The following is a 226,522-nucleotide window of genomic DNA, read 5'->3' as shown; positions in this document are numbered from 1 at the left end:
CGGGTCAGGCGCGGCGCAGTGCCGGGAACTGCGTGGTCATCCGCGCGCCGTCGGCAAGCCCCCAGCGGATCCCGATGCGCCGCAGCCGCGCGGAGGCATCCGGCCGCAGCTCCTCGGGCGCGCGGCGCATGATCGCGTCATGGCGCTCGGCCCAGGCGTTGGCGTAGGCGAACAGGTCCTTGTGGCGCAGCTGCAAGTCGGCCATCTGGTCCTCGAGTTCGGCGATCGCATCGTCGAGCTCGGATTCGGTCATGGCGGGGCTGGCGTCGGACATCGGGAGCGGCTGCCGGTTACGGAACATGGCGGAGGTTGCGCGCCCACTATGTCAGTACGCCGTGCAGGGCGCATGAATCACCGCCGCAAACGCGGATAATGCGGCTTTGGCCAAACGTGGAGTTGCCATGCGTGGAGCGGGAGCGGGTTGGCTTGCGGTGGTGCTGGCGTCCGGGCTCGTCGCCTGCGGAGCACAGCCGCCGGAGCAGGTGGGCGATGCCGACAATGCCGCGCGGCCGCCGCGCCTGGACTTCGCCGCCAAGAGCCGCGTGCCGGTGCGGCTGGAGATGCGTGCGACGGCCGATGGTGGTCGCGTCGCGCCGTTCGCGGGCGGTTATCGCGTGGACGTCGAGTTCGAGGGCACCGCCACCACGCGCTGCGCCGTGAGCCGCGGCGACATTCCCGAAATCGCCCCCGGAAGCCGCCACGAGGTCGCGCTCATGTGCGGCGATGCCGTGCGCCTTGCCGAAGGCGGAAGCCGCGGCTTCCGCCTCATCGAGGACGGCCGGGAGGTGGGCAGCGGGGTGGTGCTGCCCTGACCGCAGCGCGGGTCAGTCGCCCGCGGGCACCAGCTTCAGCAGCCGGCCGAGCGAGCCGTCGCGGCCACCGTCCTCGAGCAGCCACAGCCCGCCTTCGGGGCCCTGTTCCACGGCGCGGATGCGCGCACCCATGTCGAAGCGCTCCGCTTCGCGTGCGGTGTCGCCATCGAACGCCACGCGCACCAGCGACTGCGATGACAGCCCGCCGATGAACGCGTTGCCCTGCCACTCCGGGAAGACGCTGCCGGAATAGAACAGCAGGCTCGAGGGCGAGATCACCGGCGTCCACGAGATCGCCGGCGCCTCGAATTCGGGCCGCGTGTCGTGGTCGGGGATGTCGCGGCCGTCGTAGTGGTCGCCGTTGGAGACGATCGGGTAGCCGTAGTTGGCGCCACGCGCGACGAGGTTGAGCTCGTCGCCGCCCTTGGGCCCCATCTCGGTATTCCACAGCCGGCCCTGCGCATCGAAATCGATGCCGAGCACGTTGCGGTGGCCCAGCGACCAGACCTGCGCCGCCACGCCGCCCTGTGCGGCAAACGGGTTGTCGGCCGGGACGCTGCCGTCGTCCTCCAGGCGGATGATCTTGCCGAGGTTGGAGGCCATGTCCTGCGCCGGGTCAAACGCCTGGCGCTCGCTGGAGCTGATCCACAGCTTGCCGTCAGCGCCGAACAGCAGGCGATGGCCGTAGTGGCCGTTGCCGGTCATCTTCGGCACCTGGCGCCAGATCACCTGCAGGTCTTCGAGGCGACCGCCGTCGGCACCGGTCACCAGCCGCGCGCGCGCCACCGCCGCGCCGCGCTCGTCGCCGCGTCCCGGCTCCGCATAGCTCAGGTACACCAGGCCGTTGTTGCTGAAGCCCGGATGCGGCAGCACGTCGCCCAAGCCGCCTTGGCCGCCGTACGCAACCTCGGGCACGCCGGTGATGGCCGTGCTGGCGCCGCTCTCCACGTCGACCAGGCGCAGCGTGCCCTTCTTCTCGGTGACCAGCAGGCGGCCGTCGGGCAGGAAGGCCATCGCCCACGGTTCGTCGAACTTGGCGATGACGTCGACCGCGAACGGGCGCGCATCGGCATCGGCGCGGCCGGCGTCGGTGGCGGCGTCGGCCAGCGATGCGGCTGCAGCGTCGACCGGCGCGGAGCCGGGGACACCGGCCTCGCCGTCGCGGTGGCAGGCGGCGCCGGCAAGGGCGAGCGCGCATGCGGCGGTGAGGACGAGTCGGTTCATCGCGGGTCTCCGTGGCGGTGGCACGCAAGTATCCGGCAGCGATGCGCGGTGCGCATCCCCGGATGTAAACGTTGTGTTGCGTTCACCGTCGCGCGTGTGCGGCGCGGCGTCCGCAGGCGCGCAGTGGCGTGGCGTGGGCACCTGCCTAGCGTGGATTGCCGGCGAGTTGGTTAATGCCGTGTGGAGGTGCCGGATCGTGGAGGGTGAAACGTTAATGAGCGCGTGGGCAGGGTGGCGGTGCGGAACGGATCGACGATCACCGCAATCACCACCGAACCCAATGGACGCCCCCGCGTCCACCAAGGAGACGCCCTGATGCAGATTTCCCCCAAGCCGCTTGCCGCCCTCATCGCCCTTGGCGCCGTGCTCGCCCTGCCGGTCGCATTTGCGCAGAGCGAGCCCAGCCCCGAAGTCCGCGAAGCGCAGTCCGCTGCCGCCGCCACGGCGGCGACACCTGCCGCGGCGCCGGCCGCCGAGCCGCGCCAGCTGAGCTGGGCCGATGTCGACACCGATGGCAACGGCTCGATCTCGCTGACCGAGTCCGCGGCGATCGCCAACCTCGCGCAGGTCTTCGCCCAGGCCGACGTGGATGCCGACGGCGAGCTGACCGCCGACGAGTACAAGGCCTTTGTGGCCAAGGCCGGTCCTGCCGCACCGAAGGCGGACGACGAAGGCTGAGGCTTTCCGGCACGACGTTTCTCCAGGAGGGGCGGCGCAAGGCCGCCCCTTTTTTTGGATCGCAACGCGGCAGTGCCGCGCCGGGTACCAAGGCCCTTGAGTGCTCATGTCCCCCGGCGATGGCCTTGCGGCCATCGCCTCCTCCTTGACTTCCCCCTCAAGGGCCTTGGCACCCGGTACGCTGCATTACGCGGTGGCCCGGGCGCGCAGCCCACAGCCCGCAATCTCGCGCATGACTCGCGTACTGGCAGCCGGCCCAAAGCCCCGAAGTGGCCGGGAGGCCTTCGCGGGGAAGTCAAGGAGGAGGCATCCGCCGTAGGCGGATCCGGGGGACATGAGCCGCGAAGGCCTCCCGGCCACCACGGGCCATCCATGCGCTCTGGTTCATTCGAAAGGGCGCCCCGCGCGCGGGCCCGGAGCCTCCGGGCGATAATGGCGCGATGACCACCATCCGCATGGTCGGCTTCGATGCCGACGACACCCTCTGGCGCAGCGAGGACTATTTCGCCGCCGCGCAATCCACGTTCGAATCGATCGTCGGCGCCTACGTCGGCGATGACGCGCGCACCACCGATCGCCTCTACGCCATCGAGAAGGCCAACCTCGCGGTATTCGGCTATGGCGTGAAAGGCATGGCGCTGTCGATGGTCGAGGCGGCGATCGAGATCACCGAGTCGCGCATCTCGTCCAGCGACCTGCAGCGCATCGTGCAGATGGCCAAGGAAATGCTGCGCCATCCCGTCGACCTGTTGCCGGGCGTGCGCGAAGCGGTCGAGCAGGTGGCTGCGGACTACCCCGTGGTGCTGGTCACCAAGGGCGACCTGTTCCACCAGGAGGCGAAGGTGCGCGATTCAGGCCTGTCGCACCTGTTCCGGCGCATCGAGATCGTCAGCGAGAAGGACGTGCCCACCTACCGGCGCCTGCTGGAGGAGTTCGCGATTCCGCCCGAAGGCTTCGTGATGGTCGGCAATTCGCTGCGCTCGGATATCGCACCGGTGCTGGAACTGGGCGGCTGGGGCGTGCACGTGCCCTACCACCTGACCTGGGAGCACGAGCGGCAGGCCGATATTCCCGCCGATGCCGCACGCCGGCTGCGCAGCCTCACCCACGCAGACGAACTTCCCGGGGCGCTGCGCGCGATCGCCGCCGGCTGAATGCCGTGTGCGTCCATCGCACGGCGCGGGGCGGCGGCGTGCCACGCGCCGCGCCGCCTGCGGCACAATCAGCGCATGGCACGCCTTCCTGCCGTCCTGCTGATCGCACTCGTCGTCGCCGGTGGTGGCTGCGAGCCTGCGCGCGGACCCGATGCGCAGCTGCCCGCGCTCGGTGGCGCGGATGGCAGCATCGAATGGCGTGGCACGCTGCCCTGCGCGGACTGCGAGGGCATCGACACGCTGCTGGTGCTCGAGCGCCAGGGCGACGCCAGCCACTACGCGCTGGTCGAGGTCTATATCGCGCTGGATGGCAGCGTGCGTTTCGAGGAAACCGGCGCCTGGCGGCTCGATGACGCGCTGCTCAGCCTGGAGCCGGCCACCGGCGGCCTGCGCCGCTACGCGCTGCTTCAGGATGGCGCCCTGCAGGCACGCGATGCCGCGGGCCTGGCGTTCCCCGGGCGCGAAGGCGACATCCTGCAACCCGTGGCCGCGAGGCCATGACCCGTTTCCGGAGCCACGCATGATCCCCCGCAGCCTGCTGCTCGTTTCCGTGTTCGGCCTGTCGGCGCTCGCCCACGCGTTGCCGCAGGCCACCGCGCCGGTTGCCGGCAGCGATGCCGAACGCACAGCAGGCGCCGCCGCCACGCCGGCGTCCGCGCCCGATGCCAGGCCCGGCACGGGCGATCCCGCCATCGACCACCTGCTCACGGACATCGACGCCTACGCCGCGCGCCATCGTGACGCCTTCATCGACGAGCTGGTGCGCTATTTCGATGCGCCGCGGCCGCTGGTGACCGACCTGCTGGTGGGCGAGCGCCGCTGGAGCGCGGGCGACGTGTACTACGCCTGCGCGCTGGCTCGCGTCGCCGGCCGGCCCTGCCGCGCGCTGCTCGACGCCTGGGCGGCGGACAGCTCGCAGGGCTGGGCGCCGATCGCCGCGCGCATGGGCGTGGCCAAGGGCTCGCCGCAGGCGCGGCGCCTGCGCGAGGGCATCGCCGAGAGCTACGTGCGCTGGGCGCGGCCGCTGCCGGTGGATACGCGCTAGCCCGCGACATTCCGCGGCGAGAAATGCGCGACGGTGTCCTCGATGCCCTTGCTCAGCGCCATGACCTTCTCGGCGTATTCGCAGAGGCGCAGGTCGTCATCGCTGGTCGGCGTCCAGCCGGGCACTTCCAGCGGCGTGCCGGTATCGCGATCGACGGCGACGAAGACGATGACGCAGTGCGTGCACAGGCGGTCGTCGCCACCCATCGGGTCGCGCGCACGCACGTCCACGCCGAACTGCATCGACGTGCGCCCGGTACGGACCAGGCGCGCCGAAACGGTGACGAGGTCCGAGATGCGGATCGGCGCCACGAACCTGATGCCGCCGACCGCGACGGTGACGCAGTAGTGACCACTCCATCCGACCGCTGCGGCAAAGCCGGCCTGGTCGATCCACTTCATCACGGTGCCGCCGTGCACCTTGCCGCCGTAGTTGACGTCGGTGGGCTCGGCAAGGAACCGCAGGGTGAGATGGTGCGTGCGTTCGGCCATCCGGCAGCCCTGTTGCGGGGAGTCCCGAGTCTACGTCCGATCCCCGGACGGGGCCGGATTGCCGCGGTGTACCCTAGCGGGCGGCCGCCAATCGCATCGATTCGACAGACAGCAGGTCCATGAAGAACACAGAACACGCGCGCTATGCGGCATCCGCGCGCCTCTCGGTCGCGCCGATGATGGACTGGACCGACAGCCACTGCCGCGTCTTCCACCGCCTGCTCGCGCCGCACGCCCGCCTGTACACCGAAATGGTGCACGCCAACGCGGTGATCCACGGCGACCGCGCCAAGCTGCTGGCGATGGACCCGGTCGAGCACCCGGTGGCGCTGCAGCTCGGCGGCAGCGAACCGGCGCTGCTGGCGCAGGCATCGCGCATCGGCGCAGACCACGGCTTCGACGAGGTCAACCTCAACGTCGGCTGTCCGTCCGACCGCGTGCAGGCCGGGCGCTTCGGCGCCTGCCTGATGCGCGAGCCGGCGCTGGTCGCCGACTGCGTGGCGGCGATGATCGCCGCCTGCGACGTGCCGGTCACGGTGAAGTGCCGGCTGGGCGTGGATGACGACCACGAGTACGCGCGCTTCCTCGCCTTCGTCGACGCCATCGCCGCGGCCGGCTGCCGCACGTTCGTGGTGCACGCGCGCAATGCGTGGCTGAAGGGCCTGTCGCCGAAGGAGAACCGCGAGGTGCCGCCGCTGCGCTACGACTGGGCCTACGCGCTCAAGCGCGAGCGCCCGGAGCTCACGGTGATCGTCAACGGCGGCATCGCCGACGCCGGCGAGGCGACCGCGCACCTCGCGCACACCGACGGCGCGATGCTGGGGCGCGCGGCGTACCACGACCCGTGGCTGCTGCACCGGCTCGACGTGGCCTGGTTCGGCGGCGAACTGTCCACGCGTGCCGACGTGCTGCGTTCGATGCGCCCCTATGTCGAAGCCCAGCTCGCGCGCGGCGCGCAGCTCAAGCACATCAGCCGCCATTTGCTCGGCCTGTTCCATGGCGAGCGCGGCGGCCGCGCCTTCCGCCAGGTGCTGAGCGAGGGCGCGCACAAGCCGGGTGCCGGCTGGGACCTCGTCGAGGCGGCGCTGGCACCGACCCAGGGCGACGCGCGCGTCGCCGCCTGAGGACACCACACGATGCTGACCCGCGACACCGCCGCCTTCCTCGCGTTCGCCGCCGATGCCCAAGCGGACTTCGGTCCCGCCACCGCGCGTGCCGCGTTCCTGGTCGCGCCGGACGGCTTCGGCCACGCCGAGGAATCGGCGTCCGACAACCGCTACATGGCCGCGGCCGGGGGTTTCGACGCGGCGCGCGCGTCGGCGCAGCACCGCGACCTGCAGCGCGCGCTGTCGCAGCTGCTGCCGACGATCTGCTTCCCCGGTGATCCGGAAGCACCCGACGCACTCTTCCCGAACAACGTGTTCGCGACCGCGCGCGACACCCTGGTGGTCGGCCGCATGCGCCATGCGGTGCGCCGGCGCGAGGCCGCACGGCCGGATATCCGGGGATTCTTCCGCGACGTCCTCGGTTATGCCGAACGCGACCTCTCGCCGCAGCCGCATCCCTGCGAGCTGACCGGCGCGCTGGTGGTCGACCGCGCCCGCGGCCTGGGCCTGTGCGGCCTGTCGGAGCGCTGCGACGAAGCCGGCGCCCGCCTGATGCACGAAGCGCTCGGCCTGCGCGCGACGCTGATGTTCGACCTGGCGCCGGGCGAGTACCACGCCAACGTGGTGCTGGCGGTGCTCGCCGGGCGCGCGGCGCTGATCTGTCCGGCCGGCTTCGCCGATCCCGGCGTGGTGGACGCCGTCGCCCGGCTGTACGCGCCGCACGCGATCCGGCTCTCGGCGGCGGAGCAGGCCGCGTTTGCCGGCAATGCCATCAGCCTGTCGGCCGACGCCGTGTGGATGAGCGCGCGTGCCGCGCAGGCGCTGTCGCAGGCGAGCCTGGCGGCGCTCGCTGCGGCCGGGTTCGCGGTCCGCAGCGTGCCGCTGGATGCGATCGAGGCCGCGGGCGGGTCGTTGCGCTGCTGTGTCGCCGAGATCTTCTGATTGCCCCGGGCCTGAACCGCCGCATTGGCCCCTGGAAAAGTTAAGGACCAATTCACCGCCCGCTTCCGAGAATGCCCGCCTGCTCGTTGCCACCCCGCTGTTCCGTGTAACCTTCTGTAGTCACTTGGATTTGCACCTATGCCCGTCCGTAGCGTCCGCGCCTCCACCCTGTGCCTGATGGCCGTCCTTGCGACGGTGGCGGCTGGTGGCATGGCACATGCCGACGACGGGCGTCGCGGCGGCAAGGGCCAGGGGGGGGCGCGCAGCGCCGATGACAGCGCAGCCCGGGAGGCCGCGCAGGCCCGGCGGAGCGATTCCGACGCGCGTGGCCAGAGCCCGCGCCAGCGCCAGCGCGATGCGCTCGCCGATTCGGTGCGCGAAGCGTCGCGCCGCGGCCAGGTGCTGAGCGCCGAGAGCGTTCCCTATGACGGTCGCAACATCAATCGCGTCAAGGTCATCGACGAACGCGGTCGCGTCCGTGTGTACATGGATGATCCGCAGTCGAGCCGTCCGCTGCGCCGTACACGCGGTGACGACGACTGAATGCGCAACCTAGGTAGCATGGTGGGCATCGCCGCGCCCGATGCCCCGGGCCGCCGCCGCACGCTATTTCATGGAGACGCACATGCGCATTCTTCTGGTCGAAGATGAAGCCCCCCTGCGGGAAACCCTTGCCGCGCGCCTGAAGCGCGAAGGCTACGCCGTCGATGCCGCGCAGGACGGCGAGGAAGGCCTGTACATGGGGCGCGAAGTCCCGTTCGACGTCGGCATCATCGACCTCGGCCTGCCGCGGATGTCGGGCATGGAGCTGGTCAAGGCGCTGCGCGACGAAGGCAAGCAGTTCCCGGTGCTGATCCTCACCGCGCGGTCCAGCTGGCAGGACAAGGTCGACGGCCTCAAGCAGGGAGCCGACGACTACCTGGTGAAGCCTTTCCACGTCGAAGAGCTGCTGGCGCGCATCAACGCGCTGGTGCGCCGCGCCGCGGGCTGGAGCAAGCCGACGCTGGAATGCGGCGCGGTGGTGCTCGACCTGGCCGCGCAGACGGTGACCGTCAACGGCGCCAACGTCGACCTGACCAGCTACGAGTACAAGGTGCTGGAGTACCTGATGATGCACGCCGGCGAGCTGGTCTCGAAGGCGGACCTCACCGAGCACATCTACCAGCAGGACTTCGACCGCGACTCGAACGTGCTCGAGGTGTTCATCGGCCGGCTGCGCAAGAAGCTCGATCCCGAGGGCACGCTGAAGCCGATCGAAACCGTCCGCGGTCGCGGCTACCGCTTCGCGATTCCGCGCAGCAGCGAAGCCTGAGCGGTGCGGGCGCCCGGCGGCGCCCGCGTGACGGGGAGGGGAAGGCGGCATGCCGCAGGCGGGCCATCGGAGACTGCATTGGCGGCCGCGCTCGCTGCAGTCGCGCCAGCTGCTGGCCGCGAGCATGGGCCTGCTGGCGTTCCTGGCGCTGGCCGGCTTCGCGCTTGACCGCGCGTTCGTCGACGTGGCCGGCGAAGGCCTGCGCGAACGCCTGAAAAGCTATGCCTACGCGTACGCCGGCGCCACCGAGTTCGCCCGCGACGGTTCGCTGATCGCGCCGTACGTGCCCCCGGATGGCCGTTTCGACCGCCCCGGCAGTGGCCTTTACGCCGAGATCGTGCTGCCCAACGACAGCTGGAGCTCCGGCTCGGCCCGCGGCCCGCAGTTGCCCGAAGCCGTCATGCTCGATCCGCTCGAGGAGCGCTTCGAGGGTCCGTTGGCGATCACCCGCAGCGACGGCCAGCCGGGCGAGGTGTTCCGCTTCGGTATCGGGCTGGTCGACGCGAGTCGCGGGCCCGATGCGGAATTCCCGTACGCCATCTACATCATGGAGGACGCCGGCACGCTGCCGCGCCAGGTGCGCGTGTTCCGCGCCGCGCTGTGGCGCTACCTCGGCATTGCCGGCGTGATCCTGCTGCTGCTGCAGGGCCTGGTGCTGCGCTGGAGCCTGTGGCCGCTGCGCAAGGTGGTCGCCGAGCTCAAGCGCGTGCAGCGCGGGCAGGCGCACCGCATGAGCGAGCTGCACCCGCGCGAGCTCGAGCCCCTGACCGACAGCATCAACGCGCTGGTGGAGAGCGAGCGCGAGAACCTGGAGCAGCAGCGCAACACCATGGCCGACCTCGCGCACAGCCTGAAGACGCCGCTGGCGGTGCTGCGTTCGCGGCTGGAAAACGATGCCAGCCATGACGAGCTGCGCGACGAAGTCGCGATGCAGGTGCGGCGCATGAACGACCTGGTCACCTACCAGCTGGGCCGCGGCGCGGCTGGCGGCCACAAGCTGTTCGCGGCGCCGGTCGAGATCGAGCCCCACGCGGAGCAGATCGTCCGCGGCCTGGAGAAGATCTATGCCGCAAAGGGCACGATCTGCGAATTCGAGATCGATAGCGCTGCGCGCTTCCACGGCGAGGTCGGCGACCTGCAGGAGCTCCTCGGCAACCTGCTGGAAAACGCTTTCAAGTGGGCGGGCTCGCGCGTGCTGCTCACCGTCACGCCCGGGGCCACCGCCGCCAACCGTCGCCCGGGCCTGGTGGTCGCCGTGGACGACGACGGTCCGGGCATCCCGCCCGAGCGCATCGCGCACGTGCTGCAGCGCGGGGTGCGCGGCGACGAGCGCGTGCATGGCCACGGCATCGGCCTGTCGATCGTGCAGGACATCGTGCGCAGCTACCGCGGCGAACTCGAGGTCGGCGCCTCGCCGGAGCTGGGCGGGGCGCGCTTTCTGGTCAGGCTGCCGCCAGGGCTGTAAGGCGCGTCAGGCGACGGGCGCGAACGGCGACGCGCCGTACAGGCGCCGCAGTTGCGCGGCCACCACCGGCATCTCGCGCTCGAGCAGGACGGGGTCGCTGAAGTGGTACTCGCTGCAGACTGCGAAGAACTCTTCCGGCGCCTCGGCGGCGTAAGGATCGATGGCGGTGTCCTCGTCGCGGTCCACGCGCGCCGCGAACGCGTCGTAGGCCTGCTGGAAATCCCGTGCCCATTCGCGTTGCCATGCGCGCGGCAGCGGCGGCGTGCCGTCCAGCGCGCCGTCGAGCGCGTCGAGCTTGTGCACCATCTCGTGCACCGCCACGCAGTAGCCCTCGCGCGGGTTGGCGAGGTCGGAGGCGACATCGGCCCACGACAGCACCAGCGGTCCGTACTCCCACGACTCGCCGGCCAGGTCGTCCTGCCATTCGTGCATCACCCCGGCGGCGTCGACGTGGCGGCGGTCGACGCGGAAGGCATCGGGGTAGACCAGCACCTGCGCCCAGCCATGCAGGCCTTCGGCGCCGAATTCGAGCAGCGGCAGGCAGCACAGCGCGGCGAGGGTCGCGCGCAGCGCGTCGTCGAGCGCGAGGCCGGCAAGCGGGGTGATGACCTTGTCGCGGAGGAAGAGCGCGGTCAGGCCGCGCAGGCGGTCGGCGCGCTCGTCGTCGAGCGCGGCCAGCAGCGGAATGTCACGGCGCAGTGCGCGCCACAGCGATGCATCGACATCCGGCGGCGGGCGCCGGAACAGGCGCCTGATCACGCCATGCCTTTAGCGGAACATCCCCGGCAGGAAGCTGTGCCAGCGCGGACGCGTCACCTGCGGCTCGGCGCCGCGGGTCATGACCGGCTTGTCGCGGCTGGCACGCTTGCCGGCGCGCGTCGGATCGACTTCGGCCTCGTCGTCCTCGGCCTGCCCGGGGCAATCGGTGCCGCCTCCACCACCACCTGCGGCGGACATGCGTACATCGCGTGCCTGCGCCGGCAGTGCCAGCAGCGGCAGGGCAATGGTCATCACCAGAAGCGCGGTTCGGACGGACATGGCGGCAGGCCTGCACGGTGGCGGGTCGAGACCCGGATCATACATGGGATGCGCCAGGCCGGAGGACGGTTGCATACCGGCGTTGCAGCACGCGGCACGGCCACCATAATCGACGCATGACCGTATCCCGCCTGTCCCGCCCCGCTTGTGAAGACACCAGCCCCGAGCGCGCGCTGCTGCTGCGCCTGCAGGACGGGCCGGTGCCTGGCGACGTGCTGGCGCGTGAAAGCGGCCAGACCCGCGCCGCGGTGTGGAAGCGCATCGAGGCCCTGCGCGCCGCCGGCGTGGCGATCAGCGCGCGGCCGGGCCGCGGCTACGCGCTGGATGCGCCGCTGCAGCTGCTGGATGCCGGGGCGATCCTGGCGCGCCTCCCCGACGCCGTGCGCGCCGGCGTGGCCGCGCTCGAGGTGGCCTGGTCGCTTGACTCGACCAACGCCGAATTGCTGCGTCGCGACACGCCGGCCAGCGGCGTGGACGTGCTGCTCGCCGAGCGCCAGACCGGGGGGCGCGGCCGGCGCGGTCGCAGCTGGGCGTCGCCGCTGGCAGCCAACCTGTACCTGTCGCTGGCGCGCCGCTTCGACGGCGGCCTGGCGCGCCTCGGCGGCCTGAGCCTGGTCGCCGGCGTGGCGGCGGTCGAGGCCCTGCATGCGCTCGGCTACCGCACGGTGCGCCTCAAGTGGCCCAACGACCTGGTGGTGGTGGACGAAGCCGCGCTTGCGCTGCGCAAGCTTGGCGGCCTGCTGGTCGAAGGCGGTGGCGAGCACGCCGGGCCGGTGCGTGCGGTGGTCGGCCTGGGCCTCAACCTGCGCATGCCTGCCGGCGCCGCGGCTGCGATCGACCAGCCCTGGTGCGACCTGGCGGCGCTGCCGCATGCGGCGCCTCCAACCCGGGATGCGTTCGCCGCCATGCTGCTCGCACACCTGCTGCCGGCGTTGGACCTGTTCGATCGCGACGGCCTGGCGCCGTTCCTGGCCCGGCATGCGGCCTGCGATGCGCTGGTCGGCCACGAGGTCGACATCCATGCCGGCGATGGCGTGCACAGCGGCCGCGCGCTCGGCCTGGCGGACGACGGCGCGCTGCGCGTGGAGGTCGGCGGCGACGAGCGTCGCTTCCACGCCGGCGAAGCCAGCCTGCGTGCGCGCATGGCCGCGGCATGAGCGACTGGCTGTTCGACCTCGGCAATACCCGGCTCAAGCACGCGCCACTGGCGTCGGCTGCCGGGCTTGGCGAGACGATCGCCGTGAGCCACGACGGCGAAGCGTTCGCCGACGGCTGGCTGGCGGCGCTGCCGCCGCGCATCGATGTCGCCTGGGTGGCCAGCGTCGGGCCGCCGGCGCTGCGCGCGCGGCTGCTGCAGGCGTTGGCGCCGCGCGCGCTGCGCGTGGTCCAGGCCACGGTGCAGCGCGAGATGGGCGGGGTGCGCATCGCCTATCCGGAGCCCGCGCGGCTCGGCATCGACCGCGCGCTGGCGATGGTGGCGGCGCATGCGCGCGCGCCGGGCTGGTCGCTGGTGGTGGGTGTGGGCACGGCGCTCACCGTGGATCTGGTCGATGGCGATGGCCGCCATCGCGGCGGCCGCATCGCGCCGTCGCCCGAGCTGATGCGCGAGGCGCTGCACGCGCGTGCGCCGCACCTGCCGCGTGCCGGCGGCGACTACGCGGAGTTCGGCGTCGATACCGACGCGGCGCTCGCGTCCGGCTGCCTGGGCGCGGCGCTTGGCCTGGTGGAACGCAGCCTGCGCGAAGCCGCGGCGCTGGCCGGCGAAGTCCCGCGCACCTGGCTGCATGGCGGTGGCGCCGCGGCGCTGCTGCCGCACCTCGCCGCCGCGACGCATGCGCCGTCGCTGGTGATCGAAGGCCTCGCGCGCCTGGCGCGACGCCCTTCGGTCGCAGGCTAGAATCCAGCCATGCCCGCGCGCGCCCTCGTCGTCCTCCTGCTCATGCTCAACTTCGGCGTCGCGACGTGGTGGCTGCTGCGTCCCGAGCCGCTGCCGCCGACACGCTGGGTGCAGCCTGCCGATGTGCCGCGCCTGCAGCTGCTCGGTGAGGCCGTGGATGCCCGGCAGGACACGGCGGGCGCGGGTCCCGTCGCCGATGACGCGGCGGCCGACGGCGACGCCGCGGTTGCGGCGCAGGCGCGCGAGGCCGGCGTGATCGCCCTCGACGCGTCGGCAGGCGGCGCGTCGAATGGCGAAGCCGGCAGCCATGCAGGCGCCGCGGATGGCGGTACGCCCGTCGCCGTGGCGGCGGTTCCCGCCGCGGTGCGGGCGCCGGCGTCCCCCGCGTCGCTGCGCTGCATGTCGTTCGGTCCCTTCAGCGACGCCGGGTCGGTGGCTGCCGCGCGTGCCGCGCTGCAGCCGCTCGGCGCGCAGCGGATGCGGGTGCGCGACGTGGTCGAATCGCCGCGCGGCTGGCGCGTGGTCATCCCGCCGCAGGCCGACCGCGCCGCCGCGGACGCGCTCGCGGCACGCATCCGCGAAGCCGGGTTCGACGATCTCCTGGTGGTGCCGGCGGGCGACGATGCCAACTCGATCGCCCTGGGCCGCTACGGCAGCGAATCCGCGGCGCGCCGCCGCGAGGCATCGCTGCGCAGCGCCGGATTCCCGGTGCAGGCGCAGCCCCTCGGCGACACCAGCACCCGGCACTGGCTGGACGTCGCCGCAGGTGCAGGCTTCGACGCCGCGGCCGCGCGCGGTGCGGGCGGCGCCGCCCGCGTGACCGACCTGGACTGCGCCACTTTCATCGCCGGTGGCGCGGCAGGCTAGAATGCCGCGCGCGCCCCGCGGGCGCGGCACGTTGCCGGCATAGCTCAGTTGGTAGAGCAACCGCCTTGTAAGCGGTAGGTCCCCAGTTCGAACCCGGGTGCCGGCACCATCACGACGCGCGCATGGACCCCGGCGCGCGCCTGCAGGATCATGGCCGCATCCGTCGTCCTGGAGTGGTCCATGCCCATCGCACCGCAGCGCGTCTCCATCTTCGGAGTGCCCACCGACATCGGTGCCGGCACGCGCGGAGCGTCGATGGGTCCCGAGACCCTGCGCGTCGCCGGGCTGGTCGAAGCCCTGCACGCACGCGGGGTCGACGTGGTCGACCGCGGCGACCTGGCCGGGCCGCGCAACCCGTGGCTGCCGCCGGACGCGGGCTACCGTCACCTGGATGAAGTGGTCGAATGGAACCGCGCGGTGATGGCCGCCAGCGCCGCCGAACTCGCCGCCGGGCGGATGCCGGTGATGCTGGGTGGCGATCATTGCCTGGCAATCGGCTCGATCACCGCGGTCGCCCGCCACTGCCGCGAGCAGGGCAAGCACCTGCGCGTGCTCTGGCTCGACGCGCACGCCGACTTCAACACCAGTGCCATCACCCCCTCGGGCAACGTGCACGGCATGCCGGTGGCCTGCCTGTGCGGCATGGGGCCGGATGTCCTGACCCGGCTCGGCGGCGATGCACCGGCGATCAGCCCGGGCGAGGTGCGCCAGATCGGCATCCGCTCGGTCGACACCGGCGAGAAGCGGCTGGTGCGCGACCATGGCCTCGACATCTACGACATGCGCTACATCGACGAAGTCGGCATGAAGCGCGTCGTCGAGGAGGCCCTCGACGGCATCGGCGCGGACACCCACCTCCACGTCAGCTTCGACGTCGATGTCCTGGACCCGTCGATCGCGCCGGGCACCGGCACGCGCGTGCCGGGCGGGGTGAACTACCGCGAGGCGCAGCTGCTGATGGAAATGATCGCCGACAGTGGACGACTGGGCTCGCTGGATATCGTCGAGGTCAATCCCGCGCTCGATATCCGCAACAGGACCGCGAAGCTCGCGGTGGACCTGGTGGAGAGCCTGTTCGGAAAGTCCACCCTGATGCGCGAATGATCGCGCGCATCGGCAAACTGAATGCATTCCTTCCACTGCAGCGTCGCGCGACGTCGAGGGCGGTGAATGCACGCTCCTTTCACGCCTTGGTGGGGTCTCATGCACCCTGCGCCAGCGGACCAGTCCCGCGGCCCACGACCCGAAGGAGATTCATATGAAGCGTTTGTTCGCCCTGATGCTGCTCGCCATGTTCTCGGTTGGTTTCCTGTCTGCCTGCAACACCGTCAAGGGTGCCGGCAAGGACGTGCAGAAGGTCGGCGAGAAGGTCGAGGATGCCGCCGAGGACACCGGCGCCACCGACCCGCGCTGAGTTTGCCCCACCCGCTGTTCCGGGGTGCGAAAAGGCCGGCCATGTGCCGGCCTTTTTGTTGCGCGCACGTCGCGTCGCGGCCTGCGGCCTGAACCCTTCATCGGTGTGAAAGAGCGCGCAACGAAACCTTGACCGGACGGGGACGCGCGATGCGGCAGGATGCTTGCGTGATCCGCCGCGGTGCGGCGATCGCATTCCCCCATGCAACAGAAGGTGTATCGCATGAACAAGGACATCATCGCCGGCAAGTGGACGCAGCTGAAGGGACAGGCGCAGGCCAAGTGGGGCGACCTGACCGACGACGTATTCGACGTGGCCAAGGGCGACAGCAAGTACCTGGCCGGCAAGCTGCAGGAGCAGTACGGCTGGGAGCAGGAGCGTGCCGAGCGCGAAGTCCGTGACTTCGAGAAGTCGCTGCACTGATCCAGCCGCGGTGCCTCGCCACTGATGCGCGGGGCGCGACCTGGACCGACGGGCCGGCAATCGCCGGCCCGTTTCTTCGTGCGGCGGGGCACGCGCCGCATCGCGGGCTAAAATGGCGGACCGTTCCCAGCCTGGCCGTTGAATGAGCCTCCGCGTCCTTACTGGCATCAAGCCCACCGGCGTGCCGCACCTCGGCAATTATGTCGGCGCCATCCGCCCGGCCGTCGCCGCCAGTGGCGCGCCCGGCGTGGAGAGCTTCTTCTTCCTTGCGGACTACCACGCGCTGATCAGCACGCAGGATCCGCTGCGCGTACAGCGCTCGACGCTGGAGATCGCCGCCAGCTGGCTGGCCTGTGGCCTGGAGCCCGACCGGGTCTGGTTCTACCGCCAGTCCGACGTGCCGGAGACCACCGAACTGACCTGGCTCCTGACCTGCGTCGCGGGCAAGGGGCTGCTGAACCGCGCGCACGCCTACAAGGCCGCCGTGGACCGCAACCGCGAGGACGGCGCCGACGACGATGCCGGCATCAATGCCGGGCTGTTCATGTACCCGGTGCTGATGGCCGCGGACATCCTGATCTTCAACGCGCACAAGGTGCCGGTGGGGCGCGACCAGGTGCAGCACATCGAAATGGCGCGTGACTTCGGCCAGCGCTTCAACCACCTGTACGCCACGCCGGGCGCCGAGCCGTATTTCGTGCTGCCGGAAGCCGTGGTGGAGGAGCAGGTGGCCACGTTGCCAGGCCTCGACGGCCGCAAGATGTCCAAGAGCTACGACAACACCATCCCGCTGTTCGCGCCGCGAGCCGAGCTGCGCAAGCTGATCTTTTCGATCGTCACCGATTCGCGTGCGCCCGGCGAAGCCAAGGACACCGGGGGCTCGGCCCTGTTCCAGCTCTACCAGGCGTTCGCGAGCGACGCGGAGACCGCGGCCATGCGCCAGGCCTTCGCCGACGGCATCGCCTGGGGCGAGGCCAAGGAGCGCCTGTTCGAACGCATCGACGCCGAGATCGCACCGCTGCGCGCGCGCTATGAAGCGCTGATGGCCGACCCGGCGGCCATCGAGCGCACGCTGCGCGCGGGTGCCGCGCGCCTGCGTGAGCGGCACGCGGCGCCGTTCGTCGCGCGCCTGCGGCATGCGGTCGGGCTGCGTGACCTGTCCGCGCTCGACACGACGGCGGAGCATGCGGCTGCCGCCGCCGCGGCGCCGCCGGTGTTCAAGCAGTACCGCGAGGCCGACGGCCGCTTCCACTTCAAGCTGGTCGATGGCGAGCGGCTGCTGCTGCAGGGCGACGGCTTCGCTTCGCCGCGCGACGCCGGCCAGCTGGTCGCGCGCCTCAAGTCCGGCGATGGCGTCCTGCTGGTGGCCGATGACGGCCGCGTGCGCCTGGGCGAGGTCGACGTGGGCATGCTCGGCACCGATGTCGATGGCGACGCGCTGCGCGCCGCGCTCGCGCGCTTCGCGGAAGATGCGGCATGACTGCACTGGTGGAAATGAACCTGGCGCTGATCCTGTTCCTGCCGTGGTTCCTGATCCTCGCGGTGCTGTTCTGGGTGTATCCGCGGCAGCCGCGCGGTGTCGGCCGGCGGCTGTTCGACATCGCGTCGCTGCTGCTCGCGGTCGCGGCGTTCGTCGCCAGCCTGTACTGGGCGCATGCCACCGCCGACAGCAGCCATGGCCGCATGTGGCACCAGATCCTCGCCACCGCGGTGGGCTACGGCGTGTTCCTGGCGGTGATGACGCTCGCGTTCTTCGTGCGCATGCGGCTGTTCGGCAGGCGTCGGACCGCCGGCGGAGTCTAGACGCATGGTCACCATCATCGACACCGGCTTCGGCGAGCGGCCGGACTTCTGCGCGGCCTACCTGCTGGTCGAAAGCGGGCGCGCGGCGCTGATCGACTGCGGCACCCTGCACAGCGTGCCGCGCATGCTGGCGGCGCTCGACGCCGCCGGCGTCGCGCGCGACGCGGTCGACCATCTCATCGTCACCCACGTGCACCTCGACCACGCCGGCGGTGCCGGCGCGCTGCTGCGCGAGCTGCCCAGTGCACGGCTGGTGGTGCACCCGCGCGGCGCGCCGCACATGGTCGATCCGGCCAGACTGATCGCCAGCGCGCGCCAGGTCTATGGCGACGACTTGTTCGACCTTGCCTATGGCGGGCTGGTGCCGGCGCCCGCGGCGCGCGTGGTCGAAGCCGCCGATGGCGCGGTGATCGACCTGGCCGGCCGGCCGCTGCTGCTCGCGCACACGCCGGGCCATGCGCTGCACCACCTGTCGGTGTGGGACGCGCGCACGCGCAGCTGGTTCAGCGGCGACATCTTCGGCATTTCCTACCGCGAGTTCGACGTCGACGGCCGTCCGTTCGCGATCCCGACCACCTCGCCGGTGCAGTTCGATCCCGCGCAGATGAAGGCGTCGGTGCAGCGCATGCTCGCGGAGTCACCCGAGGCGTGCTTCGCCACCCATTACGGCCGGGTTGCCGACGTCGCGCGTGTCGGCGCCGGGCTCATCGAGCAGGTCGATGCGATGGTGGCGATCGCGCGCGCGCTGGACGACGCGCCGGACCGCCATGACGTGTTGAAGCGCGAGCTGACCGCGCTTTACGTGGAGCGCGCGCGACGCCACGGCGTCGCCGATGCGGAGGTGCAAGTGCCCGCGCTGCTGGAGATGGATATCGAGCTCAACGCGCAGGGCCTTGCGGTGTGGCTGGAGCGCGAGCGCAGGCAGGCGCCGCAGGCGGTCTGAGGCGCGCGGCGCCGCGCGCCTATTCCCAGGTGTTGAGGTGCGGCCCGAACGGCGTGCGCTGCGGGCGGACCACGCAGAAGCGGTGCCCGCTCGGCGCTTCCATCACCCACCACGTATGGCGCTTTTCGATGCGACGCGCGCCGAGTCCTTCGAGGCGCGCGGCTTCGGCGTCGACGTCGTCGGCCTCGATGTCGAGATGGATGCGGCTGTCGTGGTCGACCTTCTGCAGCAGCAGGACGGGCTCGTCGGCCGCGGTCGCAAGCCTTGCGTACTTGCCGTCGCCGTCCTCGTCGGCGCTGGCCACCGGCTTGCCCAGCGCCGCGCTCCAGAACGCGACGTGCGGCGCCAGGTCGTCGACCCGGCAATCAAGGACGAAGGTGGAGAGGCGGCTGCGGTGTGCCATGGCGCGGCCCTCGATCGGGACAACCGATCTTCCGGGCCGCGCATGGCGGCGGCAAGTGCCGCCGGCAGGCCTCAGCTGGCGAGCGCCAGGTCGTCGAGCATCGCCTTGAGGAAGCGCGCGGCTTCGCCACCGGTCGCGGCGCGATGGTCGAACGTCAGCGAGATCGGCATCCGGCGGTGCACTTCGATGCCGCCGATCACCGCAACCACGTCCTGGCTCAGCTTGCCCGCGCCGACAATCGCCACGCACGGCGGCACCACCACCGGGGTGGCGTAGCGGCCGGCGAACATGCCGAAGTTCGACAGGCTGATGGTGTAGCCCGACAGCTCGCTGGCCGGGATGCTGCGGTCCTCGACCTGCTGGCGCAGGCGCTGGATGGAGGAGCGCACGGCACCGGCATCGAGCACGTCGGCGTTGCGCAGGGCGGGCACGAACAGGCCCTCCTCGGTGTCCACCGCGATGCCGATGTCGACCTGCGGGTGCAGGGTGCGCGTCAGGCTGTCGCCGTCGAACCACGCGTTGAGCGCGGGCACCGCCCTGGCCGCCACGCAGATCGCGCGGATGAGGCGCGCGGTGATGTCCTGCTTGCCCACCCAACCGTGCAGGTCGGCATCGTCGACCAACGTGGTCGGGACGACCTTGCTGTGGGCATCGGCCATGACGCGCGCCATGTTGCGGCGCACGCCCTTGAGCTGCTCCGGCTGGCCGCTGGCGGTGACGCCGGGCGGCTGGGTGCGCATCGGCTTGCCGCTGGCGGAGAGCTGGGTGCGCTGCGCCGCGTCGCGGGAGGTTGCGGCAGGCGCCGGCGGCGCGCTGCGTGCCACGGCGGGGGCGGCTGCCGGCGCGGCGCCGATCGCCGCCGAGCCGTTGGCGGCGGCGTTCTTGACGTCGGCCATCGTCACCGTGCCGTCGGCGCCGGTGCCGCGCACGCGGGTGATGTCCACCTTGAGCTTGCGCGCCTGCGCGCGCACCGCGGGCATCGCACGCACGCCGCCGACGGCGAGCGCCTGCTCGCTGCGCACCGCATCGGACGATTGCATGGCGCCGACGACGGTGCCGCTGTCGCTGCGCTCGCTGCCTGACGTGCTCTTGGGCGCTTCTTCGCCGGCGCTGATCGCACCGCCGTCATCGGAGGCGACGACCTTGTGGTCGGGCGCCGGATCCTCGCTGCCCACGCCGTGCCCGCCACCGCCGTGGTGGTGGCCGGTGTCCTGGCCCTCGGCGCGCTGCGGAAGGCTGGGGTCGACCTCGAATTCGGCCAGCATGCTGCCGGTCACCACGATGTCGCCGGCGGCGCCGGCGAGCCTGAGCACCTTGCCGGAGACCGGCGACGGCACTTCGACGACCGCCTTGGCGGTCTCCATCGACACCAGAGCCTCGTCCAGGCGGATGGTGTCGCCTTCCTTGACGAACCACTCGACGATGGTGGCGTCCGGCAGGCCCTCGCCGAGGTCGGGGAGGTGGAAGGTCTTCTTGTCAGCCATGTGATCCTCGTCTTTCCATGTGCCGCGCGTTCGCGCGCGGCGTGCAATGTGCGTGGTGCGGTCGCGCCCGGCGGGTCAGCCCGCGGCAAGCGCCCGCTTGGCGGCGGTCACGATCTTCTCGACGCTCGGCAGGTACTTCATTTCCAGGCGGAACAGCGGGATGTGCGTGTCGTAGCCGGTGACGCGCTGGACCGGCGCGAGCAGGTCGAACATCGACTCCTCGGCCAGGCGCGCGGCGATCTCGGCGCCGAAGCCCGCGGTCTTCGGAGCCTCGTGCACGATCACGCAGCGGCCGGTCTTGGACACCGACTCGGCGATGGTCGCGAAATCGAGCGGCTTGAGCGTGGCGACGTCGATCACCTCGGCGCTGATGCCGTCCTTCGCCAGCGCCTCGGCGGCCTCGAGCGTTTCCTTCACCTGCGCGCCCCAGGTCACCAGGGTCACGTCGGTGCCGTCGCGCAACACGAAGCACACGTCCAGCGGCAGCGCTTCGCCGTCATCCGGCACCACCTCCTTGTACTGGCGGTAGATGCGCTTGGGCTCCATGAAGATCACCGGATCCGGTTCGCGGATCGCAGCCAGAAGCAGGCCGTAGGCGCGCGCCGGCGACGACGGCAGCACCACGCGCAGGCCCGGCACGTTGGTGAAGATGGATTCGTTGGCCTCGCTGTGGTGCTCGGGCGCGCGGATGCCGCCGCCCCACGGCACGCGCAGCACCATCGGGCAGGTCAGGCGGCCGCGTGTGCGGTACCGGAAGCGCGCGGCGTGGCAGATGATGTGGTCGACCATCGGGTACACGAAGCCGTCGAACTGCGCTTCGGCCACCGGCTTCATGCCCTGCGCGGCCATGCCGACGGTGAGGCCGGCGATGGTGGTTTCATCCAGCGGGGTGTCGATCACGCGCTTGTCGCCGAACTCGGCCTGCAGGCCGGCGGTGGCGCGGAACACGCCGCCGTTGACGCCGACGTCCTCGCCCAGCACCACCACGGACTCGTCCTGGCGCATCTCGTACGCCAGCGCCTGGGTGATCGCCTCGATCAGGGTGATGGCGGCCGGTGCCGCGTCCTTGGCCACGGCGCTCATGCGCGCTTCTCCAGGGCGATCGCATCGGCACGCTGGTCCAGCAGGTCCTGCGGCGGATCGGCGTAGAGGTAGTCGAACATCGCTTCCACGGGCTGCACCTTGCTCTCCAGATAGGCGTTGATCTCCACGTCGATCACGCGGCCGCATTCTTCGAGCCAGGTCTTTTCCTGCGCCTCGTCCCACGCGCCCTGGGCGGTGAGCCAGGTGCGCAGGCGGGTCATGGGCTCGCGGGTCCAGCCGTCCTTGACCTCCTGCTCGCCGCGGTAGCGGCGCGCGTCGTCGGCGGTGGTGTGGTCGTGCAGGCGGTAGGTCATGAACTCGATGACGCTGCCGCCCTTGCCCGAGCGCGCGCGCTCCATGGCGCGGCGCATGCCCTCGAGCACGGCGAACAGGTCGTTGCCGTCCACCTGCAGGCAGTGCAGGCCACCGGCGAGGCCCTTCTGGGCCAGGGTCTCCGCGCCGGTCTGCGCGGAGCGCGGCACCGAGATCGCCCAGCCGTTGTTGATGATGCACTGGATGAACGGCAGCGCGTAGGCGCCGGCCGAGTTGATCGCGGCATAGGTGTCGGTCTTGGAGGAGCCACCATCGCCGCAGCAGGTCACGGCCACGCGGTCTTCACCGCGCAGCTTGAACGCCAGCGCGGCGCCGGCGGCGTGCAGGCACTGGGTGGCGATCGGCACGCACCAGGGGAAGTCGTGCTTCGGGCCGGCGAAATCGTTGCCGCGTTCGTCGCCGCCCCAGTACATCAGCACGTCGCGCGGCTGCACGCCGCGCATGAACTGCGCGCCGTACTCGCGGTAGCTGGGGGCGAACACGTCCTCGGGGCGCATCGCCGCGCCAATGCCGACGTGCGTGGCCTCGTGGCCGAGGCAGGCGGCATAGGTGCCGAGCTTGCCGGTGCGCTGCAGCGCGATGGCCTTGGTGTCGAAGGTGCGCACCAGCAGCATCTGCTTGAAGAGGGGCACCAGGTCGGCGGCCGACGGGGCTTCGGGCGGCAGTTCGGCCACCAGGGTGCCGTCTGGCCCCAGGTACTGGAGGTATTCGATTTCGAAGGTCGCGGCGACGCTCATGCGGTCACGTGCTCGGTCAACAACGGGCCGGCCATGATACCCGGTGGCCGGATTGCGGCTGTTGCGCGCTGCGGCAAGTGCTTGCGCCGCCGTGCCGGGTGCCAATGCCCTTGAGGACTCATGTCCCCGGGCGACGGCCTGCGGCCATCGCCTCCTCCTTGACTTCGCCCTCAAGGGCATTGGCACCCGGTCCGCCGCATTACGCGGTGGGTTGAGAAGCACACCCCGCGATCTCGTGCGTGGCTCTCCGGTAGCTGCAGCGCGATGCCCAAGGCCCACGGGGGCGCTACAGCCGCCCACAAGAAAGGAGCGCGGCCGAGGCCGCGCTCCCTGGTCACAGCAGGTCGATGGTGCGGATCAGGGCGCGCGCGCGCCCTGGACCCGGACCGCCGCGGCGTTGTTGCCGGCAACCGGATCGGTCGCTGCCGACGACACGTCGGCCCGCACTTCGAACACCGGCGCCATGAGCTTGCCGCTGGTGTCCACGGTCAGGGTGAACTGTCCGGTTGCACCATTCGCAAGCGAGCCGCCCGACGGGCTGCAGGTCACCGCGAACAGCTGCGTCGGCAGTGCCTCGCAGGTCCAGCCGGGCGCCGGCAGCAGGGCGACGCGTGCCTTGGCCAGCGACACGTTGATCGCGACGCTTGCGTCCGCAGCACCCGACGGCCCGTGGTTGGCGACGGCCACCGCGTAGCCCGGGCCTGCCGCGCCGCGGACGTAGCTCGTCGGCCCCGACACCAGCACGCCCAGGTCGGCCTGCGCCTCGACCGACACCGCGCCACTGCTGCTGTCATTGGTGGCATCGGTGTCTTCGGTCTGCGAGGTCGCGGCCGCGGTCAGGGTGACCACGGTGCCGCCGGTGGCCGGCGTGGCGGTTGCCGACACGTCGAACGACGCCGACTGCGATGCCGCCAGGCTGTCGGCACTGCACGCGCTGCTGGTCTGGTTGCCGGCCACGCTTGCGGGATCGCAGGTCCACCCGCTGGGCGCGACGATCGTGAGGTCGGGCAGTGCGGCATTGACCGCGAAGCCCACGCCCGGCGACTGCGCCGCATCCGGCCCGGCGTTCGACGCAGACACCACGTAGCGCAGCGTGCCGCCGACGGCGATCGCCGGCTGCGGGGTGGTCACCACCGCCGCCATGTCGGCGAAGGTCAACGCGTTCAGCCGCAGCATCAGCACCGACGGGTCGTGGTCGGACAGGCGTGCGGCGCTGTTGGCGTCGTTGCGCGCGGTCTCCGGGAAGTCGGCGTTGAGGCGCGCGTGGCTGATGGTCCACGAGTTGATCGCCGAGCCGAGCGCCGCATTGTTCACCAGCACGTGGTCGAGCGACTGCGCGTTGTTGTCGAACACGAACGAGTAGCGTTCGGACGGCGCCAGCATGTGCGTTGCGTTGAACAGGTCGGGGTCGACCAGGTCGGCGCCGTCGCCGTTGACCGCGGTGGTGGCATCGGCCGAAGGCATGCCGATGACCGTGCCCATGATGTCGGCGTAGCCGTCGTTGAACTCGAACGCGTTGAAGTCGCCGAGCACCACGATGGCGCGCGCCGGATCGGCGGCCTGCATGTCCTGCAGCATGCCGGCGAGGAACTCCGCCTGCAGCTGGCGCTTCTGGCGCACGCGATCGCCGAGGGTGCCGGTGCCGGCCGCGTCCTCGCTGTTGACGTCGCTGAGCGAGCGCTGGTGCACCGTGACCACGGTGATCGGCAGCGCGCGGCCGTCGGCGAAGTTCACCACCGCATCGAGCACCAGCGGCGGGCGGTCGTTGAGCAGGCTGGTGGCGCCGTTGCCGGCGTACGTCCACGTTGTGTCGGCACCCACCTGCTCGACCGCGAGCACGTCCACGCGCGGCAGCGCCGCGCCGATCTCGCCGGCCTTCACCAGGAAGCCGACGTCGATGCCGCCGACGTCATTGCCTTCCTCGAGGTAGGCGACGTAGCCGGGGTCCGGCTGGCCCAGCGCGACCGTGTCGGCGTTGATCTTGGCCGCCAGCGCCTGCAGTGCGCCGAGGTTCTCCACTTCGCTGACGCCGATCACGTCCGGCGCGTGCATGTAGGCGCGGATGCCGAGGGATGCCTTGTTGAGCCGGCTCGCGAATGCGTCCGCGGTCAGCACCGGGTCGCTGGTGGCCGGGTCGTTCACCGTGTCGAAGAAGCGCTGCAGGTTGTAGGTGGCGAAGGTGGCGTGGTCCTCGCTGGGCACCACCGAGCCGCGCGGCTGGTCGAAGCCGTCACAGGCCGTGGTGAGCGCGCCTTCCGGGTAGATCGTGTAGCGGCGGAAGGTGTAGTCCAGCGGGCCGGTCAGCGTGCCGTCGACGATCCGGCAGCCGGCGGCGAGGTTGGCCTGCGGCGCGCCGATCGTGTCGCTGTCGACGGCGATGATCTCGGGGTTGAAGTCCCAGCGCGGGATCGCGGTCGCGGTGCTGCCGCTCGGATCCGGGTCCGGGACCTGGATGCCGGACTCGCGCAGTGGGCGCGGCACGCCGGTGACCACCACCGCGAACTGACCGTTGCCGGTCGACGTGGCATTGGCTTCGTTGGTGTTGCCTCGCGTGGGCGCGACGACCGTGGCGCTGGGGATGCTGACGCGCATGCCCTCGTATGGCTCCAGCTGGTCGAGGCCGCCATCGGGCAGCACGCTGTCGACCGCCAGCACCACGGGCGCCGGCAGCGCGTGGCCGGTGCCGAGCTGGGTGACGGTGGCGAAGGTGAGTTCGGTCATCGGCAGCTGGTGAGGATCGGCCGCCGGGATGTATTCCTCGACCTTGGCCTGCACGCGCACGCGGTTGCCGACCGTGGCCGCCGCCGACGGCACGCCGGCGGTGAACACGAAGATGCCTTCGGACGTGGCGTCGTCGCCGTCGTCCTGGCCGTCGGGGGTCTGCAGGAAGAAGCCGTTGTTCTTGCGCGCGGTGACGACGCCTTCGGTCACCACCACCTGGCCAACCAGGGGCGACAGCGCGCCGGGGCCCTGGATCTGCGCGATCGGCACGATCACGAAATCGTCGTTGACGATGGTGCCGGTGCCTTCGACGCTGCCGGCGACGGCGCCGGTGAAGCTGAACAGGACCAGCGAGAAGGTTTCATCGGGCTCGACCGCGGTGTCGCCGTTCACGCTCACCGACAGCGCTACCGAACTCGCGCCCTCGGCGATGGTGGCGGTGCCGGCGGCCGCGACGTAGTCGCTGCCGGCGATGGCGCTGCCGTCGGCGGTGGCGTAGTCGAACTCCACGCCGCCGGCGCCGGCGGGTGCCGACAACGTGACCTGGAAGAACATCGGCGATGTACCGGCGTCGCCCTCGGCTACCGCACCATTGGAGACGCTGATCGCCGGGTCGTCACCGCCGCCGCCGGTGGCGACGATGCTGATGTCGTCGATGCCGATCCATTCGTCGTTGCCGACCGCGTCGGTGGTCATGATGCGCAGCTCGACCAGTGGCTGGTTGTCGACCGCGGCGGGCAGGGTGACCGAGACCGGCGTCACCAGGGTGGCCAGGCTCGGTCCGGCGCTGGCGTCGGCCACGAAGGCGGCGGGCACGTTGGTGAAATCGCCGCTGCCACCGACGCGGTACTGCAGCGCCACCGGTTGGACGGAGTTGTCGGTCGAGCCGTCGAGGTCGCGGAGCTTGTACGACACCTGGATGCCCGTCGCGCCCACGGTGTTCAGGTGGATGCGGATGTACGGTGCCCGCGCGGTTCCACTGCCCGACAGCGCGACCACGGCGTCGGCCAGGTGGAACTCGGTCACGCCGCCCGTGCTGAAGGTATTGGGCAGCGCCTGGTTGGCGTTGACGTCGACCACGCCCGCCGCGTCCGCGCCGAGCACGAGTTGGGGATCCACGCCGGAACCGGCCGCGAGCCCGTCGCCGCGGTAACCGACAATGCCCGGCACGCCCGACCAGCTGTCGTTCGCGGTGATCTGCCCGATATCGGTCCAGTCCTGGGCAAACGGCAGCGTCTGCGGCGTGGTGTCGGCGTGGGCCGCGCCGATGGCGGCGGACAGAGCGATGGCAAGCGCCAGGCGGCGCGGCAACGGTTGCATGTGGTGTATTCCCCTGGAATGGTGATGGTCGCGGCCCCCGCCGCGATCGGCGGATTGTGCACCAGCTGCACTGCAGCGGAGTGACACGATTTCCGTTCCGCCCCGTACGGTCGCCCTGCGCTACCCTTTGCGCATGAGCATCGAAGACAACGAACGCGCGCTGGAAGCCGGCATCCACACCGAGCTGTCCGGGCGCCTGACCTACGGCGGCTACCTGCACCTGGAGCGCCTGCTGTCGGCGCAGCAGCCGCTGTCGGATCCGCCGCACCACGACGAGATGCTGTTCATCGTCCAGCACCAGGTGTCGGAGCTGTGGCTGAAGCTGATGATCCACGAGCTGCGGGCGGCGGTGGCGCACCTGCGGGCGGACCGGCTGGAGCCGTGCCAGAAGATCTTCGCGCGCTGCAAGGTGGTGCTGCGCCAGCTGACCGCGATGTGGTCGGTGCTGGAGACGCTCACGCCCTCCGAGTACGCCGAGTTCCGCGACCTGCTGGGGCCGTCGTCCGGCTTCCAGTCGGCGCAGTACCGCACCATCGAGTTCCTGCTCGGCAACAAGAACGCCGGCATGCTCAAGGTGTTCGCGCACGACCCTGAGGCCCACGCCATGCTCGCCGAGGCGCTCGAGGCGCCGAGCCTGTACGACGAAGTCCTGCGCCACCTGGCACGCCACGGCCATGCCGTCCCGGCCGCGCACCTGGAGCGCGACTGGACCCGCCCGCACGTCGCCGATATGGCGCTCGTGCCGGTGTTCGAGCGCATCTACGCCGATACCGCCGCGCACTGGGATGCCTACCACCTGTGCGAAGACCTGGTGGACCTGGAGAGCGAGTTCCAGCTGTGGCGCTTCCGCCACATGCGCACGGTGATGCGCATCATCGGCTTCAAGCGCGGCACCGGCGGATCCAGCGGCGTGGGGTTCCTGAAGCAGGCGCTGGAACTGACCTTCTTCCCTGAGCTGTTCGAAGTACGCACGCGGATCGGTGGCGCGCCCGCCGACGCCGCGTACTGAGCACGCGATGGATGCCGGCGCCGCGCTTCCCGCCTGGGCCACGGCCCTGGCCTGGACGCTGGCGCTGGGCGTGCTGGCGGCGTCCACCCGCGGCCTGCGCCTGGAGCGCTACCGCAACGGCGAGGCGCGCCGCCTGCTGCTGGCCGCGACCCTGGTGATCATGGCGATCCGCTGGTTCAACACCGCGGCGCTGCAGGGCGTGGTGCTGCACTTTCTCGGGGCCACCGTCGCCACGCTGATGTTCGGTGCGCGCATCGCCTGCTGGATGATGGCGCTGGCGAGCCTGGCCGGCGTGCTGCTGGGCGCGGCCTGGCAGGGTTGGGCGGGGGATTTCCTGCTGGCCGGTGCCCTGCCGGTCGCGGTGACCGTGCTGGTGCAGCTGGCCGCGCTGTACTGGGTGCCGGCGAACATCTTCACCTACGTGATGGCCAATGCATTCGGTGCCGCCGCCCTGGCCATGGCCGCCTCGTCGCTGGCCAAGGCCGCGACCATGGCGGCGATCGGCGGCCCGGCGGCCGCCTACCTCGCCGCGACCCCGCTGCTGATGTTCGGCGAGGCCTTCCTGACCGGCGGGATCATGGTGCTGGTGGTCGTCTACCGGCCGCACTGGTGCATCAGTTTCGATGACCCGACCTACCTCGCGCGCAAGCGGCCGATGTAACAGCGGGTTCCCAACACCGCCCGCTCCGGATAACGTTGCGGCGGGAACGACCGGCGAAAGCGCGGTCGTGGCACCGCCGGAGCCCGCGGGTCGGGATGGGCGGAAAACGATCCATCCTCCGGGGGAGTACACGTTATGAGTTCGAACCGCGTCGAGCCTGCAGGGCCGGGCATGGAAAAGCCGGCCAACGGCGGCACCATTCCCGAGTTCACGCAGGTCATGGGACATCCGCGTCCGCTGTGGATGCTGTTCATGACCGAATTCTGGGAGCGCTTCGCGTTCTACGGCATGCGCTGGGCGCTGGTGCTGTACATCGTGGCGCAGTTCTACAACGGCGACGCCACCGGCGAAGCGCCGGCGAGCCAGCTGTACGGCGCCTACCTGGCGCTGGTGTACGCGGCGGCGATCTTCGGCGGCTACGTGGCCGACAAGCTGATCGGCTACCAGCGCGCGATCCTGCTGGGCGCGATTTTCATGGCCGCGGGTCTCTTCCTCATCACCACGCCCAGCGAGCAGTGGCTCAAGCTCGGACTGGCCACGGTGATCGTCGGCAACGGCCTGTTCAAGCCGATCATCTCGACCATGGTCGGCAAGCTCTATGCCACCGATGACCAGCGTCGCGATTCCGGCTTCACCATCTTCTACATGGGCATCAACATGGGTGCGTTCATCGCGCCCATCCTCACCGGCTGGCTGGCCGAGAAGGTGTTCGGCGCCGACGGCATGCCGGCCTACAAGGTGGTGTTCATCGCCTCCGCGGTGGGCATGCTGCTCAGCCTGGTGTGGTTCTGGTTCGGCCGCAGCCAGCTGAAGGGCATCGGCGCGGCGCCGGCGGATGCGCCGGGCATCGGCCGTGTGCTGGTGGTCGCGGCGGGGGCGCTGGTCGCGATCCCGGTGTTCTACTTCCTGCTGACCATCGAAGCCGGCGTGCTGAACTGGATCCTGCTGGCGCTGTTCGTGGTGCCGGCGATCATGCTGCTGGTCGAAGGCATCCGCGAAGGCTCGCGACAGCGCGACATGGTCATTGCCATGTTGATCATCTTCGGCTTCAACGTGCTGTTCTGGATGTTCTTCGAGCAGGCTGGCAGCTCGTTCAACTTCCTGGCGCAGAACATCGTCGACCGCGACCTCAACGGCTGGATCTTCCCGGTCGGCTGGTTCCAGTCGGTGAACTCGATCGCGATCATCACGCTGGCGCCGGTCATGGCCTGGCTGTGGGTCGCGATGGGCCGCGCCAATCCGTCGATCCCGCGCAAGTTCGGCCTCGGCCTGATCTTCAACGGCCTGGCGTTCCTGCTGCTGGTGTTCGCGCTGTCGAGCCTGGTGGATCCGGCGTCGCTCAAGATCCCGTTCTGGACGCTGTTCATGGTCTACGTGATCCAGTCGGTCGGCGAGCTGTGCCTGTCGCCGATCGGCCTGTCGATGACCACCAAGCTGGCGCCGGCCAAGTTGACCGGCCTGGCGATGGGCGGCTGGTTCCTGTCGATCGCGATCGGCAACAACCTGTCGGGCATCTTCGCCTCGAGCGTCAGCGGCGAGGGCGGCATGACCGTCGCTTCCGCGCAGGCGGGCTACACGTTCGGGTTCTGGGCGCTGCTCGGTGCGGGTGTGGTGCTGCTGCTGATCGCACCGCTCATCCAGAAGCTGATGCACGGCGTGAAGTGATCGCGCGAGGCGCGGGACGCGCCCGCCGATCCACTTGAAACGGCGGCCTTCGGGCCGCCGTTTCTCTTGCGAGATCGCCTGTTCAGCTTCCCTTGCAACCTGTGATCGCGTTAAGTTGGCCGATTCCGCCCGCGATACGTGCGGCATACAGACGGAGTACCGAGTGTCCCATCCAGACCACGCTGTTGAAGCGCAGAAGACCCTCCTCGGGCATCCGCGCGGCCTGTTCGTGCTGTTTTTCGCCGAGATGTGGGAGCGCTTCTCCTACTACGGCATGCGCGCCCTGCTGATCTTCTACCTCGTCCAGCACTGGATGTATTCGGACTCCGAGGCGTCTGTGATCTACGGCGCCTACACCGCGCTGGTGTACATCGCGCCGGTCGTGGGCGGCTATCTCGCCGATCGCTACCTGGGGCAGCGGAAGGCGGTGCTGTTCGGTGCCGTGCTGCTGACCTTCGGCCATTTCCTGATGGCGTTCGAGGGCACCGGTGGCCAGGACGCCGCGGAGATCAACATCTTCTGGCTGGCCCTGTCGTTCATCATCGTCGGCTCGGGCTTCCTGAAGGCCAACATCTCGGTGATGGTCGGGCAGCTGTACCCGCGCACTGACATCCGGCGCGACCCGGCGTACACGATCTTCTACATGGGCATCAACCTGGGCGCGATGCTCGGGTCGCTGATCGCCGGTTACCTCGGCCAGACCTACGGCTGGAAGTACGGCTTCGGTGCGGCCGGCGTGGGCATGCTGCTGGGCCTGGTGGTGTTCGTCATCGGCAAGCCGATGCTGATGGGGCGCGGCGAGTCGCGTGCGCCGGAGCGCCTCGCGAAGCCGGTGGTGGCTGGCATCACGTTCGAGTGGATGCTGTACGCGTTGGCCTTCCTGTCGGTGGGCCTGGTCTGGTTCATGATCCAGCACCAGAAGCTGGTCGGGTTCCTGCTCGGCGGCGCGGGTGTGGTGCTGCTTGGCTACGTGCTGATTACCGCGGTATTCAAGCTCAGCCGCGAGGAGCGCAACCGCATCATCGCCGCGCTCTACCTGATCGTCGGTTCGATTCTGTTCTGGGCGCTGTTCGAACAGGCCGGCGCATCGCTCAACCTGTTCACCGACCGCTCGGTGGACCGCGCGATCTTCGGCTGGGAAGTGCCGGCCTCCATGTTCCAGTCGCTCAACTCGATGTACATCATCGCGCTGGCGCCGCTGTTCGCGATGTTCTGGCTGTGGCTGGCCAAGCGCGGCTGGGAACCGTCGGCACCGGCCAAGTTCGCGCTTGGCGTAGTGATGGTGGGCTTGGGCTTCCTGGTGCTGGTGGCAGGCGCGAAGGCCGCGGGCGCCGGCGCCACGCCGGTGATCTTCATCTTCCTGATCTACCTGATCCACACCATGGGCGAGCTGTGCCTGTCGCCGGTCGGCCTGTCGGCGATGAACCGCCTGGCCCCGGCGCAGATGGCGAGCCTGATCATGGGCGCGTGGTTCTTCGCTTCGGCTACCGGCAACTTCGCGGCGGGCCTGATCTCGGCGGCCACCGGCGGCGAGGGCGGGGGCGTGGCGCGGGTGATGGAGGTGTACGCGAACGTCGGCTGGCTCGCGGTGGGCGTGGGCGTGGTGATGCTGGTGATCGCGCCGTTCGTGCGCCGGCTCATGCATCTCGACACGTTGCGCGACGATGACCTGGCCGGGCAGATGGAGCTTGCCGAGCCGATTGCCGCCGGTGTCGACGTGACCGAGGAGCGTCGCTGAGCGACCCCGCACGCCGTTCCCCGGCTTGAGTGACACGCCGCGCCCTTCGGGGCGCGGTTTTTTTTTGTTCGGCCTCACGGCCACTTCGGGGCTCTGCACTGCGCTGCAGGTGCCGGAGAGCACTTCACGGGATCGCGGTCTGTGCCTTTGCACCACCGCGCAGTGCGGCGTACCGGGTGCCCATGCCCTTGAGGGCGAAGTCAAGGAGGAGGCGATGGCCGCCAGGCCATCGCCGGGGGACATGAGTCCTCAAGGGCATGGGTACCCGGTGCCATAACCCGCCGCGCCTTTGCTTTGCGAGAAGAAGTGCTGCCTGCGCGACGCTCAGTCCAGCGTAATGCCCAGGCCCGCCGCCAGCGGGCCGAGATGCGCTCGGTAGGGTGACCAGTCAGGCTCGCGCGGCGTGCGGATGCCGTCGCGCACCTGGGCCGCGCTTGCAGTGGCGACCGCGCCGCCATCGCGTTGTGGTTGCAGTACGCCGGGTTCGAATGCGAGGCCGCAATGCGCGAGGACGCGTCGCAGCTCGTGTTCCGGCGCACGCACCAGGTCCGCGTGCGCGACGTCGAGCAGGCGATCGCCGAGCACCGCGCGCCAGTGCGCCATCAGCGCCGTGTGGCCCTGGTGCCAGGTGGCCAACTCGCGCTGGTCGTAGGACCACGGCGCGAAGCCGCCATAGAGCATGCGCAGGTTCGAGAAGCAGACGTCCATCGGTGGCCGCCACGCGTGCACGAAGCGTGCGTCGGGCAGCGCGCGCGCCACCATGCCCAGCAGCAGGGCATTGGTCGGCAGTTTCTCGGTCCACCACGTGCGGCCCTGGGCGCGCCAGGCGTTGCCGGCCATGAAGGCCGCGCCAAGCGCGGGCCAGTCGACATCATCGCTGCGGCGCAGTGTTTCCAGGTCGACCACGCCGCGCGCGCGATGGTCCACGGCATGGCGCAGCGCGGCGGCGAAGCCCATGCTCTCTCCGCCCTCGGCGATCGCGGAATGTCCGCCCAGCATGCGTTCGAGCAGCGTGGTGCCGGAGCGGAACATGCCGACGATGAACAGCGGGCGCGGCGCATCCGCATCGCCGGGGTGACCGGGGCCTGCGAGGAAATCGCGGCTGCCGTGCGCGCGGATGGCTTCGAACAGGTGCGCGTCATCGGCAGCGTCGTAGCGCAGGCTGGCGCGCTTCGCGGCCGCGCCGCGCGCCAGTGCCTGCCAGGCGTCCGCGTACTCGCCGAGGTCATGCAGCTCGTCGAACAGGGCGTGGCTGAAGTGGATGTCGTGTTCGCTGCCCGTTGCGACCTGCGCGCGCTCGGCCAGCAGGCGGTCGACGCGCGCGCGCGCGCCGCCGCGATCCGTGGCGCGCAGCTGCGACAGCCGGCGATGGGCGTGGGCGAAATGTGGCGCCCTCGCCATCGCGCGCTCCAGGTCGTCGCGTGCACCGGCCATGTCGCCCAGGAACAGGCGCGTGCTGCCGCGCAGGTATGCGGCGGGTGCGTGCGCGGGATCACGTGCGTTTGCGCGGTCCAGCCAGTCGAGCGCGGTGCGGTGCAGGTCCTCGCCGCCTAGCAGGTCGGCGAGCGCCACCATGTCGTCGGTCGCAGCTTCGTGCGCGCGCGGCACCAGGTCGGCGGCGAGTGCGTCGAGTGCGCGCGTCTCGTGCAGGTCGCGCAGCAGGCGCGCCAGGGCCAGCGCGTGCGGCCAGGTGCGCGGGCCCGCGGCCGCCGCGCGCATCGCCGCGGCGTGCATGGCGCGGTACTCGCCGTTGCGGCCGCGCGCCTTTGCCAGCCCGATCCAGGCCGCGGCATCGCCCGGCGCCGCGGCGGCGATGCCTGCGTAGCAGTCCGCTGCGGCGGGCCAGTCGGCAGCCGCGGCGAAGGCGTTGGCCTGCCGCCACGCGTCCGTGGCAGCGTGCGCCGCGACAGGCGCGCTGGCGGATGTGCCTTCGTCGGTGGAGGCGGGCGGGGTCATGGCGCGATCGGGCGATGGACCGCCCGATTGTCACCGATCGCCGGCCATCGGGCCCCTTCGTCGTCGTGCAGGTCAGACGCCGTAACGTTCGCCGAGGCGATCAAGCAGTTCGGACAGCACGCGACGCTCGGTGGCGTCCAGCGGCGCCAGCAGGTCGCGCTCGTAGGCCAGCGCCTGCGGCGCGACCTCGTCGTACACGCGACGCCCGGCTTCGCTCAGCTCCAGCACCGAGCGCCGGCGGTCGTCGTCGTGGGTTTCGCGATGCAGCAGGCCGCGTTCCAGCAGCCGTGCCACCGCGCGGCTCACCGCGACCTTGTCCATCGCACTGCGTTCGGCCACGCCGACTGCGGACAGGCCGGGGAAGCGCCCGAGCACGGCGATGATCCGCCACTCGGTGACAGCCAGCCCGAAGCGTTCGCCGTAGGCCTGCGCGATCTCCTGGCTGACGAGGTTGGAGAGCACGCTGAGCTGGTAGGGAATGAAGCGATCGAGCTCGAGAAGCGCGGACTCGTCCGTCGCATCCGGATCAGGGCGGGAGGGGTCGCTCATGCTGCGCTGCGCCTTGCAAGCGGTTTCACATGAAACTATAACAACAGCCCTCGCACGTCCACTCTTCGCTTTCCAGGAGCCGCCATGAGCGCCCAGACCACATCCGCCAGCAGCGCGCCCAACCTCGGCATGGAGGTCACCACCTTCGAGAATCCGATGGGCATCGATGGTTTCGAATTCGTCGAGTTCGCGGCGCCCGAGGGCCAGGGCGCGCTGCTGCACGACTACTTCCGCAAGATGGGCTTCAGCCCGGTGCTGCGCCACCCCACGCGCGCGATCACCGTGTACCGCCAGGGCGGGGTGAACTTCCTGGTCAACGAGGATCCGGATTCGTTCGCCGCCGACTTCGCGCGCGCGCACGGCCCCTGCGCCGCCGGCTTCGCGATCCGCTTCCGCCAGCCTGCCGGCGAGGTGTACGCCAAGGTGCTGGCCAACGGCGGCGAGGCGATCGACAACAAGGAGTCCACCAAGGCGGTCGATGCGCCGGTGGTCAAGGGCATCGGCGACTGCATGCTGTACCTGGTCGACCGCTACGGCGACGCGGGCAGCATGTACGACGGCTTCGTGCCGGTCGAAGGCGCGGACGCCAACCCGACTGGCTTCGGCCTGACCTTCATCGACCACCTGACCCACAACCTCTACTTCGGCAACATGCAGAAGTGGTCGGACTACTACGAGAAGCTGTTCAACTTCCGCGAGATCCGCTATTTCGACATCAAGGGCGCCAAGACCGGCCTGGTGTCCAAGGCGATGACCGCGCCGGACGGCATCGTGCGCATCCCGCTCAACGAGTCCAGCGACCCGAAGAGCCAGATCAACGAATACCTCGACGCCTACAAGGGCGAGGGCATCCAGCACATCGCCTGCTTCACCGACGACATCTACACCACGGTGGAGAAGATGCGCGACGCGGGCGTTGAGTTCCTCGATACGCCGGAGTCCTACTTCGAGGTCATCGACCAGCGCATCCCCAACCATGGCGAAGACGTGGAGCGCCTGGCGCGCAACCGCATCCTGATCGACGCCGACCCGGAGACCAAGCAGCGCAAGCTGCTGCAGATCTTCACGCTGAACTGCTTCGGCCCGATCTTCTTCGAGATCATCCAGCGCAAGGGCAACGAAGGCTTCGGCGAGGGCAACTTCCAGGCGCTGTTCGAGAGCATCGAGCGCGACCAGATGAAGCGCGGCGTGCTCTGACCAACGGGTTCCGGGAGCCCTGCCATGACCGCATCGACCGACCGCTACCTGTCCGGCTTCGGCAACGAGTTCGCCAGCGAGGCGATCGCCGGTGCGCTGCCGGTGGGGCGCAACTCGCCGCAGAAGGTCGCGTTCGGCCTGTATGCCGAGCAGTTCACGGGCACGGCGTTCACCGCGCCGCGGCACGCCAACCGGCGCAGCTGGCTGTACCGGATCCGCCCGGCGGCGATGCACGGCAGTTTCGAACCGTACGTGCAGCCGCGCTTCCATGACGACTTCGGGCACGGGCCGGTCACGCCCGACCAGCTGCGCTGGGACCCGCTGCCGATGCCGGCGGATGGCAGCCAGGTCGATTTCGTCGACGGGCTGTTCACCGTGGCCGGCAACGGCGGCGCCGCGGCGGGTACCGGCGTCGGCATCCACCTGTACGCGGCCAATGCGCCGATGCGCGGCCGGTTCTTCTACAGCGCCGACGGCGAACTGCTGATCGTCCCGCAGCAGGGTCGCCTGCGCATCGCCACCGAGCTCGGCGTGATCGACGTCGAGCCGCAGGAGATCGCGGTGATCCCGCGCGGCCTGCGCTTCCGCGTCGAGCTGCCCGACGGCCACGCGCGCGGCTATGTCTGCGAGAACTTCGGCGCGCTGTTGCGCCTGCCCGACCTCGGCCCGATCGGCTCCAACGGCCTGGCCAACGCGCGCGACTTCCTCACGCCGGTCGCGGCGTACGAGGAAGCCGAGGGCGACTTCGCGCTCATCGCCAAGTTCCAGGGCCACCTGTGGCGCGCGCCGATCGGCCATTCGCCGCTCGACGTCGTCGCCTGGCACGGCAACTACGCGCCATACAAGTACGACCTGCGCCGCTTCAACGCGATCGGCTCGATCAGCCATGACCATCCCGATCCGTCGATCTTCCTGGTGCTGCATTCGCCCAGCGACACGCCGGGCACCAGCAACATGGACTTCGCGATCTTCCCGCCGCGCTGGCTGGTGGCGCAGGACACGTTCCGCCCGCCGTGGTTCCACCGCAACGTGGCCAGCGAGTTCATGGGCCTGGTGCACGGCGCCTATGACGCCAAGGCGGAAGGTTTCGCGCCCGGTGGCTGCTCGCTGCACAACTGCATGACCGGCCACGGCCCGGATGCGGCGACGTTCGCCAAGGCATCCGCGGCCGACCTGTCGAAGCCGGACGTGATCACCGACACCATGGCCTTCATGTTCGAGACGCGGGCGGTCATCCGCCCGACGCAACAGGCGCTCGATGCCGCCCATCGCCAGCGTGGCTACCAGGCCTGCTGGGCCGGTCTGGAGAAGCACTTCGCGATGGGTTGACGGGTTTTGTCGTAGCCTTGGGCACTGCGTTTTTCCCGCCACAGGAGCCTGCCGAATGCGTCGTGCCGCCCCCTTCATCGCCATCCTCAGCCTTGCCCTTTCCGCCTGCAGCGCGGAGCGCTCGCCCTCCGAAGCCGATGTGGCAGCCGCACCGGTTGCCGAAGCCGATACCGCGGACGCCGTCGATGGCCCGCGCGCGATCGCCGACGCCGGCGACGCGCGCATGAACGGCTATGGTGCGCTCGACCTCGGCCTGACCGCGGAAGAGGCCAGGGCCGAATGGACCGGTGGCGCGCTCCAGGGCAAGCCCGATCCGCGCGACCCGGCGGCCTGCTTCCACCTGAGTCCGGCGGGGCAATCGACGCCGGCGCAGCTCGCCTTCATGTTCGAGAACGACGTGCTGGTGCGCTACAGCGTCGAGTCTCCCGACATCGCCGCGCCCGGCGGCGGCAAGGTCGGCATGGACGAGGCCGCGATCCAGGCGCTCTACGGCGGCACGCTCGAAACGCTGCCGCACAAGTACGTGCAGGGCGGCAAGGTACTGAGGTCAGCCGAGGATGGCGGTGGCCTGCCGTCGAAGCTGGTGTTCGAACTCGACGCCGCCGGCAAGGTCACTTCGTGGCGCGTGGGCATGGTGCCGCAGATCGACTACGTCGAAGGCTGCAGCTGAGCCTTCGCCGCGCGCCGCGGCCGGGCCAGCGACGCGCGTGAACCCGACCCGTCCCGTGCCACCAAGGGAGTCGCGCCATGCTGACCGCCATCGGTTTGTTCGTCCTCGGCCTCGCGCTGCTGGCGCTGGGCGGTGATTCGCTGGTCAAGGGCGCCTCGGGGCTGGCGCAGCGCCTGGGCGCGTCGCCATTCGTTGCCGGCCTGGTGCTGGTGGCGTTCGCCACGTCGTTGCCCGAACTCGCGGTCAATGCGCGCGCGGTGTTCGCCGGCGAGCCGGCGCTGGCGCTCGGCAACGCCGTCGGCAGCAACATCGCCAACGTCGGATTGACGCTCGGTGCCGCGGCGCTCGCGGCGCCGCTGGTGGTGCGCTGGCGTGCGCTCGCGCCGCTGCTGCTGGTCCTGCTGCTGGCGACGCTGGCGGTGATCGGCTTCGGCTGGGACGGCCAGCTGTCGCGCGGCGAAGGCGGGCTGCTGCTGGCCGGGTTTGTCGGCGTGCTGGTGTTCGCGCTGGTGCGGGCGCGTGACGAGCGGCCCGGCGTGATCGACGCGCTGCAGGCGTTCGCCGCCACGCGCGGCGGGGTGGGCCTGCACGTGGTCCGCCTGGTGGTGGCGGCCGGCCTGCTGTATTACGGCGCGGGCCTGGTGGTGGGCGCCGCGCCGCGCATCGGCATGGCGCTGGGCATGGAGCCGCTGGTCACCGGCCTGCTGGTGGTGGCGATCGGCACCGCGCTGCCGGAAATGGCGGCGGCGGTTGCCGCGGCGCGCCGTGGCCAGGGCGACATCGTCGCCGGGCACGTGATCGGCTCCTGCCTGTTCAACCTGCTGGTGGTGATCGGCGGCATGGCGGTGGTCGGCGGGGTACCGGCACCGGCCTCGTTCGTGCGCTTCGAACTGCCGATGGCGTTCCTGTTCGCGCTGCTGCTGGTGCCGCTGCTGCGCGGCGACACCACCGTCAGCCGGGTGGAAGGCGCCTTGCTGCTGGCCGCGCTGCTCGCGTGGGTGGGCATCGAACTGGCGATGCTCGGCTGAAGCCGCAACTGGCGGGCGCGCCGGCGTCCAGCGTGTCGGGGCGCCTCAGATCGCGTCGTCGTCGCCGCCGTCGGGACGCGGCGGCACGTGCGTGTCCTCGTCCGACTTGCCTGGCAGCTGCGGGCGCTCGTCCATGCGCAGCGACAGCGCCGCCTTGGACATCAGGTGCGCGCTGATCGGCGCGGTGATCAGCAGGAACGCGGTGATCAGCAGCTCGCGCGGCTGCGGATCGCTGCCCACGAACAGGTGGTAGCCCACCGAGGCGGCGAGCACGCAGCCGACGCCCAGGGTGCTGGCCTTGGTCGGTCCGTGCAGGCGCTTGAAGAATTCCGACAGCCGCACCAGGCTGATGCCGCCCATCAGGATGAAGAAGCTGCCGACCAGCAGCAGCACGACCAGCAGCAGTTCCCAGAAGACGCTCATTCCACGATGTCCCGGCGGATGACGTACTTGGACAGCACCACCGTGCTCACGAAGCCGAGCATCGCGATGATCAGCGCAGCCTCGAAGTACACCGCGGATTTCAGGTACATGCCCAGCAGCATCAGCTCGGCGATGGCGGTGACGTTGAGGGTGTCGAGGGCGAGGATGCGGTCCGGCACGGTGGGGCCGCGCAGCAGGCGCCACAGCGCCAGCAACATAGAGGCACCGACCGCGTACATCGACACGCCGATCGTCATGTCGATCAGGCCATGACCGAACAGCTGGATGCCGGCGAGTTCGGGTGTGTTCAAGGGAAGATCTCCATCAGCGGGCATTCGTAGCGGCGCTTGATGTCGGCCACCAGCTGCGCCTCGTCGGCCAGGTCGAGCACGTGCACCAGCAGGTAGCGGCGGTCATCGGACAGTGCGGCGGTCACCGTGCCCGGCGTCAGCGTGATGCAGCAGGCCAGCGCGGTGATGCCGTGGATGTTGCCGATGTCCAGCGGATACCAGATGAAGCCCGGGTGGATGCTCGACTCGCGGCCCAGCACCTGGCGCGCGACGCGCAGGTTGCACAGCAGAATGTCCCACAGCAGCACCACCAGCAGGCGCGGCAGCGGGCGCAGGCTGCCGATGCGTGCGAACTCGCGGTCCAGGCGTGAGGCGAACGGCGGGATCGCCAGCCCCAGCAGCAGCGCCATGGCGAACTGGGCGAGATTGAGCTCGGCGACCATCAGCATCCAGAACACGATGATCCCGAGCGACAGGGGCATGGACGGCAGCCAGCTGCGGCGGTTCATGGCTGTCGCCCCGCGGGTTGCGCCGCACGCAGGTGCTGCACGTAGGCGGCCGGCGCCAGCAGCTGCGCGGCGGCGGCCTGCGTGTAGCGCAGGATCGGCGCCGGTGCCAGCGCCATCGCCACGCCGTAGGACAACAGCAGCACGGTGGCGAGGGTCTCGGGCAGGCGCAGGCGGCCGCGCCCGCGCGCGCCGGCGGCATGTTCGGCGACGGCGGCGGCGGCCGGGGCCGGCTTCCAGAAGATGCGCGTGCCGGCCCGGGTCAGGCCCACCACCACCAGCATGCTGCTGCCGAGGATGGCCGGCCATGCCCATTGCACGGCGGCGTCCGGCACCGACTGCAGCAGCAGCGTCTTGCCGATGAAGCCGGACAGCGGCGGCAGGCCGGCGATCGACACCGCCGCCACCAGGAACATCACCCCGGCCATCGTGCGTACGCCCGGCGCCGGCGCGAAGGCGCGCAGGGCATCGCCGGCGTCGCCGCGGCCGCGGCGCACCAGGTCGGCGATCAGGAACAGTGCGGCGGCCGTGAAGCTGCTGTGCACCAGGTAGTACAGGCCGGCGGCGATGGTGCCCGGCTGGCGCAGCCCGAAGGCGATGAACAGCGTGGTCGCCGACACCAGCACCAGGTACACCACCAGCACCCGCAGCCGCGTCGCCGCCATCACGCCCAGCGCGCCCAGCACCAGCCCGGTGACCGCCGCGGGCAGCATCCATTCCCAGCCGTATCCGGCCATGGCGCCCGCCGGTTCGCCGAGCAGCAGCGAGCCGACGCGCAGCACCGCGTAGATGCCGACCTTGGTCATGATGACGAACAGCGCCGCGACCGCCGCCGGCGCGCGCGTGTAGGTTTCCGGCAGCCACAGGTACAGCGGCAGCAGCGCGGCCTTGGCGCAGAACACCACCAGCAGCAGGCCGAGGGTGGCCTTGGCGAGCGGAAGATCGCGCGCCGGCAGCTCGGCCACGCGCACCGCGAGTTCGGCCATGTTGAGCGTGCCGAACACGCCATACACCAGGCCCAGCGCGATCAGGAACAGCGTCGCCGATGCGACGTTGAACACCACGTAGTGCAGGCCCGCGCTCATGCGCACGCCGCGGCCGCCGGACAGCAGCAGGCCGTAGGAAGCGATCAGCATGACCTCGAAGAACACGAACAGGTTGAAGATGTCGCCGGTCAGGAACGCGCCGTTGAGGCCCATCAGCTGGAACTGGAAGAGCGCGTGGAAATGCGGCGCGCGCCGGTCCCAGCCGGAGCAGGCGTGCAGCAGGCAGGCGCCCGCGAGCATCGCGGTGGCGAGCACCATCAGCGCCGACAGGCGGTCCACCACCAGCGCGATGCCGATCCGCGCCGGCCAGTCGCCGAGCAGGTAGACCAGCACCTGGTCGTCGCCGGCACGCGCCACCAGCATCACGGCCGCTGCAAACGTGGCCAGCATCGAGATCCAGCCCACCGAGCGCTGCACCACGGTGCCGAAGCGGCGGTGCTCCACGAACAGCGACAGCGCGCCGCCGAGCAGCGGCAGCAGGATCGGCAGGATCGGCAGCTGGCTCACGACTCCTTCCCCGGGCGGTCGATCATGTCGCCGGCGTCGACATGGTCGCTGTCGTTGTCGGCGCGGCTGCGCATGGCCAGCACGATCATCACCGCGGTCATGGCGAACGCGATCACGATCGCGGTCAGGACCAGCGCCTGCGGCAGCGGGTCGGTGTAGTTGGCCAGCGTGGCGTCGACGCCGTCGCGAAGGATCGGCGGCTTGCCCACCACCAGGCGGCCGCTTGAGAAGATCAGCAGGTTGGTGGCGTACGACAGCAGGGTCAGCCCCAGGATCACGTCGAACGAGCGGGCGCGCAGCATCAGGTACACGCCGGTCGAGACCAGCACGCCGATACCGCTGGCGATCGCGAACTCCATCAGTTGGCCTCCCCGGTGACGGCCGAGCGCGTGGCCGGGTTGATGGTGCCCCGGTGGGCGACCATGGTCTTGGAAGGCTTCAGCGTGCCCATCATCGACAGGATCAGCATGGTGCTGCCGAACACCACCAGGTACACGCCGACGTCGAACGCCGCCGAACTGGCCAGCGGGATGACGCCGAGCAGCGGCAGCTCCAGGTCGTAGTGGCCGCTGCTGAGGAACGGCAGGCCGAACAGCATGGGGCCCACGCCCGCGACCAGCGCGACCATCAGCCCGGCGCCGATGGCGCGGATGTAGTCGAAGCCGAACCGCGATTCCACCGACTCGGCGCCCTGGATCACGTACTGGATCAGCAGCGGCACGGCCAGCGTCAGGCCGGCGATGAAGCCGCCGCCCGGCGCGTTGTGGCCGCGCAGGAACAGGAAGATCGACACCACCAGCGTCAGCGGGAACATCATCTGCGCGAGGTCGGCCGGCACCGGCAGCTTGACCGGCGGGCCGGGCATGATCTTCTCCGGCGCCATGCGCGCGCGGCGCAGCATGGCGTGCACCACCAGCCCGGCGATGCCGAACACGGTGATCTCGCCCAGGGTGTCGAAACCGCGGAAGTCGACCAGGATCACGTTGACGATGTTGCTGCCCCACGCCTCGGGCAGCGCGCGCGCGGTGATCTCGGCGGCCGCGGCGTTGACCGGCGGCCGCACCATCATCGCCCACGCCAGGCCGGCGGTGCCGGCACCGGCCGCCAGCGCCACCACGCCGTCGCGCACCCGGCGCGGCAGTGAACGCGGTGGTGGCGAATCCTTGGGCAGGTAGTGCAGGCCAAGCAGCATCAGGGCGACGGTCACCAGTTCCACCAGCAGCTGGGTCAGGGCCAGGTCGGGTGCCGAAAGCGCCACGAACGTCATGCTGACCGCCAGCCCGCAGCCGCCCATCACCAGCACCGCGAGCAGGCGCTGGCGGTACAGGGCCAGCGTGGCGAGCGCGCAGCCGACCAGCATCAGCCACAGCACCCAGGCCAGGTGCACCATCGGCCTGGATTCGAAGACGAGCGCTTCGCGCGGCTCGCCCCAGCCGGCGATGAAGGGCGCGGCGCCCGCGGAAATCGCCACCAGCACCAGCCACAGCAGGCTGCGCTGCATGCTGCCGTTGGCGATGGTGTGGGTGAAGCGCCGCGCAAGGCGGAACAGCGCCTCGATGTTGAGGTGGAACAGCCGGCGCCCCAGCGAGCGCTGCACGATGGCGTGCAGGTCCAGCACCTTGCGCAGGCCGAGGTATAGCGCGACGCCGCAGGCCACGCCGCCGAGGCTCATCAGCAGCGGCATGTTGAAGCCGTGCCAGACCGACAGGCTGTACGCGGGCACCGCGTCGCCGAGCACGCCGCGCGCGGCGGTGGCCAGCAGCGGGCCGACGGTCCACTGCGGCGCCACGCCGACCGCAACGCAGGCGATCACAAGCACGGCCACCGGCAAGCGCATGAAGGTCGGCGCCTCGTGGACCTCCTGCGTCACCTCGCGCGGGCCACTGCCGAGGAAGGTGTCATGGACGAAACGCAGGCTGTAGGCCACGCCGAAGGTCGCGAACAGGAACGCCGCCACGGTGATGAAGGTGCGCATCGCATCGTCGCCCTCGATCTCCAGCGCCTGCGCGAAGAACATCTCCTTGGACAGGAAGCCGTTGAGCAGCGGAATGCCGGCCATCGCCAGCGAGGCGATGATGGCCAGTGCACTGGTGTAGGGCATCAGCCGCCACAGCCCGCCCAGCCGTCGCATGTCGCGGGTGCCGGCCTCGTGGTCGATGATGCCGGCGGCCATGAACAGCGAGGCCTTGAACGTCGCGTGGTTGAGGATGTGGAACAGCGCCGCCACCGTCGCCATCGGCGTCGACAGGCCCAGCAGCAGGGTGATCAGGCCGAGGTGCGAGATGGTGGAGTACGCCAGCACGCCCTTCATGTCGTGCTGGAAGATGGCGTTCCACGCGCCGACCAGCAGGGTCAGCGCGCCGATGCCGGACACCACGTAGAAGAACAGGTCGGTGCCGGCGAGCGAGGGATGCAGCCGCGCCAGCAGGAACACGCCGGCCTTCACCATGGTCGCCGAGTGCAGGTAGGCGGACACCGGCGTCGGTGCCGCCATCGCGTGCGGGAGCCAGAAGTGGAACGGGAACTGCGCGCTCTTGGTGAACACCGCGGCCAGCACCAGGCCCAGGATCCAGGGATAGAGCTCGTGGGCGCGGATCGCGGCGCCCGACGCGAGCACGGCGTCCAGCTCGTAGCTGCCCACCACGCGGCCGATCAGCACCACGCCGCCCAGCAGCGCCAGGCCGCCGGCCGCGGTGATGGTGAGTGCCATGCGCGCGCCCTCGCGGGCGTCGTCGCGGTGGAACCAGAAGCCGATCAGCAGGAACGAGCTGATCGATGTCAGCTCCCAGAACACCACCGTGAGCAGCAGGTTGCCGGACAGCACCATGCCCAGCATCGCGCCCATGAACAGCAGCAGGAAGCAGAAGAAGCGCCGGGTCTTTTCCTGCGGCCCGAGGTAGTAGTGGGCATACATCACCACCAGGCCGCCGATGCCCAGCACCATCAGCGCGAACATCCACGCCAGTCCGTCGAGGCGCAGGCTCAGCGCCAGTCCGGCCTCCGGCAGCCAGTCGTGCATCGCCCGCGGGATGCCACCCGCGATCACGTCCGGGGTGAACCATGCCAGGATCGCCAGGCCCAGGAGGGGCGCCAGCCCGGCCAGCCACGCACATGCGCGGGCCGGCGCATCGCGGAGGATCGCGAGCACCAGCGCAAACAGGAACGGCAGGGCCAGCATCAACTCCAGCATCGGGGTCCTTGTCGTCGGGGGAGTGCCGCGGCGCGCGCGGCAGCGGTCGATTCTAGCAGCGGGGGATGTACGTTCCTCCGCATCGCGCGGCTTCGCCTATGCTTTCGCGGATGGAATTGCATGACCATGCGCACCCCCGCGCGCTGCTGTTCGGTGGCAGCGGCCAGATCGGCGCCGCGCTGCTCGCGCGCCTGTTGGCTGCGGGCTGGCGCGTGGATGCGCTGTCGCGCACGGAGCAAACGGCGGGCGAGGGCGTGCGCTGGCTGCGCGGCGGTTTCGACGCGATGCCCGGGCTCGAAGCGCGCTACGACGTGGTGCTGGGCTGCGGCCCCCTCGACCGTTTCGCGCGCTGGTTCGAAGATGCCCGCGTCGACACGCCGCGCCTGGTCGCATTCGGGTCCACCAGCCTCGCCGTGAAGCAGGGCTCGGCCGATGCCGGCGAGCGCGAACTCGCAGCGCGCCTGGCCGTTGCCGAAGCGCGGCTGTTGGCGACCGCGGCACGGCGCGGCACGGCGGCCACGCTGCTGCGCCCGACCCTGGTCTACGGCGCCGGGCGCGACCTCACGCTGTCGCGGATCGCGGCGCTGGCGCGGCGGCGCGGCTGGTTCGCGCTGCCGCGCGGTGCCGACGGGCTGCGCCAGCCAGTGCACGTGGATGACCTCGCGGCCACCGCGATGTCCGCGATCGCGGCCGGGGCCGCCAGCCAGGGGCGTTCCTACGACCTTCCCGGAGGTGAAACCCTGCCGTATTGCGACATGGTGGCGCGGGTACTGGTCGCGCTGCAGCCGCCGGCACGGCTGGTCGAGCTGCCCGCGCCGGTTTTCGCCGGCCTTGCGGCGGCGGCCCGTGCAGCGGGTCTGCTGCAGGGCTTCGGTGCCGCGGCACAGCTGCGCCTGCGCCAGGACCTGGTGTTCGACGCGCGGCCGGCGATGGACGACCTCGGCCACGCGCCGCGCCCGTTCCGGCCGGACGCCGCGATGTTCGACCCGCGCTGAATCAGATCTCGCGCGCCGGCGGCAGCGGCCGCGCGGTGGCCATGGCGCGCAGCGCGATCGCGACCACGCCGCCCAGCACCAGCGCGCCGCCGATCCACAGCTGCGGACCGGGGCGGTCGCCCCAGAACACGATGCCCAGCAGGACCGCCAGCAGCGGCGTCAGCATGAGCCACGGCGTGAGCTGCGCCACCGGATGGCGCTGCAGCAGCAGGAAATACACACCATGGCCGAGCAGCGAGGCGACCAGCGCCGAATACGTCACCCCGATCCAGGCACGCGGCGAGAACGTGGCCAGCGCCGACACGCCGCCGGGTTCGAACACCAGGCTGATCGCCAGCAGCGGCAGCACCGCGATCAGCGCGCTCCAGCCCTGCTGGGTCAGCATGCCGATGCCGCCCAGGCGCCGCATCAGCACCGTGCCCAGCGCCAGGAAGCCCGCCGACACCAGCATCGCCAGGATCGCGGCCGGCTTTTCGACGATCGAGGGATCGAAGCCGATCACCAGCACGCCGATGAAGCTCACCGCGATCGCGGTGCCGGTGCGCCAGGCGAAACGCTCGCCCAGCACCACCCAGGCCAGCAGCGCCGACATCGGCACGTAGCTCTGCATCACGATCGCCACCGCCGACAGTTCACCCGCCAGGCGCAGCGCCCAGAAGCTCAGGCCGAAGTGCAGCACGTTCATGCACAGCGCCACGGCCAGGAAGCGCGGCCACTGCGCGCGCGGCACGGGCTTCAGGAACGGCAGCAGGACCAGCGCCACGATGCCCATGCGCAGTGCGGTGTACAGGAACGCCGGCATCTCGAGCAGCGCGTAGGCCGAGAACAGGAAATTCCCCGCCCACGCCATGCAGATGGCCAGGATCAGGAAGAGGTCGCGTGGGGACATGCGCCATTGTCGCCGCTGTGGGTGGCCGCCGCGCGTGCCGGCCGTCCCGGGTCATGGCATGCAGTGTTGCGCGGTGCCGCGACGCTCCTACCAGCGCCACCCCAGGCGGCGGTAGAGCTTGGCCAGCACCCAGGCCGGGCCGATCAGCAGATACACCAGGTCGGTGAAAAAGCTCGGCTTGCGGCCTTCGATGCGGTGGCCGATGAACTGCGCGATCCACGCCACCACGAACACGCCTACGGCGAGCGCCAGCAGCCCGCGCGTGCCCAGCGCGTCGTGCAGCCACCAGCACAGCGAGGCCATGGCCAGCAGCTGCACCGCCATGCCGACGCCGAGCGGGCGCGACGCGCGCTGGTAGAACAGCCAGGCCGCGAACATCGCCAGCGCCGCCCACACCCCTTGGCGGAGCGCGGTGCCCGGCGACGGGATGCACCACAGCAGGGCGATCACGCTCCACAGGATGGCCGGCACCGCGAACACGTGGATGGCCTGGTTGCGGGCATTGCGGTGGTCGCCGGAATAGCTCGCGAACCAGCGGTCGATGGGGCGGTCGGTCTGGCTTGCGATGTCCATGGCGTCACCGGTGCGCGGATGCGGCGAGGATAAGCCAAGCCGCGCCGCCACGCGCCAGGTCAGGCGAGTCCGAGCCGCGCACGCACCTCGCCGGCGATGCGCCCGGTCTCGCGCAGCGGAATGGCGATGTAGCCGTCGAGGCGCTCGTCCACCGCGCGGACGCGCCCGCGCGACAGCAGTTCGTCGACGAAGCGCCGCGGCCGTCCGCGCACGCGGTCCGCGCCGGCCACGAACACCGGCGCCGCGGTGGCGCAGGCTTCGGACAGCATGTTCACGGAGTCGGCGGTGCACACGATGCGGTCCGCCCAGGCCAGCATGCCGGGATAGGGGTTGCGGCCATCGGTGTCGTCCACCCACGCCATCAGCGACACGCGGCCGCGGTGCGCGCGCAGGGCATCGCGCAGTGCGGGCGGCGTGCGCCGCGAGGCCGTCACCAGCAGGCTGCCGCCTTCGCGCGCGGCCACGGCGTCGGCCAGCGCCAGCAAGCCTTGAAATGCCACAAGGTCGAAGCCGGCATGCGCGCTCGGCCCGCCGAGCAGCAGGGCGGTGCGCGGCGACGGCAGCTCCGCGAAGTCCGCGAATTCCATCCGCGCGCGCGCCAGCCAGGCGTCGTCGATCGCATGCAGGCTGCCGAGCGTGGTGATCACGTTGTCGCCGCGCAAGCCGTCATGCGCAGGGGTGACGACCAGATCCCAGTGGCGCGGGTCGATGCGCGGATCGAGCACCTGCACCGCGCGCGCGCCGCGTGCGCGCAGCAGGCGCGTGGCCAGCGCCGCCTGCCGGCCACAGCCGACGGCGACCAGCGGTGGCGCTGCCAGGCTCGCCGCGAACGGCGCGCCGAAGGCCTGCGCGGCGCCCGGCAGGCAGCGTGGCGCAAGCCACGACCACGGTGCGCGCGCCGCCAGCGCCACGTCGTCCACGGCACCGACGCCCAGCGCTTCGGCAAGCGCGGTGGCCTGGCGCGCGTTGCCGGCGCGTCCATCGCTCAGCGCCCAGGCGACGGCCGGGTGCGCGCGTTCTGCTGTCGTGACCATCCGTTCCGGGGCCGGGCCTGTGGTTTCTCCGGGCGGACTCTACACTTCCCGGTCCAGCCGAACCCGCGATCGAGAGGACACCTGATGACCGATGCATTGCCCGCCACCGCGCTTGCCCGCCTGTTCCGCGAGGCCCGCACCCACAACGCGATTGGCGGCGAGGTCGGCGACGACAGCCTGCGCGCGCTCTACGACCTGGTGAAGTTCGGTCCCACCGAGGCCAATGCCTGCCCGGCGCGCTTCGTGTTCGTGAAGTCGGCGGAAGCCAAGGCGCGCCTGGCGCCGGCGCTCAGCGACGGCAACCGCGACAAGACCCTGGCCGCGCCGGTCACCGTGATCATCGGCCACGACATGGCGTTCTACGACAAGCTGCCGGTGCTGTTCCCGCATACCGATGCGCGTTCGTGGTTCGCCGGCTCCGACGAAGCGCGCCTGGAGCGCGTGGGCCTGCGTGGCTCCAGCATGCAGGCGGCCTACCTGATCATGGCCGCGCGCGCGCTCGGCCTCGACTGCGGGCCGATGAGCGGCTTCGACAACGCGATGGTCGACGCGGCGTTTTTCCAGGGCACGGCGGTGCGTTCCAACATCCTCGTCAACCTGGGCCACGGCGATCCTGCGCAGCTGTTCCCGCGTTCGCCGCGGCTGTCGTTCGACGAGGCCGCCAGGATCGAGTGATGGCGCCTGGGAACGCGCTGCTCCGCCGCGCCGCTGCGCGCGGACGCATTGTCGCCGGCGGCGTGGATGCGCGGCACGCGTTCTCGCGCGGCGACGCGATCGATCGCGCGTGGATGGGCTGGGGCGCGCTGCGCGTGCTGTCGACGCAGGCGTGGGCGCCCGGCGCGGTGGGCGAGGCTGCCCGCATCGCCAACATGGACCTCGTCCTGCTGGTGCTGGAAGGTCGCCTGCGCATCGATTGCGCAGGCTTCGATCCGCGCGAAGTCACCGCAAGGGGCGCGGCGTGGATCGGCGCCGGGCACGGCATGGACTGCCGGCTGGCCAATGCCTCGGCCACAGCGCCACTGCGCCTGCTGGAAGCCTGGATCCAGCCGGACCGCGTGAACGCGGCGCCCGGTATCGCGGTCGCTCCGGCGTCTGCCACGGCAAGCGGCGCCTGGCTCACGCTCGCCGCCGGCGGGGAGTTCCATGAGTCCGCGGACCGCGCGGACCGCGCGGACCGCGAGGGATGCGATGGCGTGGATGGCGCAGCGGGCGATGACCGTCCGCTCCTTCTGCGCCAGGACGCGCGGTTGCGCAGCGCGCGGCTCGAAGCCGGCGCATCGCTCGCGCTCGACGCCGTGGCGGGACGCCGTGGCTGGCTGCAGCTGCTCGAAGGCGCTGCGGCGGTCGACGGCCAGGCATTGTCCGCGGGCGACGGACTGGCCTGGGACGCCCATTCGCCGGCACCTGCAACGCTGGTGGCCTTACCCGGCGCCGCTACGCACGCGCTGCTGTTCGAGCTGCCGGCCTGAGCGCGGGCCGTGCCGCTGGCGGCGCGGTAAACTCCGGTTTCCGTTTTCCATCTGGCACCGCACCCATGTCCACCGCTCCGACGCAGCCCACCGTGGCCAACGCCCAGACGCAGTACGAGGTCCGGCGCGCCGACCTGCCGCTGAGCTGCCCGCTGCCGTCGATGGCGCTGTGGAACTCGCATCCGCGCGTCTACCTGCCGATCGAAGCCGACGGCGGCCAGGCCGACTGCCCGTACTGCAGCGCCCATTTCGTGCTGGTCGACTGAGACCGGCACGGGCGGCTGCGGGCGCATGCACCGGCCGCTGACAGTCCTGCAGGTGTTGCCGGCGCTGGAATCCGGCGGCGTCGAGCGCTCCACCATCGAGATCGCCGAGGCGCTGGTGCGGGCCGGCCACCGCGCCCTGGTCGCATCGGCCGGCGGGCGCCTGCTGCCGGCGCTGCGTGCCACCGGTGCCGTGCACGTGGAGCTGCCGCTGGGCCGCAAGTCACTGGCGACGCTGGGCCAGGTGCGGCCGCTGCGTCGGCTGTGCGTCGAGCACGGCGTGGACATCGTGCACGCACGCTCGCGGCTGCCGGCGTGGGTCGCCTGGCGCGCGCTGCGCGGCATCCCCGAAACAGGCCGCCCGCGCCTGGTCACCACGGTCCACGGCTTGAACTCGCCCTCGCGCTACAGCGCGATCATGACCCGTGGCGAACGCGTCATATGCGTGTCCGACACGGTGCGCGCCTACGTGCTGCGCGCGTACCCGGGCACCGATCCCGCGCGCCTGCGGGTGATCCCGCGTGGCATCGACCCCGCGGCGTTCCCGCGCGCGCCCTGGCCGGACCCCGCTGCGCGCGCGCGCGCCGCCGCGTCGGACAGCCGTCTGGCCGGCGAGGGCCGGTTGCTGCTGCTGCCGGGTCGCGGCACCCGGCTCAAGGGGCATGGCGATGCGCTGGCGCTGCTGGCCGCGCTGCGCTCGGACGGCCTCGATGCGCGCCTTTGGATGCCGGGTGCGCGCGACTCGGCGCGTGCGGCGTACGTCGACGAGCTGGAGGCGTCCGCCGCCGCCCTCGGCATCGCCGACGCGGTGGTGATCGCGCCCCCGACCACGGCCATCGCCGATGCCTACGCGGCCTGCGACCTGGTGCTGCAGCTGTCGCGCAAACCGGAGGCCTTCGGGCGCACCGTGGTCGAAGCGCTGGCGGTCGGCCGCCAGGTGCTCGGCTGGGACCACGGCGGGGTGGGTGAGCTGCTGCACGAGCTGCAGCCGGCCGGCGCGGTGCCCGCGTTCGATGCCGCGGCGCTGCTGGCGCGCGCGCGCGCGCTGCTCGGACAGCCGTCACGGGCACCGGCTACGATGACCGCCATCCCCGTGACCTACTTGCTCCGGACGATGCAGGACGCCACGCTTTCGGTCTATGACGAACTCCGCTGACACGCTGCCACCGGCAGGTGCGCCCGCGCCCAGCGGATGGCGCTGGGCGCCGCACTGGGTGCTGGCGTTCGTCGCGCTCTGGCCCGCGCCCGGCTATGCCGAGGGCGTGATGGTGCTCGGCGCGCTGCTGGCGATCATCAAGCTGCTCACCGCGCGCTTCCGCGGCGGTGGCGCGCTGCTCAGCGGCCCGGCGTGGGCGCTGACCAGCGTGCTGTTCTTCGCCTACTGGCTGCCCGAACTGCTGTCCGCGCCCGATGCCGTGGATCCGGCGCGCGCGCTGCGCGAAGCCGCGGTCGACCTGCGCTACCTGCCGTTCCTCTGGCTGGTGGCGATCGCCGTGGCCAGCGAGCGCGGCCGTCGGCTGACCTTCATCGGGCTGGCGGTGATCGTGGGCGTGTGGACCCTGGACGCGCTGGCCGAGGTCGCCTTCGGCACCAGCCCGCTGTTCTGGGGGATCGATGCCGCCAAGCAGGCGATCAGCGGTCGGCCGATGTGCAACCTCGAAGAACTGGCCAGCGCCGACCGCCTGGGCGGCGTGCTCGGCCCGTGCAACCTCAAGCTCGGCGTGGTGCTGGCCAGCCTGTCGCCGTTCGCGCTGTATGCCGCGGGGCGGCGCTGGCACACCGCCGGCTGGGTGGTCGCCGCCGCGGCAATCGGCATCGTGATCGTGTTCGCCGGTTCGCGCGCCTCGTGGCTGACCTATGCGCTGGTGCTGGTGCTGTCGGGTTGGCGCCTGCTCGGCTGGAAGCGCCTGCTGCTCGTGTTCGCGTTCGGCCTGGTGACAGTGCTGGCGCTGGGGCTGGCGTCGCCGGATGTCCGCGACCGCATCGAACGCACCACCCATGCGCTGTCGGCGGACGAGACCGGCGTCGACAGCGCACTGTCCGGGCGCACGCGGATCTGGGGCGCGGCGCTGTGCATGGCGCGCGCGCATCCCTTCAACGGCGTCGGCGCGCGCGGCTTCCGCGAGGCGTTCCCGGCCTGCGATCCGCAGGCCGGTGACGTGCCGGCCTGGGGCGAAGGGCCGGCGCTGCATGCGCACCAGATCGTGCTGGAAGTGCTGAGCGAAACCGGCGTGATCGGGCTGTTGCTGTGGCTGGCGGGCATGGCACTGGCGCTGCGCGCCTGGCGCTTCGCCGACGTCGCCGCGCGTGAGCGCGCGCGGCCGGCGATGCTCGCCCTGCTGGTGACGGTGTTCCCGTTCAACACCCACCTGGCGTTCTATTCCACGTTCTGGGGTGGCCTGACGCTGATGCTCGCCGCGCTCTACGCCGGCAGCCTGCTGGCGCGCGTCAGTACACCGAGCCCCCGTCCGGACGCCGCTTGAAGCGGCGGTGGATCCACAGGTACTGCTCGGGCGCGGCGCGCACCATGGTCTCGATGGCGGCCATCACTTCGGCGGTGTCGGCCACGGCGTCCGCGGTCGGATAGCCGGCGGTCGCGGGAAACAGGCGCAGCGTGTAGCCGCCATCCGCGCGGCGCGCGTGCTGGAAGAACACCACGGCCGCGCCCGACATGCGCGCCAGCTGGTGGGTCGATTTCAGGCTGTGCGCCGGCTGGCCGAAGAACGGCACGAACACGCTGTCGCCGCGGCTCGGGTCCTGGTCGGGCGCGTACCAGAGCAGGCCGCCACGCTTGAGGTGGCGCACCGCGCCGCGCAGGTCCTGCTTGGGGAACATCGCAGCGGCATAGCGCGCGCGGCCGCGGCGCACCGCCCATTCCATCGCCGCCTGCGCATGCGGCCGGTACATGCCGGCCAGCGGGATGTGGTCGCACATCAGCCGGCCGCAGACCTCGAGCGTGGTGAAGTGCCCTGAGACCACGATCACCCCGCGGCCCGCGGCGCGCGGCGCGTGCACGTGTTCGAGGCCTTCGACCACCAGCCCGCGGCGCAGCGGCGCCACCGAGCCCCACCAGGCGCGCGCGAACTCGAACACGCCGATGCCGATCGCGGCGAAGTGGCGGCGCAGCAGCGCGTCGCGCGCGGCGGCGTCGAGCTCCGGGAAACACAACGCGATATTGCGCGCGGCGATGTGGCGGCGCCGCGGCAGCGCGGCGCGCAACAGTGCGCCGAACGCGCGACCGACCGCGCGCTGCAATGGCCACGGCAGGCGCGCCAGCAGCGCCATCGCGGCGATGCCGAGCCAGGTCGGCCAGTGGCGCGGCGCCAGCGGCGGCGTGTTGTCGGAATCGGACATGCGGGGATTCTACCGGTCGTGGCCCGCCGGCCCGCCGCAGGCCCGGCGGCTTCGCTATCCTTGCCGCATGAAGGCCGCCCCAAGCGAACGCGCCGTTGAACGCCTGCTGCGCGGTCTGTACTCGGCCGTGCTGTACCTGCTGGTGCCAGTCACGGTGTACCACCTGATCTGGCGCGGATTCCGCCAGGCCGGCTACCTGCAGCGCTGGGACGAGCGCTACGCGATCTACCGCACGCCGCCCGTGGAGGGCGACGGCTGCGTGTGGGTGCACGCGGTATCGGTGGGCGAAGTGAACGCCGCGGCGCCGCTGGTGGATGCGCTGCTGGCCGCGCGCCCCGACCTGCGCCTGCTGGTGACCACCATCACCCCGACCGGCTCGTCGCGCGTCCGGGCGCTGTGGGGCGAGCGCGTCGCGCACGTCTACCTGCCCTATGACCTGTCGGGCGCGGTGCGGCGCTTCCTTGCGCACCACCGGCCACGGCTGGCGCTGGTGCTGGAAACCGAGCTGTGGCCGAACCTGCTGTTCTGCTGCCGCGACCACGGCATTCCCGCCTACCTGGTGAACGCGCGGCTGTCGGAGCGGTCCCTGCGCGGCTACCGCGTGCTGCGGCCGCTGGTGGCGCGCGCGCTGCGCACGCTGCATCGCGTCGCCGCGCAGTCGGCAGCCGACGGCGAGCGCTTCGTGCGCCTGGGCGCCGAACCTGCCGCGATCACCGTGCTCGGCAACCTCAAGTTCGACATCGCGGTGGACGACGCGGCACGGCGCACCGCCGCCGCATTCGCAGGGCACAGCGGCGGTCGCCTGGCGTGGATCGCGGCCAGCACGCATCCCGACGAGGAGGCCGCGGTGATCGCCATCCACCGGCGCCTGCGCGAGCACTGGCCGGCGCTGCTGCTGCTGTGGGCGCCGCGCCATCCCGAGCGCTTCCGCCCGGTCACGCAGGCCTGCGTGGAAGCCGGCTGGCGGGTTGCCACGCGCCAGTTCACGCACTGGCCGGACCAAAACGACGACGTGTTCGTTGTCGACACGCTCGGCGAACTCACGCAGTTCTACGCCTGCGCGCGCGTGGCCTTCGTGGGAGGCAGCCTGCAGCCGGTGGGCGGACACAACCTGCTCGAACCTGCGGCGCTGGGCGTGGCCGTGGTGACGGGGCCGCACCTGCATAACTTCAGCGACATCGCCCGCCAGCTCGACGAGGCCGGCGCCCTGCGCATCGCTGCCGATGCCGACGCGGTCGGCGAGGCGGTGGCCGAGTTGCTCGCCGATGACCAGGCACGCGGCGTGATGGTGCAGGCCGGGCTGCAGCTGGTGAAAGCCGGGCGCGGCGCCCTTGCGCGCACCATGGAGCTGATCGCGCCCCACCTGCCGCCGGCGCCCTGAACGGAACAGGGCGCCGAAGCGCCCTGTTGTGTTTCCGTGCCGCCTGCGCAGCGCTCAGCGGCCGTTGGCTCCGGGCGCTTCAAGCCGTGCTTCGGCATCGACGGTCAGCAGGCGATTCACGTCCTGCACGCTGGCGACATCGATGGTGCCGGCCGCCTGCTCCAGCAACAGCCGGTTCTGCAGGAAGTTGTAACGCGCCAGCGCGTATTCGCGCTCGGCGTTGAACAGCGTCTGCTGGTTGTTGAGCACGTCGAGCACGGTGCGCGTGCCGACTTCCAGCCCCACCTGCGAGGCCTCGTAGGCGCTGCGCGCGGAGAACACCGCCGCCTTGCGCGCCTCGACCTCGCTGATGCCGGCCACCAGCGTCTGGTAGGCGTTGCGGGTTTCGCGCACCAGCGCGCGGCGTTCGGCCTCGTACTGGTCCTGGCGCACGTCGCGGGTGGCGATGGCCTGGCGCACGCGCGACTGGGTGGCGCCGCCGGAGAAGATCGGCACGTCCAGCGTCAGCCCCACGCTGCGCGACTTCGACTCGGCGTCGAGCCGGGCGACGGCACCACCCGGCAACGTCGTGGGATCACCCCAGCGGTCGGTTTCCCCGTAGTTGCCGGAGAGGTAGATCGTGGGCAGGTGGCCGGCCTTGGCGGTGCCGACGTCGTGCCCGGCGGCCTGCAGCTGGTGCTCCAGCGCCTTGAGGCCGGGATTGTTGTCGACCGCGCTGGTGACCCAGCCGTCGACCGCCTGTTCGGTCGGCAGCGCCGGGCTGAAGTCTTCCGGCAGGCCCTTGAGGTTGCGCACGTCGGTGCCGGTGATCTGGCGCAGCGCCTGGTAGGCGTCTTCGAGTGCGTTGCCGGTGACGATGGTGTTGGCGCGCGCGCTGTCGTACTGGGCGCGGGCCTCGTGCACGTCGGTGATCGGCGCCAGGCCGACCTCGAGGCGCTTGTCGGCGAAGTCGAACTGCTTCTTCAGCGCCGCTTCCTGCGCCTGCGCCGCGGCCAGCGTCTCGATCGCGACCAGCACGTTGAAGTACGCCGCCGAGGTGCGGGTGATCAGCGAGTCGCCGGCCGAGTCCAGCGTGAAGTCGGCCGCGGTGGCCAGCTCGCGCTGCGAGCGCAGGTTGCTGATGCGGCCCAGGTCGAGCACCGCCTGGTTGAGGTTCACGCCCAGCGAGCGCGTGGTCGACTCGGACTCGCTGCGGCCGATGAAGGGCTGCCCGGTCACTTCATCGATATCGCGCCCCGAGGTGTCGGTACGCGAACGCGACAGCGAGGCGCTGCCGCCGATCTGGGGCAGCAGCGATGCGCGCGCCTGCACCGCGCCTTCGCGGGTCGCGAGCCGGCTGGATTCGGCGGCGGAAAATGTCGGATCGCTGTTGCGGGCCTGCTCGTAGGCCTGCAGCAGGTCTTCGGCCGATGCCGCGGCGGGCAGCAGTGCCAGGAGGAGCGCGAGGACGAGGGGACGACGGGTCATGGAAGATCCTTGGTGTGGGCTGGCGTTCAGAACGCGAATGCCGGCACGGGGGCCGCGCCCGCCAGATAGGCGAGGTCGGTCTCGAACAACGATTCCGTGCGCGTGCCGTTGACGTCGGCGTGCATGAGCACGGCCTCCATCACCGGCGCGCGGCCGCGGACGATGAACATGCGGCCGCCGGGACGGAGCCAGCCTAGGAAGTGCAACGGCACCGTGTCGACCGCGCCGGTGACGCAGATCGCGTCGAACTTGCGGTCGGTGTTCCAGGCAAAGGCATCGGCATGTTCGACGTCGACGTTGGCCAGGCCCTCGGCGTGCAGCGTGGCCAGGGCGGCGGCGGCGATGTCGCCGTGGCGTTCGATGCTGAGCACCGAGCGCGCCAGGCGGCCCAGGCATGCGGCCATGTAGCCGCTCCCGGTGCCGATCTCGAGCACGTCCTCGCTGCCGTCGAGCGCCAGCGCCTGCAGCGCACGGCCTTCGAGCACCGGCTTCATCATCGACTCGCCGTGCGCGAGCGGGATCGCGAGGTCGGCATAGGCCAGCGCGCGGTGCGCGGCCGGCACGAAGCTCTCGCGGGGCAGCCGCACGATCACGTCGAGGACGCGGGTGTCGAGCACCTCCCATGGGCGAACCTGTTGTTCGACCATGGCTTCGCGGGCTTTGGCGTAATCAAGGGTCATGGCGGGGCCTGGCGGGTCTGGGTGACCGGCCATTTTAGGTCAAATAGCGGGAGGGGACGCCGACAGCATGGTGGGGCAGGCCGCGTGGGCTTGAGTGCCGGAAGTCACCGGGACCGCCGGCGGGATGTTCAAGGGGCCCGGCCGGCGCGCGCGAAGGCGCGCAGGAACATGTCGACGCAGGATTCGAGGTGCGCGTCCACGCCGGATTCCGCCGCCGTGTCTGGGTATCCGATGACGAGCCGCGCAAAGGCCTCGCCCTTCACCAGCGAAAAGAAGTGCCCGGCGGCGCGCGCGGGATCGGCGACATCCAGATCGCCCGCGGCCTGTCGTCGCGCCACCAATGCGGCGAATGCGTCGTGCAGCCGCGCCGGGCCGGCATTCCAGAAATTGCACGCCAGCGTGGAGTCGAGCCGGGGCGCACACAGCATGCGATGGCTGGCGACCGTTTCCGGCGCCATCACCAGCGCGTGGTAGGCGCGGGCAATGTCCATCAGCCGCTCGCGCAGCGGCGTCTCCGGTGACGGTTCGAACAGCGCGGTGGGCAACTGCTGCTCGCAGGCCGCGTTCACCACCGCGACGAACAGCGCGTCCTTGTCGCCGAAGTGGCTGTAGATGGTGAGCTTGGACACGCCGGCCAGCGCAGCGATCTGGTCCATGCTGGCGCCGTCGAAGCCCTGGCGCGTGAACATCTGCTTGGCGGCATCAAGGATCGCCGCGCGCTTGGTGAGGTCCTTGGGCCTGCCAGGCGCGGGTCGGGGAGGGTCTTGATCGGCGCAGACGGACATTCCCCAATACTAGACCATGGAGTTTGATAATTATAGGATGGCCACCGTTTTCCAGCGGCCGCGAGGCCAACGCGGAGAGGCCATGGCGGTGCGGTCCTGGTTGCTGGTGGGTGCGATCGTTTCCAGCCTGGCCGCCTGCGGCGAGCGCACCCCGGCCGAAGCGCCCCCGCGGCCCGTGCTGGTGGCACATCCCGCCGCGTCCGACGCGGGCCAGGCCGCGTTCGCCGGCGAGGTGCGGGCCCGCGAAGAGAGCCCGCTGTCGTTCCGGGTCGGCGGCATGCTGGTGCGCCGTGCGGTCGACGTCGGCGCGCGCGTCGAACGCGGTGCCCTGCTGGCCGAACTCGATCCCGGCGACCTCGCGCTCGAGGCCGGCGCCGCGCAGGCGCGGCTCGCCTCCGCCGAGGCCGAGCTGGTCCGCGCCCGCGCCGACCGCGCGCGGTACGCGGCGCTCGCCGAAGACCAGCTGGTCAGCCGTTCGACGCGCGATGCGCAGGAGGCCGCCTACCAGGCTGCCGCCAGCCAGGTCCGCGCCGCGCGTGCCCAGCTCGACGTCGCCCGCAACCAGTCCGGCTACGCGACGCTGCGCGCGCCGGCCGCCGGCGTCATCGCCAGCCGCCAGGCCGAAGCCGGCCAGGTGGTCGCGGCCGGGCAGACCGTGTTCACGCTCGCCGGCGACGCCGGCCGCGAGGTGGCGATCGCGCTGCCGGAATCGAGGATCCGCGATTTCAGGATCGGCCAGCCGGTCAAGGTCGAGCTGTGGAGTGCGCCCGGGGTTGCCCTGGACGGCACGATCCGCGAGGTCGCCCCGGCCGCCGATGCGCAGGCGCGCACCTACGCGGCGCGCGTGGCGCTGGACGCCGATGCGGCAGCCCGCGTCGACCTCGGCCAGAGTGCCCGCGTGTACGTGCGCGCGGCCGGCGCCGTGCCGCTGTCGGTGCCGCTCCCGGCGGTGCAGCGCGGCGCCGACGGCGCGGCCAGCGTGTGGGTGGTGGGCGCCGACGCGCGCCTGAAAGCCGTGCCGGTGAAGCTGGGGCCGTTCGCGGCGGAACGGGTCCCGGTGCTGGCCGGGCTGTCCGCCGACGATTGGGTGGTGGTGGCCGGCGGCCACCTGCTGCGCGAGGGCCAGGCCGTGGCGCCGGTCGACCGTGACAACCGCCCCGTCGATCCGTCGCCGTGAGTGGCTCGCGGTTCAACCTGTCCGAGTGGGCGCTGCGCAACCGCACGCTGGTGCTCTACGCGATGCTGGTGGCGGCGGTGGTCGGCGCGTGGTCGTACCGACAGCTCGGCCAGTCCGAGGATCCACCGTTCACGTTCAAGGCGATGGTGGTGCGGACGGTGTGGCCCGGTGCCACCGCCGCGGACGTCGCCAGCCAGGTCACCGAGCGCATCGAGCGCACGCTGATGGCCACCGGCCGCTACGAGCTGATCCGCTCGTACTCGCGGCCGGGCGAGTCGCAGATCATCTTCATGGCGCGCGATTCGATGCGTTCGAAGGACGTGCCGGCGCTCTGGTACGAGGTGCGCAAGAAAGTCGGCGACATGCGCGCCACGCTGCCGGAAGGCGTGGTCGGGCCGTTCTTCAATGACGAATTCGGCGACACCTTCGGCAACATCTATGCGCTGACCGGCGAAGGCTTCGACTACGCGGTGCTCAAGGATTACGCCGAGCGCATCGAGCTCGAGCTGCAGCGCCTGCCCGACGTGGGCAAGGTGGAACTGGTCGGCCTGCAGGACGAGAAGGTCTGGATCGAGGTCGCCAACGCCAAGCTGGCCACGCTCGGCATTCCGCTGGCGTCGCTGCAGCAGGCGCTGGCGGCGCAGAACGCGGTTACCGGCGCCGGATTCTTCGAGACCGGCAGCGAACGCGTGCAGCTGCGCGTCGACGGCGCGTTCCGGTCGCTCGACGAGATCCGCGACTTCCCGGTGCGGGCCGGCGACCGCACGCTGCGCCTCGGCGACGTGGCCACGGTGAGCCGCGGATTCGCCGATCCCGCCGCGCCGCGCATGCGCTTCATGGGCGAGGACGCGATCGGCATCGCGGTGGCGATGCGCGACGGCGGCGACATCCTGCGCCTGGGCGGCGCGCTGAGTTCGGAATTCGCGCGCCTGCAGGACACATTGCCGGCGGGCATGCAGCTGGCGCAGGTGTCCGACCAGCCACAGGCGGTGCGCGAATCCGTCGGCGAGTTCATGCGCGTGCTGGTGGAGGCGGTGGCGATCGTGCTGCTGGTGAGCTTCTTCTCGCTCGGCTTCCGCACCGGGCTGGTGGTGGCGGTGTCGATCCCGCTGGTGCTGGCGCTGACGTTCGCGGTGATGCACTACTTCGGCATCGGCCTGCACAAGATCTCGCTCGGCGCGCTGGTGCTGGCGCTCGGCCTGATGGTGGACGACGCGATCATCGCGGTGGAGATGATGGCCATCAAGATGGAGCAGGGCTTCGACCGCTTCACGGCAGCCGGCTACGCGTGGTCGCACACCGCGTTCCCGATGCTCACCGGCACGCTGGTCACCGCGGCGGGGTTCCTGCCGATCGCGACCGCGGCGTCGTCGACCGGCGAGTACACACGTTCGCTGTTCCAGGTGGTGGGCATCGCGCTGATCGTGTCATGGGTGGTGGCCGTGCTGTTCATCCCGCTGCTCGGCGAGCGCATGCTGCCCGACCTTGCGCATCCGGTCGCGCCTTCGCCGCGCTCCATCGCCGGGCGCTGGCGCGCACGCCGCATGCGCTGGGCCGACCGCTGGCCGCAGTACGGCATGCTGCTGGCACCGCCGCCGGTCGGCGATGGCCATGAGCGCGATCCCTACCAGCGTCCGTTCTACCGCCGTTTCCGGCGCCTGCTGGAGTGGTGCCTGGAGCGCCGCTGGCTGGTGATCGGCAGCACGGTGGCATTGCTGCTGGTGTCGGTGCTGATGTTCCGCTTCGTGCCGCAGCAGTTCTTCCCCGACTCGCAGCGGCCGGAGCTGATGGTCGACCTGGAACTGGCCGAAGGCAGTTCGCTGCGCGCCACCGCGGACGAAGTCGCGCGCATGGAGGCGCTGCTCCAGGCGCAGGACGGCGTGGCCAGCTACGTGGCCTACGTGGGCACCGGCTCGCCGCGCTTCTACCTGCCGCTCGACCAGCAGTTGCCGGCTGCGAACTTCGCGCAGTTCGTGGTGCGCGGCGAAGACGTCGATGCCCGCGAACGGCTGCGCACCTGGCTGCTCGACGAGGCTGCCCCGGCGTTCCCGGGCCTGCAGCTGCGCGTGACGCGCCTGGAGAACGGCCCGCCGGTGGGCTATCCGCTGCAGTTCCGGGTTTCGGGCGAACACATCGAGCGCGTGCGCGCCATCGCCCACGAGGTGGCCACGCAGTTGCGCGCCAATCCGCACGCGGCCAACGTCAACCTCGACTGGGACGAGCCGAGCAAGGTCGTGCGCCTGGTGATCGACCAGGAACGCGCGCGCGTGCTCGGCGTCAGCTCGCAGCAGCTCGCGCAGTTCCTCGCCGGGTCGCTGTCCGGGCTGCAGGTGAGCGTGTACCGCGAGGGCAACGAGCTGGTCGGCATGCTGATGCGCGGCCCGGCGGACGAGCGCACGCGGCTCGACATGCTGGGCAGCCTGGCGATCCCGACGGCCAGCGGCCAGTCGGTGCCGCTGGCGCAGGTCGCGCGGCTGGAGTACGCGTTCGAGGACGGCATCATCTGGCACCGCAACCGCCTGCCCACGGTCACCGTGCGCGCCGACGTGCGCGGCGCGACGACGCCGCCCACCGTGGTCGCACAGATCCTGCCCACGCTCGAGGCCATCCGCGAGGCGCTGCCGCAGGGTTACCTGCTGGAGACCGGCGGCACCGTCGAGGACGCCACGCGCGGGCAGGACTCGATCAAGGCCGGGCTGCCGCTGTTCCTGTTCGTGGTGGTCACGCTGTTGATGCTGCAGTTGCGCAGCTTCTCGCGCAGCGCGCTGGTGCTGCTGACCGCGCCGCTCGGTCTGATCGGCGTGGTGCTGTTCCTGCTGGTGTTCCGCGTCGCGTTCGGCTTCGTGGCGATGCTCGGCACCATCGCGCTGGCCGGCATGATCATGCGCAATTCGATCATCCTGGTGGACCAGATCCAGCAGGACATCGATGCCGGCCACGCGCGCTGGGACGCGATCGTCGATGCGACGGTGCGCCGCTTCCGGCCGATCGTGCTGACCGCGCTGGCGGCGATCCTGGCAATGGTGCCGCTGTCGCGCTCGCTGTTCTTCGGGCCGATGGCGGTGGCGATCATGGGCGGGCTGACGGTCGCCACCGTGCTGACGCTGCTGTTCCTGCCGGCGCTGTACGCGGCCTGGTTCAAGGTGCGACGCGACGAGCCGCTGGCGGTTCAGCTGTCGCCAAGCAGCTCCGCGCGCGGACCGGCCACCGGCGAAACGTAGGCGCGCGCGTCGCAGCCCGCATCGAGGAACGCGGCGCGCATCGCCGGCGCCGCCCGCTCCGCGCCTGCGCGGCTGTCGAACCAGGCGAAGCAGCTTGGCCCGCCACCGGAAATGCTCGCGCCCAGCGCGCCCTGGTCCCTGGCCGCGGCCTGGACCGCATCGAATCCGCGGATCAGCGGCGCGCGGCGCGGTTCCACCAGCAGGTCGCGCAGTCCGTCGGCGATCAGCGACGCATCACCGCGTGCCAGCCCGGTGAGGAACAGTGCGAGATGGGTGGAATGCGCGACCACCTCGGCGAGCGCGTAGGGCGCGGACAGCACGGCGCGCGCGTCGCGGGTCTCCAGCACCAGGTCCGGATGCACCACCACGCAGTGCAGCCACGCGGGCACGGCGAGCGCCAGCAGGCGCGTCGGCGTGGCCATCGCCACGCCGCCGATCAGCATCGGCCCGACGTTGTCCCCCTGGCGGCTGTGGGTGGACGCCCATTCGCCGTCGAGCGCGAACGGATACAGCGCCTCGCGCGGCAGCGGCGCATCGAGCAGCGCGTTGGCGGCGACCAGCGCGGCGACGCACGATGCCGCCGAGCCGCCAAGCCCGGAGCCGAGCGCGATGCCCTTGTCGAGCTCCACTGCGAAGCCGTAGGGCAGCGCCAGCGCCGAGCGCAGCGACTGCAGCGCGAGGCCGGCGGTGTTGGCGGCAGCGTCCAGCGGGATCGAAGCCACGCCGCGCACGTCGCCGCGCACGGCGTCGATGCGCACTTCGGGTGCGTCGATCCGGCGCACGTGGGCGACGTCGCGCGGCCCGTCGATGGTGTGCCCGAGCAGGTCGAAGCCCACGCCGATGTTGCCCACGCTGGCGGGGGCGTACGCGGTGGCGGAAAGCGGGCGGGCGCGGGTGTCGGTCATGGCCGGCAATTATGCCGCGCGCGGCACGGGCTGGCCCGCGCGCGGGCAACGTGGTGCAATGCCCGTTGAAGCGGGGGTACCGCGGCCGGCACGGCGTGGTTGAGACAGTCCCTTCGAACCTGATCCGGCTGATACCGGCGTAGGGAAGCTTCGCGGGAACCACGGGCACGCTCCGTGCGTCCGCGCCGCCGCTTCGTCCAGCCCTCCACCAGGACGAACGCCATGAACGCCCAGCCCGCCAGCCTGCAGCAGCAGGCCGCCCAGCTTTCCGACACCGTCACCAGCCCGATCACCGGTTCGCGCAAGATCCACGTCCAGGGATCGCGCCCCGACCTTCGCGTGGCGATGCGCGAAATCCACCAGTCGCAGACGCCGACGCTGTTCGGCGGCGAGGGCAATCCACCGATCGCGGTCTACGACGCGTCGGGCCCCTATACCGATCCCGACGCGCGCGTCGATCTCTCGGCCGGGCTGGCTCCGCTGCGTGCGCAATGGATCGCCGAACGCGACGACACCGTGCTGCTGCCGGGGATCAGTTCGGCGTTCGGTCGCAGCCGCGAGTCGGACGCCCGCCTCGACGCGGTGCGCTTCCCGAACCGCCGCCTGCCACGGATCGCCAGGGCGGGCGCCAATGTCACCCAGATGCACTACGCGCGCCAGGGCATCGTCACGCCCGAGATGGAATACGTCGCCATCCGCGAGAACCAGCGCCTGGACGCAGTGCGCGACGCAACCCTGTTGCTGCAGCACCCGGGCGAGTCGTTCGGCGCCAGCATCCAGGCGTTCATCACCCCGGAGTTCGTGCGCGACGAGATCGCGCGTGGCCGCGCCATCCTGCCCTGCAACATCAACCACCCCGAGAGCGAGCCGATGATCATCGGCCGCAACTTCCTGACCAAGGTCAACGCCAACATCGGCAACAGCGCCGTGTCGTCCGGCATTGCCGAGGAAGTGGAAAAGCTGGTGTGGGCGACGCGCTGGGGCGCCGACAATGTCATGGACCTCAGTACCGGCAAGCACATCCACGAGACCCGCGAGTGGATCATCCGCAACTCGCCGGTGCCGATCGGGACCGTGCCGATCTACCAGGCGCTGGAGAAGGTCGATGGGCGCGCCGAGGAACTGACCTGGGAGATCTTCCGCGACACGCTGATCGAGCAGGCGGAGCAGGGCGTGGACTACTTCACCATCCACGCCGGCGTGCTGCTGCGCTACGTCCCACTGACCGCGAAACGGGTCACCGGCATCGTCTCGCGCGGCGGCAGCATCATGGCCAAGTGGTGCCTGGCGCACCACCGCGAGAGCTTCCTCTACACGCACTTCGAGGACATCTGCGAAATCATGAAGGCCTACGACGTGGCCTTCTCGCTCGGCGACGGCCTGCGTCCGGGCTGCATCGCCGATGCCAACGACGCCGCGCAGTTCGGTGAGCTGGAGACGCTGGGCGAGTTGACGAAGATCGCCTGGAAGCACGACGTGCAGACCATGGTCGAAGGCCCCGGCCACGTGCCGATGCAGCTGATCAAGGAGAACATGGACAAGCAGCTCGCCGAATGCGGCGAGGCGCCGTTCTACACGCTCGGCCCGCTGACCACCGACATCGCCCCCGGTTACGACCACATCACCAGCGCGATCGGCGCGGCGATGATCGGCTGGTTTGGCACGGCCATGCTCTGTTACGTGACGCCCAAGGAGCACCTCGGCCTCCCCAACCGCGCCGACGTCCGCGACGGCCTGATGGCATACAGGATCGCAGCCCACGCGGCCGATCTGGCCAAGGGGCATCCCGGCGCGCAGGTGCGCGACAACGCGCTCAGCAAGGCGCGCTTCGAGTTCCGCTGGGAGGACCAGTTCAACCTCGGCCTCGATCCCGACCGCGCGCGGGAATACCACGACGAGACCATGCCCAAGGACGCGCACAAGCTGGCGCACTTCTGCAGCATGTGCGGCCCGCTCTTCTGTTCGATGCGGATCACCCAGGACGTACGCGAGTACGCCGCGGCGCAGGGCGTCGACGAAGCGGCGGCGCTGGAGGCGGGCATGGCCGGAAAGTCGGCCGAATTCCTGGCCGCGGGCGCGGAGGTGTACCGGCGGGACTAGGACGCGCGGAAGGTCGGCGTGTTGCGGGCCGGTCACCTGTACGAACAGGAAACGCCGTGAAACCGGCGCCCCGGCGGGTGTGGCGACTCACGCCGGGGCAGCGGGCGTCATGCTAGTTTCAAGGCAGACCTGAACGGAGATCCGCCATGCAAGGCTCGCGTGCTTCGTCATTGATCCGCTGGCTGCTGCTCGGCTGTGCACTCGCCCTGCTCGCGGCCTGCGCCACCGGCCCCCGCATCAGCACGGACTCCGACCCGCGCGCGGATTTCTCCGCGTATCGCACCTTCGCGTTCTACTCGCCGCTGGCGATCGAACGCGAGGGTTATGCCAGCCTGGTGAGCGGCCGCATGAAAGCCGCCGCGCGCGCGCAGATGGAATCGCGCGGCTATCGCTACAGCGAGGCGGATCCCGACCTCTGGCTCAACATCAACGCCTACATGCAGCAGCGCACCGACGTCAGCTCCATGCCCGACGTCGACTACGCCTACTACTACAGCTATCGCGCCCGCGGCTACGTCGCCATGCCGTACTGGTACGACCGCACCACCGTGTACCGTTACACCGAAGGCACGATGAACATCGACCTCGTGGACGCGCGGCGCAACGCGCTGGTCTGGGAAGGCATCGCGGTGGGCCGCGTGCCGCGGAACCAGGATGCCGCGAAGCGCGACGCGGGCATCGATTCCACCATTGCCGACATTTTCGCCGCGTATCCGCATCGTGCGGGCTCGCGCGCGCAGGCCGAGTAAGCCACTGCCGGGAGCGCGCGAGACGCCGCATGGCAATACCGTCAATGCTCCGTTCCCGCTGGCCGGCCCTCGCCGGTCGCCATCCCTCGGCGCTGTTGCTGGCCGCTCAGCTGCTGAGCCTGCTGGTGTACCCCGCGATCGACGACACGCGAGACGGTCGCCTCGCATTCGGCGCGCTCGCGCTGGTGGTGGTGCCGCTTGCGGTGTGGGTGGTGCGCCGCAGCCATTCGGCCAACTGGATCGCGTGGACGCTCGCGATCCCGGCGATCGTGTTGTCGGCGTTGGCGATCGCGCTGCAGCAGCCGGGCTTCGCCACCGCGTCGGCGGTGCTCGAATCACTGCTGTATTTCTACGCCGCCGGCAGCCTGATCCGCTACATGCTGGAAGACCACGAGATCAGCGCCGACGAGCTGTTCGCCGCCGCCGCCACGTTCACCCTGCTGGCCTGGGCCTTCGCCTACGCCTACATCGTCTGCCAGGCCTGGTTTCCGGGCGGCTTCACCGGCGCGGTGGAGCCGGACCGCCCACGCCGCTGGATCGAGCTGCTGCACCTGAGCTTCTCCACGCTCTCGGGCGTGGGCAACGGCGATGTGCTCCCGATCGGCGCCTCGGCCCGCGCGCTGTCGATGCTCGAGCAGTTCGCCGGCGTCGGCTACATCGCCGCCGTGGTCGGGCGCGTCATCGCGCTCACCGTGGTCCGCCACCAGCGGCGTTCACGGTGAGCCACGGGGCTCAGCCCTGCTGGTAGCGCGCCATCGCCTCGCGCAGGATCGCCTTGGCCTCGGCCGCGTCGCCCCACCCGTCGATCTTCACCCACTTGCCCTTCTCGAGATCCTTGTAGTGCTCGAAGAAGTGGCCGATCCGCTCCAGCCAGTGCTTGGACACCTGCTCGAGGTCCTGGACATGGGCGTATCCGGCGAACACCTTGGCGTCCGGCACCGCGAGGATTTTTTCGTCCTGGCCGGCCTCGTCGACCATCCGCAGCACGCCCACCGGGCGGCAGCGGATCACCGAGCCCGGCACCAGCGGCAGCGGCAGGATCACCATCACGTCGGCCGGATCGCCGTCACCGCAGACCGTGTGCGGGACATAGCCGTAGTTGCAGGGGTAGCGCATCGGCGTGGACAGCACGCGATCGACGAAGATCGCACCGGATTCCTTGTCGACCTCGTACTTGACCGGCTCGGCGTCCTTCTGGATCTCGATGATGACGTTGATTTCATCCGGCGGGTTCTTGCCGGTCTTCACATGGTCCAGGCCCATGGTGGCTCCAGTGGTGGGTCGGCGGGGCAGGCGCCCGGCCGTGGGGGAAACCGCTGATTCTACGCGCCGCTGCTGCGATGCACCAAAAGCTGTCGCCGGCGCTGAATGGGGCCGGGCCGACCCGAGGTGGGGTACGCCCCAGCTTGGTCGGAGGGGTTGCCGGGCTTAAACATACGCTCCCGTATCCCCCAAGCAAGCGAGCCTGTCCATGACCATCCAGTCCGCCAAGTTCGATCCAGGCGCCAGCGCCGCCGCCCACCTCGACCGCGCGGGCTACTGGAACAACCCGGCGGACCCGAACGGCCACGATCACCGCCCCGAGGCCCACGGCAGCGAGGCATCGGCGCCGCGCGCGAGCGACCTGGACGGCAACGACGTTGTCGCCGAAAGCCCGGACAAAGCGGAGCAGCAGGCGGTCGAGGTCGACGGCACCGCCACCAACAGCGGCGAGCGCAGCCAGCGCAGCACGCCGGACGGAAAGCCCATCCTGGTCGATCCGCTGCACAAGGACGGGCAGGTCTCGATCGCCCGCGAACGCACCAATGCGGACGGCTACGTCAGCAGCGACCAGCTGGTGTTCACCACCGGCGCCGGCGACGACAAGGTGGGGGTGAAGCAGCGCGACGACGGCACGCTCGACGTGCAGGTCAACGGGGAGAGCTACGAGGTCCGCCTCGGCCAGGGACAGGAGCTGACCATCCGCGCCGGCGCGGGTGACGACGTGATCGAGGTGGCGTCGAACGTTCAGGTCAACATCGTGATCGAAGGCGGCGACGGCAACGACACCATCACCACCGGTGCCGGCGACGACCGCATCGACGGCGGCGCCGGCGACGACGTGATCAGCAGCGGCGCCGGCCGCGACGATGTGTTCGGCAACAGTGGCAACGACACCATCACCGGCGGCGACGGGGTGAACATCGTCCACGGCGGCGACGGCGACGACCAGGTCACCGCGGGCCGCGGCACCAACTTCATCGAGGGAGGTGCCGGCAACGACAGCATCAGGGGCGGAGGCGTGAGCGACATCCTGTCCGGCGGCACCGGCAATGATCGAATCACCGTCGGCGACGGTGCGAGCCGCGTCTATGCCGGCGCCGGCGACGACGTCATCGACAACGCCGGCGACAACACCGTGGTGCATGCCGAAGTCGGTGACCTGGTGAACGCCGCCACCCGTGCCACGCCGACCGTGCTCAATGTCGCCATCGACGCCAACGCCGGCAGCACGATCCGGATCGAGGGCTCGGAGGCGTTCGTACAGCGCATCCAGTCCGAGATCGACTTCCTGCGCGCGTCGCCGGTCGGCCAGCAGATGCTGGCCGAGTTCGACAAGGCCGCCGACGCCAAGGGCAACACCGTGACCATCAAGGAACTGGCCAACGAGCAGAACGGCTACGCGCAGACCTTCAGCCGTGACGCCGACATCCGCAACGGGCGCGCCGGGGCCGGCGGCAACGTCGACATCAGCTACAACCCGTCGTTCCACATGGATGCCTTCCCCGCACCCGTGGTGGTGCTGTTCCACGAGATGTCGCATGCCTACAACGGCGTGAACGGGACCTTCCAGCCCGGTACCTACCGCGGCCAGGGCCCTGACTCCGGCCGCGTGCCCAATGCCGAGCGCCAGGCCGTGGGCCTGGAGACCAGTGCCGCTCCCTTCGACTTCGATGGTGATCCGTCCACCCCGGCCACCACCAGCAATCCCGATCACCTGACCGAGAACGGGTTCCGCGAAGAGCTCGGCCTGCCGGACCGACCGAGCTACGCGCTCTGATCAGTCGCTCCCGCCAGCGCACATGACCCGGCAGCCTGCGTTCATCGCGGGCTGCCAGCGTTTGCGCCATGCTGTCTTTTCCGCTTCCATCCAGGCAGGCCAACTTCCATGAGTTCGATCTTCCGCGCGCGCCATGCGTTGCCCATCGCCATCGCGGCGGCCATGCTTTCAACGCTTCCGCAGCCGTCGCAGGCGCAACCGGAGACACCGCAGATGCATGAAGAGGACAGGCCGGCCCGCACCGCGGTCGACGGGGAGCACGCACGCCTGGAAGTCGCGTTCGATCCGGTCGGCGAGCGCTTCGCCGTGCGTTATCGGGTGACCAACACCGGCGACGGACCGCTGGCGGTTTTCGACCGCGGCGACCGCCATGCGGTGCTGACCGGGCGCTTGGAAAGTGGCGCGATCGCGATGCCGCGCTTTACCCAGGAGGGCGGCGACCTTTCGCTCGATCATGCCGCGCGGGCATTGCCGGATCCCGCGCCGACCGTGCCGCCGGTGCCGCTTGCGGCGCGGCTCGGCAAGGGCGAGGCGCTGGACGGCGCGTTCGACTTCGACCTGTCGCTCACGGTGGGCGTGGAACGCGTGCGCTGGTGCCTCGGCGTGGCACCGTTCAACGACAAGGATTACCGGGCCGACGACCGCAGCGTGGATCGCAGCAAGCTCGCCAGCGGTGGCGACGCCGACGCGTGGCAGGCGTCGTTCGCGGTGGTGGATGCGCAGGAGATGCTGTGCACGCCGTGGTACGTGCTGGCCGACGGCGGGTTCGCGGTCGACTGACCGCGGCGCAGCGGCCCGGCAAAGGAAAAGGCGGCCCGGGGCCGCCTTTTCGCTTCACGTCACCGCAGTTTCGCCTACAGCAGCGGCACCAGCAGCAGGGCGACGATGTTGGTCACCTTGATCAGCGGGTTGATGGCCGGGCCGGCGGTGTCCTTGTAGGGATCGCCGACGGTGTCGCCGGTGACCGCGGCCTTGTGCGCTTCCGAGCCCTTGCCGCCGTGGTGGCCTTCCTCGATGTACTTCTTGGCGTTGTCCCAGGCGCCGCCGCCGGTGCACATCGAGATCGCCAGGAACAGGCCGGTCACGATGGTGCCCATCAGCAGGCCGCCCAGCGCGTCGGCGCCGAGCGTGAGGCCGACGATCACCGGGATGGCCAGCGGCAGCAGCGAGGGAATGATCATCTCCCTGATCGCCGAGCGCGTGAGCAGGTCCACCGCGCGGTCGTACTGCGGCTTGCCGGTGCCTTCCATGATGCCGGGGATCTCGCGGAACTGGCGGCGGACTTCCTCGACCACCGCACCCGCCGCGCGGCCGACGGCCTGCATCGCCATCGCGCCGAACAGGTACGGGATCATGCCGCCGATCAGCAGGCCGATGACCACGTTCGGGTTCTCGATGGAGAAGTTGGTGGCCGTGCCCGACAGCTGCAGCTTGTGCGCGTAGTCGGCGAACAGCACCAGCGCGGCCAGGCCTGCGGAGCCGATCGCGTAGCCCTTGGTCACCGCCTTGGTGGTGTTGCCCACGGCGTCCAGCGCGTCGGTGGTCACGCGGATCTCGGGCGGCAGGCCGCTCATCTCCGCGATGCCGCCGGCGTTGTCGGTGATCGGGCCGTAGGCGTCCAGCGCCACGATCATGCCCGCCATCGACAGCATCGCGGTGGCGGCCACGGCCAGGCCGTAGAGGCCCGCCAGCTGGTAGCAGGTCCAGATCGCCGCCGCGACCACGATCACCGGTGCCGCGGTCGACTTCATCGATACCGCCAGGCCGGCGATCACGTTGGTGCCGTGTCCGGTCTCGGAAGCCCTGGCGACATCGCGCACAGGCGCGTATTCGGTGGCGGTGTAGTACTCGGTGATCACCACCAGCAGCCCGGTCAGCACCAGGCCGACGATCGCGCACCAGAACAATGGCAGCGCCAGCGCGGGATCGAACATGTCGGCGGTGATGAACCAGAACGCGATCGCCGCCAGCACGCCGGAGACCGCGAGCCCGCGGTACAGCGCGTTCATGATCTTGCCGCCCGCCCGCACCTTGACGAAGAACGTGCCGATGATCGAGGCGACGATCGACGCCGCGCCCAGCACCAGCGGATACACCACGCCGGCCCAGCCGTAGGTGGTGAAGGCGATGCCGGCGACCAGCATCGAGGCGATGATGGTCACCGCGTAGGTCTCGAACAGGTCCGCGGCCATGCCGGCGCAGTCACCGACGTTGTCGCCGACGTTGTCGGCGATCACCGCCGGGTTGCGCGGGTCGTCCTCGGGGATGCCCGCTTCGACCTTGCCCACCAGGTCCGCACCGACGTCGGCGCCCTTGGTGAAGATGCCGCCGCCGAGACGCGCGAAGATCGAGATCAGCGAGGCGCCGAACGCCAGGCCGATCATCGGCTGCAGCGCGGCGATCACCGCGACTTCGTCGCGGCTCTGGCCGATCACATGCATGAAGTACCCGGCCACGCCGAGCAGGCCCAGGCCCACCACCAGCATGCCGGTCACCGCGCCGCCGCGGAAGCTCACCGCGAGCGCGTCATTGAGGCTGACCGTGGCCGCCTGCGTGGTGCGCACGTTGGCGCGCACCGAGACAAACATGCCGATGAAGCCGGCCAGGCCCGAAAGCAGCGCGCCGATGGCGAAGCCGATCGCGGTCGCCCAACCCAGCGCCGGCACGAAGCCGATCACCAGGAACAGCACCACGCCCACCATGGCGATGGTGGCGTACTGGCGCCGCAGGTACGCACCCGCGCCTTCCTGGATCGCGGCCGCGATCTGCTGCATGCGTTCGTTGCCCGCGGGCCGCGCCAGGATCCAGCGCGCGGAAAGAATGCCGTAGATGATTGCCAGACCGGCGCAGACCAGCGCCAGCCACAAAGCTTGCTGCTCGAGCATGAAACCCTCCCCAGGGTGTGGTCGCGAAACGCAACCGCCCGACTATGGCACAGGGTTATCACCGCGTATTGCCGCGCCGCAGCGCGGCTGGCAGGCCGGCTGGCCGGCAGCAGGACAAGCGTGGAGGATCGATTCAGCCGCCGCGTGCCAGCCTGCGTTCCCCCCCGTTCCATCGGAGTGACGCCATGCGCATCGCCCTGACCGTGCTGCTCGCCGGTGCCGCCGCCGCCACGTCCTCTACCGCACTCGCGGCTGCTCCCGGCCGCGCCGCCGATCCGGTGCCCGAAATCACCCGCAGTGCGATTGCGCCACAGGCGATCGGCGCGGCGCACACGCTGCGCCAGATCCCCGAAGCCTGCGCGCGCATTGAAGGCGTGTTCACCGGCGATGCCGCCGAGCCATACCGCTTTGCCGTTGTGCGCACGAGTGCCAACTGCCAGCCGCGTGCGCGCTTCGTCGACGCCGCGAAGGCGAAGCCTTCAGTGGCCACGGGCTGGAAGTTCAACGACCTGATCCGCGTTGCCAGCACGGGCTGCCCCACGCAGCAGGCGGTGGTGCGCGTGTGGCGCAAGCCGGTGGACCAGACGCAGAAGCTCGACGGCCAGGGACAGTCGCGGATCTACCTGGAAGAGTCGAAGCAGGCCGCCGCGGCCGGCAAGACCGCGGCAGTGCCGATGTTCGCCGCCGCGATGTCGGTTGAGGGGAAGGCCTGCGGCGGCTGACCCGGAAGCGGGCTCAGCCCTCCCAGGCCGCCAGCTTCTTCGCCACCGCCACGTTCTTCAGCGTCACGTACTTCGGAATGCCGTCGCGGCCGTAGGGCGGGTACGCCTCGCCGCGGATCAGCGGCTCCAGATAGGCGCGCGCGGCGGCCGTGATGCCGTGGCCGTCGCGACGGATGAAGCCCTTCGGCATGGTCTTCTCGCGGTTTGCGATCCGGTCCAGGGGGGCGGGTTCGATCTTCCAGCGATAGGGCGAGTCGGACGTGCGGATGATCGCCGGCATGGTCGCGTTGCGGCCTTCCAGTGCGAAGCGCACCGCCGCCTTGCCGACGGCCATCGCCTGGTCGAGGTCGGTCTTGGAGGCGATGTGGCGCGCCGAGCGTTGCAGGTAGTCGGGCAGGGTCCAGTGCACTTTCAGGCCGAGGCTGTCCTTGACCCGCCCCGCCAGGTACGAGGCCACGCCGCCGAGCTGGGTGTGGCCGAAGGAATCCTTGCCGCCGCCGGCATCGGCGACGAAGGTGCCGTCGGCGGTGCGGATGCCTTCGCTGGCCACCACCACGCAATGACCCACGCGGTCGACCACTTTTTGCACGCGGGCCAGGAAGTCGGCCTCATCGTACGGGCGCTCCGGGAACAGGATCAGGTGCGGGGCATCATCGGGCCCAGTGCCGGCCAGGCCGGCCGCGGCCGCAAGCCAGCCCGCGTGGCGACCCATGGCCTCGTATACGAACACCTTGGTGGAGGTGTCGGCCATCGCCGCCACGTCCAGCGCCGCCTCGCGCACCGAGACCGCGGTGTACTTGGCCGCCGAGCCGAAGCCGGGGCAGCAGTCGGTCACCACCAGGTCGTTGTCGACGGTCTTGGGCACGCCGATGCAGGTCAGCGGATAGTCGAATTCGCGGGCCAGCTGCGAGACCTTGTTGGCGGTGTCGGCGGAATCGTTGCCGCCGTTGTAGAGGAACCAGCGCACGTCGTGGGCGCGCAGCACGTCGAGCAGGCGCTCGTACTTGGCGCGGTCGGCGTCGAGCGACTTCAACTTGTAGCGGCAGGAGCCGAAGGCGCCGCCCGGGGTATGCGCCAAGGCGCGGATCGCGGCCGCCGGCTCCTTCGCGGTGTCGATCAGATCCTCGCGCAGGGCGCCGAGGATGCCGTTGCGGGCGGCCAGCACGCGCACCTTGCGCGCGCGGGCCTCGGTGATCACGGCCGAGGCGGTGGCATTGATGACGGCGGTCACGCCACCGGACTGTGCGTAGAGCAGGGTACCTTTGGACATCGTGGATTCCGTTCTGGGGGTTCGGGCGGGGGGCCCGGATACGGTAAGCTGGCGCGGTCGTCGCCGCGGCTGCCGGATTCTACGCCGCGCCCGGTCCACGCCCTGTACGTTCATGGAGCAATCGATGCGACTGGTACTTCTTGGTGCGCCGGGTTCCGGCAAGGGGACACAGGCCGCGCGCCTGAAGGACCACTTGCAGGTCCCCCACATCTCCACCGGCGACCTGCTGCGGGCCGAAGTGGCCGCGGGCAGCCCGTTGGGCATGCAGGCCAAGGAGGTCATGGCGCGCGGCGACCTGGTGTCCGACGAGATCCTGCTTGGCATGCTGGAGGATCGCTTCTCGCGTGCCGACACCCATCACGGCTTCATCCTCGACGGCTACCCGCGCAACCTGGCGCAGGCCGCGGCGCTCGACGCGCTGCTGGTGCGCATCGGCCAGCCGATGGACGCCGCCGTGCAGCTCGAGGTCGACAACGAACTCCTGATCGAGCGCCTCGCTGGCCGTGCCCAGGCCGAAGGCCGCTCCGACGACAACCCGGAGTCGGTGCGCAAGCGCCTGACGGTGTACGACGAGCAGACCGCGCCGGTGATCGAGTTCTACCGGCAGCACGGCCAGCTCACGGTGGTGGACGGCGTGGGCGGCCTGGACGACGTCTTCAACCGCATCCTCGAGGCGATCGCGCCGTCGCATCCGGTCGGCTGAGCCACGTGAAGCTGCATATCCTCGGCATCGCCGGCACCTTCATGGGCGGCGTGGCCGCCCTGGCACGCGAACTCGGCCACGAGGTCGAGGGCAGCGACCAGGCGGTGTATCCGCCCATGTCCACCCAGCTGGAGCAGCTCGGCATCGCGCTCAGCCAGGGCTACGCGCCGTCCAACATCTCCGCCGGCTGCGACCAGGTGGTCATCGGCAACGCGCTGTCGCGCGGCAATGCGGCGGTGGAACACGTGCTCGACGCCGGGCTGTCGTACACGTCCGGCGCCGAATGGCTGCGCGAGAACGTGCTGCCGGGCCGCGACACGCTGGCGGTCGCGGGCACGCACGGCAAGACCACCACCACCACGATCCTGGCGCACCTGCTGGAAGCGGCCGGGCGCGCGCCCGGTTTCCTGATCGGCGGCGTGGCGGAGGATTTCGGCGTGTCGGCGCGGCTCGGGGGTACCGGAGTGGGCGCCGCAGGCGCGGGGGAACGGCCGCTGTTCGTGGTCGAGGCCGACGAATACGACACCGCGTTCTTCGACAAGCGTTCGAAGTTCGTGCACTACCGCCCGCGGGTGGCGATCCTCAACAACCTCGAGTTCGACCACGCCGACATCTTCCCGGACGTGGCGGCGATCCAGCGCCAGTTCCACCACCTGGTGCGCACCGTGCCGGGACACGGGCGCCTGGTGGTCAACGGCGAAGATGCGCGCCTGGCCGAGGTGCTGGCGATGGGATGCTGGACGCCGGTGGTGCGCTTCGGGCTGGACGCGGCCGCGGCGGTCGATGGCATTCCCTTCGACTGGAGCGCGCGCCTGCTGGCCAGCGACGGCAGCGCGTTCGTGGTCATGCGCAATGGTGCCGACGTCGGCGAAGTGCACTGGCCACTCCTCGGCCGCCACAACGTGATGAACGCACTGGCGGCGCTTGCCAGCTGCGACGCGGTGGGCGTGGACGTGCCGGGCGTGCTGCCGTCGCTTGCCGCGTTCCGCAGCGTGAAGCGGCGCATGGAGCTGCTGGGCGAGGCCGACGGCGTGAGCGTGTACGACGACTTCGCACACCATCCCACGGCCATCGCCACCACCCTGGCAGGCCTGCGCGCGCGCGTCGGCGGCGGCCGGATCGTGGTGGCCATGGAGCCGCGCAGCAATTCGATGCGACTCGGCGCGCACGCGGCGGCGCTGGCGCCATCGCTCGACGACGCCGACGCCGTGGTGTTCCTGCACCGGCCGGAGCTGGCCTGGGATGCCGGCGGCGTGGTCGCGGCGCTGCGCGGGGAAGGGCACGCGGTGGCCGATGCCGATGCGCTGCTGTCGCGCCTGGCGACGCTGGCGCATGCGGGCGACCACGTGGTCTTCATGTCCAACGGCGGCTTCGACGCCGCGCCGCGCCGCTTCCTCGACGCCCTGCGCGCGCGATAGTCGACGCGCGCGGCAATGCCAGCGCTGGTCGCGCTTAGCGCGGCCTGCACGCGGCGGCGGTTAAACTGCGCTGCATGGATGGCTTGCACGTGCTCCCCTTGTTCCCGCTGCAGGCGGTGCTGGTTCCCGGCGCCGCGCTCGGCCTGCGCATCTTCGAGCCGCGCTACCTCGACCTGGTCCGCGAGTGCGGACGCAGCGGCGAAGGCTTCGGCATCTGCCTGATCATGGAAGGCGGCGAAGCGGGTGCCCCGGCCACGCCCGCCACCTACGGAACCGAGGCGCTGATCGAGGATTTCGGCACCGGTGACGATGGCCTGTTGACCCTGTCAGTCCGTGGCGCGCGCCGTTTCCGCGTGGCGCGCAGCGATGTGCGCGACAACGGCCTCGTGGTTGCCGACGTCGAATGGCTCGCCGATGCCGCGGTGTCGCCGCGGCTGCGGCCCGAACACGCATTGCTGGCGACGTTGATCGAACGGATCGTGGACAAGGTGGGCAATCCGGCTCCCGGCAACGCCCGGTTCGACGACGCGGCGTGGGTGGGCTGGCGGCTGGCGGAGATGCTGCCGATGGACGAAGCGCAGCGGCTGGCACTGCTGCAGCTCGATGATCCGCACGCGCGGCTCGACGCGCTGCTGGCGGTGATCGGCTAGCGCGGCTGCTCTGGCGCGGCCGCCGCCGGGCGGCGCGTGAAGCTGCGCAACCGCAGCACCGGCTGCAGCGAGTCGGGGCGGTCGTTTTCGCGCGTGTCGAAACCGGCCAGGTCGGCGCGCACGCGCTGGTAGGCCACGCCGTCATACGCCTCGGGCAGCCACAGCCCGAACAGGTCGAACGGCCGCACGTAGGCCAGCGTCTGCGTGGTGCCGATCCATAGCGGCGTGCCGTCCACGAATTGCCGCGGTGCGCGCCACAGGCGCAACACCTGCAGCCGGTCGGGACCGACCCTGCGCCGCATGAGCAGCGACTCCGCCAGCGCGTCATAGGTCGCGGGCAACACTTTCTGCGCGTGTGGCGCGGTGTCGTCGTCGAGCAGGCGCAGGGTGTCCTTCCAGTCGGCCTGGTCCTGTATTTCCCATCCGCGCGCGCGCAGCCGCGCAGTCACCGGGGCCAGCGGACCGGCCACCTGCACGTCCAGCGGCCAGCGCTGGCTGGCATCGCGTTCCTTGCGCTGCGACGGCAGCGTGGCCCAGTCGGCCTGCCACCAGGCGGTGGCGTCGAGCGTGGCCGGCGCCTGCAAGGGCGCGAACTTGGCCAGCAGCGGATCGACCGCGCGCGGCGCGTGCCACAGGGCGGACACCATGAACGCGCCGTAGAACAGCGCCGCCAGCGGCCGCATCCAGAACGAGCGCGCCACGTGGCGGCGGTAGGCGATGCCGAGCACCAGCAGCCACACGATGCCCAGCAGCATGCCGCCGACCAGGTCGGTCAGCCAGTGCGCACCGAGGTACAGGCGTGCGAAACCGAGCACCGCGACCACCGCGCCGGACACAAGGTACGGCCACACCCGCTGCCGCCCGGGCAGCTCGCGCGCGATCAGCACCGCGAAGAAGCCGAAGGTGATGGTCGCCATGGTCAGGCCCACCGACGGAAAGCCGAAGCCGCTGAGCGCGGTCGGCGGCCGCGGCATGTCGATCGCCGCTTCCAGCGCTGCGGTCAGGGCGAGGCCGAAGGCCAGCGCCGCCATCCAGTGGGTGGCGGCCATCCAGCGCCGCCGCCACAGCAGCCACAGCGTCACCAGCCCCACCGGCCACACCAGCACCGACGGATCGCCGATCGACGCGAGCCCCGCCATCAGCCGGTCGGCCAGTGGATTGCGCAGCGCATACATCGCGTCATGCACGCGCAGGTCCAGCAGCAGCGGCCCGCCGCGCGCCAGCATCGTGGCCAGCAGCGCGAACCAGGCGACGCCGATCGCCAGCAGGCAGGCGGCGAGCAGCGCCAGCGATGCGGATTCGGGCCGCTGCGGCGAGATCAGTGCCACGGCATAGCGCCCCAGGCGCGGGTGCGCGCTGGTCCAGCGCAGCGCGCGCGCCAGCAGCGAATCGGCATGGCGGGCGAACCAGCGATAGGTGTAGAGCACGCCCGCCCAGGCGGCGGCGATGGCCACCAGCAGGGCGCCGATCACGATTGCCAGGCGGTCGGCCACCGCGGCCACCGCGTCATAGGCTTCGCCCAGCAGCCAGCCCGGGATCAGGAACAGAAGCGCCCAGCTGGCGGCGGCGACCGCGCTTGCCGGGATGTAGCGCCGCAGCGCCATGTGCGCCATGCCGGCGATCGCGGGCACGAACGGCCGCACCGGGCCGACGTAGCGCGCGATGAAGATCGATTTGATGGCGTTGCGCCGGAACAGCTGTTCGCCGCGGTCGAGCAGCTGCGGATACTTGCGGAACGGCCACACCGTGCGCAGCTGCGGGCCCCATCGGCGTCCGATCCAGAAGCTGGTGCCATCACCGATGAACGCGCCGAGGGCCGCGCAGGCCACCGCGTAGGGGCCGGAGATCTCGCCGAGGCCGATCAGCACGCCGATCGCGAACATCAGCGGCAGCGCCGGCACGATGGCGCCGAGCACGATCACCGCGTCGCAGAACGCGATGGCGAAGATCACCCAGCCCGCGGCGACGGGGTGGGTGCCGATCCAGGACACGATGCTGTCGAACCAGGCAGTCACCGGCGGCATTATGGCAGCCGGCGACGACGGTCGCGCCGCCTACAATGCGTTCATGGACCGCCGTGACGCCATCGAGATCCAGGCCCTCAAGGCCGACAGCTTCGGCCGCATCGCATTGATGCGGGGCGCGGCTGGCTGTTTCGTTCGCCGCGACCTGCGCCACGTGCCCGCGTGGCTGCGCCTGCCGGCGTGGTGGCTTGCGCGGCGCGAAGCTCGAGGCCTCCTGGCCGTGGCCGGAATGGATGCGGTGCCGCAGCTGCTGGGCTGGGACGGCCGCATGCTCGATCGCAGCTTCATGGATGGCGCGGCAATGTACCAGCGCCCGCCGCGCGGTGACCTCGCGTACTTCCGTCGCGCGCGCCGCCTGCTGCAGGCGCTGCACCGCCACGGCGTGGCCCACAACGACCTGGCCAAGGAAGCCAACTGGCTGGTGCGCGCCGACGGCACGCCCGCGGTGATCGATTTCCAGCTCGCCGTGCGCGGCGCGCCGCGCTCGCGCTGGATGCGCCTGCTGGCGCGCGAGGACCTGCGCCACCTCCTCAAGCACAAGCGCACCTATTGCCCCGACCGGATCACGCCCGTGGAGCGGCGCGTGCTGAAGCGCACCTCCTGGCTGCGCGACGCCTGGTTCGCCAGCGGCAAGCCGGTGTACCGCTTTGTCACCCGCAGGCTCCTCAAGTGGGAAGACAACGAAGGCCAGGGCCCCAAGCCTTGATCCACCCGCAGCAACGAGACCCCGCATGCACACCCTCGCCGGAAAAACCCTGTTCATCACTGGCGCCTCGCGCGGCATCGGCCTGGCGATCGCGCTGCGCGCCGCGCGCGACGGCGCCAACATCGCCATCGCCGCCAAGTCCGATGTCGCCAACCCGCGCCTTCCCGGCACCATCCATACCGCCGCGGCTGCGGTCACCGCCGCAGGCGGCCAGGCGCTGGCGCTCAAATGCGACATCCGCGAGGAGGACCAGGTGCGCGCCGCGGTCGCGGCCACGGTCGACACCTTCGGCGGCATCGACATCCTGGTGAACAACGCCAGCGCGATCTGGCTGCGCGGCGCGCTGGATACGCCGATGAAGCGCTTCGACCTGATGCAGCAGGTCAATGCCCGCGGCAGCTTCCTGTGCGCGCAGGCCTGCCTGCCGTACCTGCTCGAGGCGCCAAACCCGCACATCCTGACGCTGGCGCCGCCGCCGTCGCTGGACCCGAAATGGTGGGGTCCGCACACCGGCTACACCCTGGCCAAGATGGGCATGAGTTTCGTCACCCTCGGCCTTGCCGCCGAATTCGGCCCGCAGGGCGTGGCGGTGAATGCCTTGTGGCCGAAGACGATCATCGCCACCGATGCCTTGAACATGATTCCCGGCGTGGAGCTGGCGAATGGCCGCAGCCCGGAAATCGTGGCCGACGCCGCGCACGCGGTGCTGGTGCGCGAGGCGCGTGGCTTCCACGGCCGGTTCCTGATCGACGAGGAGGTGCTGCGCGAGGCGGGCACCACCGGCTTCGACAGCTACGCCTCCGACCCTTCGCAGCCGCTGCTGCCCGACCTGTTCCTGGACTGACCGCCATGGCGCACGACACCGCTACCACCGCGTCCCACGACCTGATCGCCCTAGGCGATCGCCACTACCTGCCGGTCTACCGCCAGCGTCAGGTGGTGCTGGAGCGTGGCCAGGGCGCGCGACTCTGGGACCGCGACGGCCGCGACTACGTGGATTTCGCCGCCGGCATCGCCGTGTGTGGCCTCGGCCACAACGATCCCGACCTGGTCGCCGCGCTGGTCGAGCAGGCCGGCAAGCTCTGGCACACCAGCAATGTCTTCCACAGCGAGCCGCCGCTGCGCCTGGCGCAGGAGCTGGTGGAGGCCTCGCGCTTCGCCGAGCGCGTGTTCCTGTGCAATTCCGGCGCCGAGGCCAACGAGGCGGCGATCAAGCTGGTGCGCAAGTGGGCCAGCGCCCGGGGGCGGGCGCCCGACCGGCGCGTGATCGTCAGCTTCCGCGGCAGTTTCCACGGACGCACGCTGGCCGCGGTCACCGCCACCGCGCAGCCGAAGTACCAGGCGGGCTACGAGCCGTTGCCGGGCGGGTTCCGCTACGTGGATTTCAACGACGTCGCGCAGCTGGAGTCGGCCATGGCCGGCGGTGACGTGGCGGCGGTGCTGCTGGAACCGATCCAGGGCGAGGGCGGGGTGATGCCGGCCGCCCCCGGCTTCCTGCAGGCGGTGCGCGCGCTGTGCGACCGCCACGACGCGCTGCTGGTGCTCGACGAGATCCAGTGCGGCATGGGCCGCACCGGCGCGCTGTTCGCGCATTGGCAGGACCATGTGGTCCCGGACATCGTCACCCTGGCCAAGGCGCTGGGCGGCGGGTTTCCGGTTGGCGCGATGCTGGCTGGCGGCAAGGTGGCCGCGGCGATGCAATTCGGCGACCACGGCACCACCTTTGGCGGCAATCCACTGGCCGCGGCCGTGGCGCGGGTGGCGCTGCGCAAGCTGGCGTCTGCCGAAATTGCCGCCAATGTCGAACGGCAGTCGCTGGCGCTGCGTGCAGGGCTGGCCGCGCTTGACGATGGACGTGGCCTGTTCGCGGCCATCCGCGGCCGCGGTCTGATGCTGGGCGCGGTGCTGGCACCGGCGTTTGCCGGGCGCGCCGGCGAGATCCTCGACCACGCCGCCGCGCATGGCCTGCTGCTGCTGCAGGCCGGCCCCGACGTGCTGCGCTTCGTGCCGGCATTGAACATCAGCGACGAAGAAGTGGCGGATGGGCTGCAGCGGCTCGGTGCGGCGCTGCGCGAGTTCCACGTGCCTTGAAGATCGGGCGCGCCGGGCGCCCGGAATATTGGGTGCCTGGCGATGGCATCCGTGCGGGCGCCGGCCTGTGCAGCCGGCGTTCCCCGCCTCGACTCAGCCCTTGGCGACGGCGAATGCCTCGCGCGCCGCGGCAATCGTCGCCGCGACCACCGTGTCGTCGTGCGCACCGGACATGAAGCCGGCCTCGAACGCCGACGGTGCCAGATAGACGCCACGTTCGAGCATGGCGTGGAAGAAACGGTTGAACGCCTCGCGGTCGCAGGCCATGGCCTGCGCGTAGGTGTCGACCTGTTCGCTGCTGAAGAACATCCCGAACATGCCGCCGACCCGCTGCGTGGTGAACGCCACGCCGGCATCGTGCGCCGCGGATTCGAGCCCGTCGCACAGCAGGTTGGTGCGACGCTCGAGTTCATCGTGGAAACCGGGCGCCTGCACGAGTCCGAGCATCGCAAGGCCCGCAGCCATCGCCACCGGGTTTCCGCTCAGCGTGCCGGCCTGGTAGACCGGCCCGGCCGGCGCGATCAGCTCCATCAGGTCGCGGCGTCCGCCGTAGGCACCGACCGGCATGCCGCCGCCGATCACCTTGCCGAAGGTGCTTAGATCCGGGACCACGCCGTAACGCGCCTGCGCGCCGCCGAGGGCGACGCGGAAGCCGGTCATCACCTCGTCGAAGATCAGCACAGTGCCGTGCCGCGTGCACAGCGTGCGCAGGTGCTGCAGGAACCCCGGGCGCGGCGGCAGGCAGTTGGCATTGCCGACCACCGGCTCCACGATCAGGCCCGCGATCTCGTCGCCACAGGCGTCGAACAGCGCGGTGGCGGCGTCGAAGTCGTTGTAGGGCAGGGTGAGCGTGAGATCGGCCAGCGCCTTGGGCACGCCCGGTGAGTCCGGTACGCCGAGGGTCAGCGCGCCGCTGCCGGCCTTCACCAGGAACGAGTCGCCATGGCCGTGGTAGCAGCCCTCGAACTTCACGATCCGCCCGCGCCCGGTGGCGCCGCGTGCCAGGCGGATGGCCGACAGCGTCGCCTCGGTGCCCGAGTTGACCATGCGCACCATGTCCATCGACGGCACCAGGCGGGTCAGCGTCTCGGCCATGGTGACTTCAAGGGCATTGGGCACGCCGAACGACAGGCCGTCGCGCGCGGTGCGCACCACGGCGTCCAGCACGGCGGGATGGTTGTGGCCGACCACCATCGGGCCCCACGAGCCGACATAGTCGATGTAGCGGTTGCCATCGACGTCCTCGATGTACGCGCCTTCGGCGCGCGCGGCGAAGAACGGCTCGCCGCCAACCGAGCGGAACGCGCGCACCGGCGAGTTCACGCCGCCGGGCATCAGTGCGCGGGCGCGGGTGAACAGGGCGTGGGAACGGTCGGTCTTCATCATGGGGTCCTTGTCTGGAAACGTGGCGATGTGGGTGCGTGGCCGCTGTCGGCGCTGCGCGCGGGTTGGAAGCAGGCGCGCAGGCGCTGGGCGGCGGAAACGGGATCGGCGGCATCGAACACCGCGCAGATCACCGCGAGCAGGTCCGCGCCGGCGTCGACCAGCAGCTGCGCATTGTCCGGCGTGATGCCACCGATAGCGGCGCGCGGCAGGCCCAGCGTGGCGGCGGCCGCCAGCACTGCGGGGTCGGCGCGGGGCGCCTCGGGCTTGGTCGCCGACGGGAAGAATGCGCCGAAGGCGACGTAGCTGGCACCTGCCGCCGCTGCGGCCTCGGCGCGCGCGAGCTGCCCGTAGCAGGAAGCGCCGAGGATGGCGCCTGCCCCAAGCGCGGCGCGCGCCTCGCAGATTGCACCGTCGCCACTGCCGAGGTGTGCGCCATCCGCGCCGATGTCGGCGGCGAGGCGCCAGTCGTCGTTGACCAGCAGCGGAACGCCGACGCGCCGGCACAGCTGCAGAAGCGCAGCGGCCTGTTCATGTCGCAACGGCGCATCGGCGCCCTTGTTGCGGTATTGCAGCAGGGCGGCACCGGGCAGGACGGCGGCGACGCGCGCAAGCAGTCGCGGCGTGTCGTTGTCGTCGGGTGTGATGAGGTAGAGGCCTCGCAATGCGCTACTCCGGTACACGGCTGGCGCCGTGGCGCGGCTTCCTGTCGCAGGTCGCCGGTGGGACAATGCCGGATTCCTCCAGCCAAGCGCATTATCCGATGAACGAAGTCGCCACGCAGACCGCCTACCGCACCTGGATGTGTGTGGTGTGCGGGTTCATCTATGACGAAGCGATCGGAATCCCCGAAGAAGGCATCGCCGCGGGCACGCGCTGGGACGACGTGCCGGACACCTGGACGTGCCCGGATTGCGGCGTCACCAAGGATGACTTCGAGATGATGGTCGTCTGATCGGCGCTCAGGGCGCCGTGCCGACGCCGGGGCCCAGGCGCAGCACCGCGCCATCCTCCAGGTTCATGCGCCGTGCCTCGCCGGCGTTGAGCTCGAGTACATAGCGCGCAGGCTTGCGGCTCGGGTAGGGCGGGCAGCGGTCGCCCGCGGAGCAGGGCGGGACATCGCGCTGCTGGGAGACCAGCCGCAGCGCTGCATCGAAGTACAGGATGTCGAGCGCGATCCGCGTGTTCTTCATCCAGTACGCCTGGCGCTCCTCGCGCTCGTGAATGAACAGCATTCCGTGGCCATCGGCCAATTCATCGCGGAACATCAGTCCGCGAGCGCGTTCTTCATCGTCATCGGCGATTTCCACCGTAAACCGCTCGCCGGCCAGCTCAACCCATGCGCTGGAGCTCGCGCATGCAGTGGTGAGCAGGGACATGGATGCAACAAGGAACGCAATAAACAGCTGACGCATGGCGCTTGCATCCGGAATCAGGGGTGGAAGCCAACATCTGCCAGCCCCGCACAGTGGTCAAGTGCGGGGCGCGCGAAAAACTTTCGATTGCCCCTTCACAAAGGCTCCGCCGCGCTGCACAATGCGCGCCCCGCCACGGAGCGGCCGGTACACACCGGCAACACCAGGCGGGGGAGGAAAAGAACGGCTTCACACGGTGTTGACGTTCTTCGAATCCGCGCTAATATGTGCGGCTCCCCTGACGGAACGGCCTCCGGGCCACGAAGACAAGGGAGGCTGAAATCAACTCCTCACAGGGTGTTGACGGAAGCAAAAACCGCGCTAATATGTGCGGCTCGCTTGACGGAAAGGCCTCCGGGTCACGACGGCAAACGAGGTTGAAATCAACGCCTCACAGGGTGTTGACGGAAACGAAAAACGCGGTAAGATGTGCGGCTCGGTTGACGGAAAGGCCTCCTGGCCACGAAGACAAACGAGGTTGAAATCAACGCCTCACACGGTGTTGACGGAAACGAAAAGCACGCTACAATGTGCGGCTCACCTCGGCGGAAACGACGAGGCGCGGGAAAAGGCGCTGAGGCCTCTCCCAGGATCTTTGAAAGTATGCGCAGGTGACTTGTGCGGGCGTCTGGCAAGTGGATGACTGTCCATTTGTAGATGTTCGTAACAAGAGCAAAGAATGATTCAAATGCAGAAATGCAAGCGAGTGATTTGAGCTCTGGTTCGACTTCTGCACTCAAAGCATTGGCGAGACCTTCGGGTCGGACCGAAAAACTTAAGTGAAGAGTTTGATCCTGGCTCAGAGTGAACGCTGGCGGCAGGCCTAACACATGCAAGTCGAACGGCAGCACAGTAAGAGCTTGCTCTTATGGGTGGCGAGTGGCGGACGGGTGAGGAATACATCGGAATCTGCCTATTTGTGGGGGATAACGTAGGGAAACTTACGCTAATACCGCATACGACCTACGGGTGAAAGCGGAGGACCTTCGGGCTTCGCGCAGATAGATGAGCCGATGTCGGATTAGCTAGTTGGTGGGGTAAAGGCCCACCAAGGCGACGATCCGTAGCTGGTCTGAGAGGATGATCAGCCACACTGGAACTGAGACACGGTCCAGACTCCTACGGGAGGCAGCAGTGGGGAATATTGGACAATGGGCGCAAGCCTGATCCAGCCATGCCGCGTGAGTGAAGAAGGCCCTCGGGTTGTAAAGCTCTTTTGTTGGGGAAGAAAAGCAGTCGGTTAATACCCGGTTGTTCTGACGGTACCCAAAGAATAAGCACCGGCTAACTTCGTGCCAGCAGCCGCGGTAATACGAAGGGTGCAAGCGTTACTCGGAATTACTGGGCGTAAAGCGTGCGTAGGTGGTTTGTTAAGTCTGATGTGAAAGCCCCGGGCTCAACCTGGGAATTGCATTGGATACTGGCAGGCTAGAGTGCGGTAGAGGATGGCGGAATTCCCGGTGTAGCAGTGAAATGCGTAGAGATCGGGAGGAACATCCGTGGCGAAGGCGGCCATCTGGACCAGCACTGACACTGAGGCACGAAAGCGTGGGGAGCAAACAGGATTAGATACCCTGGTAGTCCACGCCCTAAACGATGCGAACTGGATGTTGGGTTCAATTAGGAACTCAGTATCGAAGCTAACGCGTTAAGTTCGCCGCCTGGGGAGTACGGTCGCAAGACTGAAACTCAAAGGAATTGACGGGGGCCCGCACAAGCGGTGGAGTATGTGGTTTAATTCGATGCAACGCGAAGAACCTTACCTGGCCTTGACATCCACGGAACTTACCAGAGATGGTTTGGTGCCTTCGGGAACCGTGAGACAGGTGCTGCATGGCTGTCGTCAGCTCGTGTCGTGAGATGTTGGGTTAAGTCCCGCAACGAGCGCAACCCTTGTCCTTAGTTGCCAGCACGTAATGGTGGGAACTCTAAGGAGACCGCCGGTGACAAACCGGAGGAAGGTGGGGATGACGTCAAGTCATCATGGCCCTTACGGCCAGGGCTACACACGTACTACAATGGTTAGGACAGAGGGCTGCAAACCCGCGAGGGCAAGCCAATCCCAGAAACCTAATCTCAGTCCGGATCGGAGTCTGCAACTCGACTCCGTGAAGTCGGAATCGCTAGTAATCGCAGATCAGCATTGCTGCGGTGAATACGTTCCCGGGCCTTGTACACACCGCCCGTCACACCATGGGAGTTTGTTGCACCAGAAGCAGGTAGCTTAACCTTCGGGAGGGCGCTTGCCACGGTGTGGCAGATGACTGGGGTGAAGTCGTAACAAGGTAGCCGTATCGGAAGGTGCGGCTGGATCACCTCCTTTAGAGACATAAAGACAGGTAATTGCCTGTCAGGCGTCCGCACAAGTGACCTGCATCCAGGAGTTCCAAGGCCAACGGCCTGGAACCGACCCCGTTTCGGGGCCATAGCTCAGCTGGGAGAGCACCTGCTTTGCAAGCAGGGGGTCGTCGGTTCGATCCCGACTGGCTCCACCATCTGGCAGGAAACGAATCGGGTCTGTAGCTCAGGTGGTTAGAGCGCACCCCTGATAAGGGTGAGGCCGGTGGTTCGAGTCCTCCCAGACCCACCATTCCTGGATGTTTGATTGCGCATACTTATATAGATTTGAATCGGATCGGCATCGTGGCCGTTCCGTGTTCTTTTAAAATTAAGGACGTAGCGAGCGTTTGAGACGAATATCCAAACGTGTCGTAGAGGCTAAGGCGGGACCCTCGAGGTCCTAATAAATTGAGTGGTTATATTCATGTCCGTGCTTTGTAGGCATGGGCGGCATATGGCTCCGAGGCGACTTGGGGTTATATGGTCAAGTGAATAAGCGCACACGGTGGATGCCTTGGCGGTCAGAGGCGATGAAGGACGTGGTAGCCTGCGAAAAGTGTCGGGGAGCTGGCAACAAGCTTTGATCCGGCAATGTCCGAATGGGGAAACCCACTCCGCAAGGAGTATTGCATGGTGAATACATAGCCATGCAAGGCGAACCCGGGGAACTGAAATATCTAAGTACCCGGAGGAAAAGAAATCAACCGAGATTCCCCTAGTAGCGACGAGCGAACGGGGAGCAGCCCAAAAGTCGACTTGGTTCTAGGAAAACAGTCTGGAAAGACTGGCCATAGAAGGTGATAGCCCTGTATTCGAAAGGGCCTTGTCGATGAAAAATGAGTAGGGCGGGGCACGTGAAACCCTGTCTGAACATGGGGGGACCATCCTCCAAGGCTAAATACTCCTGACCGACCGATAGTGAACCAGTACCGTGAGGGAAAGGCGAAAAGAACCCTGGTGAAGGGAGTGAAATAGACCCTGAAACCGTGTGCGTACAAGCAGTAGGAGCCCTTCGGGGTGACTGCGTACCTTTTGTATAATGGGTCAGCGACTTACTGTTCGTGGCGAGCTTAACCGTATAGGGGAGGCGAAGGGAAACCGAGTCTGATAAGGGCGCATAGTCGCGGGCAGTAGACCCGAAACCGGGTGATCTAGTCATGGCCAGGGTGAAGGTTGAGTAACATCAACTGGAGGCCCGAACCCACGTCTGTTGCAAAAGACGGGGATGAGCTGTGATTAGGAGTGAAAAGCTAATCGAACCCGGAGATAGCTGGTTCTCCTCGAAAGCTATTTAGGTAGCGCCTCGCACGAATCTTCTTGGGGGTAGAGCACTGTTATGGCTAGGGGGTCATTGCGACTTACCAACCCATGGCAAACTCCGAATACCAAGACAGACTATGCGGGAGACACACGGCGGGTGCTAACGTTCGTCGTGAAAAGGGAAACAACCCAGACCCACAGCTAAGGTCCCAAATTCACTGCTAAGTGGAAAACCATGTGGAAAGGCACAGACAGCCAGGAGGTTGGCTTAGAAGCAGCCATCCTTTAAAGAAAGCGTAATAGCTCACTGGTCGAGTCGGTCTGCGGGGAAGATTTAACGGGGCTAAGCAGTGAACCGAAGCTTGGGGTGCATAACTTTGTTATGCGCGGTAGAGGAGCGTTCCGTAAGCCTGCGAAGGTGGATTGAAAAGTCTGCTGGAGGTATCGGAAGTGCGAATGCTGACATGAGTAACGATAATGGGGGTGAAAAGCCCCCACGCCGAAAGCCCAAGGTTTCCTTGCGCAACGTTAATCGACGCAGGGTGAGTCGGCCCCTAAGGCGAGGCAGAAATGCGTAGTCGATGGGAAGCAGGTTAATATTCCTGCACCTCGCACAAGTGCGATGGAGGGACGGAGAAGGCTAGGTCTACCGGGCGTTGGTTGTCCCGGGGAAAGCAGGTAGGTGGATCCCTTAGGCAAATCCGGGGGGTCATTAACACCGAGCAGCGAGACGAGTCCATTAGGACGAAGTGACTGATGCCACGCTTCCAGGAAAAGCTCCTAAGCTTCAGCTTGTGCAGACCGTACCGTAAACCGACACAGGTGGGTAGGATGAGAATTCTCAGGCGCTTGAGAGAACTCGGGTGAAGGAACTAGGCAAAATGGTACCGTAACTTCGGGAGAAGGTACGCCCTTGTTCGTGGCTGCATGCGCAGCTGAGCGAATGAGGGCCGCAGATACCAGGCCGCTGCGACTGTTTATCAAAAACACAGCACTCTGCAAACACGAAAGTGGACGTATAGGGTGTGACGCCTGCCCGGTGCTGGAAGGTTAATTGATGGGGTCAGCCGCAAGGCGAAGCTCTTGATCGAAGCCCCAGTAAACGGCGGCCGTAACTATAACGGTCCTAAGGTAGCGAAATTCCTTGTCGGGTAAGTTCCGACCTGCACGAATGGCGTAACGACAGCGGCGCTGTCTCCACCCGAGACTCAGTGAAATTGAAATCGCTGTGAAGATGCAGCGTTCCCGTGGCAAGACGGAAAGACCCCGTGAACCTTTACTATAGCTTTACACTGAACGTTGAGTTCGTCTGTGTAGGATAGGTGGGAGGCTGTGAAACCCTGGCGCTAGCTGGGGTGGAGCCAACCTTGAAATACCACCCTGTCGTGCTTGACGTTCTAACCTAGGTCCGTTATCCGGATCGGGGACCGTGTATGGTGGGTAGTTTGACTGGGGCGGTCTCCTCCCAAAGAGTAACGGAGGAGCTCGAAGGTACGCTCAGCGCGGTCGGACATCGCGCACTGTGTGCAAAGGCATAAGCGTGCTTGACTGCAAGATCGACGGATCAAGCAGGTACGAAAGTAGGACTTAGTGATCCGGTGGTTCTGTATGGAAGGGCCATCGCTCAACGGATAAAAGGTACTCCGGGGATAACAGGCTGATACCGCCCAAGAGTTCATATCGACGGCGGTGTTTGGCACCTCGATGTCGGCTCATCACATCCTGGGGCTGTAGTCGGTCCCAAGGGTATGGCTGTTCGCCATTTAAAGTGGTACGCGAGCTGGGTTCAGAACGTCGTGAGACAGTTCGGTCCCTATCTGCCATGGGCGTTGGAGATTTGAGAGGGGCTGCTCCTAGTACGAGAGGACCGGAGTGGACGAACCTCTGGTGTTCCGGTTGTCACGCCAGTGGCATTGCCGGGTAGCTATGTTCGGAAGCGATAACCGCTGAAAGCATCTAAGCGGGAAGCGCGCCTCAAGATGAGATCTCCCGGGGCACAAGCCCCCTAAAGGAACCATCAAGACTAGGTGGTTGATAGGCAGGGTGTGTAAGCACAGCAATGTGTTGAGCTAACCTGTACTAATGATCCGTGTGGCTTGACCATATAACCTCAAGTGGCCTTGGACTCGACGACGCGTCGATGTTCGGCACAAAAGTTCGCTACGTCCTTATCTATTCGCCGAAGGCGCACCTGCATGCAGGTACGCTCGGAGGCAACCAACGAGAGCGTGTGCGCGTAAAAAGCCAATCCACCGGCCCGCGACCCTCCACCCTCTCCCTGGTGACAATAGCTGTATGGAACCACCCGATCCCATTCCGAACTCGGAAGTGAAACGTACATGCGCCGATGGTAGTGTGCATCTAGCATGCGAGAGTAGGTCATCGCCAGGGTTTTTACCCCAAAACCCCGCAGCCCAAGGCTGCGGGGTTTTTCTTTGTGCGTCGTTGGCGCGCGGTGCGGGCTGATCGAGTGCCCGCATTCGCGAAGGCCGCTGCACGATCATCTTTGCTCCTTGCCTGGCGTGCGGCGCTCAGCTAACGTGTGCGGCTCCCTGGTAATTGGACGTAATGCTCATGCTTCGTGCCCGCAGCTTGTTGTCCCCGGTGTTTCTCGCCCTTGTAGCCAGCGCGGCGGCGGCGGGTGCGGCCGAATTGCCGCGTGTGGACGTGCAGGGCGCGTCCGGCATGTGCCGGGCCGCGACCGCAGCGTTTGCGGCGGGCGCGCGTTACCGGCCGCTTGGCCTGGCAAACGAATCGGAAAGCCAGATTTTCGTGACATGCAACTGGCAGGGCGATGATCACCAGGATTCGGTCCGCGGCTCGAAGCGCCTGTACGTGGCGATCACCAACAACAGCTCGGACGCACAGAGCTATACGTGCACCCTTGTGAACGGGCATCAGACTGGCGCGTCAATCTTCGCGACCTACGTCCCCAAGACCGTCAGCATCGAAGCGGGGGCGGGCGCCGAAATCACCTGGGTTCCCTCGGAAGTGGCCAACGCCAAGCCGTCGGGCATCGATCGCCCGTCTTTGAGCTGCGTGCTGCCTCCGTCCTCCACCATCCAGTACACCGGTCGCGAGTACAACGAAGATGTCGGCGCCTGAGTTTCGCGGGCTTCGTCCCGCTGCCTTGGCTGCACTGCTCGGGTTGTTTGCGGCCGCGCCTTCTGGCGATGTGGCTGCAGCGGAGGTTTTCCGCTATGACTTCCAGGGAGCTTCCGGCATTTGCCAGCCCGCGCTGAGCTCGCATGCGGCGACGTTGCGTGCGCGGCCGCTCGCTTTCGTCAATGAGGGTGAAGCCACGGCGTTCGTGACGTGCACCTTCCGGGGCGACCCGCGTGCTGGCGCTCGAGGCGCGACGAAGGTGCTGGCGCACGTGGGCAATGTCGGCACGGCGGTCGCTGCCGTGAGCTGCACGTTTGTTGAAGGGCGGCAGCTCGGCGGGCAGTCGAATGCCGTCTACCGCACCAAGTCGACGAGCGTTTTCGGCGGCTCCCCAGGTACAGCGCTCACGTGGCAGCCCAGCGAGATTGCGGGTGGCCCCGAGCTGATCTACCAGGCCGCGGTGCAATGTGCGCTCGGACCGGGCGGTGCCCTGCATTACATCAGCGTCTTCTACGACGAGGACATCGGGTCCTGACCCGCCGCTGCCGCAGCCTCGTGCTGCGGCAGCTCGCGTCGCGTCGCTAGCGCACGACCACCGGGTCACCGCCGACGATCACCACGTCGGCCGCGCGCCGGGCGAACAGGCCCACACTGACAACGCCGGGAATCTGGTTGAGCTCGCGTTCCAGCGATACCGGGTCGGTGATCGCCAGGCCGTGGATGTCGAGCACCCAGTTGCCGTTGTCCGTCTGCACGCCCTGGCGCCAGGCCGGGTGGCCGCCCGTACGCGCGACGATCTCCCGTGCCACCAGGCTTCGTGCCATCGGAATCACTTCGATCGGGAGGGGGAAGCGCCCCAGCACTTCGACTTCTTTTGAAGGATCGATGATGCAGACGAAGGTTTTCGCGGCCTCGGCGATGATCTTCTCGCGCGTCAGCGCCGCGCCACCGCCCTTGATCAGGCGCTTGGCCCTGTCGCACTCGTCGGCGCCGTCGACATACAGCGGGATCGGCCCACAGGCGTTGAGGTCAAGCACTTCGATGCCGTGACCGCGCAGGCGCTCGCTGCTCTGCTCCGAGCTCGAGACCGCGCCGGCGATGCGATCCCTCATGCCGGCAAGCGCGTCGATGAAGAACGCCACCGTGGATCCGGTTCCGACTCCGACGATCATGCCGTCCTCGACGAATTCAATGGCCTTTTCGCCGGCCAGGCGCTTTCCTTCGGACATCACAGTTCCAGGGAGAGGATGATTTTCCATTGCGCCGCGGTCACCGGCAGTACCGACAGGCGCGTGCCCTTGCGGATGAGCGCGAAGTCCTCGCCCAGCGCTTCCGCCTGGCCTCTGATGGCGTCCAGCGGGACGGGCCCGGCAAGCTTGCGCACGAAGCCGACGTCGACCAGCATCCAGCGCGGCTCTTCACGGCTGGCCTTGGCGTCGAAGTACTTGGACTTGGGCTCGAACTGGGTCGGATCCGGATACGGCGCGCTGGCGACCTCGGCCACGCCGTAGACGCCCGGGACGTCGCAGTTCGAGTGGTAGAACAGAACGCCATCGCCGGGCTTCATGCCGTCACGCATGAAATTGCGCGCCTGGTAGTTGCGCACGCCGGTCCAGGGCTCGGTGCGGACGCGCTCGAGATCGTCGATCGAGAAGTCCTCGGGTTCCGACTTCATCAGCCAATAGCGTTTACGGTTGCTCACGTTTCGTTCGCGGGGCGTAGGTAGGTGGCGCGTTCGGTGCAGACGGCGTCGAGCTGCACGTCCCAGTCTTCGCGCGGCAGGTCGCCATCCGACTGCTGGAACGCGAACCCGGCCCCGACCAGCCACGGCGGGGCCGCAGTCTGGTGGCGAAACGCGAAGCTGCGATCGTACCAGCCGCCACCCATGCCCAGCCGGTGGCAACGCGCGTCAAACGCCACCAGCGGAACCACCACAAGGTCGAGCTGCTCCGGCGCCAGCAATGCCTCGGTGGCCACGTCGGGCTCGGGGATGCCGTGGCGATTGGCGACCACCGGATCTCCCGCGCGCCAGGGGGCAAACCGCAGGCGGCCATCCTCGTGCAGGACGGGCAGGCAATAGGTGCAATGGTCTGGCAGGCGCAGCTGCCAGGAATGCAGCGGGATTTCACCGTCGCTGGCCCAGTAGCCGGCCACCACGCGGACTGAATCCGGTGCCATGGCAAGCAGCTGGTCGGCAAGTCCGGATGCGGCGCCGATACGCGCCGCGGGCGGCACGTCGCGGCGCGCGCGGCGCGCTTCGCGACGCAGGATCGCGCGCGCCTCAGTCATGCCGACCGCAGCGCGCGTGCGCTGCGCGGGACCAGGCAAGAGATACGTCCTCCACCATGCCGATGCGAGCCAAACGACCTTGAACCCGGGGTTCAAGTGGGGACGCTTGGCGGCCTTCGGGCTTTCCGCTCGTGGGCGGACATGCGCGCCAGGCTTCCGTCGCGCCCCCGTGGTCGTCATTAAGGGACAAGGCGTATGTTTGAGCGCGCCGTCGAACACGGCAGAGGACGCGCCCGAAGTATACCGCGCTGCCTTCGCGCGACGGGTCCGCCCGTCGGTTTGCGTTCATGCGCGAACGCTGCTCGATACGGGCCACGCGGATTCAGGCATCGAGCAGTGCGTCGAGCTTGACCTGCAGCACCGACAGCACGCGCGCCAACTCACGCTCGCGACGTTCACTGTCGGCGCGTACCTGTTCGAGTTCATGCGCCAGGTTGAGCGCCGCGAGTACAGCGACGCGATCGACCGCGGCCATCCGGTTGGCGCCGCGCGCCTCGCGCATCCGTGTATCGAGCAGGCGCGCGGCCGACATCAGGCCCTCGACTTCGCCACTGCCCACGCCGACGGTGTACTCGCGGTCGAGCACCCGGACGGTGACCGCCTCGTTGCTGCTCACGTGTGCTGCTCCAGCGACTTCAGGCGCGCGATCATGGCCTCGACGCGGCTGCGCGCCTGCTCGTTCCTGGTCAACAACTGGGAACGTTCGCCGGCGAGCTGCTCATGCTGCTGGCGCAGGCTGCGGTTCTCTTCGGCAAGCTTGCGCGCGCGCGTGGCAAGTTCGTCGAAGCGTTCGCCAAGCCGCTGCAACTGAGCGATCACGTCGGGGGTGTCCATCAGCGCACGATAGGCAGGCGCGGGAGGGTGGTCAAGGCGCGGCGCTGGAGAGGCGCACCACGCTGCCACCCGGTGGCCGCCGGTTGCGGATGAATGCCATGCAGGCAGTGGCCTCGAGCGGTGGAGACAGCCAGAAGCCCTGGATCTCGTCACAGCTGTGGTGGGCGAGGAACTCCGCCTGTGCCCGCGTCTCCACGCCTTCGGCGACCACGTTCAGGCCCAGCGAGTGGGCCATCGCGATCACGGTGGTGGTGATCGCGGCATCTTCCGGGTCGGTGGTCAGGTCGGCGATGAACGTCTTGTCGATCTTGATGGTGGTGATCGGAAGCCGCTTGAGGTACGCCAGCGAAGAATAGCCGGTGCCGAAATCGTCGATCGCGAGGGATACGCCCAGCTCGCGGAACGCCTGCAGCTTGACCACGGTCTGCGCGGCATTGGCCATGAGCACGCTCTCGGTCAGTTCCAGCTCCAGTGCCGAAGCCGGGACCCCGGTGTCGTCGAGCACGCGACGCACCACCTCGGGGAAATCGCCACGCAGCAGCTGCAGCACCGAGACGTTGACGGCCACGGTCAGGTCGGTGAGGCCGTGCTTGTGCCAGCGGCGCAGGGCCAGACAGGCTTCGCGCAGCACCCACTCGCCGATCTCGAGGATCATCCCGCTCTCCTCGGCCAGCGGAATGAAGTCGGCGGGCTGCACTTCGCCGTGCTCGGGGCTGTGCCAGCGCAGCAGCGCCTCGGCACCGGTGATCTGCGAGGTGGCCAGCGCCTGGCGCGGCTGGAACACAACCCGCAGCTCGTTGCGGTCCAGCACCTTGCGCAGCGCGCCGGCCAACGTGGCGCGTTGCCGGATCGCCGCCTCCATGGTCTCGTCATAGCGCATGAAGGTGCGCCGCCCCGCGGCCTTGGCCTGGTACATCGCGGTGTCGGCGTGCTTGAGCAGCTCGGTCGGCACCTGGCCATGGTCCGGGTACAGGCTGATGCCGATCGACGGCGAGACCGCGACTTCCTGGCGGTCGTCGAGGATCAGTGGCGCTTCGAACGACATGATGATCTCGCGGGCGACGCGGTCCGCTTCGTCGGCGTCCTCGAGGTTCTCGAGCACCGCGGTGAACTCGTCGCCCGCCAGCCGCGCCACGGTGTGGTGCTGCCCCACCGTCTGCTGCAGGCGCGCGGCCGCGGCGCGCAGGATGCGGTCGCCGGCAGCGTGCCCAAGCGAGTCGTTGATGTCCTTGAACCGGTCGAGATCGAGGAACAGCACTGCGATCCGCGACGACTCGCGGCGCGCACGCACGATCGCCCGAGACAGGCGCTCCGACAGCAGCGACCGGTTGGGCAGGTTGGTCAAGGTGTCGAAATTCGCGAGGTAGCGCAGCTCCTGTTCAGCGCGCTTCTGCAGCGTGATGTCGTTGAGCACGAACACGTACAGCCGCTCGCCGTCCGCCTCGCTGCCGAGAACGGTGGCTGCCTCGATGGCGCACAGGAACTCCTCGCCATCGCGGCGCCGCTGCCACATCTCACCGGAGTAGCGCCCGTCACGGGCCACCAGGCTGCGGATGTGGCGGTAGAACGCCGGGTCGTGCTGCATGCTGTCGAGCAGGTCGGCACCGCGGCCGGCGACGTCGGCGGCCTGGTAGCCGGTGATGCGGGTGAAGGCGGGGTTGACCGAGATGAAGTTGAAGTCGCGGTCGAGCACCGTGACCGCTTCGTTCATGCTGCGCAGTACTTCGCTGGCGATCTGGCGTTCGCGCTCCACGTCGCGGCTCTTGCTGATGTTCAGCGCGGTGCCGGCGACGCGGACGATGTTGCCGTCGGCATCGTGCTCCACGGCGCGGCCGCGGGCACGGACCCAGACCCAGTCGTCGCCGGCAGCGTCGGAGCGCACGCGGTGTTCGGATACGAATTCGCCGCTGGCGCCGTCGACGTATGCGCGCATCAGTTCTTCTACCCGGGGCAGGTCGTCGTCATGGATGACTTCGACGACGTCACGCGTGGTGCTCGAGACTTCCCGGGACTGGCCGCCGGGTTCCTGCGCGAGCAGCAGCCGGACCATCTGTCTGGTCGGCAGGTGGATGTCCCAGTAGCGCTCGCCGGTCGCCCACAACGCCATCTTGAAGCGCTCCTCGCGGTCGCGAAGCTGCGCGACGTGGACGCGATCGCGGCGCTGGCGGAGCAGCAGCGCCGAGCACGCCACGGCAAGTGGCAACGCCACCAGCGCTGCAATCAAGAAGCCCATGTCGGTGAGCATGGTCAAGCCGTTGTTCCCCTTGCGGCCAATTGCAGCAGCAGCGCAGTGTAGGCACGCATGAGGGGCGGCAACAAGCTTGGTGGCGGCGGTATAGTGCCGTGTCCCCCTGAATGTCCTGGCCATGTCCGCAACGCTCCCCACCCTGTCTGAAATCGATCGGGCCTGCCGCGAGGCATCGCTGGGCACCAGCGCACCCGAACTGCATGGCAGCCTCTGCGGCTGGCTTGCCGGCGGAGGCGACAGCAGTGGCCATTGGCTGGCGAAAGTGATGGTGGACGACGCGCTTCCGGTGCCCGCACCCGGCGGCGTGCTGGACCGCATGCGCGAAGTCACCGCTGCGCAGTTCGAAGACCGCGATTTCGGCCTGGCGCTGGTGTCTCCCGGCGAGGAGGCCTCGCTGGCCGAGCGCAGCGGCGCGCTGTTCGACTGGTGCCGCGGTTTCGTCGGCGCGTTCGGGCTCGCGGCGGGTCACGATCCGAAGTTGTCGGAAGAAGGTGCCGAGGCGCTGTCCGACCTCGCCCGGCTGGCACGCGCAAGCGCACAGGACGATGGCGACGAGGAAGACGAGCAGGCGCTGGCGGAGATCGAGGAATTCGTGCGCGTGGCCGCGCTGCTGCTGCACGGTGACTGCGCGCTCGCCGCGCGCCACCGCGGTCGCCTCAACTGACCGGTTCCGACGAAACCCGCTCCGGCTTTCCCCGGTTGCCACAAGCACTGCCGAACATGCCCACACCTCCCAGGATTCCCGTTGCAAGCTATGCGCGACGTCGTCGCCAGTTGATGCGACTGGCAGGCGACGATGCGATCCTCGTGCTGCCTGCGGCGCCAGAGCGCGTCCGCAGCCGCGACACCCACTATCCGTACCGCCAGGACTCAGACGTCCTGTACCTGAGCGGATTCGCGGAACCCGATGCCGTGCTCGTGCTGGTGCCGGGGCGCAGCCACGGCGAGAGCCTGCTGTTCTGCCGCGAGCGTCACCCCGAACGCGAGGCGTGGGATGGCCCGCGCGTTGGCCCCGAGGGCGCGGCGGACGCGCTGGGCGTGGATGACGCCTATCCGATCGACGACATCGACGAGATCCTGCCCGGGCTCATCGAAGGGCGCCGCCGGGTCTATTACCACTTCGGCCGCGATACCGACTTCGACCTGAAGCTGATCGGCTGGGTCAACCAGGTCCGCGCCCAGGTGCGCCACGGAGCCCAGCCGCCGCACGAGTTCCTCGAGCTCGGCCACCTGCTCGACGAGATGCGCCTGTCGAAGACCGCCGAAGAGCTGAAGCTGATGCGGCATGCCGCCGAGGTCAGCGTGCGTGCGCACGAGGCGGCGATGCGCGCCGTGCGCCCAGGCATGCGCGAGTACGAGCTGCAGGCTGAGCTTGAGCGGGTGTTCCGTGCCGCTGGTGCCGAGCCGGCGTATGCCAGCATCGTCGGTGCCGGTGCCAACGCCTGCGTGCTGCACTACCGGGACAACAACGCGTCAGTGCGTCGCGGCGACCTGGTGCTGATCGACGCCGGCGCCGAGTATCGCGGCTATGCCGCCGATATCACCCGCACGTTCCCCGCCGATGGCCGCTTCACCCGCGAGCAGCGCGCGCTGCATGACCTGGTCGGGGCCGCCCATGCGGCCGCGCTGGCGCAGGCGCGCCCGGGCGTGCCGTACGAGGCCGGGCACAATGCCGCGGTCGACGTACTCGCTGACGGCATGCTGTCGCTCGGACTGCTGCAGGGAAAGCACGAGGACGTCGTCGCAAGCGGCGGTTACAAGCGCTTCTATCCGCACAAGACCGGCCACTGGCTCGGCCTCGACGTCCACGATGTTGGTGACTACCGCATCGAGGGGGCGTCGCGGCTGCTCGAGCCGGGGATGGTGTTCACCATCGAACCCGGCATCTACATTCCGCCGGGCGACACCAGCGTCGAGCCCAGGTGGCGCGGCATCGGCATCCGCACCGAAGACGACGTGGCCATCACCCGCGACGGCCACGAGGTGCTGACCGCCGGGCTCGCGCGCAGCGCCGACGAAATCGAAGCGTTCATGGCGCGCTGAGGCGCGCCCCGGCTCAGCCGGCGAACGCCTCGCGGGTCAGGTTCAGCGGATCGGCGTCCGTGCAGACCACGTTGTCCTCGATGCGGATGCCGCCATAGGGGCGGAACGCATCCACGCGGTCCCAGTCGACGCTGCCGGCATGCGCACCGGCGCGCAGGTCCTCGAGCAGCATGTCGACGAAGTACAGGCCGGGCTCGATGGTCACCACCATGCCGGGCTGCAGCACGCGGGTCAGGCGCAGGTAGGGGTGGCCTTCCGGCTTGTCGATGGTGCCGCCGGCATCCGAGGCCGCGAACCCCGCGACGTCGTGCACCTGCACGCCCAGCCCATGGCCGATGCCATGCGGGAAGAACGTGCTGCTGACCCCGGTGGCAACCGCCGCCTCCGGGCTCACCTTCAGGATGCCGAACTCAGCGAGCACGCCGGCCAGCGCCAGGTGGGCATCCAGGTGCAGCTGCCGGTAGTCGAAGCCCGCGCGCACCTGCGCGCACATCGCCCGCTGCGCCGTGTCCACGGCCATGACCATGGCGTGGAACTCGCTTTCGCCATCCGCCGCGTGCGTACGCGTGACGTCGGCGGCATAGCCGCCGTGGCCGGCGCCGGCATCGAGCAGGAAGCTGCGCACCGGGTTGGGCGGCAGGCGGTCGAGCTCGGTGTAGTGAAGCACCGCGCCGTGCCGGTTGAGCGCCACGATGTTGCTGTAGGGCAGTTCCGCCGCGTCCTGGCCCACCGCCTGGCAATAGGCGAGATGGATGCCGAACTCGCTGGCACCGGCGCGGAACGCGCGCTCGGCGGCGCGATGGCCGCGCACGGCAAGGCGCGAGGCCTCGCGCAGCATTTCCACCTCGTACGGCGTCTTGAAGGCGCGGTGGTAGTCCAGGTAATCCAGCACCGGCTGCGGGTTGTTGGGCGCGAACGCACCGTAGCGTCCGAGCGCACTCTGCGGCTCACCGAGGATCGCGCAGCGGCTGGCGTTCCTCGGCAGGTGGTCGAGCGCCTCGTCAGGGGTGCGGATGACCACGATGTCGAAGTGTTCGACCCAGTAGCCCGACGGCGCTTCGGGAACCACGTGCCAGTAGTCGCGGGGCTGCAGGTACACCAGCTTGGGCCGCGCGCCGGGGGTCACCACCAGCCAGCTGCCGGGATTGCGCAGCAGCGGCACCCAGGCCTTGAACTGGGGGTTCACCGCGTACGGGTAGTCGCGATCGTCGAACACCTGGTAGTGCAGGTTGCCGCTGGGTACGACCAGGTGGTCGAAGCCGCCGCGCACGAGCGCTTCGGCGGTGCGGGCAAAGAGGGTGTCGAGGTGGGCGGCGTACAGCGTGGCAGGGGCGGCGGACATGGCGGGTAATGGCTCCGGGAAGAACCCGCATTCTGCCGCATCGCCCGCCATGCTGCCCTGCGACCGCCGGGACAGTGGCTACTCGTAGTGGCTGCCAGGCGCTTCGATCCAGGCGCGCAGGCGGCCGACCTGCGGCTCCGACATGCCGATGAACCGGAAGCCGGTCCAGGCCTGGCCCGGCGCACTGGCCTGGTCACGCCACAGCAGGTGCGCGCCAACCTCCACGCTGGCATCGGCGCCCTCGGCCGATGGCAGCGCAAAGCGGAACTGGTAAAGCGCGTCATCGACGAGCGCCTCGTTGGCCAGCAGCAACATGCCGGTTTCAGACAGGTTGCCGATGCGGCCGACCACGCGCTCGGTCATCGCGTCCATGACCAGGATGGTGTCGGGCGCCTTGCGGCGCTTGGCGCGGCGGAACTCGTTGATCATGGCAGGCCGTCCCCGGTGATCGCCGGGGCGTCGCCACGGCCGGCAAAGCTGCGCAGGGTGCGCATCGCGGCCTGCCAGGCGCGGTCCACCAGGCGCCCACGCTCGGCGGTGACGATGTGTGCCTGGCCCGCCACGATCATGCGTGCCAGCGCATCCAGCGAGTGCTCCCCGACGCGCTGGCCGCGCTGGTTGACGAACAGCGCGTTGTCGGTGACCGGGCTGAACCACGAGAGGCGGCGACGGATCACGTCGCCCTGCTGGTTGGTCACGAACTCGATGAAGGTGCCGAACGGGATGACCCGCAGCTGCTCGTAGCGGGCCTGTTCTTCCGGCGTGCGCGGCGGCAGGTCGGGCCGGCGCTCGCGCGCGCTGTCCTCGCCAAGCCGGGTCCTGGCCTTCAGCTTCATCGCCAGTTCGGTGCGCGATGCCGGATCGTCCTCGTCGCTGCGGCTGCTGGTCAGGCGGTTGGCGATGATCCCCGCTTCTTCGGCGTGATAGCCGACCTGGGACAGGGCACCCTCGATATGCGCCGCGAGCGCGGGATCGCCCGCCTCGCTGCCGTGACCGCAGGCGTGGATGATCCTCCGGGTGGCGTCCAGCTGGCCCTGCCACTCCGGAGAATCCTCGCCCTGCCGCAGCAGGGTGAGGGTCAGCACGTCGGCCCAGGCCTGGTTGAGCAGCGCGCGGGAGAATTTCGGGATGCGCTGGTCGCCGAGCATGTCGGCAAGCGCCTTGCCGGCGCGCATCTTCGCGACTTCCAGCTTTTCCTTGCCGCGCGCCGCCTCGACATGGCGACGCTCCAGCATCTCGGCGCGGCGCACCTGCGCCTGCAGATGCGCCTGGAGCGCGCGGTTGGAATCCTCGAACACCGCGTCGTCGCCATCGTACTTGTCGATGACGTGGCTGACCGCCTGCTGCAGCGGCGGCAACAGTTGCGGGTCGAAATCGTCCTTGTCGAGCCATTTCGCCGCCGCCTCGGCAACCGTGTTCAGCAGCTGCCTGGCCGGATGCGCGGCACGGACGAAGAACGCCGGGTCCTGGAGGGCGACACGCAGCAGCGGGAGTTGCAGCCGGCGGAGCAGGGCGCCTGCGGGCGCGTCGCGGCTGATCTCGCCTTCCAGCTGCCCGTACAGCATGTGCAGCAGTTCGAACGTGTCGTTGTCGCGCTGCGAGAGGCTGGCACCCTTGCCACGCTTCTGCCGGGCCTGCGCAAGCAGGGACTGGCGGATGTCCATCAGGTTGCGTGGCGACGCTTCGGGCGCGGCCTGCAACGTGCCCAATGCACGGAACACGTCGTCGGTGCTGAGCGGCGGCGCACCGGCGCCGGGCTGGCCGGGCCGGAGCTTGCCGATCAGTGCGCGGCGCCCGGCCATCAACTGCTGCAGGGCCTGGTAGTCGGCCTGCTCGTCGGAGTCCTCGAAGGCGCTGCTGGTTTCGGCCATCCAGCCGGTATGGGGGCGCTGCAGATCGGGGCGGGGCTGTGCGGTTCCCTGGTGGCGTGGCGCGCCCGGCTCGGCAGGGCCGATGCCGTGGTCGTCCGCCGCCGCGCCGCCGCGCCTGACGTTGCCTCCCTGCCGGCCCTCCGCGGGACCTTCGCCAGGGCCACCCGAGCCGGCCTCGCCTGCGCCGCGCGCCCTGGGACGTGATGCCGCTTGCCCCGGCGCAGCGTTTTCCGCGGCCTCATGCGCCTGCTGGCGTGCGGTCGCGCGCACGCGCATTGGCACATAGGTCAGGCCGGGCAGCACGCCTTCGCGGTCCAGCACGGCGTCCAGCTTCTCCAGCACGGGCGCGTAGTGCCCCATCACCATGCGGTCGAACAGGCGGAACAGCAGCTCGCGCGACTCGACGCCGATATCAAGCGCATGGCTCGCGGTGCGCATGGCCCGGCACACGGACTGCGGACCCAGCGGCAGGCGCGCGGCGTCGATCGCCGGCGAGCCCGCCAGCACTCCGAAGCGCTGGCCGAGCAGGTGCATCGCCAAGGTGGCGCGGCCCTCCTGGCGGCTGGCGATCTCGCGCAGGATCCCGTCCTCGTCCATCGTCGCGTCTTCCACCAGGGTCAGCACCTGGGGGTTGCCGGTCGTCGCCGCGGACGCCTGTCCCTGCGCTGAGGGCGGAGCACGCAGCGCGGCAAGCGAGGCCTCCAGCTCAAGCATGAGCTGGGGGACCAGGTCGGAGCGGTTGAGGCGGAAGGTACGCAACGCTTGCACGAAGTTGGACTCGCTGCCCGGGTTGCGGGCGCGGTCGGCAAGGCGGAAGAGTTCCTGCTCGAACTCGTCGAGCATCGCGCCCAGATAGTTGTCGAGCTCCACGGAGACCAGCGCCAACGCGCCTTCCAGCGCCTTGCGCACGCGTCGCGGCAGACCGGCGGCCGCCAGAGTCCGCGGAGCGGTGGCGTCATTGAGTGGCGTCGTCACTGACATGTTTGCGTCTGGCTGGCTTCCCCTGTGGGGATACTTAGCATGCAGGGAGCCTCCGCGGCCAGCACGGGGTTTGCGCCGCCGTCCGGCCACGCCGGTTCGAGACGCCTCACGGCAGGAAAAGCGCGACGACGTCGTTTCCCAGGCGCCGGCCCAGGGCGGTCGGCCGGACATGCCCGGCGTCCTCGACCAGCCAGCCGCGCGCCACTGCCTCGGCGAGTTCCGCCGCGATCGCCGCGCGCGGCAGCCCGGTACGGGCTTCGAAGTCCGCGAGCGCGAAGCCTTCGTGCAGGCGCAGGGCATTGAGCATGTATTCGAACGGCCGCCGTGCGGGCTCGATGTCCTCGTCGCCGCCGAGCGCGGCGTCGCTGCCGGCCGTGGCCAGCCAGGCCGCCGGGTGCTTGAGCTTCCAGCGTCGGCGGATCGCCTCCCCGGCACCGAGGGTGATCTTGCCGTGCGCGCCTGCGCCGATGCCGAGGTAGTCGCCGAAGCGCCAGTAGTTGAGGTTGTGCGCGCACTGGCGCCCGGGGCGCGCGTAGGCGCTGACCTCGTAATGCCCGTAGCCCGCGACTTCCAGCAGCGCCTGCCCGTGCTCCTGCATGTCCCAGGCGGTGTCCTCGTCGGGCAGGCCTTCGGGCGGCTTTGCGGCGAACAGCGTGTTCGGCTCCAGGGTGAGCTGGTAGTGCGAGATGTGCGCCGGCTGCAGCGCGAACGCGCGTTCCAGGTCGCGTGCGGCGCCGGCGAGGTCCTGGCCGGGCAGCGCATACATCAGGTCGAGGTTGATGTTGTCGAAGCCGGCGTCCTGCGCGAGCTTCACCGCCGAATCCGCCTCGCGGCTGTCGTGGATCCGCCCCAGGCGCTGCAGGCAGCCATCGTCGAAACTCTGGATGCCGAAACTGAGGCGGTTCACGCCGGCCGCGAGGTAGCCCTCGAAGCGGCCATGTTCGGCGGTGCCGGGATTGGTCTCCAGGGTGATCTCGCAGCCCGGCGCGAAACGCAGGCGCGCGCTGGCCTGCTGCAGGAAGTCATCGATGGCCGCGGCCGGGAACAGCGACGGCGTGCCGCCGCCGAAGAACACCGAATGCACGGTGCGGCCCCAGGCCAGCGGCAGGTCGTGCTCCAGGTCGGCGACCAGCGCGGACACGTATTCGGCGAACGGCAGCGCGCCGCGCTGCTCATGCGAGTTGAAGTCGCAGTAGGGGCATTTGCGTACGCACCACGGCAGGTGCACGTACAGCGACAGCGGCGGCGGCATCAGCATGGTCAGTCCAGCGCGGCGAGGCGCTCGCGCAGCGCGGCCAGCGCGAGGCCGCGATGGCTGATGGTGTTCTTGACCGCGGCGGGAAGCTCGGCAGCGGTCAGCCCGCTGCGGGTGTCCAGGAACACGGGGTCGTAGCCGAAGCCGCCAACGCCGCGCGGCGCTTGCAGGATGCGGCCGCGCCACTGGCCCTCGGCGATAATCGGCTGGGGGTCATTCGCGCGCCGCAGGACCACGATCGCGCAGTGGAAGCTGGCGTCGCGCGCGTCGTCGGCAACGCCGTCGAGCTCGCGCAGCAGGCGCGTGATGTTGCGCCCGGCATCGCCGTGCACGCCGCCGTAGCGCGCGGAATACAGCCCGGGCGCGCCACCGAGTGCATCCACGCACAGGCCGGAGTCGTCGGCCAGCGCCGGCAGGCCGGTGGCGAGCGCCGCATGGCGCGCCTTGAGCAGCGCGTTCTCGATGAACGTCAGGCCGGTTTCGTCGACATCGGCGACGCCGAATTCCGACTGCGCGCGCAGCGTGAAGCGCGACCCGTCCAGCAGCGCGCGCAGCTCGGCCAGCTTGCCCGCATTGCCACTGGCCAGCACCAGGTCCATGGCTCAGCCCGCGGCCAGCGCCGCCTGCTGCGCCGCGAACAGCTCCTCGCAGCCCTGCGCGGCCAGCGCGAGCATGGCGTCGAGTTCGTCGCGGCGGAAGGCATGGCCTTCGGCCGTGCCCTGCAGCTCGATGAAACCGCCGCCGTCGTTCATGACCACGTTCATGTCGGTGTCGCAGGCGCTGTCCTCGGCATAGTCGAGATCGAGCACCGGGCGGCCGCCGTGGATGCCGACCGAGACCGCGGCGATCGCGCCGTGGATGGGGTCGCGCTTGCCGAGCTCGCGGCGGCCCTGCAGCCAGCGCACCGCGTCCACCAGCGCCACGTAGGCGCCGGTGATGGCCGCGCAGCGGGTGCCGCCGTCGGCCTGCAGCACGTCGCAATCGAGGGTGATGGTGCGCTCGCCGAGCGCGTCGCGATCCACGCAGGCGCGCAGCGAGCGGCCGATCAGGCGCTGGATCTCCAGCGTGCGCCCGCCCTGCTTGCCGCGCGCCGCCTCGCGGTCGGAACGGCTGTGGGTGGCGCGCGGCAGCATGCCGTACTCGGCGGTCACCCAGCCGGTGCCCTTGCCGCGCAGGAAGCCCGGCACGCGGTTCTCGACCGTCGCCGTGCACAGCACGCGCGTGTCGCCGAAGGTCACCAGGACCGATCCTTCGGCATGGCGGGTATAGCCGCGCTGGATGCGCACGTCGCGCATCTGGGCAGGCGCGCGCCCGCTTGGACGGGGGGAATCGGTCATGGAGGGAATTACCGCAGGAATGGCGCGCGAGTTTACCATCGGCACCCCGAACCCCCGGATGCACCGCATGATCCGCAGCATGACCGCCTTCGCTTCCGGCGAACGTGCCACCGCCTTCGGCACGCTTGGCTGCGAGCTCCGTGCGGTCAACCACCGCTACCTCGAGCTCGGGGTGCGCGCGCCGGACGAGCTGCGCGCGCTGGAGCCTGTGCTCCGCGAGCGCATCGGCGCCCGCGTCGCGCGCGGCAAGGTCGAGCTCACCCTGCGCCTGCGTGCGCCGGACGCCGCCGGCGCGCTCGTGGTCGACGAAGCGCTGGTGGAGCGGCTCGGCGAGCTGGCCCTGCGCCTGCAGCCGCGGTTTCCGGCGATGCAGGTCGGGTTCACGGAGCTCCTGCAGTACCCCGGTGTGCTGCGCACCCAGGCCACCGATGCCGAGGCCCTGCAGGGCGAGGCGCTGGCATTGCTGGACCAGGTGCTGGGCGAGTTCATCGCCGCGCGCGAACGCGAGGGCGGCAAGCTGGTCGCGGCCATGCTCGAGCGCGTCGACGGCATCGCCGCGCGCGCCGCCGAGGTGCGTGGCGTGGTGCCGGCGATCCGCATCGGGCAGCGCGCCAAGCTCGAGGCCCGACTCGCCGACCTGGCGCAACCCGCCGATCCCGGCCGGCTCGAGCAGGAGCTGGTGCTGTCGCTGCAGAAGCTCGATGTCGACGAAGAGCTCGACCGCCTCGACAGCCACGTGGCGGAGATCCGTCGCGTGCTGGGCCAGCGCGAGCCCGCCGGCCGCCGGCTCGATTTCCTCCTCCAGGAGTTCAACCGCGAGGCCAACACGCTGGGCTCGAAGTCGGTCGATCCGCGCACCAGCAACATCGCCGTCGAGCTCAAGGTGCTGATCGACCAGGTGCGCGAACAGGTGCAGAACATTGAGTAAGCCCGACGCTCCAACGCGGGGCAGGCTGTTCATCGTCGCCGCGCCGTCGGGTGCCGGGAAGTCGAGCATCGTCAACGCCTGCCTGGCGCGCGATCCCAACATCTGCCTGTCGGTCTCGTTCACCTCGCGCCCGCCGCGCCCCGGCGAGCGGCACGCGGAGCACTACCATTTCGTCGACGACGTGCGGTTCCAGGAGATGATCGCCGCCGGCGATTTCTTCGAGCACGCGCGCGTGCACGGCGACTGGAAGGGCACGGCGCGGCAGTCGGTGGAGCCGCAGCTGGCGGCCGGACGCGACGTGCTGCTGGAAATCGACTGGCAGGGCGCGCGCCAGGTGCGCAAGCTGGTGCCGGATGCCGTCGGCGTGTTCATCCTGCCGCCTTCGCGTGCGGCGCTCGACGAGCGCATGCGCAAGCGTGGCCAGGACAGCGAGGAGGTCATGGCCCGGCGCCTGGCCGCGGCGCGCGAGGAGATGTCGCACTACGCGGAGTTCGACTACGTGATCGTCAACGAGGATTTCGCCACCGCGGTGGACGAGATGTGCGCGATCTTCGTCGCCAGCCGGCTGCGCCTGGATGCCCAGGCATGGCGGCACCGCGCCCTGATCGGCGCGCTGCTGCAGGAAGACTGATCCGCCGGCGGCGGCATTACGCCCCAAGTGGCTGATTCGCAACAGGTCGGCTTGCGTGCCGGGCGGTGTTTCGCTATCCTTCCCGGTCCCTCGCACTGCATCGACGGCCGGTCGGCCGCCAGGAGATTTATGGCCCGCATCACCGTTGAAGATTGCCTGAAAGTCGTCGACAACCGTTTCGAGCTGGTCATGCTGGCCGCCAAGCGCGCCCGCCAGCTCGCCAATGGCGTCGAGCCGCAGATCGACAACAGCGAGAACGACGACAAGCCGACCGTGCTGGCACTGCGTGAGATCGCCGCCCGTCGCATCAATCCCGAATACATCGACGCCGTCGAGAAGTCCGAGCGTGAGCGCAAGGAGCGCGAGGCGCTGGAGTGGGCGGCGGCCGAGGTCGTCGCCGACGACGACCTGGGCAAGGGCGACGACGCCTGATCCGCGGGCGCCTGCATGGCGCTTGCACGCATGACCATGACGGCCCCGGACATCCGGGGCCGTCTGCGTTCACGACGTCCGGGTCCGCGCCGCCGCGCGTTGCCGGGTCGCGGGCGCACGCGTAGGCTCGGTCCATGACATCCGCAGAGCGCGCGCTGGTGCAGGTACCTGTCCCCGGGGACGATGACATTCCCGGGTACATGCGCGCGCTCGAACGCGCCACCGCGTACCTGTCCGCGGACCAGCGCCGCCAGGTGCGCCGCGCCTGGGCGGTGGGAGCGGCCGCCCACGAGGGGCAGGTGCGCAAGTCCGGCGAGCCCTACATCACCCACCCGGTCGCCGTGGCGCAGGTGCTGGCGGAGCAGAAGGTCGACCTCGAGACCCTGGTCGCGGCGATCCTGCACGACACGATCGAAGACACCCCGCTGGGGCGCGACGCGCTGGCCGGCGAGTTCGGCGAGGCGGTCGCGGAGCTGGTCGACGGCGTCACCAAGCTCGACAAGCTGCAGTTCGCCAACCGGCGCGAGGCCGACGCGGAGAGCTTCCGCAAGATGATGCTGGCGATGGCGCGCGACCTGCGCGTCATCCTGATCAAGCTCGCCGACCGCCTGCACAACATGCGCACGCTCGGCGCGCAGTCGCCCGAGGCGCGCCAGCGCATCGCCGGCGAGACGCTGGAGATCTACGCGCCAATCGCGCAGCGCCTGGGCATGAACCTGATCAAGGCTGAGCTGCAGGACCTCGGGTTCGCGGCGTTGCACCCGCTGCGCCACCGCATCCTCGAGAAGCGCATCCGCTCGCAGCCGCTGGTGCGGCGCGAGGCGCTGGCCAAGATCGAGGCGCAGCTTGCGCAGCGGCTGACCAACGAAGGCCTGGACTACCGCCTGGTGAGCCGGGTGAAGTCGCCGTGGAGCATCTACAACAAGATGCGCGCGGAGGGCAAAACCTTCAGCCAGGTGATCGACGTGTTCGGCTTCCGGGTGATCGTCGGCTCGGTGCGCGACTGCTACCACGCGCTGGGCGTCGCGCATTCGGTGTACAAGCCGGTCGACGGCCGCTTCCGCGACTTCATCGCCATCCCCAAGGCCAACGGCTACCAGTCGCTGCACACCGTGCTGTTCGGGCCGTACGGCTCGCCCATCGAGGTGCAGATCCGCACCGAGGAAATGGACCTGATCGCCGAGCGCGGCATCGCCGCGCACTGGGCCTACAAGCACGGCGGCGGCGCGCCGAACAGCGCGCAGGCGCGCGCGCATTCGTGGATCTCCGCGCTGCTGGAATCGCAGAGCGGCACCGGTTCGTCGCTGGAGTTCCTGGAGAACGTCAAGGTCGACCTGTTCCCCGACGAGGTGTACCTGTTCACGCCCAAGGGCGACATCATGTCGTTGCCGCGCAACGCCACGGCGCTCGATTTCGCGTTTTCGGTGCACACCGACGTCGGCAACCGCGCGGTCGCTGCGCGCGTCGACCGCAAGCTCGTGCCCTTGCGCACCAAACTGGCGACCGGCCAGTCGGTGGAGATCGTCACCGCCAAATCGTCGCAGCCGCGGCCGCAGTGGCTGGAGTTCGTGGTCACCGGCAAGGCGCGCACCGCGATCCGCCAGCAGCTGAAGCAGCTCGAGCACGAGGATGCCGTGCAGCTCGGCCACCGCATGCTCGACAGCGCGCTCGAGGATCTCGGAAGTTCGCTGGAACAGCTGCCGGCCCAGCACCTCGAAGCGTATCTGGCCGAGCATCGCTTCCCGCGGCTGGAGGCCCTGCTGGCCGAGGTCGCGCTGGGCAACCGCATGCCGTCGCAGGTCGCGCAGTCGCTGGCGCGCAAGACGCCCGCGGCCGACGGCGCACCGCGCGTGCACCGCGGCGACGACCGCATCCTGATCACCGGCAGCGAGCGCGGTGTGGTGACGTTCGCCAACTGCTGCATGCCGATCCCCGGCGACGACATCATGGGTTACCACACCGCCGGGCGCGGCATCGTGGTGCACAGGATGGAATGCCCGAATGTCGCCGAATACCGCAAGTCGCCGGATCGCTGGGTCGATATCGGCTGGGACCGCGAGGTCAGCGGCGATTACGCCGTGGCGCTGCGCATCGAGGTCGAGAACCGGCCGGGCGTGCTGGCGCAGGTGGCGGCGGCGATCGCGCAGGCGGATTCCAACATCGATGGCGTCGAGTACCTGGAGCGCGACACCAATGTCGCCGCGATCCGCTTCTCGATCGAAGTGCGCAACCGCACGCACCTGGCGCACGTGATCCGCCGCACGCGGCGGCTCGGCGTGGTCCACGGCGTGCAGCGGATCTGACGCGGCCTGGATAGAGAATCCGCGGGGGGGCGGTCATAATCGACCGCATCGCCTTCGAGGACTCGAAAATGCCCAGGACACCCATCACCACCGCCGATGCACCGGCGGCCATCGGTCCGTATTCGCAGGCCACCCGCGCCGGCAACACCGTGTTCCTGTCCGGGCAGATCCCGCTGGATCCGGCCACCGGCGAGCTGGTCGCCGGAGATCTCGCCGCGCAGGCGCGGCGCGCATTCGACAACCTCCGTGCGGTCTGCGAGGCGGCCGGCGGGTCGCTCGCTGACGTCGCGCGCGTCGGCCTGTACCTCACCGACCTCGGCCAGTTCGCAGCCGTGAACGCGGTGATGGCGGAGTATTTCGATGCCCCGTATCCCGCGCGCTCGACCATCGAGGTGTCCGCCCTGCCCAAGGGCGCGCAGTTCGAGGTCGATGCCGTGATGGTCACCGACTGAGGCAGTGGCGGCACCTCGGCGCAAGGCCGGCGCAGACGCGCCCTCGCTCGCGCCCGCCGGCGCCGATGCGCTGTCGGCGCTGGCCGGCGTGGGCCCGCGGGTCGCCGAGAAGCTTGCTGCGCGCGGCCTGCTGGGCGTGCAGGACCTGTGGCTGCAGCTGCCGCGCGGCTACGAGGACCGTACCGCCATCACCCCGATCCGCCTGCTGCAGCCGGGCGTTCCGGCCCAGGTCGAAGGGCGGGTGGAGGCGGTGGAGCGCGGCTTCCGCTACAAGCCGATGCTGCGTGTCGCGATCGTCGACGATTCGCACGGCACGCTGGTGCTGCGCTTCTTCCACTTCCGCGCCGCGCAGGCCGCGCAGTTCACTCCCGGCGTGCGCGTGCGCTGCTTCGGTACGCCCCGGCCGGGACAGCGCGGGTTGGAGATCGTCCATCCGAGCTACAGCCTCGTTGCTGATGATGGCCTCGCCGAACTTGGCGATCGCCTCGACCCGGTCTATCCCGCGATCGAGGGCGTCGGCCCTGCGGTGATGAAGCGTCTGATCGCGCAGGCGCTGGACCGCTTGCCCGATGGCGACGAGCTCGAGCTCCTGCCGGCCGCGCTGCTGCGCGCACACGCGCTGCCGGGACTGCGCGAGTCGCTGCTCGCGGTGCATCGTCCGCCGCGCGAAGCCGATGTCGCCGCCTTGCTGGCCGGCACGCATCCAGCGCAGCGCCGGCTGGCACTCGAGGAGCTGCTTGCGCACCATCTCAGCCTGCGCCGCCAGCGCATTGCCCAGCAGTCGCACGCGGCGCGGCCGCTTGCCAATGCGGGATTCGCAGAGCAGTTGCGCGCGAGCCTGCCGTTCGCGCTGACCAACGCCCAGGCGCGCGTGTTCGGCGAAATCCGCGGCGACATCGCGCGCCCGGTGCCGATGCTGCGCCTGGTGCAGGGTGATGTCGGCTCCGGCAAGACCGTGGTGGCCGCGATGGCGGCGCTGATGGCGGTCGCCGACGGCCGCCAGGCGGCGTTGATGGCGCCCACCGAACTGCTGGCCGAGCAGCATCTCGCCAACCTGCGTGCGTGGCTGGAGCCACTTGGCGTCCGCGTGGAGTGGCTGGCCGGCAAGGTCACCGGCCGTGCGCGCGCGCAGGCGATGGCGGCGGTTGCCAGTGGCGAAGCGCAGGTCGTGGTCGGCACGCACGCGCTCATGCAGCAGGGCGTGGTGTTCCATGACCTCGCGTTGGCGATCGTCGACGAACAGCACCGCTTCGGCGTGCACCAGCGCCTGGCGCTGCGTGACAAGGGCGGCGAGGGCGGCCGCGTGCCGCACCAGCTGGTCATGACGGCCACACCGATCCCGCGCACCCTCGCCATGGCGGCGTACGCCGACCTCGACGTGTCGGCCATCGACGAACTGCCGCCCGGGCGCACGCCGGTGCAGACCGTGGTCCTTGCCGCCGGGCGCCGCCCCGAACTCATCGAACGCATCCGCGCGGCCTGCGCTGAAGGCCGCCAGGCGTACTGGGTGTGCACGATCATCGACGACTCGGACGAGATCGTGGCGCAGGCGGCGCAGGCGACGTTCGAGGCGCTGTCGGAAGCCCTGCCCGGGCTCCGCGTCGAGCTGGTGCACGGCCGGATGAAAGCCAATGAGAAGCAGGCGGCGATGCGCGCGTTCAAGGACGGCGCGGCCGACCTGCTGGTCGCCACCACGGTGATCGAGGTCGGCGTGGACGTGCCCAACGCCTCGCTGATGGTGATCGAGAACGCCGAGCGCCTGGGCCTGGCGCAGCTGCACCAGCTGCGCGGCCGGGTGGGGCGGGGCAGTGCCGCTTCGAGCTGCGTGCTGCTCTACCAGCCGCCGCTGTCGCGGATGGCGCGCGAGCGCCTGGAGACAATGCGCGAGACCGGCGACGGGTTCGTCATCGCCGAAAAAGACCTCGAACTGCGCGGGCCGGGCGAGCTGTTGGGGACACGCCAGACCGGGCTTGCGGCATTCCGCGTCGCCGATCTGGCCCGCGACGCCGACCTGCTGCCGCTGGTGCACGCACTCGGCGAGCAACTGCTGCGCGACCAGCCTGGCGTCGCCGAACGCCTGGTGGCGCGCTGGGTGGGCGGGGCTGCCCGCTACGCGGCGGCCTGATCGCGGCGCCACGAACATGGATAATCGGGCGATGAACAATGACCGCATTCCGCTGCTGATCGATACCGACCCGGGCGTCGACGACGCACTCGCCCTGCTGATGGCGCTGCGCGACACGGGCCACGACGTGCTCGGGCTCGCCATCGTCGCGGGCAATGTCGGCCTGCGCCACACCGTGGCCAACGCGCTCAAGCTCTGCGAGATCGCAGGGCGCGAGGATGTGCCGGTGTTCGCCGGCTGCGACCGCCCCCTGCTGCACGCCGCTCCCGACGCGGCGTACGTGCACGGCGTGGACGGTTTTGGTGATGTCGGTTATGTCCCCGCCACGCGCGGTGTCGAGCCCGAGCACGCGGTGCAGGCCATCCTGCGCCTCTCCCATGAGCATGCCGGACGACTCCTGCTCGTGATGCTCGGCCCGCTGACGAACCTCGCGCTGGCGCTGCGCCTGGACCCCACCCTGCCGGAACGCATCGGGCGACTGGTGGTGATGGGCGGGGCGGTCACCGCACGCGGCAACATCACGCCGTCCGCCGAGTTCAACGTCTACTTCGATCCGGAGGCGGCGCGCATCGTGTTCGAGGCATTCCCGGCCTTCGATCTCGCCGATTGGGAAGCCACCGTCGCCCACGGCATGCACCACCGCAACGTCGACGGCTGGCTGGCGGCGCCGGGTCCGGTGGCGGCGTTCTACGAAGCCATCTCGCGGCACACGCGCCTGTGGTCGGAAGACGGCCGCGGCGAGCTCTGGCATGCCGCCGACGCACTGGCCATGGCCATGGCGCTGAGTCCACAAGGCGTGCTGCAGGCCGAATCCCGGCCGATCGACGTGGTGCTGGGCGACCCGGTGGCGCGTGGCACCACGGTGGTCGACTGGCAGCGCCAGCTCGGGCGCCCGGACCAGGCGCGCATCCTGCTGCGCTATGACCAGCTGATGTTCGAAGGACTGGTGCGCGGAGCGCTCGGCGCCTGAGGCGACTTGCGGGAGGGCGGGGCGCTGGCTATAATGCCGCTCTTTCCCCGCCCAGATACCGGTACCCCGTCATGAAGGCCGACATCCATCCTGTTTACCGCGACGTCGTTTTCCAGGACGTGACTTCGGATTTCAAGATCCTCACGCGTTCCACCCTCTCCAGCAAGGAGACGGTGAAGTGGGAAGACGGCAACGAGTATCCGCTGATCAAGATCGAAGTCTCGTCGGCTTCGCATCCGTTCTACACGGGCCAGAACAAGCTCATGGACACCAGCGGTCGCGTCGACAAGTTCCGCAAGCGCTACTCCAAGTAAGCTCCGGCGCCACGCGCCGAGCCGACGGCCGCCCACTGGGCGGCCGTTTTCGTTTGGCCTGCGGCGTTCCACTGGTGCCACTTTGCTGGAGCCGCCGCGGCCGGGGGCTATGCGATAATTCCCCGATCGCGCACGCGCGCGACCCCGCCTCATCCGACCCGCCCCCGATGCGCGGGTCCACGCGATACGAAAGGAGTGCGTCTGTGTCCGCCACCCCGTCCAACGTCGGCCCGAAGGCCGGCACCGTTGCAGTCCAGGCCGCCGGCAAGTCGGTCGAACTGCCGATCCTGAGCCCCACCCTCGGCAACGACTGCGTAGACATCGGCAAGCTGCCGAAGGAAACCGGCCTCTTCACCTACGATCCCGGTTTCACCGCCACCGCCAGCTGCAAGTCCGCGATCACCTACATCGACGGCGACGAGGGCGTGCTGCTGTATCGCGGTTACCCGATCGACCAGCTGGCCAAGGAGTCTTCGTTCCTCGAGGTCGCGTACCTGCTGATGAACGGCGAGCTGCCCGACGCCAGGCAGATGGGTGAATTCGACCACGACGTCGCCCACCACACGATGCTGCACGAGGCGTTCAAGAACTTCCTCGGCGGTTTCCGCCACGACGCCCATCCGATGGCGATGCTGGTCGGCATGATCGGTTCGATGGCGAGCTTCTACCACAACGATCTCGACTACGACGATCCGGAAGAGCGCCGCATGGCCGCGATCCGCATGATCGCCAAGGTGCCGACCATAGCTGCCGCCTGCTACCGGCACTCGATGGGCTGGCCGCTGCGCTTCCCGCGCAACAACCTGCCGTACGTCGACCGTTTCCTGCACATGATGTTCGAGGTGCCGAGCGAGCCGCTGGTGCTCAACCCGGTCGCCGCGAAGGCGCTGGACCTGCTGTTCATCCTGCATGCCGACCACGAGCAGAACGCATCCACGTCGACCGTGCGCCTGGTGGGTTCGACCGGTGCAAACCCCTATGCGTGCATCGCATCGGGTGTCGCCGCGCTGTGGGGTCCTGCGCACGGCGGCGCCAACGAGGCGGTGCTGAAGATGCTGGCCGAGATCGGCACGGCGAAGAACGTGCAGTCGGCGATCGACCGCGCCAAGGACAAGGAGTCCGGCTTCCGCCTGATGGGCTTCGGCCACCGCGTGTACAAGAACTTCGACCCGCGCGCGAAGATCATCCGCGAGATGTGCCACAAGGTGCTCGAGGAACTCGGCATCGACGACCCGCTGCTCGAGGTCGCGATGCGCCTGGAGGAAGCCGCGCTGAAGGACGACTACTTCGTGCAGCGCAAGCTGTACCCGAACGTCGATTTCTACAGCGGCATCATCTACAAGGCGCTGAAGATCCCGACCGAGATGTTCACGGTGATGTTCGCGATCGCGCGCACCGCTGGCTGGATGGCGCACTGGCTCGAGCAGCAGACCGATCCGGAATTCAAGATCGGCCGCCCGCGGCAGATCTATACGGGCTCGGGCATCCGCGACTACATGGCCGTCGACAAGCGCTGACGCCCCACACAGGCATCGCGATGAACAGCGCCCCGCACTGCGGGGCGTTTTTTTGCTTCTTCTCCACCTTCCTTCGAATGGGAGGAGAACCTCTTCTTGGGCGCGGGGTACTCCCACCCGGCCATGGGCACATCGCGGAGGGCGTGGTGTCACGTCTGCGGCAAACATGGTGGCGCATGCACTGGCCTCGACGGCTCGTGCCTGCGCCCGGGCGGATTGTCCGCCCGGCTGGCCCAACTCCACGGAAGGAGCATGCAATGGGGATGAACCCACATCTGGCCGCCGTCATGGTGGCAGTGTGTCTGGCATCCGCCGCGTCTGTCGCGGTGGCTGGCGAGCTTGAGGTACGCAAGGGCGTGGTCACTGCGATGCAGCCCATCGCCGCAAAGCAGGATGCGGTCAGCACGAGCACCAAACGACAGCTGGGCGGCATGCTGGGGCAAGCGCTCGGGCAGGCTGTGGGTGGCCGCAGCGGACGGTCCTATGAAGTCACGCGCCTCGCCACCAATCTTGGCGCCGATATCGCCTCCAGCAATACCGGTGGCGCTACGGCTGGCAGCTATGTGCTCATCGTCCGTTTCGACAATGCCGCGGAGTCCGCGTTTACGCGTCGTGGCGACCAGCTTGCGCGCATCCGTGTGGGCAGCCGCGTCAAGGTCGTGGGTTCGGGCGACGCCGCGATGCTCGACGCCGAGTAGGTGCCGGTCATCGCGTGTCGGTAGCGGGCGGCGCAGCTTCTTCGTCTTCGGCCAGCAGCCTGCGCAGCTGGCTGGCCGACGCGCGCTGCATGGGCCTCCCGTCCACCGCCGACAGCGGTGACTGGCGCAGTGCGCCGGCGGGCAGGACAGTGAGGTCGATGAGGGTGTCGCCGGCGCCGAACAGCCACACCGGGAAATCGCCATCTCGCGTGCGGTCCAGTCGCACCTGCCGGCTGCGCGATTCCGCAGGAATGCCTGCGTCGTCGAGGAAGCGTGCCACGGCGTCGGCGTCGTCGCAGTAGAGGTGAAGCGTCACGTGGTCATGCGCACCCGCGGTGCCTGCCAGCACCGGACCCACCAGGCGCGCGTGGAAGCTGGCGAAGAATTCGAGCGCCTGCAGCGCGGCCTCGCGTTTTTCGCGCAGGTGGTCGGCATGCGTGTCACCCAGGAACAGTCGCTGGTACTCGCGCAGCGCGTCCTCGATCTCGTCGTTGCGCGGCAGCGACGCGTCGTCGTGGATGCCCAGTCGCGCGGCGGCCTTGCGCTTGGCGTGGTGGAAGTCGCGGATCCCGCCTTCGGCGATCAGTCGGGCCGCCTCGTGGGCGAGGCGGTGGCGGAGCTCACGGGTGCGGCTTCCGGCGTGCTGTCGGCCTCGGTGCATGCGGGCGCTCCATACGGCGAGGGCGCCCCAAGCCTACCGGATGCCGCGTCAGAAGATGTCGAACGCTTCCTCGGTGGGGACCTCTTCGTCCACGTCCTCGAAGGTCGATTCCATGCGCTCGAGGTCCTCGGCCTTCACCCACTCGACCAGGCCGCCGTCGGAACTGGTGGGCAGCAGGCGCCCGCTGGCGCTGACCGCGACCTTGACCATGCCGTCGGGCGGTTCGTTGGCTGCGATCGGCATGCCGTCCAGCGCCACGCGCATGAAGTCGATCCAGATCGGCAGCGCCGACTTGCCACCGTATTCGCGGTAGCCGAGCGAGCGGTTGTCGTCGCGGCCGACCCAGACCACGGTGGCCAGGTTGCCGCCGAAGCCGGAGAACCACGCGTCGCGGTGGTCGTTGGTGGAGCCGGTCTTGCCGCCGACGTCCTCGCGGCCGAGGACCTTGGCCGCCGTGCCGGTGCCGCGCTGCACGACGTCGCGCATCATCGACACCAGCTGGTAGGCGACGCGCGCGTCGATGGCGCGCGGTGCGACCACCCTGTCGGGGCCTCCGGCCGACGGCGCAGGTTCGGCTTCGGGAGCGGCCGCGGCAGGCGCTGCGGTTGCCGCCGGCTGGCTCGGGCCCAGGTTGAAGCCGTCAACCACGTTGGATGTCGCCACCGTCGTCCCATCAGCCCCGCAAGTGCGGCAGGCCACCGCCGGATTTTCCTTGAAGATCACCTTGCCTTCGCGGTCCTTGACCTCGTCGATGAACCACGGCGTGACGCGGAAACCGCCGTTGACGAACACCGCATAGCCGCGGGTGATGTCGAGCGGGGTCAGCGACGGCGTGCCGAGCGCGATAGACAGGTTAGGCGGCAGCTCGGATTCGTCGAAGCCCATGTGGCTGATGTAGCGGCGCGCGTAATCGACGCCGATGGCGTCGAGCAGGCGCACCGAGACCAGGTTGCGCGAACGCACCAGTGCCTCGCGCAGCCGCATCGGGCCGGCGAACTTGCCGTCGTCGTTCTGCGGGCGCCAGTCCTGGCCACGACGCATGCGGAACACCACCGGAGCGTCGACCACCACCGAAGCCGGGTTGAAACCGCGCTCGAAGGCCGCCGCATATATGAAGGGTTTGAAGCTCGAGCCCGGCTGGCGACGCGCCTGCGTGGCGCGGTTGAACTTCTGGCCGGCAAAACTGAAGCCGCCGACCAGCGCGCGCAGCGCGCCGTTGTCCGGTTCAAGCGACACCAGGGTGGATTGCGCGCGTGGCACCTGGTCGAGCTGCCAGGTGGGCTTGGCGGCAGGATCGGCGGCGGCACCGTCCTTGCCCTTGGGCTCGATGCGGCGCACGCGCGTCACGTCGCCGCGTTTGAGCAGGGCCCCGGGGTTGCGGCCCGTCCAGCGGCTGCTGGCGGCGTCGAGCGCCACGGTGGTGCCATCGGCCAGCGCCACGTCGGCGGTGCCGTCGCCGGCCCGCAGCACGATCGCCGGCAGGAGGCCGGACTGCGCCGGGATGCCGCGAAGGCGAGCGCCCGCGGTTGCCGCGTCCTCGTCGGCCGCGAGCTCGAAGGTCTGTTCGATCTTCAACCAGCCGTGGCGGTGGTCGTAAACCGACAGGCCGCTGCGCACAGCGACATCGGCCGCAAGCTGCATCTTCGGATCGATCGTGGTGGTGACGTGGTAACCGCGGGTCAGCACGTCGCCACCATAGCGGGCGATCATCTCCTGGCGCACCATCTCGGCGACATACGGCGCGTAGACCTCGACCGGACGCTCATGCGGAGTGGCGTGCATGTCCACTGCCTGGGCGGCACGCGCCTCCGCCTCGCTGATGAAATCCAGCTCGTGCATGCGCTGCAGCACATAGTCGCGACGGATGCGCGCGCGCTCGGGGTTGGTGACCGGGTTGCCGCTGGACGGGAACTTGGGGATCGCCGCCAGCGTGGCCAGTTCGTCCAGGTCGAGCTGGTCGAGCTTCTTGCCGTAGTAGAACTCGGCGGCCGCGGCGATGCCGTAGGCCCGGTTGCCGAAGAAACTCTTGTTGAGGTAGAGCTCGAAAATCTCGTCCTTGGACAGCTCGCGCTCCATCTTCATCGCAAGCAGCATCTCCGACAGCTTGCGCGTGTAGCTGTACTCCGAGCTCAGGAAGAATTGCCGTGCGACCTGCTGGGTGATGGTGGACCCGCCCGGCACGCGCTTGTCGTCGGTCGTCGCCAGCAGCCAGATCGCGCGGCTGACACCGCGGTAATCCACACCGTGATGCTCGTAGAACCGGTTGTCCTCGATTGCGATGAAGGCCTGCTTCAGGCGCTCGGGTACCTCGGCGATGTCGACCGGATAGCGGCGGGTCTCGCCGAACAGTGCCATCAGGCGGCCGTCGCGCGCATAGACGTAGAGCGGCTCCTGCAGCTCCACGTTGCGCAGGCTCTGCACGTCGGGCAACCGCGAAGACACGACGTAGTACAGTGTGCCCGCTGCGAGCAGGCCGATGACAAGAAGGCCGGCGAACAAGATCAACAGCCAGCGCAGCAGGCGACGGAAGCGGGGCATCGAGGGGGTCCTGGGGTCCGCCACGCGGACCGTTGTGAGGCGCGCAGTATATAGAGAGGGGACTCCGGGCTGATCCTGCCCGGATCGAAGTGCCGCACAGGGTCAGTACGTGACACAGCGCGCAATGCGGGATGACGTTGCACGCTGCTTGTTGCCATTCGGTAAAAACTCCGTTATCTAATGCATCGGGGCACGAAGCGCACGTAAGCGCCCGTGACATGGGGAGAAAAGCGTGGGGCTGATCACAAAAAGCCAGGCACCGCTCGTCGGGGTCGACATCAGTTCGACTGCGGTCAAGCTGTTGCAGCTGTCGCGTTCGGGCGACCGGTACCGGGTCGAGCATTACGCGGTCGAGCCGCTGCCGCCCAATGCCGTCGTCGAGAAGAACATCGTCGAGGTGGAGGCGGTCGGCGAAGCCATCCGCCGCGCCATGACGCGATCCGGCAGCAAGGCCAAGCACGCCGCGGCCGCAGTCGCCGGTTCGGCGGTGATCACCAAGGTGATCCCGATGCCCGCCGATCTCGACGAGGACGACCTCGAGTCGCAGGTCGAACTCGAGGCGGTCAACTACATTCCGTACCCGATCGAGGAAGTGAACCTCGACTTCGAGGTGCTGGGTGCCATGCCGGGCAACGCCGAGATGGTGCAGGTGCTGCTGGCGGCGTCGCGCTCGGAGAACGTCGAGATGCGCGCGTCCGCGCTGGAACTCGGCGGGCTGACGGCCCGGGTCATGGACGTCGAGGCGTTCGCTATCGAGAACGCCTTCGCGCTGCTCGCCAATACGCTCAACGTGCCGCGTGACGGCATCGTGGCGCTGGTCGACATCGGTGCCACCATGACCACGCTCAACATCCTGCGCAACGGCCGCAGCCTCTACACCCGCGAGCAGGTGTTCGGTGGCAAGCAGCTGACCGACGAGGTCATGCGCCGTTACGGCCTGTCCTACGAAGAAGCCGGCCTGGCCAAGCGCCAGGGCGGGCTGCCGGAAAGCTACGAGATCGAAGTGCTGGAGCCGTTCAAGGAGGCGCTGGTCCAGCAGATCAGCCGCCTGCTGCAGTTCTTCTACGCCGGCAGCGAGTTCAATCGCGTCGACCAGGTGGTGCTGGCTGGTGGCTGCGCGTCGATCGGCGGCGTCGCCGAGATGGTCGAGGAGCAACTCGGCGTGCAGACCGTGGTCGCCAACCCGCTGGCCCAGATGACCCTGGGTTCCCGCGTGCAGGCCCATGCGCTCGCGCAGGATGCCCCGGCGCTGATGATCGCCTGCGGCCTGGCCATGAGGAGCTTCGACTGATGGCGCGCATCAACCTCCTCCCGTGGCGCGCCGAGCGCCGCAAGCAGCGCCAGAAGGAATTCGGCGTGATGCTGGCCTTCGCGGCGCTGGCCGGCGTGGTGCTGTGGTTCATGGTCAACAGCTACTACAACGCGCAGATCGACGGCCAGAACGCGCGCAACGCGTTCCTGCAGGAACAGATCAAGCAGGTCGAGACCAGCATCACCGAGATCGACGAACTCGACCGCCAGAAGGCGCGACTGCTGGCCCGCAAGGATGTCATCGAGCAGTTGCAGGCCAACCGGTCGCAGATGGTGCACCTGTTCGATTCGCTGGTCCGCACCATCCCCGATGGTGTTGTACTCACCGGCATCAAGCAGGAAGGCGAGAAGCTGACGCTCGAGGGGCGCTCGCAGTCCAACGCGCGCGTCAGCACCTACATGCGCAACCTCGAAGGCTCCGGCTGGATGACCAAGCCGGACCTGTCAATCATCGAGGCACGTGACGGCGTTGCCGGGCTGCCTTATGCGTTCAACCTCGCGGTGCAACTGGCCAATCCCAACGCGCCGAAGGACGAGGATGGCGACGGGATTCCCGATGCCGTGCCGCCGGTGGATGCCGCGCCCGCCGCGCCAATGCCGGTCGACACCGCCACGCCGCCGCCGGCCGATGCCGCCGTGCCGGCGCCCGCCGCAGCCCCGGCCGCAGAACAAGGAGCCGCGTCGTGAGCAAGCGCAAGATGTCGCTCAAGGAACTCGACTTCAACAACACCGGCTCCTGGCCGCGTGAGTACAAGATCGTCTTCTGCGTGCTCCTCGGCCTGTTGATCTTCGGCCTGCTGTGGTGGGTGCTGACCCGCGACAAGGGCGACCAGCTGAAGGCGCTCGAGGCGACCGAGTCCGGCCTCCGCGCGGACTTCGAAACCAAGCAGGGCCGCGCCGCCAATCTCGAGCCGCTCAAGCTGCAGCTGGCCGAGATGGAACAGCAGCTGCAGCAGATGCTGCGCCAGCTGCCCAGCCGCACCGAGATGCCTGACCTGATCGTCGACATCTCGCAGACGGCACTGGCCACCGGCATCACCAGCGAGCTGTTCCAGCCGGGTCCTGAGTCGCCGAAGGAGTTCTACGCGGAGAAGCCGATCGCGCTGCGCATGCTCGGCAGCTACCACCAGTTCGGCGCCTTCGTCAGCGGCGTGGCCTCGCTGCCGCGCGTGGTCATCATGACGATGCACGACATCCAGCTGCGGCCCAAGGGCGGCGGCGACGGCAAGGTCGTCGGCATCCGCCCGAACTCCGCGCTTGAGCTTGCCGGCACGGTGAAGACCTACCGCTATCTCGATGACGAGGAGGCGGCCGAGCAGGAAAAGGCCGCCGTCGATGCTGCAAAGGGGGCGCGCTGACATGGGCACGATTTCGAATGCCTGCCGCGGCTTCGCGTGCCTGGCCGTCCTCGCCGCGCTGGCCGGTTGCAGCCGCGGCGTCACCAGCGAGCCGGGCACGGCGCCGAACCTGGAGGAATGGGTGGCCAACGTCCGTGCCCGCCCAGCGCCGCCGCTCGATCCACTGCCGGTGATGCAGCAGTTCGAGAGCTTCGAGTACGCGGCGCAGGGTCTGCGCGATCCGTTCAGCGACGCGTTCGCGAACGAGGGCAATGGCAGTGGCCCGCGGCCGGACTCCAACCGCCGCAAGCAGACGCTCGAACAGTTTCCGCTCGACAGCCTCGACATGGTGGGATCACTGGGCGCAGGCAGCAGCCTGACCGCACTGGTGATGGCACCGGACAAGGTCACCTACCGGGTGGGTCCTGGCGTGTACCTGGGCCAGAACGATGGTCGCGTGACCAGCGTCCATGAAGATCGCATCGAACTCGTCGAACTCGTGCCTGACGGCGCGGGTGGCTGGCTTGAACGGCCGGCATCGATCGCGCTCGAAGACAATTGATTAGGGGAAGCCAGATGACCTTCAGCAACGCGCAACGCCGTTCGCCGATCACGCGTGCCACGCCTTTCAAGGCAGGCGCCTGCGGTCTCCTTGCTGGCCTGGTCGCGGCGTTCAGTGCCGTCCATGCCGCTCCGGCGCCCGGAGTTCCGGTTGCCAGCTTCGCGCAGGTGACCCCTGCGATCGCGATCGATCCCGCCAAGCAGGTCCCGGCGGCGGTGGCGATCACCGGCATCGACTTCAAGCGCGGCGACGGCGGCTCCGGCAAGCTGATCCTCAAGTTCAGTGGAGACGGCGCGGCACCCGACCTGCGCACCCAGGGCGGCACGGTGATCCTCGACGTCGGCAACGCCGACCTGCCGGCCGAACTGCAGCGGCCGCTCAACGTCGCCGACTTCGCCACCCCGGTGCAGCGCATCAACGCCAACCAGGGGCCCAAGGGCACGCAGATCGTGCTGAGCACGGAAGGCGCGTTCGAGCCGCTGGCCTACCAGACCGGACGCGACTACATCGTTGAAATCGTGCCGCGTGCGGCAGCCGCAAACCGCGCCGTTGGGGCCAGCACCGCCGCGGCGGTCGCCACCACAGCGCAGGCCTCGGCCCAGGCACAGGGCGAGACCCGCAGCTACGGCGGCCGCCCGGTCACGTTCAACTTCCAGGACGTTCCGGTGCGCACGGTGCTGCAGCTGATCGCCGAGCTGTCGGACCTCAACATCGTCGCCAGCGACAGCGTCACGGGCAACGTGACCCTGCGCCTGATCAACGTGCCGTGGGACCAGGCGCTGGACATCGTCTTGCAGGCCAAGTCGCTCGACAAGCGCCGCAGCGGCAACGTGGTGTGGGTCGCGCCGCAGTCCGAGATCGCCAAGTTCGAGCAGGACATCGCCAACGCCCGCCTCGCGCTTGAAGAGCGCGCCGAAATGAGCACCGAGTACATCCCGATCTCCTACGGCAGCGCCGAGGACATCGCCAAGCTGCTTACCGACGAAAGCAAGAGCAGCCAGGGCGGTGGGGGCGGGCAGGCCTCGTCGTCCAGCCGCGGCTTCCTGTCGTCGCGCGGCAGCCTGAGCTTTGATCGCCGTACCAACACGCTGCTGGTGATCGACATCCCGCAGCGCGTCGAAGAGATCAAGCGCCTCGTCGCCACGCTGGACAAGCCGGTCGACCAGGTGGTGATCGAGTCGCGCATCGTGATCGCCAACGAGTCGTTCGCACGTGACCTCGGTGCGCGCTTCGGCGTTCGCGCCGTGAAGGATCGGCTCATTTCGTCGGGATCGCTTGACAGCAACACGGAGCTCGTCAACAGCACCATTGCGGCCATCCGCGACCCGGATGGCGATCCGCCAACTTGGGGCGATCTTGGCCAGGCGCTCAACAGCGACTTCAACATCAACAGCCTCAACCCGGCGTCGATCGCATTCACCATCCTCGGCAACACCATCGACTGGGACTTCGAGCTCCAGGCCCTGCAGGAAGAGCAGCGTGGCGAAGTGGTGTCCAACCCGCGCGTGGTCACCAGCAACCAGCGCGAGGCGATCATCCGCCAGGGGCGTGAGGTCGGTTACCTGACCGTCACCGGCGGGCAGAGCAACAACGTGCCCACCGTCCAGTTCAAGGAAGCGCTGCTCGAGCTGAAGGTCACACCCACGATCACCGCCGACGGTCGGGTGTTCCTTACGCTTGCCGTGAAGAAGGACGAGATCCAGGACTTCACCACCATCGCGGGCTTCGGATCGGTGCCAAACCTCGCCAAGCGCGAAGTCACCACCGCGGTTTTGATCGAGGACGGCCAGACCGTCGTGATCGGCGGCGTGTACGAATTCAGCGACCGCAACTCGATCTCGAAGGTGCCGTTCCTGGGCGACCTGCCGATCCTCGGCAACCTGTTCAAGACCAAGAGCCGCAGCAAGTCCAAGGCCGAGCTGCTGATCTTCGTCACCCCGCGCGTCCTGCGCGTGGCGCCGCGCCCGTACTGAGCGGCGATTCCAGACGCGTCAACGACGGGGCCTTCGGGCCCCGTCGGCGTTTCCGGGCATGACGTGACCGACGGCGCTTGAACCAAGTCGGGCCGGAGGGGTCAAACTGCACCCTGGCGCAGCCCGCGCCGTCCCCCGGTCGCCCATGGACACCCCCAACGTCGACATTTCCCGCCTGCATGGCGTCTTCAGCGGTCTGCGCGATGCGCTCACCCACGAGATCATCGGCCAGGCGGCGCTGGTTGAACGCCTGCTGATCGCGCTCCTCGCCGACGGCCACCTGCTGGTGGAAGGCGCGCCCGGACTGGCCAAGACCACTGCCATCCGTGCGCTGGCTGCGCGCATCGAGGCCGACTTCGCGCGCGTGCAGTTCACGCCCGACCTGCTGCCGGCGGACCTCACCGGCACCGAGGTATGGCGCCCCCAGGACGGGCGCTTCGAGTTCCAGCCGGGGCCGATCTTCCATTCGCTGCTGCTTGCCGACGAGGTCAACCGCGCGCCGGCCAAGGTGCAGTCGGCGCTGCTCGAGGCGATGGGTGAGCGCCAGGTGACGGTGGGACGGCAGACCTATGCGCTGCCGCAGCTGTTCCTGGTGATGGCCACGCAGAATCCGATTGAGCAGGAAGGGACCTTCCCGTTGCCGGAGGCGCAGCTCGACCGCTTCCTGATGCACGTACGCGTTGGCTATCCAGAGGTCGAGGCCGAGGCGGGCATCCTGCTGCTGGCGCGAGAGCGCGCCCGGGCCACGCTGCAGCACGCCGCGCCGGCCACGGCCCGCATACCGGCCAGCGACATCTTCGCCGCCCGCAATGCGGTGCTTGACCTGCACATGGCGCCGGCGCTGGAGCGTTACCTGATCGAACTGGTGCTGGCATCGCGCAACGCGCAACGCTACGACGCAGCACTGGCGCGCCGCATCGCCTGGGGCGCGAGCCCGCGCGGGTCGATCGCGCTCGAGCGCTGCGCCCGCGCGCATGCCTGGCTGGCCGGCCGCGACTTCGTCACGCCAGACGACGTGCGCGCCGTCGCCCCGGACGTCCTGCGCCACCGCGTGTTGCCGAGCTACGAGGCCACGGCCGAGGGCTGGGATGGCGAGCGCCTCGTGCAGGAGCTGCTGCAGCACGTGCCGCTGCCGTGAGCACCATGGCTGCCGCCGTGGGCGGGGATGGCATCACGCCATCGCTGGCCGAACTGATCGCATTGCGCGGCATCGCGCAGGCGCGCGTCAGCGCGCGGCGCGGCGCGGCCGGCGTGGCCGGACCCGCGCCATCGACGCTGCGCGGGCGCGGCATGGAGTACGCCGAGTCGCGCGCCTACGCGGCAGGCGACGACGCGCGCCACATCGACTGGCGCCTGACCGCGCGCAGCGGCAAGCCGCATACCAAGCTGTTCCAGGCCGAGCGCGAACGACTGACGCTGCTGGTGGCCGACACCTCGCCGGCGCTGTACTTCGGCACGCGCGTGCGCTTCAAGTCGGTGCAGGCCGCACGCGCCGGCGCGCTGGCGGCCTGGCGCGCGGTGCGCGACGGCGATCGCGTCGCCGCGCTGCGTGGCAGCGTTTCCGAACCGCCGGTGCCGCCCGCGTCGGGGCCGCGCGGCGCGCTGCGCGTGCTCGACGCGCTGGCGCGCTGGTACGCGACGCCGCCGCCCGATGATGCCGGGCTCGAGGTCGCGCTGGACCATGCGCGGCGCCTGCTGCGCCCGGGCTCGCGCCTACTGGTGCTGGCCGATCCCGCCAGCGTGGCTGCCATCCCGCAACAGCGCTGGCCCGCACTCGCGGCGCACCACGAGGTGCTGGTACTGCTGCTGACCGATCCCCTCGAGGTGGAGCCGCCGCGCGGCATGCTGGCGTTCTCGGTCGCGTCGTCAGGCGCACCTTCGGTGGCGGCAGCGGCATCTGGCCGCGCGTCGCGCACCCGCATCGAACTCGACCTCGCCAACACGAGTGAGCGCGAACGCTGGCGCCGGGCCTTCGACGTCGAAGTCGAAGACACCATCGCCACCCTGGCCGCGCGCGGCGTACGCGCGTTGCGCCTGTCCACCGCCGACGCCAGCGACGCGTGGCTGGCGTTGCCCGCCACGACGGCAAGGAGCGCTTGATGCAGGACGCGCTGCCGCTGCGCGATATCCACGCCTCGGTTGCACCGGCCTGGTGGCCGCCTGCACCGGGTTGGTGGATGGTCATGGCGGTTGTCGCGCTTGCACTGGCCGCGCTGTTTGCGTGGCGGTGGCGGCGAGTCCGCCGGCGCCGGCGTCACGAACATGCGTTCGACGCGGCCGTGGCCGCCGCTGTCAGCCCGGCCCAACAGATCGCGGCGATTTCCGAGCTGTTGCGTCGCGCCGGACGCCTCCGTGATCCTTCGGCCGATCGCCTGCAGGGCGAGGCCTGGCTCGCGTTCCTCGATGCCGATGATGCCGCGCCGCGCTTCTCCGGCGACGCGGCCGCGCTGCTGATCGACGGTCCGTTCCGACGCGACGCGGATCCCGTTGCCGTGGACGCACTGCGACGCACCGCACGCGCGCGCTTTCTCGTATGGATGGAGGGGCGCGAGTGAACGCGCTGGCAAGCCTCTGGCCCGCGTTCGCCGGCTTCGACTGGCCGTGGCTGCTGGTCGCGCTCCCGCTGCCGTGGCTGATCCGTCGCCTGCTGCCACCGCTGCGCGACGACGGCCCGGCACTGCGTGTGCCGTGGTCCGCGCGCGTGCGCGAACTGGCGGGCGGTGTGACGCACGGCGGTGGAAGGGGAGCGCGCGTTCCCGCACTGGCGTGGATTGGCTGGGCGCTGCTGTGCGTCGCGGCCGCGCGTCCAATGGCTTGGGGCGAAGCGGTGCAGCCGCCGGACGTGGGCCGCGAGCTGATGCTGGCGGTCGACCTGTCGGCCAGCATGGGCGAACGCGACATGGTGCTGGGCGGCGACGTCGTCGATCGGCTCACCGCCGCCAAGGCGGTGATCGCCGACTTCCTTGAACGGCGCCAGGGCGACCGCGTCGGCCTGCTGGTGTTCGGGCGCAGCGCCTATGCGCTGGCGCCGCCGACCACCGACCTGGCCAGCGTCCGCGAGCAACTCGCCGATACCGTCGTCGCGCTCGCCGGGCGCGAGACCGCCATCGGCGACGCCATCGGCCTGGGCGTGAAGCGGCTGCAGTCACAGCGCGAAGGGCAGCGCGTGCTGGTGCTGTTGACCGACGGCGTCAACACCGCCGGCATGCTCGATCCGCTCAAGGCCGCCGGCATCGCCGCCGACGAGGATGTGCGCATCCACACCATCGCCTTTGGCGGTGAAGGCGAGTCGCTGTCGGTGTTCGGCTTCCGACTGCCGTCGGGTGGCAGCGAGATCGACGAGGCCACGCTGGCGCGAATTGCGGACATGACTGGCGGCCGCAGCTTCCGCGCCGCGGACACCGAGTCGCTGGCGCAGATCTATGCCGAGATCGATCGGCTGGAACCCATCGAGCACCCGGGCGAGGCGCTGCGTCCGCGGCTGGAACGCTACCCCTGGCCGCTGGCGGCGGCGTTGTGCTGCGGCCTGCTCGCCGTGCCGCTGGCGTGGCGGCGGAGGCGGCTGGCGTGAACCCGCTGCTGCAATCCCTGCCGGCCCTGCAGTTCCTGCGTCCGGCCTGGCTGCTGGCGCTGCTGCTCCTGCCCGTGCTGGCGTGGGCGTGGCGTGCGCGCCAGCGCAGGCGCAGCGCCTGGCGCACGGCCGTCGATCCCCACCTGCTGCCGCACCTGCTTGATGGCGGTGCGCGCGGTCGCGGCGGGTGGATCGATGGCTGGCTGGTGCTTGCCGGCTGCGCGCTGCTGGTGCTGGCGCTGGCCGGCCCGAGCTGGCGCAGCACCGCGCAGCCGCTGCAGGCCGGCGGCGCGCCGCTGGTGCTCGCGCTGGACCTGTCCAGCGCCACGCTGGCCAACGACCTGCCGCCGTCGCGCCTGCTGCAGGCGCGTGCGCGCATCGACGCACTGCTGCGCGCGCACGCCGGCGAGGTCGCGCTGGTGGCCTATGCCGACGATGCCTACACGATCGCGCCGATGACCCGCGATGCCGGCAACGTCGCGGTGTTCCTCGACGCACTGGCGCCGGACGTCATGCCGGTCGACGGCAGCAAGCCGGCGCGCGCCATCGCGCTGGCGCAGCGCCTGCTGGCGCAGTCCGGCCACGCGCGTGGCGACATCCTGCTGCTGGCCGGCAGCGGCAGCCGCTCGGCGACATCCGCGGCGGCAGCCGCGCACGCCGCCGGCTACCGCGTGTCCGTGCTCGGCATGGGCACCGAGGACGGCGCGGCTTACCGGCGGCGCGACGGCGGCATCCACTCGGCGCGGCTGGACGTGGCGTCACTGCGCGCGATCGCCGATGCAGGCGGTGGCCGCTACCACGCCTGGTCCGAGAGCGTGCCCGGCGTGCTGGCCGCGATCGGCGGCGGTGAACGCAGTGGTGATGCCGATGGCGCTGCCGCGCGGGCGGCTGGCGATACCGGCGAGGGCAGGGCCAACGGGCCGCGCGAAGCCGCACGTGCCTTCGTGCGCGAAGACGGCGGCTTCTGGCTGCTGCCGCCGGCCATGCTGTTGCTGCTGCTCGCGTTCCGGCGCGGCGGCGTGTTCATCGCCCTGCTGTTGTGCCTGGCGCTCCCGCCGCCGCCGCTGCTCGCGGCCGACGACAGCGCCGGCGTTGAAGGGACTGCCTGGCGGCGCGCCGACCAGGTCGCGCACGCGCGCAGCGCGGAAGCCGAGGCGGCATACCGCCGTGGCGACTACGAGGCCGCCGCGCGCGGATTCGAGCGCTTGCCGGGTGCGGACGCCGCCTACAACCGTGGCAACGCGCTGGCGCGCATGGGCCGCTACGAAGACGCGCTCGCTGCTTACGATGCCGCGCTCAAGGCAGCGCCGGGGATGGCGGATGCGGCCGCGAACCGGGCCGCGGTGAACGCCGCCATGCGCCGCAAGCCGCCACCCGGCGCCAAGGGCGACAGTCGCGGCGATGGCAAGGACACGCCCGAGCGCGGCAAGCCGCAGCCAGGGCAGGAGGGCGCCGGCCAAGGCGATGCCGACGACCCATCGGGCCAGGGTGCACCGTCGCAACAGCCAGCCGACAACGATCCGGCGCGTCGCGACGGCGAGGCACCGCCACCGTCGTCGACCGGCACCGGCGAGCAGCAGCGCAAGGCCGAGGCTGCCCAGCGCGAAGCGGATGCCGCGCAGCGCGAGGCCATGCAACGCGCGCTCGAGGACGACCGCCCCGCGACCTCGGGCGCCGACGCCCGCGGCGAACCAGAGCAGGCGCGCGATGCCGGCGACAGTGAGCAGGCGCAGGCCAACGCCGCGTGGCTGCAGCGCGTTCCCGACGATCCCGGCGGGCTGCTGCGTGCGCGCCTGCGCATCGAACACGAACGCCGCCGGGCGGAAGGAAAATGACGGCATGCACATGATGATCCGCGCGCGCTGGATGCTGGCGCTGCTGCTCGGCCTGCTGCCGGTGCTGGCGCATGCCGAAGTGCGTGCCTGGCTCGACCGCGACCGCGTCGCGCTCGGCGAAACCGTGACGCTCAACATCGAGACCGACGGCGGCGGTCAGCCGGACTACGCACCGCTCGCGGCCGATTTCGCGCTGAGCCAGCACGCGAGCCGGCAGCTCTTCGAGCGCCGCGGCGGCCGACAGGTGTCGCGCATGCTGTTCGCGGTGGCGCTGGAACCTCGGCGCGCTGGCAGCCTTACCGTGCCGGCACTGCGCGTCGGCGGCGAACGCACCGCGCCACTGGCGTTGTCGGTGGTGGCGGCAGCAGCCCCCGCGCGCGCACGCGGCAACGTGTTCATCGAAGCCGAGGTCGACGCGCCCGCGCCATACGTGCAGCAGGCGGTCGGCTACACGCTGCGCCTGTACTACGCCTCGCAGCTGATTTCCGGCCAGCTCGATCTTCCGCCTCCGCAGGGGGCGTCGCTGCAGCGCGTGGGCAGCGACGTGCAGTACAACCGCGACATCGGCGGCCGCCGCTACACCGTCGTCGAACGCCGCTACCTGCTGCTGCCCGAGCGCAGCGGCGCGTTGCTGCTGCCGGGCGCGCGCTTCGAAGGACGCGGTGTCGGCAACCTGTTCGACGACATCTTCAACGATGGCCAGCGCGCGCTGTCGGCGAGCGGCCCGGCGATTACGCTCGACGTGCGGCCGATGCCGGCGGCCGCGCCGCAGCCGTGGCTGCCGCTGCGCGGGCTGTCGATGCGCTGGGTGGACCCGCCGCGCGCCGCACGCGTGGGCGACGCCACCACGGTCGAGCTCGAGATCGTCGCCGACGGCGCGATGGCCGCACAGCTGGCCGCACCGACCGTCGACGTCGACCAGGGCGGGCAGGTGTTCGCCGAGCCGGTGCAGGTGGATGAAACCGTGCGCGACGGGCGCCCGCAGCTGCGCCTGCTGCGACGCTTCTCGGTGCTGCCGGCACGCGACGGCCGCCTGCGCGTGGTCGCGCCCACCATCGCGTGGTGGGACGTTGCCGCCGGCGCGGCGCGCGAAGCCGTCGTACCCGACCTCACGCTCGACGTCGCGCCCGCGCCCGGTGCGCGCGCAGATGCGACCGGCACGGCTGTCGCTGCCCGGACACCTGGCGACAGCGACAACTGGATCCGCGTGCCAGGCGTGCAGGGCGAAGTGCGCTCATGGGCGCTGGCCACGGTGGCGTTCGCGCTGCTGTGGCTGGTCACGCTGGGCTGGGCGCTGCAGCAGCGTCAGCGGGCCACGGCAGGTGCTGCCGCCGGGCCCTCGACGCCCGCTGGAGCAGGTGGCGACGACGCGCGCCCGGGCACGCCGCGTACGCTGCGCCGTGCGCTCGACACCGGCGACCTCGGCGACGTGGCGCACGCGCTGTGCGCGCTTGCTACGCCACCTGCACCCGATCTCGACGTGCTCTCGCGTCGCATCGAACCCGGCCCGCAGCGCGCCGCCATCGCGCTGCTGCAGCAGGCGCGCTGGGGTGGTGGCGATGCCGCCGGCGCGCGTGCGGCGGTGCGCGCCGCGTTCGCAGCCGGCCCGCGCTGGCTGGCCCCCGCGAGTCCGGAAGACGACGCGTTGCCGCCGCTGTATCCCCAGTGATCCCGGCGTGCCGGCCGCGCTTTGCTAAGCTCCGGCGGTCCAGCCACTCCGGAAACACCGCATGACCGAGTCGACCGCGCCTGCCAGGCAACGCATGCCGCTGCACTGGAAGATCGCCATCGGCTTCGTCGCCGGCCTGGCCATCGGCCTGGCTGCCCACTACGGCTCCGGCGCCGATGCCGGCTGGGTGCAGGCGTTCACGCGTTACGTCACGCAGCCGTTCTCCACGCTGTTCCTCAGCCTGATCTTCATGATGATCGTGCCGCTGCTGTTCTCGGCGCTGGTGGTGGGCGTGTCGGAGATGGGCGACATCCGTTCGCTGGGCCGCATCGGCTGGCGCACGCTCGGTTACACCGTGCTGCTGTCGGGGATCGCGGTGGCGCTCGGCCTGGTGCTGGTCAACCTGTTCCGCCCTGGCGATGGCGTGGATCCCGAATTGGCCCGCCAGCTGCTGGTCGAGGGCGCCGAGCGCACCGCGGCCATCGTGCGCGACAGCAGCGAACAGCCCACAGGCGTGCAGATGCTGCTCGACATCGTGCCGCAGAACGTGATCGGTGCGGCGTCGAGCAACGCCAGCATCCTTGCGCTGATGTTCTTCGCGCTGATGTTCGGCATCGGCATCGTGATGAGCCCGGACAGCGCGGCGATCCGTACCTTGCGGCGTGGCATCGAAGGCATCTTCGAGGTCTCGATGACCCTGATCGGGCTGGTGATCCGGCTCGCGCCCTATGCGGTGTTCTGCTTCATGTTCAACCTGGCCGCGCTGTTCGGCTGGGACCTGCTGCTGCGCCTCGGCGCCTACGTGCTGGTGGTGGTGGGTGCGCTGGCGATCCACATGCTGGTGGTCTATTCGCTGGCGCTGAAGTTCGTTGGCGGCTACTCGCCGCTGCGCTTCTTCAAGGGCGTGCAGGAAGCGATGCTGATGGCCTTCAGTACCGCGTCCAGCAACGCCACGCTGCCGACCGCGCTGCACGTGGCCGATACGCAGCTCAAGCTGCCGAGGTCCGTGTCGCGTTTCGTGCTGACCATCGGCGCCACCGCCAACCAGAACGGCACCGCGCTGTTCGAAGGCGTGACCGTGATCTTCCTGGCGCAGTTCTTCGGCGTCGAGCTCGGCATCGGCCAGCAGGTCGTGGTGATGCTGGTGTGCATCCTCGGCGGCATCGGCACCGCCGGCGTGCCGTCCGGCTCGCTGCCGGTGGTGGCACTGATCTGCGCCATGGTGGGCGTGCCGCCGGAGGGCATCGGCCTGGTGCTGGGCGTCAACCATTTCCTCGACATGTGCCGGACCACGGTGAATGTCACCGGCGACCTCGGCATCGCGGCAATGGTGGCGCGCGACATCGAGGACGTGCCCGGCACGCCCGTACCGGACGACAGCGCGGCCTGAACGGCGGGCCTGTGCCGCAGTCCGGGCAGCGCGTCCGGGACACCGGCCGGCGGGGGTGGGACAATGGCGGCTTCGCCCGCCGCCGCCCCGAGACATGACCAGCCCCAGCCGACGCGACCTCGCCAACGCCATCCGCTTCCTTGCCGCCGACGCCGTGCAGGCGGCCAACTCCGGCCATCCCGGCATGCCCATGGGCATGGCCGACATCGCCGAGGTGCTCTGGAACGACTACCTGAGCCACAACCCGGGCAACCCCAAGTGGTTCAACCGCGACCGCTTCGTGCTGTCCAACGGCCACGGTTCGATGCTGCTGTATTCGCTGCTGCACCTCTCGGGCTACGACCTGCCGATGGAGGAGCTGCGCAACTTCCGGCAGATGGGCCACCGCACCCCGGGCCATCCCGAGAATTTCGTCACCGACGGCGTGGAGACCACCACCGGTCCGCTCGGCCAGGGCTTTGCCAACGCGGTCGGTTTCGCGCTCGCCGAGAAGCTGCTCGCGCAGCGCTTCAACCGCCCCGAGTACGCCGTGGTCGACCACCGCACCTGGGTGTTCATGGGCGACGGCTGCCTGATGGAGGGCATCTCGCACGAGGCCGCCTCGTTGGCCGGCACCTGGGGCCTGGGCAAGCTGGTCGCGTTCTGGGACGACAACCACATCTCGATCGACGGCGACACCGCCGGCTGGTTCACCGACGACACCCCGGCGCGCTTCGAGGCCTACGGCTGGCGCGTGATCCGCGACGTCGACGGCCACGACGCCAAGGCCGTCAAGGACGCGATCGAACTCGCCATGCGCCACGACGACCGCCCGGTGCTGGTCTGCTGCCGCACCACGATCGGCTTCGGCTCGCCCGCCAAGGCCGGCAAGGAGTCGTCGCACGGGTCGCCGCTGGGGCGTGACGAACTCGAGGCCACGCGCAAGGCGCTGGGCTGGGAGCACGCGCCGTTCGAACTGCCGCAGGCGATCCAGGACGGCTGGCGTGCCACAGGCGCAGGCCTGGCGCGCGAAGCGCAGTGGAACCAGATGTTCGACGCCTACGCCGCGCGCCATCCCGAGCTGGCCGCCGAACTCGTGCGCCGCTCGCACGCGGAACTCCCGGAGGGCTTCGCGGCCGCCGCGGACGCGTACGTCGCCAAGCTGCAGGCCGACGGCCCCACGGTCGCCTCGCGCAAGGCCTCGCAGATGGCGATCGAAGCCTTCGCGCCGCTGCTGCCCGAGCTGGTCGGTGGCTCGGCCGACCTGGCCGGTTCCAACCTGACCCTGTGGAGCGGCAGCAAGTCGGTGGCCAGCGACGCCCCCGATGCCAACTACGTCTACTACGGCGTGCGCGAATTCGCGATGACCGCGATCAGCAACGGCCTTGCCGTGCATGGCGGCTTCATTCCGTATGACGCCACCTTCCTGGTGTTCAGCGACTACGCGCGCAACGCGGTGCGCATGAGCGCGCTGATGGGCGCGCACGCGATCCACGTCTACACCCATGATTCGATCGGGCTCGGCGAAGACGGCCCCACGCACCAGCCGATCGAGCACCTGGCCAGCCTGCGCCTCATCCCCGGCAACGACGTCTGGCGTCCGTGCGACGCGGTGGAGTCGGCGGTGTCGTGGCGTGCCGCCATCGAGCGCCAGGACGGCCCGAGCTGCCTGGTGTTCTCGCGCCAGAACCTCGCCCACCAGGCGCGCGACGCGGCGCAGGTCGCCGCCATCGCGCGCGGCGGCTACGTGCTGCGCGATTCGGTCGGCGCGCCGGAGCTGATCCTGATCGCCACCGGGTCCGAAGTGGGCCTGGCGATGGATGCCGCCGCGCGCCTCGGCGACGGCGTGCGCGTGGTGTCGATGCCGTCGACCGACGTGTTCGACCGCCAGGACGCCGCGTACCGCGAAGCGGTGCTGCCGCGCGCCTGCCGCAAGCGCGTCGCGGTCGAGGCCGGTGTCACCGACATCTGGCGCAAGTACGTGGGGCTGGACGGCGCGGTGGTCGGCATCGACCGCTTCGGCGCCAGCGCCCCGGCCGAGGTGCTGTTCCCGCACTTCGGCTTCACCGTCGACAAGGTGGTCGAGGCGGCGCGCGCGCTGTAGCGCCGCCGGCCAACACCGGGAGTTTCCATGCCGCAGCGTGACTGGGTGGCGCGTGCCATCCACACCATCGAGGCCGACTTCAACCGCTCGGCCGACACCCACCTGATCCCGCTGGACGTGCCCGGCTATCCGGGCATCGACGTGTACCTGAAGGACGAGTCGAGCCATCCGACCGGCAGCCTCAAGCACCGGCTGGCGCGCTCGCTGTTCCTGTACGCGCTGGCCAACGGTTGGCTGCGCGAAGGGCGGCCGGTGGTGGAGGCGTCGAGCGGATCGACCGCGGTGTCGGAAGCCTACTTCGCGCGGCTGCTGGGCCTGCCGTTCATCGCGGTGATCCCGGCATCGACCTCGCCGGAAAAAATCGCCGCGATCGAATTCCATGGCGGCCGCTGCCACCTGGTGCAGACCGCCTGCGCGCTGGATTCCGAATCGCAGCGCGTCGCGGCCGAGACCGGCGGCCACTTCATGGACCAGTTCACCTACGCCGAGCGCGCCACCGACTGGCGCGCCAACAACAACATCGCCGAATCGATCTTCCGGCAGATGGCGGAGGAGCGGCACCCGGTTCCGGAATGGATCGTGTGCAGCCCGGGCACCGGCGGCACCGCCGCCACGCTGGGTCGCTACGTGCGCTATCGCCGCCACGCCACGCGCGTGCTGTGCGCGGATCCGCAGGAATCGGTGTTCCATCAGGCCTACCGCGCGGCAGTGGCCGGGCAGCCGTGGCGCCACTTCACCCATCCCTGCGGCTCGCGCGTGGAAGGCATCGGCCGCCCACGCGTGGAGGCGAGCTTCATTCCCGGCTGCATCGACGCCATGGTCAAGGTGCCCGACGCCCTGGCGCTGGCGGCGATGCGCCACGTCAGCGCGCGCCTCGGTCGCCGCGTCGGCGGATCCACCGGCACCAATTTCATCGGCGTCCTGCACGCGGCGCAACGCATGGCGGTCGAAGGGCGCAGCGGTTCGATCGTGACCATCCTCTGCGACAGCGGTGACCGCTACGCGCACAGCTATTACGCACCTGCCTGGTACGCCGCCAACGGCATCGACACCGAGGACGCCGATGCGGTGGTGGAAGCGGGCGCCGCCGGCGGCGACATCCCGGGGCTGGAGCCCGTTCGCGCCACCTGACACGCGGCGCTTGACAGCACGATTGTTTACGCCTGTAATCAGTTCAAATTACGGGTGTAATCGTCATGTCGATCAGCGATGCCGAAGCGGTGGTGATGGACGTGCTCTGGCGGCGGCAGCCGCTGGCCGCCGAAGACGTGGTGGCGCAGCTGGCCGCCAGTTCGGAATGGGCGGAACCGACCATCAAGACCCTGCTCAACCGCCTGCTGCGCAAGGGCGCGGTGCGCGCCGAACGCGACGGTCGCCGCTATCTGTATTCCCCGGTGCTGACCCGCGAAGCGTGGGTCGCGCAGCAGAGCCAGGGCGTGGTGGACCGCCTGTTTGGCGGGCGCGTTGCGCCGCTGGTGGCGCACTTCAGCGAGCGCGGCAAGCTCAGCCCGGCCGACATCGCCGAACTCCGCCGCCTGATCGATGGGCTTGATGATGATCGCCGCTGACACGCTGCTGCGCTGGCTCGTCGACGGCAGCCTCGCGGCGAGCGCGGCACTGCTGCTGGTACTCGCGCTGCGGCATCCGTTGCGTCGCGCATTCGGCGCGCGCGTGGCGTACGGCGCGTGGGCGCTGGTGCCGCTGGCGATCGCCGCGGCCGCGTTGCCGCGCCCGGCCCCCGGCCAAGGGTTCGCCCCGGCGCTGCTGTCACTGCACCCGGGCGTGCTGGTGATGCCGTCGACAGGCTCTACGCTGACCGCGACCGGCATCGACTGGCCGCTGCTGCTGGCTTCGGCCTGGCTGATTGGCGGCGTGTTCGCCGCCCTGCGTTTCCGGGCGCAACAGCGGGGTTACGTGGCGGCGCTTGGCCACCTCGATCAGGCCGCGGACGGGAGCTGGCGCGGCGTTGGCGTGGAGGCACCGGCGGTGGTGGGCGCGATGCGGCCGCGCATCGTGCTGCCTGTCGATTTCGAAGCCCTGCACGCAGCGGACGAAGCGGCGCTGGTGGTCGCACACGAGCGCGCCCATCTCGCGCGCGGCGACACGCGCGCCAACCTGCTGGCGGTCGCGTTGCGCTGCCTGCACTGGTTCAACCCCTTCCTGCACCTGGCCGCGCGCGGATTCCGCCTCGACCAGGAGCTTGCCTGCGATGCCACGGTGCTCGCGCGCCACCCGCATGCCCGTCGCCGCTACGCGGACGCGATGTTGAACGTGCAACTGGCCGTCCCTGGACTGCCGGTCGGTTGACATTGGCAGTCCAGCCAATTCCTGAAGGAGCGCATCCTCATGTTGAAACAACCGCAACCCGGAGCCGTCCGCCGTCGAACCGGCGCCCTGGCCCTGGGCGTCGTGCTGGCGGGCTGCAGCTACGCCGCCTGGGCGGTCCGCCCGGCTGCCGCACCACCTCCACCGCCGGTTCCGCCGGTGCTCGCCGCGCCTGCGGTGCCCGACGCGCCGCCGGCGCCGCCTGCGCCACCGGATGCCACGGCGGTGGACGCAGCCGACGCACCGCCGGCTCCACCGGCGCCGCCCCGACCCGCCCGTGCGCCGTCACCACCGGCATTGCCTGTACCGCCGGCGCCCGCCGCTCCTGCCAAGGCACCCGCGCCGCCGGTTCCCGCCGCGGCTCCGTCGTCCGCCGCACCGCCCGCGCCGCCCGCGCCACCTGCAGCACCGGTCATGACGGCGCCGCGCTATCCGGCCGCTGCCGTTGCCGCAAAACAGAGCGGGCGGGTCGTGCTGAAGCTGCTGGTGGGCACTGACGGCAGCGTCAGGGACGCAGTGGTCGAACAGTCGACGCCGGTGGGCGTGTTCGACGCGGCGACGCTCGAGGCCGCCCGCAACTGGCGCTTCAATCCCGAGCAGTCGGACGGCAAGCCGGTAGAGGGCTGGATCCGCGTGCCCGTGGACTTCGCACTGGACTGACCCGCAGTGCCGGGTACGCCCGGCCAAGCGCCGCCGACACCCCGCGGTGTCGGCGCCGCGCGCTTCAGGCGGTACGTGTCTGCGCGAGCGCGTATGCGAGCAACCGCGTAGAGAGTCGCTCGCCGGACGAGGCGGGAGCCGACAGCGCCATCCGCTCCAGCGCTTCACGGTCGTCCGCGCCCCTGGTGACCAGGGCGGCCGCCACGGTGCGCAGCAGGCGCCAGCGGTTCGAGGTGTTCGCCTGCAGCCAGCCCAGCGCCTTGGCCAGGCGCTGTTCGACGTCGGTGAAGTCGCTGCCGAGCGGATAGTCGGGCAGGGTGCCGTCGCGGCGGAACGGCGCGAGCGCTTCGCGCAGCCGCGCGGGCGTGTTGCGCGCCCACGATGCCGGCGGCGCGAAGTCGCCGCGCAGCTTGCGATGCTGCTTCGCCTCGGCCAGCAATCCGCCGCTGAAGCGTGCATCGCAGATCGCCGTCATCGCCACCACGCAATCCTCGTCGGCCAGGCCGCGCACATCGGCGATGCCGTACTCGCTGATGTAGATGTCGCGCAGGTGCCGCGGGATGGTGGTGTGGCCGTAGTTCCAGCGCAGGTTGGATTGCGCCGCGCCGCCAGTCTCGCGCGTCGCCCGCAGCAGCAGCGTGGAGCGCGCGTCGGGCAGCGCGTGCGCCATCGACACGAAGTCGTACTGGCCGCCCACGCCCGACACCACCTCGCCGTCGGCAAGGCCGTCGGAAACCGCCGCGCCGAGCGCGGTGGCCATCATGCAGCTGTTGAAGAAGCGTGCATCGCGGCGCTGCACGCGCGCCAGCGCCTCGTCGCCGAGCGGCAGCATGTTCAACTCGCTGATGCGGCGCATGCCGATGCCGTGGCGCGTGTCGTCATCCAGCGTGCGCAACCAGTCGTAGAACTCCGCCGAGCCGAGATAGAAGCCGCCGTGCAGGAACTGCCCGTCGCGCGCCTGCAGCTCGCGGTCGAGTTCGCTGGCGCTGCCATCGTCGAGGCGCTGCTGCAGCGGCAGCTTGTCGACCACGCGCCGGCGCACCACGCCGCACTGCACCAGGCGGCGGAAGCCTTCGTTGACCATTTCGCTGCAGCCGTACAGGCCGATCGCGAAAGGTCCAAGGCCACCACTGGCCAGCACGGCCGGATGCGCTTCGATGCCCGGGTCGAGTGCCTGCAGCACGCGCCGATAGGCGGCGTTGTCGGTGTGGCGCAGCGCCAGCGCGTGGCAGATCGCGTCGGCCAGTGCACCGATGCCGAGTTGCAGGGTGCCGCCGTCGCGCACCAGCGCGCTGGCGTACAGGCCGATCGCATGGTCGGCATCGCCGACCGCCTGGCGCGGCAGCGCGAACAGCTTCGGATACGGCGCCGGCGGCGCCACGATGATGTCGAAGAATCCGGCGTCGACCGCCGCGGTGCCGCCGAGCCACGGCAGCTCCGGATCGATCTCGGCGACCAGCAGCGGCCGCGGGTGCCCGGCGACGGCGAGCGCGTCGATCGTATCCAGCGTGAGGTCGGTGTTGGATGACAGCGACAGCCGTGTACCGCCGGCGTCCACCGCGACCTTCTGCACGATGCAGCTCACGCCGCGCGCGGCCAGCGTGCGCGCCACGTGGGTGTAGTTGAGGCTGGCGTAATGCCGTTGCGCCTGTCTGGAGCGCAGCAGCGCGCCGCCCTGGAGATAGAACTCCTCGATGGCGATGTTGTCGGGCAACGCGTCGCGCCGCTGCGCGCGCACCCAGTCCAGGCGCGGGAAGTCGTCGCCGAACTGGCGGCTCAGGAACGGCGCCAGGAAGCGCCGCTGCAGGTCGCTGCGGCCGGCCACGGGCGGGTCCAGCGACAGCGCCGTGTAGATGTGCAGGCGGCGAGCGGGGTCGCGCTGGATGCGGCCATACAGGGCGTTGAGCAGGCGGTGCGGCTTGCCGAGGCCGAGCGGGGTGGCGACATGCAGCGTGCCCGGGATCCGCGCCACGATCCGGTCGACGGCAAGCTCAAGCGAGTCGAGCACTTCGGTCATCGGCGCAGGATACGTCCGTGGCCGTGAACAGGCGTGCTGCGCCGCCGGACTGTCCGCAGGCGTCAGTCCAGCACGTGGACCGCGCTGGTCATGCGCCGCACCTCGTCCTCGGCATGGCTGACATGGACCATCGGCAGCCGCACCTCGTCGCGCACCCGCTGCAGCCACGGGATCAGCTCTTCGCGGCGCGCCAGGTCGAGCGCGGACAGCGGCTCGTCGAGCAGCAGGATCGCCGGCTGCGCGAGCAGGGCGCGGCCGATGGCGACGCGCTGCGCCTCGCCGCCGGACAGGTTGGCGGTGGGGCGCGCCAGCAGCGCGCCGATGCCGAGCAGCGCGACGACGTCATCCAGCCCGAAGCGCTCGACCTCGCCGCGCCGCGCATGGCGGCCATACAGCAGGTTGCCGCGGACATCGAGGTGCGGGAACAGCCGCGCATCCTGGAACACGTAGCCGACACGGCGCCGGTGCGCCGGCAGGTCGATGCCGCGCGCGGCGTCGAACAGCACGCGGCCGTCGACGGCGATGTGCCCCGAGAGCGGGCGCACCAGCCCGGCGATCGCATTGAGCACCGTGGTCTTGCCGGCGCCGGAGGGCCCTGTCAGCGCGACCACGCGCGCCGCATCCTCGATGCGCACGTGGCGCTCGAAGCGGCCGCGCCGCAGGTGGATGTCCAGGCTCAGCATCGGCCCGGCTCGGGATGCGGCAGGTTCATGCGCCGTCCCCCGCATCGCGGTGGCCGTGCTGGCGGCGCACCAGCCACTCCGAGGCCAGCAGCGCCAGCAGCGAGATCGCCACCGCCACCGCCGCCAGCCGCCAGATGCCGGACTCGCCACCCGGCACCTGCATCAATCCGTAAATCGCCGTCGACAGCGTCTGCGTCTCGCCGGGAATGTTGGACACGAAGGTGATGGTGGCGCCGAACTCGCCCAGCGCCTTGGCGAAGCCGAGCACCGCGCCAGCCACGATCCCCGGCCACGCCAGTGGCAACGTGACCGTGGCGAACACGCGCCAGGGATTGGCGCCGAGCGTGGCCGCCGCCTGCTCCAGGCGGCGGTCGACGTTTTCGATGGACAGGCGGATCGCGCGCACCATCAGCGGGAAGCCCATGATCGCGCTGGCCAGCGCCGCGCCGGTCCAGCGGAACGCGACGCCGATGCCGAACTGCTCGGCCAGGAATCCGCCGATCGCACCCTGGGTTCCGAACAGCACCAACAGCGCATAGCCCACCACCACCGGCGGCAGCACCAACGGCAGGTGCACCAGTGCATCGAGCAGCGCCTTGCCCGGAAAGCGCCCGCGCGCCAGCAGCCAGGCCACGGCAATGCCGGCCGGGAGGCTGGCCAGCGCCGCCGTGCTGGCCACTTTCAGGCTCAGCGCGATGACGGTGAGCTCGGCCGCGGTGAAGAGGGACATGCGTGCAGTGTCGCCCGCTCAGCGCAGGCTGAAGCCATGGCGCACGAAGATCGCCCGCGCCGGCGGCGAGTGCAGCCAGCGCACGAACGCCGCGCCGTGCGGATGCCGGCTGGCCGCGACACGCGCCACCGGATACACGATCGGCGGATGCGAGGCGGCCGGGAACGTGGCGAGCACGCGCACGCGCGGCTCGGCGCGGGCATCGCTGGCGTACACGACGCCCAGCGGCACCTCGCCGCGTGCCACCAGCATCAGCGCCGCACGCACGTTCGCGGTGCCGGCCACGCGCGGTTTCAGCGCGTCCCACATGCCTAGCGACGCGAAGGCGGCACGCGCGTACTTCCCGGCAGGCACGCTGTCCACCATGCCCAGCGCGATGCGGCCGCGCGCGCCGAGCAGCGGCAGCAGGTCGCTGCCCGGGCCCAGCGCGAACGGCCGTGCAGCGCTGCGCGCCGGCGCGATGAGCACCAGCGTGTTGCCGAGCAGCTCACTGCGCGTCGCGGCGTCGATCAGGCCCTGTGCCTGCAGCACGTCCATCCAGTCGAGGTCGGCGGAAACGAACACATCCGCCGGCGCGCCCTGCTGGATCTGCCGCGCCAGCGCCGGGCTGGCGGCGTACGACACGCGCACCGCCTGGCCGGTGGCCTCCCGGTAGGCACTCGCGGCTTCGTCCATCGATTCCTGCAGGCTGGCTGCGGCGAACACGGTGAGCGGGCCGGCCGCCGGTCCGCTGGCGCGCGCGCTGGCCGATGGCCACCACGCGGCCAGCGCGAGCACGGCAAGCAGGCACGAGGCGACGCGCGCGGACATGCCGCTACAGCGCGTCCAACGGCAGGTTGATGTAGCGGATGCCGTTGTCGCGCGGCTCCGGCAGCGCGCCGGCGCGGATGTTGACCTGCACCGACGGGATGATCAGCGCCGGCATGGCCAGCGTCGCGTCGCGCGCCTCGCGCGTTGCGACGAAGGCGTCCTCGTCGATGCCGTCGCGCACGTGGATGTTGGCCTGCCTCTGCGCGGCGATGCTGGTCTCGCAGGCCACCGCTCGGCCGCCGGGTGCGTAGTCGTGGCACACGAACACGCGGGTCGCGTCCGGCAGGGTGTCGAACAGGCGGCGGATGGAGCGGTACAGCGTGGCGGCGCTGCCGCCGGGGAAATCGCAGCGCGCGGTTCCGCCGTCGGGCATGAACAGCGAGTCGCCGGTGAACAGCGCGTCGCCGACCAGGTAGGCATTGCTGTCGCTGGTGTGGCCGGGCACCGCGATCGCGCGGCAGGCGAGGCCGCCGATCGCGAACACCTCGTCGGCGGCGAACAGGTGGTCGAACTGCGAGCCGTCGACGGCAAAGCCCGCACCGAGGTCGAAGACATCGCGGAAGCGTGCCTGCACGCTGCGGATGCCCTCGCCAATGGCGATCGGCGCGGCGTTGAAGTGGGTGGCCTTGAGCCAGTGCGCGGCCGACAGGTGGTCGGCGTGGGCGTGGGTTTCCAGCAGCCAGTCGACGCGGTAGCCGCGCTGGCGCACGCAATCGACCAGCCCCGTCGCCGATGTCGTCGCGGTGCGCCCCGACGCCATCTCGAAATCGAGCACCGGGTCGATGATCGCGGCGGCGCCGCTGGCCGGGTCCGCCACCACGTAGCTCCAGGTGCCGGTGCCGGCATGGTGGAACGGGTGGACGCGCGGTGCGGCGACGGTGTTCACGGCGTGGGCGCGGAATCCGTTGCAGCGGCCGGCGCGGCGACGGTTGGCGCGAGCGCATGGTTGAGCATCGCCGCCAGCCGCGTGCCGGCCTTGCGCAGGCGGTCTTCGACGATCGGCAGGCGTGCGTCCAGGAACGCCTCGTCGAGGACGCGCCGGCCCTCGGGCGGATAGACGTCCCCGGTTTCGATGATGCGGCAGGATTCCAGCGCCCAGTCGAGCGCGGGCGTCTGCGAGTGCAGCGTCGGATCCGCGGGCAGCGGCGCGCGCGCCAGCAGCTCGGCGGCATAGGCCGGCGACTTCAGGCCGCGACGCTCGAGGATGGTCCCGTCCCAGATGCGATGCATGTTGCTGCCATCGCCCCTGTAGTTGACCTGGTGGCGGTTGCCGCCGGCATCGTCGCGCAGGCCCGCGTGCAGCGGCTGGTGCGCATCGCCGACGAAATGCACGAGGAACTTCAGCGCTTCGCGGCGCTGGGCGTCCGGACGGCCGTGCTGCGCAAGCGTGAGGTACTGGCGGTTGATGGCGCCCACCACGCAGTCGTTGCCCGGGCAGTCGCTCGCCGCATCGAACGCGCAGCGGCCCTGGAAATTGATGTAGTGCCAGCGCGCACTCGCCTTGGCGGCTTCGGGGTCGGTGTCGCGCAGTTCATCGGCCCATGCCGCGATGCCGGCGAGCGTGGGTGCGGGCTCCCCGGCCAGCAGACGGTCGACTTCGGCGCGCGCGGCGGGCGTGAGGCCGGCCTCGGCGATGCGGGCGACGATACGGTGGCCCTCGGCGCTCCACGCCAGCGCGTCGCCGGCGGCGAACGCGCCGGCGATGGCCAGCAGTGGGGCAAGGAAACGCAGGCGGTACAGGGGGTGTGGACGCATGCGGCGATTCTAGCGCGCGTGCGTTACCGCCCGCCTTTCGATCAGAAGCGCATGACGTAGGCGGCGCCGTATACCAGCGGGTCGATGTTGGCGGTGCCGAGGTGGGCGCCGTCCAGCTTCACGTCGCTGTCGATGTCCATCCAGCGCACGTCGACGCGGATCGAGCCCTTTTCGCCCACCTTGAAGTCGACGCCGGCGTGCAGCGCGAGGCCCCAGGAGTCGTCGAGTTCGAGCTTGCTGCCGGCGAGCGCGCCGCGGGTGTCCTCGCTGAAGAACGTGGTGTAGTTCACGCCCGCGCCAAGCAGCGGCGACACCTTCCCCTGGCCGTTGAAGTGGTACTGCAGGCTGACGGTGGGCGGAAGGTGCTTGGTGCTGCCCACGTGCCCCAGGCCGTCGACGTGGATGTCGTGCTGGAAGGGCAGTGCAGCGAGGACCTCGAGGCCGAGGTTGTCGCGCACGAAGTACTCCACCGCGATCGTCGGGCGCGTGCTGGAGCCGATGTCCAGCGGCAGCGTGCCGGCGGCCAGCGCGCCGTTGTCGGAATGCGCCCTGACCTGGTGCGCGCCGAGCGCGACGGTCCAGTCGCCGGCCGACTGGGCGAGCGCGGACGGGGCGGCGAGGGCGCCGGAAATGGCGAGGACGAGGAGGGGAAGGGTGTTGCGGGGCATTGACGCACCTGTCGTGGGTGGAGGGTGGCGTCATGATGCGTCGGCCCATACGGGCCCGCATTGATCGTGGTCAAGGCCGGCCGGGCGCGGGCGGGCCTGCTAAAATAGGCGTTCTGCGTGTTCCACCCACCCTTGCCGCGGCGCGCGGCGATACGGAGTCAGCATTCCCATGGCGATCAAGGTAGGCATCAACGGTTTCGGCCGCATCGGGCGCAACGTCCTGCGTTCGGCGGTGGAGAATTTCGGCAGCGACATCGAGATCGTCGCCATCAACGACCTGCTCGAGCCGGACTACCTGGCCTACATGCTGCAGTACGACTCGGTGCACGGCCGCTTCCAGGGCGAGGTCTCGGTGGACGGCGACACGCTGGTGGTCAACGGCAAGCGCATCCGCCTGACCCAGGAACGCGATCCGGCCAACCTGAAGTGGGGCGAGGTGGGTGCCGACGTGGTGATCGAATCCACCGGCCTGTTCCTGACCAAGGAAACCGCGCAGAAGCACATCGACGCGGGCGCGAAGAAGGTGATCCTGTCGGCGCCGTCCAAGGACGACACGCCGATGTTCGTGTACGGCGTGAACGACGCCAAGTACGCCGGCGAGGCGATCATCTCCAACGCCTCCTGCACCACCAACTGCCTGGCGCCGATCGCCAAGGTGATGCACGACAAGTGGGGCATCAAGCGCGGCCTGATGACCACGGTGCACGCCGCCACGGCCAGCCAGAAGGTGGTTGACGGCCCGAGCAACAAGGACTGGCGTGGTGGCCGCGGCATCCTCGAGAACATCATTCCGTCGTCCACCGGCGCGGCCAAGGCCGTCGGCGTGGTCATCCCCGAACTCAACAAGAAGCTCACCGGCATGAGCTTCCGCGTGCCGACTTCCGACGTGTCGGTGGTCGACCTGGTGGTCGAGCTGGACAACCCGGCGACCTACGCCGAGATCTGCGCGGAAATGAAGGCGCAGAGCGAAGGCGCGCTGAAGGGCGTGCTCGGCTACACCGAGGACAAGGTGGTCGCCACCGACTTCCGCGGCGATACCCGCACCTCGATCTTCGACGCCGAAGCCGGCATCGCGCTCGACTCCACCTTCGTCAAGCTGGTCAGCTGGTACGACAACGAGTGGGGCTATTCCAACAAGTGTTTGGAGATGGTGCGGGTGGTCGCGGCGAAGTAAGTCGCACCAGCCACATGTTCCACCCGAAGCCCCGCATGACGCGGGGCTTCTTGTTTCCGGCGCCGGCCGCTCAGGCGAGCTTGCGCAGCGCCTCGCCGAAGGCCTCCGGCGGCTGCGCGCCCTGCACGCCGTGGCGGCCATCGATGACGAAGGTCGGCACCGCGCGGATGCCCAGCGCCTGCGCCTGGCCGATGCCGGCGCGCACCTCGGCAAGACCCTCGTCGGACGCGAGCAGCGCGCGTACGCGCGCTGCGTCCAGGCTCCCGGTGGCGCCGGCGTCGACCAGCACCGCCGGGTCGGCCAGGTTGCGGCCCTCGGCGAAATGCGCGCGGAACAGCGCTTCGACGACCGCGTCCTGGTCGCCCTCGCGCCCGGCGAGCCAGATCAGGCGATGCGCCGGCAGGGTAGTCACGCGCACCTGGCCACGGCTGAAATCCATCGGCAGGCCCTCGGCGCGCGCCGTAGACTGCGTCTGCGCCAGCAGCTCCGCGGCGCGCTCGGCGCCGCCGAACTTGGCGGCATAGGCCTCGCGCAGTGGCACCGGCGTGGCATCGGCATCGGGATCCAGCAGGTAGGGATGCCAGCGCACCTGGAGGTCCGGGGCGTCATCGCCAAGCAGCGCCAGGGCGCGCTGGAAACGGTGCTTGCCGATCCAGCACCAAGGGCAGACCACGTCGGACCAGATATCGATGCGCATCGCGGTCACCTCGCCTTGGGTTCGCGCCGCAGGCGCGTATGGCTGGCACGGTCGTGCCAGGTGAGGCGGTCGCGGTCGAGCCACGCCCACCAGAAGCCTGCGCCCGCGGCCAACAGCGACAGCGTGCCCACCGCATAGCGCAGCCACAGCGTCCGCCAGGATGGCGCCAGGCCGTTTTCGGCGACCACGCGCAGCCGCCACGGACGCATGCCCAGCGTCTGCCCACCGCGCTTCCAGCTGACGGTGGCGTAGGCGCCGGCGGCCAGCCAGCAGGCCAGCCACAGCAGCCACTGCAGCAGGCTGAAGGGCGGGATGTTTTCGCGCGCGTCGTGCCCGGCCAGCATGTAGCCGAAGGCGAACAGCGCGGACAGCGCGAACCACAGCGCCAGCGCCGGCCACAGGTCGTAGGACAGCGCCAGAAGACGCCAGCCGACGAGCGCCCCGGGGCGCGTGGAAGCGTCTGAGGGGGCCGGAGCGGTGCGGGTGCTGGAAGCGTTGACGGGCATCGCCACAGGATAGCCGGCGCATCGCGGCGGCGGCTAAGCTGGCGGCGATGACCGCGTCGACACCCGCCGAACGCCGCATGCGCAGCATGCGCCTGCCGCCCCTGCACGACGCCGATGCGCGCGCTATCGCGGCCTTCCTCGACGCCTGGTGGGCCGAATCCGGCGCCGCGCGGCAGACGCTGGACGCCTACCGCCGCGACCTCGAAGGCTTCGCGCGCTGGCGCGACCGCGGCGACATCGCCGCCGCCGACCGCGCCGGCCTGTTCGACTACCTCGCCTGGCGCACCCGCGAGGGCTGGTCGCCACGCAGCAACGCCCGGCTGCTGTCGGCGCTGCGCGGGTTCTACGGCTGGCGGCTGCTGCAGGGCCTGCGTGGCGACGATCCCACGGCCCTGCTGGACCCGCCGCGGTTGCCACGCCTCTTGCCCAAGGCGCTCTCCGAGGCCGAGGTCGACCGCCTGCTGGAGGTGCCCGACATCGACGCCGCCACCGGCCTGCGCGACCGCGCGATGCTGGAGCTGATGTACGCCTGCGGCCTGCGGGTCAGCGAGCTGGTCAACCTGCCGGCCACCGCCGTCAACCTGCGCCAGGGCGTGCTGCGGGTGCTCGGAAAGGGCGGCAAGGAACGCCTGGTGCCGCTGGGCGAAGAGGCCCAGGACTGGCTGCAACGCTACCTGGCGACGGCCCGCCCGCAGCTCGCGGGACGCCACGCACCTGCGGCGCTGTTCATCACAGCGGGGGGCGAAGCGCCGACCCGGCAGGCGTTCTGGGCCCTGGTGAAGCGGCACGCCGCCGCGGCCGGCATCGATCCGGCGCGGGTCAGCCCCCACGGCCTGCGCCACAGCTTCGCCACCCACCTGCTCAACCGCGGCGCCGACCTGCGCGCCCTGCAGATGCTGCTCGGCCACAGCTCGCTGTCGACCACCCAGATCTACACCCTGGTGGCGCGCGAGCAGCTCAAGCGCCTGCACGCGCGCCACCACCCCCGCGCCTGAGTCGCGACTGAGCCACGGCGCCGGGCGCTGGCCTCGCGCTTGTGCGCGCATGCGAGAATGCCGGCTCACGCGCCCGCCCCGTGCCCCGATGGCGCCCTCCTGCCGAGACCGCGAATGAAGTTCCTGCTGCCCCTGATGCTCTGCGCCGTCAGCCTCACCGCCTGTGCCGAGTCGCCGGCGCCCGGCGCGGGCGCCACGCCCGGCTCCGGCGATGCAGGTGCGGCCGCCACGGTGGTCCCCGCTGCCGGCCAGGTCCCGAAGGTCGAAGCGGGCACGCCGGACGAGCGCGCGGTTGCCGCCATCCAGACCATCAACCCGCGGGTGCGCATCGACCACGTCGGCGCGGCGCCGCTGCCGGGCTTTCGCGAGCTGATCGTCGGCGGACAGGTGATCTACGTCAGCGATGACGGCCGCTACCTGCTGCAGGGCGCGCTGTTCGACGTCAAGGAGCAGAAGGACCTGAGCCAGGGCGGGCTGGCCACGCTGCGCCGCGACCTGCTGAAGACCATCCCGGCCAAGGACCGCATCATCTTTGCCGCGGACAAGCCGGTCTACACCGTCGCGGTGTTCACCGACGTCGAGTGCGGCTACTGCCGCAAGCTGCACCAGGACATCGCCGAGTACAACAAGCGCGGCATTTCCATCGAGTACCTGGCGTTCCCGCGCATGGGCCCGGCCAGCGAGGACTTCCGCAAGATGGTCTCGGTCTGGTGTGCCATGGACCGTCGCCAGGCGCTCACCGATGCCAAGCAGGACAAGCGCGTGCCGCAGCGCGACTGCACCAACCCGGTCGCCATGCAGTACGACATCGGCCAGCGCGTCGGCCTGACCGGCACGCCGATGATCGTCACCGCCGAGGGCATGCAGATGCCCGGCTACATGCCACCAGACGCGCTGCGCGCGGCGCTGGACAAGCTGGCCGCCGAGGCCGGCGACCTCTGAGCCGATCCGCCCGTTGCGGCCCGGCGCGCGCCGGGGCCCGGCTTCGCTACAATGACCGGCCCGTTCCACGGTCAATCCCGGACATGATCGTCCTCGAGGGCCTGCCAGCCCTGTCGCCGTTTCGGCGTGAACGCCTCCAGGCCCGCCTGCAGGCCATTGCCCCCGCCGTCCGCGTCACCGGCGCCTGGCACGTCTACTGGGTCGAGCCCGTAGCGGGCGCAACGCCCGACCGCGCCATCCTGCATCGCATCCTCGAAGCCGCCGAAGGCACGGCCGAAGCCGCCACGGATGCCGCCAGCCGCTACGTCGCGCCGCGCCTGGGCACCATTTCGCCCTGGGCCAGCAAGGCCGGCGAGCTGCTGCGCGACGTCGGCCAGCCTGTGCGCCGGGTGGAACGCGGCACGCGCATCGACATCGCCGGCTGGCCGTCCGATGCCGCCACCGCGGGTGCGCTGGCCCGTGCGCTGCACGACCCGATGACGCAGTCGCTGCTCGACAGCCACGACCAGGCCGCGGCGCTGTTCACCGCGCCGGCGCGCGGCAGCGTCGAAGTCATCCCGCTGGACATGCTCGAAGAGGCCAACCAGCGCCTCGGCCTGGCCCTGGCGGACGACGAGATCGCCTACCTGCGCGAGCGCTACGCCGCGCTCGGCCGCGACCCGCACGATGTCGAACTGATGATGTTCGCGCAGGCCAACTCCGAGCACTGCCGGCACAAGATCTTCAACGCCAGCTGGACCATCGACGGCCAGGACATGCGCATCGACGGTGGCGCGGCCAACGGCGGCGCGCAGACCCTGTTCAAGATGATCCGCCACACCCACGCGCAGACGCCGCAGCACACGCTGTCGGCCTACAGCGACAACGCGGCGGTGGTGGAAGGCTATCCGGCGCAGCGCTTCCGCCCGGATCCCGGGACCGGCCGCTACCGCGCCGAGCCGCTGCGCGACTCGGCGTTCTGCATCAAGGTCGAGACCCACAACCATCCCACCGCGATCTCGCCGTTCGCGGGCGCCTCGACCGGCGCCGGCGGCGAGATCCGCGACGAAGGCGCCACCGGCCGCGGCGGCAAGCCCAAGGCCGGGCTGGCCGGCTTCAGCGTGTCTCACCTGCGCATCCCGTCGCTGCCGCAGCCCTGGGAGCAGCCACGCGAGCTCAACCCGCGCATGGCCTCGGCGCTCGAGATCATGACCGAGGGGCCGTTGGGCGCCGCGGCGTTCAACAACGAATTCGGGCGTCCCAACCTCACCGGTTACTTCCGCAGTTTCGAACTGGTGGAAGGCGACGGCCTGGTACGCGCCTACGACAAGCCGATCATGCTCGCCGGCGGACTGGGCGCGATCGACCGCGAACAGGTCGCCAAGCGCCGGCTGTCACCCGGCGATGCCGTGGTGGTGCTGGGTGGCCCGTCGATGCTGATCGGTCTCGGTGGCGGTGCCGCCAGTTCGGTGGCCTCCGGCGAAAGCGCGGAAGACCTCGATTTCGCCAGCGTGCAGCGCGACAACCCGGAGATGGAGCGCCGCTGCCAGGACGTCATCGACCGCTGCGTCGCGCTGGGCGAGGACGGCAACCCCATCAAGTGGTGCCATGACGTCGGCGCCGGTGGCCTGTCCAACGCCATCCCCGAACTGCTGCACGATTCCGGCGTGGGCGGGGTGATCGACCTCGACCGCGTGCCCCGCGACGACCCCTCGCTGTCGCCGATGCAGCTGTGGTGCAACGAATCGCAGGAACGCTACGTGCTGGGCATCGCGCCGGACCGCGTCGCCGAGTTCGCCGCACTGTGCGAGCGCGAGCGCTGCCCGTTCGCCGTGGTCGGATACGCGACGGAAGAGGAGCGCCTGGTGGTGGGGTACGGGGTGTCGCCATCCCAGCCCATGGGACATGCCACGCCCGCCATCGATCTCCCCATGGACCTCATCTTCGGCAAGACGCCCAAGATGCACCGCGACAGCAGCCGTACCGCGGCCGCGCGCTGGCCGCAGCTCAACGCGCGCGCGCTGGCTGCCGGACAGACGCCGGGCGAGGCACTGCGCCAGGCCGGCCTGCGGGTGCTGGCGCATCCCACGGTCGCGGCCAAGCAGTTCCTGGTCACGATCGGCGACCGCAGCGTCGGCGGGCTGACCGCGCGCGACCAGATGATCGGCCCCTGGCAGCTGCCGCTGGCCGACTGCGCGATCACCCTGGCCGGATTCCACGGCCACGCGGGCGAGGCCATGGCGATCGGCGAGCGCACGCCGCTGGCGCTGATCGATGCCGCCGCGAGCGCGCGCATGGCGGTCGGCGAGGCCATCACCAACCTCTGCGCCGCGCCGGTCGAATCGCTGGCGCGCACCAAGCTCTCGGCCAACTGGATGGCCGCCGCCGGGCATCCCGGCGAGGACGCGCGCCTGTACGACGCCGTGCACGCCGTGGGCATGGAGCTGTGCCCGGACATCGAGCTGTCGATCCCCGTCGGCAAGGACTCGCTGTCGATGCAGGCGCAATGGCAGGCCGACGGCGAGACCCGCAAGTCGGTGTCGCCCGTTTCGCTGGTGGTCACCGCGTTCGCGCCGGTCGCCGACGTGCGCCAGCAGCTCACGCCGCTGCTTTCGCGCGAGCCGGGTACCGAGCTGTGGCTGATCGGGCTGGGCGCGGGCAAGCAGCGCATGGGCGGATCGATCCTGTCCCAGTGCCACGATGCATTCGGCGGCGCCTGCCCCGACCTCGACGACGCGCAGCGCCTGCGCGACTTCTTCGAGCTGATCCGCGCCGCGCGCGAAGCCGGGCTGCTGCACGCCTACCACGACCGGTCTGACGGCGGCGTTTTCGCCACCCTCTGCGAGATGGCGTTCTGCTCGCGCGTCGGCCTCGACATCGACCTCGATGCCTGGGGCGACGACCGCACCGAAGACGTGTTCCGCACGCTGTTCAACGAGGAGCTGGGCGCGGTGGTGCAGATCGCCGCGGACGACCGCGTCGAGTTCGCCGACCTGGTCGCGCGCCACGGCTTGGTCGAATGCGCGCAGCGCATCGCGCGGCCGACCACCGCGTCGGCGGTGCGCGTGCTGGCCGATGGCGAAGTGCTGGCCGAATGGAAGTGGGAAGAGCTGATCAAAGCCTGGTGGTCGGTAAGCCACGCCATGCAACGCCAGCGCGACAATCCCGAATCCGCCGACGCCGAGCGCGAGGCCACCCTGCGCTTCGACGCCCCGGGGCTGCAGCCGAAGCTCGGCTTCGATCCCGGCGACGACATCGCCGCGCCTTATGTCGGAACGGGTGCCGCGCCGCGCGTGGCGATCCTGCGCGAGCAGGGCGTCAACGGCCAGGTGGAGATGGCGGCCGCGTTCTCGCTGGCCGGCTTCGACGCGATCGACGTGCACATGAGCGACCTGGTCGAAGGCCGCGCGACGCTTGCCGGTTTCGCGGGCTTTGCCGCCTGCGGCGGCTTCAGCTACGGCGACGTGCTTGGCGCCGGCCGCGGCTGGGCCACCTCGATCCTGGAGCGCGACACGCTGCGTGACATGTTCGAGCGCTTCTTCGCGCGCGGCGACAGCTTCGCGCTGGGCGTGTGCAACGGCTGCCAGATGCTGTCGCAGCTCAAGGACATCGTGCCGGGCGCCACGCACTGGCCGCGCTTCCTGCGCAACCGCAGCGAGCAGTTCGAGGCGCGCCTGTCGATGCTGGAAGTGGTCGAGTCACCGTCGCTGTTCCTGCGCGGCATGGCCGGCTCGCGGATCCCGGTGGTGGTGTCGCACGGCGAAGGCCGCGCGGAATTCGCGGGCTCCGAAGCCCAGTCGGCCGCGCGCGTCGCGCTGCGCTACGTCGACGGCGATGGCCGTCCGGCCATCGCGTATCCCGCCAACCCGAACGGTTCGGATGCCGCTGTCGCCGGACTCACCAGCGACGACGGCCGGGTGACGCTGATGATGCCGCACCCCGAACGCACCCTGGCCACGGCCAACTTCAGCTGGGCGCCGGCCGCGTGGCCTGGCGCCTCGCCGTGGCTCAGGATGTTCCGCAACGCGCGGGCGGCGATCGGCTGACCGTCGCCCGCGGATCGCACGGCGTCAGGGCGCGGGCGCCAGGAACTCCTGGCCGACGGCCCTGATGCCGGTGCCGGGAGGCAGGGCGCAGCTGATCGCCGGGTACGTGAAGTTCTCGCCTTCGTTCTCGGCGCTCGACCAGACCAGTTCCGCGATCGGCTGGTTGGCGGCCAGCTCTACCGACCTGGGACGGTAGACCGGATCCGTCAAACCATTCCGGCCGTCGACGAGGGTGCAGTGCACCGTGGCCGGACTGCTGGAATTGTTGACCAGGGCGACGAACACGATCGCGCTTGACGCCTGGCCGTAGAACTTGCCCTCCATGCCACAGGTGACGAACGTGGTGGTGCCGCCTTCGTTCTGGACCGCGAGCGGGCGCTTGCGGACCACGCCGTCGAACACCGGCAGGGCGGTCTGGCAGGCGCCCGCGGCCATGGTGATGCGCGAATCCGGAGCCGGCAGGCTTCCGGCGTGGGCCGCGGTGGGCAGAGCGAGCATGGTCGCCAGGAGGAGCATCGTCTTCGTCATGTGTGGTATCCCGTTGCAGGAAAGGTGGGCGTGGCGAGAGCCATGCACTGCGTGCAAACGGGAGATCGGGCGTGGTCCGGCCACTGCGCACCGGCAACCGTAACCATGGGGAGCCGTCTGCTAAAGTCGGCCACCGCATGCAATCCCTCCGGAACACGTGAACAGCACCGTCACGATCCCCGCATCCGCCGACGAGCAGATCGTCACTGCCCTGCTCGAAAAAGGACGCCTGAAAGACGCCGATCTCGCGCGTGCCAGGCGCCTACAGGACGAAACCGGCGGCAGCCTGCTGTCGCTGCTCACCCGGCTCGGCCTGGTGTCGGAACGCGACCACGCCGAAGCCTGTTCGTCCGTCCTCGGCCTGCCGCTGGCCAGCGCCAAGGACATGCCGGAACTGCCGCCCGAGGGCGTGGCGCTCACCGCGCGCTTCATGAAGCAGTTCCACGTGGTGCCGGTGGCGGAGGGCGATGGCTACGTCGACGTGCTCGCGGCCGATCCGCAGGAGCCGTATGCGCTGGACGCCGTACGCCTGGCGACCGGCAAGGACGTGCACGCACGCGTCGCATTGCGCTCGGAGATCGCCGACCTGGTGGAGCGCTGGTACGGCCAGGGCCGCAGCGCGATGGGCGCGATCATCGAGACCGCGGAGGGTGATGGCGGCGACATGGACGACGTCGAGCACCTGCGCGACCTCGCCAGCGAGGCGCCGGTGATCCGCCTGGTGAACCTGGTGATCCAGCGCGCGGTCGAACTGCGTGCGTCCGACATCCACGTCGAGCCGTTCGAGAACAGGCTGAAGGTCCGCTACCGCGTGGACGGCGTGCTGGAGGAGGGTGAGAGCCCGCCTACCAACCTCACCGCGGCGGTGATCAGCCGCATCAAGATCATGGCCAAGCTCAACATCGCCGAGCGCCGCCTGCCCCAGGACGGCCGGATCATGCTGCGCGTGCAGGGCAAGGAGCTCGACCTGCGCGTCAGCACCGTGCCCACCGCGCACGGCGAGAGCGTGGTGATGCGCCTGCTCGACCGCGAGACGGTGGTGTTCGACTTCCACAAGCTCGGCTTCACCGACAACTTCCTGCCGCAGTTCGAGGCCGTGCTGCAGCAGCCGCACGGCATCCTGCTGGTCACCGGGCCCACCGGCTCCGGCAAGACCACCACGCTGTACACGGCGCTGTCCAAGCTCAACACCGCCGACGTCAAGATCATCACCGTCGAGGATCCGGTCGAGTACCAGATCGAGGGCATCAACCAGATCCAGGCCAAGCCGCAGATCGGGCTCGATTTCTCGCATGCGCTGCGTTCGATCGTGCGCCAGGACCCGGACATCATCATGATCGGCGAGATGCGCGACCTCGAGACCGCGCGCATCGCCATCCAGTCGGCGCTCACCGGGCATCTCGTGCTGTCCACGCTGCACACCAACAACGCCGCCGGCGGCATCACGCGCATGCTGGACATGGGTGTGGAGGACTACCTGCTCACCTCGACCATCAACGGCATCCTCGCGCAGCGCCTGGTGCGCCGCCTGGAGCCGACGCACGCGGAGCGCTACCCGGCGTCGCCGGAGGAAATCGACAAGTTCGCGCTGCGCAAGTACCAGCCGGACGGCGAGATCTTCCTGTACCGCCCGCGCGCCTCGGCCATCGCGCCCACCGGTTACCTCGGCCGCACCACGATCATGGAATTCCTGGTGATGAACGACGCGCTGCGGCGCGCCGTCATGCGCCATGCCGGCATGGGCGAGATCGAGCAGCTGGCCCGCGAGGGCGGCATGCGCACCATGTACGAGGACGGGATCATCAAGGCGATGGCCGGCATGACCACGATCGAGGAAGTGTTGCGGGTCACCGAGGACGCCTGAGCATGCCCCTGTACCGCTACAAGGCGCTCAACAGCCGCGGCGAGACCCTGGACGGCCAGATGGAGGCCGCCAGCGACGCCGAGGTGGCGCTGCGCCTGCAGGAGCAGGGCCACCTGCCGATCGAAGCGCGGCTGGCCGGCGATGGCGGTGGCGATGGCGCCTGGAAAGCCCTGTTCAAGCCCAAGCCGTTTTCCGGTGAGCGCCTGGTGCAGTTCACGCAGCAGCTGGCGACGCTGCTCGGCGCTGGCCAGCCGCTGGACCGCGCGCTGACGATCCTGCTGGAGCTGCCGGAAGACCCGGCGGCCAAACGCGTGGTCACCGATGTCCGCGACCAGGTGCGCGGGGGCACCGCGCTGTCGACCGCGCTCGAGCGCCAGCACGGCACGTTCTCCCGGCTCTACATCAACATGGTGCGCGCCGGCGAGGCGGGCGGCACCATGCAGGAAACGCTGCAGCGCCTGGCCGACTACATGGAGCGCAGCCGGGCGCTGCGCGGCAAGGTGATCAACGCGCTGATCTATCCGGCCATCCTGCTGGTGGTGGTGGGCTTCGCGCTGCTGTTCCTGCTTGGCTATGTGGTGCCGCAGTTCGCCGACATGTACGAAAGCCTTGATGCGGAGCTGTCGTGGTTCACCGTGCTGGTGCTCGGAATCAGCAATTTCGTGCGCCAGTGGTGGATCGTGCTGGTGGTGGCCCCGGCGCTGCTGGCCTGGTGGTTCGAGCGCAAGCTGCGCGCGCCCGCGTTCAGGGCGTGGTTCGACGACTGGCTGCTGCGCCAGAAGCTGGTCGGCTCGCTGGTGGCGCGCCTGGAGACCGCGCGCCTCGCGCGCACCCTCGGCACCCTGCTCAAGAATGGAGTGCCGCTGATCACGGCGCTCGGCATCGGCCGCGCGGTGCTGGGCAACCGCGCGCTGGCGACCGATGTCGAAGCGGCTGCGGAAGAGGTGAAGAACGGCGTGGCGCTGTCGACCGCGCTGGCACGCGGCAAGCGCTTCCCGCGCCTGGCGGTGCAGATGATCCAGGTGGGCGAGGAGTCAGGCGCGTTGGATACTATGCTGCTGAAGACCGCGGACACCTTCGAGCAGGAAACCAGCCAGGCGCTCGACAGGCTCATGGCCGCGCTGATCCCGGTCATCACCATGGTCCTGGCCACCGTCGTCGGCGTGGTCATCCTGGCCGTCCTGATCCCGATCTACGGGCTCACCAACACAATGGGTTGAAGATGACATTCCACCGTGCAAGCAAACGTCCCCCCCGTCGCTCGACGCAGGCCGGCTTCAGCCTCATCGAGATCATCATCGTCACGATCCTGATCGGCGGCATCGTCGCGTTCGCGGCCAGCCAGATCCTCGGCGGCGGCGACAACGCCCGCTTCCGCCTGGCGCAGTCGCAGGTGCAGACGGTCGCGCAGAAGATCCAGCAGTTCGAGATGGACACCGGCGTGCTGCCGGCCACGCTCGGCGAACTGGTGAGCGCGCCCGGCAACGCCAGCGGCTGGCTTGGTCCGTACGCCAAGGCGGCGGATCTCAACGACCCGTGGAAGACGCCGCTCGAGTACCGCGTTCCCGGCGAGACCGGCCGCTTCGACCTGGTGAGCTACGGCGCCGACCGCAAGCCCGGCGGCGAGAGCGTCGACGCCGACATCCGGTACGAGTAAAGGCCAGGTACATGGGCGCCGGACGCAGCGGAACGCGCCGGGCGGCGGGTTTCTCGCTGCTGGAGGTGATGCTGGTGGTGGCGTTGTTCGCCGCCATGGGCGTGCTCGCCGCCGGCGTGCTCACCGGGGGATTCGAACGCATGCAGCTGAAGTCGGCGGTGAGCGACATCGCCGCGCAGCTGCGCTTCACACGCGCCCGCGCGATCGCCACCGGCACGCCGCAGACCTTCAGCATCGATCCCGCCAGCCACGCCTGGCAGGGCGCCGACGGCCGCAGCGGCGAAGTGCCGGAGCGGCTCGGCATCCACTTCACCGGCGCCCGCGAGGTGCAACCGGCGGACGGCATCGGCGCGATCATGTTCTTCGGCGACGGCGCGTCCACCGGCGGCCGCGTGCAGCTGAGCTTCCGCACCGCGGCCTGGGATATCGACGTCGCCTGGCTGACCGGCGAAGTCAGCCTGCATCGCAGCGAGCCCGCGCCGTGAGCAGCATGCGCCGCCAGCAGGGCTACACCCTGATCGAGGTGCTGGTCGCCTTCGGCATCCTGGCCCTGGCGCTCACGCTGCTGCTGGGCACGCTGTCGGGCGCCACGCGCCAGGTGCGCTGGTCGGCCGATGCCGGGCGCGCGGCGCTCCATGCGCAGTCGCTGCTCGCCGACACCGGCGTCGGCGTGGCCCTGCAGCCGGGGCGCGAGGAGGGCGAGCTGGAGGGCGGCCGCTACCGCTGGCAGCTCGATGTCGCGCCCTATGTCGATCCGCTGCAGCCGGACCCGGTGCTCGAGGATCCGTTCGCGCCACGGCTGCTGCAGCTGCGGCTGGAGCTGGCCTGGGGCAGGGACCGGCGCGCCGAGCGCCTGGTGGTCGAATCGCTGCGCCTGGTGCAGCCGGACCCGGGGCAGGGCCAGTGAGGCGCGCGCGCGCCTCAGGCTTCACCCTGATCGAGGTCCTGCTGGCCACGGTGCTGCTGGCCATGGGGCTGGCGCTCGCGTTCACCACCCTGCGCGCGACGATGGAAACCAGCGAACGCGGCGAGGCGATGGCCACCCGCACCGACCGCATGCGCGCAGTCGAAGGCTTCCTGCGCCGGCGCCTGGCCTCGGCGCAGCCGATCGCGTTCGCCAGCGACGAGAGCACCGGCGGGTCGCTGCGCTTCATCGGCGAGCCCGACCGGATCCGCTTCGTCGCCGACCTGCCCGATTACCTTGGTCGCGGCGGGCCTCACCTGCACGACATCGGCGTCGATGCCGGGCGGCGCGAGCCCGAACTCGGCGTGTCGTTCGCCATGGTGCTGGCGGGCGAAACCATCGAAGAGGAGCAACCGCGCCCGCCCGAGCCGCTGGTCAAGGACCTGGTCGAATTGCGCTTCCGCTATCGCGGCCTCGACGACGAGGGCCTGACCGACTGGCTCGACACCTGGGAAAACTACGAAGAACTGCCGCTGCAGGTGTCGGTGGAAATCAGCAGCAAGGACGGCGGAGCGTGGCCGCCGCTGGTCGTCGCGCTGCCGCAGTCGGCCACCGGCGCGGCGCTTGGCCAGGGCCTGGGCAGCACGCGCCTGCGCAAGCCTTCCCCGGTGCAAAGTGGTGACGGGGTCGGCAACGGCGGCCGTGGACGCAACCGGCTGCGGGGGCGTCGCTGATGGGCAGGCAGCGCGGCGTGGCCCTGGTGCTGGTGATGTGGCTGGTGGCGCTGCTGGCCGCGCTGGTCGGCGCGTACGCCACCACCGCACGCATCGAGTACATGCAGGGCCGCGTGCTGCATGGCGCGGTGGTCGCGGAATCGGCGGCGCGCGCCGGGCTGGAATACGCCCTGGTGCGCCTGCAGGACCAGGAGCCGCGTCGCGCCTGGCAGGCCGACGGCCGCTCCTACCGCTGGCGCTACGGCGGCGCCGACGTGGAACTGCGCATCCTCGACGAGTCCGCCAAGATCGACCTCAACGCCGCCGACCTGATGTTGCTGGCTGGCCTGTTCCGCACGCTGGGCGTGGAACCGTCGCAGGCCGACGCGGTCGCCGCGGCGATTGTCGACTGGCGCGACAGCGACCCGCTGACCCAGGCCTCCGGCGGCGCCGAAGACGGCCAGTACGCCGCCGCGGGCCTGCCCTACGGCGCGAAGGATGCGCCGTTCGACACCATCGCCGAAGTCGAGCAGGTGCTGGGCATGACGCCGGCGCTGTACGCGCTCGCCGCGCCGCACCTGACGGTGTTCAGCGGGCTCGAGAAACCGGATGAGCGCTTCGCAAGCGCCGAGGTGCTCGGCGCGCTGGGCATCGACCCGGCGATGACGCTCGCCCTGCGCGAAGCCGGCGGTGAGGCGCTTGCCGAAAGCCTGCGTGGCGGCGGCAGCGGCACGTATAGTATCGACAGCCGCGCACGGCTCGCAGATGGCCGCCAGGCCGTCCTGCGAGCGGTCGTCCGCGCCGGCGGAAGCGGGGTGCCGGGCTCGGCCTACACCCCATTGCGATGGGAAGAAGGAGCCACTCCGCGCTGATGCCTGCCGTCGATCACACCGCTGACAGCACGCCGATCCGCCAGCGCCTCGGGCGCATGGGTGGGTCACTGCGCCCCGGCGTCGCCGGATTCTGGAGCTGGTGGACGCAGGCGCTCGCGACCTGGCTGCCGGCACGGCTGCGTGAGCTTTTCGGGCTGGCGCACGAACGCCTGCTGCTGGCAGCGGGTGCGGACGGCCTGCGCCTGTCGATGGACCGCGGCGACGCCGTGCGCGCGGTCGCCGAGCTGCCGCCGTTCCCCGAGACCGGCAGCGACGCCGATCCGCTCGCGCCGCTGCTCGCTCAGCGCGTGGCCGAACTCCCGCGCTGGCTGCTGCTGCCGGCGAGCGACGTACTGCGCCGCAGCCTGCCGCTGCCGGCCGCCGCCGCCGAGCGACTGCGCGAGGTGATGGCTTTCGAGGTGGAACGGCAGACACCGTTTCCGTTGGCCGAAGTCGAATACGACGCGCGCGTGGTCGCACGCCGCGGCGACGGCCAGCTCGAGGCCGAGTTGGTGGTGGTGCCACGGCCCCTGCTGGAGGCACGGCTGGCCGCGCTTGGCCCGCTGGCGGCCACCCTGGCGGGTGTCGACGTCGCCGACTCGGGCGGCGGCGGGCTCGGCGTCAACCTGCTGCCGGGCGCACGCCGCGTGCGTCGCGCCGACCCGTGGATGACCTGGAACCTGGCGCTGGGCGCGGTAGCGGTGATCGCGCTTGCCGCCGGCCTGTGGCAGGTGCTGGCCAACCGCACGCTGGCCGCCGACGTCTTCGAGGCCCAGGTCGAACAGGCGGCCACCCGCGCCCGCGGGGCTGCAGCGCAGAAGAAAGAGCTGGTCGACCTGATCGAAGGGATGGCCTTCCTGTCATCCACGCGCGCCGCCCGCCCGACCACGGTGGAAGTGCTGGATGAGCTGTCGCGGCGCCTGCCCGACAGCACCTACATCGAGAAACTGTCGATCGAGGACACCCGGATCCTGTTGATCGGATTGAGCACCGAGGCCTCGTCGCTGGTGCAGCGCCTGGAAGGGTCGCCGCTGTGGCGTTCGCCGGCCCTGGCCGGTGCGCTGCAGCCCGATCCGCGCAGCGGCCGAGACCGCTTCACGTTGACCGCGGAACTCGCGGTTGCCGACGTGCCGGCCGCCGCAGCCGCCGATGGCAGGGGGGCCGCCGATGCGCGAAGCAATCCCTGACCGCGACCGCTGGTTGGCGCTGGCGATCCTGGCGGCGGTGCTGGCGCTGGCCTACCTGGTGCTGGTGCATCCGTGGTGGACGGCACCGATGCAGGAAGTGGGCGCGCGCATCGCGTCCCTGCAGGAACGCGACGTGCGCGTGCGCATGGAACTCGAGCAGGCGCCGGAAGTGCAGGCCAGGCTTGCGGAGGCGCAGGCGCTGGCCGAGCGCGTGCCCGGTTTCATGGCCGAGCGCAGCACCGAGCTCGCCATCGCGGCGCTGGTGCAGCGCCTGGAAACCGCGGTGGCCGAGGCGAGCCCCGGCAACCGCAGCTGCGCGATCAGCAATCGCTCGCCGATGACCGACCCGCGCCAGGGGCGTTTTCCGCGCGCGGTGGTGCAGGTGCGCCTGCGCTGCGGCAATCCCGAACTCGCCGCGGTGCTGCACTCGCTGGAGAGCGGCTCGCCGCGGCTGTTCGTCGACAACCTCAACGTACTGGTGCAGCGCCAGTTCTTCGCCGCCGGCGGCACTGGAGGACAGGGGTCGGGGCTGGACGTGACCTTCGACCTCTACGGCTACCTGCGGGCGCAGCCCGCCGCACCGGCACGCGCGGAGGGCGGCAATGCGCGCTGAGACCGCCGGCGCGCGTACCTGGATGCTCGGCGGCGTAGCGCTGTGGGCGCTGGCGCTGTGGGTGCTCGGGCTGTTCGGCCTGGGCGGGCGCATCGAGCGCCTGCCGCCTGATCCCGCGCTGGTACAGGCGCTGCCCGCCGCGGTCGAGCCTGGCGAGGATCGCCTCGGCGAGTTGCCGCTGTATGCAGCGATCGGTGACCGACCGCTGTTCACCGCCGACCGCCGGCCGCAGCCGTTCTTCATCAACCCCGAAGGTGAAGAGCAACCGGCCGAATTCGAGTTCGTGTTGACCAGCGTGCTGCTGGCGCCAGGTTTGGAGATGGCGATCGTGCAGCCCGGAAGCGGCGGCGAGCCGGTGCGCCTGCGCGTCGGCGACGCGCCCGAATCCGCGCCCGGCTGGCGGCTGGCCTCGGTGGCCGCGCGCAGCGCCGTGTTCAGCGGGCCCGAAGGCGACCGCACCCTGGAGCTGCGGGTGTTCGACGGCACCGGCGGCCAGGCACCCACCGCGATGGCAGCGCCGCCGCCTGCCCCAATTGCATCCACGCCTGGTGCAGCGCCCGCCGCGCCCGCGGCCGCGCCCGGGTCCGCCAACGGCAACCGCCCGGTGGTGGTGACCACGTCCAGCTCGCCCGCGCCCACCCAGGTCAACGTGCCGCAGGCCGGGCAGGCCGGGCAGGCCGCGCAGGCGGAGCCCGCGCCCGAACCCAGCGTGCAGACGCCGGATGCCCAGGTGGAGGCGATCCGCCAGCGAATCGAAGCCCGCCGCGCGCGCCTGCGCGAGCAGGCCCAGAACGGCACGCCGCCGGCCCAGACTCCCTAGAATGCAGCCGATGACCCCGACCTCGATCCTCAAGTCCGCGCTCGTGGCGTTCCTCGCCACAGTCCTTGTCGCCTGCGCCTCGGTGCCGGCCCCGACCGTGCGCCGCGATGCACAGGTGCCCATGCCGGTCATGCAGGTCGGCGGAGTGCCGCGCGATGCGGCCGCAACTGCCGACGGCATCCAGGAAGAGGCGCTGCCCGACGGTCCGCGCGCCCAGCTCCACCGCGGCAGCGGCCACGTCATCAACCAGTCGGTAGCGCGGTCCGCGCCGCCCAACCTGTCCGGCAGCACCGGCGAGGCGACCTTCAACTTCGAAGGCGAATCGCTGCACGCGGTGATCAAGGTGATCCTCGGCGACATGCTCGGGCAGAACTACGTGATCGCACCGGGCGTGCAGGGCACGGTGACGCTGGCCACGCCCAAGACCGTCAGCCCGGCGCAGGCGCTGAGCCTGCTGGAGATGGTGCTGGGCTGGAACAACGCCCGCATGATCTATGCCGACGGCCGCTACAACATCGTCGGCGCCGACCAGGCCATGGCGAGCGGCGCGGTCGCGCCGCGCACCGGCTCGGCGGCGGGCGCGCGCGGCTTCGAGTCGCGCGTGGTGCCGCTGCGCTACATCTCCGCGGCCGAGATGGAGAAGGTGCTCAAGCCCTACGCGCGCGCCAACGCCATCGTCAGCGTGGATTCCGGCCGCAACGTCATCACCATCGCCGGCACGCGCCAGGAACTCGAGAACTACCTGCGCACCATCGAGATCTTCGATGTCGACTGGCTGTCGGGCATGTCGGTGGGCGTGTTCCCGCTGGTCGCCGGCAAGGCGGCGCAGGTCGTCAGCGATCTCGAAACGGTGTTCGGCGAGCAGAGCAAGTCGCCTGTGGCGGGCATGTTCCGCTTCATGCCGCTGGAAGGCGCCAACTCGGTGCTGGTGATCACTTCGCAGCCCGAGTACCTGGACCAGATCGAGCAGTGGATCGAGCGCATCGACGGCGCCGGCGGCGGCGTGCAGCTGTTCTCCTACGAGCTCAAGTACATCACCGCCAAGGACCTGGCCGAACGCCTGTCGGAAGTCTATGGCAGCCGCGGCGGCAGTTCGGGCGGCCGCGGTGGCGCCTCGCTGATGCCGGGCCTGGAGTCCACCGAGATCAGCGACGGCGGCATGGATGGCGGCAGTTCCGCGCGGGTCGGTAGGGACCCGTACAGTGGCGGCGGCGGCGACAGCGGTGGCGGCGGCGGGCTGGGCAGCGGTTCGCTGTCGCTCGGCGAGCGCACCGGCGGCAATGCCGCGGTGACGCTTGAAGTCGACGGCGACAAGGTCGGCGTGTCGGCGGTCGACGAGACCAACACCCTGCTGGTGCGCTCCACCGGGCAAGCCTGGCGTTCCATCCGGCAGGTCATCGATCGCCTGGACATCATGCCGCTGCAGGTGCACATCGAGGCGCAGGTGGTCGAGGTCACGCTCAGCGGCGACCTGAGCTACGGCGTCAACTGGTTCTTCGAACGTGCGGTGACCGATGCCGGCCTGCCCAGCGCCGTGGGCCGCGAGACCTGGAGCGCGATCGCCGGCAACGTCACGGGCTCGCAGACCGGCGGCGTGGCCCCCGGCCTGGCTTGGACCTTCCTCGGCCGCAACGCCGCGGCCATCATCAGCGCGCTCGACGAAGTCAGCGACGTGCAGATGCTGCAGACGCCGTCGGTGATGGTGCGCAACAACTACGAAGCCACGCTCAACGTCGGCAGCCGCATCCCGATCTCGTCGGTGACCGTCAACCCCGGTTTCGGCGGCGACAGCTCCTACAGCCAGGTGCAGTACCTCGACACCGGCACCATCCTCAAGGTGCGCCCGCGCGTCACCAAGGACGGCACCGTGTTCCTGGACATCGTCCAGGAGGTCAGCAGCCCCGGCAGCCAGCCCGACCAGAACGGCAACGTGCGCATCGACACGCGCCGCCTGAAGACCAACGCCATCGTCCAGAGCGGCGACACGGTGATGCTGGCCGGACTGATCCAGGACAGCACCACGCGTGGTTCCCTTGGCTTCCCGGGCCTGAGCCGCATCCCGGTGCTCGGCGGATTGTTCGGGCGGCAGAGCTCCAATACCACGCGCAGCGAAGTCATCGTGCTGATGACGCCGACCCTGGTGCGCAACCAGCAGGACGCGCGCGACCTGACCGACGAATACGGCCGTCGCTTCCGCGCGCTGGAGCCGCTCAACCGGTCACGCGACTGAGCATGGCCCACGTCGGTGGCCGGCATGGCTGAACTCCCGGTCGTGCTGCTGCCGGTCGCGGTCGACGACGACGCGCTCGATGCCTGCCTCGCGGCGCTGGAGGCGGGCACGCCCGCCGGAACGCGGGTGTGGCTGGCCGACGACGCACAGGCCGGACCACGCGGCCTCGCCATCATCGAACGGTGGCTGGCGCGCACCCGCCTGCAGGCGGAATACACGCGCCGCCAGCGGCGCCTGGGCGAAGTGGCGCACATCGACCAGGCCCTGGCCGCGTGCGGCGACGACGACGTGATCGTGCTGGCCGCCGACGCCGTGCCTGCGCCGGGCTGGGCGCGGCAGCTTGCGGCCTGCGCCGCGCGCGATCCTTCCATCGCCACCGCGACGCCCTGGTGCAATGCCGGCGAGACCGCCGCCTGGCCGCGCAGCGGCGAGGTCTCCGCGCTGCCCGACGACCACGAACTCGGGCGTCTGTCGCGTGCCGCCGAGGGCATGGCGCCGGTGCACGCGGAGTTGCCCGCCGCGGTGGACCATGCCGTGTACCTGCGCGGTCGCGCACGCCGCCGTGCCGGCGGGCTGGATTCCGCGAGCTACGCGTCGTGGTACGCGGCGCTGATCGACCTGTCGCTGCGCATGTCCGGCCTCGGCTGGCGCAACGCGCTGTGTGAAACCGCGTTCGTCGCGCGCGGCGGCGAGGGTGGCCCGGCCGACGGCGATCTCGACGCGCTCGCCGCGCGCTGGCCGCGCTGGCATTCGCGGCTCGCCGAATTCCTGATGCACGACCCGCTGCACGCCGAGCGCGCGGCGCTGGGCCGCCGGCTTGAAGGCCTGGAGCCTCCGGCACAGCGCGAGCTGTTCGTGGCCGCGCAGGCCGTTGGCGCGGTGGGCGCGCCGCCCGCTTCGGACACCACGGGCCAGCGGGCGGAGGCGTGACCGTCGCCGCCGTCGCCGCCATCGTCGTCAGCCACCAGAGCGCCGGCACCATCGATGCCTGCCTGGCGCGCCTGCGCGCGGCGGCCGCGGTGGCCGAGATCCGCGTGGTCGACAACGCCTCCAGCGACGGCACCCTGGTCGTGGTGCAGCGCCACGCGCTCGCCGATCCGCGCGTGCGCTTCGTCGCCAACCCGGACAACCCCGGCTTCGCGGTGGCCTGCAACCAGGGCGCGGCGGACAGCACCGCGCCATGGCTGGCGTTCGTCAATCCCGACTGCATGCTGGAGCCGGACTCGCTGGCGCGGCTGCTGGCGCATGCGCAGGCGCTGGGCCGCGCTGAGGCATCCGCCGGCGCGTCCGCTGGCGCAGCGGCAGTCGACGTGCTGCTCGGCGCCGACCTGGTCGATGAGGACGGGGTGCGCGACGGCGCCGCGCGCCGCAACGATCCCGATTTCCTGGCGATGCTGCGCGGGCCGCTGCAGGCGCGCCATGGCCGGCCGCTGGATGTCGAGGTCGATCCTGCGCAGGTGCTGCAGCGGGTCGACGCGGTGTCGGGCGCGCTGATGCTGCTGTCGCGCGCGCTGTTCGTGCGTATCGACGGCTTCGACGCCGGCTATCGCCTGCATGTCGAGGACCTCGACTTCTGTCGCCGCGCGCGCGAGGCCGGTGCCACCGTGGCGGTCGCCAACGACGTGCGCGTGGTGCATGTGCGCGGGGTCTCCGCCCGCTCGCGCCCCGGGTTCGTGGAGTGGCACAAGCACCGCGGCCTGTGGCGCTATTTCCGTCGTTTCGAGGCACCGCGGCGCGGGTGGCTCGTGCGCACGGCGGTGTGGGGCGCGGTCTGGCTGCACTGGGCCTCGCGCCTGCCGGCCGTCTTCATGGCCAACGCGCGCGTGGCCGCGCCGTGATCATCGAGTCGCTGCTCGACACCGACCTCTACAAGTTCACCATGATGCAGGCGGTGCTGCACCAGCATCCGGCCGCGCATGCCGAGTATCGCTTCAAGTGCCGCACGCCGGGCATCGACCTGGCGCGGCACATCGATGCGATCTCGGCGCAGATCGATGCGCTGTGCGCGCTGCGCCTGGGCCCCGACGAGCTCGAGTACATGCGCGGCCTGCGTTTCATGAAGCCGGATTTCGTGGACTTCCTCGGGCTGTTCCAGCTGGATCGCAAGCACGTGCGGCTGCGGGCGTCGGACGCGGTGCCGGGCGAGATCGAACTCACCATCAGCGGGCCGTGGCTGCACACCATCCTGTTCGAGGTGCCGCTGCTGGCGATCGTCAACGAGGTCTGGTTCCACGCCGAATACGGGCCGGCGGAGACCGTCGAGGGCCTGCGCCGGCTGGACGCCAAGCTCGCGCGCATCAACGCCGCGATCGGCTTCGAGGACTGCCGCATCAGCGACTTCGGCACCCGGCGCCGCTATTCGCGCGACTGGCACGACACCCTGGTGCCGCACCTGGCGCGCGGCCTGGGCGTGAAGTTCGCCGGCACCAGCAACGTCGACATTGCCCGCCGCCATGCGCTGGTGCCGCAGGGCACGATGGCGCACGAATGGCTGCAGGCGCACCAGGCGCTGGGGCCGCGGCTTCGCGACTCGCAGGTCGCCGCGTTCGACGGCTGGGCGCGCGAATACGGCGGCGACCTCGGCATCGCGCTGACCGATGTGATCGGCCTGGACGCGTTCCTGCGCGATTTCGACCTGTACTTCTGCAAGCTGTTCGACGGCGTGCGCCACGATTCCGGCGACCCGGTGGAGTGGGGCGAGCGCGTCCTCGCCCACCTGGAAGACATGCGCATCGACCCGCGCACGCGCACGCTGGTGTTCAGCGATGGCCTCGACATCGACCTGGTGATGCAGCTGTACGCGCACTTCCGCGGCCGCTGCCGCATGTCGTTCGGCATCGGCACCAACCTCACCAACGACGTCGGGCCGGCGCCGCTGCAGATCGTGCTGAAGATGGTCCGCTGCAACGGCCAGCCGGTGGCCAAGCTCAGCGACTCGCCCGGCAAGACCATGTGCGATGACGCCGGCTACCTGCGCTACCTGCGCCAGGTGTTCGTGGTGCCCGAGGCGGCCAGCGACAGCTGACCGTGCCGCCGCGCTCAGCGGTGGCGGTTGATCGCGTCGCGCAGCGCGCGCGCGGCGTCCGCGGCTGCAGCCGCGTAGTCGTCGCCGGCCGAGGCGTAGAGGATCGCCCGCGACGAACTGACCAGCAGGCCCGTGCCATCGGCGCTGCGGCCGTTGCGCACCACCGCTTCCACGTCTCCGCCCTGCGCACCCACGCCGGGCACCAGCAGCGGCATGTCGCCGACGATGGCGCGCACCTCGCCCAGTTGCCCGGGCCAGGTGGCGCCGACCACCAGCGCGACGTTGCCATGGCCGTTCCACTCGCGCGCCGCCTTCATGGCGACGTGCTGGTACAGCGGCCGCCCGTCGACCGGCAGGTCCTGCAGGTCGGCGGCACCGGGGTTGGACGTGCGGCAGAGGATCACCACGCCGTGTTCGGCGTGGTCGAGGAAGGGCTGCAGGGAATCGCCGCCGAGGTACGGGTTCACGGTGACCGCATCGGCGGCGAAGCGACCGAAGGCTTCGACGGCGTAGCGCCCGGCGGTGGAACCGATGTCGCCGCGCTTGGCATCGAGGATCACCGGGATCCCCGGATGCGCCGCGTGCACGTGCGCAATCAATCGTTCAAGCGCGCCTTCGGACCCGAGCGCCGCGAAATGCGCGATCTGCGGCTTGAACGCACAGGCGAACTCCGCGGTGGCGTCGACGATGTCGCGGCAGAACGCGAATACCGCATCGTCGTCAGCCGCGAACCGCGCCGGAAACTTCGCCGGCTCCGGATCCAGCCCGACGCAGACCAGCGACCCGGACGTGGCCCAGCGCTGCCGCAGCTGTTGCATGAAACCCATCAAGTCACCCCGATCCTGCCACTGCCCGGCATCGTGCCAGCGGTTTCCCCCGCATGGCGGGGGAAGGAGAGCCGCTGGCGCTTACTTCAGCGCCTTGAAGCGCAGCCGCTTCGGGCCCGCGTCGTCGCCCATGCGGCGCTTCTTGTCTTCCTCGTATTCGCGGTAGTTGCCCTGGAAGAACTCCACGTGGCTGTCGCCTTCGAACGCCAGGATGTGCGTGGCGATGCGGTCCAGGAACCAGCGGTCATGGGAGATCACGAAGGTGTTGCCCGGGAATTCCAGCAGCGCGTCTTCAAGCGCGCGCAGGGTCTCGATGTCCAGGTCGTTGGACGGTTCGTCGAGCAGCAGCACGTTGCCGCCCTGCAGCAGGGTCTTGGCCATGTGCAGGCGGCCGCGTTCGCCACCCGACAGCGTGCCCACGAGCTTCTGCTGGTCCTGGCCCTTGAAGTTGAAGCGGCCCAGGTAGGCGCGCGACTGGATCTCGATGCCGTTGATGTTGAGGATGTCCAGGCCGCCCGACACCTCGTGGAACACGTTGTGGTCGCCCTCCAGCGCGTCGCGGCTCTGGTCGACGTAGGCGATGTTGACCGTCGAGCCGAGCTCGATCGTGCCCGAATCCGGCTTTTCCTGGCCGGTGATCATCTTGAACAGCGTCGACTTGCCCGCGCCGTTGGGGCCGATGATGCCGACGATCGCACCGGCCGGCACCATCAGGCTCAGGTCGTCGATCAGCAGCCGGTCACCGAACTTCTTGCTGACGTTCTTGAACTCGATCACCTTGGCGCCCAGGCGCTCGCCCGGCGGGATGAAGATCTCGTTGGTCTCGTTGCGGCGCTGGTAGTCGACCGCCTGCAGCTCCTCGATACGCGCGAGGCGGGCCTTGCCCTTGGAGCGGCCGCCCTTGGCATTGCTGCGGGCCCACTCGAGCTCCTTCTGGATCGCCTTCTGGCGCGCCTTCTCGGACGACTCTTCCTGCTTCAGGCGGTCGCCCTTCTGGGTCAGCCAGTCGGTGTAGTTGCCCTTCCACGGAATGCCCTTGCCGCGGTCGAGCTCGAGGATCCACTCGGCGGCGTTGTCGAGGAAGTAGCGGTCATGCGTCACCGCGACCACGGTGCCGGTGTAGCGCGCCAGGAACTGCTCCAGCCATTCCACCGACTCGGCGTCGAGGTGGTTGGTGGGCTCGTCGAGCAGCAACATGTCCGGCTTCTGCAGCAGCAGGCGGCACAGCGCCACGCGGCGCTTCTCGCCGCCTGACAGGTTCCCGATCACCGCCTCCCACGGCGGCAGGCGCAGCGCGTCGGCGGCCACCTCGAGCTGGTTTTCCAGGGTATGCGCATCGCCGGCGGCAAGGATCGCCTCGAGGCGCTCCTGTTCCTTGGCGAGGGCGTCGAAATCGGCGCCTTCCTCGGCATAGGCGGCATAGACCTCGTCGAGGCGCTTCTGCGCCTGCAGCACGTCGCCCACGCCTTCCTCGACCGCTTCGCGCACGGTCTGCGTCGGGTCGAGCTGCGGTTCCTGCGGCAGGTAGCCGACCTTGATGCCGGCCTGCGGGCGCGCCTCGCCCGAGAAGTCCGTGTCCACGCCGGCCATGATGCGGAGCACGGTGGACTTGCCCGAGCCGTTCAGGCCCAGCAGGCCGATCTTGGCCCCCGGGAAGAACGACAGCGAGATGTCCTTGATGATCTGGCGCTTCGGCGGCACCGTCTTGCTGACGCCGTTCATGGTGTAGATGTATTGCGACATGGAAGCTCCGGTGCGACGCCGCCGCCGCCCACGCGGGTGCGCGGGCAGGATCAGTGGCTGGGGATGGCGCGATTATACCGGCCCGTGCGGGGACCCGCCGAGGGCGGGCTTGCCTGAATCTGAATGGCCCCGAGGGACCAACGCGCAGGTAGGGCATCCGTTCAGGCCGCTTTGCCGATAGTCGATCCCACAACCACGGGAGACGGCGATGAAACACACCAGGAACCTTGCACTGGCCACCTTGCTGCTGGCGCTCGGCGCGGCGTTCGCCGCTCCGGCGATGGCGCGCGACCACGACCGCCGCGGCGATCACCGCGGTTACGACCGCGACTACGACCGCGGCTACGGCCACGACCGCTATGCCCGCGACGACTACCGCCGCGACCGCGATTCGCGCCGCGGCAAGGGGCATGGAAAGGGTCACGGCAAGGGCCATGGCAAGGGCCACGGCCACCGCGACCACGTGGTCTATGTGTCCCGTCCGCCGGTGGTGGTGCACCACAACCGCGGCCATCGCGGTCCGCCGCCGTGGGCCCGCGGCCGCCATTACCAGTACGCCGGCTACGCTCCCACCTACGTGGTCCAGGACTATCGCCACTACGGCCTGCGCAATCCGCCGCGCGGCCACCACTGGCGGCGCAGCGATGCCGGCGAATTCCTGCTGGTCGCGGTGGCCACCGGCATCATTGCCGACGTTTTCCTCGGCCGCTGAGTCCGGTCAGGGTTGAACCAAGGGCGCGCCTCAGGGCGCGCCCTTCTTTTTCTGGAGCAACCCGTGGTGGCCGCGAGGCCGTCGCGGCTCATGTCCCCCGGATCCGCCTGCGGCGGATGCCTCCTCCTTGACTTCCCCGCGACGGCCTCGCGGCCACTCCGGGCTCTTCGCCGGCTGCCGGTACCGCAGAGATTGCGGGCTGTGGCTCTGCTCCTCGAACCACCGCGTAGTGGGGCGGACCGGGTGCCAAGCCCCTTGAGGGCGAAGTCAAGGAGGAGGCGATGGCCGAAGGGCATCGCCGGGGGACATGAGTCCTCAAGGGGCTTGGTACCCGGCGCCCATACAAGCCCGGCGCCTCTACTCCATGGGGAGGGAGACGACACATCTCTTGCGCGGCTGGGTCGTTGGCGGCCGCGGGCTACAATTGCCCGGACCCCCATCTTCCGCCCGGAGTGACCATGTTCCCGCGAGACGCGCGCATCGAAGGCTACGACCCCGAACTGGCCCAGGCCATCGCCGACGAAGGCCGCCGCCAGGAAGACCATGTCGAGCTGATCGCCTCGGAGAACTACGCCAGCCCCCGGGTGATGGAAGCGCAGGGCTCCAAGCTCACCAACAAGTACGCCGAGGGCTATCCGGGCAAGCGCTATTACGGCGGCTGCGAATATGTCGACGTCGCCGAGCAGCTCGCGCTCGACCGCGTCAAGCAGCTGTTCGCCGCCGGCTCCGTGGCCGACATGTACGCCAACGTGCAGCCGCATTCGGGCTCGCAGGCCAACCAGGCCGTGTACCTGGCGCTGCTGCAGCCGGGCGACACCATCCTCGGCATGTCGCTGGCGCATGGTGGCCATCTCACCCACGGCGCCAAGGTCAACATCAGCGGCAAGCTGTTCAAGGCCGTGCAGTACGGCGTCGACGAGGCCGGCATGATCGACTACGACGAGGTCGAGCGCCTCGCCGTGGAGCACAAGCCGAAGATGGTCGTCGCCGGTTTCAGCGCCTATTCGCAGGTCGTCGACTGGGCGCGTTTCCGCGCCATCGCCGACAAGATCGGTGCGTACCTGTTCGTCGACATGGCGCACGTCGCCGGGCTGGTCGCCGCGGGCGTGTATCCCAACCCGGTGCCGCACGCGCACATCGTCACGTCGACCACGCACAAGACGCTCCGCGGCCCGCGCGGCGGCATCATCGTCGCCAGCCGCACCGCCATGGGTGAAGCCGCCGACGAAATCACCAAGAAGCTGCAGTCGATCGTGTTCCCGGGCATCCAGGGTGGCCCGCTGATGCACGTCATCGCTGCCAAGGCGGTGGCGTTCAAGGAAGCGCTGGAGCCGGAGTTCAAGGCCTACCAGCAGCAGGTGGTCAAGAACGCCCAGGCGATGGCCAAGGTGGTGATCGAGCGCGGTTACAAGATCGTCTCCGGCGGCACCGAGAACCACCTGATGCTGGTCGACATGATCGGCAAGGGCGTCACCGGCAAGGCCGCCGAGGAGGCGCTGGGCCGCGCGCACATCACGGTCAACAAGAATGCCGTGCCCAACGACCCGCAGAAGCCGTTCGTGACCTCGGGCCTGCGCCTGGGCACGCCGGCGGTCACCACGCGCGGCTATCTGGAAGTCGACTGCGTGGAGCTGGCCAACTGGATCTGCGACGTGCTGGACCAGCCCGCCGACGAGGCGGTGATCGCCCGGGTCCGTGAAAACGTGACCCGCCAGTGCGCACGCTTCCCCGTCTACGGATAAGGTGAGGCCGGACCGGCACCACACCCCGCCACAGGACCACAGCGCCCGCCGCCGATGCATTGCCTCTTCTGCCAGCACCACGACACCCGCGTGATCGATTCGCGGGTCAGCGACGACGGCGCGACCATCCGCCGTCGTCGCGAGTGCGAGGCCTGTGGCGAGCGCTTCTCCACGCTGGAAACCATCGAGCTGAAGCTGCCGGCGATCATCAAGTCCGATGGCCGGCGCGAGCATTTCGACGCGCGCAAGCTGCGCCTGGGCTTCGACCGCGCGCTGCACAAGCGCCCGGTCTCCGAGGAGCAGATCGAGGCGTCGGTGCGTGCGGTGGTGCACCAGCTGCGCATGACCACCGAGCGCGAGATCGCCTCGCGCCGGGTCGGCGAATTCGTCATGGCCGAGCTGCGCAAGATCGACCACATCGCCTTCGTGCGCTTCGCCTCGGTGTACCAGGCGTTCGAGGACGTCGCCGATTTCCGCGAGCAGCTCGACCGCCTCGAACGCGAAGGCCCGGGCGACGGCCAGCTGCCCCTGCTCGGAGGCGACGTGCTGCCGTTCGACGCGCGCTCCGGCAAGGGCCGCAAGCGCTGAGCCCGATGCAGCACCCCGGCCAGGCAGGCCTGCACCCACGCCCTGGCGCGCGTCGCGTGCACGAGCGCGCGCTGGCCCTGGCCAGCATCGCCTGCCGCGCCAGCCTGGAGCAGGATCCGGGCGACGCCGACGCCGAGGCGATGTGCAGGCGCCTGCGCGACTGGCTCGACGCCACCGGCCTGCAGGCGGCGCTGGAGCCGGGCGAAGCCGAAGTCATTGCCACGCCGCTGGGGCAGCTCGCGCGCAAGGCCGCCATCGACGCCAGCTGGCGCGCCGAAGGCCTGTACGTGCTGGCCTGGGCGCTGGACCTGCAGCCCGGCCTGGCGCACGACCGCCTCGTCGACCCGGTCGCGGCCGCGGAGGCGGTGGGGCTGCTCGACGACGCGCCGCTGGCCCGGGATCCTGCGCCCCAGCTGCGCGGCGAGCGTGCGCTCGACACCTTCGCCGCGCGCCAGCTGGCGCTGCACTGGCGCCTGCGTGACTGGCAGCTGCGCCCGGAGCCCATGGATTTCGCCGCTTTCGTGCGCGAGTGCACCTGGGCCAGCCTGGATGTCGATGACGGCGCGCTGCTCGACGGCGACCTGGCCGTCGAAGGCGCGCGCATCGACCAGGCCGACGACGAACAGCTGCAGCGCTGCCTGAGCATCGCCGGCGAGCGCCACCAGGCCGCCAACTGGCTGCTCGGCGGCGACCCCCTCTACTCCAACGTGGATACCAGCACCTGATGCAGGGATTTTCGGCTGTCGATCACGCCATGATGGCGCGCGCACTGCGCCTCGCCGAGCGCGGCGCATGGACCACCCGGCCCAATCCGATGGTCGGCTGCGTGCTCGCGCAAGGCGACGAGGTGGTCGGCGAAGGCTGGCACCAGCGCGCCGGCGGTCCGCATGCCGAAGTGCACGCGCTTGAAGCGGCCGGCGCGCGCGCGCGCGGCGCCACCGCCTACGTCACCCTCGAGCCCTGCGCGCACACCGGGCGGACCGGCCCCTGCGCGGATGCGCTCGTCGCGGCCGGCGTGGCGCGCGTGGTGGGGGCCATGCCGGACCCGTTCCCGGAGGTCGATGGCAGTGGCTTCGAGCGCCTGCGCGCCGCCGGCATCACGGTCGAGTCCGGTCTGATGGAACAGCAGGCGCGGGTGCTCAACCGCGGCTACCTGGCGCGGCTGGAGCGCGGACGGCCGTGGCTGCGCGTCAAGCTGGCGATGAGCCTGGACGGACGCACCGCGCTCGCCAACGGCGAGTCGAAGTGGATCAGCGGCGACGCGTCGCGCGAGGACGTGATGCGCTGGCGCGCGCGCAGCGGTGCGCTGCTGACCGGTTCCGGCACGGTGCTGGCGGACGACCCGCAGCTCACCGTGCGCCTACCCGGCGAGCCGGATTTTGTGCCGCCGCTGCGCGTGGTGCTCGACCCCGGCCTGGCCACAGTTGCCCGCGGCCGCGTGCGCGAGGGCGACGCGCCCACCCTGTACCTGCACGCCGGCAACGCCAAGCCGCCGCGCCTGCCCGGCATCGAGCGCGTCGCGGTGCCGTCGCAGGGCAACGCGCTCGACCTCGATGCCGTGCTGCGGCTGCTGGCCACGCGCGGCATCAACGAGGTGCAGCTCGAAGCGGGCGCCACGCTCGCCGGCGCGTTCCTGCATGCCGGCCTGGTCGACGAGATGCTGATCTACATGGCGCCGATCCTGCTGGGAGCGCACGCGCGCCCGCTGTTTTCCGGGCTCGGGATCGACGACATGGCCCACCGCATGCAGATGCGGGTCGAAGAGATGGTTGCGGTGGGCGAGGACATGCGCATGCGCCTGTATCCGGTGGCCACCGCGCAACCCGCCGCCTGAGCGCGCCGCGCGGCGGAGGCCGCCGCTGGGACGCACCGTCCGCGCGGCCGCCCGACACCCCGATGGTAGAATCCGCGCCGCCGGATGCCCCGGCACGCGGCAGCCCCACGTCTCCGCCTGCCCCGTTCCACGGGCGCGGGCCGGGTGGCGCGCGGCCCGCGCGGAGCCCCAACGGACGGCGGTAAGCCTGCATGTTCACCGGAATCATCGAAGCCGTCGGCACCCTCGAGCAGCGTGAGGCACGAGGTGGCGACGCCCGCCTGCGCATCGCCGTCGGCAACCTGCCGTTCGCCGATCCCGCCCTGGGCGAGAGCATCGCGGTCAACGGCACCTGCCTGACCGTGGTCGCGCATGGCGCCGGCCATTTCGAGGCCGACGCCTCCAACGAGACCCTCGCTCTCACCACGCTCGGCGGGCTGGCGGAAGGCGCGCCGGTGAACCTCGAGCGCGCCATGCGCGCCAGCGATCGCCTCGGCGGACACCTGGTCAGCGGCCATGTCGACGGCGTCGGCCGCGTGCTCGCGGTCAGCGACGACGGCCGCGCCCAGCGCTGGCGCTTCCAGGCCCCGGCCGCGCTGATGAAGTACATCGCGCAGAAGGGTTCGATCTGCGTCGACGGCGTGAGCCTCACGGTGAATGCCGTGGCAGGCGACACCTTCGACGTCGCGCTGGTGCCGCACACCGTCGCCAACACCGCGTTCGCCGCCACGACCGTCGGCGACTCCGTCAACCTCGAGATCGACCTCGTCGCCCGCTACGTCGAGCGCCTGCTGCAGGACCGCTGAACCATGCCTTTCGCCACCGTCCCCGAACTGCTCGAAGAACTCCGCGCCGGCCGCATGGTCGTCATCGTCGACGACGAGGACCGCGAGAACGAGGGTGACCTGATCATGGCCGCCGAACTGGTGCGGCCGTCCGACATCAATTTCATGGTCACCCACGCGCGCGGCCTGGTCTGCCTGTCGCTGACCCGCGAGCGCTGCGCGCAGCTCGGCCTGCCGCCGATGGTGCAGTCCAACACCTCGTCGCACCACACCAACTTCACGGTCAGCATCGAGGCGGCCGAGGGCGTCACCACCGGCATCTCCGCCTACGACCGCGCGCACACCGTGCGCACCGCGGTGCGCCCGAACGCGACGCCGGCGGATCTCGCCCAACCGGGCCACATCTTCCCGCTCGCCGCGCAGCCGGGTGGCGTGCTGGCGCGCGCCGGCCACACCGAAGCCGCCGCGGACCTGGCGATGCTCGCCGGCCTGGAGCCGGCCGGCGTGCTGGTCGAGATCCTCAACCCCGACGGCACCATGGCGCGGCGCCCGGAGCTGGAGGTGTTCGCGCGCGAGCACGGCCTGAAGATGGGCTCCATCGAAGCGCTCATCCGCCATCGCCTGGCCACCGAGCACACCGTGGAGCGCGTCGACGTGCGCGCGATCGACACCGAACACGGCCCGTTCCGCCTGCTCAGCTATCGCGACCGCCTGGGCCATGCGCTGCATTTCGCGCTGGTGCGCGGCGAGCCCGAGGCCGATCCCGACACGCCCACGCTGGTGCGCGTGCAGGTGCGCAACGCGCTCGCCGATGCCGTGCACTGGCGGCGCGCCGATTTCGGCCCGGCCGTTGGCGACGTGCTGGCCGCGATCGCCCGCGAGGGCCGCGGCGCGCTGGTGCTGCTGGATGGCGCCCAGACCCCCGACGCGCTGCTGGCGCGCATCCGTGCCGCCGACGATGCGGTCCCGGCACCTGCCGAAGCGCCGCGGGGCGGGGCGCTGCTGGAATGGCGGCGCAACGGCGCCGGCAGCCAGATCCTCGCCGACCTCGGCCTGCGCCGCCTGCGCGTGATGGGCACCGCGCGCAAGCAGGTCGGCCTGGCGGGCTTCGGCCTGGAAGTGGTCGAGTACGTCGACCCGCCCGCGTAATCGCGCTCGGCTAGAATGCCGGCCTACCCGAGGATTTCCCCCATGACCCACCACGAAGGCGACCTGCGCGCCCCCAACGGCGCGCGCTTCGCCATCATCGCCAGCCGCTGGAACCCGCGCATCGTCGATGCGCTGGTGGCGGGTGCGCGCGCGACCTTTGATGGCCACGGCGTGGCCGCGGACCACGTCGACGTGGTCCGCGTGCCCGGCGCCTGGGAGATCCCGCTGGCCGCCGCGCGCCTGGCGCAGGGCGGGCGGCACGCCGCCATCGTCGCCCTGGGTTGCGTGGTGCGTGGCGATACCCGCCACTTCGAACACGTCGCCGACCGCTGTGCCGACGGCCTGGCCCGCGTGCAGCTCGACCACGGCGTGCCGGTGGCCAACGGCGTGCTCGCGGTCGACGAGCAGGCCGATGCCGAGAACCGCGCCGGTGGCAGCCACGGCAACAAGGGCGAAGAGTGCGCGCTGGTCGCGCTCGAGATGGCCAGCCTGCTGGCGGTGCTGCCGTGAGGCCGCATCGCGGCGGCGGCGCGCGCAACGGCGGGATGGATCCGGTCGCGCGCTCGCGCTCGCGGCGCCGCGCACTGCAGGCGGTGTATGCCATGCAGCTGTCGGGCGCCAACGCGCGCGACGCGATCTCGCAGCTGGCCCACGAGCAGGCCAACGAAGTCGCCGACCTCGAATACTTCGAAGACCTGGTGCGCGGGGTGGAAAACCATCGCCGCGAACTCGACGAGGCGCTTGCCCCGTTCCTCGACCGCGGCATCGCCGAAGTCGACCCCATCGAGCGCGCCATGCTGCGCATCGCCGCCTACGAGCTGCGCCACCGCGTCGACGTGCCGTACCGCGTGGTGATCGACGAGGCGCTGAAGACCGTCAAGCGCTTCGGCTCCGAGCATGGCCACACCTACGTCAACGGCGTGCTCGACCGCGCCGCCGCCGAGTGGCGCGCGGCCGAAGTGCAGTCCCCGCGCTGCTGACCGCCGGCACGCGGCCGTGGCCGAGTTCGAACTGATCGATCTCATCCGCGCGCGTGCCACGCACGCCCGCGACGACGTGCTGCTCGGCATCGGCGACGATGCCGCGGTGCTGCGCGTGCCCGCCGACCGCGAGCTGGTGGTGGCGATGGACACGCTCAACGCCGGCGTGCATTTCCCCGCCGGCACCGCGCCCGCCGACATCGGCTGGAAGGCGCTCGCGGTGAACCTGTCCGACCTGGCGGCGATGGGTGCGGAGCCGGCGTGGTGCACGCTGTCGCTGTCCCTGCCCGAAGGCGACGCCGCGTGGGTCGCGGCCTTCCTCGACGGATTCATGGCGCTGGCCGCCGAGCACGGCGTGGCCCTGGTGGGTGGCGACACCACGCGCGGGCCGTTGTCGATTTCGGTCACGGTGCACGGCTTCGTAGCGCCGGGTGTCGCCTTGCGCCGAAACGGCGCACGCGTCGGCGACGGCGTCTGGGTCAGCGGCACGCTCGGTGATGCGGCCGCGGCGCTTGCGCAGTGGCGGGCACGCGGCGCCATCGACGCGATCGACGCGGCGCTGCGCGCGCGCCTGGAACGCCCGCTGCCGCGCATCGCGCTCGGCCGCGCGCTGTCCGGGATCGCGCATGCCTGCCTGGACGTCTCCGACGGCCTGCTCGCCGACCTGGGCCATGTCTGCGCCGCGAGCGGGGTTGGCGCGGAGATCGACGTCGACACGCTGCCGGCCAGTGCCGCGCTGCAGGCCGCGTTCGCAGGCGATGCGCTGCGCGCGCTGCAGGCCGGCGGCGGCGACGACTACGAACTGTGCTTCACCGCGCCCGCGTCAGTGGACAGCGCGATCCAGGCTGCAGGACGTGCGGCGGGCGTGGCGGTCACGCGCATCGGCGCGGTCGTGGAAACGCATGGCGTCCGCGCGCATGGCGCGGGCAAGCCGTGGGTCGCACCGCACAGCGGGCACGTGCACTTCGGCGCCTGAGCGCGGCGCCGTCAGGCGTCGTCGAGCCGGAAGGCGTCGCGATGCCAGGTGAAGTCCGGCGCGGCCGGATCGCCGCTGGCATCGACCACGTCGAAGCGGCAATACGACTCGGCGAGGGCAGGGTGCTGCAGCAGGAACAGCTGCGCGGCGCGCACGATGCGCTGGCGCTTGCCGCGGTCGACCGATTCCCCGCCGCCGCCGTAATCGGCACTGGCGCGGTAGCGCACCTCCACGAACACCAGCGTGTCGCCGTCGCGCATCACCAGGTCGAGCTCGCCGAGCCGGTAGTTGGCGTTGGCCGCCACGTCGACCAGCCCGGCGCGCAGCAGGTGCGTGCGCGCCGCGGCCTCGACTTCGGCGCCGCGGCGCCGGGTCTCGCTCAACCGCCGACGCCGGCCAGCGGCACCACGTGGCCGCCGCTGAAGGTCGACCAGGCGGGCGAACGCAGCACGTTGCCGTCGCCATCCATGCGCAGCGTGCCGCTGGCGCTGGGCACGCTGGCGTCGGGCGAGGTGGCCAGGTGTTCGAGGTAGGCGGTGAGCAGCCAGGCGTCGTAGCCGAAGGCGAACAGCCGGGCGGCAGGGCCACGCGCGGTGGGCAGCGACGCCGCCACGCTGGACGCGGCCGGCAGGCCCGGCACGCCGGTCACCGACCAGGCATCGGACGGGAAGGCGATGCCGTCGAGCGCGGCGTCGTCGCCGGCCCTGCCGGTGCCCGCCATGATCTGCGAGGTTGCCACCCGCGGACGCGTCGCCAGCCCCGCGGCGGCGACCTGCGGCGCCACCAGTCGCGCCTGCGGGCCGCGCAGCGCCATGAACACCGCATCCACGCCGCCCTCGCGCTGCAGCGCGCCCTGCATGAGCGCGGTCATGTCGCCCGGCGCGTCGCCGACCACCGCGAGCAGCTGCACCACGCTGCCGCCGTGCGACTGCAGGCGGGTGGTGAAGGCATCGATGCTGCGTCGCGCGCTGTCATCGCCGGAGCTCAGCACCAGCACGCGCAGCGCGTTGCGCGCCGCCAGGAAATCCGCCGCGCCGCTGCCTTCGTCCTCGGGTGCAAGCGCGTAGCTCGCGGCATTGGGCGGGGGCGTGCCGGCGCGGTTGAGCGCGAGCAGCGGCACCGACGGCACGGTCTGCACGAACACCGCGTCCACTTCGTCACGGCCGAGCGGTCCTACCACCTGGTCGGCGCCTTCGGCGACCGCGCGCTGGTAGGCGGCGACCGCGCCATGGGCGGTGCCGGCGGTGTCGTAGAACTCGAGGTCCGGGCGGCGGCGGCGTTCGCCGTAGTAGCCGGCGAGCAGTCCGTCGCGGACCGGCGCGGACGCGGTGGCCAGGCTGCCGGTGAGCGGCAGCAACACCGCGAGCTTGAGTGGCGGCCGGTAGCCGTCGCGCTCGGCTGGCGGACGGCCGCCGTCGTCGAACCGCCAGTGGATGTTGCGCGTGGCTTCCGGGATGGCCTGCACCGGTGCGGCCGGCGTGCTGACCTGCACCGCGGCGCAGCCGGCAAGCGCCACGCTGGCGATGGTGGCGGCGAGTCCCTGCTTCCAAGAATGACGCATCGTTGCTGCCCGGCTGCGAGAATGGCCGGATTCTACCGTCCCGCCCGCATGGACACGATGCAGACCTCCGCCGGAACCCTCCACGTCGTCGCCACGCCGATCGGCAACCTCGCCGACATGTCGCCGCGCGCGCTGGACACGCTGCGCGCCGTCGACGCGATCTGCGCCGAGGACACGCGCCATACCCGTCACCTGCTGGCGCACTTCGGCATCGAGCGCCCGCTGCTCGCCGTGCACGAACACAACGAGGACGAACAGGCCACGCGGCTGGTGGCGAGGCTGCTGGCCGGCGATTCGCTGGCGCTGGTGTCCGATGCCGGCACGCCGCTGGTCAGCGACCCCGGCTACCGCCTGGTGCGCGCCGCGCGCGCCGCCGGCATCCGCGTCAGCCCGGTGCCCGGCCCGAGCGCGCTGGTGGCTGCGCTGAGCGCCGCCGGCCTGCCGAGCGACCGCTTCGTGTTCGAGGGCTTCCTGCCGGCCAAGACGGGTGCGCGCCGCGAGCATCTTGCGCAGCTGGCAGGCGAACCGCGCACGCTGATCTTCTACGAGTCGTCGCACCGCATCGTCGAATCGCTGGCCGACCTGCGCGCGGTGTTCGGCGACGCGCGTCGCGCGGTGCTGGCGCGCGAGCTGACCAAGCTGTTCGAAACCGTCCTCGACGGCTCGCTGGCCGACCTGCATGCCGCGGTCGAGGCCGACGCCAACCAGCGCAAGGGCGAGTTCGTGCTGGTGGTGGAGGGCGTCGGCGAAGACGCGGATGCCAGGGTCGCCCAAGGCAGGCTGTTGTACGCGAAGCTCGCTGCGCACCTGCCACCCTCGACCGCCGCGAAAGTTGCGGCGGATATCAGCGGGGCGCCGCGCAAGAGCCTGTACGGCGGCTAGCGCCGGAACCGGGCGTGCTGCGCCGTGCGGCGTGCGAGAATACGCGCGGCGGAGTCGGCCAGACAGTCGCGTCATCCGGGACCATTTCGGTGGAACCGGGTGCCGAGGAAAGTCCGGGCTCCACAGGGCACGGTGCCAGGTAACGCCTGGGCGGCGCGAGCCGACGGAAAGTGCAACAGAAAGATACCGCCGAACGGCTTCGCAAGAAGCGCGTGGCAAGGGTGAAATGGTGCGGTAAGAGCGCACCGCGAGCCTGGCAACAGGCCGGCACGGCAAACCCCACCGGGAGCAAGACCAAATAGGGACCTAATGGCGCGGCCCGCGTCGGGTCCGGGTAGGTTGCTTGAGCGTATCGGCGACGATGCGCCTAGAGGAATGACTGTCCACGACAGAACCCGGCTTATCGGCCGGCTCCGCCACCTTCCTCACAAAAAATCGCGCACGGCCCGGGAGAGAGGGAGGGCCGTGCGCAAGACTCACTTGGTTTGTCGGGCTTTCGCGCCCTTGGCGACAGTTTCGTGCGCGGCGTCGCGGCAGGGGTTGCCTTGGCTGCGCACTCGGTTTGCCGAAGTTGCGGTTTCGCCGGCGGCTCAGCCGCCGTTGCGGTGCAGGCGCGCCACGGCGATGTCGGCGCGGTTCTCCGTCACCACCGGCAGCACCACGTGGCGGCGGTCCGAACCGACCTGGAACCCGCCGCCAAGCAGCGGGCGAGCCCCGCGCAGCGTGGTCAGATGCGTGACCGCGCCATCGCGCAAGGAGTGCGCCTGGAGCGTCGCCACCCCGGAACCGTCACCCTGCGAGCGCAGGGACCACGCGGCATCTCCGACGACCTGCCACGGTTCCTCGATCACCAGCGGCACGTCGCGCAGCGGGTGGAGGTCGTCTTCGGCATACAGCAACACGCGACCCTGGCTGCCCACTTCGGCCAGCAGCAGTGCCGAACGCCCGTCCACCATTGCGCGCTCCACCCGGAACGCCGGCAGTTGCGTCGGTTGGCCGCTGCAGCCGGGCGAGCCGGCGGATCGACGGCAGGCATGCAGGCGCCAGTCGGTCTCGCTCCAGCCGGCGTACCAGATCGAGCGGTCATCGCTGGCGTAGATGGCATTGCGCAGCGACGCGCTTGCCTCCGCGACGCGCTGCGACACGCCCCGGTCGAAGTCGAATTCATGCAGTTCGTGCCGGCCTTGCACGCGGAGCACGTACAGCACGCGGCGGCCGTCGGCCGACAGCACCGGTGCCTCCACCCGGCCGGACTCGTGCCTGGTGAGCCGCGTGGCCTGGTCCGCGCCGCGGTCCAGGAGCCAGAGCTGCGAGCTGCCGTCGCGGTCGCTGGCGAACACCAGGCGGCTGTCGTCGGACGACATCGCGGAGGAGAAGTCGCGCCCGGACGACGGTGCCAGCAGCTTCCTCGGGCCGCCATCCAGCGGATACTCGGCCAGCGCCGAGCGCCAGTCCTCGATCTGGAAGGCGAGGTTCCAGGCCCGGCTTGCGATGTCGGGCGACGAGGCGTCGGTGATCCCGAGCGCGGTGATCCGGCCGTCGGCAAGCTCCAGCACGTACAGCGCGCGCTGGCCTTCGTGGTTGGACGAGAACACCAGCCCGGAACCGTCGGGCAGCCAGTCGAAGCCCTGGATCTCCGAGCGCAGCGTGGTCAGTCGCGTGACCTCACCGCCGGCAGTGGACATCGAATACAGGTCGGACGTGGGGTTGGAGATGCCGCGGAATGCGATCCGCGTGCCATCCGGAGAGAAGCGCGGATAGAGGTCGGTGGCCGTGTCCAGGTCTCCGTACTCGAACGGCTCCCGTGACCACCCCTGGCCCCGTCGCAGCAGGGTGACGCGCGTGTCGCCGGGGCTCCCGGTGGTGATCGCGGAGTAGGCGATCTGGTTGGCATCGGCGGGGTTCCAGTCGAGGTACACGATGCTGCGCGCCGGGCATTCGCTGATCGTCTGCTGGCCGCCACCGTCGACGCTGGTCATCCGGATTTCGCAGTCCGTGCCGTCGGCCGACCGCCAGACATAGGCGATTTCCCGCCCATCGGGCGACCAGGCAGGACGTTCGGCGTGATCGCCTCCGGCCAGCTTGCGTGCCTCCGTGCCGTGCGGCGACTGCAGGAACAGGCCGGGCGGGTCGCCAAGGCGGTCGCGGCGGCTGTAGACCAGCCAGTCGCCGCCCGGGTTGTAGCGCGGACTGTCTTCGCTGCCTGGGGCGAACGTGACGCGGCGTATAGGGCCCGCGGTGATTCCGCTGTCGGCCGCGGCTGGCGTCCTCAGCTGCCCATCACCGCGCCACGGGCCAGCCACGAACAGCGCGGCCGCCACCAGCGCCACTGCGGCAGCGGCCAGCTGCGGCCACCAGCGCTGCACTAGAGTCCGGGGGCGCGCGTCGTCCATCTGGGGAGGCAGATCGCCCGGGGGCGCGACTGGAGCGGTCGCGTCCGCCGCAGCGGAGGCCTCGCCCTCGTCCCCGGCGCCGGCCCTCGCCGGAGGCAGGTCCAGCAGGCGCGCACCCCCGCCCACAGCCTTCGGCACGGTGTCCGCGTCCTGGTCGGTTACGTCATGGTCGGTCGCTTCCTGGGCGGGCTCGACCGCATCAGCGCTGCCCGGCCACTCCACGTGCGCGATCAGCCGGTAGCCGATCCGCGGGATGGTCTCGATATAGGTGGGCCGCTCGAGGTCGTCGCCGAAGGCGCGGCGCAGCGCGGTGATGGCATGCCCGACCACGCCAGGGGTGACGTGCACGCTGCCCCAGACCTCGTCGAGCAGCTCGTCGCGCGACACAGTCATGCCCGCGTCGCGGGCCAGCGCCAGCAGCACCGCCATGGCCTTGGGCTTCAGGCGCGTGGTGTGTCCGCCGGACTCCACCTGCAGCGCTCCGGCGTCGACGTGGAATACGCCGACGCGCAGTTGCTGGCGGTGGAGACCGTCGCGGCTGCGATCATCTGCGGCTCGGGACAAGGATCACCTGTGGTCCGCGGCGGCGGGCCGCCGGCGCAAGCGCGGGCTGGCTGCGCGAAGCGCCGCGAAGCGTCATATGGCGGAACAGTGTAGCCGCCCGTAGCTGGCGGGCAGCTTTACGGGGCCGTCAGGCGGCGTCGGCGAGGTCCTGCCGGAACCGGGTCGCGGTGAGGCCGACGCACTTCTTGAACGAGCGCGCGAAGGCGAACCGGCTTTCGTAGCCGACGCTGGCCGCGACTTCCGAAATCGCCAGGTCGCTGTTGGCGATCAGGTCCTTGGCCAGTTCCATCCGCGTCTGGATCACCAGGTCGTGCGGGGTGATGCCGAACACGTCGCGGAAGCTGCGCAGGAAGTGCGACTTCGAGTAGCTCGCCGCGGCCGCAAGGCTGTCGAGGTCGCTGCCTTCGAACGGCGAGTTCAGGATCCGGTTGCGGGCGCTCAGCAGCCGCAGCACGGTCTGCCGCCGGTGGCCCTCGGTACGGCCGCTGGCGCGCGCCAGCCACTCGCGGGTCGGGGCCTGGGCGTCGCGCGCCGCCTGCAGAACGCCGCCCAGAAGGATGTCCGGGGCCGCCCGAGGGGCGTCCCCGGCCTGCCTTGCGATCGCGACCACTGTGCGCAGCAGGGCGCGGTCGATCGGCAGCACGGCAGGAAACAGAAGCGGGCCGGGACCCCGGCGCGTGCCCATGCCGCGCAGGATCCCGGCGACCGCGGCCGGCGGCACTGTCAACGCCACCCAGTCCGCGCCGTCACGGCCGACCGCGCGCACGGCGGCACCGGCCGGCAACGCCAGGAAATGGCGGCGCGATACCCGGAAGGGTCCATCCGGACTGCCCACTTCCACGCTGCCGCGCAGCACGCACCACAGCGACGCAGTGCCCGCCGCGACCAGGGCGTGGCTGCCGCGGCCGGAGCCCCGCACGCAATGCACCGCCTTGGCGCCGGCCAGGTCGATCCCGCTGCCCGGTCCCACGCGCCAGAACTTCACTTCCACGATGTCTTGCCCCCTGTCACTTGAATACGTGCCCAAGGGTGGTGTTCCGCGTGCCCGAAGTAGCGAAGCCACGCAGACGTTTCGACTTCCGGCAGGACGTATCGATGACGTTTCGACGAAACCCCGCATGAGCACTGGGCTGGAGCCCGGCAGGGCGCTGCGGGCGCGCGTGGCGCGGCGACCTCGCCAACCGCTGCGGCGCCCTCCCAAAAACTCATGAACACCCGGTGACAAATGCCGGGGATCGGGCGGGATGGCGATTTCGGGCACGCCGAAGCGACAGCGCGAGCACCCGGCGGAACCGGTCCGTCCCTAATGTCGGCGAGTCGGCTTCTTTTAACGACGCGTTAACTGTTTGCACTCATCAACCAAAGATCTTGGAGTACTCATGAAGACAAGTTTGCTGCGGGACGCCATCCGCACGTCGCTGCTCGCCGGCGCGACCCTGGCGGTCTCGCTGCCCGCGTTCGCGCAGGACGCCCCGGAAGCCGCCGCCGCCACGACGCTTGATCGCATCGAGGTCACCGGTTCGCGCATCCGCCAGGTCGACATGGAGACGGCGCAGCCGGTCCTGACGATCAGCCGCGCGGACATCGAGGGCCAGGGCTTCCGCACTGTGTCCGACATCCTCCAGAACATGACCGCCGCCGGCTCCCCGGCGATCAGCCGCTCCGAGTCGCTCGCCTCCGGTGAAGCGGTGGGTGGCCAGTACATCGATCTGCGCAACCTCGGTGCCAACCGCACGCTGGTGCTGGTGAACGGCAAGCGCCTGGGCATCACCACCGACGGCCTGCAGGACGTCGCCTCGATCCCGTCGGTCATGGTCGACCGCATCGAGATCCTGAAGGACGGCGCGTCGTCGATCTACGGTTCCGACGCGATGGCCGGCGTGGTGAACATCATCACCCGCAAGAACTTCGACGGTGCCGAGGCCAATGCCTACTACGGCCAGTTCGGCGAGGGCGACGGCGCCAAGGAAAGCTACGACTTCATCATGGGCATGTCCGGTGAGCGCGGTTCGCTCACGCTGGCCGCCGAGTACCACAAGGAAGACGGCGTCTGGGCCCGCGACCGCTGGTTCAGCCGCGACTCCTACCCGGGCTTCCCGCAGTACAGCCTCAGCCCGGTCGGCAAGTGGGGCAACTACAACGCCAACAGCGGCCTGATCGAGCGCAACCCCGATGGTTCGCCGGTGCTCAACGCCGATGGCAAGACCACGCCGCTGCCAGCTGACTGGCGTGCCCCCAACCGCGGCGGCAACGCCCTCGGTTCGGATGCGTTCCACCCGCAGACCGCCGACGACATGAGCAACGCCGCGCAGCAGATGCACGTGCTGACGCCGCTCGAGCGCCGCTCGCTGTACGTCAACGGCCAGTACGACCTGACCGACAACGTCCGCTTCTCGACCGACATCGGCTACAACAACCGCGTCGCCAATTCGCAGATCGCAGGCTATCCGGTCCAGTCGACGGCGATCAGGGCGCCGATGGCGGCCGACAGCTACTTCAACCCGCTCGATGACGGCCGCGCCGTCGACTGGCGTCGTCGCGGCTGGGAAAACCCGCGCACCACCGAGTCCGAACTCACCACGTGGCGCTTCACGGCGGGCCTCGACGGCGCGTTCGAGATCGGTGACCGCTACTTCGACTGGGATGCCGGCTACCTGTACAACAAGAACGAGCTGAGCAAGATCAGCAACGGCAACTTCTACATCCCGAACGTGCGCAATGCCGTGGGTTCGTCCTTCCTGGACGAGACCACCGGCAACGTGGTCTGCGGCACCCCGGGCAACGTGATCGCCGGCTGCACGCCGTGGAACCCCTTCGCGGGCTTCGGCACCGGCGGCGTCGCCAACTCGCTCGATGACCAGGCCGTGCGCGACTACCTGTTCAAGCAGGAGCACGCGCTGGGCGAAACCGAGACCACCAGCTACTTCGCCAACCTGGCGGGTTCCATCGTGACCCTGCCGGCGGGCGACCTTGGCTTCGCGGTGGGCTACGAGTACCGCAAGGAGCAGGGCGGCTATACCCCCGACGCGATCTCGCAGTCGGGCAACTCGACCAACCTGGCCGCCGGTCCGACCTACGGCGAGTACGACGTCGACGAGTTCTACGTCGAGCTGAACATCCCGGTGCTGGCCGACATGGCGTTCGCACAGGAGCTGAGCTTCAACCTCGCAAGCCGCTACTCGGACTTCAGCACCTTCGGTGACACCACCAACAACAAGTTCGGTGTGAAGTGGCGTCCGATCAACGACCTGCTGGTTCGCGGCACCTGGGCCGAGGGCTTCCGCGCGCCGACGATCTCCGACCTGTACGGCGGCGGCTCGCAGACCTTCACCACCGGCTTCCGCGATCCCTGCGACAGCGAATACGGCACTGCGGCCGGCTCGCAGCGCTGCCTGCAGGACGTGGCGGCGAACTACCGCCAGCTGCAGCAGGGCTTCATCCCGACCGAGGGTCCGGCAGCGCAGACGCCGGTGCCGTTCACCAGCGGCTCCAACCCGAACCTGTCGCCGGAAACGGCCGAGTCCAAGACGATCGGCCTGGTGTACAGCCCGTCGTGGGTCGAAGGTCTCAGCCTGACGCTCGACTGGTGGAACATCACCATCGAGAACACGCTGGTGTCCGACAGCCCGAACCAGATGCTCAGCGACTGCTACATCTCGCTGATCGAGTCGCGTTGCTCGGGCTTCAGCCGTGATCCGGTGACCGGCATCGTCAACGACCTCACCTACGGCCTGCGCAATGCCGGCTACCAGGAGACGGAAGGCTTCGATTTCGACGTGTCCTACCGCGTGCAGACGGGCTTCGGCAACATCGGCGCGACCTGGCAGAACACCTACGTCAGCAAGAACAACCTGAAGACCACCAACGAAGCGACCACCCCGGAATCGGTGTACGTCGGCTTCGGCGGCAACTTCCGCCTGCGTTCGAACCTGAACATGAACTGGGAAAATGGCCCGTTCTCGGCCAACTGGGGGATGCGCTACTACTCCTCCATGAAGGAAGAGTGCTACTTCGACTCGATCTGCAACATCCCGGACTACGCGGCGCCTGACACCCAGGGCCAGAACGTCCCGATGAACGAGACCGGCTCGAACACCTTCCACGACGTCCAGTTCGCGGTGAAGACCCCGTGGAACGCGACGGTGGCGGTCGGTGCCAACAACGTGTTCAACCACTACGCGGCTCCGGCGTTCGACCAGCCGAACTCGAACTTCGCCTACTACGGCGGTTTCGACCTCGGCCGCTTCGTGTTCATGAAGTACCAGCAGCGCTTCTGATCGGCGCTGTGTGACACCAGCCGGGGTCCCGCAAGGGGCCCCGGCTTTTTTGTGCGCGAAGACACGGTTAAGGTGAAGACGGCGTTGCGATTCTCAAAATTTGAGACTAAACAGTTGCTTGTGGATAAACCTTGAACAAGTCTCTGAAGTTCGCCGCAAGTCCTTGACCTGCTTAATGAAATTCGTCACTCCAGCCTGTTGACAAGGGTTGTGGCCGCTCCTAAGGTGGCTACACGTGGGAAGACATGGATATTCGTGGTTTTCCTGCGCATGAAGCCCGCCGCAGACGGGCATGGAGTGACAGGCAACGTGTTCCAGGGCGAGACCGCCATCACGATCGATGACAAGGGCCGGCTGGCGATCCCTACCAGCTACCGGGAGCTTGTCGCGTCCGCGTGCGCGAACCGTCTGGTGGTCACGTACAACCCCTTCGAGAAGGGCTCGCTGTACCTCTACCCGTTCGCCCAGTGGGAGCGCGTGCGCGACCAGGTCAACGGGCTGTCCAAGGTCCGCAGGACCAACCGCGAACTGCAGCTGAAGCTGGTCGGCGCCGCGGCGATCGTCGAACCCGACGGCAACGGCCGGATTTCCATCCCCGCCAGCCACCGCAAGGCGATCGGCATCGAAAAACACGCCGTGCTGCTTGGCATGGGCGACAAGTTCGAGCTCTGGAGTGAGCAGGCGCATCGCGAGCAGATCGAGCGGACCCTCGGGGACGACGACCTCGGCGACGACCTGGTCGGGCTGCTGTTGTGACCGCGGGTGCCGCGGATCGCCGCTCCGCGCACCTTCCGGTTCTGTATTCGCAGGTCATGGAAGGGCTGCACGTGCGTGGGGACGGGACGTACCTGGATGGCACGTTCGGCCGTGGCGGGCACGCCCGGGGCGTGCTCGAAGCACTCGGACCGCAGGGCAGGCTGCTGCTGATGGACAAGGATCCCGACGCGATCACCGTGGCCGAACGCGAGTTCGGCTCGGACCCGCGCGTGGCGATCCGCCGCGGCAGCTTTGCCGACCTGGGCCGCTGGGACGCCGTGGCCGCCGGCCTTGACGGCGTGCTGTTCGACCTCGGCGTGTCCTCCCCCCAGCTCGACGTCGCCGAGCGCGGCTTCAGCTTCGGCCGTGACGGCCCGCTCGACATGCGCATGGATCCCGACAACGGCGAGAGCGCGGCCCAGTGGCTGGCGCGTGCCACCGCCGACGAGATCGCCGACGTGCTCTGGACCTACGGCGACGAGCGCCTGAGCCGGCGCATCGCGCGCGCGATCGTCGAACGCCGCACCGATGCGCCGCTGCTGCGCACCGCGCAGCTGGCCGAACTGATCGCCTCGGTCATGCCGCGGCCCAAGCCCGGCCGCCACGAGATCCACCCGGCCACGCGCTCGTTCCAGGCGATCCGCATCCACATCAACCGCGAGCTGGGCGATCTGGAAGACGGGCTGGACGCCGCGTTCGCCGCGCTCAAGCCTGGCGGCCGCCTGGTCGTGATCAGCTTCCATTCGCTCGAAGACCGCATCGCCAAGCGCTTCATCGCGCGCCATGCCAAGGCGCCCGCGGGCAACCGCCGCCTGCCGGAGCCGGAGGCGTTCGTGCCCGGCCTGCGCGAGATCGGCGGCGCCACCAAGGCCGACTCGGCCGAGCTCGCCGCCAACCCGCGCGCGCGCAGCGCGGTGCTGCGCGTGGCCGAGAAGCTGGAGGTGCGGCCGTGACCCGCTTCCTGGTGATCGTGCTGCTGGCGGCCAACGTGGTGGCGGCGATCGGAGTGGTGCACGCGCGCCACCGCCACCGCCAGCTGTTCGTCGAGCTGACCCGGCTCGAGCACGCGCGCGACGAGCTCAACATCGATTTCGGCCGCCTGCAGCTGGAACAGGCCACGTGGGCTGAAAGCAACCGCGTCGACCAGGTCGCGCGCACCCGCCTGGGCATGAAATTCCCCGAGGCCGGCGAGATCGTGGTGGTGCGGCCATGAAGTTCGGCAAGGACCGCAACGGCGTCACCAAGCCCCGCGGCCGCGCACGCTTCGACCTGCGCGGGCGCCTGAAGATCGTCGCCGGCGGGCTGGGCCTGTGCGCGCTGGCGCTGGTGGCGCGCGCCGTCGACCTGCAGCTGGTCGACAACGCCTACTACCAGCAGAAGGCCGATTCGCGCTTCCTGCGCGAGATCCCGATCCCGACCTCGCGCGGCATGATCACCGACCGCAACGGCGAGCCGCTCGCCGTGTCGTCGCCGGTCGACACCGTGTGGGGCAACCCGCAGGAACTGCTGAAGTCGCCCGCGCGCCTGCCTGAATTGGCCGAAGCACTGGGCGTGCCGCTGGACGAACTCGAGCGCAAACTGGCGCAGCGCGCAGACAAGGAATTCGTCTACCTGCAGCGCCGCATCAATCCGGCCGCCGCCGAGAAGATCCTCGCGCGCAAGATTCCCGGCGTGTTCTCGCAGCGCGAGTTCCGCCGCTTCTACCCGCAGGGCGAGGCACTGGCGCACGTGCTCGGCTTCACCAACATCGACGACCTCGGCCAGGAAGGCGTGGAGCTGGCGTTCGACGACTGGCTGCGCGGCACGCCGGGCGCGCAGAAGGTGATCCGCGACCGCCGCGGCCGCATCGTCGAGAACGTCGACCTGGTGCGCGCCGCGCAGCCGGGCAAGGACCTGGTGCTCAGCATCGACCGCCGCATCCAGTACCTCGCGCATCGCGAACTGCGCCGCGCGCTGCTGGAAACCGGTGCCAGCGCCGGTTCGGCGGTGGTGCTGGATGTCGCCACCGGCGAGATCCTCGCCATGGCCAACCTGCCCACGTTCAACCCGAACGCGGTCACCGGCGAGCACCGCGATGCGCGCCGCAACCGCGCGGTGACCGACCTGATCGAGCCGGGCTCGACGATCAAGCCGCTGACCGTGGCCGCCGGCATCGAGGCGGGCGTGATCGCCCCCGACAGCCGCGTGGACACCAGCCCGGGCTGGATCGCCAACGGCCGCTACCGCACCAGCGATTTCCGCAATTACGGCGTGCTGGATATCACCGGCATCCTGACCAAGAGCTCCAACGTCGGCGTCTCGAAGATCGTGCACCGGTTGCCGGACAAGACCTTCTACGACTTCCTGCGCCGCTTCGGCTATGGCCAGTCCACCGGCAGCGGCTTCCCCGGCGAGGCCGCCGGCCTGCTGCCGCCGCCGGCAAGCTGGAGCGGTACCAGCAAGCAGACGATGTCCTACGGCTATGGCCTGTCGGCCACGCCCCTGCAGATCGCGCACGCATACGCGACGCTTGGCAATCACGGCCGCGCCATGACCCCGACCCTGGTCAAGGGCCAGGGCGGCGAACCCGCGCAGGTGCTGGCGCCGGAGATCGCCGACGAGGTGGTGCGGATGATGCAGACCGTCACCGAGCCCGGCGGCACGGGCACGCGCGCGGCGATCCTCGGATACCACGTCGCCGGCAAGTCCGGCACCGCGCGCAAGGCCTCCGGTGGCGGATACGCGCGTCGCTACGTGGCCTTCTTCGCCGGCCTGGTGCCGGTGGACAACCCGCGCTTCTCGATGGCGGTGGTGATCGACGATCCCGACACATCGGCCGGCGTGTACGGCGGCGGCGCGGTCTCCGCGCCGGTGTTCCAGCGGGTGATGGATGGCGCGCTGCGCCTGATGGACGTGCCGCCGGACGACATCGACACCTGGCTGGCCGCGCAGGCCAAGGACCAGGCCAAGGCGCAGGCGGCGAACGCCCGGCGCCCGGCAGCCGTGGCCACGCTGCCCGACGCCACGGCGCCGGCAGCGGCCACCGTCGAGGCGCGCCCATGAGCCGGCGCATGCCACTCGCGGCGCTGCTGCCCGACATCGCCGCGGTGCCGGCGACGCTCGAGGTGTCCGGCCTGGTGCAGGACAGCCGCGCGCTCCGCGCCGGCGACGCCTTCGTCGCGATCGGCGGCTTCGGCACGCACGGCCTGCATTTCGCGCAGCAGGCGCTGGCCGATGGCGCTGCGGCGGTGCTGTTCGAGCCGCCGGTGCCGGCCGATGTGCCGGCGCCACCGGCCGCCGCCATCGCGGTGCCCGGGCTGCGCGCGCGCATGGGCGCGATGGCGCATGAATTCCACGGCCAGCCCTCGGCGGCGATGACCACCGTCGGCGTCACCGGCACCAACGGCAAGACGTCCACCGTGCAGCTGCTGGCGCAGGCCTGGGAGCTGCTCGGTCGCCGTGCCGGCACCATCGGCACGCTCGGCGCCGGCCTGCACGGTGACGTGCGCGCCACCGGTTTCACCACGCCGCTGGTGCTGCAGACGCACGCGCTGCTCGCGGAGTTGCGCGATGCCGGCGCGGACGCGGTGGCGATGGAAGTCAGCTCGCACGCGCTCGACCAGGGCCGCGTGGACGCGGTGCGGTTCCAGCTCGGCGTGTTCACCAACCTCACCCGCGACCACCTCGACTACCACGGCGACATGGCCAGCTACGGCGCCGCCAAGGCGCGGCTGTTCGCGACGCCGGGCCTGGCCGCGGCGGTGGTCAACCTGGACGACGAGCATGGCCGCGCGCTGTTCGCGGCCTTGCCGGCGAGCCTGCAACGCGTCGGCACCAGCGCGCGTGGCGCGGATGGCGCCGGCGTGTCGGCCTCGGACATCGTGCTCGATGCCGCCGGCATCGGCTTCACGCTCGGTATCGCGGGCGACAGCGCAGCGGTGCGCTCGCCGCTGCTGGGCCGCTTCAATGTCGACAACCTGCTGGCGGTCGCCGGCGTGCTGCACGCGCAGCAGGTCGGCATCGGCGACATCGCGCGCGTGCTGGCGAAGCTGCAGCCGATCGCCGGGCGCATGAACCGCCTGGGTGGCAGTGCCGGCCAGCCGCTGGTGGTGGTGGATTACGCGCACACCCCCGACGCGCTGCAACAGGCGCTGGCCAGCCTGCGCGCGCACGCCAGCGGCCGCATCGCCTGCGTGTTCGGCTGTGGCGGCGAGCGCGACCGCGGCAAGCGCCCGCAGATGGCGGCGATCGCCGAAGCCGGCGCCGAAATCGTGTTCGTCACCGACGACAACCCGCGCAACGAGGATGGCGACGCGATCGTCGTCGAGATCCTTGCCGGCCTGCGCAACCCGGCCGCGGCGATCGTCCTGCGCGACCGCGCCGCGGCGATCACGCGCGCGGTCGGAACGGCGGGCGAGGGCGACATCGTGCTGGTCGCCGGCAAGGGCCATGAGCCCTGCCAGGAAATTGCCGGCGTGCGCCATCCCTTCGACGACAGCGACGTCGCGCGTCGCGCGCTGGAGGCCGGCGCATGAATCCGCTGGCACTGTCGCGCATCGCCCAGGCCTGCAACGGCCGTCTCGAAGGCGACGACATCGTGGTCGATGCCGTGGTCACCGACTCCCGCGGCCTGCACGCCGGCTCCGGCGCCCCGCTGTTCGTGGCGATCGCCGGCGACACCTTCGATGGCCATGACCACGTGGCCGCGGCGGCCGCCGCCGGCGCGCGCGCGGCGCTGGTTTCGCGCCTGGTGGATGCGCCGCTGCCGCAGGTGGTGGTGGCCGACACCGTCGCCGCACTCGGCTCGCTCGCCGCCGCGCTGCAGGCGCAGCGCAGCACGCTGGTGGTCGCGATCACCGGCAGCAACGGCAAGACCAGCGTCAAGCAGCTGCTGCTGCCGATCCTGTCGCGCTGCGGCCGCACCTACTGCAACCCGGGCAACCGCAACAACGAGATCGGCCTGCCGCTGGCGGTCATCGACGCACCGGATGATGCCGAGTTCGCCATCTACGAGATGGGCGCCGGCCAGCCCGGCGACATCGCCTACCTGACCGCCATCGCGCGGCCGCGGGTGGCGGTGGTCAACAACGTGGCGCCCGCGCACCTCGAGCGCATGGGCAGCCTGCTCGGCGTGGCCGACACCAAGGCCGCGATCTACGACGCGCTGCCCGACGACGGCACCGCGGTGCTCAACGCCGACGACGCGTTCGAACCCTATTTCGCCGAACGCGCGCACGGCCGCCGCCTGCTGCGCTTCGGCTTCGACGCGCGCGCCGACGTGCGCGCACGCGACGTGGTGCTGGGCGAGGACGGCACCACGTTCGTGCTGGTGGCGCGCGAAGGCGAGATCGCGGTGACGCTGCCGCTGCCGGGCCGCCACAACGTGGCCAATGCGCTGGCCGCCGCGGCGCTCGCGCTGGCGTGCGGCGCGGGGCTGGACGCGATCGCGGCGGGCCTGGCCAGCGTCGAGCCGGTCGCGGGTCGCCTGGTACGCCATCGCCTGGCCGCTGGCGCCTGGCTGGTCGACGACAGCTACAACGCCAACCCCGGCTCGCTGGCTGCGGCCATCGACATCCTGGCTGCGGCACCGGGGGAAGGCTGGCTGGTGCTGGGCGACATGCGCGAACTCGGTGCCGACGCCGTCGCGCTGCACGAGGCCGCCGGCCGCCGTGCGCGTGATGCCGGCGTGGCACGCCTGTATGCACTGGGCGCGCTGAGCGCGGTCGCCGCCGAGGCGTTCGGCCCGGGCGGCGAGGTGCACGCCTCGCATACCGAGCTCGCGGATGCGCTGGCCGCCGCGCTGGCAGCGGCCGCACCTGCTGCGGACGTTCCGACAATTCTGGTGAAAGGGTCGCGCGGCAGCGCGATGGATCGCGTGGTTGCCGCGCTGCTGACGAAGGACGACACCCATGCTGCTTGAACTCTCCCGCTGGCTGCAGCAGCTCGAAGGCCTGTTCGGCCTGTTCGGCTACCTGACCTTCCGCGGCATCCTGGCGGCGCTGACTTCGTTGTTCCTGTCGCTGTGGTGGGGCCCGGCGGTGATCCGCAAGCTCGCGCAGTACAAGGGCGGCCAGCCGATCCGCAGCGACGGCCCGCAGACGCATTTCTCCAAGGCCGGCACGCCGACCATGGGTGGCGCGCTGATCCTGGTCACGGTGCTGGCATCGGTGCTGCTGTGGGGCGACCTGCGCAACAAGTACGTGTGGGTGGTGCTGGGCGTGATGGTGGCCTTCGGCGCCATCGGCTGGTACGACGACTGGATCAAGATCGTCAGGCGCGACCCGAACGGCCTGAAGTCGCGCTGGAAGTACGCCGCGCAGTCGGTGTTCGGCCTGGCCGCGGCGCTGTACCTGTGGCTGTACGCGGACGTGCCCGCCGCCACCACGTTCTACGTGCCGTTCTTCAAGTCGATCGCGCTGCCGCTGGCCGGCGTCGGCTTCGTGGCGATCGCCTACTTCTGGATCGTCGGATTCTCCAACGCGGTCAACCTGACCGACGGCCTCGACGGCCTGGCGATCATGCCGACGGTGCTGGTGGCCTGCGCGCTGGGCGTGTTCGCCTACGCGTCGGGCCATGCGCAGTTCTCCGAGTACCTGCAGATCCCGCGCGTGCCGGGCGCCGGTGAGCTGGTGATCATCTGCGCCGCCATCGCCGGGGCCGGGCTCGGGTTCCTGTGGTTCAACACCTATCCGGCCATGGTGTTCATGGGCGACATCGGCGCGCTGGCGCTGGGCGCGGTGCTCGGCACGGTGGCGGTGATCGTGCGCCAGGAGCTGGTGCTGGTGATCATGGGCGGCATCTTCGTCATCGAGACGCTGTCGGTGATGATCCAGGTGGCGTCGTTCAAGCTCACCGGCAAGCGCGTGTTCCGCATGGCGCCCATCCACCACCACTTCGAACTCAAGGGCTGGCCCGAGCCGCGCGTGATCGTGCGCTTCTGGATCATCTCGGTGGTGCTGGTGCTGGTCGGCCTCGCCACGTTGAAGGTGCGCTGATGGACCGCAGCCACGACCATTCCGCGCAGGCCACCCGGCTCGATGCCATCGCCGGCCGCTTCGACCCGTGGCTGCTCGCCGCGGTGATCGGGCTGGCGGCGCTGGGCGTGGTGATGGTGGCGTCGAGTTCGATCGCCATCGGCGAGGACCTCGACGTCGGCCCGTTCTACTTCCTCACCCGGCACCTGGTGTTCCTGGCGCTGGGCGCGGGCCTCGCGTTCTGGGCGATGCGCACCGAGCTGAAGACCATCGAGCGCTTCGACCGCCTGCTGCTGGTCGGCTGCTTCCTGATGCTGGTGCTGGTGTTCGTGCCGGGGCTGGGGAGCAGCGTCAACGGCGCGCAGCGCTGGCTCAACCTCGGCGTGTCCAAGTTCCAGGCGGTGGAAGCGGTCAAGCTGATGTACATCGTGTGGCTGGCGAGCTACCTGGTGCGCTTCCGCGACGAGGTCAACGCCACCTGGGGCGCGATGCTGAAGCCGCTGGGCGTGGCGGTCGCGCTGATGGCGCTGCTGGCGCTGCAGCCGGACTTCGGCTCGCTGGCGCTGGTGCTGGCCATCACCGCCGGCATGCTGGTGCTGGGCGGCGTGCACCTGCCGCGCATGGCTGCACCCGTGCTGGCGCTGCTGCCGGTGCTGGCGCTCGTGGCGATCGCCGAGCCCTACCGCATGCGTCGCCTGACGTCGTTCATGGATCCCTTTGCCGATCCGTTCAACAGCGGCTACCAGCTGGCCAACGCGCTGATGGCGGTCGGCCGCGGCGAGCTGACGGGCGTGGGCCTGGGCGCGTCGATCCAGAAACTGTCGTACCTGCCGGAGGCGCACACCGACTTCATCCTCGCGGTGATCGCCGAGGAACTCGGCTTCATCGGCGTGTGCGCGGTGATCGGCCTGTACGCGCTGCTGGTCGGGCGCGCGTTCTGGATCGGCCTGAAGTGCGTGGAGATGCGTCGCCACTTCGCCGGCTACTGCGCATTCGGCATCGCGCTGTGGATCAGCCTGCAGAGCCTGGTCTCGATCGGCGTCAACCTCGGCTTGCTGCCCACCAAGGGGCTGACCCTGCCGCTGGTGTCGTCGGGCGGCTCCAGCGTGCTGATGACCTGCGCCGCGATGGGCGTGCTGCTGCGCGTCTCCTACGAACTCGACCGCGCCCAGCGCCAGGTCGCGCGCCTGCGCGGCGAGGGCGCCGCGGCTGCGCAGGCCCCGATGCCGCCGCCACCCGATACCACCCAGCCGACGCCTTCGCTGGCCGCGCGCGGCACCAGCCGCCTGCGCCAGCGCGTCGAACCCACCTTTGCACCGAGGGCCCGGGCATGATGCGCCGCCTTGATGAAAGCCACGGCATCGCGATGGCCGACTTCGCACGCCGCCATTCGCGCGTGCACTTCGTCGGCATCGGCGGCACCGGCATGAGCGGCATCGCCGAGGTGCTGCGCACGCTGGGCTACGACGTCTCCGGCTCGGACACTGCCGACAATGCCGTGACGCGCCGCCTCGCCGGCCTCGGCATTGCCATCCACCGCGGCCACACCGCGGCGAACGTGCTCGGCAAGGACGTCGTGGTGGCGTCGAGCGCGATCCGCGCCGACAACCCGGAGCTGCTCGAGGCGCGTGCGCAGCGCATCCCGGTGGTTCCGCGCGCGGAGATGCTGGCCGAGCTGATGCGCTTCCGCCGCGGCGTGGCCGTGGCCGGCACCCACGGCAAGACCACCACCACCTCGCTGCTGTCGAGCGTGCTGGCGGAAGGCGGCCTGGACCCGACGTTCGTGATCGGCGGCAAGCTGCTCGCGGCCGGCGCCAACGCGCGCCTCGGCGGCGGCGAATGGCTGGTGGCCGAAGCCGACGAAAGCGACGGCAGCTTCCTGCGCCTGAACCCGCTGGTCGCCATCGTCACCAACATCGACGTCGACCATCTCGAGAACTACGGCGGTGACTTCAGCCGCGTGCAGCAGGCGTTCTCCGAATTCCTGCACCGCCTGCCGTTCTACGGTCTCGCAGTGCTGTGCCTGGACGACCCCGAGGTCGCCGCGCTGGCCGGCAACGTGTCGCGCCATGTCATGACCTACGGCTTCCACGACGATGCCGACGTGCGCGCCGTCGATGTCAGCCAGTCGGGCCCGAGCATGCACTTCACGCTGTGCCTGCCCGACGGCTCGCGCACCGCCGTGCAGCTGGCGTTGCCCGGCCGCCACAACGTGCAGAACGCGCTGGCCGCGGCCACGGTGGGCTGGCAGCTGGGCGTGTCCACCGATGCCATCGCCGCCGCGCTGCGTGGCTTCGAGGGCATCGGTCGTCGCTTCAACATGCTGGCCGAACTCACCACCGCGCGCGGTGCCAGGGTGCAGCTGGTCGACGACTACGGCCATCATCCCAACGAGCTCGCCGCGGTGTTCGAAGCCGCGCGTGGCGGCTGGCCCGAGCGCCGCCTGGTGGTGGCGTTCCAGCCGCACCGCTACAGCCGCACCCGCGACCTGCTCGACGATTTCGCCGGCGTGCTGTCGGGCGTCGACGCGCTGGTGCTGACCGAGGTCTACCCGGCCGGTGAAGCGCCGATCGCCAACGCCGATTCGCGCGCGCTGGCGCGTGCCATCCGCGCGCGCGGCCGCATCGATCCGGTGGTCGTGGGCGGGCCGTCGGAGCTGCGCGACGTGCTGCCCGACATCCTCCAGGACAACGACCTGCTGCTGGTCATGGGCGCGGGCGACATCGGCCACGTTGCACAGCAGCTGGCCAGCGAAGGCTTCCCGGAGGAGGCCGCATGACCGCATCCGTCCTGCCTCCGCTGCGCACCACCCACGCCGCGGACTTCGGTCGCGTCGCCGTGCTGATGGGCGGTGCCAGTGCCGAGCGCGAGGTCTCGCTGGATTCCGGCCGCAACGTGCTGGCTGCGCTGCAGTCGCGCGGCGTGGACGTGGCCGCGGTGGACGGCGTGCCCAACCTGCTGCGTGAGCTGCAGGACCGCCAGTTCGACCGCGTGTTCAACATCCTGCACGGCGGCGACGGCGAGAACGGCGTGCTGCAGGGCGTGCTGCAGGCGCTGCGCGTGCCGTTCACCGGCTCCGGCGTGCTGGGCAGCGCGCTGACCATGGACAAGGTGCGCACCAAGCAGGTGTGGATCGCCGCCGGCCTGCCCACGCCGCGCTTCGAGCGCCTGCCGAAGGGCGCCGACCTGCGCGCCGCCGCCGAGGCGCTGGGCTACCCGGTATTCGTCAAGCCGTCGTGCGAAGGCTCCAGCGTCGGCGTGTTCCGCGTGCTGGCGCCGGCCGACCTGGCGCCGGCCATCGAGTTCGCCGCCGGTTACGACGGCGAGCTGCTGATGGAGCAGATGGTGCAGGGCGACGAGCTCACCGTCGGCATCCTCGGCGACGTGGCGCTGCCGTCGATCCGTATCGTGCCGGCCGGCGAGTGGTACGACTACCACGCCAAGTACATCGCCGACGACACGCAGTACCTGTGCCCCGGCATGTCCGGCAGCGACGAGGACGCGATCCGCGCGCTGTCGCTGCAGGCGTTCCTCGCCGCGGGGTGCAGCGGCTGGGGCCGCGTGGACGTGATGCGCGACAACACGCGCGGGCTGCAGCTGATCGAGGTGAATACCGCGCCGGGCATGACCAGTCATTCACTGGTGCCCAAGGCTGCCGCCGTACTCGGCTGCGACTACGCCGAGCTGTGCTGGCGCGTGCTGGAGCAGACGCTGTGAACGCGCTGGCGCGGATCCTGGCCTGGACCCTGGCGGTGGCGCTGATCGCGCTGCCGGTCGTCGCCGTGGTCAAGGGCTGGATCGGCGCCGAGCGCTGGCCGCTGCGCACGCTGCGCATCAACGACAACCTGCAGCAGGTCGACGCCGCGAAGGTGCGCGAAGCGGTGCTGCCGTACGCCACCCAGGGCTTCTTCGCGATCCGGCTGGACGAGGCCCGCTCCGCCGTCGCGGTGCTGCCGTGGGTCGACCATGCGGAAGTCAGCAAGACCTGGCCGGACGTGCTGGAAGTGCGGGTGCACGAGCACCGCCCGTTCGCACGCTGGGGCACCGACAGCCTGTTGTCGCAGCAGGGCAAGGTGTTCCCGGCCGCGGGCGTCAGCGCACCGGCCGGCCTGCCGATCCTGCACGGCCCGGCCGCGCGTACCGCCGACGTCGTGGCCCTCTACAACGAGTCGCGCACGCTGTTCGCGCCCACCGGCTATGGCGTGACCGCGCTGCTGCTCGACAGCCGGGGCAGCTGGACGCTGGTGCTTTCCAACAACACCGAAGTCGTGATCGGCAGCCACGAGGCGCGCCTGCGCCTTGCGCGCTTCGCGCGGCTGCTGCCGCAGCTCATGGCCCAGACGCCCAGGCCGCTGGCCCGCGCCGACCTTCGCTACACCAATGGCTTTGCCCTGACATGGGCCAAGGAACAAAACGCATGAACCGCAAAGGCGACAAGGCCCTCATCGTCGGCCTCGACATCGGCACCTCCAAGGTCGTGGCCCTGGTCGGCGAGTATTCGCCGGGCAACCCGATCGAGGTGATCGGTATCGGCAGCCACGAATCGCGGGGCCTGAAGCGCGGCGTGGTGGTCGACATCGAGTCGACCGTGCAATCCATCCAGCGCGCCGTGGAAGAGGCCGAGCTGATGGCCGGCTGCGAGATCCGCTCGGTCTACGCCTCGATCTCCGGCAACCACGTGCAGTGCAAGAACTCGCCGGGCATCGTGCCGATCCGCGACGGCGAGGTCACCTGGGGCGACCTGGACCGCGTGCTCGACGCCGCCAAGGCCGTCGCCATCCCCGCCGACCAGAAGATCCTGCACGCCATCCCGCGCGAGTACGTGCTGGACGATTCGCAGGAAGGCATCCGCAATCCCGTCGGCATGACCGGCGTGCGCCTCGAGGTGCACGCGCACCTGGTGGTGTGCGCGCAGTCGGCCGCCGCCAACATCTCCAAGTGCGTGCAGCGCTGCGGCCTGCAGATCGACGACCTGGTGCTGTCGTCGCTGGCGTCCAGCACCGCGGTGCTGACCAGCGACGAGCGCGAGCTGGGCGTGGTGATGGTCGACATCGGCGCCGGCACCACGGATCTTGCGGTGTTCGTGCAGGGCGCGATCTGCCACACCGCGAGCCTGCCGATCGCCGGCGACAAGGTCACCGAGGACATCGCGCACATGCTGCGCACGCCCACCCCGGAAGCCGAGCAGATCAAGGTGCGCTACGCCTGCGCGCTGGCGCAGCTGGCGACCAGCGAAGAATCGATCCAGGTGCCCAGCGTCGGCGACCGCCCGCCGCGTCGCCTGCCGCGGCAGTCGCTCGCGCAGGCGGTGCAGGCCCGCTACGAGGAGATCTTCGAGATGGTGCAGGCCGAACTGCGCCGCTCGGGTTTCGAGCAGCACGTGCGCGCCGGCATGGTGCTCACCGGCGGCTCGGCAAAGATGGAAGGCGTGGTGGAGCTGGCCGAGGAAATGCTGCAAATGCCGGTGCGCGTGGGCATCCCGCAGCACGTCACCGGCCTGGGCGAAGTGGTCAACAACCCGGTGCACGCCACCGGCGTGGGCCTGCTGCTGATGGGCAGCCAGATCGAGCATCCGCGGCGCCCGGTGATCCCGAGCGGCCGCGCCGGCAGCCTGCTGAAGAAGATCAAGACCTGGTTCAACGGCGAGTTCTGAGATGGACGCGAACACACCGCGCGCCGGACCCCCGCGGGCGAGGCGACGAAAACGAAAACGCAGTTTGCAACACCTGGCAATGCCGCGACACGACAACAGCAACACATAACTACATAAAGGACACGGACATGGCGCACTTCGAACTGGTTGAAAAAATGGCCCCCAACGCGGTCATCAAGGTCATCGGCGTGGGCGGCGGCGGCGGCAACGCGGTCGCGCACATGGTCAACGGCAGCGTGGACGGGGTGGAATTCATCACCGCCAATACCGACGCGCAGGCCATCCGCACCTGCGGCGCGCGGCTGCAGCTGCAGCTCGGCACCGGAGTCACCAAGGGCCTGGGCGCCGGCGCGAACCCCGAGGTCGGCCGCCAGGCCGCGCTCGAGGACCGCGACCAGATCATGGCGGCGCTGCAGGGCGCGGACATGGTGTTCATCACCGCCGGCATGGGCGGCGGCACCGGCACCGGTGCGGCACCCGTCGTGGCGCAGCTGGCCAAGGAGATGGGCATCCTGACCGTCGCCGTGGTCACCAAGCCGTTCCCGTTCGAAGGCCGCCGCCGCATGCAGGTCGCCCTCAAGGGCATCGAGGACCTGAGCCAGCATTGCGACTCGCTGATCACCATCCCCAACGAGAAGCTGATCACCGTGCTCGGCCGCAATGCCACCATGGTGCAGGCCTTCCGCGCCGCCAATGACGTGCTGCTCGGCGCCGTGCAGGGCATCGCCGACCTGATCGTCCGCCCGGGCCTGATCAACGTCGACTTCGCCGACGTGCGCACCGTGATGAGCGAGATGGGCCTGGCGATGATGGGTACCGGCACCGCCCGCGGCGACGACCGCGCGCAGGCCGCCGCCGAGTCCGCGATCCAGAACCCGCTGCTCGACGACGTCAACCTGGCCGGCGCCAACGGCATCCTGGTCAACATCACCGCCGGCCCGGACTTCACCATGAGCGAGTTCGACGAAGTCGGCCGCACCGTGGAGAACTTCGCCAGCGAGGACGCGACCATCGTCATCGGCACCGTGCTCGACCCGGACATGCAGGACGAGGTCCGCGTCACCGTGGTCGCCACCGGCCTGAACCGTGGCCACGTGCGCCAGACCGGCCGCGACACGGCCTTCGGCGAGGCCCCGCGCCAGCGCCCGCACGTGCAGCTGATCAACACCCAGGGCCGTCGCGACGGCACCACCGGCATGTTCATCGAAGAGGATGACGGCCAGGCGGTGGCACCGGCGTCGGCAGTGGGCGGGTTCGGCCTGCGCCGTGGTTCGGCGGAGCCGGCGGCGGCCACCCCGGCCGTGGCGGACTTCGGCAGCGACAGCTACCTGGACATCCCGGCGTTCCTGCGCCGCCAGGCGGACTGACCGCGTGCCGCCGTTCCTTCCCCCGTGCGCGGGGGAAGGGGCGGTGCGTTCAGGTTCAGCGGATGGCGTGGTAAATTGCGAACCGCTTTCATCTGCCGCGCTGCGACGCCGGCGTCCCCACAGAGCCCCCATGGTCCAGCAGCGCACCATCAAGAATGTCACCCGCGCCACCGGCGTCGGGCTGCACAGCGGTGAAAAGGTGTACCTGACCATGCGTCCGGCCGCGCCCGACGCCGGCATCGTGTTCCGCCGCGTCGACGTGGAGCCGCCGGTCGAGATCCCGGCCGACGCCATGCTCGTCAGCGAGACCACGCTGTGCACCGGCCTGTCGCAGGGCGGCGCCAAGGTGCAGACGGTCGAACACCTGATGTCGGCGCTCGCCGGCCTCGGCATCGACAACATCCTGATCGAGCTGTCGGCGCCGGAAGTGCCGATCATGGACGGCTCGTCGGGTCCGTTCGTGTTCCTGCTGCAGTCGGCGGGCATCGTCGAGCAGGACGCTCCCAAGCGTTTCATCCGCGTCAAGCGGACGGTGGAGGTGCGCGACGGCGACAAGATCGCCCGCTTCGAGCCCTACGACGGGTTCCGCCTGGGCTTCACCATCGAGTTCAACCACCCGGCCATCCCGACCAGCCAGTCGCGCGCCGAGGTGGAATTTTCAACCGAGAACTACATCCGCGAGGTCAGCCGTGCGCGGACCTTCGGCTTCATGCACGACCTTGAATACATGCGCGACCGCAACCTCGGCCTCGGCGGCTCGATGGACAACGCGATCGTGCTCGACGACTTCCGCGTGCTCAACGACGACGGCCTGCGCTACGCCGATGAATTCGTTCGCCACAAGATCCTCGACGCGGTGGGCGACCTGTATCTCGCCGGGCACCCGGTCATCGGCGCCTTCGAAGGCTTCAAGTCCGGGCACGCGCTGAACAACACGCTGGTGCGCGCGCTGCTGGCGGACCGCTCGGCCTGGGAAGAAGTCACCTTTGCCGAGGCCGGCACCGGCCCGGTGGTCTACGGCGCCCTGCAACCCGCCTGAACGCGCCGCGATCCGGGTAACCCGGGTCACAATTTTACGAAAAATTAACGAAAATGGCGCCGGCAGCACCGGTTCCGTTAACTTTTCACGTCGCCTCGACGTTTAGGATGTCCCGTCGCGCAAGGATGCCAAGGCGGCCCGCAACGATTCGGGAGCGGTCGCCGACAGGGGAAGTACGGTTGTTTCTGTCCGCGCAGGCGGGAGAAGCGGCTGGGTGGTGGTCCTGACCTTGAGCTCGTTGACGTCCAGTCCGTTCGATCGGGCGGCCTCGATGAGTCCCGGAGCGGCAAGCCTGAGTTTGGCGTTCCAGATTGGCGAATCCACCAGATAGACCAGCTTCGCGCCATCCACATTCGCAAGCCGCGCGTGCGCGGCCAGTGAAGGTGGCAAGTGGGGACGGAGCAGGCGGTCCAGAGCGTCGAGCCACATGGCGCGCTGGATCGGACGGCCGGCGGTATCGGCCAGAAGCGCGTCGAGGGCAGCGCGTGGACCTCGGGGGATTGCCTGCTTGGATCTGGAACTGGACATCTGATGACTCTACACCGCTCACTTCAACATTCGCAGGAGTGGCTCCTGCAATACGCCCGCCGCAGCGCCCTTCGGGTCGCGCGCGTCGCCGGCCGCAAACCGCTCGCCGCCGCTGCTGCCATGCTGGTGCTCGGCACCACGCTCGGTGCCAGCCTGCAGGCCGGGCACGTGAACAACCTCCAGGCGCAGCTGCAGACGCAGGACGCGCGCCTTGATGACACCCGCCGCGCCGCGCAGCGCGAGGTGAATGCACTGGCCGCCCGCCTCGGCGAGCTGCAGGCCCAGGCCAACCGCCTGAACGCGCTCGGCGACCGCCTGACCCGCGTTGCCCAGCTTGGCGACGGCGAATTCGACTTCAACCGCCCGGTGGGCGTGGGCGGCTACGGCCCGGTCGGCGACATGCCGGCCACCGAGCTGCGCGAGGGCATCGCTCAGGCGGGTTCCGAGCTCACCGGCGCCGGCAGCCAGCTCTCGGTGCTCGAGTCGCTGCTGTTCAACCGCGAGCTCGACCGCAACGCCGTGCCCTCGCGTTCGCCGGTGGCCGCCAGCTACATCACCTCCGGCTTCGGCCGCCGCGCCGATCCGTTCGGCGGCGGCGCCGCGTACCACAAGGGCATCGATTTCGACGCCAACACCGGCGACGCGGTGATGTCGGTCGCCGACGGCGTGGTCAGCTATTCCGGAGTGCGCTCGGGCTACGGCAACGTGGTCGAGGTGGACCACGGCAACGGCTACGTCACCCGCTACGCGCACAACTCGCGCAACGTGGTGAAGGTGGGCGACCTGGTGCGCGTGGGCCAGCAGATCGCGCGTGCCGGCTCCACCGGCCGCAGCACCGGCGCGCACGTGCACTTCGAGGTCTGGGAAAACGGCCGCGTCGCCAACCCGCGCCAGTTCCTCGGCGACCAGCAGGCGGTCGCCAAGCGCGGCTGATCCTGCGCCGGGGGGCTTGATAGGCGGCCTGCAGACCCCCACGGTACAATGTCGTCGCCAGCAGAGAAGGGCGCCCCGCGCCCTTTTCCTGTTTCCGGAACCATGACATCCCGGCGTAGTCCCCGGGCCACTCTTCACAGCAACGGTCAATCCATGCTCAATCGCCTGCTTACCAGCGTCTTCGGCAGCCGCAACGAACGCGTCGTCGGACAGTTCAACAAGGTTGTCGCCAAGGTCAATGCGTTCGAAACGCAGATGCAGGCGCTGTCAGACGCCGAGCTGCAGGCCAAGACCCCCGAATTCCGCGAGCGCATCGCCAACGGCGAGTCGCTCGACAAACTGCTGCCGGAAGCGTTCGCCGTCTGCCGCGAGGCCTCGGTCCGCGTGCTGGGCATGCGCCACTACGACGTGCAGCTGGTCGGCGGCATGGTGCTGCACACCGGCAAGATCGCCGAGATGCGCACCGGCGAAGGCAAGACCCTGGTCGGCACGTTGCCCACCTACCTCAACGCGCTCGAGGGCAAGGGCGTGCACGTGGTCACCGTCAACGACTACCTGGCGCGCCGCGACTCCGCGTGGATGGGCCGCCTGTACAACTGGCTCGGCCTGTCGGTCGGCGTGGTGTACCCGGGCATGCCGCACGGCGACAAGGCCGCCGCCTACGCCGCCGACATCACCTACGGCACCAACAACGAATTCGGGTTCGACTACCTGCGCGACAACATGGCGTTGTCGCGCGACCAGCGCCACCAGCGCGGCCTGCATTACGCCATCATCGACGAAGTCGACTCCATCCTGATCGACGAGGCGCGCACGCCGCTGATCATCTCCGGCCCGTCCGACGACTCGCCCGAGCTGTACATCAAGGTCAACCGCATCGTCCCCTCGCTCAGCCGCCAGGAAAAAGAGGACAGCGAGGGCGACTACTGGGTGGACGAGAAGGGCAAGCAGGTCCACCTGTCCGAGGCCGGCCAGGAACACGCCGAAAACCTGCTGCGCAGCGCCGGCATCCTCGGCGAGGACGACGGCCTGTACGCGCCGCAGAACATCCACGTGGTGCACCATCTCAACGCCGCGCTGCGCGCGCACGCCATCTACCAGCGCGACGTGGACTACATCGTGCGCGACGGCGAGGTGGTGATCGTGGACGAGTTCACCGGCCGCACCCTCACCGGGCGCCGCTGGTCCGACGGCCTGCACCAGGCGGTCGAGGCCAAGGAAGGCGTTCCGGTGCAGCGCGAGAACCAGACGCTCGCCAGCATCACCTTCCAGAACCTGTTCCGCATGTACGGCAAGCTCGCCGGCATGACCGGCACCGCCGATACCGAAGCGTTCGAGTTCCAGTCCATCTACAACCTGGAAGTGGTGGTCATCCCCACCAACCGCGAGATGGTTCGCAAGGACCATCCGGATGCGGTGTTCCTCAACCGCGCCGGCAAGTACCGCGCGGTGATCAACGAGCTGAAGGACGCACACGCGCGCCAGCAGCCGGTGCTGGTCGGCACCACCTCGATCGAAGTCTCCGAGATGCTCAGCCAGCAGCTCACCGAGGCCGGCATCCACCACGAAGTGCTCAACGCCAAGCAGCACGAGCGCGAGGCGCAGATCGTCGCCAACGCGGGTGCGCCGGGCGCGGTCACCATCGCCACCAACATGGCCGGCCGCGGTACCGACATCGTGCTCGGCGGTTCGCTGGAGGCCGAGATCGCCGCGCTCGAGGCCGAGCAGGGCGAGATCGACGACGCTACGCGCGCGCGCCTCAAGGCGGCCTGGCAGCAGCGCCACGACGCGGTGAAGGCAGCCGGCGGGCTGCACATCGTCGGCACCGAGCGCCACGAGTCGCGCCGCATCGACAACCAGCTGCGCGGCCGCTCCGGGCGCCAGGGCGACCCGGGCTCCAGCCGCTTCTACCTGTCGCTCGAAGACAACCTGATGCGCATCTTCGCCGCCGACTGGGTGCAGAAGGTCATGGCGCGCATGGGCCTGAAGGAAGACGACATCATCGAGTCGCCGCTCGTCTCCAAGCAGATCGCCAACGCGCAGCGCAAGGTCGAGGCCCACAACTTCGACATCCGCAAGAACCTGCTCGACTTCGACGACGTCAACAACGACCAGCGCAAGGTGATCTACGCGCAGCGCGATGAACTGCTCGACGCCGACAGCATCCACGACAACGTCGCCGGCATCCGCGGCGACGTGGTGGGCGAGCTGGTGGACCGCTTCGTGCCGCCGGACTCGATCGACGAGCAGTGGGACCTCGCCGGCCTGCAGGCGGCGCTCGAAGCCGACTTCGGCCAGAACGTGGACCTGGTGCATTGGGCCACCTCGCAGTCCGAACTCGACGCCGAGGGCATCCAGAACCACGTCCAGGACCTGATGGCCAAGGTGTTCAGCGACAAGGAAGCATCGGTCGGTGGCGAGACCATGCGCATGCTCGAGAAGCACATCATGCTCAGCGTGCTCGACGACAACTGGAAGCAGCACCTTGCGCGCATGGATTACCTGCGCCAGGGCATCCACCTGCGCGGCTACGCCCAGAAGCAGCCCAAGCAGGAGTACAAGAAGGAAGCCTTCGAGCTGTTCTCCGAGCTGCTGGACAAGGTCAAGCGCGAAGTCATCACCCTGCTGGCCCGCGTGCGCGTGCGCAGCGAGGAAGAAGTGGCGGCGATGGAAGCGCAGGAGCGCCAGCAGGCCGAGGCCCAGGCGCGCAACCTGCAGTTCCAGCACGCCGATTCCGGCGGCTACGGCGCCGACGAAGAGGCCGCGACTCCCGACTACCAGCTCGACGGTCCGCCCGGCATGCCGAAGGTTGGTCGCAACGAGCCGTGCCCCTGCGGCAGCGGCAAGAAGTTCAAGCACTGCCATGGGCAGATCGCCTGACGGAATGGTCCCGCGGGATCGCCCCCGTCCGCACGCCGGGCACCTTCCCCCGCTGACCCGGGGGAAGAGGGCCGCGGCATGAAGGTGACCGAAGTCGTTGCGGGCGTGTTGAGCGACGCGCGCGGCAGGGTGCTGCTGACGCGGCGCACCGTGAACCGCGACTTCGCCGGTCTGTGGGAATTCCCCGGCGGCAAGCGCGAACCGGGCGAGGGCGCCGACGAAGCGCTGGCCCGCGAACTGCACGAAGAACTCGGCATCACCGCCACCGTTGGCGCGCCGCTGATTACCGTGCCGCAGGCATATCCGGGCAAGCGGCTGCGCCTGGACGTACGCCGCATCGCGCGCTGGCAGGGCGTGCCGCGCGGCCGCGAAGGCCAGGCCCTGGCCTGGGTGCCGCTGCACAAGCTGCACACCTACGCCATGCCCCCCGCGGACATTCCCGTGGTGGCTGCGCTGCACCAGCCCGATCGCTATCTGGTCACCCCGCTGCCTGCGGATGACGGCGACCCCGCACGCGCCGATGCGGCCTGGCTGGCGTCGCTGGACGCCTCGCTGGATGCCGGCATCGCACGCGTGCAGCTGCGCCTGCCCGGGCTGGAGCCGGCGCGGGTGCGCACGCTGGCCGGCGCGGCCTTTGATCGATGCAGGCGCACCGGCGCCGAGATGCTGGTCAATGGCGACGCACAGCTGGCGCGCGAACTCGGCGCCGGCCTGCACCTGCGTGCCGCACAGCTCGCCGCGCTCGGCGAACGCCCGGTGCTGGCGGAGGGCGCGGCGCTGGCCGCCTCGTGCCACGACGCGGATGAGCTGCAGCACGCCGCGCGCCTGGCCTGCGACTTTTGCTTGGTCGGCCCGGTGATGGCCACTGCCACGCACCCCGGCCAGGCCGGTATCGGCTGGACAAGGTTTTCCGAGCTGCGCGAAGGCGTGGCGCTGCCGATGTACGCCATCGGCGGCATGGGGGAGGAGGACATCACAGTGGCCAGACGGCACGGCGGGCAGGGCGTCGCGGCTATCCGTGGCCTGTGGACGTACCTGTCGCGCTGAAACTGTGACGCGCGGACAAACCCGACTTGACGCCCTCACCGGGCCTGACTAGCTTCGGGCGCAGACCATAAGGATATGGACGCATGCGCAGATGCCACCACCCGCGCGCAGGCCTGGCGGCCTTCCTCGCCGCAGTACTGACCGGCGCCACGCTGCTGCAGGGATGCAATGCCGTGGAGCCCGAGTTCGATCCGATGACGCCGCCCCCGGGGCATGGTCCGTTTACCGGCACGGTGGCGGATTGGCCGTTGTGGTTTGCGTGGCATCAGTTTGGGACGCATTGCTTCAGCACGCAGAGCTGCAAGATCGTCTATGCGGGACGCCCCCATGGCGTCGAGCGGCCAGGTCCGTCGTTCGAATCCCTGGGCAGGCCGCTAGAGAAAGTACTGCGTGCAGGGCGCGGACCGATCAGGAACTTCCCGCCGCCTGCCGAAGTGATCTGGACGTCCCAGGATGGAACATCACTGGCAGCCAGCGTGGACATGGCGGAGATCTTCGCGGACCGCATGGTGAGACACACGGTCGCGCGCGAGGACATCCTAGAGGACAGCAACATTCCCTATCCCGGGATCATTATCGTCGTGGATGACCGCACCGTCAGCGTATACATGAGCACGTGGATGGCGTTGAGAGAGCTGAAGAATCCAGAGAACCCCTACAGCAACCAGCACTCGGGAATTGTGCTGGTTCACTCAAGGACATACTGATATTGATTGAGTGCAATCAAGGAGGATTGCATGACTGGCTACAGACTGACACCGGACGGAGTTCAAGCCAGGCCGGCAACAAAAAACGAACTGGCATCGCTGCAATTGGCAGAAGATCGGCTCTTGCAGTTGAGAGTGCCTCTGCTGCTCGAGACAAGTCGCGACCGCGTGTTTGTAGTCGCGATTGATGGTACCGGCAACAGCATTCACAGGGACGCGCCGACGGAACACACGCTCGTCGGACGCTTAAAAGATGACATCGAGGCGCTGGAGGCGCCGAGGATCGCTGTCGGATATGTCGAAGGCATAGGTACACAGGACGAGTACATATCAAGTCGGCTCGACAGCATGTTTGCGGTGACCTTCCAGCCCCGCGTCGAGCAGGGCTATTACCAGTTCTGCGTCCAGGCCGCCAAATGGATCGATGAAGATCCCGGCGTCCGTATCCACCTTGTGGGCATCGGCTTCAGTCGCGGGGCAGAGCAGGTTCCCGCGCTGCAGCGATTGATCCATGAAAGAGGGATCCGGGACCCGACCGATGCCGATATCGCCTACGGGTCCGACGGCCGGCTCAGCAGCATCAAGTACGCCGACCGCCCGCCGCTCGTGCCACCCGGCCGAACAGTGCAGGTCGCGCTGATCCACGACCCGGTCGCCGCCTCCATAAAAGACGAGCCGCGGGCATTCCCGAGCTCGAATGTCAGCGCATTGGGGTTCACCGCCCTGCACGAAGCACGCGGCCTCTTCGATGCCACACGCCACTTGCCCGACGGACTGTCGGAGCGCGGCCGCGTCGCCAGCTTCTCCGTGCCCGGCGCGCACGCGGACGTCGGGGGCGGCTACCTGATCGACGGCATTTCCCGGCGCGTCCAGAACATGGACGTGGACTACCTCAACACCATGTTTGGCGCGCAACTGCTGCAAAAGGTGCCGGTGCCGCTCGACCCACGCCTGTACGTCATCCACAGCTCGGACCAGCACCAGCTCGGCGTCATCGACACCGTGCACTACCGGCGCAACGGTGAGCGTCGCATCCACACCGACCTGTCGCCTGCGTGCAAGGTGCTGGTTCCCGATCCCTGCGCCAGGGACCCCGTCGACCACGATCTCGCAGCCACCCTGCAGTGGCGTCATGTGGAGCGCGGACGTACACCGGGCGGCACCGACCCGAAGATGGATGCGGCGCTGACCGCCATCGAACGGATGCATACGCGCGAGGTGACGCTGCTCGACCACGTTGCAGCGCGATCGTCCCTCCCTATGCGGGCGGAAATACTGGTGGCGCGCGACACCGTGGAGGTCATGTTCGACCAGCTTTTCGACGCCGCGCAGCGCCAAGGAGCGGCCAGCATGTCAGCGGTGGCCACGGCCTATCTCGAGACCCCCATGGGCCAGGTCTTCAAGTCCGGTCTGCGACTCGGCCAAGCCTGGTCGACTACATACCGGAGTGACGAAGACCACGTCCGCCTGCGCGCAGAGGTGGAGCAGGACGTAGTGCGCCGACCGCCTCACCCGGTCGCGTCAGGGCAGGGTGCGCCGGCGATGCTGCCCCCATGACCCGGTTGCCGGCCGATCTCGACCCGCGCGAGTTCGCGCTGCAGCTGGCCGTCGTGGCCGGGCGCCTCGACGAGCGGAGCACGCGCGCGGTCGAACAACTTGAGCGCACCAGCGCCGACTTCCGACGCGAGGTCACGTCCGCTGCCAACACACTCGGGGCAGAGCACACCCGGGCAGCGGTGGCGCAGGCTGTTGCGGTCGAGTCGCGCATGCGCGTGCTCTGGATCGCATCAGCAGCGCTGCTGATCGGCGCCGTGGTCGCCGTTGCCGGCGCGACGCTGGCCTTGGCTTCAGCCAAGCGCGAGCTGGCTTCGATCAGCCGCGATCAACGGCTTCTCGAGGCGATCAATGCGGCCGATCTCACCCTGTGCGGTGATCGGGTCTGCGCGCGTGTGGAGACAGGGGAGCCGTATGCAGGCGCGCACGGCCCATACCGTACCGTTGCCCGGCGCTGACCAGCTATCCGCGCGCCGCAGCACCCCGCGCCAGCTCCAGGTAGCGCCCATGCAGCGCCGTCACCGCGCCGTCCAGCGCCGCGACCGGCCCGTCATTGATGATCACATCGTCGGCAATCGCCAGCCGCTCCTCGCGGCCGGCCTGTGCGCGGATCATCTTCCACGCCAGCGCCTCGTCGATGCCGTCGCGACGCAGTAGCCGCGCCAGCTGCACGTCGACAGGCACGTCGACCACCAGCACGCGGTGCAACCAGGGGTATGCCGCACGGCCGCCTTCTGCGAGCAAGGGGATGGCGGCAATGGCGTAAGGGCCCGGCGCTGCCGCGCAGGCGGCGCGCAACGCGAGGCGCACGCGCGGGTGGATGATGGCTTCCAGGCGATGCCGCGCGGTGGCGTCGTTGAACACCAGGCGGCGCATCGCAGGGCGGTCGAGGTCGCCTTCGGCATCGAGGGCGTCCGCGCCAAACACGGACACGACTTCCGCCAAGCCTTCGGTACCGCGGGCCACCACGTCACGGGATGCCTGGTCGGCGTCGGCGACGATGATGCCGAGCGCGCGGAAGCGGCGCTCCACTTCGGACTTGCCGGAGGCGATGCCCCCGGTGAGGGCGATGGTGTAGTCGGCCATGCGATGAGTGTGGCAGGCATCTCCCCGTTTTCGGGGGAGAGAGGTCAGAACCCGGCGTAGGCCATGTATGCGCCCATGATCTGCTCGCCCCACATGAAGACGATCCAGCCGGCGACGGCCAGGAACGGACCGAACGGGATCGGGGTGGCACGGTCGCGGCCCTTGATGGCCAGCCAGGCGCCGCCAACAATGGCGCCCACCAGCGAAGACATCAGGATGGTCGGCAGCACGCCGGCCAGGCCGCACCAGGCGCCCAGCGCGGCCAGCAGCTTGAAGTCGCCGTGGCCCATGCCTTCCTTGCCGGTGACCTGCTTGAACACCCACCACACCGACCACAGGCTCACGTAGCCGGCAATGGCGCCCAACAGCGCCGCCTTGGGCGCGACGTACAGGTTCTCCACCGCCGCGATCAACCCCAGCCACATCAGCGGCAAGGTCAGCGAATCAGGCAGCAGCTGCGTGCGCAGGTCGATGCCCGACAGTGCGATCAGGAAGCAGGTGAGCAGGCAGGCGCCAAAGCCCTGCCAGCCGAAGCCGAAGCGCCACACGCACAGCACCATCAGCAGCATCGTCAGCAGCTCGACCGCCGGGTACTGCGCGGAGATGGGCGCCTTGCATGAGCGGCACTTGCCGCGCAGCGCCAGCCAGCTGAACACCGGGATGTTCTCGAACCAGCTGAGCTGATGGCCGCAGTGCGGGCAGTGCGAGCGCTCCACCACGATCCCCGGTGGCGGCGGGTCGTACATCTCCGGCTCGCCAAGCATCTCGCGGCTGTCGCGCTTCCACTCCCACTCCATGCGCCTGGGCAGGCGCAGGATCACCACGTTGAGGAAGCTGCCGACCAGCAGGCCGAGGCCTGCGATCACCGGGTAGCCCAGTTCGGGGTTGTCGCCGAGGAAAGACATTTACCTAGATGGTGCCCGCGATCTTGAAGATCGGCAGGTACATGCCGATCACCATCGAGCCCACCACGCCGCCGATGATGACCATGATCATCGGCTCCAGCAGGCTGCTCAGCGCATCGACCGAGTTGTTGACCTCTTCCTCGAAGAACTCGGCCACCTTGAACAGCATGGTGTCCAGCGCGCCGGCCTCTTCGCCGATGGCGGTCATCTGCACCACCATGTGCGGGAAAATGTTGACCTGCTTCATGGCCATGTTGAGCTGGTAGCCCACGGACACGTCGTCCTTGATCTCGTGCACGGCCTTCTCGTATACCTGGTTGCCGGTGGCGCCGGCCACGATGTCCAGTGCTTCGACCAGCGGAACGCCGGCCCTGAAAGTGGTGGCCAAGGTGCGGGCGAAGCGGGCGACGGCGGCGTTGTGGAGAATCTGGCCGATGACCGGAATCTTCAGTACCAGCCTGTCCATCAGATGCTGCAACGGGGGCGAGCGCCTGTAGGAGTACATGAAAAAGCAGCCGCCGCCGACAATGATCGCCAATATCAGCCACCACCACGCGATCATGAAGTCGCTTGCGTTGATGATCAGCTGGGTAAACGCCGGCAGGTCGGCGCCGAAGCTCTTGAAGGTCGCCTGGAACTGCGGCACCACGAACACCAGCAAGACCGCGCTGACCAGGATCGCCACCGCGATCACCGTGGCCGGATAGAACAGCGCCTTCTTGATCTTGCCCTTCAGGCTCTCGGTGTTTTCCTTGTAGGTAGCGATGGTGTCGAGCACAGTCTCAAGCACGCCGGCCGTTTCACCCGCCTTCACCAGGTTGCGGTACAGCTCGTCAAATTGCACCGGGTGCTTGCTCATCGATTCGTAGATCGAGGAACCGCCCTCGATGTCGAGGCGCACGGTGTTAACCATCACCTTCATGCGCTCATTCTTGTGGCCGTTGCCAATGATCTCCAGCGCCTGCACCACCGGCACGCCGGACTTGATCATGGTGGCTAGCTGCCGGCTGAACACCGCGATTTCCTTGGCGGTAATCTTCTGGCCCGCGCTGCCAAACAGTGGTTTGGCCTTTGGCTTTACTACAGTGGGGGTGATGCCCTGGCGTCGCAGTTCGGCGCGCAGCAGGTTGGCGTTCTTCGCCGACTGCTCGCCCTTCATCTTCTTGCCGCGCTTGTCGGTGCCCTCCCAGACGAACGGCGACAGTTCCACGCCAGTGCGCGTCGGACCAGTGGGCTTCTTCTTCGCGGCGGACCGCGCGGCGGTACGAGACACGGCCATGCTCTAGCTCCCCAGAAGGCCCGTTACCCCGATCGGGCCACAAGCTCCCATCCTAAACCCTTGCAAGACAAAGTGAAATTTTCGTTTGTGACGCCCGGCAGACTTCCGCCGTCCCTTCCACCGCAAAGCGGCGGAAGGTGGCCCAAAGGGGCGCATCGGGACGCCCTCGCGGGTCAGTCCACCGTAATCCGGTTGATCTCTGCCAGTGTAGTCAGCCCGTTCTTCACCTTGAGTAGGGCGGATTGACGCAGGTCCTTGACGCCGGCCGCCTTGGCCACCTCGGCAATCTGGATCGCATTGCCCCCCTGCAGCACGATGGTCTGGATCTCCTCGCTCATCGGCAGTACCTGGTACACGCCAAGCCGTCCCTTGTAGCCGCCGGTGCACTCGTCGCAGCCCACAGCCTCATAGATCGTGAATCCTTCATGGATCTCGTCGGCGGTAAAGCCCTCCGCCAGAAGTGCGTTGTCTGGCAGTTCTTGGGGCTGCTTGCACTTGCTGCACAGGCGTCGCGCCAAGCGCTGGGCGATTACCAGGGTCACCGAACTCGTGATGTTGTAGGGCGCAATGCCCATGTTCATCAGTCGGGCAATGGTCTGAGGGGCGTCGTTGGTGTGCAGGGTGCTAAGCACCATGTGGCCGGTCTGCGCCGCCTTGATGGCGATCTCGGCGGTCTCCAGGTCGCGGATCTCACCCACCATGATGATGTCCGGGTCCTGGCGCAGGAAGCTGCGGAGCGCTGCGGCGAAGGTCATGCCGCGCTTTACGTTCTGCTGTACCTGGTTGACGCCGGGCAACCGGATTTCCACCGGGTCCTCCGCGGTCGAGATATTGCGAGTCTCGTCGTTCAGGATCCCCAGAGCGGTGTACAGGCTCACCGTCTTGCCGGAGCCGGTTGGGCCGGTGACCAGCACCATGCCGTAGGGCTTGTGGATGGCTTCCAGGAACAGCTTCTGCTGCTCAGGCTCGTAACCAAGTTTCTCGACGCCCAGCTTGGCTGCGCTGCCGTCGAGGATACGCAACACGACCTTCTCGCCGAACAGCGTAGGCAACGTGCTGACACGGAAGTCGATCTGCTTGGTCTTGGAGAGGTTGAGTTTGATACGGCCGTCCTGCGGCACGCGCTTCTCGGCAATGTCCAGCTGCGCCATGACTTTCAAGCGCGCGGTGATGCGCTGGTTGAGTTTCACCGGCATCTTGGCGACTTGCTTGAGGATGCCGTCGATGCGCAGGCGCACCCGGTAGTCTGTTTCGTACGGCTCGAAATGGATGTCGGAGGCGCCCTTCTTGATGGCGTCGATCAGCACCTTGTTGATGAACTTGACCACCGGCGTGTCGTCGCCCTTGGCGCTGACGCCATCGTCGGTCCCGTCCTCCTCACCCCCGCTGATGTCGAGCTTCTCCAAGCCTTCACTGTCATCGAGTGTGTCGCCGAACGTATCGCTGCTCTCCTGCCATAGCTCGATGGTGCGTCGGATGCGCTCTTCGTCGACGAGTATGGGTTCGACGGTCAGATTGGTATGGAACTTGACCTCGTCCAAAGCGTGGGTATTGGTCGGGTCTGCGACGCCGACGAACAGGCGCCCGCCACGCTTGAACAGCGGCAGCACGTTGTGCTTTGCAAGCAGCTCGTCTGTGACCAGCTTGATGGCGCTTTGCGTGCCATCCATGACCGAGGGGTCGAACACGGGCATGCCGAATTCAATGGAGTTGGCCGCTGCCATTTGTGCCGAAGTGACGAGCTTTGCTTCACGCAAATATGACGCAATAGGCTTGCGCTCGGCGGTCGCCCTGTCTAGCGAGTCTCGGGCGGTGGCCTCGTCGAGCGCTCCATCCAACACCAAGCGGCGTGCGATTCCCGTAATGCCCGCGAGGTTGCTTGTCTGAACTGCGCTCATTTAGGTTTCCTTCCGACATGTAGGCCGAAATCGATGCACGAAGCGTGCCGTGGGCCTTGCGGTTTGTCCAGCAGATGCAATTCTGCTAACGGTCTTGTCCTGCATTGGCACGGAACTGTCACCGCCCGGCCTTTGACCTGCGATCGTCGAGCATCGCCTGTACGCGTGAGATCTCATCTTGGGCCGGGGTGTCAAACGGACGTGCTCGCCGCTTGAGTTCGCCTAGCAGCTCTTCTGCTTGTTCGAACTTTCCGTTGTCGATATAGATGCGCGCCAACAGCGCCGCCAATGGTAGATAGCGAGTCGCGTTCCACACTATCTCGGCGTGGTGCTCGGCTTCCTTCCATTCCCCGCCCCGGGCGTGCATGCGGGCCGCGATAGTTCTGGTGGAAAACTTGGCGGGTGCGGTTTCTGGCTGCCCGTCAGCACTATCCACCAGTGCTGCGAGCGTAGATCCGATCATCCCTGGAGTTACGGCTCCACACGTGTGGGTTTGTGTAACGTTCACAAGTAGTCGTGCCATCTGCAATTCGGCGATGGTCACGCGCGAGCGATGCCCTTCGGTTGCCGCTTCAAGATGCTTCGGGTCTGCACCTTTTCCGTCTAGGCAACCAATGACAACCATCTGGAGATTACCTATCGCGCGTTCCTCAGGCTCGGCGCTGGTCAGCAACGGTCTGGTGACCTCCACGGCTGATGCGTAATCTTTGTTCCAGAACGAAATTGTTGCTGCATCGAGGCGGGCGCGCAGTGATTCAGGGTGGTGGTACAGGCCCTGCGCGACGATGGTTTCACCCTGCTGCCAGACCAAGACTCGTCCGAAGGTGGCGAACGCGAGGGTGAGGGTGAGGGCGGAAACGGCCACGATGCCGAGCCGTCGGGGGTTGGCCATGCGCGACCATGTGGTATCGGGGATCAGCCCGAGCAGTCCGAACGCCATGAGCAGCAACCCGAAAGCCGGCAGGTAGTTCCGGTGCTCGTAGTACATCTCGAGCGGCAGGAAGCTGGATTCCACCGAGTGCGCGACTAGGAAGAAGAACCATCCCGCGAATACCGCCGGCGCACGCTTGCGGATGGCAATGGCGAACAGGGACAACGTGACAAGGGCGACAATGGCCAAGAGCGTTGTTGGCGGTGACAGTAGTCCGCTGGAAACCGGGTAACCATCGGTGTACAGCCCCATTTGCGGGCCTCGTGGCAAGAACCACATGCCGATGTAGTCGATCATGGCACGCGCTTGGGTCATCAGGCGCTGCCACAGCGTGAAGTTCCACTCGGCGTAACCTGCCAGCAAGCGGTCCGGCGCGAACGCCAGCAGTCCGAGTACAGCCATCACGGGCAGTGCTACGAACAAGCCGAAGAAACCCCACACCAGTCGCGGGTCTCGCGCAGGTCGTTGGAAGTACGCCAGTTCGAGAACCAGGCACAAGAACCCGGCGATAGCGGCGTTCTGCTTGCTCAGGATGCCAAGCGCCAGCAGAAGCGGGAACGTCAGGAACAGGTGCAGGGAAGCGGTGCGGACACGGCCTGCTGCCAATTGCTGGCGGGCGACGAGATAGATGGCCACCGCTGCCAAGGAGAAGAACGCGGCCAGTTGCGCCATCCGTTGCACTGCGTACAAGACGGTGCTCACGTGCAGCGGATGCAGCAACCAGAGAGCGGTGGCGGCCAACGCCAGGACATCGGCGTGAGCAGCAAGCCGAGGATCAAGGCGCAGGACGCGACGTAGCAGCCACCAACCCAATATTCCGCAAAGCAGATGGACAACGACGTTGCCCAGCTTGTAGGAAAACGGGCCGACGCCACCCAGCGAGGTGGTCAACATGAAGCTGGCCATTGCCACGGGTCGCGAATTGATTACCGATGCCGGGTTGGGCAGCAATGTTGCCAGCCAGCCCTGCTGGCCGGCGTGCCAGGCTTCCACGGGTGAGAGCACGACATGGTCATCGAGCAGGAATGGGCCATAAAGACCGAGCCAGTACAAGACCACGGTGGCGACGCAAGCCAGGCCAAGCAATATCAATGGGCGCATGCGCGGCTTCCTCACGCTAGTACGATAAGCGGTTGGCGACCAACCCGCCAAAAAAAACCCTGGCCGAAGCCAGGGTTTGAAGAGCAGCTGTAGCGAACCCTGGATTACGGGCGGCACTCGGCCGGCACGTGACGCGCCTCGCCAGCGGTGAAGGCGCAGACCCAGTTGACCGGCTGGTCGACGGCTGCCTGGCTGGGGCTGAGGGTCAGAATCGGCTGCACGGTGGCGCCCGTCGCCTTCGTGGTCACGGTGATAACGCCGCTCGCGACGCCAATGCTGGCCACGTAGTCGGTTGCGTTAGCGGCAAAGCTGAAACCGGCAGCCGAAGCGTCGGTCACAGCAGTTGCAAGGATGCCGCGTGCGGAGGCAGTTTCGGCAACAGCAAGCTTCGCCGGAGCGGCCTGGGCAACGCCTTCCGAAACGCGGGCGCGGATGCTGTAGTCCTGGTACGCCGGCAGCGCGATGGCAACGAGGATGCCGAGGATCGCGATCACGATCATCAGTTCGATGAGGGTAAAGCCCTTCTGGATCTTCTTCATGGTGTATCCCCTAGAGGTGTGAGTTTGCTTCACGTGCTGCAGTGCCGGCAGTGGTTCCGGAACCGTGCTTGCCGTGCGTCACGCTGCACGTGCAGCAGGATCATACGCACAAGCCGTGCCAATGCTGCTGGCCGATCCGGGAAGTTTGCGATCTGCAATCGCAATCACGGATAGCAGGTGAATGTGAGGGGCATGAAGTGACGTGGTCTGTCATGTACGAAACGTGACTGACAAATAGCGTCACATTGCGTGTGTCGGCGCGCACGGTTTTTCCGTGACGTGGACGCGCTGCGTCAGTCGGCACGGCCGTCAGTGCGCAAATCAAGGTCGCGCAAGGCAAGTCCAGAGGAGTGACGCTGGATGACGGCAGCTGCCGTTGTTCAGCGCGACTTGCCGTTGTCCCGGGTCACAACCCAGTCGGGAAGCGCGGTGGATGGGTCGATCAACAACTGGCCTTCGCCACGTCGGGAGACGACGGGCATGAGGCGCGCCGGGTCCACAGCACCTGGTGCGCGCTCTGCGGCCTCGAGAATTTGCCCAGCGACGTCCTTGAAGGGCATGTAGTACTTCGGGGTGCGCTCGATCCCTGCGCCACCCGCCATGAATTCCTCGATCACCGCATGTCGCTGTTCGGGCTCCGTGGGCATGCGTGTACCAACCAGCACGGGTCCGGTCCACGACAGGCGCCGCCACTCGGGGCGTGAGGCCTTGGCGAGGTCCTCGTCGGCGATCTCGTTTGCGAACACCACGGTGAACGTCTCTGGAGTACCGACAAGGAACACCGGGCGGCCGCCCCAGAGGGTGTGCAGGCCGTAGCCGAGGAAGGCCAGCTGCGCGATCGCAACCATGATCAGATCGAACTTCAGCCCCCACTTGCCCGGTTTGTAAAGGATCAGCGTCAGCAGCGGCCCAGCCGTCAGGTCGATCCCCAGCATCACCAGCAGGATGCGATCCAGCCCCGCCACCTTGTACAGGCCGTGCGGATACCAGAGCAGGAACGCAGTGATGGCGATGCCGCCGATCACCAAGAGACTGAGGGCGAGGTGGCTTCCGGCGGCTTTCCAGCGGGTCATGGGATGCGGCTGCGATGGAGAGGGCCGGATTGTTCCCGGCGTGCAGGTTCGCTGCAAGGTGGCCCCCATCCGACCGCTGGACGTGGCCAGTCGACGGGTCTCCGGGGTTGGTGAACCGGTATGATGCCGCCTCCCGCCACCCCCGGAAGCCCCATGGTCCGCGCCTTCCTCATGATCCTCTTTGTCACCTGCACCACGATCAGCGGCCAGCTCCTGCTGAAGCGCGCGGTCACCGAAGTGGCGGAGCGGGTGCCAGGGGTCAGCGGCCTGCAATGGCTGATGGTGACGTTCATGTCGCCGCTGGTGTGGGCGGCGGTCGTGATCCAGGGCGTCGGGTTCATCGTCTGGGTGGTGGTGATCAGCAAGCTGAAGCTGGGCGTGGCCTTTGCGCTGGCGGGAGCATCGCTCTACATCCTGATGGCGTTGGTGGCCTGGCTGCTGCACGGTGAGCGCCTGGCGCCTGTCCAGTGGGCCGGCCTGATGCTGATCTCCTGCGGGGTGTTGATGGTGTCCAAGCTCGGGCAAGCGGCAGCCTGATGGCCGGGCACTGCTTCGTGGTGCCGGCCTACGGCCACTCCCCTTATCTGGACGATTGCCTGGCTTCGCTGGCGGGGCAGGCGCGGCCCTCAAGCCTGGTGGTGACCACGTCGACGCCGTTCGACGGGCTGGAGGCGATCGCGGCGCGCTACGGCGCACGGCTGGTGGTGCACGGACCCAACGCGGGAATCGGGCGCGACTGGAACGCCGCCCTTGAGCACGCGGACGCCGACTGGGTGACGCTCGCACACCAGGACGATACCTACGACCCGGGCTTCAGCGCGGCAGTGCTGGACGCGGCCGCGCGCCATCGCGACGCGCTGATCGTGTTCACCGGCTACGCCGAGCTGCTGGATGGCAAGCTGCGCCGCGGTGGCCTGCCGGCGATCAAGCGCGCCCTGCTCGAGCTCGGGTTCCTGGGCCGCGAGTGCGTGCGCTCGCGCAGCGCGCGGACCAACAGCCTGCGCTTCGGCAATGCGATCCCGTGCCCTGCGGTGACCATGCACCGTGCACGCACGGGGCTGCGCTTCGACGAGTCGATGCGCACCAACATGGACTGGGCGGCGTGGCTTGACCTCTGCCAGCTGGACGGCAGCTTCGTGTACTTGCGCGAGCCGCTGATGACGCACCGCATCCATGCGGGCAGCGAGACCTCCAGCACCATCGGCAGCGGCCACCGCGCCGCCGAGGACTTGCAACTGCTGCGCCGCCTGTGGCCGGCGTGGATTGCCGGCGGTATTGCCCGTGCCTATGCTCTGGCCTACGCCAGCAATGCCGCGGCCGAGCCTGGCCGCTCCGCGCGGTCCTAGGCGAACGGTCATGGCCATGAAGGAAAAGTCGATGTCGATGCAGCTTGCCGAGGGCGTGCCCGGCACCGCGCGCCCCAATGCCGGGGCCTGGGTCGTGGTGCCGGCCTACAACGAGTCGACCAGCATCGGGCCCGTAGTGCGTGGTGCGCTGGCGCATGTGGACGGCGTGGTGGTGGTGGATGACGCGTCGGCCGACGACACCGGGGAACAGGCGCGCCTGGCCGGGGCTGTCGTGCTGAGGCATCCGGTGAACCTGGGCCAGGGCGCGGCGCTGCAGACCGGTATCAGCCATGCGCTGGCGGAGGGCGCGCGCTACATCGTGATGTTCGACGCCGACGGCCAGCACGAGGCTGCCGAGATCGACCGGATGCTCGCGGCACTGCGCGACTCGAAGGTCGACGTGGCCCTGGGCAGCCGGTTCAAGGGCACGACCGTGGGCATGCCGCGCCTGCGTCGGGTGGTGCTCAAGCTGGCGATCGCCTTCACCCGGCTGACCACGGGGCTGAAGCTCAGCGACAGCCACAACGGATTCCGGGCGTTTACCGCGGATGCCGCGCGCCAGCTGCGCATCCGCCAGAACCGGATGGCGCACGCGTCGGAGATCCTCGAGCAGATCGGGCAACGGCGCCTGGCCTTCGTGGAGGTGCCGGTGACCATCCGCTACACCGACTATTCAAAGCGGAAAGGGCAGGGCAACTCCGAATCCCTGAACATCCTGCTTGATCTCTTGACCCAATGGATCCGCAAATGATCGAGATCATCCTGACCGCGCTGCTGTCGGTGGGCATCGCGTTCGCGCTGCGCGAGTGGAAGCAGTCGCGGATCCTGTGCACCGCCATCGTGCTGCTGACCGCCACCGGCATCTACTTCGTGTGGGAGCAGAGCGCCTCGACCCGGGTGGCCCATGCGCTCGGCGTGGGTCGTGGCGCGGACCTGGTGCTGTACATCTATGCCGCGATCAGCTTCGTGCTGATCATCAGCCTGGTGCTGCGCATCAAGGGGCTGCAGGAGACCCTGACCGACCTCGCCCGGGCGTTTGCGCTGGCGCATCCGGCCAGGCCGGCGAGGGACGGCGACCAGGAGGACGCGCGATGAAGATCGGTCCCGCGGTCCGCAAGCTGATGCCGGCAGGCCTGGAGCGAAAGGCGGCCGCGGCCTACCGGCGGGTCTTCGTCGACCTGCACAAGGTCGCTGCACTGGTTGCGGGGGCGCTGCCGGTCGACGCGCATCTGCTCGACATCGGCGGGGGCGACGGCGAACTGCTCAACCACCTGCTGGCGGCACGCCCGGACGTGCGGGTCACGATGGTCGATATCGCTGGCAGCGTGGGCAAGTTCGTCGAGCCGGTCCATCTTGAGCGCGTGCGGCGGCTGCCGGGCACGTCCATCGAAGCGCATCTCGGGCAGCTGGACGCGCCCTACGACGCGGCACTGGTCAGTGACGTGATGCACCACCTGCCTGTCGGGTACCGGGCGCAGTTCCTGCGATCGATCCGCGATGCGCTCCGGCCGTCCGGTGCACTCTTCGTCAAGGACATCGAGCCCGGGCACCCGGTCGCCTGGTTGAGCCTGGTCTGCGACAAGTACGTCAGCGGCGACCGCGGGGTGACGCTGGTGTCGCTGGCGGAGTTGCTCGCCCTCGCCGGGGCCGAACTTGCGCCCGGCGCGGCGGGCGAGATCGGCCTGCACAGGGTTGACCCGCCCAACTACCTGGTGCGCCTGGACCTCCAGGCGCAGGAAGTGCCGGCATGACGGCGACCAGCCCGCTGCCCAACCTGCATTACACGGCGCTGGAGCGCGTGCGGGTCCCGCGGCCGGTGGACCGGCTGGCGACATTGGCGGCGCTGGTCCGCGGCAAGGGCGTGTTCGACCTCGGCGCCCTGGATGAGACCGCGATCGATGCCAAGCGCGGCGACGACAATTGGTTGCACGCGCGGCTGTGCCGCGAGGCGGCGTGGGTGGTCGGGATAGACAACTCCCAGCGCCTTCCGCCCGAAGGCATGGACACGGCCCCCAGGGGGCGGATCATCCACGCCGACATCTTCGACCTGGCGCCGGTGGTCGAGCTGCACGGCCGCCCGGACCTGGTGGTGGCCGGGGAGCTGATCGAGCACCTGCCCGACACCGAAGGCTTCCTGCGCAGCCTGCGCGCGAACGCAGCGCTGCGCGGTGCGGACTTCGTGTTCTCGACCCCGAACGCATGCTGCTGGCACAACGGCATCGTCGGCCTGGCAGGCCGCGAGTCGATGCACCAGGATCATCTCCAGATCTATTCGTACAAGACGCTGCGCACCCTGTTCGCGCGCGCCGACATCGCGCTGGTATCGCTCACGCCCTACCACGCGCGCTTCCAGGAAATGATCAGCGGCAGCCGCGGCGTGGCGAAGCTGGGGGTGCGCGGGTTCCAGGGACTGGTGAACGCGCTCGAGTTCGCCTGCCCGATGCTCTCGGGTGGCTGGATCGGCGTCGCTCGGCTCTAGGTGCCACAGGGACGCCACGCGTCCCCGGGGCTAGTCGATGCCGAGCTTCTTCAACTTGTACCGCAACGCCCGGAACGTGATCCCCAGCGCCGCCGCTGCCTTGGTCTTGTTGTAGCGGCTCTCGGTCAGCGCCTGCTGGATCGCCGCGCGCTCGATCTCTTCGATGTAGGACGGCAGGGCGCTCGACGCGGTCTCGCGGGGATTGAGCGAGCCGGGTGATGGACCCACCGGCGGCGGTGCCGCCATCGGCGCGCCGCGACCCTGCGAGGCAAACCCGCCACCGCCACCCGTCGGCAAGCGCAGATCCGCCGCCGTGATGTGGTCGCTGTCGGCCAGCGCCATCGCCCGCTCCAGCACGTTCTCCAGCTCCCGCACGTTGCCCGGGAACGCGTACCCCGCGAGGGCCGCCAGCGCATCCGGACCCAGCACCGGCGCAGTGCGATGCATCGCCTGCGCCAGGCGCGCGAAGATCGCATTCGACAGCAGCGGCAGGTCGCCATCACGCTCGCGCAGCGCCGGCACGTGCAGCTCGATCACATTGATCCGGTAATACAGGTCATGCCGGAAGCTGCCGGCATTCACCAGCGCATTGAGGTCCTTGTGCGTCGCCGAAAGGATGCGCACGTCGACATCGATCTCGGTGCTCGCACCCACCGGGCGGATCTTCTTTTCCTGGATGGCGCGCAGCAGCTTGACCTGCATGGACAGCGGAAGCTCGGCCACTTCGTCCAGGAACAGGGTGCCGCCGTCGGCGGTCTGGAACAGGCCGGGCTTGTCGGCGTGGGCGCCGGTGAAGCTGCCCTTCTTGTGGCCGAAGAACTCGCTCTCCATCAGCTCGGTGGGGATGGCGCCGCAGTTGACCGGCACGAACGGCCCGCCGGCGCGCGCGCCCTGGGCGTGGATGGTGCGGGCCACCAGCTCCTTGCCGGTGCCGGACTCGCCGCTGATGTGCACCGGCGCCTGGCTGCGCGAAACCTTGGCGATGGTGTCGCGCAGGGCAACCATGGCCGGCGAGGTGCCGAGCAGGCGGCTGGCTTCCTCCGGGCGCGTGGTGCGCTTGGTGTTGAGCTCCAGCGCCTGGCGCACCAGGCCTCTGAGCACGTTGATGTCGACCGGCTTGTTGACGAAGTCGAAGGCGCCGGCCTTCAGCGCTTCCACGGCGGCTTCGACGTTGCCGTAGGCGGTGATCACCGCCACCGGGGTGTTGGGGAAGCGGGTGGAGATGTCGCTCACCAGTTCCAGCCCGGAGCCGTCGGGCAGGCGCATGTCGGTCAGGCAGAGGTCGTAGCTGGCGACGGCCAGCATCTCGCGTGCGACCGCCAGGTTGGCGGCGGTGTCGGTGCGCAGGCCCATGCGGCCCAGGGTGAGTACGAGCAGCTCGCGGATGTCGTGTTCGTCATCGACGATAAGGGCGCTACGGGCTTCACTCATGATGGTCATGGGCGTGTCAGGCGAAAGGTGACCAATTTTGGCACCTTTTTGCAGACTGTGACGAGTGTCAAAGGTTTGAAGATGAGGCAAGCATCGCATTCCTGCCTCGCAACACCATCCGGAAGCAGGCCCCGCCGCCCGGAACGGCCACGTAATCCAGCGTGGCCTCGTTGGCGCGGCACAGCTCGTGGGCGATGTAGAGGCCCAGGCCGGTGCCGTGCTCGGAGGTCGTGAAGAACGGCCGGAACAGCTGCGCGGTGACGGCATCGGGGATGCCGGGGCCGCGGTCGCTGACCTGGATCACCGGCAGGCCGTCCTGCGCGTCGACGTGGAGTGTGATGCGCGCGGGTTCACCGGGCTGGTGGCCATGGCGCACGGCGTTGTTGACCAGCGCGGTCAGTACCTGGTGCAGGTGGCGCGGGTCGATCATGGCGGGGAGCCGCGCCAGGCTGCCGGCGGCCTTGACGCTGCCGTTCTCCTCCGGGGTGGTCTCGCGGTAGTCCTCGACGAAATTGCGCACCAGGCCGACCAGGTCGACGTGCTCCGGCTGGGCGCGTTCGCGGCGGGCCAGGCTGAGCACGCTTTCGACGATGCCATTGGTGCGCATGCACTGCTGGTGGACGATCTGCAGCAGGCGGCGGTCGCTGTCGCCGATGTCGCGCGATTCCTCGAGCAGCTGCGTGGCGTAGCTGATCGCGGCCAGCGGGTTGCGGATCTCGTGCGCAAGGCTCGCCGAGAAGCGGCCCATCGCGGCCAGGGTCAGGGTCTCGGCGCGGCGTGCCACCAGCGAGGTGTCGTCGAGGAAGATCAGGGTGGTGTCGTCGGTGGCCAGCAGGCGCGCGAAGCGCGGCAGGATGTCGTGGCCGTCGTCGCCGATCTTCAGCGGGGTGTCATCGCTCTCGCCGCTGCGCCGCCATTCGGCCACGCGCATGGACAGCGCCGGGGAGATCTGCGGCAGCGTGCGCAGCTGGCCGTCGGCGCCGCTGGCGGTGTTGCCCAGCAGCACCATGGCCGCCTCGTTGGACATGCGGATGTGGCCGGAACCGTCGACCATCATCACGCCCACCCGCATGCGGCGGATGATCAGTTCGTTGATCTCGGCCAGGTTCGCCGCTTCGGCGCCGCGCTGCTGGGCGATGGTGCGGCTTTCGCGCGTCTGCAGGCCCAGGAAGTTGGTCAGCGTGGCCATGGCGAAGTAGCTGACGGCAAACATCAGCACCTCGGCCAGCGGGCGGTCGCGCACCATGCTGCCGCTCGCCACGACCACCATGAACTGTGCCACCAGCGCGCCGGAGGCCAGGGCGGCGGCCACCAGGCCGAGGCGCAGCGGCAGCAGCAGCGACGCCGCGCCGACGTTGAAGAGCAGCATCATCGCGATGCCTGGCCCGGCGCTGGGCATGGCGTGCGTGGCCAGCGTGGCGGCGCCGACGTCGCAGACGATGCCCACCAGCAGGTGCGGCAGCATCGGGTAGTTCTCGCGCTGCGAGAACAGCAGCAGCACCAGCGACATCAGCACGTAGGCCACGGCCACGGTGGCGGCGAGCGCCGGGTCGCGGGCCTCGCCGAACAGCGCGCCGGCCGGGCTGAACACCATGGCCGCCAGCAGCGTGGCCTCGAGCACCCGGTAGAGGG

Annotated in this window: 204 protein-coding genes, 3 tRNA genes, 3 rRNA genes, 2 other RNA genes, 5 pseudogenes and 1 riboswitch (1 of these 218 only partly in view); of the genes and pseudogenes, 143 read left to right on the top strand and 74 right to left on the bottom strand. The window is 69.7% G+C overall.

Annotation, left to right across the window (positions count from 1 at the left end):
• Positions 1 to 4 precede the first annotated feature (4 nt).
• Positions 5 to 274, bottom strand: coding sequence for a hypothetical protein (locus JGR64_RS12000; RefSeq protein ID WP_199373595.1), 270 nt, complete (start codon positions 272 to 274; stop codon positions 5 to 7).
• Positions 275 to 401: 127 nt separating this feature from the next.
• On the opposite strand from JGR64_RS12000, the gene JGR64_RS11995 reads away from it, so the two are divergent.
• Complete coding sequence (locus tag JGR64_RS11995) at positions 402 to 812, top strand: hypothetical protein (RefSeq protein WP_199373594.1); 411 nt, start codon at positions 402 to 404, stop codon at positions 810 to 812.
• Between the two features lie 12 nt (positions 813 to 824).
• On the opposite strand, the gene JGR64_RS11990 is transcribed toward JGR64_RS11995, so the two are convergent.
• The gene (locus JGR64_RS11990; protein WP_233348249.1) at positions 825 to 1,919 is read right to left on the bottom strand and encodes a PQQ-dependent sugar dehydrogenase; all 1,095 of its coding nucleotides are present in this window, start codon (positions 1,917 to 1,919) and stop codon (positions 825 to 827) included.
• Positions 1,920 to 2,351: 432 nt separating this feature from the next.
• Here JGR64_RS11990 and JGR64_RS11985 point away from each other — a divergent pair, with 432 nt between their 5' ends.
• The 4 genes from JGR64_RS11985 to JGR64_RS11970 all read left to right on the top strand — a co-directional run bounded on the left by JGR64_RS11985 (position 2,352) and on the right by JGR64_RS11970 (position 4,913).
• Entirely contained in the window at positions 2,352 to 2,714 is a 363-nt protein-coding gene (locus JGR64_RS11985) for an EF-hand domain-containing protein (RefSeq protein ID WP_199373592.1), read from the top strand.
• Between the two features lie 440 nt (positions 2,715 to 3,154).
• Complete coding sequence (locus JGR64_RS11980) at positions 3,155 to 3,868, top strand: HAD family hydrolase (RefSeq protein WP_199373591.1); 714 nt, start codon at positions 3,155 to 3,157, stop codon at positions 3,866 to 3,868.
• 75 nt (positions 3,869 to 3,943) lie between these two features.
• Positions 3,944 to 4,369, top strand: coding sequence for a copper resistance protein NlpE N-terminal domain-containing protein (locus JGR64_RS11975; protein ID WP_199373590.1), 426 nt, complete (start codon positions 3,944 to 3,946; stop codon positions 4,367 to 4,369).
• A gap of 19 nt (positions 4,370 to 4,388) precedes the next feature.
• Complete coding sequence (locus JGR64_RS11970) at positions 4,389 to 4,913, top strand: hypothetical protein (protein ID WP_199373589.1); 525 nt, start codon at positions 4,389 to 4,391, stop codon at positions 4,911 to 4,913.
• Here the strand turns inward: JGR64_RS11970 and JGR64_RS11965 are convergent.
• Positions 4,910 to 5,404: an acyl-CoA thioesterase gene (locus tag JGR64_RS11965; protein WP_199373588.1), complete on the bottom strand. Its 495-nt coding sequence runs from the start codon at positions 5,402 to 5,404 to the stop codon at positions 4,910 to 4,912. The two genes, JGR64_RS11970 and JGR64_RS11965, sit on opposite strands and share 4 nt — an antisense overlap.
• 119 nt (positions 5,405 to 5,523) lie before the next feature.
• On the opposite strand from JGR64_RS11965, the gene dusA reads away from it, so the two are divergent.
• The 5 genes from dusA to JGR64_RS11940 all read left to right on the top strand — a co-directional run bounded on the left by dusA (position 5,524) and on the right by JGR64_RS11940 (position 10,229).
• Positions 5,524 to 6,528, top strand: a complete 1,005-nt coding sequence (gene dusA, locus JGR64_RS11960; protein ID WP_199373587.1) for a tRNA dihydrouridine(20/20a) synthase DusA — start codon at positions 5,524 to 5,526, stop codon at positions 6,526 to 6,528.
• Positions 6,529 to 6,540: 12 nt separating this feature from the next.
• Positions 6,541 to 7,452 (top strand): arginine deiminase-related protein, encoded by a 912-nt coding sequence (locus JGR64_RS11955; protein ID WP_199373586.1) that lies wholly within the window; start codon positions 6,541 to 6,543, stop codon positions 7,450 to 7,452.
• Between the two features lie 138 nt (positions 7,453 to 7,590).
• On the top strand, positions 7,591 to 7,995 hold the full coding sequence (locus JGR64_RS11950) for a hypothetical protein (protein ID WP_199373585.1): 405 nt from the start codon (positions 7,591 to 7,593) through the stop codon (positions 7,993 to 7,995).
• A gap of 82 nt (positions 7,996 to 8,077) precedes the next feature.
• A complete protein-coding gene (locus JGR64_RS11945; RefSeq protein ID WP_199373584.1) occupies positions 8,078 to 8,764 on the top strand; it encodes a response regulator transcription factor in 687 nt (228 codons plus the stop codon).
• Positions 8,765 to 8,813: 49 nt separating this feature from the next.
• Positions 8,814 to 10,229 (top strand): sensor histidine kinase, encoded by a 1,416-nt coding sequence (locus tag JGR64_RS11940; protein ID WP_199373583.1) that lies wholly within the window; start codon positions 8,814 to 8,816, stop codon positions 10,227 to 10,229.
• A 6-nt stretch (positions 10,230 to 10,235) separates the two neighbouring features.
• Here the strand turns inward: JGR64_RS11940 and JGR64_RS11935 are convergent.
• Both JGR64_RS11935 and JGR64_RS11930 read right to left on the bottom strand, forming a co-directional pair.
• A pseudogene (locus JGR64_RS11935) lies at positions 10,236 to 11,031 on the bottom strand (M90 family metallopeptidase).
• Positions 10,998 to 11,267: a hypothetical protein gene (locus JGR64_RS11930; RefSeq protein ID WP_199373582.1), complete on the bottom strand. Its 270-nt coding sequence runs from the start codon at positions 11,265 to 11,267 to the stop codon at positions 10,998 to 11,000. The pseudogene JGR64_RS11935 and the gene JGR64_RS11930 overlap by 34 nt, the downstream one beginning before the upstream one ends.
• Positions 11,268 to 11,383: 116 nt before the next feature.
• Here JGR64_RS11930 and birA point away from each other — a divergent pair, with 116 nt between their 5' ends.
• The 10 genes and pseudogenes from birA (at position 11,384) to JGR64_RS11880 (ending at position 18,614) form a co-directional block, all read left to right on the top strand.
• Positions 11,384 to 12,424 carry a bifunctional biotin--[acetyl-CoA-carboxylase] ligase/biotin operon repressor BirA gene (birA, locus tag JGR64_RS11925; protein ID WP_199373581.1) on the top strand — a complete coding sequence of 347 codons (1,041 nt, stop codon included), beginning with the start codon at positions 11,384 to 11,386 and terminating at the stop codon, positions 12,422 to 12,424.
• Positions 12,421 to 13,164, top strand: a complete 744-nt coding sequence (locus tag JGR64_RS11920) for a type III pantothenate kinase (protein WP_199373580.1) — start codon at positions 12,421 to 12,423, stop codon at positions 13,162 to 13,164. The genes birA and JGR64_RS11920 overlap by 4 nt, the downstream gene beginning before the upstream one ends.
• A 9-nt stretch (positions 13,165 to 13,173) precedes the next feature.
• On the top strand, positions 13,174 to 14,031 hold the full coding sequence (locus JGR64_RS11915; RefSeq protein WP_199373579.1) for an SPOR domain-containing protein: 858 nt from the start codon (positions 13,174 to 13,176) through the stop codon (positions 14,029 to 14,031).
• Between the two features lie 33 nt (positions 14,032 to 14,064).
• Positions 14,065 to 14,140: transfer RNA gene (locus JGR64_RS11910), tRNA-Thr, on the top strand.
• Between the two features lie 71 nt (positions 14,141 to 14,211).
• A complete protein-coding gene (gene rocF / locus JGR64_RS11905) occupies positions 14,212 to 15,135 on the top strand; it encodes an arginase (RefSeq protein ID WP_199373578.1) in 924 nt (307 codons plus the stop codon).
• 154 nt (positions 15,136 to 15,289) lie between these two features.
• Positions 15,290 to 15,445: an entericidin A/B family lipoprotein gene (locus JGR64_RS11900; RefSeq protein WP_199373577.1), complete on the top strand. Its 156-nt coding sequence runs from the start codon at positions 15,290 to 15,292 to the stop codon at positions 15,443 to 15,445.
• A gap of 222 nt (positions 15,446 to 15,667) precedes the next feature.
• A complete protein-coding gene (locus JGR64_RS11895; RefSeq protein ID WP_199373576.1) occupies positions 15,668 to 15,868 on the top strand; it encodes a CsbD family protein in 201 nt (66 codons plus the stop codon).
• Between the two features lie 142 nt (positions 15,869 to 16,010).
• Positions 16,011 to 17,321 (top strand): annotated as a pseudogene (locus tag JGR64_RS11890) (tryptophan--tRNA ligase); the annotation flags it as partial.
• Between the two features lie 23 nt (positions 17,322 to 17,344).
• A complete protein-coding gene (locus JGR64_RS11885) occupies positions 17,345 to 17,671 on the top strand; it encodes a hypothetical protein (RefSeq protein ID WP_199373574.1) in 327 nt (108 codons plus the stop codon).
• A gap of 4 nt (positions 17,672 to 17,675) precedes the next feature.
• Entirely contained in the window at positions 17,676 to 18,614 is a 939-nt protein-coding gene (locus JGR64_RS11880; protein ID WP_199373573.1) for an MBL fold metallo-hydrolase, read from the top strand.
• Positions 18,615 to 18,633: 19 nt separating this feature from the next.
• Here JGR64_RS11880 and JGR64_RS11875 read toward each other — a convergent pair whose 3' ends face one another.
• The 5 genes from JGR64_RS11875 to JGR64_RS11855 form a co-directional block, all read right to left on the bottom strand.
• Complete coding sequence (locus JGR64_RS11875) at positions 18,634 to 19,017, bottom strand: VOC family protein (RefSeq protein ID WP_199373572.1); 384 nt, start codon at positions 19,015 to 19,017, stop codon at positions 18,634 to 18,636.
• Between the two features lie 71 nt (positions 19,018 to 19,088).
• Positions 19,089 to 20,501: a dihydrolipoamide acetyltransferase family protein gene (locus JGR64_RS11870; RefSeq protein ID WP_199373571.1), complete on the bottom strand. Its 1,413-nt coding sequence runs from the start codon at positions 20,499 to 20,501 to the stop codon at positions 19,089 to 19,091.
• Positions 20,502 to 20,576: 75 nt separating this feature from the next.
• Complete coding sequence (locus tag JGR64_RS11865; protein ID WP_199373570.1) at positions 20,577 to 21,584, bottom strand: alpha-ketoacid dehydrogenase subunit beta; 1,008 nt, start codon at positions 21,582 to 21,584, stop codon at positions 20,577 to 20,579.
• Positions 21,581 to 22,654 carry a pyruvate dehydrogenase (acetyl-transferring) E1 component subunit alpha gene (gene pdhA, locus JGR64_RS11860; RefSeq protein WP_199373569.1) on the bottom strand — a complete coding sequence of 358 codons (1,074 nt, stop codon included), beginning with the start codon at positions 22,652 to 22,654 and terminating at the stop codon, positions 21,581 to 21,583. The genes JGR64_RS11865 and pdhA overlap by 4 nt, the downstream gene beginning before the upstream one ends.
• A gap of 357 nt (positions 22,655 to 23,011) precedes the next feature.
• Positions 23,012 to 26,695, bottom strand: coding sequence for a Calx-beta domain-containing protein (locus JGR64_RS11855; RefSeq protein WP_199373568.1), 3,684 nt, complete (start codon positions 26,693 to 26,695; stop codon positions 23,012 to 23,014).
• 133 nt (positions 26,696 to 26,828) lie between these two features.
• Here JGR64_RS11855 and JGR64_RS11850 point away from each other — a divergent pair, with 133 nt between their 5' ends.
• From JGR64_RS11850 to JGR64_RS11835, 4 genes are all read left to right on the top strand, one after another.
• Positions 26,829 to 27,704, top strand: a complete 876-nt coding sequence (locus JGR64_RS11850) for a tryptophan 2,3-dioxygenase family protein (RefSeq protein ID WP_199373567.1) — start codon at positions 26,829 to 26,831, stop codon at positions 27,702 to 27,704.
• 7 nt (positions 27,705 to 27,711) lie between these two features.
• The gene (locus JGR64_RS11845) at positions 27,712 to 28,365 is read left to right on the top strand and encodes an energy-coupling factor ABC transporter permease (protein ID WP_199373566.1); all 654 of its coding nucleotides are present in this window, start codon (positions 27,712 to 27,714) and stop codon (positions 28,363 to 28,365) included.
• A 171-nt stretch (positions 28,366 to 28,536) separates the two neighbouring features.
• Entirely contained in the window at positions 28,537 to 30,030 is a 1,494-nt protein-coding gene (locus JGR64_RS11840; protein ID WP_233348248.1) for an oligopeptide:H+ symporter, read from the top strand.
• Positions 30,031 to 30,193: 163 nt separating this feature from the next.
• A complete protein-coding gene (locus JGR64_RS11835; protein ID WP_199373564.1) occupies positions 30,194 to 31,768 on the top strand; it encodes a peptide MFS transporter in 1,575 nt (524 codons plus the stop codon).
• A gap of 324 nt (positions 31,769 to 32,092) precedes the next feature.
• Here the strand turns inward: JGR64_RS11835 and JGR64_RS11830 are convergent, their stop codons facing one another.
• The gene (locus JGR64_RS11830) at positions 32,093 to 33,724 is read right to left on the bottom strand and encodes a sulfotransferase (protein ID WP_199373563.1); all 1,632 of its coding nucleotides are present in this window, start codon (positions 33,722 to 33,724) and stop codon (positions 32,093 to 32,095) included.
• A 72-nt stretch (positions 33,725 to 33,796) separates the two neighbouring features.
• Complete coding sequence (locus tag JGR64_RS11825) at positions 33,797 to 34,273, bottom strand: MarR family winged helix-turn-helix transcriptional regulator (protein ID WP_199373562.1); 477 nt, start codon at positions 34,271 to 34,273, stop codon at positions 33,797 to 33,799.
• Positions 34,274 to 34,357: 84 nt separating this feature from the next.
• Between JGR64_RS11825 and hppD the strand changes: the two genes are divergently transcribed.
• The 4 genes from hppD to JGR64_RS11805 all read left to right on the top strand — a co-directional run bounded on the left by hppD (position 34,358) and on the right by JGR64_RS11805 (position 38,497).
• Positions 34,358 to 35,470, top strand: a complete 1,113-nt coding sequence (hppD, locus tag JGR64_RS11820; protein ID WP_199373561.1) for a 4-hydroxyphenylpyruvate dioxygenase — start codon at positions 34,358 to 34,360, stop codon at positions 35,468 to 35,470.
• A 24-nt stretch (positions 35,471 to 35,494) separates the two neighbouring features.
• On the top strand, positions 35,495 to 36,799 hold the full coding sequence (gene hmgA / locus JGR64_RS11815) for a homogentisate 1,2-dioxygenase (protein WP_199373560.1): 1,305 nt from the start codon (positions 35,495 to 35,497) through the stop codon (positions 36,797 to 36,799).
• Positions 36,800 to 36,854: 55 nt separating this feature from the next.
• The gene (locus JGR64_RS11810; RefSeq protein ID WP_199373559.1) at positions 36,855 to 37,469 is read left to right on the top strand and encodes a lectin; all 615 of its coding nucleotides are present in this window, start codon (positions 36,855 to 36,857) and stop codon (positions 37,467 to 37,469) included.
• Positions 37,470 to 37,546: 77 nt separating this feature from the next.
• Entirely contained in the window at positions 37,547 to 38,497 is a 951-nt protein-coding gene (locus tag JGR64_RS11805) for a sodium:calcium antiporter (protein ID WP_199373558.1), read from the top strand.
• 111 nt (positions 38,498 to 38,608) lie between these two features.
• Here JGR64_RS11805 and JGR64_RS11800 read toward each other — a convergent pair.
• The 6 genes and pseudogenes from JGR64_RS11800 to JGR64_RS11775 all read right to left on the bottom strand — a co-directional run.
• Positions 38,609 to 38,920, bottom strand: a pseudogene (locus JGR64_RS11800) (Na+/H+ antiporter subunit G); the annotation flags it as partial.
• Positions 38,917 to 39,201: a K+/H+ antiporter subunit F gene (locus JGR64_RS11795; protein ID WP_199374339.1), complete on the bottom strand. Its 285-nt coding sequence runs from the start codon at positions 39,199 to 39,201 to the stop codon at positions 38,917 to 38,919. The gene JGR64_RS11795 and the pseudogene JGR64_RS11800, both read right to left, overlap by 4 nt.
• A gap of 26 nt (positions 39,202 to 39,227) precedes the next feature.
• Positions 39,228 to 39,719: a Na+/H+ antiporter subunit E gene (locus JGR64_RS11790; protein WP_199373556.1), complete on the bottom strand. Its 492-nt coding sequence runs from the start codon at positions 39,717 to 39,719 to the stop codon at positions 39,228 to 39,230.
• Complete coding sequence (locus tag JGR64_RS11785; RefSeq protein WP_199373555.1) at positions 39,716 to 41,269, bottom strand: monovalent cation/H+ antiporter subunit D; 1,554 nt, start codon at positions 41,267 to 41,269, stop codon at positions 39,716 to 39,718. The genes JGR64_RS11790 and JGR64_RS11785 overlap by 4 nt, the downstream gene beginning before the upstream one ends.
• A complete protein-coding gene (locus JGR64_RS11780; RefSeq protein WP_199373554.1) occupies positions 41,266 to 41,628 on the bottom strand; it encodes a Na+/H+ antiporter subunit C in 363 nt (120 codons plus the stop codon). The genes JGR64_RS11785 and JGR64_RS11780 overlap by 4 nt, the downstream gene beginning before the upstream one ends.
• Positions 41,628 to 44,459 (bottom strand): monovalent cation/H+ antiporter subunit A, encoded by a 2,832-nt coding sequence (locus JGR64_RS11775; protein WP_199373553.1) that lies wholly within the window; start codon positions 44,457 to 44,459, stop codon positions 41,628 to 41,630. The genes JGR64_RS11780 and JGR64_RS11775 overlap by 1 nt, the downstream gene beginning before the upstream one ends.
• 110 nt (positions 44,460 to 44,569) lie before the next feature.
• On the opposite strand from JGR64_RS11775, the gene JGR64_RS11770 reads away from it, so the two are divergent.
• Positions 44,570 to 45,454 (top strand): nucleoside-diphosphate sugar epimerase, encoded by an 885-nt coding sequence (locus JGR64_RS11770; protein WP_233348200.1) that lies wholly within the window; start codon positions 44,570 to 44,572, stop codon positions 45,452 to 45,454.
• A 1-nt stretch (position 45,455) separates the two neighbouring features.
• On the opposite strand, the gene JGR64_RS11765 is transcribed toward JGR64_RS11770, so the two are convergent.
• From JGR64_RS11765 to JGR64_RS11755, 3 genes are all read right to left on the bottom strand, one after another.
• Complete coding sequence (locus JGR64_RS11765; RefSeq protein WP_199373551.1) at positions 45,456 to 46,343, bottom strand: DMT family transporter; 888 nt, start codon at positions 46,341 to 46,343, stop codon at positions 45,456 to 45,458.
• A gap of 87 nt (positions 46,344 to 46,430) precedes the next feature.
• The gene (locus JGR64_RS11760; RefSeq protein ID WP_199373550.1) at positions 46,431 to 46,916 is read right to left on the bottom strand and encodes an Mpo1-like protein; all 486 of its coding nucleotides are present in this window, start codon (positions 46,914 to 46,916) and stop codon (positions 46,431 to 46,433) included.
• 59 nt (positions 46,917 to 46,975) lie between these two features.
• On the bottom strand, positions 46,976 to 47,950 hold the full coding sequence (locus tag JGR64_RS11755; RefSeq protein WP_199373549.1) for a mitochondrial fission ELM1 family protein: 975 nt from the start codon (positions 47,948 to 47,950) through the stop codon (positions 46,976 to 46,978).
• Between the two features lie 84 nt (positions 47,951 to 48,034).
• On the opposite strand from JGR64_RS11755, the gene JGR64_RS11750 reads away from it, so the two are divergent.
• The 5 genes from JGR64_RS11750 to JGR64_RS11730 all read left to right on the top strand — a co-directional run bounded on the left by JGR64_RS11750 (position 48,035) and on the right by JGR64_RS11730 (position 52,165).
• Positions 48,035 to 48,625, top strand: coding sequence for a malonic semialdehyde reductase (locus JGR64_RS11750; protein WP_199373548.1), 591 nt, complete (start codon positions 48,035 to 48,037; stop codon positions 48,623 to 48,625).
• Positions 48,625 to 49,419 carry a hypothetical protein gene (locus JGR64_RS11745; RefSeq protein ID WP_199373547.1) on the top strand — a complete coding sequence of 265 codons (795 nt, stop codon included), beginning with the start codon at positions 48,625 to 48,627 and terminating at the stop codon, positions 49,417 to 49,419. The genes JGR64_RS11750 and JGR64_RS11745 overlap by 1 nt, the downstream gene beginning before the upstream one ends.
• 65 nt (positions 49,420 to 49,484) lie before the next feature.
• Positions 49,485 to 49,685, top strand: a complete 201-nt coding sequence (locus JGR64_RS11740) for a zinc-finger domain-containing protein (protein WP_199373546.1) — start codon at positions 49,485 to 49,487, stop codon at positions 49,683 to 49,685.
• Between the two features lie 25 nt (positions 49,686 to 49,710).
• Positions 49,711 to 50,838 carry a glycosyltransferase gene (locus JGR64_RS11735; RefSeq protein ID WP_199373545.1) on the top strand — a complete coding sequence of 376 codons (1,128 nt, stop codon included), beginning with the start codon at positions 49,711 to 49,713 and terminating at the stop codon, positions 50,836 to 50,838.
• Entirely contained in the window at positions 50,822 to 52,165 is a 1,344-nt protein-coding gene (locus tag JGR64_RS11730) for an O-antigen ligase (protein WP_199373544.1), read from the top strand. The genes JGR64_RS11735 and JGR64_RS11730 overlap by 17 nt, the downstream gene beginning before the upstream one ends.
• Here the strand turns inward: JGR64_RS11730 and lpxL are convergent.
• Positions 52,131 to 53,036, bottom strand: a complete 906-nt coding sequence (lpxL, locus tag JGR64_RS11725) for an LpxL/LpxP family Kdo(2)-lipid IV(A) lauroyl/palmitoleoyl acyltransferase (protein WP_199373543.1) — start codon at positions 53,034 to 53,036, stop codon at positions 52,131 to 52,133. The genes JGR64_RS11730 and lpxL overlap by 35 nt on opposite strands.
• A 67-nt stretch (positions 53,037 to 53,103) precedes the next feature.
• Here lpxL and waaA point away from each other — a divergent pair, with 67 nt between their 5' ends.
• Positions 53,104 to 54,417, top strand: a complete 1,314-nt coding sequence (gene waaA / locus JGR64_RS11720; protein ID WP_199373542.1) for a lipid IV(A) 3-deoxy-D-manno-octulosonic acid transferase — start codon at positions 53,104 to 53,106, stop codon at positions 54,415 to 54,417.
• Positions 54,418 to 54,471: 54 nt separating this feature from the next.
• Here waaA and JGR64_RS11715 read toward each other — a convergent pair whose 3' ends face one another.
• The 3 genes from JGR64_RS11715 to JGR64_RS11705 form a co-directional block, all read right to left on the bottom strand.
• A complete protein-coding gene (locus tag JGR64_RS11715) occupies positions 54,472 to 55,884 on the bottom strand; it encodes a TolC family outer membrane protein (RefSeq protein WP_199373541.1) in 1,413 nt (470 codons plus the stop codon).
• A 26-nt stretch (positions 55,885 to 55,910) separates the two neighbouring features.
• Complete coding sequence (locus JGR64_RS11710; RefSeq protein WP_199373540.1) at positions 55,911 to 56,564, bottom strand: protein-L-isoaspartate O-methyltransferase; 654 nt, start codon at positions 56,562 to 56,564, stop codon at positions 55,911 to 55,913.
• Positions 56,565 to 56,692: 128 nt separating this feature from the next.
• The gene (locus JGR64_RS11705; protein WP_199373539.1) at positions 56,693 to 57,349 is read right to left on the bottom strand and encodes a TetR/AcrR family transcriptional regulator; all 657 of its coding nucleotides are present in this window, start codon (positions 57,347 to 57,349) and stop codon (positions 56,693 to 56,695) included.
• 82 nt (positions 57,350 to 57,431) lie between these two features.
• On the opposite strand from JGR64_RS11705, the gene JGR64_RS11700 reads away from it, so the two are divergent.
• Both JGR64_RS11700 and JGR64_RS11695 read left to right on the top strand, forming a co-directional pair.
• On the top strand, positions 57,432 to 58,526 hold the full coding sequence (locus JGR64_RS11700) for an efflux RND transporter periplasmic adaptor subunit (protein WP_199373538.1): 1,095 nt from the start codon (positions 57,432 to 57,434) through the stop codon (positions 58,524 to 58,526).
• Positions 58,523 to 61,747, top strand: a complete 3,225-nt coding sequence (locus JGR64_RS11695) for an efflux RND transporter permease subunit (RefSeq protein ID WP_255531425.1) — start codon at positions 58,523 to 58,525, stop codon at positions 61,745 to 61,747. Before JGR64_RS11700 ends, JGR64_RS11695 begins: the two co-directional genes overlap by 4 nt.
• Here JGR64_RS11695 and JGR64_RS11690 read toward each other — a convergent pair.
• Positions 61,696 to 62,652: a homoserine kinase gene (locus JGR64_RS11690; protein ID WP_199373537.1), complete on the bottom strand. Its 957-nt coding sequence runs from the start codon at positions 62,650 to 62,652 to the stop codon at positions 61,696 to 61,698. The two genes, JGR64_RS11695 and JGR64_RS11690, sit on opposite strands and share 52 nt — an antisense overlap.
• Positions 62,653 to 62,714: 62 nt before the next feature.
• A riboswitch (TPP riboswitch) is annotated at positions 62,715 to 62,816 on the top strand.
• Between the two features lie 58 nt (positions 62,817 to 62,874).
• Here JGR64_RS11690 and thiC point away from each other — a divergent pair.
• From thiC to JGR64_RS11675, 3 genes are all read left to right on the top strand, one after another.
• On the top strand, positions 62,875 to 64,752 hold the full coding sequence (gene thiC, locus JGR64_RS11685; protein WP_199373536.1) for a phosphomethylpyrimidine synthase ThiC: 1,878 nt from the start codon (positions 62,875 to 62,877) through the stop codon (positions 64,750 to 64,752).
• Positions 64,753 to 64,898: 146 nt separating this feature from the next.
• Positions 64,899 to 65,501, top strand: a complete 603-nt coding sequence (locus tag JGR64_RS11680; RefSeq protein ID WP_199373535.1) for a DUF4136 domain-containing protein — start codon at positions 64,899 to 64,901, stop codon at positions 65,499 to 65,501.
• Between the two features lie 44 nt (positions 65,502 to 65,545).
• Positions 65,546 to 66,223 carry an ion channel gene (locus JGR64_RS11675; protein WP_233348199.1) on the top strand — a complete coding sequence of 226 codons (678 nt, stop codon included), beginning with the start codon at positions 65,546 to 65,548 and terminating at the stop codon, positions 66,221 to 66,223.
• Between the two features lie 10 nt (positions 66,224 to 66,233).
• On the opposite strand, the gene ppa is transcribed toward JGR64_RS11675, so the two are convergent.
• A complete protein-coding gene (ppa, locus tag JGR64_RS11670; protein WP_199373533.1) occupies positions 66,234 to 66,764 on the bottom strand; it encodes an inorganic diphosphatase in 531 nt (176 codons plus the stop codon).
• 208 nt (positions 66,765 to 66,972) lie between these two features.
• On the opposite strand from ppa, the gene JGR64_RS11665 reads away from it, so the two are divergent.
• Together JGR64_RS11665 and JGR64_RS11660 are read left to right on the top strand one after the other, a co-directional pair.
• Complete coding sequence (locus JGR64_RS11665; RefSeq protein ID WP_199373532.1) at positions 66,973 to 68,541, top strand: M91 family zinc metallopeptidase; 1,569 nt, start codon at positions 66,973 to 66,975, stop codon at positions 68,539 to 68,541.
• A 108-nt stretch (positions 68,542 to 68,649) separates the two neighbouring features.
• Positions 68,650 to 69,321, top strand: a complete 672-nt coding sequence (locus tag JGR64_RS11660; protein ID WP_199373531.1) for a hypothetical protein — start codon at positions 68,650 to 68,652, stop codon at positions 69,319 to 69,321.
• Between the two features lie 74 nt (positions 69,322 to 69,395).
• Here JGR64_RS11660 and JGR64_RS11655 read toward each other — a convergent pair whose 3' ends face one another.
• A complete protein-coding gene (locus JGR64_RS11655) occupies positions 69,396 to 71,426 on the bottom strand; it encodes a sodium-translocating pyrophosphatase (protein ID WP_199373530.1) in 2,031 nt (676 codons plus the stop codon).
• Positions 71,427 to 71,704: 278 nt separating this feature from the next.
• Between JGR64_RS11655 and JGR64_RS11650 the strand changes: the two genes are divergently transcribed.
• Positions 71,705 to 72,148 carry a hypothetical protein gene (locus JGR64_RS11650; RefSeq protein ID WP_343225107.1) on the top strand — a complete coding sequence of 148 codons (444 nt, stop codon included), beginning with the start codon at positions 71,705 to 71,707 and terminating at the stop codon, positions 72,146 to 72,148.
• Positions 72,149 to 72,161: 13 nt separating this feature from the next.
• Here the strand turns inward: JGR64_RS11650 and JGR64_RS11645 are convergent, their stop codons facing one another.
• On the bottom strand, positions 72,162 to 73,418 hold the full coding sequence (locus JGR64_RS11645) for a 6-phosphofructokinase (RefSeq protein WP_199373529.1): 1,257 nt from the start codon (positions 73,416 to 73,418) through the stop codon (positions 72,162 to 72,164).
• Between the two features lie 124 nt (positions 73,419 to 73,542).
• Between JGR64_RS11645 and JGR64_RS11640 the strand changes: the two genes are divergently transcribed.
• From JGR64_RS11640 to JGR64_RS11630, 3 genes are all read left to right on the top strand, one after another.
• Positions 73,543 to 74,121, top strand: a complete 579-nt coding sequence (locus JGR64_RS11640) for an adenylate kinase (RefSeq protein WP_199373528.1) — start codon at positions 73,543 to 73,545, stop codon at positions 74,119 to 74,121.
• Positions 74,118 to 75,539, top strand: a complete 1,422-nt coding sequence (gene mpl / locus JGR64_RS11635; RefSeq protein WP_255529268.1) for a UDP-N-acetylmuramate:L-alanyl-gamma-D-glutamyl-meso-diaminopimelate ligase — start codon at positions 74,118 to 74,120, stop codon at positions 75,537 to 75,539. Before JGR64_RS11640 ends, mpl begins: the two co-directional genes overlap by 4 nt.
• 89 nt (positions 75,540 to 75,628) lie before the next feature.
• Positions 75,629 to 76,189: an LON peptidase substrate-binding domain-containing protein gene (locus JGR64_RS11630; protein ID WP_234446954.1), complete on the top strand. Its 561-nt coding sequence runs from the start codon at positions 75,629 to 75,631 to the stop codon at positions 76,187 to 76,189.
• Here JGR64_RS11630 and JGR64_RS11625 read toward each other — a convergent pair.
• Complete coding sequence (locus JGR64_RS11625; protein WP_234446953.1) at positions 76,186 to 78,204, bottom strand: bifunctional DedA family/phosphatase PAP2 family protein; 2,019 nt, start codon at positions 78,202 to 78,204, stop codon at positions 76,186 to 76,188. The genes JGR64_RS11630 and JGR64_RS11625 overlap by 4 nt on opposite strands.
• A 52-nt stretch (positions 78,205 to 78,256) precedes the next feature.
• On the opposite strand from JGR64_RS11625, the gene JGR64_RS11620 reads away from it, so the two are divergent.
• Genes JGR64_RS11620 through JGR64_RS11610 form a run of 3 tightly spaced genes read left to right on the top strand, consistent with a single transcriptional unit; the run spans position 78,257 to position 81,010 of the window.
• Positions 78,257 to 78,919, top strand: coding sequence for a serine/threonine protein kinase (locus JGR64_RS11620; RefSeq protein ID WP_199373525.1), 663 nt, complete (start codon positions 78,257 to 78,259; stop codon positions 78,917 to 78,919).
• A gap of 25 nt (positions 78,920 to 78,944) precedes the next feature.
• Positions 78,945 to 79,763, top strand: a complete 819-nt coding sequence (locus JGR64_RS11615; protein WP_199373524.1) for an NAD(P)-dependent oxidoreductase — start codon at positions 78,945 to 78,947, stop codon at positions 79,761 to 79,763.
• A 5-nt stretch (positions 79,764 to 79,768) separates the two neighbouring features.
• Positions 79,769 to 81,010, top strand: a complete 1,242-nt coding sequence (locus tag JGR64_RS11610) for an acetylornithine transaminase (protein WP_199373523.1) — start codon at positions 79,769 to 79,771, stop codon at positions 81,008 to 81,010.
• Positions 81,011 to 81,103: 93 nt separating this feature from the next.
• Here JGR64_RS11610 and hemL read toward each other — a convergent pair whose 3' ends face one another.
• Entirely contained in the window at positions 81,104 to 82,393 is a 1,290-nt protein-coding gene (gene hemL, locus JGR64_RS11605; RefSeq protein WP_199373522.1) for a glutamate-1-semialdehyde 2,1-aminomutase, read from the bottom strand.
• Positions 82,393 to 83,076 carry a thiamine phosphate synthase gene (gene thiE, locus JGR64_RS11600; RefSeq protein WP_199373521.1) on the bottom strand — a complete coding sequence of 228 codons (684 nt, stop codon included), beginning with the start codon at positions 83,074 to 83,076 and terminating at the stop codon, positions 82,393 to 82,395. The genes hemL and thiE overlap by 1 nt, the downstream gene beginning before the upstream one ends.
• A 47-nt stretch (positions 83,077 to 83,123) precedes the next feature.
• Here thiE and JGR64_RS11595 point away from each other — a divergent pair, with 47 nt between their 5' ends.
• The gene (locus JGR64_RS11595) at positions 83,124 to 83,348 is read left to right on the top strand and encodes a rubredoxin (RefSeq protein ID WP_305067913.1); all 225 of its coding nucleotides are present in this window, start codon (positions 83,124 to 83,126) and stop codon (positions 83,346 to 83,348) included.
• Positions 83,349 to 83,355: 7 nt separating this feature from the next.
• On the opposite strand, the gene JGR64_RS11590 is transcribed toward JGR64_RS11595, so the two are convergent.
• Positions 83,356 to 83,808 carry a DUF192 domain-containing protein gene (locus tag JGR64_RS11590; RefSeq protein WP_199373519.1) on the bottom strand — a complete coding sequence of 151 codons (453 nt, stop codon included), beginning with the start codon at positions 83,806 to 83,808 and terminating at the stop codon, positions 83,356 to 83,358.
• Between the two features lie 776 nt (positions 83,809 to 84,584).
• Between JGR64_RS11590 and JGR64_RS11585 the strand changes: the two genes are divergently transcribed.
• The 7 genes from JGR64_RS11585 (at position 84,585) to JGR64_RS11555 (ending at position 91,048) form a co-directional block, all read left to right on the top strand.
• Positions 84,585 to 86,131: ribosomal RNA gene (locus JGR64_RS11585) — 16S ribosomal RNA — on the top strand.
• Positions 86,132 to 86,227: 96 nt separating this feature from the next.
• Positions 86,228 to 86,303, top strand: a tRNA-Ala gene (locus JGR64_RS11580).
• A gap of 18 nt (positions 86,304 to 86,321) precedes the next feature.
• A tRNA-Ile gene (locus JGR64_RS11575) sits at positions 86,322 to 86,398 on the top strand.
• Between the two features lie 232 nt (positions 86,399 to 86,630).
• Positions 86,631 to 89,512: ribosomal RNA gene (locus tag JGR64_RS11570) — 23S ribosomal RNA — on the top strand.
• A 173-nt stretch (positions 89,513 to 89,685) separates the two neighbouring features.
• Positions 89,686 to 89,799 (top strand): 5S ribosomal RNA (gene rrf, locus JGR64_RS11565).
• Together the 16S, 23S and 5S rRNA genes with 2 tRNA genes alongside form the textbook arrangement of a ribosomal RNA operon.
• A 177-nt stretch (positions 89,800 to 89,976) precedes the next feature.
• Entirely contained in the window at positions 89,977 to 90,513 is a 537-nt protein-coding gene (locus JGR64_RS11560) for a hypothetical protein (protein ID WP_234446952.1), read from the top strand.
• Between the two features lie 25 nt (positions 90,514 to 90,538).
• Positions 90,539 to 91,048, top strand: coding sequence for a hypothetical protein (locus JGR64_RS11555; protein WP_234446951.1), 510 nt, complete (start codon positions 90,539 to 90,541; stop codon positions 91,046 to 91,048).
• A 46-nt stretch (positions 91,049 to 91,094) separates the two neighbouring features.
• On the opposite strand, the gene rpiA is transcribed toward JGR64_RS11555, so the two are convergent.
• From rpiA to JGR64_RS11520, 7 genes are all read right to left on the bottom strand, one after another.
• Complete coding sequence (gene rpiA, locus JGR64_RS11550; RefSeq protein WP_199373516.1) at positions 91,095 to 91,742, bottom strand: ribose-5-phosphate isomerase RpiA; 648 nt, start codon at positions 91,740 to 91,742, stop codon at positions 91,095 to 91,097.
• Positions 91,742 to 92,215 carry an EVE domain-containing protein gene (locus tag JGR64_RS11545; RefSeq protein WP_199373515.1) on the bottom strand — a complete coding sequence of 158 codons (474 nt, stop codon included), beginning with the start codon at positions 92,213 to 92,215 and terminating at the stop codon, positions 91,742 to 91,744. Before JGR64_RS11545 ends, rpiA begins: the two co-directional genes overlap by 1 nt.
• Positions 92,212 to 92,802, bottom strand: a complete 591-nt coding sequence (locus JGR64_RS11540) for a 5-formyltetrahydrofolate cyclo-ligase (RefSeq protein WP_199373514.1) — start codon at positions 92,800 to 92,802, stop codon at positions 92,212 to 92,214. The genes JGR64_RS11545 and JGR64_RS11540 overlap by 4 nt, the downstream gene beginning before the upstream one ends.
• A 44-nt stretch (positions 92,803 to 92,846) precedes the next feature.
• Positions 92,847 to 93,032: non-coding RNA, 6S RNA (gene ssrS, locus JGR64_RS11535), on the bottom strand.
• Between the two features lie 92 nt (positions 93,033 to 93,124).
• Complete coding sequence (locus JGR64_RS11530) at positions 93,125 to 93,418, bottom strand: cell division protein ZapA (RefSeq protein ID WP_199373513.1); 294 nt, start codon at positions 93,416 to 93,418, stop codon at positions 93,125 to 93,127.
• Positions 93,415 to 93,636, bottom strand: a complete 222-nt coding sequence (locus tag JGR64_RS11525) for a TIGR02449 family protein (protein ID WP_199373512.1) — start codon at positions 93,634 to 93,636, stop codon at positions 93,415 to 93,417. Before JGR64_RS11525 ends, JGR64_RS11530 begins: the two co-directional genes overlap by 4 nt.
• A gap of 31 nt (positions 93,637 to 93,667) precedes the next feature.
• A complete protein-coding gene (locus tag JGR64_RS11520) occupies positions 93,668 to 95,881 on the bottom strand; it encodes a GGDEF domain-containing phosphodiesterase (RefSeq protein WP_199374331.1) in 2,214 nt (737 codons plus the stop codon).
• A 121-nt stretch (positions 95,882 to 96,002) separates the two neighbouring features.
• Here JGR64_RS11520 and JGR64_RS11515 point away from each other — a divergent pair, with 121 nt between their 5' ends.
• Positions 96,003 to 96,548, top strand: a complete 546-nt coding sequence (locus tag JGR64_RS11515) for a UPF0149 family protein (protein ID WP_199373511.1) — start codon at positions 96,003 to 96,005, stop codon at positions 96,546 to 96,548.
• A gap of 56 nt (positions 96,549 to 96,604) precedes the next feature.
• Complete coding sequence (locus JGR64_RS11510) at positions 96,605 to 97,927, top strand: aminopeptidase P N-terminal domain-containing protein (RefSeq protein ID WP_199373510.1); 1,323 nt, start codon at positions 96,605 to 96,607, stop codon at positions 97,925 to 97,927.
• Positions 97,928 to 97,940: 13 nt separating this feature from the next.
• On the opposite strand, the gene pepQ is transcribed toward JGR64_RS11510, so the two are convergent.
• The 6 genes from pepQ to rph all read right to left on the bottom strand — a co-directional run bounded on the left by pepQ (position 97,941) and on the right by rph (position 104,713).
• On the bottom strand, positions 97,941 to 99,269 hold the full coding sequence (pepQ, locus tag JGR64_RS11505) for a Xaa-Pro dipeptidase (RefSeq protein ID WP_233348196.1): 1,329 nt from the start codon (positions 99,267 to 99,269) through the stop codon (positions 97,941 to 97,943).
• A 78-nt stretch (positions 99,270 to 99,347) separates the two neighbouring features.
• The gene (locus JGR64_RS11500; RefSeq protein WP_199373508.1) at positions 99,348 to 99,698 is read right to left on the bottom strand and encodes a PilZ domain-containing protein; all 351 of its coding nucleotides are present in this window, start codon (positions 99,696 to 99,698) and stop codon (positions 99,348 to 99,350) included.
• Entirely contained in the window at positions 99,695 to 102,049 is a 2,355-nt protein-coding gene (locus JGR64_RS11495) for a DUF1631 family protein (protein ID WP_234446950.1), read from the bottom strand. Before JGR64_RS11495 ends, JGR64_RS11500 begins: the two co-directional genes overlap by 4 nt.
• A gap of 178 nt (positions 102,050 to 102,227) precedes the next feature.
• Entirely contained in the window at positions 102,228 to 103,379 is a 1,152-nt protein-coding gene (gene hemW / locus JGR64_RS11490; protein WP_199373506.1) for a radical SAM family heme chaperone HemW, read from the bottom strand.
• Positions 103,380 to 103,381: 2 nt separating this feature from the next.
• On the bottom strand, positions 103,382 to 103,975 hold the full coding sequence (rdgB, locus tag JGR64_RS11485; protein ID WP_199373505.1) for an RdgB/HAM1 family non-canonical purine NTP pyrophosphatase: 594 nt from the start codon (positions 103,973 to 103,975) through the stop codon (positions 103,382 to 103,384).
• A gap of 3 nt (positions 103,976 to 103,978) precedes the next feature.
• Positions 103,979 to 104,713, bottom strand: coding sequence for a ribonuclease PH (rph, locus tag JGR64_RS11480; protein WP_199373504.1), 735 nt, complete (start codon positions 104,711 to 104,713; stop codon positions 103,979 to 103,981).
• Positions 104,714 to 104,780: 67 nt separating this feature from the next.
• Here rph and JGR64_RS11475 point away from each other — a divergent pair, with 67 nt between their 5' ends.
• The 10 genes from JGR64_RS11475 (at position 104,781) to JGR64_RS11430 (ending at position 115,083) form a co-directional block, all read left to right on the top strand.
• The gene (locus JGR64_RS11475) at positions 104,781 to 105,641 is read left to right on the top strand and encodes a YicC/YloC family endoribonuclease (protein WP_199373503.1); all 861 of its coding nucleotides are present in this window, start codon (positions 104,781 to 104,783) and stop codon (positions 105,639 to 105,641) included.
• Positions 105,634 to 106,272, top strand: a complete 639-nt coding sequence (gmk, locus tag JGR64_RS11470) for a guanylate kinase (RefSeq protein ID WP_199373502.1) — start codon at positions 105,634 to 105,636, stop codon at positions 106,270 to 106,272. The genes JGR64_RS11475 and gmk overlap by 8 nt, the downstream gene beginning before the upstream one ends.
• Positions 106,273 to 106,401: 129 nt before the next feature.
• Complete coding sequence (gene rpoZ / locus JGR64_RS11465; RefSeq protein WP_182824766.1) at positions 106,402 to 106,704, top strand: DNA-directed RNA polymerase subunit omega; 303 nt, start codon at positions 106,402 to 106,404, stop codon at positions 106,702 to 106,704.
• Positions 106,705 to 106,838: 134 nt separating this feature from the next.
• Positions 106,839 to 109,007 (top strand): bifunctional (p)ppGpp synthetase/guanosine-3',5'-bis(diphosphate) 3'-pyrophosphohydrolase, encoded by a 2,169-nt coding sequence (locus JGR64_RS11460; protein ID WP_199373501.1) that lies wholly within the window; start codon positions 106,839 to 106,841, stop codon positions 109,005 to 109,007.
• A 68-nt stretch (positions 109,008 to 109,075) separates the two neighbouring features.
• On the top strand, positions 109,076 to 109,459 hold the full coding sequence (locus tag JGR64_RS11455) for a RidA family protein (RefSeq protein ID WP_199373500.1): 384 nt from the start codon (positions 109,076 to 109,078) through the stop codon (positions 109,457 to 109,459).
• Between the two features lie 4 nt (positions 109,460 to 109,463).
• Complete coding sequence (gene recG / locus JGR64_RS11450) at positions 109,464 to 111,584, top strand: ATP-dependent DNA helicase RecG (protein WP_234446949.1); 2,121 nt, start codon at positions 109,464 to 109,466, stop codon at positions 111,582 to 111,584.
• A 31-nt stretch (positions 111,585 to 111,615) separates the two neighbouring features.
• Complete coding sequence (locus JGR64_RS11445) at positions 111,616 to 112,554, top strand: nucleoside hydrolase (protein ID WP_199373499.1); 939 nt, start codon at positions 111,616 to 111,618, stop codon at positions 112,552 to 112,554.
• Between the two features lie 71 nt (positions 112,555 to 112,625).
• On the top strand, positions 112,626 to 112,868 hold the full coding sequence (locus JGR64_RS11440; protein WP_199373498.1) for a type B 50S ribosomal protein L31: 243 nt from the start codon (positions 112,626 to 112,628) through the stop codon (positions 112,866 to 112,868).
• A gap of 203 nt (positions 112,869 to 113,071) precedes the next feature.
• On the top strand, positions 113,072 to 114,385 hold the full coding sequence (locus tag JGR64_RS11435) for a citrate synthase (RefSeq protein WP_255531424.1): 1,314 nt from the start codon (positions 113,072 to 113,074) through the stop codon (positions 114,383 to 114,385).
• 257 nt (positions 114,386 to 114,642) lie between these two features.
• The gene (locus JGR64_RS11430) at positions 114,643 to 115,083 is read left to right on the top strand and encodes a hypothetical protein (protein WP_234446948.1); all 441 of its coding nucleotides are present in this window, start codon (positions 114,643 to 114,645) and stop codon (positions 115,081 to 115,083) included.
• Positions 115,084 to 115,090: 7 nt separating this feature from the next.
• On the opposite strand, the gene JGR64_RS11425 is transcribed toward JGR64_RS11430, so the two are convergent.
• Both JGR64_RS11425 and JGR64_RS11420 read right to left on the bottom strand, forming a co-directional pair.
• The gene (locus tag JGR64_RS11425; protein WP_199373495.1) at positions 115,091 to 115,744 is read right to left on the bottom strand and encodes a hypothetical protein; all 654 of its coding nucleotides are present in this window, start codon (positions 115,742 to 115,744) and stop codon (positions 115,091 to 115,093) included.
• 48 nt (positions 115,745 to 115,792) lie between these two features.
• Positions 115,793 to 118,282, bottom strand: coding sequence for a penicillin-binding protein 1A (locus tag JGR64_RS11420; RefSeq protein WP_199373494.1), 2,490 nt, complete (start codon positions 118,280 to 118,282; stop codon positions 115,793 to 115,795).
• A 232-nt stretch (positions 118,283 to 118,514) separates the two neighbouring features.
• Between JGR64_RS11420 and JGR64_RS11415 the strand changes: the two genes are divergently transcribed.
• The 17 genes from JGR64_RS11415 (at position 118,515) to JGR64_RS11335 (ending at position 136,998) form a co-directional block, all read left to right on the top strand.
• Positions 118,515 to 119,573, top strand: a complete 1,059-nt coding sequence (locus JGR64_RS11415; protein WP_199373493.1) for a pilus assembly protein PilM — start codon at positions 118,515 to 118,517, stop codon at positions 119,571 to 119,573.
• Positions 119,573 to 120,280, top strand: a complete 708-nt coding sequence (locus JGR64_RS11410; RefSeq protein WP_199373492.1) for a PilN domain-containing protein — start codon at positions 119,573 to 119,575, stop codon at positions 120,278 to 120,280. The genes JGR64_RS11415 and JGR64_RS11410 overlap by 1 nt, the downstream gene beginning before the upstream one ends.
• The gene (pilO, locus tag JGR64_RS11405) at positions 120,277 to 120,951 is read left to right on the top strand and encodes a type 4a pilus biogenesis protein PilO (protein WP_199373491.1); all 675 of its coding nucleotides are present in this window, start codon (positions 120,277 to 120,279) and stop codon (positions 120,949 to 120,951) included. The genes JGR64_RS11410 and pilO overlap by 4 nt, the downstream gene beginning before the upstream one ends.
• 1 nt (position 120,952) lies before the next feature.
• The gene (locus tag JGR64_RS11400; protein WP_199373490.1) at positions 120,953 to 121,492 is read left to right on the top strand and encodes a pilus assembly protein PilP; all 540 of its coding nucleotides are present in this window, start codon (positions 120,953 to 120,955) and stop codon (positions 121,490 to 121,492) included.
• Between the two features lie 14 nt (positions 121,493 to 121,506).
• Entirely contained in the window at positions 121,507 to 123,465 is a 1,959-nt protein-coding gene (gene pilQ, locus JGR64_RS11395; protein ID WP_199373489.1) for a type IV pilus secretin PilQ, read from the top strand.
• A 145-nt stretch (positions 123,466 to 123,610) separates the two neighbouring features.
• Positions 123,611 to 124,603 carry a MoxR family ATPase gene (locus tag JGR64_RS11390; protein WP_199373488.1) on the top strand — a complete coding sequence of 331 codons (993 nt, stop codon included), beginning with the start codon at positions 123,611 to 123,613 and terminating at the stop codon, positions 124,601 to 124,603.
• 5 nt (positions 124,604 to 124,608) lie between these two features.
• On the top strand, positions 124,609 to 125,565 hold the full coding sequence (locus JGR64_RS11385) for a DUF58 domain-containing protein (protein ID WP_199374327.1): 957 nt from the start codon (positions 124,609 to 124,611) through the stop codon (positions 125,563 to 125,565).
• Positions 125,562 to 126,020 (top strand): DUF4381 domain-containing protein, encoded by a 459-nt coding sequence (locus JGR64_RS11380; RefSeq protein ID WP_199374325.1) that lies wholly within the window; start codon positions 125,562 to 125,564, stop codon positions 126,018 to 126,020. The genes JGR64_RS11385 and JGR64_RS11380 overlap by 4 nt, the downstream gene beginning before the upstream one ends.
• Positions 126,017 to 127,036, top strand: coding sequence for a VWA domain-containing protein (locus tag JGR64_RS11375; RefSeq protein ID WP_234446947.1), 1,020 nt, complete (start codon positions 126,017 to 126,019; stop codon positions 127,034 to 127,036). Before JGR64_RS11380 ends, JGR64_RS11375 begins: the two co-directional genes overlap by 4 nt.
• Positions 127,033 to 128,871 carry a VWA domain-containing protein gene (locus JGR64_RS11370; protein WP_199373486.1) on the top strand — a complete coding sequence of 613 codons (1,839 nt, stop codon included), beginning with the start codon at positions 127,033 to 127,035 and terminating at the stop codon, positions 128,869 to 128,871. The genes JGR64_RS11375 and JGR64_RS11370 overlap by 4 nt, the downstream gene beginning before the upstream one ends.
• Positions 128,872 to 128,875: 4 nt before the next feature.
• Entirely contained in the window at positions 128,876 to 130,540 is a 1,665-nt protein-coding gene (locus JGR64_RS11365) for a BatD family protein (RefSeq protein ID WP_233348195.1), read from the top strand.
• A 61-nt stretch (positions 130,541 to 130,601) separates the two neighbouring features.
• Complete coding sequence (locus JGR64_RS11360; RefSeq protein WP_199373485.1) at positions 130,602 to 131,930, top strand: dicarboxylate/amino acid:cation symporter; 1,329 nt, start codon at positions 130,602 to 130,604, stop codon at positions 131,928 to 131,930.
• 94 nt (positions 131,931 to 132,024) lie between these two features.
• Entirely contained in the window at positions 132,025 to 134,013 is a 1,989-nt protein-coding gene (gene tkt / locus JGR64_RS11355) for a transketolase (protein WP_199373484.1), read from the top strand.
• A gap of 27 nt (positions 134,014 to 134,040) precedes the next feature.
• Positions 134,041 to 135,144 carry a PLP-dependent cysteine synthase family protein gene (locus JGR64_RS11350; protein ID WP_199373483.1) on the top strand — a complete coding sequence of 368 codons (1,104 nt, stop codon included), beginning with the start codon at positions 134,041 to 134,043 and terminating at the stop codon, positions 135,142 to 135,144.
• 65 nt (positions 135,145 to 135,209) lie between these two features.
• Positions 135,210 to 135,581: a BlaI/MecI/CopY family transcriptional regulator gene (locus tag JGR64_RS11345; RefSeq protein WP_199373482.1), complete on the top strand. Its 372-nt coding sequence runs from the start codon at positions 135,210 to 135,212 to the stop codon at positions 135,579 to 135,581.
• Positions 135,565 to 136,320: a M56 family metallopeptidase gene (locus JGR64_RS11340; RefSeq protein ID WP_199373481.1), complete on the top strand. Its 756-nt coding sequence runs from the start codon at positions 135,565 to 135,567 to the stop codon at positions 136,318 to 136,320. Before JGR64_RS11345 ends, JGR64_RS11340 begins: the two co-directional genes overlap by 17 nt.
• A gap of 432 nt (positions 136,321 to 136,752) precedes the next feature.
• Positions 136,753 to 136,998, top strand: a complete 246-nt coding sequence (locus JGR64_RS11335; protein ID WP_199373480.1) for an energy transducer TonB — start codon at positions 136,753 to 136,755, stop codon at positions 136,996 to 136,998.
• A gap of 64 nt (positions 136,999 to 137,062) precedes the next feature.
• Here the strand turns inward: JGR64_RS11335 and JGR64_RS11330 are convergent, their stop codons facing one another.
• The 7 genes from JGR64_RS11330 to JGR64_RS11300 form a co-directional block, all read right to left on the bottom strand.
• Positions 137,063 to 139,015, bottom strand: coding sequence for an acetyl-CoA hydrolase/transferase C-terminal domain-containing protein (locus JGR64_RS11330; protein ID WP_199373479.1), 1,953 nt, complete (start codon positions 139,013 to 139,015; stop codon positions 137,063 to 137,065).
• 62 nt (positions 139,016 to 139,077) lie between these two features.
• Positions 139,078 to 139,698, bottom strand: a complete 621-nt coding sequence (locus tag JGR64_RS11325) for an ATP-binding cassette domain-containing protein (protein ID WP_199373478.1) — start codon at positions 139,696 to 139,698, stop codon at positions 139,078 to 139,080.
• A 25-nt stretch (positions 139,699 to 139,723) separates the two neighbouring features.
• Positions 139,724 to 140,428 carry a molybdate ABC transporter permease subunit gene (modB, locus tag JGR64_RS11320; protein WP_199373477.1) on the bottom strand — a complete coding sequence of 235 codons (705 nt, stop codon included), beginning with the start codon at positions 140,426 to 140,428 and terminating at the stop codon, positions 139,724 to 139,726.
• Positions 140,429 to 140,446: 18 nt separating this feature from the next.
• Positions 140,447 to 141,238, bottom strand: coding sequence for a molybdate ABC transporter substrate-binding protein (modA, locus tag JGR64_RS11315; protein ID WP_199373476.1), 792 nt, complete (start codon positions 141,236 to 141,238; stop codon positions 140,447 to 140,449).
• A 4-nt stretch (positions 141,239 to 141,242) separates the two neighbouring features.
• A complete protein-coding gene (locus JGR64_RS11310) occupies positions 141,243 to 142,124 on the bottom strand; it encodes an MBL fold metallo-hydrolase (protein ID WP_199373475.1) in 882 nt (293 codons plus the stop codon).
• The gene (locus JGR64_RS11305; RefSeq protein ID WP_199373474.1) at positions 142,121 to 142,993 is read right to left on the bottom strand and encodes a S1/P1 nuclease; all 873 of its coding nucleotides are present in this window, start codon (positions 142,991 to 142,993) and stop codon (positions 142,121 to 142,123) included. Before JGR64_RS11305 ends, JGR64_RS11310 begins: the two co-directional genes overlap by 4 nt.
• Before the next feature lie 41 nt (positions 142,994 to 143,034).
• Positions 143,035 to 143,661, bottom strand: coding sequence for an OmpW family outer membrane protein (locus tag JGR64_RS11300; protein ID WP_199373473.1), 627 nt, complete (start codon positions 143,659 to 143,661; stop codon positions 143,035 to 143,037).
• 169 nt (positions 143,662 to 143,830) lie between these two features.
• Here JGR64_RS11300 and gap point away from each other — a divergent pair, with 169 nt between their 5' ends.
• Positions 143,831 to 144,835 carry a type I glyceraldehyde-3-phosphate dehydrogenase gene (gap, locus tag JGR64_RS11295; RefSeq protein WP_199373472.1) on the top strand — a complete coding sequence of 335 codons (1,005 nt, stop codon included), beginning with the start codon at positions 143,831 to 143,833 and terminating at the stop codon, positions 144,833 to 144,835.
• 70 nt (positions 144,836 to 144,905) lie between these two features.
• Here gap and JGR64_RS13930 read toward each other — a convergent pair whose 3' ends face one another.
• Both JGR64_RS13930 and JGR64_RS13925 read right to left on the bottom strand, forming a co-directional pair.
• Positions 144,906 to 145,532, bottom strand: a complete 627-nt coding sequence (locus tag JGR64_RS13930) for a DsbA family oxidoreductase (protein ID WP_233348194.1) — start codon at positions 145,530 to 145,532, stop codon at positions 144,906 to 144,908.
• A gap of 5 nt (positions 145,533 to 145,537) precedes the next feature.
• Positions 145,538 to 146,038 (bottom strand): RDD family protein, encoded by a 501-nt coding sequence (locus JGR64_RS13925; protein ID WP_233348193.1) that lies wholly within the window; start codon positions 146,036 to 146,038, stop codon positions 145,538 to 145,540.
• 47 nt (positions 146,039 to 146,085) lie between these two features.
• On the opposite strand from JGR64_RS13925, the gene xerD reads away from it, so the two are divergent.
• From xerD to purL, 3 genes are all read left to right on the top strand, one after another.
• Positions 146,086 to 147,033, top strand: a complete 948-nt coding sequence (gene xerD, locus JGR64_RS11285; RefSeq protein ID WP_199373471.1) for a site-specific tyrosine recombinase XerD — start codon at positions 146,086 to 146,088, stop codon at positions 147,031 to 147,033.
• Positions 147,034 to 147,147: 114 nt separating this feature from the next.
• Positions 147,148 to 147,975, top strand: a complete 828-nt coding sequence (locus tag JGR64_RS11280; protein ID WP_199373470.1) for a DsbC family protein — start codon at positions 147,148 to 147,150, stop codon at positions 147,973 to 147,975.
• 83 nt (positions 147,976 to 148,058) lie between these two features.
• Entirely contained in the window at positions 148,059 to 152,000 is a 3,942-nt protein-coding gene (purL, locus tag JGR64_RS11275; protein ID WP_199373469.1) for a phosphoribosylformylglycinamidine synthase, read from the top strand.
• A gap of 24 nt (positions 152,001 to 152,024) precedes the next feature.
• On the opposite strand, the gene JGR64_RS11270 is transcribed toward purL, so the two are convergent.
• Complete coding sequence (locus tag JGR64_RS11270) at positions 152,025 to 152,528, bottom strand: hypothetical protein (protein ID WP_199373468.1); 504 nt, start codon at positions 152,526 to 152,528, stop codon at positions 152,025 to 152,027.
• Positions 152,529 to 152,685: 157 nt separating this feature from the next.
• Here JGR64_RS11270 and gspE point away from each other — a divergent pair, with 157 nt between their 5' ends.
• From gspE to pncB, 14 genes and pseudogenes are all read left to right on the top strand, one after another.
• Positions 152,686 to 154,392: a type II secretion system ATPase GspE gene (gene gspE, locus JGR64_RS11265; protein ID WP_199373467.1), complete on the top strand. Its 1,707-nt coding sequence runs from the start codon at positions 152,686 to 152,688 to the stop codon at positions 154,390 to 154,392.
• A gap of 2 nt (positions 154,393 to 154,394) precedes the next feature.
• Complete coding sequence (locus JGR64_RS11260) at positions 154,395 to 155,612, top strand: type II secretion system F family protein (RefSeq protein WP_199373466.1); 1,218 nt, start codon at positions 154,395 to 154,397, stop codon at positions 155,610 to 155,612.
• Between the two features lie 2 nt (positions 155,613 to 155,614).
• Complete coding sequence (locus JGR64_RS11255; protein WP_199373465.1) at positions 155,615 to 156,049, top strand: type II secretion system protein GspG; 435 nt, start codon at positions 155,615 to 155,617, stop codon at positions 156,047 to 156,049.
• Positions 156,050 to 156,060: 11 nt separating this feature from the next.
• On the top strand, positions 156,061 to 156,534 hold the full coding sequence (locus tag JGR64_RS11250; protein WP_199373464.1) for a GspH/FimT family pseudopilin: 474 nt from the start codon (positions 156,061 to 156,063) through the stop codon (positions 156,532 to 156,534).
• 5 nt (positions 156,535 to 156,539) lie between these two features.
• Positions 156,540 to 156,956, top strand: a complete 417-nt coding sequence (locus JGR64_RS11245; RefSeq protein ID WP_199374304.1) for a prepilin-type N-terminal cleavage/methylation domain-containing protein — start codon at positions 156,540 to 156,542, stop codon at positions 156,954 to 156,956.
• Positions 156,953 to 157,564: pseudogene (locus JGR64_RS11240) on the top strand (prepilin-type N-terminal cleavage/methylation domain-containing protein); the annotation flags it as partial. The gene JGR64_RS11245 and the pseudogene JGR64_RS11240, both read left to right, overlap by 4 nt.
• Before the next feature lie 122 nt (positions 157,565 to 157,686).
• Complete coding sequence (locus tag JGR64_RS11235) at positions 157,687 to 158,538, top strand: type II secretion system protein GspK (protein WP_199373462.1); 852 nt, start codon at positions 157,687 to 157,689, stop codon at positions 158,536 to 158,538.
• Entirely contained in the window at positions 158,538 to 159,725 is a 1,188-nt protein-coding gene (locus JGR64_RS11230; protein WP_199373461.1) for a PilN domain-containing protein, read from the top strand. Before JGR64_RS11235 ends, JGR64_RS11230 begins: the two co-directional genes overlap by 1 nt.
• On the top strand, positions 159,706 to 160,338 hold the full coding sequence (gene gspM / locus JGR64_RS11225; protein WP_199373460.1) for a type II secretion system protein GspM: 633 nt from the start codon (positions 159,706 to 159,708) through the stop codon (positions 160,336 to 160,338). Before JGR64_RS11230 ends, gspM begins: the two co-directional genes overlap by 20 nt.
• The gene (locus JGR64_RS11220; RefSeq protein WP_199373459.1) at positions 160,328 to 161,158 is read left to right on the top strand and encodes a general secretion pathway protein GspN; all 831 of its coding nucleotides are present in this window, start codon (positions 160,328 to 160,330) and stop codon (positions 161,156 to 161,158) included. The genes gspM and JGR64_RS11220 overlap by 11 nt, the downstream gene beginning before the upstream one ends.
• A 10-nt stretch (positions 161,159 to 161,168) precedes the next feature.
• Positions 161,169 to 163,388, top strand: coding sequence for a type II secretion system secretin GspD (gene gspD, locus JGR64_RS11215; protein ID WP_199373458.1), 2,220 nt, complete (start codon positions 161,169 to 161,171; stop codon positions 163,386 to 163,388).
• 24 nt (positions 163,389 to 163,412) lie between these two features.
• Entirely contained in the window at positions 163,413 to 164,318 is a 906-nt protein-coding gene (locus JGR64_RS11210; RefSeq protein ID WP_199373457.1) for a glycosyltransferase, read from the top strand.
• Complete coding sequence (locus JGR64_RS11205) at positions 164,315 to 165,226, top strand: glycosyltransferase family 2 protein (protein WP_199373456.1); 912 nt, start codon at positions 164,315 to 164,317, stop codon at positions 165,224 to 165,226. The genes JGR64_RS11210 and JGR64_RS11205 overlap by 4 nt, the downstream gene beginning before the upstream one ends.
• Positions 165,223 to 166,413: a nicotinate phosphoribosyltransferase gene (pncB, locus tag JGR64_RS11200; RefSeq protein WP_199373455.1), complete on the top strand. Its 1,191-nt coding sequence runs from the start codon at positions 165,223 to 165,225 to the stop codon at positions 166,411 to 166,413. The genes JGR64_RS11205 and pncB overlap by 4 nt, the downstream gene beginning before the upstream one ends.
• Before the next feature lie 14 nt (positions 166,414 to 166,427).
• Here pncB and pyrF read toward each other — a convergent pair whose 3' ends face one another.
• Both pyrF and ettA read right to left on the bottom strand, forming a co-directional pair.
• Positions 166,428 to 167,240 (bottom strand): orotidine-5'-phosphate decarboxylase, encoded by an 813-nt coding sequence (gene pyrF / locus JGR64_RS11195; RefSeq protein WP_199373454.1) that lies wholly within the window; start codon positions 167,238 to 167,240, stop codon positions 166,428 to 166,430.
• A gap of 81 nt (positions 167,241 to 167,321) precedes the next feature.
• A complete protein-coding gene (gene ettA / locus JGR64_RS11190; protein WP_199373453.1) occupies positions 167,322 to 168,983 on the bottom strand; it encodes an energy-dependent translational throttle protein EttA in 1,662 nt (553 codons plus the stop codon).
• 208 nt (positions 168,984 to 169,191) lie between these two features.
• On the opposite strand from ettA, the gene JGR64_RS11185 reads away from it, so the two are divergent.
• From JGR64_RS11185 to thiL, 10 genes are all read left to right on the top strand, one after another.
• On the top strand, positions 169,192 to 169,695 hold the full coding sequence (locus tag JGR64_RS11185) for an RcnB family protein (RefSeq protein ID WP_199373452.1): 504 nt from the start codon (positions 169,192 to 169,194) through the stop codon (positions 169,693 to 169,695).
• Positions 169,696 to 170,153: 458 nt separating this feature from the next.
• Complete coding sequence (gene glyA / locus JGR64_RS11180; RefSeq protein ID WP_199373451.1) at positions 170,154 to 171,437, top strand: serine hydroxymethyltransferase; 1,284 nt, start codon at positions 170,154 to 170,156, stop codon at positions 171,435 to 171,437.
• Between the two features lie 54 nt (positions 171,438 to 171,491).
• Entirely contained in the window at positions 171,492 to 172,025 is a 534-nt protein-coding gene (gene nrdR, locus JGR64_RS11175) for a transcriptional regulator NrdR (protein WP_199373450.1), read from the top strand.
• A gap of 5 nt (positions 172,026 to 172,030) precedes the next feature.
• A complete protein-coding gene (locus JGR64_RS11170; protein WP_199373449.1) occupies positions 172,031 to 172,750 on the top strand; it encodes a DUF4272 domain-containing protein in 720 nt (239 codons plus the stop codon).
• A gap of 29 nt (positions 172,751 to 172,779) precedes the next feature.
• The gene (gene ribD / locus JGR64_RS11165; protein ID WP_233398699.1) at positions 172,780 to 173,859 is read left to right on the top strand and encodes a bifunctional diaminohydroxyphosphoribosylaminopyrimidine deaminase/5-amino-6-(5-phosphoribosylamino)uracil reductase RibD; all 1,080 of its coding nucleotides are present in this window, start codon (positions 172,780 to 172,782) and stop codon (positions 173,857 to 173,859) included.
• 191 nt (positions 173,860 to 174,050) lie between these two features.
• Entirely contained in the window at positions 174,051 to 174,644 is a 594-nt protein-coding gene (locus tag JGR64_RS11160) for a riboflavin synthase (RefSeq protein WP_199373447.1), read from the top strand.
• Between the two features lie 3 nt (positions 174,645 to 174,647).
• Positions 174,648 to 175,772, top strand: a complete 1,125-nt coding sequence (gene ribB / locus JGR64_RS11155) for a 3,4-dihydroxy-2-butanone-4-phosphate synthase (RefSeq protein WP_199373446.1) — start codon at positions 174,648 to 174,650, stop codon at positions 175,770 to 175,772.
• A 42-nt stretch (positions 175,773 to 175,814) separates the two neighbouring features.
• A complete protein-coding gene (ribH, locus tag JGR64_RS11150) occupies positions 175,815 to 176,282 on the top strand; it encodes a 6,7-dimethyl-8-ribityllumazine synthase (RefSeq protein WP_199373445.1) in 468 nt (155 codons plus the stop codon).
• A gap of 35 nt (positions 176,283 to 176,317) precedes the next feature.
• On the top strand, positions 176,318 to 176,752 hold the full coding sequence (gene nusB / locus JGR64_RS11145; RefSeq protein WP_199374302.1) for a transcription antitermination factor NusB: 435 nt from the start codon (positions 176,318 to 176,320) through the stop codon (positions 176,750 to 176,752).
• Between the two features lie 16 nt (positions 176,753 to 176,768).
• Positions 176,769 to 177,728 carry a thiamine-phosphate kinase gene (thiL, locus tag JGR64_RS11140; RefSeq protein ID WP_234446946.1) on the top strand — a complete coding sequence of 320 codons (960 nt, stop codon included), beginning with the start codon at positions 176,769 to 176,771 and terminating at the stop codon, positions 177,726 to 177,728.
• An 11-nt stretch (positions 177,729 to 177,739) separates the two neighbouring features.
• Here thiL and JGR64_RS11135 read toward each other — a convergent pair whose 3' ends face one another.
• Together JGR64_RS11135 and JGR64_RS11130 are read right to left on the bottom strand one after the other, a co-directional pair.
• Positions 177,740 to 178,111: a YraN family protein gene (locus JGR64_RS11135; protein ID WP_199373443.1), complete on the bottom strand. Its 372-nt coding sequence runs from the start codon at positions 178,109 to 178,111 to the stop codon at positions 177,740 to 177,742.
• Entirely contained in the window at positions 178,108 to 179,289 is a 1,182-nt protein-coding gene (locus JGR64_RS11130) for a penicillin-binding protein activator (protein WP_199373442.1), read from the bottom strand. Before JGR64_RS11130 ends, JGR64_RS11135 begins: the two co-directional genes overlap by 4 nt.
• Before the next feature lie 57 nt (positions 179,290 to 179,346).
• Between JGR64_RS11130 and rsmI the strand changes: the two genes are divergently transcribed.
• Both rsmI and rnpB read left to right on the top strand, forming a co-directional pair.
• Entirely contained in the window at positions 179,347 to 180,171 is an 825-nt protein-coding gene (gene rsmI / locus JGR64_RS11125) for a 16S rRNA (cytidine(1402)-2'-O)-methyltransferase (RefSeq protein ID WP_199374300.1), read from the top strand.
• Between the two features lie 50 nt (positions 180,172 to 180,221).
• Positions 180,222 to 180,590, top strand: an RNA gene (gene rnpB / locus JGR64_RS11120) — RNase P RNA component class A.
• Positions 180,591 to 180,761: 171 nt separating this feature from the next.
• Here rnpB and JGR64_RS11115 read toward each other — a convergent pair.
• The gene (locus JGR64_RS11115) at positions 180,762 to 183,128 is read right to left on the bottom strand and encodes a winged helix-turn-helix domain-containing protein (RefSeq protein ID WP_199373441.1); all 2,367 of its coding nucleotides are present in this window, start codon (positions 183,126 to 183,128) and stop codon (positions 180,762 to 180,764) included.
• Between the two features lie 127 nt (positions 183,129 to 183,255).
• Positions 183,256 to 184,119 carry an AraC family transcriptional regulator gene (locus JGR64_RS11110; protein WP_199373440.1) on the bottom strand — a complete coding sequence of 288 codons (864 nt, stop codon included), beginning with the start codon at positions 184,117 to 184,119 and terminating at the stop codon, positions 183,256 to 183,258.
• Positions 184,120 to 184,507: 388 nt separating this feature from the next.
• On the opposite strand from JGR64_RS11110, the gene JGR64_RS11105 reads away from it, so the two are divergent.
• The 15 genes and pseudogenes from JGR64_RS11105 to lpxC all read left to right on the top strand — a co-directional run bounded on the left by JGR64_RS11105 (position 184,508) and on the right by lpxC (position 203,173).
• On the top strand, positions 184,508 to 187,405 hold the full coding sequence (locus JGR64_RS11105) for a TonB-dependent receptor (protein WP_199373439.1): 2,898 nt from the start codon (positions 184,508 to 184,510) through the stop codon (positions 187,403 to 187,405).
• A 270-nt stretch (positions 187,406 to 187,675) separates the two neighbouring features.
• Positions 187,676 to 188,161, top strand: a complete 486-nt coding sequence (gene mraZ, locus JGR64_RS11100; RefSeq protein ID WP_199373438.1) for a division/cell wall cluster transcriptional repressor MraZ — start codon at positions 187,676 to 187,678, stop codon at positions 188,159 to 188,161.
• 56 nt (positions 188,162 to 188,217) lie between these two features.
• Complete coding sequence (gene rsmH / locus JGR64_RS11095; RefSeq protein ID WP_199373437.1) at positions 188,218 to 189,114, top strand: 16S rRNA (cytosine(1402)-N(4))-methyltransferase RsmH; 897 nt, start codon at positions 188,218 to 188,220, stop codon at positions 189,112 to 189,114.
• Positions 189,111 to 189,374 carry a cell division protein FtsL gene (gene ftsL / locus JGR64_RS11090; RefSeq protein ID WP_199373436.1) on the top strand — a complete coding sequence of 88 codons (264 nt, stop codon included), beginning with the start codon at positions 189,111 to 189,113 and terminating at the stop codon, positions 189,372 to 189,374. Before rsmH ends, ftsL begins: the two co-directional genes overlap by 4 nt.
• Positions 189,371 to 191,203: a penicillin-binding protein 2 gene (locus JGR64_RS11085; RefSeq protein ID WP_199373435.1), complete on the top strand. Its 1,833-nt coding sequence runs from the start codon at positions 189,371 to 189,373 to the stop codon at positions 191,201 to 191,203. Before ftsL ends, JGR64_RS11085 begins: the two co-directional genes overlap by 4 nt.
• Complete coding sequence (locus JGR64_RS11080; protein ID WP_199373434.1) at positions 191,200 to 192,675, top strand: UDP-N-acetylmuramoyl-L-alanyl-D-glutamate--2,6-diaminopimelate ligase; 1,476 nt, start codon at positions 191,200 to 191,202, stop codon at positions 192,673 to 192,675. Before JGR64_RS11085 ends, JGR64_RS11080 begins: the two co-directional genes overlap by 4 nt.
• Positions 192,672 to 194,060, top strand: coding sequence for a UDP-N-acetylmuramoyl-tripeptide--D-alanyl-D-alanine ligase (gene murF, locus JGR64_RS11075; RefSeq protein ID WP_199373433.1), 1,389 nt, complete (start codon positions 192,672 to 192,674; stop codon positions 194,058 to 194,060). The genes JGR64_RS11080 and murF overlap by 4 nt, the downstream gene beginning before the upstream one ends.
• Positions 194,050 to 195,135: a phospho-N-acetylmuramoyl-pentapeptide-transferase gene (mraY, locus tag JGR64_RS11070; protein WP_199373432.1), complete on the top strand. Its 1,086-nt coding sequence runs from the start codon at positions 194,050 to 194,052 to the stop codon at positions 195,133 to 195,135. The genes murF and mraY overlap by 11 nt, the downstream gene beginning before the upstream one ends.
• Positions 195,135 to 196,448 (top strand): putative lipid II flippase FtsW, encoded by a 1,314-nt coding sequence (gene ftsW, locus JGR64_RS11065; protein ID WP_199373431.1) that lies wholly within the window; start codon positions 195,135 to 195,137, stop codon positions 196,446 to 196,448. The genes mraY and ftsW overlap by 1 nt, the downstream gene beginning before the upstream one ends.
• Positions 196,445 to 197,893 (top strand): UDP-N-acetylmuramate--L-alanine ligase, encoded by a 1,449-nt coding sequence (gene murC, locus JGR64_RS11060; RefSeq protein ID WP_199373430.1) that lies wholly within the window; start codon positions 196,445 to 196,447, stop codon positions 197,891 to 197,893. Before ftsW ends, murC begins: the two co-directional genes overlap by 4 nt.
• Positions 197,890 to 198,831, top strand: coding sequence for a D-alanine--D-alanine ligase (locus JGR64_RS11055; RefSeq protein ID WP_199373429.1), 942 nt, complete (start codon positions 197,890 to 197,892; stop codon positions 198,829 to 198,831). The genes murC and JGR64_RS11055 overlap by 4 nt, the downstream gene beginning before the upstream one ends.
• Positions 198,828 to 199,508 (top strand): annotated as a pseudogene (locus JGR64_RS11050) (cell division protein FtsQ/DivIB); the annotation flags it as partial. The gene JGR64_RS11055 and the pseudogene JGR64_RS11050, both read left to right, overlap by 4 nt.
• Positions 199,509 to 199,531: 23 nt before the next feature.
• Positions 199,532 to 200,767: a cell division protein FtsA gene (ftsA, locus tag JGR64_RS11045; RefSeq protein WP_182824922.1), complete on the top strand. Its 1,236-nt coding sequence runs from the start codon at positions 199,532 to 199,534 to the stop codon at positions 200,765 to 200,767.
• A gap of 128 nt (positions 200,768 to 200,895) precedes the next feature.
• Entirely contained in the window at positions 200,896 to 202,134 is a 1,239-nt protein-coding gene (ftsZ, locus tag JGR64_RS11040) for a cell division protein FtsZ (protein ID WP_199373427.1), read from the top strand.
• 130 nt (positions 202,135 to 202,264) lie between these two features.
• The gene (gene lpxC, locus JGR64_RS11035; protein WP_199373426.1) at positions 202,265 to 203,173 is read left to right on the top strand and encodes a UDP-3-O-acyl-N-acetylglucosamine deacetylase; all 909 of its coding nucleotides are present in this window, start codon (positions 202,265 to 202,267) and stop codon (positions 203,171 to 203,173) included.
• Between the two features lie 102 nt (positions 203,174 to 203,275).
• On the opposite strand, the gene JGR64_RS11030 is transcribed toward lpxC, so the two are convergent.
• Positions 203,276 to 203,701, bottom strand: a complete 426-nt coding sequence (locus tag JGR64_RS11030; RefSeq protein ID WP_199373425.1) for a DUF721 domain-containing protein — start codon at positions 203,699 to 203,701, stop codon at positions 203,276 to 203,278.
• A 120-nt stretch (positions 203,702 to 203,821) separates the two neighbouring features.
• On the opposite strand from JGR64_RS11030, the gene JGR64_RS11025 reads away from it, so the two are divergent.
• From JGR64_RS11025 to JGR64_RS11000, 6 genes are all read left to right on the top strand, one after another.
• Positions 203,822 to 204,634: a M23 family metallopeptidase gene (locus JGR64_RS11025; protein WP_233348231.1), complete on the top strand. Its 813-nt coding sequence runs from the start codon at positions 203,822 to 203,824 to the stop codon at positions 204,632 to 204,634.
• Between the two features lie 153 nt (positions 204,635 to 204,787).
• Positions 204,788 to 207,514, top strand: coding sequence for a preprotein translocase subunit SecA (gene secA / locus JGR64_RS11020; RefSeq protein ID WP_199373423.1), 2,727 nt, complete (start codon positions 204,788 to 204,790; stop codon positions 207,512 to 207,514).
• A gap of 78 nt (positions 207,515 to 207,592) precedes the next feature.
• Positions 207,593 to 208,561 (top strand): Nudix family hydrolase, encoded by a 969-nt coding sequence (locus JGR64_RS11015; protein WP_199373422.1) that lies wholly within the window; start codon positions 207,593 to 207,595, stop codon positions 208,559 to 208,561.
• An 83-nt stretch (positions 208,562 to 208,644) separates the two neighbouring features.
• Positions 208,645 to 209,268 carry a hypothetical protein gene (locus JGR64_RS11010; RefSeq protein ID WP_199373421.1) on the top strand — a complete coding sequence of 208 codons (624 nt, stop codon included), beginning with the start codon at positions 208,645 to 208,647 and terminating at the stop codon, positions 209,266 to 209,268.
• Between the two features lie 6 nt (positions 209,269 to 209,274).
• A complete protein-coding gene (locus JGR64_RS11005; protein ID WP_200649742.1) occupies positions 209,275 to 210,825 on the top strand; it encodes a DUF2235 domain-containing protein in 1,551 nt (516 codons plus the stop codon).
• A complete protein-coding gene (locus JGR64_RS11000; RefSeq protein ID WP_199373419.1) occupies positions 210,822 to 211,280 on the top strand; it encodes a hypothetical protein in 459 nt (152 codons plus the stop codon). The genes JGR64_RS11005 and JGR64_RS11000 overlap by 4 nt, the downstream gene beginning before the upstream one ends.
• 4 nt (positions 211,281 to 211,284) lie before the next feature.
• Here JGR64_RS11000 and coaE read toward each other — a convergent pair whose 3' ends face one another.
• The 7 genes from coaE to JGR64_RS10965 all read right to left on the bottom strand — a co-directional run bounded on the left by coaE (position 211,285) and on the right by JGR64_RS10965 (position 219,634).
• The gene (coaE, locus tag JGR64_RS10995; protein ID WP_199373418.1) at positions 211,285 to 211,908 is read right to left on the bottom strand and encodes a dephospho-CoA kinase; all 624 of its coding nucleotides are present in this window, start codon (positions 211,906 to 211,908) and stop codon (positions 211,285 to 211,287) included.
• Between the two features lie 44 nt (positions 211,909 to 211,952).
• Entirely contained in the window at positions 211,953 to 212,813 is an 861-nt protein-coding gene (locus JGR64_RS10990; protein WP_199373417.1) for an A24 family peptidase, read from the bottom strand.
• 4 nt (positions 212,814 to 212,817) lie between these two features.
• Positions 212,818 to 213,972 (bottom strand): type II secretion system F family protein, encoded by a 1,155-nt coding sequence (locus JGR64_RS10985; RefSeq protein WP_233348192.1) that lies wholly within the window; start codon positions 213,970 to 213,972, stop codon positions 212,818 to 212,820.
• A 293-nt stretch (positions 213,973 to 214,265) separates the two neighbouring features.
• The gene (pilB, locus tag JGR64_RS10980) at positions 214,266 to 215,990 is read right to left on the bottom strand and encodes a type IV-A pilus assembly ATPase PilB (RefSeq protein WP_199373415.1); all 1,725 of its coding nucleotides are present in this window, start codon (positions 215,988 to 215,990) and stop codon (positions 214,266 to 214,268) included.
• Between the two features lie 118 nt (positions 215,991 to 216,108).
• On the bottom strand, positions 216,109 to 218,022 hold the full coding sequence (locus JGR64_RS10975; RefSeq protein ID WP_199373414.1) for a hypothetical protein: 1,914 nt from the start codon (positions 218,020 to 218,022) through the stop codon (positions 216,109 to 216,111).
• Positions 218,023 to 218,126: 104 nt separating this feature from the next.
• Complete coding sequence (locus tag JGR64_RS10970; protein WP_199373413.1) at positions 218,127 to 218,561, bottom strand: pilin; 435 nt, start codon at positions 218,559 to 218,561, stop codon at positions 218,127 to 218,129.
• 380 nt (positions 218,562 to 218,941) lie between these two features.
• A complete protein-coding gene (locus JGR64_RS10965) occupies positions 218,942 to 219,634 on the bottom strand; it encodes a hypothetical protein (protein ID WP_199373412.1) in 693 nt (230 codons plus the stop codon).
• 153 nt (positions 219,635 to 219,787) lie between these two features.
• Here JGR64_RS10965 and JGR64_RS10960 point away from each other — a divergent pair, with 153 nt between their 5' ends.
• The 6 genes from JGR64_RS10960 to JGR64_RS10935 are packed head-to-tail and all read left to right on the top strand — an operon-like array spanning position 219,788 to position 223,459.
• Complete coding sequence (locus JGR64_RS10960; protein ID WP_199373411.1) at positions 219,788 to 220,171, top strand: hypothetical protein; 384 nt, start codon at positions 219,788 to 219,790, stop codon at positions 220,169 to 220,171.
• Entirely contained in the window at positions 220,171 to 220,980 is an 810-nt protein-coding gene (locus JGR64_RS10955) for a glycosyltransferase family A protein (protein WP_199373410.1), read from the top strand. The genes JGR64_RS10960 and JGR64_RS10955 overlap by 1 nt, the downstream gene beginning before the upstream one ends.
• Positions 220,981 to 220,990: 10 nt before the next feature.
• A complete protein-coding gene (locus JGR64_RS10950; protein ID WP_199373409.1) occupies positions 220,991 to 221,731 on the top strand; it encodes a glycosyltransferase family 2 protein in 741 nt (246 codons plus the stop codon).
• Positions 221,728 to 222,075, top strand: coding sequence for a DUF2304 domain-containing protein (locus tag JGR64_RS10945; RefSeq protein WP_199373408.1), 348 nt, complete (start codon positions 221,728 to 221,730; stop codon positions 222,073 to 222,075). The genes JGR64_RS10950 and JGR64_RS10945 overlap by 4 nt, the downstream gene beginning before the upstream one ends.
• Positions 222,072 to 222,731 carry a class I SAM-dependent methyltransferase gene (locus JGR64_RS10940; protein WP_199373407.1) on the top strand — a complete coding sequence of 220 codons (660 nt, stop codon included), beginning with the start codon at positions 222,072 to 222,074 and terminating at the stop codon, positions 222,729 to 222,731. Before JGR64_RS10945 ends, JGR64_RS10940 begins: the two co-directional genes overlap by 4 nt.
• Entirely contained in the window at positions 222,728 to 223,459 is a 732-nt protein-coding gene (locus tag JGR64_RS10935) for a methyltransferase domain-containing protein (protein WP_199373406.1), read from the top strand. Before JGR64_RS10940 ends, JGR64_RS10935 begins: the two co-directional genes overlap by 4 nt.
• 30 nt (positions 223,460 to 223,489) lie before the next feature.
• Here the strand turns inward: JGR64_RS10935 and JGR64_RS10930 are convergent, their stop codons facing one another.
• The gene (locus JGR64_RS10930; protein WP_199373405.1) at positions 223,490 to 224,890 is read right to left on the bottom strand and encodes a sigma-54 dependent transcriptional regulator; all 1,401 of its coding nucleotides are present in this window, start codon (positions 224,888 to 224,890) and stop codon (positions 223,490 to 223,492) included.
• 67 nt (positions 224,891 to 224,957) lie between these two features.
• A protein-coding gene (locus JGR64_RS10925) for an ATP-binding protein (RefSeq protein WP_199373404.1) crosses the window boundary here: on the bottom strand, positions 224,958 to 226,522 show its 3' portion. 25 nt of this gene lie beyond the right edge of the window; only the last 1,565 of its 1,590 coding nucleotides appear in the window; its start codon lies off the right edge, out of view; the stop codon is at positions 224,958 to 224,960.

Origin of the sequence: Luteimonas sp. MC1572 (assembly GCF_016615815.1) — a bacterium.
In the GTDB taxonomy this organism is placed as follows: Bacteria; Pseudomonadota; Gammaproteobacteria; order Xanthomonadales; family Xanthomonadaceae; genus Luteimonas.
Note: the sequence above shows the minus strand (reverse complement) of the source record. Positions and strands in the feature narration are given on the sequence as shown.

Coding starts and splice junctions, on each gene's coding strand:
- ettA (WP_199373453.1), bottom strand. CDS start 168,983: ATGTCGCAATACATCTACACCATGAACGGCGTCAGCAAGACGGTGCCG.
- JGR64_RS11900 (WP_199373577.1), top strand. CDS start 15,290: ATGAAGCGTTTGTTCGCCCTGATGCTGCTCGCCATGTTCTCGGTTGGT.
- JGR64_RS11500 (WP_199373508.1), bottom strand. CDS start 99,698: ATGATCAACGAGTTCCGCCGCGCCAAGCGCCGCAAGGCGCCCGACACC.
- JGR64_RS11655 (WP_199373530.1), bottom strand. CDS start 71,426: ATGCTCGAGCAGCAAGCTTTGTGGCTGGCGCTGGTCTGCGCCGGTCTG.
- JGR64_RS11390 (WP_199373488.1), top strand. CDS start 123,611: ATGGACACCCCCAACGTCGACATTTCCCGCCTGCATGGCGTCTTCAGC.
- JGR64_RS11825 (WP_199373562.1), bottom strand. CDS start 34,273: ATGAGCGACCCCTCCCGCCCTGATCCGGATGCGACGGACGAGTCCGCG.
- JGR64_RS11280 (WP_199373470.1), top strand. CDS start 147,148: ATGAAGTTCCTGCTGCCCCTGATGCTCTGCGCCGTCAGCCTCACCGCC.
- pdhA (WP_199373569.1), bottom strand. CDS start 22,654: ATGAGCGTCGCCGCGACCTTCGAAATCGAATACCTCCAGTACCTGGGG.
- JGR64_RS11640 (WP_199373528.1), top strand. CDS start 73,543: ATGCGACTGGTACTTCTTGGTGCGCCGGGTTCCGGCAAGGGGACACAG.
- glyA (WP_199373451.1), top strand. CDS start 170,154: ATGTTCCCGCGAGACGCGCGCATCGAAGGCTACGACCCCGAACTGGCC.
- ribD (WP_233398699.1), top strand. CDS start 172,780: ATGATGGCGCGCGCACTGCGCCTCGCCGAGCGCGGCGCATGGACCACC.
- JGR64_RS13930 (WP_233348194.1), bottom strand. CDS start 145,532: ATGCGCATCGATATCTGGTCCGACGTGGTCTGCCCTTGGTGCTGGATC.
- pepQ (WP_233348196.1), bottom strand. CDS start 99,269: ATGTCCGCCGCCCCTGCCACGCTGTACGCCGCCCACCTCGACACCCTC.
- JGR64_RS11330 (WP_199373479.1), bottom strand. CDS start 139,015: ATGACCGAAGTGCTCGACTCGCTTGAGCTTGCCGTCGACCGGATCGTG.
- JGR64_RS11350 (WP_199373483.1), top strand. CDS start 134,041: ATGCCGCAGCGTGACTGGGTGGCGCGTGCCATCCACACCATCGAGGCC.
- JGR64_RS11460 (WP_199373501.1), top strand. CDS start 106,839: ATGACATCCGCAGAGCGCGCGCTGGTGCAGGTACCTGTCCCCGGGGAC.
- JGR64_RS10985 (WP_233348192.1), bottom strand. CDS start 213,972: ATGAAGGGCGAGCAGTCGGCGAAGAACGCCAACCTGCTGCGCGCCGAA.
- JGR64_RS11055 (WP_199373429.1), top strand. CDS start 197,890: ATGACCGCATCCGTCCTGCCTCCGCTGCGCACCACCCACGCCGCGGAC.
- JGR64_RS11360 (WP_199373485.1), top strand. CDS start 130,602: ATGACCGAGTCGACCGCGCCTGCCAGGCAACGCATGCCGCTGCACTGG.
- JGR64_RS11865 (WP_199373570.1), bottom strand. CDS start 21,584: ATGAGCGCCGTGGCCAAGGACGCGGCACCGGCCGCCATCACCCTGATC.
- birA (WP_199373581.1), top strand. CDS start 11,384: ATGACCGTATCCCGCCTGTCCCGCCCCGCTTGTGAAGACACCAGCCCC.
- ftsW (WP_199373431.1), top strand. CDS start 195,135: ATGGACCGCAGCCACGACCATTCCGCGCAGGCCACCCGGCTCGATGCC.
- ppa (WP_199373533.1), bottom strand. CDS start 66,764: ATGGGCCTGGACCATGTGAAGACCGGCAAGAACCCGCCGGATGAAATC.
- JGR64_RS11830 (WP_199373563.1), bottom strand. CDS start 33,724: ATGACCCCGCCCGCCTCCACCGACGAAGGCACATCCGCCAGCGCGCCT.
- JGR64_RS11750 (WP_199373548.1), top strand. CDS start 48,035: ATGACCGATGCATTGCCCGCCACCGCGCTTGCCCGCCTGTTCCGCGAG.
- ribH (WP_199373445.1), top strand. CDS start 175,815: ATGACCCACCACGAAGGCGACCTGCGCGCCCCCAACGGCGCGCGCTTC.
- JGR64_RS11755 (WP_199373549.1), bottom strand. CDS start 47,950: ATGGTCACGACAGCAGAACGCGCGCACCCGGCCGTCGCCTGGGCGCTG.
- JGR64_RS11305 (WP_199373474.1), bottom strand. CDS start 142,993: ATGCGTCCACACCCCCTGTACCGCCTGCGTTTCCTTGCCCCACTGCTG.
- lpxC (WP_199373426.1), top strand. CDS start 202,265: ATGGTCCAGCAGCGCACCATCAAGAATGTCACCCGCGCCACCGGCGTC.
- JGR64_RS11945 (WP_199373584.1), top strand. CDS start 8,078: ATGCGCATTCTTCTGGTCGAAGATGAAGCCCCCCTGCGGGAAACCCTT.
- rdgB (WP_199373505.1), bottom strand. CDS start 103,975: ATGGACCTGGTGCTGGCCAGTGGCAATGCGGGCAAGCTGGCCGAGCTG.
- mraZ (WP_199373438.1), top strand. CDS start 187,676: ATGAAGCCCGCCGCAGACGGGCATGGAGTGACAGGCAACGTGTTCCAG.
- murF (WP_199373433.1), top strand. CDS start 192,672: ATGAATCCGCTGGCACTGTCGCGCATCGCCCAGGCCTGCAACGGCCGT.
- JGR64_RS10940 (WP_199373407.1), top strand. CDS start 222,072: ATGAAGATCGGTCCCGCGGTCCGCAAGCTGATGCCGGCAGGCCTGGAG.
- pilQ (WP_199373489.1), top strand. CDS start 121,507: ATGACCTTCAGCAACGCGCAACGCCGTTCGCCGATCACGCGTGCCACG.
- JGR64_RS11850 (WP_199373567.1), top strand. CDS start 26,829: ATGAGCATCGAAGACAACGAACGCGCGCTGGAAGCCGGCATCCACACC.
- JGR64_RS11130 (WP_199373442.1), bottom strand. CDS start 179,289: ATGCGTCATTCTTGGAAGCAGGGACTCGCCGCCACCATCGCCAGCGTG.
- JGR64_RS11715 (WP_199373541.1), bottom strand. CDS start 55,884: ATGACCCGTCGTCCCCTCGTCCTCGCGCTCCTCCTGGCACTGCTGCCC.
- JGR64_RS10950 (WP_199373409.1), top strand. CDS start 220,991: ATGGCCATGAAGGAAAAGTCGATGTCGATGCAGCTTGCCGAGGGCGTG.
- JGR64_RS11845 (WP_199373566.1), top strand. CDS start 27,712: ATGGATGCCGGCGCCGCGCTTCCCGCCTGGGCCACGGCCCTGGCCTGG.
- JGR64_RS11840 (WP_233348248.1), top strand. CDS start 28,537: ATGGAAAAGCCGGCCAACGGCGGCACCATTCCCGAGTTCACGCAGGTC.
- JGR64_RS11765 (WP_199373551.1), bottom strand. CDS start 46,343: ATGTCCCCACGCGACCTCTTCCTGATCCTGGCCATCTGCATGGCGTGG.
- JGR64_RS11455 (WP_199373500.1), top strand. CDS start 109,076: ATGCCCAGGACACCCATCACCACCGCCGATGCACCGGCGGCCATCGGT.
- JGR64_RS11920 (WP_199373580.1), top strand. CDS start 12,421: ATGAGCGACTGGCTGTTCGACCTCGGCAATACCCGGCTCAAGCACGCG.
- secA (WP_199373423.1), top strand. CDS start 204,788: ATGCTCAATCGCCTGCTTACCAGCGTCTTCGGCAGCCGCAACGAACGC.
- rph (WP_199373504.1), bottom strand. CDS start 104,713: ATGACCGATTCCCCCCGTCCAAGCGGGCGCGCGCCTGCCCAGATGCGC.
- JGR64_RS11300 (WP_199373473.1), bottom strand. CDS start 143,661: ATGCCCCGCAACACCCTTCCCCTCCTCGTCCTCGCCATTTCCGGCGCC.
- murC (WP_199373430.1), top strand. CDS start 196,445: ATGATGCGCCGCCTTGATGAAAGCCACGGCATCGCGATGGCCGACTTC.
- JGR64_RS11930 (WP_199373582.1), bottom strand. CDS start 11,267: ATGTCCGTCCGAACCGCGCTTCTGGTGATGACCATTGCCCTGCCGCTG.
- JGR64_RS11710 (WP_199373540.1), bottom strand. CDS start 56,564: ATGACCCTTGATTACGCCAAAGCCCGCGAAGCCATGGTCGAACAACAG.
- hemW (WP_199373506.1), bottom strand. CDS start 103,379: ATGCTGATGCCGCCGCCGCTGTCGCTGTACGTGCACCTGCCGTGGTGC.
- JGR64_RS11805 (WP_199373558.1), top strand. CDS start 37,547: ATGCTGACCGCCATCGGTTTGTTCGTCCTCGGCCTCGCGCTGCTGGCG.
- JGR64_RS11855 (WP_199373568.1), bottom strand. CDS start 26,695: ATGCAACCGTTGCCGCGCCGCCTGGCGCTTGCCATCGCTCTGTCCGCC.
- JGR64_RS11955 (WP_199373586.1), top strand. CDS start 6,541: ATGCTGACCCGCGACACCGCCGCCTTCCTCGCGTTCGCCGCCGATGCC.
- JGR64_RS11700 (WP_199373538.1), top strand. CDS start 57,432: ATGGCGGTGCGGTCCTGGTTGCTGGTGGGTGCGATCGTTTCCAGCCTG.
- rpoZ (WP_182824766.1), top strand. CDS start 106,402: ATGGCCCGCATCACCGTTGAAGATTGCCTGAAAGTCGTCGACAACCGT.
- JGR64_RS11985 (WP_199373592.1), top strand. CDS start 2,352: ATGCAGATTTCCCCCAAGCCGCTTGCCGCCCTCATCGCCCTTGGCGCC.
- ribB (WP_199373446.1), top strand. CDS start 174,648: ATGCCTTTCGCCACCGTCCCCGAACTGCTCGAAGAACTCCGCGCCGGC.
- JGR64_RS11000 (WP_199373419.1), top strand. CDS start 210,822: ATGACCCGGTTGCCGGCCGATCTCGACCCGCGCGAGTTCGCGCTGCAG.
- JGR64_RS11235 (WP_199373462.1), top strand. CDS start 157,687: ATGGGCAGGCAGCGCGGCGTGGCCCTGGTGCTGGTGATGTGGCTGGTG.
- JGR64_RS11970 (WP_199373589.1), top strand. CDS start 4,389: ATGATCCCCCGCAGCCTGCTGCTCGTTTCCGTGTTCGGCCTGTCGGCG.
- JGR64_RS11940 (WP_199373583.1), top strand. CDS start 8,814: ATGCCGCAGGCGGGCCATCGGAGACTGCATTGGCGGCCGCGCTCGCTG.
- JGR64_RS11170 (WP_199373449.1), top strand. CDS start 172,031: ATGCAGCACCCCGGCCAGGCAGGCCTGCACCCACGCCCTGGCGCGCGT.
- ftsZ (WP_199373427.1), top strand. CDS start 200,896: ATGGCGCACTTCGAACTGGTTGAAAAAATGGCCCCCAACGCGGTCATC.
- JGR64_RS11810 (WP_199373559.1), top strand. CDS start 36,855: ATGCGTCGTGCCGCCCCCTTCATCGCCATCCTCAGCCTTGCCCTTTCC.
- nusB (WP_199374302.1), top strand. CDS start 176,318: ATGGATCCGGTCGCGCGCTCGCGCTCGCGGCGCCGCGCACTGCAGGCG.
- JGR64_RS11665 (WP_199373532.1), top strand. CDS start 66,973: ATGACCATCCAGTCCGCCAAGTTCGATCCAGGCGCCAGCGCCGCCGCC.
- JGR64_RS11915 (WP_199373579.1), top strand. CDS start 13,174: ATGCCCGCGCGCGCCCTCGTCGTCCTCCTGCTCATGCTCAACTTCGGC.
- nrdR (WP_199373450.1), top strand. CDS start 171,492: ATGCATTGCCTCTTCTGCCAGCACCACGACACCCGCGTGATCGATTCG.
- JGR64_RS11365 (WP_233348195.1), top strand. CDS start 128,876: ATGCACATGATGATCCGCGCGCGCTGGATGCTGGCGCTGCTGCTCGGC.
- JGR64_RS11085 (WP_199373435.1), top strand. CDS start 189,371: ATGAAGTTCGGCAAGGACCGCAACGGCGTCACCAAGCCCCGCGGCCGC.
- JGR64_RS11595 (WP_305067913.1), top strand. CDS start 83,124: ATGCCGGATTCCTCCAGCCAAGCGCATTATCCGATGAACGAAGTCGCC.
- hmgA (WP_199373560.1), top strand. CDS start 35,495: ATGACCGCATCGACCGACCGCTACCTGTCCGGCTTCGGCAACGAGTTC.
- JGR64_RS11440 (WP_199373498.1), top strand. CDS start 112,626: ATGAAGGCCGACATCCATCCTGTTTACCGCGACGTCGTTTTCCAGGAC.
- JGR64_RS11250 (WP_199373464.1), top strand. CDS start 156,061: ATGGGCGCCGGACGCAGCGGAACGCGCCGGGCGGCGGGTTTCTCGCTG.
- JGR64_RS11420 (WP_199373494.1), bottom strand. CDS start 118,282: ATGCCCCGCTTCCGTCGCCTGCTGCGCTGGCTGTTGATCTTGTTCGCC.
- JGR64_RS11245 (WP_199374304.1), top strand. CDS start 156,540: ATGCGCCGCCAGCAGGGCTACACCCTGATCGAGGTGCTGGTCGCCTTC.
- JGR64_RS11525 (WP_199373512.1), bottom strand. CDS start 93,636: ATGGACACCCCCGACGTGATCGCTCAGTTGCAGCGGCTTGGCGAACGC.
- modB (WP_199373477.1), bottom strand. CDS start 140,428: ATGTCCCTCTTCACCGCGGCCGAGCTCACCGTCATCGCGCTGAGCCTG.
- JGR64_RS11340 (WP_199373481.1), top strand. CDS start 135,565: ATGATGATCGCCGCTGACACGCTGCTGCGCTGGCTCGTCGACGGCAGC.
- JGR64_RS11870 (WP_199373571.1), bottom strand. CDS start 20,501: ATGGCTGACAAGAAGACCTTCCACCTCCCCGACCTCGGCGAGGGCCTG.
- JGR64_RS11760 (WP_199373550.1), bottom strand. CDS start 46,916: ATGGACATCGCAAGCCAGACCGACCGCCCCATCGACCGCTGGTTCGCG.
- JGR64_RS11790 (WP_199373556.1), bottom strand. CDS start 39,719: ATGAACCGCCGCAGCTGGCTGCCGTCCATGCCCCTGTCGCTCGGGATC.
- JGR64_RS11255 (WP_199373465.1), top strand. CDS start 155,615: ATGACATTCCACCGTGCAAGCAAACGTCCCCCCCGTCGCTCGACGCAG.
- JGR64_RS11980 (WP_199373591.1), top strand. CDS start 3,155: ATGACCACCATCCGCATGGTCGGCTTCGATGCCGACGACACCCTCTGG.
- coaE (WP_199373418.1), bottom strand. CDS start 211,908: ATGGCCGACTACACCATCGCCCTCACCGGGGGCATCGCCTCCGGCAAG.
- JGR64_RS11270 (WP_199373468.1), bottom strand. CDS start 152,528: ATGACGAAGACGATGCTCCTCCTGGCGACCATGCTCGCTCTGCCCACC.
- JGR64_RS11430 (WP_234446948.1), top strand. CDS start 114,643: ATGGGGATGAACCCACATCTGGCCGCCGTCATGGTGGCAGTGTGTCTG.
- JGR64_RS11560 (WP_234446952.1), top strand. CDS start 89,977: ATGCTCATGCTTCGTGCCCGCAGCTTGTTGTCCCCGGTGTTTCTCGCC.
- JGR64_RS11260 (WP_199373466.1), top strand. CDS start 154,395: ATGCCCCTGTACCGCTACAAGGCGCTCAACAGCCGCGGCGAGACCCTG.
- gspM (WP_199373460.1), top strand. CDS start 159,706: ATGCGCGAAGCAATCCCTGACCGCGACCGCTGGTTGGCGCTGGCGATC.
- rocF (WP_199373578.1), top strand. CDS start 14,212: ATGCCCATCGCACCGCAGCGCGTCTCCATCTTCGGAGTGCCCACCGAC.
- xerD (WP_199373471.1), top strand. CDS start 146,086: ATGACCGCGTCGACACCCGCCGAACGCCGCATGCGCAGCATGCGCCTG.
- JGR64_RS11620 (WP_199373525.1), top strand. CDS start 78,257: ATGGACCGCCGTGACGCCATCGAGATCCAGGCCCTCAAGGCCGACAGC.
- JGR64_RS11745 (WP_199373547.1), top strand. CDS start 48,625: ATGGCGCCTGGGAACGCGCTGCTCCGCCGCGCCGCTGCGCGCGGACGC.
- JGR64_RS11400 (WP_199373490.1), top strand. CDS start 120,953: ATGGGCACGATTTCGAATGCCTGCCGCGGCTTCGCGTGCCTGGCCGTC.
- JGR64_RS10960 (WP_199373411.1), top strand. CDS start 219,788: ATGGTCCGCGCCTTCCTCATGATCCTCTTTGTCACCTGCACCACGATC.
- JGR64_RS11740 (WP_199373546.1), top strand. CDS start 49,485: ATGTCCACCGCTCCGACGCAGCCCACCGTGGCCAACGCCCAGACGCAG.
- JGR64_RS10955 (WP_199373410.1), top strand. CDS start 220,171: ATGGCCGGGCACTGCTTCGTGGTGCCGGCCTACGGCCACTCCCCTTAT.
- JGR64_RS10965 (WP_199373412.1), bottom strand. CDS start 219,634: ATGACCCGCTGGAAAGCCGCCGGAAGCCACCTCGCCCTCAGTCTCTTG.
- JGR64_RS11030 (WP_199373425.1), bottom strand. CDS start 203,701: ATGTCCAGTTCCAGATCCAAGCAGGCAATCCCCCGAGGTCCACGCGCT.
- JGR64_RS11410 (WP_199373492.1), top strand. CDS start 119,573: ATGGCGCGCATCAACCTCCTCCCGTGGCGCGCCGAGCGCCGCAAGCAG.
- JGR64_RS11735 (WP_199373545.1), top strand. CDS start 49,711: ATGCACCGGCCGCTGACAGTCCTGCAGGTGTTGCCGGCGCTGGAATCC.
- JGR64_RS11965 (WP_199373588.1), bottom strand. CDS start 5,404: ATGGCCGAACGCACGCACCATCTCACCCTGCGGTTCCTTGCCGAGCCC.
- JGR64_RS11995 (WP_199373594.1), top strand. CDS start 402: ATGCGTGGAGCGGGAGCGGGTTGGCTTGCGGTGGTGCTGGCGTCCGGG.
- JGR64_RS11590 (WP_199373519.1), bottom strand. CDS start 83,808: ATGCGTCAGCTGTTTATTGCGTTCCTTGTTGCATCCATGTCCCTGCTC.
- JGR64_RS11080 (WP_199373434.1), top strand. CDS start 191,200: ATGAGCCGGCGCATGCCACTCGCGGCGCTGCTGCCCGACATCGCCGCG.
- lpxL (WP_199373543.1), bottom strand. CDS start 53,036: ATGTCCGATTCCGACAACACGCCGCCGCTGGCGCCGCGCCACTGGCCG.
- tkt (WP_199373484.1), top strand. CDS start 132,025: ATGACCAGCCCCAGCCGACGCGACCTCGCCAACGCCATCCGCTTCCTT.
- JGR64_RS11520 (WP_199374331.1), bottom strand. CDS start 95,881: ATGCTCACCGACATGGGCTTCTTGATTGCAGCGCTGGTGGCGTTGCCA.
- JGR64_RS11975 (WP_199373590.1), top strand. CDS start 3,944: ATGGCACGCCTTCCTGCCGTCCTGCTGATCGCACTCGTCGTCGCCGGT.
- JGR64_RS11770 (WP_233348200.1), top strand. CDS start 44,570: ATGGAATTGCATGACCATGCGCACCCCCGCGCGCTGCTGTTCGGTGGC.
- JGR64_RS11885 (WP_199373574.1), top strand. CDS start 17,345: ATGACTGCACTGGTGGAAATGAACCTGGCGCTGATCCTGTTCCTGCCG.
- JGR64_RS11615 (WP_199373524.1), top strand. CDS start 78,945: ATGCACACCCTCGCCGGAAAAACCCTGTTCATCACTGGCGCCTCGCGC.
- JGR64_RS11015 (WP_199373422.1), top strand. CDS start 207,593: ATGAAGGTGACCGAAGTCGTTGCGGGCGTGTTGAGCGACGCGCGCGGC.
- JGR64_RS11690 (WP_199373537.1), bottom strand. CDS start 62,652: ATGACCGACACCCGCGCCCGCCCGCTTTCCGCCACCGCGTACGCCCCC.
- JGR64_RS11540 (WP_199373514.1), bottom strand. CDS start 92,802: ATGACTGAGGCGCGCGCGATCCTGCGTCGCGAAGCGCGCCGCGCGCGC.
- JGR64_RS11230 (WP_199373461.1), top strand. CDS start 158,538: ATGCCTGCCGTCGATCACACCGCTGACAGCACGCCGATCCGCCAGCGC.
- dusA (WP_199373587.1), top strand. CDS start 5,524: ATGAAGAACACAGAACACGCGCGCTATGCGGCATCCGCGCGCCTCTCG.
- JGR64_RS11780 (WP_199373554.1), bottom strand. CDS start 41,628: ATGGAGTTCGCGATCGCCAGCGGTATCGGCGTGCTGGTCTCGACCGGC.
- JGR64_RS11220 (WP_199373459.1), top strand. CDS start 160,328: ATGCGCGCTGAGACCGCCGGCGCGCGTACCTGGATGCTCGGCGGCGTA.
- JGR64_RS10975 (WP_199373414.1), bottom strand. CDS start 218,022: ATGCGCCCATTGATATTGCTTGGCCTGGCTTGCGTCGCCACCGTGGTC.
- gap (WP_199373472.1), top strand. CDS start 143,831: ATGGCGATCAAGGTAGGCATCAACGGTTTCGGCCGCATCGGGCGCAAC.
- JGR64_RS11880 (WP_199373573.1), top strand. CDS start 17,676: ATGGTCACCATCATCGACACCGGCTTCGGCGAGCGGCCGGACTTCTGC.
- JGR64_RS11210 (WP_199373457.1), top strand. CDS start 163,413: ATGGCTGAACTCCCGGTCGTGCTGCTGCCGGTCGCGGTCGACGACGAC.
- JGR64_RS10935 (WP_199373406.1), top strand. CDS start 222,728: ATGACGGCGACCAGCCCGCTGCCCAACCTGCATTACACGGCGCTGGAG.
- pyrF (WP_199373454.1), bottom strand. CDS start 167,240: ATGGGTTTCATGCAACAGCTGCGGCAGCGCTGGGCCACGTCCGGGTCG.
- purL (WP_199373469.1), top strand. CDS start 148,059: ATGATCGTCCTCGAGGGCCTGCCAGCCCTGTCGCCGTTTCGGCGTGAA.
- JGR64_RS11105 (WP_199373439.1), top strand. CDS start 184,508: ATGAAGACAAGTTTGCTGCGGGACGCCATCCGCACGTCGCTGCTCGCC.
- JGR64_RS11730 (WP_199373544.1), top strand. CDS start 50,822: ATGACGAACTCCGCTGACACGCTGCCACCGGCAGGTGCGCCCGCGCCC.
- JGR64_RS11660 (WP_199373531.1), top strand. CDS start 68,650: ATGAGTTCGATCTTCCGCGCGCGCCATGCGTTGCCCATCGCCATCGCG.
- JGR64_RS11515 (WP_199373511.1), top strand. CDS start 96,003: ATGTCCGCAACGCTCCCCACCCTGTCTGAAATCGATCGGGCCTGCCGC.
- JGR64_RS11025 (WP_233348231.1), top strand. CDS start 203,822: ATGCTGGTGCTCGGCACCACGCTCGGTGCCAGCCTGCAGGCCGGGCAC.
- JGR64_RS11160 (WP_199373447.1), top strand. CDS start 174,051: ATGTTCACCGGAATCATCGAAGCCGTCGGCACCCTCGAGCAGCGTGAG.
- modA (WP_199373476.1), bottom strand. CDS start 141,238: ATGTCCGCGCGCGTCGCCTCGTGCCTGCTTGCCGTGCTCGCGCTGGCC.
- JGR64_RS11895 (WP_199373576.1), top strand. CDS start 15,668: ATGAACAAGGACATCATCGCCGGCAAGTGGACGCAGCTGAAGGGACAG.
- JGR64_RS11680 (WP_199373535.1), top strand. CDS start 64,899: ATGCAAGGCTCGCGTGCTTCGTCATTGATCCGCTGGCTGCTGCTCGGC.
- JGR64_RS11335 (WP_199373480.1), top strand. CDS start 136,753: ATGACGGCGCCGCGCTATCCGGCCGCTGCCGTTGCCGCAAAACAGAGC.
- JGR64_RS10945 (WP_199373408.1), top strand. CDS start 221,728: ATGATCGAGATCATCCTGACCGCGCTGCTGTCGGTGGGCATCGCGTTC.
- JGR64_RS11775 (WP_199373553.1), bottom strand. CDS start 44,459: ATGCTGGAGTTGATGCTGGCCCTGCCGTTCCTGTTTGCGCTGGTGCTC.
- JGR64_RS10970 (WP_199373413.1), bottom strand. CDS start 218,561: ATGAAGAAGATCCAGAAGGGCTTTACCCTCATCGAACTGATGATCGTG.
- JGR64_RS10990 (WP_199373417.1), bottom strand. CDS start 212,813: ATGTCTTTCCTCGGCGACAACCCCGAACTGGGCTACCCGGTGATCGCA.
- JGR64_RS11425 (WP_199373495.1), bottom strand. CDS start 115,744: ATGCACCGAGGCCGACAGCACGCCGGAAGCCGCACCCGTGAGCTCCGC.
- waaA (WP_199373542.1), top strand. CDS start 53,104: ATGAAGGCCGCCCCAAGCGAACGCGCCGTTGAACGCCTGCTGCGCGGT.
- thiC (WP_199373536.1), top strand. CDS start 62,875: ATGAACGCCCAGCCCGCCAGCCTGCAGCAGCAGGCCGCCCAGCTTTCC.
- JGR64_RS11385 (WP_199374327.1), top strand. CDS start 124,609: ATGGCTGCCGCCGTGGGCGGGGATGGCATCACGCCATCGCTGGCCGAA.
- JGR64_RS10930 (WP_199373405.1), bottom strand. CDS start 224,890: ATGAGTGAAGCCCGTAGCGCCCTTATCGTCGATGACGAACACGACATC.
- rsmI (WP_199374300.1), top strand. CDS start 179,347: ATGCAGACCTCCGCCGGAACCCTCCACGTCGTCGCCACGCCGATCGGC.
- gspD (WP_199373458.1), top strand. CDS start 161,169: ATGACCCCGACCTCGATCCTCAAGTCCGCGCTCGTGGCGTTCCTCGCC.
- JGR64_RS11675 (WP_233348199.1), top strand. CDS start 65,546: ATGCTCCGTTCCCGCTGGCCGGCCCTCGCCGGTCGCCATCCCTCGGCG.
- JGR64_RS11645 (WP_199373529.1), bottom strand. CDS start 73,418: ATGTCCAAAGGTACCCTGCTCTACGCACAGTCCGGTGGCGTGACCGCC.
- rsmH (WP_199373437.1), top strand. CDS start 188,218: ATGGAAGGGCTGCACGTGCGTGGGGACGGGACGTACCTGGATGGCACG.
- JGR64_RS11345 (WP_199373482.1), top strand. CDS start 135,210: ATGTCGATCAGCGATGCCGAAGCGGTGGTGATGGACGTGCTCTGGCGG.
- JGR64_RS11475 (WP_199373503.1), top strand. CDS start 104,781: ATGATCCGCAGCATGACCGCCTTCGCTTCCGGCGAACGTGCCACCGCC.
- JGR64_RS11325 (WP_199373478.1), bottom strand. CDS start 139,698: ATGCTGAGCCTGGACATCCACCTGCGGCGCGGCCGCTTCGAGCGCCAC.
- JGR64_RS13925 (WP_233348193.1), bottom strand. CDS start 146,038: ATGCCCGTCAACGCTTCCAGCACCCGCACCGCTCCGGCCCCCTCAGAC.
- JGR64_RS11010 (WP_199373421.1), top strand. CDS start 208,645: ATGCGCAGATGCCACCACCCGCGCGCAGGCCTGGCGGCCTTCCTCGCC.
- JGR64_RS11610 (WP_199373523.1), top strand. CDS start 79,769: ATGGCGCACGACACCGCTACCACCGCGTCCCACGACCTGATCGCCCTA.
- JGR64_RS11185 (WP_199373452.1), top strand. CDS start 169,192: ATGAAACACACCAGGAACCTTGCACTGGCCACCTTGCTGCTGGCGCTC.
- JGR64_RS12000 (WP_199373595.1), bottom strand. CDS start 274: ATGTCCGACGCCAGCCCCGCCATGACCGAATCCGAGCTCGACGATGCG.
- mraY (WP_199373432.1), top strand. CDS start 194,050: ATGCTGCTTGAACTCTCCCGCTGGCTGCAGCAGCTCGAAGGCCTGTTC.
- JGR64_RS11705 (WP_199373539.1), bottom strand. CDS start 57,349: ATGTCCGTCTGCGCCGATCAAGACCCTCCCCGACCCGCGCCTGGCAGG.
- hppD (WP_199373561.1), top strand. CDS start 34,358: ATGAGCGCCCAGACCACATCCGCCAGCAGCGCGCCCAACCTCGGCATG.
- JGR64_RS11510 (WP_199373510.1), top strand. CDS start 96,605: ATGCCCACACCTCCCAGGATTCCCGTTGCAAGCTATGCGCGACGTCGT.
- rpiA (WP_199373516.1), bottom strand. CDS start 91,742: ATGTCCGAAGGAAAGCGCCTGGCCGGCGAAAAGGCCATTGAATTCGTC.
- JGR64_RS11445 (WP_199373499.1), top strand. CDS start 111,616: ATGAACAATGACCGCATTCCGCTGCTGATCGATACCGACCCGGGCGTC.
- ftsA (WP_182824922.1), top strand. CDS start 199,532: ATGAACCGCAAAGGCGACAAGGCCCTCATCGTCGGCCTCGACATCGGC.
- JGR64_RS11875 (WP_199373572.1), bottom strand. CDS start 19,017: ATGGCACACCGCAGCCGCCTCTCCACCTTCGTCCTTGATTGCCGGGTC.
- pilB (WP_199373415.1), bottom strand. CDS start 215,990: ATGAGCGCAGTTCAGACAAGCAACCTCGCGGGCATTACGGGAATCGCA.
- JGR64_RS11950 (WP_199373585.1), top strand. CDS start 7,591: ATGCCCGTCCGTAGCGTCCGCGCCTCCACCCTGTGCCTGATGGCCGTC.
- hemL (WP_199373522.1), bottom strand. CDS start 82,393: ATGAAGACCGACCGTTCCCACGCCCTGTTCACCCGCGCCCGCGCACTG.